This window comes from Enterobacter sp. N18-03635 (assembly GCF_004006055.1).
GTDB lineage: Bacteria > Pseudomonadota > Gammaproteobacteria > Enterobacterales > Enterobacteriaceae > Enterobacter > Enterobacter vonholyi.
In genome coordinates, this window is the sequence record NZ_CP034769.1 from 229,892 (window position 1) to 458,690 (window position 228,799).

General features: G+C 56.3%; 208 protein-coding genes, 7 tRNA genes, 6 rRNA genes and 1 riboswitch (2 of these 222 cut by a window edge). Of the genes, 131 read left to right on the forward strand and 90 right to left on the reverse strand.

Features of this window, described 5'->3' with window-relative positions; all coding sequences use genetic code 11:
* On the forward strand, positions 1–1,965 hold the end of the coding sequence (gene rpoC, locus ELK40_RS01800) for a DNA-directed RNA polymerase subunit beta' (protein WP_023309968.1). It extends 2,259 nt beyond the left edge of the window; only the last 1,965 of its 4,224 coding nucleotides appear in the window; its start codon lies off the left edge, out of view; it ends in the stop codon at positions 1,963–1,965.
* A 58-nt stretch (positions 1,966–2,023) separates the two neighbouring features.
* Here rpoC and ELK40_RS01805 read toward each other — a convergent pair whose 3' ends face one another.
* From ELK40_RS01805 to rsd, 10 genes are all read right to left on the reverse strand, one after another.
* The gene (locus tag ELK40_RS01805; protein ID WP_008503455.1) at positions 2,024–2,341 is read right to left on the reverse strand and encodes a PTS lactose/cellobiose transporter subunit IIA; all 318 of its coding nucleotides are present in this window, start codon (positions 2,339–2,341) and stop codon (positions 2,024–2,026) included.
* Entirely contained in the window at positions 2,341–2,649 is a 309-nt protein-coding gene (locus ELK40_RS01810) for a PTS sugar transporter subunit IIB (protein WP_023334100.1), read from the reverse strand. Before ELK40_RS01810 ends, ELK40_RS01805 begins: the two co-directional genes overlap by 1 nt.
* Positions 2,650–2,829: 180 nt before the next feature.
* A complete protein-coding gene (locus ELK40_RS01815; protein WP_127729196.1) occupies positions 2,830–4,371 on the reverse strand; it encodes a sensor domain-containing diguanylate cyclase in 1,542 nt (513 codons plus the stop codon).
* Between the two features lie 336 nt (positions 4,372–4,707).
* Positions 4,708–5,835 carry a 2-iminoacetate synthase ThiH gene (gene thiH, locus ELK40_RS01820; RefSeq protein WP_127729198.1) on the reverse strand — a complete coding sequence of 376 codons (1,128 nt, stop codon included), beginning with the start codon at positions 5,833–5,835 and terminating at the stop codon, positions 4,708–4,710.
* On the reverse strand, positions 5,832–6,602 hold the full coding sequence (gene thiG, locus ELK40_RS01825) for a thiazole synthase (protein ID WP_127729200.1): 771 nt from the start codon (positions 6,600–6,602) through the stop codon (positions 5,832–5,834). Before thiG ends, thiH begins: the two co-directional genes overlap by 4 nt.
* Before the next feature lies 1 nt (position 6,603).
* Positions 6,604–6,804 carry a sulfur carrier protein ThiS gene (thiS, locus tag ELK40_RS01830; protein ID WP_032644502.1) on the reverse strand — a complete coding sequence of 67 codons (201 nt, stop codon included), beginning with the start codon at positions 6,802–6,804 and terminating at the stop codon, positions 6,604–6,606.
* Complete coding sequence (locus ELK40_RS01835) at positions 6,788–7,543, reverse strand: HesA/MoeB/ThiF family protein (RefSeq protein ID WP_127729202.1); 756 nt, start codon at positions 7,541–7,543, stop codon at positions 6,788–6,790. Before ELK40_RS01835 ends, thiS begins: the two co-directional genes overlap by 17 nt.
* A complete protein-coding gene (gene thiE / locus ELK40_RS01840) occupies positions 7,530–8,171 on the reverse strand; it encodes a thiamine phosphate synthase (RefSeq protein WP_127729204.1) in 642 nt (213 codons plus the stop codon). The genes ELK40_RS01835 and thiE overlap by 14 nt, the downstream gene beginning before the upstream one ends.
* Positions 8,171–10,066, reverse strand: a complete 1,896-nt coding sequence (gene thiC / locus ELK40_RS01845) for a phosphomethylpyrimidine synthase ThiC (protein WP_127729206.1) — start codon at positions 10,064–10,066, stop codon at positions 8,171–8,173. The genes thiE and thiC overlap by 1 nt, the downstream gene beginning before the upstream one ends.
* 79 nt (positions 10,067–10,145) lie before the next feature.
* Positions 10,146–10,254: riboswitch (TPP riboswitch) on the reverse strand.
* A gap of 54 nt (positions 10,255–10,308) precedes the next feature.
* Positions 10,309–10,806 (reverse strand): sigma D regulator, encoded by a 498-nt coding sequence (gene rsd, locus ELK40_RS01850; RefSeq protein WP_115877037.1) that lies wholly within the window; start codon positions 10,804–10,806, stop codon positions 10,309–10,311.
* A 95-nt stretch (positions 10,807–10,901) separates the two neighbouring features.
* Between rsd and nudC the strand changes: the two genes are divergently transcribed.
* The 6 genes from nudC (at position 10,902) to ELK40_RS01880 (ending at position 15,254) form a co-directional block, all read left to right on the forward strand.
* Positions 10,902–11,675 (forward strand): NAD(+) diphosphatase, encoded by a 774-nt coding sequence (gene nudC, locus ELK40_RS01855; RefSeq protein WP_115877038.1) that lies wholly within the window; start codon positions 10,902–10,904, stop codon positions 11,673–11,675.
* A gap of 38 nt (positions 11,676–11,713) precedes the next feature.
* Complete coding sequence (gene hemE, locus ELK40_RS01860; RefSeq protein ID WP_127729208.1) at positions 11,714–12,778, forward strand: uroporphyrinogen decarboxylase; 1,065 nt, start codon at positions 11,714–11,716, stop codon at positions 12,776–12,778.
* Positions 12,779–12,787: 9 nt separating this feature from the next.
* Positions 12,788–13,459: a deoxyribonuclease V gene (gene nfi / locus ELK40_RS01865; protein WP_023309979.1), complete on the forward strand. Its 672-nt coding sequence runs from the start codon at positions 12,788–12,790 to the stop codon at positions 13,457–13,459.
* A gap of 41 nt (positions 13,460–13,500) precedes the next feature.
* Complete coding sequence (locus tag ELK40_RS01870) at positions 13,501–14,091, forward strand: YjaG family protein (protein WP_008503468.1); 591 nt, start codon at positions 13,501–13,503, stop codon at positions 14,089–14,091.
* 186 nt (positions 14,092–14,277) lie between these two features.
* Positions 14,278–14,550: a nucleoid-associated protein HU-alpha gene (gene hupA / locus ELK40_RS01875; protein WP_002445246.1), complete on the forward strand. Its 273-nt coding sequence runs from the start codon at positions 14,278–14,280 to the stop codon at positions 14,548–14,550.
* Between the two features lie 11 nt (positions 14,551–14,561).
* A complete protein-coding gene (locus ELK40_RS01880; RefSeq protein WP_127732714.1) occupies positions 14,562–15,254 on the forward strand; it encodes a DUF1481 domain-containing protein in 693 nt (230 codons plus the stop codon).
* A gap of 58 nt (positions 15,255–15,312) precedes the next feature.
* Here ELK40_RS01880 and purD read toward each other — a convergent pair whose 3' ends face one another.
* Positions 15,313–16,605 carry a phosphoribosylamine--glycine ligase gene (gene purD / locus ELK40_RS01885; RefSeq protein ID WP_127729210.1) on the reverse strand — a complete coding sequence of 431 codons (1,293 nt, stop codon included), beginning with the start codon at positions 16,603–16,605 and terminating at the stop codon, positions 15,313–15,315.
* 15 nt (positions 16,606–16,620) lie between these two features.
* Positions 16,621–18,210: a bifunctional phosphoribosylaminoimidazolecarboxamide formyltransferase/IMP cyclohydrolase gene (purH, locus tag ELK40_RS01890; RefSeq protein ID WP_127729212.1), complete on the reverse strand. Its 1,590-nt coding sequence runs from the start codon at positions 18,208–18,210 to the stop codon at positions 16,621–16,623.
* 560 nt (positions 18,211–18,770) lie between these two features.
* Between purH and ELK40_RS01895 the strand changes: the two genes are divergently transcribed.
* The 8 genes from ELK40_RS01895 (at position 18,771) to aceK (ending at position 29,905) form a co-directional block, all read left to right on the forward strand.
* Positions 18,771–20,312: ribosomal RNA gene (locus ELK40_RS01895) — 16S ribosomal RNA — on the forward strand.
* Between the two features lie 84 nt (positions 20,313–20,396).
* Positions 20,397–20,472 (forward strand) — tRNA-Glu (locus ELK40_RS01900).
* Positions 20,473–20,654: 182 nt separating this feature from the next.
* Positions 20,655–23,560: ribosomal RNA gene (locus ELK40_RS01905) — 23S ribosomal RNA — on the forward strand.
* A 69-nt stretch (positions 23,561–23,629) separates the two neighbouring features.
* Positions 23,630–23,745: ribosomal RNA gene (gene rrf / locus ELK40_RS01910) — 5S ribosomal RNA — on the forward strand.
* Together the 16S, 23S and 5S rRNA genes with 1 tRNA gene alongside form the textbook arrangement of a ribosomal RNA operon.
* A 225-nt stretch (positions 23,746–23,970) precedes the next feature.
* Positions 23,971–24,900 (forward strand): homoserine O-succinyltransferase, encoded by a 930-nt coding sequence (gene metA / locus ELK40_RS01915; protein WP_008503405.1) that lies wholly within the window; start codon positions 23,971–23,973, stop codon positions 24,898–24,900.
* Between the two features lie 270 nt (positions 24,901–25,170).
* Positions 25,171–26,772, forward strand: coding sequence for a malate synthase A (aceB, locus tag ELK40_RS01920; RefSeq protein ID WP_127729214.1), 1,602 nt, complete (start codon positions 25,171–25,173; stop codon positions 26,770–26,772).
* Positions 26,773–26,803: 31 nt separating this feature from the next.
* Positions 26,804–28,108, forward strand: coding sequence for an isocitrate lyase (gene aceA, locus ELK40_RS01925; RefSeq protein ID WP_024906665.1), 1,305 nt, complete (start codon positions 26,804–26,806; stop codon positions 28,106–28,108).
* Between the two features lie 51 nt (positions 28,109–28,159).
* Entirely contained in the window at positions 28,160–29,905 is a 1,746-nt protein-coding gene (gene aceK, locus ELK40_RS01930; protein WP_127729216.1) for a bifunctional isocitrate dehydrogenase kinase/phosphatase, read from the forward strand.
* 28 nt (positions 29,906–29,933) lie between these two features.
* On the opposite strand, the gene iclR is transcribed toward aceK, so the two are convergent.
* Positions 29,934–30,761: a glyoxylate bypass operon transcriptional repressor IclR gene (gene iclR / locus ELK40_RS01935; RefSeq protein ID WP_127729219.1), complete on the reverse strand. Its 828-nt coding sequence runs from the start codon at positions 30,759–30,761 to the stop codon at positions 29,934–29,936.
* A gap of 193 nt (positions 30,762–30,954) precedes the next feature.
* Between iclR and metH the strand changes: the two genes are divergently transcribed.
* From metH to rluF, 4 genes are all read left to right on the forward strand, one after another.
* A complete protein-coding gene (gene metH, locus ELK40_RS01940; protein WP_127729221.1) occupies positions 30,955–34,638 on the forward strand; it encodes a methionine synthase in 3,684 nt (1,227 codons plus the stop codon).
* Between the two features lie 116 nt (positions 34,639–34,754).
* Positions 34,755–36,386 (forward strand): Na/Pi cotransporter family protein, encoded by a 1,632-nt coding sequence (locus ELK40_RS01945; RefSeq protein WP_111965810.1) that lies wholly within the window; start codon positions 34,755–34,757, stop codon positions 36,384–36,386.
* A gap of 49 nt (positions 36,387–36,435) precedes the next feature.
* On the forward strand, positions 36,436–36,639 hold the full coding sequence (locus tag ELK40_RS01950; protein WP_127729223.1) for a type II toxin-antitoxin system CcdA family antitoxin: 204 nt from the start codon (positions 36,436–36,438) through the stop codon (positions 36,637–36,639).
* A 167-nt stretch (positions 36,640–36,806) separates the two neighbouring features.
* On the forward strand, positions 36,807–37,679 hold the full coding sequence (gene rluF, locus ELK40_RS01960) for a 23S rRNA pseudouridine(2604) synthase RluF (protein WP_111965811.1): 873 nt from the start codon (positions 36,807–36,809) through the stop codon (positions 37,677–37,679).
* Here rluF and ELK40_RS01965 read toward each other — a convergent pair whose 3' ends face one another.
* From ELK40_RS01965 to rtcR, 3 genes are all read right to left on the reverse strand, one after another.
* Entirely contained in the window at positions 37,680–37,952 is a 273-nt protein-coding gene (locus ELK40_RS01965) for a DUF3811 domain-containing protein (protein ID WP_023309994.1), read from the reverse strand.
* A 50-nt stretch (positions 37,953–38,002) separates the two neighbouring features.
* A complete protein-coding gene (gene panS / locus ELK40_RS01970) occupies positions 38,003–38,947 on the reverse strand; it encodes a ketopantoate/pantoate/pantothenate transporter PanS (protein ID WP_127729225.1) in 945 nt (314 codons plus the stop codon).
* A gap of 105 nt (positions 38,948–39,052) precedes the next feature.
* Positions 39,053–40,627, reverse strand: coding sequence for an RNA repair transcriptional activator RtcR (gene rtcR / locus ELK40_RS01975; protein ID WP_127729227.1), 1,575 nt, complete (start codon positions 40,625–40,627; stop codon positions 39,053–39,055).
* A gap of 440 nt (positions 40,628–41,067) precedes the next feature.
* Between rtcR and ELK40_RS01980 the strand changes: the two genes are divergently transcribed.
* The 3 genes from ELK40_RS01980 to ELK40_RS01990 are packed head-to-tail and all read left to right on the forward strand — an operon-like array spanning position 41,068 to position 44,219.
* Entirely contained in the window at positions 41,068–42,195 is a 1,128-nt protein-coding gene (locus ELK40_RS01980) for a slipin family protein (protein WP_023618733.1), read from the forward strand.
* Between the two features lie 4 nt (positions 42,196–42,199).
* The gene (locus ELK40_RS01985; RefSeq protein WP_127729229.1) at positions 42,200–43,426 is read left to right on the forward strand and encodes an RtcB family protein; all 1,227 of its coding nucleotides are present in this window, start codon (positions 42,200–42,202) and stop codon (positions 43,424–43,426) included.
* 4 nt (positions 43,427–43,430) lie between these two features.
* Positions 43,431–44,219, forward strand: coding sequence for a nucleotidyltransferase domain-containing protein (locus ELK40_RS01990; protein ID WP_115876950.1), 789 nt, complete (start codon positions 43,431–43,433; stop codon positions 44,217–44,219).
* A gap of 41 nt (positions 44,220–44,260) precedes the next feature.
* On the opposite strand, the gene lysC is transcribed toward ELK40_RS01990, so the two are convergent.
* Complete coding sequence (gene lysC / locus ELK40_RS01995; RefSeq protein ID WP_111965816.1) at positions 44,261–45,610, reverse strand: lysine-sensitive aspartokinase 3; 1,350 nt, start codon at positions 45,608–45,610, stop codon at positions 44,261–44,263.
* Between the two features lie 374 nt (positions 45,611–45,984).
* On the opposite strand from lysC, the gene pgi reads away from it, so the two are divergent.
* The 6 genes from pgi to psiE all read left to right on the forward strand — a co-directional run bounded on the left by pgi (position 45,985) and on the right by psiE (position 52,380).
* Positions 45,985–47,634 carry a glucose-6-phosphate isomerase gene (gene pgi, locus ELK40_RS02000; RefSeq protein ID WP_127729231.1) on the forward strand — a complete coding sequence of 550 codons (1,650 nt, stop codon included), beginning with the start codon at positions 45,985–45,987 and terminating at the stop codon, positions 47,632–47,634.
* A gap of 367 nt (positions 47,635–48,001) precedes the next feature.
* Positions 48,002–48,244 carry an exopolysaccharide production protein YjbE gene (gene yjbE, locus ELK40_RS02005; RefSeq protein ID WP_008503423.1) on the forward strand — a complete coding sequence of 81 codons (243 nt, stop codon included), beginning with the start codon at positions 48,002–48,004 and terminating at the stop codon, positions 48,242–48,244.
* A gap of 63 nt (positions 48,245–48,307) precedes the next feature.
* Positions 48,308–48,946 (forward strand): YjbF family lipoprotein, encoded by a 639-nt coding sequence (locus tag ELK40_RS02010; protein ID WP_127729233.1) that lies wholly within the window; start codon positions 48,308–48,310, stop codon positions 48,944–48,946.
* Complete coding sequence (locus ELK40_RS02015; RefSeq protein WP_127729235.1) at positions 48,943–49,680, forward strand: capsule biosynthesis GfcC D2 domain-containing protein; 738 nt, start codon at positions 48,943–48,945, stop codon at positions 49,678–49,680. Before ELK40_RS02010 ends, ELK40_RS02015 begins: the two co-directional genes overlap by 4 nt.
* The gene (locus ELK40_RS02020; protein WP_115876946.1) at positions 49,680–51,776 is read left to right on the forward strand and encodes a YjbH domain-containing protein; all 2,097 of its coding nucleotides are present in this window, start codon (positions 49,680–49,682) and stop codon (positions 51,774–51,776) included. The genes ELK40_RS02015 and ELK40_RS02020 overlap by 1 nt, the downstream gene beginning before the upstream one ends.
* Before the next feature lie 193 nt (positions 51,777–51,969).
* Complete coding sequence (gene psiE / locus ELK40_RS02025; RefSeq protein WP_000202963.1) at positions 51,970–52,380, forward strand: phosphate-starvation-inducible protein PsiE; 411 nt, start codon at positions 51,970–51,972, stop codon at positions 52,378–52,380.
* A gap of 97 nt (positions 52,381–52,477) precedes the next feature.
* Here psiE and malG read toward each other — a convergent pair whose 3' ends face one another.
* The 3 genes from malG to malE form a co-directional block, all read right to left on the reverse strand.
* Positions 52,478–53,368, reverse strand: coding sequence for a maltose ABC transporter permease MalG (malG, locus tag ELK40_RS02030; RefSeq protein ID WP_023310002.1), 891 nt, complete (start codon positions 53,366–53,368; stop codon positions 52,478–52,480).
* Positions 53,369–53,382: 14 nt separating this feature from the next.
* Complete coding sequence (gene malF, locus ELK40_RS02035; RefSeq protein ID WP_127729237.1) at positions 53,383–54,927, reverse strand: maltose ABC transporter permease MalF; 1,545 nt, start codon at positions 54,925–54,927, stop codon at positions 53,383–53,385.
* A 125-nt stretch (positions 54,928–55,052) separates the two neighbouring features.
* Entirely contained in the window at positions 55,053–56,243 is a 1,191-nt protein-coding gene (gene malE, locus ELK40_RS02040) for a maltose/maltodextrin ABC transporter substrate-binding protein MalE (RefSeq protein WP_164850612.1), read from the reverse strand.
* Positions 56,244–56,613: 370 nt separating this feature from the next.
* On the opposite strand from malE, the gene malK reads away from it, so the two are divergent.
* The 5 genes from malK to ubiA all read left to right on the forward strand — a co-directional run bounded on the left by malK (position 56,614) and on the right by ubiA (position 61,751).
* The gene (malK, locus tag ELK40_RS02045) at positions 56,614–57,723 is read left to right on the forward strand and encodes a maltose/maltodextrin ABC transporter ATP-binding protein MalK (protein ID WP_023310005.1); all 1,110 of its coding nucleotides are present in this window, start codon (positions 56,614–56,616) and stop codon (positions 57,721–57,723) included.
* A gap of 71 nt (positions 57,724–57,794) precedes the next feature.
* Entirely contained in the window at positions 57,795–59,120 is a 1,326-nt protein-coding gene (locus ELK40_RS02050; protein WP_047173657.1) for a maltoporin, read from the forward strand.
* Between the two features lie 111 nt (positions 59,121–59,231).
* Positions 59,232–60,191 carry a maltose operon protein MalM gene (malM, locus tag ELK40_RS02055; RefSeq protein WP_127732716.1) on the forward strand — a complete coding sequence of 320 codons (960 nt, stop codon included), beginning with the start codon at positions 59,232–59,234 and terminating at the stop codon, positions 60,189–60,191.
* Positions 60,192–60,371: 180 nt separating this feature from the next.
* Positions 60,372–60,869: a chorismate lyase gene (gene ubiC / locus ELK40_RS02060; RefSeq protein ID WP_021242729.1), complete on the forward strand. Its 498-nt coding sequence runs from the start codon at positions 60,372–60,374 to the stop codon at positions 60,867–60,869.
* Between the two features lie 12 nt (positions 60,870–60,881).
* Positions 60,882–61,751: a 4-hydroxybenzoate octaprenyltransferase gene (ubiA, locus tag ELK40_RS02065; RefSeq protein ID WP_111965826.1), complete on the forward strand. Its 870-nt coding sequence runs from the start codon at positions 60,882–60,884 to the stop codon at positions 61,749–61,751.
* Between the two features lie 87 nt (positions 61,752–61,838).
* Here the strand turns inward: ubiA and zntA are convergent, their stop codons facing one another.
* Complete coding sequence (zntA, locus tag ELK40_RS02070; protein ID WP_127729241.1) at positions 61,839–64,010, reverse strand: Zn(II)/Cd(II)/Pb(II) translocating P-type ATPase ZntA; 2,172 nt, start codon at positions 64,008–64,010, stop codon at positions 61,839–61,841.
* 76 nt (positions 64,011–64,086) lie between these two features.
* Positions 64,087–64,713, reverse strand: a complete 627-nt coding sequence (locus ELK40_RS02075) for a lysoplasmalogenase (protein WP_024906687.1) — start codon at positions 64,711–64,713, stop codon at positions 64,087–64,089.
* A 129-nt stretch (positions 64,714–64,842) separates the two neighbouring features.
* Here ELK40_RS02075 and ELK40_RS02080 point away from each other — a divergent pair, with 129 nt between their 5' ends.
* Positions 64,843–65,199 carry a DUF2500 domain-containing protein gene (locus tag ELK40_RS02080; protein ID WP_127729243.1) on the forward strand — a complete coding sequence of 119 codons (357 nt, stop codon included), beginning with the start codon at positions 64,843–64,845 and terminating at the stop codon, positions 65,197–65,199.
* A gap of 60 nt (positions 65,200–65,259) precedes the next feature.
* On the opposite strand, the gene ELK40_RS02085 is transcribed toward ELK40_RS02080, so the two are convergent.
* Together ELK40_RS02085 and rsmD are read right to left on the reverse strand one after the other, a co-directional pair.
* Positions 65,260–65,541 (reverse strand): DUF1145 family protein, encoded by a 282-nt coding sequence (locus ELK40_RS02085; protein ID WP_023310013.1) that lies wholly within the window; start codon positions 65,539–65,541, stop codon positions 65,260–65,262.
* Entirely contained in the window at positions 65,525–66,127 is a 603-nt protein-coding gene (gene rsmD, locus ELK40_RS02090) for a 16S rRNA (guanine(966)-N(2))-methyltransferase (protein ID WP_023310014.1), read from the reverse strand. The genes ELK40_RS02085 and rsmD overlap by 17 nt, the downstream gene beginning before the upstream one ends.
* Positions 66,128–66,254: 127 nt before the next feature.
* Here rsmD and ftsY point away from each other — a divergent pair, with 127 nt between their 5' ends.
* From ftsY to livJ, 6 genes are all read left to right on the forward strand, one after another.
* Positions 66,255–67,715, forward strand: coding sequence for a signal recognition particle-docking protein FtsY (gene ftsY, locus ELK40_RS02095; protein ID WP_127729246.1), 1,461 nt, complete (start codon positions 66,255–66,257; stop codon positions 67,713–67,715).
* A 2-nt stretch (positions 67,716–67,717) separates the two neighbouring features.
* Complete coding sequence (gene ftsE / locus ELK40_RS02100; RefSeq protein ID WP_045402529.1) at positions 67,718–68,383, forward strand: cell division ATP-binding protein FtsE; 666 nt, start codon at positions 67,718–67,720, stop codon at positions 68,381–68,383.
* On the forward strand, positions 68,376–69,431 hold the full coding sequence (gene ftsX, locus ELK40_RS02105; RefSeq protein ID WP_045909157.1) for a permease-like cell division protein FtsX: 1,056 nt from the start codon (positions 68,376–68,378) through the stop codon (positions 69,429–69,431). The genes ftsE and ftsX overlap by 8 nt, the downstream gene beginning before the upstream one ends.
* Positions 69,432–69,682: 251 nt before the next feature.
* A complete protein-coding gene (gene rpoH / locus ELK40_RS02110) occupies positions 69,683–70,540 on the forward strand; it encodes an RNA polymerase sigma factor RpoH (RefSeq protein WP_115876938.1) in 858 nt (285 codons plus the stop codon).
* Positions 70,541–70,676: 136 nt separating this feature from the next.
* Positions 70,677–71,942: a 4-aminobutyrate--2-oxoglutarate transaminase gene (locus tag ELK40_RS02115; RefSeq protein WP_127729248.1), complete on the forward strand. Its 1,266-nt coding sequence runs from the start codon at positions 70,677–70,679 to the stop codon at positions 71,940–71,942.
* A gap of 197 nt (positions 71,943–72,139) precedes the next feature.
* Positions 72,140–73,240, forward strand: a complete 1,101-nt coding sequence (livJ, locus tag ELK40_RS02120; RefSeq protein ID WP_074147346.1) for a branched chain amino acid ABC transporter substrate-binding protein LivJ — start codon at positions 72,140–72,142, stop codon at positions 73,238–73,240.
* A gap of 177 nt (positions 73,241–73,417) precedes the next feature.
* Here the strand turns inward: livJ and panM are convergent, their stop codons facing one another.
* Entirely contained in the window at positions 73,418–73,801 is a 384-nt protein-coding gene (panM, locus tag ELK40_RS02125) for an aspartate 1-decarboxylase autocleavage activator PanM (RefSeq protein WP_023334145.1), read from the reverse strand.
* Between the two features lie 424 nt (positions 73,802–74,225).
* Here panM and livK point away from each other — a divergent pair, with 424 nt between their 5' ends.
* The 10 genes from livK to ugpQ all read left to right on the forward strand — a co-directional run bounded on the left by livK (position 74,226) and on the right by ugpQ (position 84,295).
* A complete protein-coding gene (gene livK / locus ELK40_RS02135; RefSeq protein WP_047653117.1) occupies positions 74,226–75,335 on the forward strand; it encodes a high-affinity branched-chain amino acid ABC transporter substrate-binding protein LivK in 1,110 nt (369 codons plus the stop codon).
* Between the two features lie 46 nt (positions 75,336–75,381).
* Entirely contained in the window at positions 75,382–76,308 is a 927-nt protein-coding gene (gene livH / locus ELK40_RS02140; RefSeq protein WP_013099131.1) for a high-affinity branched-chain amino acid ABC transporter permease LivH, read from the forward strand.
* Positions 76,305–77,582 carry a branched chain amino acid ABC transporter permease LivM gene (livM, locus tag ELK40_RS02145; RefSeq protein WP_048226437.1) on the forward strand — a complete coding sequence of 426 codons (1,278 nt, stop codon included), beginning with the start codon at positions 76,305–76,307 and terminating at the stop codon, positions 77,580–77,582. Before livH ends, livM begins: the two co-directional genes overlap by 4 nt.
* On the forward strand, positions 77,579–78,346 hold the full coding sequence (gene livG, locus ELK40_RS02150; protein ID WP_024906698.1) for a high-affinity branched-chain amino acid ABC transporter ATP-binding protein LivG: 768 nt from the start codon (positions 77,579–77,581) through the stop codon (positions 78,344–78,346). The genes livM and livG overlap by 4 nt, the downstream gene beginning before the upstream one ends.
* 1 nt (position 78,347) lies before the next feature.
* The gene (gene livF, locus ELK40_RS02155) at positions 78,348–79,061 is read left to right on the forward strand and encodes a high-affinity branched-chain amino acid ABC transporter ATP-binding protein LivF (RefSeq protein ID WP_008500102.1); all 714 of its coding nucleotides are present in this window, start codon (positions 78,348–78,350) and stop codon (positions 79,059–79,061) included.
* A 245-nt stretch (positions 79,062–79,306) separates the two neighbouring features.
* Positions 79,307–80,623, forward strand: a complete 1,317-nt coding sequence (gene ugpB / locus ELK40_RS02160; RefSeq protein ID WP_023310025.1) for a sn-glycerol-3-phosphate ABC transporter substrate-binding protein UgpB — start codon at positions 79,307–79,309, stop codon at positions 80,621–80,623.
* A 127-nt stretch (positions 80,624–80,750) separates the two neighbouring features.
* Entirely contained in the window at positions 80,751–81,638 is an 888-nt protein-coding gene (gene ugpA, locus ELK40_RS02165) for a sn-glycerol-3-phosphate ABC transporter permease UgpA (RefSeq protein ID WP_115876934.1), read from the forward strand.
* On the forward strand, positions 81,635–82,480 hold the full coding sequence (gene ugpE, locus ELK40_RS02170; protein WP_127729250.1) for a sn-glycerol-3-phosphate ABC transporter permease UgpE: 846 nt from the start codon (positions 81,635–81,637) through the stop codon (positions 82,478–82,480). Before ugpA ends, ugpE begins: the two co-directional genes overlap by 4 nt.
* A 1-nt stretch (position 82,481) precedes the next feature.
* Entirely contained in the window at positions 82,482–83,552 is a 1,071-nt protein-coding gene (locus ELK40_RS02175) for a sn-glycerol-3-phosphate import ATP-binding protein UgpC (protein ID WP_127729252.1), read from the forward strand.
* The gene (gene ugpQ, locus ELK40_RS02180) at positions 83,549–84,295 is read left to right on the forward strand and encodes a glycerophosphodiester phosphodiesterase (protein ID WP_115876932.1); all 747 of its coding nucleotides are present in this window, start codon (positions 83,549–83,551) and stop codon (positions 84,293–84,295) included. The genes ELK40_RS02175 and ugpQ overlap by 4 nt, the downstream gene beginning before the upstream one ends.
* On the opposite strand, the gene ELK40_RS02185 is transcribed toward ugpQ, so the two are convergent.
* Positions 84,279–84,656: a DUF2756 family protein gene (locus tag ELK40_RS02185; RefSeq protein ID WP_111964217.1), complete on the reverse strand. Its 378-nt coding sequence runs from the start codon at positions 84,654–84,656 to the stop codon at positions 84,279–84,281. The two genes, ugpQ and ELK40_RS02185, sit on opposite strands and share 17 nt — an antisense overlap.
* 123 nt (positions 84,657–84,779) lie before the next feature.
* On the opposite strand from ELK40_RS02185, the gene ggt reads away from it, so the two are divergent.
* Positions 84,780–86,525 (forward strand): gamma-glutamyltransferase, encoded by a 1,746-nt coding sequence (gene ggt / locus ELK40_RS02190; protein ID WP_206529373.1) that lies wholly within the window; start codon positions 84,780–84,782, stop codon positions 86,523–86,525.
* 86 nt (positions 86,526–86,611) lie between these two features.
* Here ggt and yhhY read toward each other — a convergent pair whose 3' ends face one another.
* Positions 86,612–87,100: an N-acetyltransferase gene (gene yhhY, locus ELK40_RS02195; RefSeq protein ID WP_127729254.1), complete on the reverse strand. Its 489-nt coding sequence runs from the start codon at positions 87,098–87,100 to the stop codon at positions 86,612–86,614.
* Between the two features lie 256 nt (positions 87,101–87,356).
* On the opposite strand from yhhY, the gene ELK40_RS02200 reads away from it, so the two are divergent.
* From ELK40_RS02200 to gntU, 5 genes are all read left to right on the forward strand, one after another.
* Positions 87,357–88,394, forward strand: coding sequence for an oxidoreductase (locus ELK40_RS02200; RefSeq protein ID WP_115876930.1), 1,038 nt, complete (start codon positions 87,357–87,359; stop codon positions 88,392–88,394).
* Positions 88,395–88,517: 123 nt separating this feature from the next.
* Positions 88,518–89,213: a pirin family protein gene (locus tag ELK40_RS02205; protein ID WP_115876929.1), complete on the forward strand. Its 696-nt coding sequence runs from the start codon at positions 88,518–88,520 to the stop codon at positions 89,211–89,213.
* 101 nt (positions 89,214–89,314) lie between these two features.
* On the forward strand, positions 89,315–90,310 hold the full coding sequence (gene gntR, locus ELK40_RS02210) for a gluconate operon transcriptional repressor GntR (protein ID WP_021242747.1): 996 nt from the start codon (positions 89,315–89,317) through the stop codon (positions 90,308–90,310).
* A gap of 126 nt (positions 90,311–90,436) precedes the next feature.
* Positions 90,437–90,964, forward strand: a complete 528-nt coding sequence (gene gntK / locus ELK40_RS02215; RefSeq protein ID WP_008503362.1) for a gluconokinase — start codon at positions 90,437–90,439, stop codon at positions 90,962–90,964.
* Positions 90,965–90,967: 3 nt separating this feature from the next.
* Complete coding sequence (gntU, locus tag ELK40_RS02220) at positions 90,968–92,308, forward strand: gluconate transporter (RefSeq protein WP_127729256.1); 1,341 nt, start codon at positions 90,968–90,970, stop codon at positions 92,306–92,308.
* A 115-nt stretch (positions 92,309–92,423) separates the two neighbouring features.
* Here the strand turns inward: gntU and plsB are convergent, their stop codons facing one another.
* The gene (plsB, locus tag ELK40_RS02225) at positions 92,424–94,844 is read right to left on the reverse strand and encodes a glycerol-3-phosphate 1-O-acyltransferase PlsB (protein WP_115876928.1); all 2,421 of its coding nucleotides are present in this window, start codon (positions 94,842–94,844) and stop codon (positions 92,424–92,426) included.
* Positions 94,845–94,998: 154 nt separating this feature from the next.
* Here plsB and ELK40_RS02230 point away from each other — a divergent pair, with 154 nt between their 5' ends.
* From ELK40_RS02230 to ELK40_RS02245, 4 genes are all read left to right on the forward strand, one after another.
* Positions 94,999–95,367: a diacylglycerol kinase gene (locus ELK40_RS02230; protein ID WP_111964212.1), complete on the forward strand. Its 369-nt coding sequence runs from the start codon at positions 94,999–95,001 to the stop codon at positions 95,365–95,367.
* Positions 95,368–95,475: 108 nt separating this feature from the next.
* The gene (lexA, locus tag ELK40_RS02235; RefSeq protein ID WP_111964211.1) at positions 95,476–96,084 is read left to right on the forward strand and encodes a transcriptional repressor LexA; all 609 of its coding nucleotides are present in this window, start codon (positions 95,476–95,478) and stop codon (positions 96,082–96,084) included.
* A gap of 62 nt (positions 96,085–96,146) precedes the next feature.
* Positions 96,147–97,484: an MATE family efflux transporter DinF gene (dinF, locus tag ELK40_RS02240; RefSeq protein ID WP_115876926.1), complete on the forward strand. Its 1,338-nt coding sequence runs from the start codon at positions 96,147–96,149 to the stop codon at positions 97,482–97,484.
* A 120-nt stretch (positions 97,485–97,604) separates the two neighbouring features.
* Positions 97,605–97,814, forward strand: a complete 210-nt coding sequence (locus ELK40_RS02245) for a CsbD family protein (protein WP_127732720.1) — start codon at positions 97,605–97,607, stop codon at positions 97,812–97,814.
* Between the two features lie 48 nt (positions 97,815–97,862).
* Here ELK40_RS02245 and zur read toward each other — a convergent pair whose 3' ends face one another.
* On the reverse strand, positions 97,863–98,375 hold the full coding sequence (gene zur, locus ELK40_RS02250) for a zinc uptake transcriptional repressor Zur (protein WP_008503369.1): 513 nt from the start codon (positions 98,373–98,375) through the stop codon (positions 97,863–97,865).
* Between the two features lie 115 nt (positions 98,376–98,490).
* Here zur and ELK40_RS02255 point away from each other — a divergent pair, with 115 nt between their 5' ends.
* The 4 genes from ELK40_RS02255 (at position 98,491) to pspG (ending at position 101,919) form a co-directional block, all read left to right on the forward strand.
* Positions 98,491–98,979 (forward strand): cupin domain-containing protein, encoded by a 489-nt coding sequence (locus ELK40_RS02255; protein WP_127729258.1) that lies wholly within the window; start codon positions 98,491–98,493, stop codon positions 98,977–98,979.
* A 172-nt stretch (positions 98,980–99,151) separates the two neighbouring features.
* The gene (locus ELK40_RS02260; protein ID WP_115876924.1) at positions 99,152–100,462 is read left to right on the forward strand and encodes a conjugal transfer protein TraF; all 1,311 of its coding nucleotides are present in this window, start codon (positions 99,152–99,154) and stop codon (positions 100,460–100,462) included.
* An 82-nt stretch (positions 100,463–100,544) separates the two neighbouring features.
* Positions 100,545–101,540 carry a tRNA dihydrouridine(20/20a) synthase DusA gene (dusA, locus tag ELK40_RS02265; protein WP_127729260.1) on the forward strand — a complete coding sequence of 332 codons (996 nt, stop codon included), beginning with the start codon at positions 100,545–100,547 and terminating at the stop codon, positions 101,538–101,540.
* A gap of 136 nt (positions 101,541–101,676) precedes the next feature.
* Positions 101,677–101,919, forward strand: coding sequence for an envelope stress response protein PspG (pspG, locus tag ELK40_RS02270; RefSeq protein ID WP_111964222.1), 243 nt, complete (start codon positions 101,677–101,679; stop codon positions 101,917–101,919).
* 184 nt (positions 101,920–102,103) lie between these two features.
* Here the strand turns inward: pspG and ELK40_RS02275 are convergent, their stop codons facing one another.
* The gene (locus ELK40_RS02275; protein ID WP_127729262.1) at positions 102,104–103,087 is read right to left on the reverse strand and encodes a quinone oxidoreductase; all 984 of its coding nucleotides are present in this window, start codon (positions 103,085–103,087) and stop codon (positions 102,104–102,106) included.
* A gap of 66 nt (positions 103,088–103,153) precedes the next feature.
* Between ELK40_RS02275 and dnaB the strand changes: the two genes are divergently transcribed.
* The 8 genes from dnaB to ELK40_RS02315 all read left to right on the forward strand — a co-directional run bounded on the left by dnaB (position 103,154) and on the right by ELK40_RS02315 (position 110,376).
* A complete protein-coding gene (dnaB, locus tag ELK40_RS02280) occupies positions 103,154–104,566 on the forward strand; it encodes a replicative DNA helicase (protein ID WP_127729264.1) in 1,413 nt (470 codons plus the stop codon).
* Between the two features lie 16 nt (positions 104,567–104,582).
* Positions 104,583–105,662 (forward strand): alanine racemase, encoded by a 1,080-nt coding sequence (alr, locus tag ELK40_RS02285; protein WP_127729266.1) that lies wholly within the window; start codon positions 104,583–104,585, stop codon positions 105,660–105,662.
* A 22-nt stretch (positions 105,663–105,684) separates the two neighbouring features.
* A complete protein-coding gene (pnuC, locus tag ELK40_RS02290) occupies positions 105,685–106,242 on the forward strand; it encodes a nicotinamide riboside transporter PnuC (protein ID WP_127729268.1) in 558 nt (185 codons plus the stop codon).
* On the forward strand, positions 106,239–107,249 hold the full coding sequence (locus tag ELK40_RS02295) for an AAA family ATPase (RefSeq protein ID WP_127729270.1): 1,011 nt from the start codon (positions 106,239–106,241) through the stop codon (positions 107,247–107,249). Before pnuC ends, ELK40_RS02295 begins: the two co-directional genes overlap by 4 nt.
* Positions 107,250–107,324: 75 nt before the next feature.
* The gene (gene tyrB, locus ELK40_RS02300) at positions 107,325–108,518 is read left to right on the forward strand and encodes an aromatic amino acid transaminase (protein ID WP_127729272.1); all 1,194 of its coding nucleotides are present in this window, start codon (positions 107,325–107,327) and stop codon (positions 108,516–108,518) included.
* Between the two features lie 258 nt (positions 108,519–108,776).
* Complete coding sequence (gene aphA / locus ELK40_RS02305) at positions 108,777–109,490, forward strand: acid phosphatase AphA (protein ID WP_127729274.1); 714 nt, start codon at positions 108,777–108,779, stop codon at positions 109,488–109,490.
* A gap of 113 nt (positions 109,491–109,603) precedes the next feature.
* Positions 109,604–110,020 (forward strand): secondary thiamine-phosphate synthase enzyme YjbQ, encoded by a 417-nt coding sequence (locus tag ELK40_RS02310; RefSeq protein ID WP_127729276.1) that lies wholly within the window; start codon positions 109,604–109,606, stop codon positions 110,018–110,020.
* Positions 110,021–110,022: 2 nt separating this feature from the next.
* Positions 110,023–110,376, forward strand: coding sequence for an MmcQ/YjbR family DNA-binding protein (locus ELK40_RS02315; RefSeq protein WP_111964201.1), 354 nt, complete (start codon positions 110,023–110,025; stop codon positions 110,374–110,376).
* A gap of 3 nt (positions 110,377–110,379) precedes the next feature.
* Here ELK40_RS02315 and uvrA read toward each other — a convergent pair whose 3' ends face one another.
* Entirely contained in the window at positions 110,380–113,202 is a 2,823-nt protein-coding gene (uvrA, locus tag ELK40_RS02320) for an excinuclease ABC subunit UvrA (RefSeq protein WP_045328845.1), read from the reverse strand.
* A gap of 250 nt (positions 113,203–113,452) precedes the next feature.
* Between uvrA and ssb1 the strand changes: the two genes are divergently transcribed.
* A complete protein-coding gene (ssb1, locus tag ELK40_RS02330) occupies positions 113,453–113,983 on the forward strand; it encodes a single-stranded DNA-binding protein SSB1 (RefSeq protein ID WP_023310055.1) in 531 nt (176 codons plus the stop codon).
* Between the two features lie 61 nt (positions 113,984–114,044).
* Here the strand turns inward: ssb1 and ELK40_RS02335 are convergent, their stop codons facing one another.
* Positions 114,045–114,326, reverse strand: coding sequence for a YjcB family protein (locus tag ELK40_RS02335; protein ID WP_008503385.1), 282 nt, complete (start codon positions 114,324–114,326; stop codon positions 114,045–114,047).
* Between the two features lie 644 nt (positions 114,327–114,970).
* On the opposite strand from ELK40_RS02335, the gene ELK40_RS02340 reads away from it, so the two are divergent.
* The gene (locus tag ELK40_RS02340; RefSeq protein ID WP_111964200.1) at positions 114,971–116,536 is read left to right on the forward strand and encodes an EAL domain-containing protein; all 1,566 of its coding nucleotides are present in this window, start codon (positions 114,971–114,973) and stop codon (positions 116,534–116,536) included.
* A 6-nt stretch (positions 116,537–116,542) separates the two neighbouring features.
* On the opposite strand, the gene soxS is transcribed toward ELK40_RS02340, so the two are convergent.
* On the reverse strand, positions 116,543–116,869 hold the full coding sequence (soxS, locus tag ELK40_RS02345) for a superoxide response transcriptional regulator SoxS (protein ID WP_008503387.1): 327 nt from the start codon (positions 116,867–116,869) through the stop codon (positions 116,543–116,545).
* A 98-nt stretch (positions 116,870–116,967) separates the two neighbouring features.
* Between soxS and soxR the strand changes: the two genes are divergently transcribed.
* The 4 genes from soxR (at position 116,968) to ELK40_RS02365 (ending at position 121,825) form a co-directional block, all read left to right on the forward strand.
* Positions 116,968–117,426, forward strand: a complete 459-nt coding sequence (gene soxR / locus ELK40_RS02350) for a redox-sensitive transcriptional activator SoxR (protein ID WP_008503388.1) — start codon at positions 116,968–116,970, stop codon at positions 117,424–117,426.
* Between the two features lie 288 nt (positions 117,427–117,714).
* Positions 117,715–118,386, forward strand: coding sequence for a glutathione S-transferase (locus ELK40_RS02355; RefSeq protein WP_127729278.1), 672 nt, complete (start codon positions 117,715–117,717; stop codon positions 118,384–118,386).
* Positions 118,387–118,678: 292 nt separating this feature from the next.
* Positions 118,679–120,028: a guanine/hypoxanthine transporter GhxP gene (gene ghxP, locus ELK40_RS02360; RefSeq protein WP_115876909.1), complete on the forward strand. Its 1,350-nt coding sequence runs from the start codon at positions 118,679–118,681 to the stop codon at positions 120,026–120,028.
* 150 nt (positions 120,029–120,178) lie between these two features.
* Positions 120,179–121,825 carry a Na+/H+ antiporter gene (locus ELK40_RS02365; protein ID WP_008503391.1) on the forward strand — a complete coding sequence of 549 codons (1,647 nt, stop codon included), beginning with the start codon at positions 120,179–120,181 and terminating at the stop codon, positions 121,823–121,825.
* An 81-nt stretch (positions 121,826–121,906) separates the two neighbouring features.
* Here the strand turns inward: ELK40_RS02365 and ELK40_RS02370 are convergent, their stop codons facing one another.
* Positions 121,907–122,794, reverse strand: a complete 888-nt coding sequence (locus tag ELK40_RS02370; protein ID WP_127729280.1) for a LysR family transcriptional regulator — start codon at positions 122,792–122,794, stop codon at positions 121,907–121,909.
* Between the two features lie 102 nt (positions 122,795–122,896).
* Here ELK40_RS02370 and ELK40_RS02375 point away from each other — a divergent pair, with 102 nt between their 5' ends.
* Both ELK40_RS02375 and ELK40_RS02380 read left to right on the forward strand, forming a co-directional pair.
* Positions 122,897–123,307: a CidA/LrgA family protein gene (locus ELK40_RS02375; protein WP_021242769.1), complete on the forward strand. Its 411-nt coding sequence runs from the start codon at positions 122,897–122,899 to the stop codon at positions 123,305–123,307.
* Positions 123,300–123,989: an LrgB family protein gene (locus ELK40_RS02380; protein WP_024906731.1), complete on the forward strand. Its 690-nt coding sequence runs from the start codon at positions 123,300–123,302 to the stop codon at positions 123,987–123,989. Before ELK40_RS02375 ends, ELK40_RS02380 begins: the two co-directional genes overlap by 8 nt.
* 32 nt (positions 123,990–124,021) lie before the next feature.
* On the opposite strand, the gene actP is transcribed toward ELK40_RS02380, so the two are convergent.
* The 3 genes from actP to acs form a co-directional block, all read right to left on the reverse strand.
* Positions 124,022–125,671 (reverse strand): cation/acetate symporter ActP, encoded by a 1,650-nt coding sequence (gene actP, locus ELK40_RS02385; protein WP_021242771.1) that lies wholly within the window; start codon positions 125,669–125,671, stop codon positions 124,022–124,024.
* Positions 125,668–125,982: a DUF485 domain-containing protein gene (locus ELK40_RS02390; RefSeq protein ID WP_008503396.1), complete on the reverse strand. Its 315-nt coding sequence runs from the start codon at positions 125,980–125,982 to the stop codon at positions 125,668–125,670. Before ELK40_RS02390 ends, actP begins: the two co-directional genes overlap by 4 nt.
* A gap of 82 nt (positions 125,983–126,064) precedes the next feature.
* Positions 126,065–128,023: an acetate--CoA ligase gene (gene acs, locus ELK40_RS02395; protein WP_127729282.1), complete on the reverse strand. Its 1,959-nt coding sequence runs from the start codon at positions 128,021–128,023 to the stop codon at positions 126,065–126,067.
* A 423-nt stretch (positions 128,024–128,446) separates the two neighbouring features.
* Between acs and gltP the strand changes: the two genes are divergently transcribed.
* Positions 128,447–129,760 (forward strand): glutamate/aspartate:proton symporter GltP, encoded by a 1,314-nt coding sequence (gene gltP, locus ELK40_RS02400; protein WP_127729284.1) that lies wholly within the window; start codon positions 128,447–128,449, stop codon positions 129,758–129,760.
* 53 nt (positions 129,761–129,813) lie between these two features.
* On the opposite strand, the gene ELK40_RS02405 is transcribed toward gltP, so the two are convergent.
* The 3 genes from ELK40_RS02405 to fdhF form a co-directional block, all read right to left on the reverse strand.
* Positions 129,814–130,488 (reverse strand): tetratricopeptide repeat protein, encoded by a 675-nt coding sequence (locus tag ELK40_RS02405; RefSeq protein WP_127729286.1) that lies wholly within the window; start codon positions 130,486–130,488, stop codon positions 129,814–129,816.
* Between the two features lie 121 nt (positions 130,489–130,609).
* Positions 130,610–130,762 (reverse strand): Hok/Gef family protein, encoded by a 153-nt coding sequence (locus ELK40_RS02410; RefSeq protein WP_127729288.1) that lies wholly within the window; start codon positions 130,760–130,762, stop codon positions 130,610–130,612.
* Between the two features lie 322 nt (positions 130,763–131,084).
* Positions 131,085–133,232, reverse strand: coding sequence for a formate dehydrogenase subunit alpha (gene fdhF / locus ELK40_RS02415; RefSeq protein WP_115876904.1), 2,148 nt, complete (start codon positions 133,230–133,232; stop codon positions 131,085–131,087).
* Positions 133,233–133,488: 256 nt separating this feature from the next.
* Here fdhF and ELK40_RS02420 point away from each other — a divergent pair, with 256 nt between their 5' ends.
* Positions 133,489–134,220 (forward strand): response regulator transcription factor, encoded by a 732-nt coding sequence (locus tag ELK40_RS02420; protein WP_127729290.1) that lies wholly within the window; start codon positions 133,489–133,491, stop codon positions 134,218–134,220.
* Positions 134,221–134,223: 3 nt separating this feature from the next.
* On the opposite strand, the gene lpxO is transcribed toward ELK40_RS02420, so the two are convergent.
* The 7 genes from lpxO to ELK40_RS02455 all read right to left on the reverse strand — a co-directional run bounded on the left by lpxO (position 134,224) and on the right by ELK40_RS02455 (position 141,371).
* Positions 134,224–135,132 carry a lipid A hydroxylase LpxO gene (lpxO, locus tag ELK40_RS02425; protein ID WP_115876902.1) on the reverse strand — a complete coding sequence of 303 codons (909 nt, stop codon included), beginning with the start codon at positions 135,130–135,132 and terminating at the stop codon, positions 134,224–134,226.
* Positions 135,133–135,275: 143 nt separating this feature from the next.
* Positions 135,276–136,280: a carbohydrate kinase family protein gene (locus tag ELK40_RS02430; protein WP_127729292.1), complete on the reverse strand. Its 1,005-nt coding sequence runs from the start codon at positions 136,278–136,280 to the stop codon at positions 135,276–135,278.
* Complete coding sequence (locus tag ELK40_RS02435) at positions 136,280–137,140, reverse strand: ketose 1,6-bisphosphate aldolase (protein ID WP_127729294.1); 861 nt, start codon at positions 137,138–137,140, stop codon at positions 136,280–136,282. Before ELK40_RS02435 ends, ELK40_RS02430 begins: the two co-directional genes overlap by 1 nt.
* Before the next feature lie 10 nt (positions 137,141–137,150).
* Positions 137,151–137,837, reverse strand: a complete 687-nt coding sequence (locus ELK40_RS02440; protein WP_127729296.1) for a D-lyxose/D-mannose family sugar isomerase — start codon at positions 137,835–137,837, stop codon at positions 137,151–137,153.
* A gap of 49 nt (positions 137,838–137,886) precedes the next feature.
* Positions 137,887–138,828, reverse strand: coding sequence for an ABC transporter substrate-binding protein (locus ELK40_RS02445; RefSeq protein WP_127729298.1), 942 nt, complete (start codon positions 138,826–138,828; stop codon positions 137,887–137,889).
* A 30-nt stretch (positions 138,829–138,858) separates the two neighbouring features.
* On the reverse strand, positions 138,859–139,854 hold the full coding sequence (locus ELK40_RS02450) for a ribose ABC transporter permease (RefSeq protein WP_127729300.1): 996 nt from the start codon (positions 139,852–139,854) through the stop codon (positions 138,859–138,861).
* 2 nt (positions 139,855–139,856) lie between these two features.
* Positions 139,857–141,371 carry a sugar ABC transporter ATP-binding protein gene (locus tag ELK40_RS02455; protein WP_127729302.1) on the reverse strand — a complete coding sequence of 505 codons (1,515 nt, stop codon included), beginning with the start codon at positions 141,369–141,371 and terminating at the stop codon, positions 139,857–139,859.
* 181 nt (positions 141,372–141,552) lie between these two features.
* Between ELK40_RS02455 and ELK40_RS02460 the strand changes: the two genes are divergently transcribed.
* The 3 genes from ELK40_RS02460 to yjdP all read left to right on the forward strand — a co-directional run bounded on the left by ELK40_RS02460 (position 141,553) and on the right by yjdP (position 144,979).
* Complete coding sequence (locus ELK40_RS02460; protein WP_127729304.1) at positions 141,553–143,832, forward strand: ATP-binding protein; 2,280 nt, start codon at positions 141,553–141,555, stop codon at positions 143,830–143,832.
* 121 nt (positions 143,833–143,953) lie between these two features.
* Positions 143,954–144,580: a GNAT family N-acetyltransferase gene (locus ELK40_RS02465; protein ID WP_008500049.1), complete on the forward strand. Its 627-nt coding sequence runs from the start codon at positions 143,954–143,956 to the stop codon at positions 144,578–144,580.
* A gap of 75 nt (positions 144,581–144,655) precedes the next feature.
* Entirely contained in the window at positions 144,656–144,979 is a 324-nt protein-coding gene (gene yjdP / locus ELK40_RS02470) for a DDRRRQL repeat protein YjdP (protein ID WP_033144428.1), read from the forward strand.
* Between the two features lie 51 nt (positions 144,980–145,030).
* Here yjdP and phnP read toward each other — a convergent pair whose 3' ends face one another.
* The 16 genes from phnP to ELK40_RS02550 all read right to left on the reverse strand — a co-directional run bounded on the left by phnP (position 145,031) and on the right by ELK40_RS02550 (position 156,720).
* The gene (gene phnP, locus ELK40_RS02475) at positions 145,031–145,789 is read right to left on the reverse strand and encodes a phosphonate metabolism protein PhnP (RefSeq protein WP_127729306.1); all 759 of its coding nucleotides are present in this window, start codon (positions 145,787–145,789) and stop codon (positions 145,031–145,033) included.
* 9 nt (positions 145,790–145,798) lie between these two features.
* Positions 145,799–146,233, reverse strand: coding sequence for an aminoalkylphosphonate N-acetyltransferase (gene phnO / locus ELK40_RS02480; RefSeq protein WP_115876895.1), 435 nt, complete (start codon positions 146,231–146,233; stop codon positions 145,799–145,801).
* Positions 146,226–146,777, reverse strand: coding sequence for a ribose 1,5-bisphosphokinase (gene phnN, locus ELK40_RS02485; RefSeq protein WP_127729308.1), 552 nt, complete (start codon positions 146,775–146,777; stop codon positions 146,226–146,228). The genes phnO and phnN overlap by 8 nt, the downstream gene beginning before the upstream one ends.
* Positions 146,774–147,910 carry an alpha-D-ribose 1-methylphosphonate 5-triphosphate diphosphatase gene (phnM, locus tag ELK40_RS02490; RefSeq protein WP_127729310.1) on the reverse strand — a complete coding sequence of 379 codons (1,137 nt, stop codon included), beginning with the start codon at positions 147,908–147,910 and terminating at the stop codon, positions 146,774–146,776. The genes phnN and phnM overlap by 4 nt, the downstream gene beginning before the upstream one ends.
* A complete protein-coding gene (gene phnL, locus ELK40_RS02495; protein WP_127729312.1) occupies positions 147,907–148,587 on the reverse strand; it encodes a phosphonate C-P lyase system protein PhnL in 681 nt (226 codons plus the stop codon). Before phnL ends, phnM begins: the two co-directional genes overlap by 4 nt.
* 9 nt (positions 148,588–148,596) lie before the next feature.
* On the reverse strand, positions 148,597–149,352 hold the full coding sequence (gene phnK / locus ELK40_RS02500) for a phosphonate C-P lyase system protein PhnK (protein WP_115876891.1): 756 nt from the start codon (positions 149,350–149,352) through the stop codon (positions 148,597–148,599).
* Positions 149,349–150,194 (reverse strand): alpha-D-ribose 1-methylphosphonate 5-phosphate C-P-lyase PhnJ, encoded by an 846-nt coding sequence (locus tag ELK40_RS02505; protein WP_127729314.1) that lies wholly within the window; start codon positions 150,192–150,194, stop codon positions 149,349–149,351. Before ELK40_RS02505 ends, phnK begins: the two co-directional genes overlap by 4 nt.
* On the reverse strand, positions 150,187–151,251 hold the full coding sequence (locus tag ELK40_RS02510) for a carbon-phosphorus lyase complex subunit PhnI (RefSeq protein WP_127729316.1): 1,065 nt from the start codon (positions 151,249–151,251) through the stop codon (positions 150,187–150,189). The genes ELK40_RS02505 and ELK40_RS02510 overlap by 8 nt, the downstream gene beginning before the upstream one ends.
* The gene (gene phnH, locus ELK40_RS02515; protein WP_127729318.1) at positions 151,251–151,835 is read right to left on the reverse strand and encodes a phosphonate C-P lyase system protein PhnH; all 585 of its coding nucleotides are present in this window, start codon (positions 151,833–151,835) and stop codon (positions 151,251–151,253) included. Before phnH ends, ELK40_RS02510 begins: the two co-directional genes overlap by 1 nt.
* Positions 151,832–152,284: a phosphonate C-P lyase system protein PhnG gene (gene phnG / locus ELK40_RS02520; protein ID WP_127729320.1), complete on the reverse strand. Its 453-nt coding sequence runs from the start codon at positions 152,282–152,284 to the stop codon at positions 151,832–151,834. The genes phnH and phnG overlap by 4 nt, the downstream gene beginning before the upstream one ends.
* Positions 152,285–153,010 carry a phosphonate metabolism transcriptional regulator PhnF gene (gene phnF / locus ELK40_RS02525; RefSeq protein ID WP_023326523.1) on the reverse strand — a complete coding sequence of 242 codons (726 nt, stop codon included), beginning with the start codon at positions 153,008–153,010 and terminating at the stop codon, positions 152,285–152,287.
* Positions 153,011–153,030: 20 nt separating this feature from the next.
* Positions 153,031–153,810 (reverse strand): phosphonate ABC transporter, permease protein PhnE, encoded by a 780-nt coding sequence (gene phnE, locus ELK40_RS02530; protein WP_048226491.1) that lies wholly within the window; start codon positions 153,808–153,810, stop codon positions 153,031–153,033.
* 50 nt (positions 153,811–153,860) lie between these two features.
* Positions 153,861–154,877: a phosphonate ABC transporter substrate-binding protein gene (phnD, locus tag ELK40_RS02535; RefSeq protein ID WP_127729322.1), complete on the reverse strand. Its 1,017-nt coding sequence runs from the start codon at positions 154,875–154,877 to the stop codon at positions 153,861–153,863.
* A 24-nt stretch (positions 154,878–154,901) separates the two neighbouring features.
* Positions 154,902–155,690, reverse strand: coding sequence for a phosphonate ABC transporter ATP-binding protein (gene phnC, locus ELK40_RS02540; RefSeq protein WP_127729324.1), 789 nt, complete (start codon positions 155,688–155,690; stop codon positions 154,902–154,904).
* Positions 155,691–155,863: 173 nt separating this feature from the next.
* Positions 155,864–156,304: a VOC family metalloprotein YjdN gene (yjdN, locus tag ELK40_RS02545; protein WP_115876885.1), complete on the reverse strand. Its 441-nt coding sequence runs from the start codon at positions 156,302–156,304 to the stop codon at positions 155,864–155,866.
* 80 nt (positions 156,305–156,384) lie between these two features.
* Positions 156,385–156,720, reverse strand: a complete 336-nt coding sequence (locus ELK40_RS02550; RefSeq protein ID WP_111964171.1) for a zinc ribbon domain-containing protein YjdM — start codon at positions 156,718–156,720, stop codon at positions 156,385–156,387.
* A gap of 595 nt (positions 156,721–157,315) precedes the next feature.
* On the opposite strand from ELK40_RS02550, the gene crfC reads away from it, so the two are divergent.
* Both crfC and ELK40_RS02560 read left to right on the forward strand, forming a co-directional pair.
* Positions 157,316–159,670 (forward strand): clamp-binding protein CrfC, encoded by a 2,355-nt coding sequence (gene crfC / locus ELK40_RS02555; protein WP_127729326.1) that lies wholly within the window; start codon positions 157,316–157,318, stop codon positions 159,668–159,670.
* On the forward strand, positions 159,667–160,542 hold the full coding sequence (locus tag ELK40_RS02560; protein ID WP_111964169.1) for a diguanylate cyclase regulator RdcB family protein: 876 nt from the start codon (positions 159,667–159,669) through the stop codon (positions 160,540–160,542). Before crfC ends, ELK40_RS02560 begins: the two co-directional genes overlap by 4 nt.
* A 58-nt stretch (positions 160,543–160,600) precedes the next feature.
* On the opposite strand, the gene kdgT is transcribed toward ELK40_RS02560, so the two are convergent.
* Positions 160,601–161,593: a 2-keto-3-deoxygluconate transporter gene (kdgT, locus tag ELK40_RS02565; RefSeq protein WP_115876883.1), complete on the reverse strand. Its 993-nt coding sequence runs from the start codon at positions 161,591–161,593 to the stop codon at positions 160,601–160,603.
* A 648-nt stretch (positions 161,594–162,241) separates the two neighbouring features.
* On the opposite strand from kdgT, the gene proP reads away from it, so the two are divergent.
* Positions 162,242–163,744, forward strand: coding sequence for a glycine betaine/L-proline transporter ProP (gene proP / locus ELK40_RS02570; protein WP_023334221.1), 1,503 nt, complete (start codon positions 162,242–162,244; stop codon positions 163,742–163,744).
* Positions 163,745–163,777: 33 nt separating this feature from the next.
* Here proP and ELK40_RS02575 read toward each other — a convergent pair whose 3' ends face one another.
* A complete protein-coding gene (locus tag ELK40_RS02575; RefSeq protein ID WP_127729328.1) occupies positions 163,778–164,731 on the reverse strand; it encodes a nickel/cobalt transporter in 954 nt (317 codons plus the stop codon).
* Positions 164,732–165,226: 495 nt separating this feature from the next.
* Between ELK40_RS02575 and ELK40_RS02580 the strand changes: the two genes are divergently transcribed.
* From ELK40_RS02580 to rrf (ELK40_RS02600), 5 genes are all read left to right on the forward strand, one after another.
* A 16S ribosomal RNA gene (locus ELK40_RS02580) occupies positions 165,227–166,766 on the forward strand.
* Positions 166,767–166,835: 69 nt separating this feature from the next.
* Positions 166,836–166,912 (forward strand) — tRNA-Ile (locus ELK40_RS02585).
* Positions 166,913–167,019: 107 nt separating this feature from the next.
* Positions 167,020–167,095: transfer RNA gene (locus ELK40_RS02590), tRNA-Ala, on the forward strand.
* 170 nt (positions 167,096–167,265) lie between these two features.
* Positions 167,266–170,171, forward strand: a 23S ribosomal RNA gene (locus ELK40_RS02595).
* A 69-nt stretch (positions 170,172–170,240) separates the two neighbouring features.
* A 5S ribosomal RNA gene (gene rrf / locus ELK40_RS02600) occupies positions 170,241–170,356 on the forward strand.
* 235 nt (positions 170,357–170,591) lie between these two features.
* Here rrf (ELK40_RS02600) and ELK40_RS02605 read toward each other — a convergent pair.
* Positions 170,592–170,667 (reverse strand) — tRNA-Phe (locus ELK40_RS02605).
* A 170-nt stretch (positions 170,668–170,837) separates the two neighbouring features.
* On the opposite strand from ELK40_RS02605, the gene ELK40_RS02610 reads away from it, so the two are divergent.
* Both ELK40_RS02610 and ELK40_RS02615 read left to right on the forward strand, forming a co-directional pair.
* Positions 170,838–171,683, forward strand: a complete 846-nt coding sequence (locus ELK40_RS02610; RefSeq protein ID WP_115876645.1) for an AraC family transcriptional regulator — start codon at positions 170,838–170,840, stop codon at positions 171,681–171,683.
* Between the two features lie 37 nt (positions 171,684–171,720).
* Entirely contained in the window at positions 171,721–172,311 is a 591-nt protein-coding gene (locus tag ELK40_RS02615) for a LysE family translocator (RefSeq protein WP_127729330.1), read from the forward strand.
* Here the strand turns inward: ELK40_RS02615 and ELK40_RS02620 are convergent.
* The 5 genes from ELK40_RS02620 to aspA all read right to left on the reverse strand — a co-directional run bounded on the left by ELK40_RS02620 (position 172,308) and on the right by aspA (position 177,890).
* Complete coding sequence (locus ELK40_RS02620) at positions 172,308–172,883, reverse strand: transcriptional regulator (protein WP_127729331.1); 576 nt, start codon at positions 172,881–172,883, stop codon at positions 172,308–172,310. The genes ELK40_RS02615 and ELK40_RS02620 overlap by 4 nt on opposite strands.
* A 49-nt stretch (positions 172,884–172,932) precedes the next feature.
* Positions 172,933–174,624, reverse strand: coding sequence for a protein-disulfide reductase DsbD (locus ELK40_RS02625; protein WP_127729333.1), 1,692 nt, complete (start codon positions 174,622–174,624; stop codon positions 172,933–172,935).
* A complete protein-coding gene (gene cutA, locus ELK40_RS02630) occupies positions 174,600–174,923 on the reverse strand; it encodes a divalent cation tolerance protein CutA (protein ID WP_111965412.1) in 324 nt (107 codons plus the stop codon). The genes ELK40_RS02625 and cutA overlap by 25 nt, the downstream gene beginning before the upstream one ends.
* 113 nt (positions 174,924–175,036) lie before the next feature.
* On the reverse strand, positions 175,037–176,338 hold the full coding sequence (locus ELK40_RS02635; protein ID WP_024907357.1) for an anaerobic C4-dicarboxylate transporter: 1,302 nt from the start codon (positions 176,336–176,338) through the stop codon (positions 175,037–175,039).
* Positions 176,339–176,453: 115 nt separating this feature from the next.
* Complete coding sequence (gene aspA, locus ELK40_RS02640) at positions 176,454–177,890, reverse strand: aspartate ammonia-lyase (protein ID WP_003855923.1); 1,437 nt, start codon at positions 177,888–177,890, stop codon at positions 176,454–176,456.
* Positions 177,891–178,224: 334 nt separating this feature from the next.
* On the opposite strand from aspA, the gene ELK40_RS02645 reads away from it, so the two are divergent.
* Positions 178,225–178,689 carry an FxsA family protein gene (locus ELK40_RS02645; protein ID WP_023616652.1) on the forward strand — a complete coding sequence of 155 codons (465 nt, stop codon included), beginning with the start codon at positions 178,225–178,227 and terminating at the stop codon, positions 178,687–178,689.
* 24 nt (positions 178,690–178,713) lie between these two features.
* Here the strand turns inward: ELK40_RS02645 and yjeH are convergent, their stop codons facing one another.
* Positions 178,714–179,964, reverse strand: coding sequence for an L-methionine/branched-chain amino acid transporter (gene yjeH / locus ELK40_RS02650; protein ID WP_115876641.1), 1,251 nt, complete (start codon positions 179,962–179,964; stop codon positions 178,714–178,716).
* A gap of 179 nt (positions 179,965–180,143) precedes the next feature.
* Between yjeH and ELK40_RS02655 the strand changes: the two genes are divergently transcribed.
* The 3 genes from ELK40_RS02655 to ELK40_RS02665 all read left to right on the forward strand — a co-directional run bounded on the left by ELK40_RS02655 (position 180,144) and on the right by ELK40_RS02665 (position 182,600).
* Positions 180,144–180,437, forward strand: a complete 294-nt coding sequence (locus ELK40_RS02655; RefSeq protein WP_003855929.1) for a co-chaperone GroES — start codon at positions 180,144–180,146, stop codon at positions 180,435–180,437.
* Between the two features lie 31 nt (positions 180,438–180,468).
* Positions 180,469–182,112, forward strand: a complete 1,644-nt coding sequence (groL, locus tag ELK40_RS02660; protein ID WP_023310114.1) for a chaperonin GroEL — start codon at positions 180,469–180,471, stop codon at positions 182,110–182,112.
* A gap of 134 nt (positions 182,113–182,246) precedes the next feature.
* Positions 182,247–182,600 carry a DUF4156 domain-containing protein gene (locus tag ELK40_RS02665; RefSeq protein WP_023310115.1) on the forward strand — a complete coding sequence of 118 codons (354 nt, stop codon included), beginning with the start codon at positions 182,247–182,249 and terminating at the stop codon, positions 182,598–182,600.
* Between the two features lie 47 nt (positions 182,601–182,647).
* Here the strand turns inward: ELK40_RS02665 and epmB are convergent, their stop codons facing one another.
* Positions 182,648–183,676, reverse strand: a complete 1,029-nt coding sequence (epmB, locus tag ELK40_RS02670; RefSeq protein WP_127729335.1) for an EF-P beta-lysylation protein EpmB — start codon at positions 183,674–183,676, stop codon at positions 182,648–182,650.
* Positions 183,677–183,716: 40 nt separating this feature from the next.
* Between epmB and efp the strand changes: the two genes are divergently transcribed.
* From efp to ecnB, 3 genes are all read left to right on the forward strand, one after another.
* Positions 183,717–184,283 (forward strand): elongation factor P, encoded by a 567-nt coding sequence (gene efp / locus ELK40_RS02675; RefSeq protein ID WP_008502940.1) that lies wholly within the window; start codon positions 183,717–183,719, stop codon positions 184,281–184,283.
* A 58-nt stretch (positions 184,284–184,341) separates the two neighbouring features.
* Positions 184,342–184,473, forward strand: a complete 132-nt coding sequence (locus tag ELK40_RS02680) for an entericidin A/B family lipoprotein (RefSeq protein WP_024907352.1) — start codon at positions 184,342–184,344, stop codon at positions 184,471–184,473.
* A 108-nt stretch (positions 184,474–184,581) separates the two neighbouring features.
* Positions 184,582–184,728 (forward strand): lipoprotein toxin entericidin B, encoded by a 147-nt coding sequence (ecnB, locus tag ELK40_RS02685; protein ID WP_003025482.1) that lies wholly within the window; start codon positions 184,582–184,584, stop codon positions 184,726–184,728.
* A gap of 35 nt (positions 184,729–184,763) precedes the next feature.
* Here the strand turns inward: ecnB and ELK40_RS02690 are convergent, their stop codons facing one another.
* The gene (locus ELK40_RS02690) at positions 184,764–185,363 is read right to left on the reverse strand and encodes a LuxR C-terminal-related transcriptional regulator (RefSeq protein ID WP_115876639.1); all 600 of its coding nucleotides are present in this window, start codon (positions 185,361–185,363) and stop codon (positions 184,764–184,766) included.
* A 261-nt stretch (positions 185,364–185,624) separates the two neighbouring features.
* On the opposite strand from ELK40_RS02690, the gene sugE reads away from it, so the two are divergent.
* A complete protein-coding gene (gene sugE / locus ELK40_RS02695; protein ID WP_006178944.1) occupies positions 185,625–185,942 on the forward strand; it encodes a quaternary ammonium compound efflux SMR transporter SugE in 318 nt (105 codons plus the stop codon).
* On the opposite strand, the gene ELK40_RS02700 is transcribed toward sugE, so the two are convergent.
* A complete protein-coding gene (locus tag ELK40_RS02700; protein ID WP_127729337.1) occupies positions 185,939–186,469 on the reverse strand; it encodes a lipocalin family protein in 531 nt (176 codons plus the stop codon). The genes sugE and ELK40_RS02700 overlap by 4 nt on opposite strands.
* Positions 186,470–186,573: 104 nt before the next feature.
* Positions 186,574–187,719 carry an ACT family cephalosporin-hydrolyzing class C beta-lactamase gene (gene blaACT, locus ELK40_RS02705; protein WP_127729339.1) on the reverse strand — a complete coding sequence of 382 codons (1,146 nt, stop codon included), beginning with the start codon at positions 187,717–187,719 and terminating at the stop codon, positions 186,574–186,576.
* A gap of 132 nt (positions 187,720–187,851) precedes the next feature.
* On the opposite strand from blaACT, the gene ampR reads away from it, so the two are divergent.
* Positions 187,852–188,727: a LysR family transcriptional regulator AmpR gene (gene ampR, locus ELK40_RS02710; RefSeq protein ID WP_127729341.1), complete on the forward strand. Its 876-nt coding sequence runs from the start codon at positions 187,852–187,854 to the stop codon at positions 188,725–188,727.
* A gap of 29 nt (positions 188,728–188,756) precedes the next feature.
* Here the strand turns inward: ampR and frdD are convergent, their stop codons facing one another.
* From frdD to frdA, 4 genes are read right to left on the reverse strand one after another with little or no spacing between them, the layout of a single operon-like run.
* Complete coding sequence (gene frdD, locus ELK40_RS02715) at positions 188,757–189,116, reverse strand: fumarate reductase subunit FrdD (protein WP_000609653.1); 360 nt, start codon at positions 189,114–189,116, stop codon at positions 188,757–188,759.
* A gap of 10 nt (positions 189,117–189,126) precedes the next feature.
* Positions 189,127–189,522 carry a fumarate reductase subunit FrdC gene (gene frdC, locus ELK40_RS02720; protein ID WP_029739890.1) on the reverse strand — a complete coding sequence of 132 codons (396 nt, stop codon included), beginning with the start codon at positions 189,520–189,522 and terminating at the stop codon, positions 189,127–189,129.
* Positions 189,523–189,532: 10 nt separating this feature from the next.
* Positions 189,533–190,267 carry a succinate dehydrogenase/fumarate reductase iron-sulfur subunit gene (locus tag ELK40_RS02725; protein WP_023310124.1) on the reverse strand — a complete coding sequence of 245 codons (735 nt, stop codon included), beginning with the start codon at positions 190,265–190,267 and terminating at the stop codon, positions 189,533–189,535.
* Complete coding sequence (gene frdA, locus ELK40_RS02730; RefSeq protein ID WP_008502932.1) at positions 190,260–192,050, reverse strand: fumarate reductase (quinol) flavoprotein subunit; 1,791 nt, start codon at positions 192,048–192,050, stop codon at positions 190,260–190,262. The genes ELK40_RS02725 and frdA overlap by 8 nt, the downstream gene beginning before the upstream one ends.
* A 310-nt stretch (positions 192,051–192,360) precedes the next feature.
* On the opposite strand from frdA, the gene epmA reads away from it, so the two are divergent.
* The gene (gene epmA / locus ELK40_RS02735) at positions 192,361–193,338 is read left to right on the forward strand and encodes an elongation factor P--(R)-beta-lysine ligase (protein ID WP_127729343.1); all 978 of its coding nucleotides are present in this window, start codon (positions 192,361–192,363) and stop codon (positions 193,336–193,338) included.
* 44 nt (positions 193,339–193,382) lie between these two features.
* On the opposite strand, the gene mscM is transcribed toward epmA, so the two are convergent.
* From mscM to rsgA, 3 genes are all read right to left on the reverse strand, one after another.
* On the reverse strand, positions 193,383–196,706 hold the full coding sequence (gene mscM, locus ELK40_RS02740; protein ID WP_115876635.1) for a miniconductance mechanosensitive channel MscM: 3,324 nt from the start codon (positions 196,704–196,706) through the stop codon (positions 193,383–193,385).
* 19 nt (positions 196,707–196,725) lie between these two features.
* On the reverse strand, positions 196,726–197,694 hold the full coding sequence (gene asd / locus ELK40_RS02745; protein WP_115876634.1) for an archaetidylserine decarboxylase: 969 nt from the start codon (positions 197,692–197,694) through the stop codon (positions 196,726–196,728).
* 97 nt (positions 197,695–197,791) lie between these two features.
* Positions 197,792–198,844 carry a small ribosomal subunit biogenesis GTPase RsgA gene (gene rsgA / locus ELK40_RS02750; RefSeq protein ID WP_181899774.1) on the reverse strand — a complete coding sequence of 351 codons (1,053 nt, stop codon included), beginning with the start codon at positions 198,842–198,844 and terminating at the stop codon, positions 197,792–197,794.
* A 107-nt stretch (positions 198,845–198,951) separates the two neighbouring features.
* Between rsgA and orn the strand changes: the two genes are divergently transcribed.
* The 4 genes from orn (at position 198,952) to ELK40_RS02770 (ending at position 199,993) form a co-directional block, all read left to right on the forward strand.
* Positions 198,952–199,497 carry an oligoribonuclease gene (orn, locus tag ELK40_RS02755; protein WP_115876632.1) on the forward strand — a complete coding sequence of 182 codons (546 nt, stop codon included), beginning with the start codon at positions 198,952–198,954 and terminating at the stop codon, positions 199,495–199,497.
* Between the two features lie 196 nt (positions 199,498–199,693).
* Positions 199,694–199,769: transfer RNA gene (locus ELK40_RS02760), tRNA-Gly, on the forward strand.
* A gap of 36 nt (positions 199,770–199,805) precedes the next feature.
* Positions 199,806–199,881, forward strand: a tRNA-Gly gene (locus ELK40_RS02765).
* Between the two features lie 36 nt (positions 199,882–199,917).
* Positions 199,918–199,993: transfer RNA gene (locus ELK40_RS02770), tRNA-Gly, on the forward strand.
* Between the two features lie 270 nt (positions 199,994–200,263).
* On the opposite strand, the gene queG is transcribed toward ELK40_RS02770, so the two are convergent.
* Positions 200,264–201,403: a tRNA epoxyqueuosine(34) reductase QueG gene (gene queG / locus ELK40_RS02775; protein WP_127729345.1), complete on the reverse strand. Its 1,140-nt coding sequence runs from the start codon at positions 201,401–201,403 to the stop codon at positions 200,264–200,266.
* Here queG and nnr point away from each other — a divergent pair.
* The 14 genes from nnr (at position 201,402) to rlmB (ending at position 217,164) form a co-directional block, all read left to right on the forward strand.
* Positions 201,402–202,925 (forward strand): bifunctional ADP-dependent NAD(P)H-hydrate dehydratase/NAD(P)H-hydrate epimerase, encoded by a 1,524-nt coding sequence (nnr, locus tag ELK40_RS02780; protein WP_115876630.1) that lies wholly within the window; start codon positions 201,402–201,404, stop codon positions 202,923–202,925. The genes queG and nnr overlap by 2 nt on opposite strands.
* Positions 202,918–203,379 (forward strand): tRNA (adenosine(37)-N6)-threonylcarbamoyltransferase complex ATPase subunit type 1 TsaE, encoded by a 462-nt coding sequence (gene tsaE / locus ELK40_RS02785; protein ID WP_013095283.1) that lies wholly within the window; start codon positions 202,918–202,920, stop codon positions 203,377–203,379. Before nnr ends, tsaE begins: the two co-directional genes overlap by 8 nt.
* Positions 203,380–203,395: 16 nt before the next feature.
* Positions 203,396–204,727 carry an N-acetylmuramoyl-L-alanine amidase AmiB gene (amiB, locus tag ELK40_RS02790; protein WP_115876629.1) on the forward strand — a complete coding sequence of 444 codons (1,332 nt, stop codon included), beginning with the start codon at positions 203,396–203,398 and terminating at the stop codon, positions 204,725–204,727.
* Positions 204,728–204,736: 9 nt separating this feature from the next.
* The gene (gene mutL, locus ELK40_RS02795; protein WP_127729347.1) at positions 204,737–206,581 is read left to right on the forward strand and encodes a DNA mismatch repair endonuclease MutL; all 1,845 of its coding nucleotides are present in this window, start codon (positions 204,737–204,739) and stop codon (positions 206,579–206,581) included.
* Complete coding sequence (miaA, locus tag ELK40_RS02800; RefSeq protein WP_127729349.1) at positions 206,574–207,524, forward strand: tRNA (adenosine(37)-N6)-dimethylallyltransferase MiaA; 951 nt, start codon at positions 206,574–206,576, stop codon at positions 207,522–207,524. Before mutL ends, miaA begins: the two co-directional genes overlap by 8 nt.
* Before the next feature lie 85 nt (positions 207,525–207,609).
* Positions 207,610–207,921 (forward strand): RNA chaperone Hfq, encoded by a 312-nt coding sequence (gene hfq, locus ELK40_RS02805; protein ID WP_023334248.1) that lies wholly within the window; start codon positions 207,610–207,612, stop codon positions 207,919–207,921.
* A gap of 74 nt (positions 207,922–207,995) precedes the next feature.
* The gene (gene hflX, locus ELK40_RS02810; RefSeq protein ID WP_023310136.1) at positions 207,996–209,276 is read left to right on the forward strand and encodes a ribosome rescue GTPase HflX; all 1,281 of its coding nucleotides are present in this window, start codon (positions 207,996–207,998) and stop codon (positions 209,274–209,276) included.
* Positions 209,277–209,332: 56 nt separating this feature from the next.
* Positions 209,333–210,589 carry an FtsH protease activity modulator HflK gene (gene hflK, locus ELK40_RS02815; RefSeq protein WP_115876626.1) on the forward strand — a complete coding sequence of 419 codons (1,257 nt, stop codon included), beginning with the start codon at positions 209,333–209,335 and terminating at the stop codon, positions 210,587–210,589.
* A 2-nt stretch (positions 210,590–210,591) separates the two neighbouring features.
* Positions 210,592–211,596: a protease modulator HflC gene (gene hflC, locus ELK40_RS02820; protein ID WP_111965392.1), complete on the forward strand. Its 1,005-nt coding sequence runs from the start codon at positions 210,592–210,594 to the stop codon at positions 211,594–211,596.
* Positions 211,597–211,667: 71 nt separating this feature from the next.
* Positions 211,668–211,865: a DUF2065 domain-containing protein gene (locus ELK40_RS02825; protein ID WP_003855996.1), complete on the forward strand. Its 198-nt coding sequence runs from the start codon at positions 211,668–211,670 to the stop codon at positions 211,863–211,865.
* A 104-nt stretch (positions 211,866–211,969) separates the two neighbouring features.
* Entirely contained in the window at positions 211,970–213,268 is a 1,299-nt protein-coding gene (locus tag ELK40_RS02830; RefSeq protein WP_006178975.1) for an adenylosuccinate synthase, read from the forward strand.
* 192 nt (positions 213,269–213,460) lie between these two features.
* On the forward strand, positions 213,461–213,886 hold the full coding sequence (gene nsrR, locus ELK40_RS02835; protein WP_010427492.1) for a nitric oxide-sensing transcriptional repressor NsrR: 426 nt from the start codon (positions 213,461–213,463) through the stop codon (positions 213,884–213,886).
* A 38-nt stretch (positions 213,887–213,924) separates the two neighbouring features.
* Positions 213,925–216,366 (forward strand): ribonuclease R, encoded by a 2,442-nt coding sequence (gene rnr / locus ELK40_RS02840; RefSeq protein WP_127729351.1) that lies wholly within the window; start codon positions 213,925–213,927, stop codon positions 216,364–216,366.
* A 66-nt stretch (positions 216,367–216,432) separates the two neighbouring features.
* Complete coding sequence (gene rlmB, locus ELK40_RS02845; protein ID WP_047364106.1) at positions 216,433–217,164, forward strand: 23S rRNA (guanosine(2251)-2'-O)-methyltransferase RlmB; 732 nt, start codon at positions 216,433–216,435, stop codon at positions 217,162–217,164.
* Between the two features lie 82 nt (positions 217,165–217,246).
* Here the strand turns inward: rlmB and ELK40_RS02850 are convergent, their stop codons facing one another.
* Positions 217,247–218,521, reverse strand: coding sequence for an MFS transporter (locus tag ELK40_RS02850; RefSeq protein ID WP_115876624.1), 1,275 nt, complete (start codon positions 218,519–218,521; stop codon positions 217,247–217,249).
* Between the two features lie 194 nt (positions 218,522–218,715).
* Here ELK40_RS02850 and ELK40_RS02855 point away from each other — a divergent pair, with 194 nt between their 5' ends.
* A complete protein-coding gene (locus tag ELK40_RS02855) occupies positions 218,716–220,338 on the forward strand; it encodes an isovaleryl-CoA dehydrogenase (protein ID WP_127729353.1) in 1,623 nt (540 codons plus the stop codon).
* On the opposite strand, the gene ELK40_RS02860 is transcribed toward ELK40_RS02855, so the two are convergent.
* The 3 genes from ELK40_RS02860 to bsmA all read right to left on the reverse strand — a co-directional run bounded on the left by ELK40_RS02860 (position 220,335) and on the right by bsmA (position 223,192).
* On the reverse strand, positions 220,335–222,266 hold the full coding sequence (locus tag ELK40_RS02860; protein WP_127729355.1) for a methyl-accepting chemotaxis protein: 1,932 nt from the start codon (positions 222,264–222,266) through the stop codon (positions 220,335–220,337). The genes ELK40_RS02855 and ELK40_RS02860 overlap by 4 nt on opposite strands.
* A gap of 172 nt (positions 222,267–222,438) precedes the next feature.
* Positions 222,439–222,714 carry a DUF1471 family protease activator YjfN gene (yjfN, locus tag ELK40_RS02865; RefSeq protein WP_143344565.1) on the reverse strand — a complete coding sequence of 92 codons (276 nt, stop codon included), beginning with the start codon at positions 222,712–222,714 and terminating at the stop codon, positions 222,439–222,441.
* Between the two features lie 148 nt (positions 222,715–222,862).
* Positions 222,863–223,192 (reverse strand): biofilm peroxide resistance protein BsmA, encoded by a 330-nt coding sequence (gene bsmA / locus ELK40_RS02870; RefSeq protein ID WP_111965385.1) that lies wholly within the window; start codon positions 223,190–223,192, stop codon positions 222,863–222,865.
* Between the two features lie 137 nt (positions 223,193–223,329).
* Between bsmA and yjfP the strand changes: the two genes are divergently transcribed.
* On the forward strand, positions 223,330–224,052 hold the full coding sequence (yjfP, locus tag ELK40_RS02875) for an esterase (protein WP_127729357.1): 723 nt from the start codon (positions 223,330–223,332) through the stop codon (positions 224,050–224,052).
* A 167-nt stretch (positions 224,053–224,219) separates the two neighbouring features.
* On the opposite strand, the gene yjfY is transcribed toward yjfP, so the two are convergent.
* Entirely contained in the window at positions 224,220–224,495 is a 276-nt protein-coding gene (yjfY, locus tag ELK40_RS02880; protein WP_010427445.1) for a DUF1471 family protein YjfY, read from the reverse strand.
* A 341-nt stretch (positions 224,496–224,836) separates the two neighbouring features.
* Here yjfY and rpsF point away from each other — a divergent pair, with 341 nt between their 5' ends.
* Genes rpsF through rplI form a run of 4 tightly spaced genes read left to right on the forward strand, consistent with a single transcriptional unit; the run spans position 224,837 to position 226,276 of the window.
* Positions 224,837–225,232 (forward strand): 30S ribosomal protein S6, encoded by a 396-nt coding sequence (gene rpsF / locus ELK40_RS02885; protein WP_014068637.1) that lies wholly within the window; start codon positions 224,837–224,839, stop codon positions 225,230–225,232.
* Between the two features lie 6 nt (positions 225,233–225,238).
* The gene (priB, locus tag ELK40_RS02890; RefSeq protein WP_008502895.1) at positions 225,239–225,553 is read left to right on the forward strand and encodes a primosomal replication protein N; all 315 of its coding nucleotides are present in this window, start codon (positions 225,239–225,241) and stop codon (positions 225,551–225,553) included.
* 4 nt (positions 225,554–225,557) lie between these two features.
* Positions 225,558–225,785: a 30S ribosomal protein S18 gene (gene rpsR / locus ELK40_RS02895; protein WP_000135199.1), complete on the forward strand. Its 228-nt coding sequence runs from the start codon at positions 225,558–225,560 to the stop codon at positions 225,783–225,785.
* 41 nt (positions 225,786–225,826) lie between these two features.
* Complete coding sequence (gene rplI / locus ELK40_RS02900; RefSeq protein WP_024907318.1) at positions 225,827–226,276, forward strand: 50S ribosomal protein L9; 450 nt, start codon at positions 225,827–225,829, stop codon at positions 226,274–226,276.
* Between the two features lie 68 nt (positions 226,277–226,344).
* Here the strand turns inward: rplI and ELK40_RS02905 are convergent, their stop codons facing one another.
* Positions 226,345–226,989: an OapA family protein gene (locus ELK40_RS02905; RefSeq protein ID WP_111965383.1), complete on the reverse strand. Its 645-nt coding sequence runs from the start codon at positions 226,987–226,989 to the stop codon at positions 226,345–226,347.
* A 233-nt stretch (positions 226,990–227,222) separates the two neighbouring features.
* Between ELK40_RS02905 and fklB the strand changes: the two genes are divergently transcribed.
* Together fklB and cycA are read left to right on the forward strand one after the other, a co-directional pair.
* Positions 227,223–227,843, forward strand: coding sequence for an FKBP-type peptidyl-prolyl cis-trans isomerase (gene fklB / locus ELK40_RS02910; RefSeq protein WP_008502892.1), 621 nt, complete (start codon positions 227,223–227,225; stop codon positions 227,841–227,843).
* Positions 227,844–228,154: 311 nt separating this feature from the next.
* Positions 228,155–228,799, forward strand: partial view of a D-serine/D-alanine/glycine transporter gene (gene cycA / locus ELK40_RS02915; protein ID WP_127729359.1) — the beginning only. The gene runs 765 nt beyond the window's last position; only the first 645 of its 1,410 coding nucleotides appear in the window; the start codon lies at positions 228,155–228,157; its stop codon lies off the right edge, out of view.

Here is a 228,799-nt window from a genome sequence, read left to right on the forward strand (position 1 = left end):
ATCATCGAAACGCCAATCACCGCGAACTTCCGTGAAGGTCTGAACGTACTCCAGTACTTCATCTCCACGCACGGTGCTCGTAAGGGTCTGGCGGATACCGCACTGAAAACTGCGAACTCCGGTTATCTGACGCGTCGTCTGGTTGACGTTGCGCAGGATCTGGTTGTGACCGAAGACGATTGTGGCACCCTCGAAGGTATCACCATGACCCCGGTTATCGAGGGCGGTGATGTTAAAGAGCCACTGCGCGATCGCGTTCTGGGTCGTGTAACCGCGGAAGACATTCTGAAGCCGGGTACTGCAGACATTCTGGTTCCACGCAACACGCTGCTGCACGAGCACTGGTGTGACCTGCTGGAAGCGAACTCTGTTGACTCCGTGAAAGTACGTTCCGTTGTATCCTGTGACACCGACTTTGGTGTATGTGCGCACTGCTATGGTCGTGACCTGGCGCGTGGCCACATCATCAACAAAGGTGAAGCAATCGGCGTTATCGCGGCACAGTCCATCGGTGAGCCGGGTACACAGCTGACGATGCGTACGTTCCACATCGGTGGTGCGGCATCTCGTGCGGCTGCTGAATCCAGCATCCAGGTGAAAAACAAAGGTAGCATCAAGCTCAGCAACGCGAAGTCAGTTGTTAACTCCGCTGGCAAGCTGGTTGTGACCTCTCGTAACACCGAGCTGAAGCTGATCGACGAATTCGGTCGTACCAAAGAGAGCTATAAAGTGCCTTACGGTGCGGTTATGGCGAAAGGTGATGGCGAGCAGGTTGCCGGCGGTGAAACCGTTGCAAACTGGGATCCACACACCATGCCGGTTATCACCGAAGTAAGTGGTTTCATCCGCTTCACTGACATGATCGACGGCCAGACCATTACTCGTCAGACGGACGAGCTGACCGGTCTGTCTTCTCTGGTGGTTCTGGATTCTGCTGAACGTACTACCGGTGGTAAAGATCTGCGTCCTGCACTGAAAATCGTTGATGCTCAGGGTAACGACGTTCTGATCCCGGGTACCGACATGCCTGCGCAGTACTTCCTGCCGGGTAAAGCGATCGTTCAGCTGGAAGATGGCATTCAGATCGGTGCGGGTGATGCTCTGGCGCGTATTCCACAGGAATCCAGCGGTACCAAGGATATCACCGGTGGTCTGCCACGCGTTGCGGACCTGTTCGAAGCACGTCGTCCGAAAGAGCCTGCAATCCTGGCTGAAATCAGCGGTATCATCTCCTTCGGTAAAGAGACCAAAGGGAAGCGCCGTCTGGTTATCACTCCAGTAGATGGCAGCGAACCGTATGAAGAGATGATTCCTAAGTGGCGTCAGCTCAACGTGTTCGAAGGTGAACGTGTAGAACGTGGTGACGTGGTTTCCGATGGTCCAGAAGCTCCGCACGACATTCTGCGTCTTCGTGGCGTACACGCAGTAACGCGTTACATCACCAACGAAGTACAGGACGTTTACCGTCTGCAGGGCGTTAAGATTAACGATAAGCACATCGAAGTTATCGTTCGTCAGATGCTGCGTAAAGCAACCATCGAAAACGCAGGAAGCTCCGAGTTCCTGGAAGGCGAGCAGGTTGAATACTCACGCGTCAAGATCGCTAACCGCGAACTGGAAGCGAACGGCAAAATCGGTGCGACCTTCTCGCGCGATCTGCTGGGTATCACCAAAGCGTCTCTGGCAACCGAGTCCTTCATCTCTGCAGCATCGTTCCAGGAAACGACTCGTGTCCTGACCGAAGCCGCTGTTGCAGGTAAACGTGATGAACTGCGCGGTCTGAAAGAGAACGTCATCGTGGGTCGTCTGATCCCGGCTGGTACCGGTTATGCGTACCATCAGGATCGTATGCGTCGTCGTGCTGCGGGCGAACTGCCAGCTGCACCGCAGGTGACTGCTGAAGATGCATCCGCGAGCCTGGCAGAACTGCTGAACGCAGGTCTGGGCGGTTCCGACAACGAGTAATCGTTGATGCCGTAAATAAAAAACCCGCCTCGGCGGGTTTTTTTACATCTGCATGTATTCAATTCACCAACGGGATCCGACGATAAAGCTCAATCATATCGCCCGCCAGATCCTGAATGACCATGGCGTTCATCAGGTGATCCTGCGAGTGGACGGTGATCAGGTTAACCGGAAGCTTCCCGGTCCCCTCATCAAGACCGATAAGCTGCGTCTGGATCGTGTGCGCATGCTTCACATATTCGCGCGACTCTTCCATCGCTTTTTCTGCTTCGTCAAACTCACCTTTACGCGCCATCTGTAACGCCGTCAGGGCCGCACTGCGCGCCGCGCCTGCGTTGACCAGCAGTTCCATAATCGTGGTTTCTAAGTCTTCCATTATGACTCCAGAAGTTTGAGCGCTTTTTCTAGGACGGCATCCCCTTTCATCATGCCGTAATCCATCATGTCGATCACCGCGACCTTTTTACCCAGCGGCTCGGCCTGCGCCTGAAGTTTAGCCTGCTCGTATTTAACCTGTGGCCCCAGCAATACGATGTCGGCCGTCGCGATGTTGTCTTTAAACTCCGCAACCGGAACGGCTTTAATGGTGACTTCAACTCCTTTTTTCTGCGCGGCGTCTTTCATACGTTGAACCAGCATGCTGGTTGACATTCCCGCTGCACAGCATAAAACGATGTTCTTCATAATCAGCCTCGATCTACATGTGTTTATTGATAATTATCCCGTGCAGACCGCTTCAACAACCGCTTTACCGCGATTGTGTGTCAGGCATCACAAAGAAACCGGTGATTTTCTGAAACCGGTTACAATTTTGCATTGTCGGGCACCCGGCCCGTGGAAACGGGCAGGGTGAAAGAGGCAGGATTAGCTGATGGACGTTCGGTTAATGCGGTTTTTGCCCTGCTGTTTGGCGCTGTAGAGGGCATTATCAACGCTCCCGACAAATTGCTCCAGCGGTTCAAAATGCCACTCTCCAAGACCGCCGCTGAACGTAACCCGCAGGTTTTCTTCCCGCCAGACGCGCTTTTCAACGGCGGTACGCCACGCTTCCAGCAATGAGAGCGCGGAAGACATCTGCTCAGCCTGGAAGATTACCGCGAACTCTTCTCCACCATAACGGTAAATTGAGACGTGATGTGGCTGCATGATCTGAATCCCTTCGCGAGCCACGTTACGCAGAACAATATCACCGGTCAGGTGGCCCAGCGTGTCGTTAATTGACTTGAAGTTATCAATGTCTACCAGCGCCATCGCGAAAGGCTGCTGGGCATTCAGCAGCTCCGCGACATCGCTGTCGAACGCGCGGCGGTTTTTACAGCCCGTCAGCGCATCGTGAGTGGCCTGGCGAACATACGCCATTTCACGCTCTTTGTTGGACTGAATCGTGTGGCTCAGCATCGCTTCCAGGCGCGGCGCCTCGCTAACATCGCCAGTTTTGATGGCATTGATAATGTGCATCAGCACTGAACGCGAGGCGTGGCGGAGGTATAAGCCGAAGAGGATGATGATGATGGCGGCCAGCGCAAACCCCCAGCCAACGATTGTTGTTTCGTGACGGGTAATATCTGTGAGCGTCTCGCCAGAGACCCGGTAGATGACAAACCAGTCCGGGTTGGTAAACGAGTAGTAGTAATACCAGGCGTTGCTTTTCTTGTCGTAAAGATGACCTTCGCCGCTGGTCATTTTGTCCATCAGCGCTTCGCTCACGTACTGTTTGAACAGCGCGCCGGTATCCGGATGCAGCACCACGGCACCATCGCGTTCGACGACGAAGAATTCCCCCTGAACGGGCGCCACCATCTGGCGCAGGGTGAAGCCCATAGACGTCAAATCGAGATGGAAAGCGAGCGTTCCCTTCAGTCTCCCTTCAGGCGAAATCAAAGGCTTATAGAGTGTTACCGTCGGATGGCCAGTGAAGTAGTCCATGTAGGGACGGGTGTAGTGACTGATGATACTGGCTTCCGCCTGAGCGACGAACCACGGGCGTGTCCGGGGATCGAAGGTTTTACTCGTCTCCGTGGGGAGCACCTCTGGTGCGCGAAGATAATGCCCCTGCGTGTCCGCCAGCGAGATGGAGGAGACGGTCGGCATCAGGTTCTGCAAATGCATCATCATCTGCAGCCCTTGCGTCGGGTTGACGTTGAGCGTCTCGTTTAGCCTGTCGTCGCGGGCAAAGTACATCGCGGAACGGCCCAGGATATAGTCGTTTTCACGCAGGATAGATTCGGTGTAGTTCACCGCCAGGTTATGCGTGAAGTTGCTATTGATCTTATGATAATCCTCAAGAAAATCCTTTCGTTGCGAAAGCGTTACTGCGATCGCGATCACCGCAAAACTGCAGAGGATCCCCGCAAAGCTGAGCATGATTGGCCGTGTAAAAGAGAGCTTTTTGCTGTGAAGTGCCATGAGCTGTACATCGTTCCTGATGGTGAATATTTTTCGTCTGCCGATATCCTCTCAGCATAGTCGCTGTCCTGCGGTTAGCGGTGAATTATACGGCGCACGATTTCTGACGAGATGATTTATCTTAAGAATCATTAAGAAAATACTTATTCATTTGCCGGGGGCAGTTTGTGAAATGAATCAGAGGCAGGGCGAAACGAGGAAGAAGCTTTTCGCCCCGGTCAGCATCCGTTGCTGACCTTGTGACAATAAAAAACCGGACGATCGATGACAATCATCCGGTTTTGCCTTTTCGTAGCGTCTCGACAAATTTCTATAATGTTGCTGTGCGTTTCAACGTCATTGCGAGGCTCTTCCCAGCCAGCTGTCCCAGTCTTTCCAGACAGGCTGAAGGCCCTGCGCCGTCAGGGCTGCGGCGACCGCTTCCGGACGTCGCCCGTCATGCGGCACAAACTGCTCCAGCTCCTGACGATCGTCGGCGTAGCCGCCAGGCTGCGTTTTGGAAAATGCGCTGACGTTGTTAATTGCAAGCGGGATAACGCGATCGCGAAACGCCGGGGACTCACGCGTTGAGAGCGATAATTCAACTTCCGGGGCGAGCAGGCGAAACGCGCAGATCGTCTGCACCAGCTGGCGTTCATCCATTAGCGAAGCCGGTTCGATCCCTCCCGCACAGGGGCGCAGGCGCGGGAAGGAGATGGAATAACGGCTCTGCCAGTAGTGCTGCTGGAGCCACAGCAAATGTTCCGCCACCATATAACAATCCACCCGCCAGCTGTCGGAGAGCCCGATCAGCGCACCCAGACCGATTTTGTCGATACCCGCGCGGCCGAGCCTGTCCGGCGTTTCCAGCCGGAAAAAGAAATCCTGTTTCTTACCCTTCAGGTGGTGCCGGGCGTACGTCGCCTCATGATAGGTTTCCTGGTAGACCATGACCCCGTCCAGCCCGAGGTTTTTGAGCTCTGCGTACTCCTCCTGCGACAGGGGCTGCACTTCCATCTGCAACGACGCAAACTGACGACGAATGGCGGGAAGGTGCTGACGGAAATAGTCCATTCCCACTTTTCCCTGATGTTCGCCCGTGACCAGCAGAAGATGTTCAAAGCCCATTTCACGAATGGCCGCACACTCCCGGGAAATCTCATCTTCATCGAGCGTTTTACGCTTGATGCGGTTGCTCATGGAAAAACCGCAGTAGGTGCAGTCATTGGCACACAGGTTGGAGAGATAGAGCGGCACGTAGAAGCTCACCGTGTTGCCAAAACGCTGGCGGGTGAGCCGCTGTGCTCGCTGGGCCATCGGTTCGAGGTACGCGCTCGCCGCGGGGGAGAGCAGGGCCATCAGATCCTCGCGGGTCAGATGGCGGGCATGCAGCGCGCGCTCCACGTCAGCCGCCGTTTTGCTGTTGATGCGCAGGGCAATGTCGTCCCAGTTAAGCTGCCGCCAGCGCTCGGTAAACGTGCTCATGAGATCGCCTCCAGAAAACCGGTCAGCGGGCTGGTGGCCTGCGCCTGGAAACTGCGCGAACCGGGGCCGGCTCCCCTTGCCAGCAGGCCAGCCTCTACGGCCATGCGGAATGCACGCGCCATCATGACCGGGTCGTCGGCAACCGAGATGGCCGTGTTGACCAGCACCGCGTCGGCGCCCATCTCCAGCGCTTGCGCGGCATGGCTGGGCACGCCAATGCCCGCATCAACGACCACCGGCACGGTGGCCTGCTCGATGATGATCTCCAGCATCGCGCGGGTTTCCAGCCCCTGGTTGGAGCCAATGGGGGCCCCCAGCGGCATGACGGCAGCGCATCCGACCTCTTCGAGACGTTTGCACAGAACAGGGTCAGCGCCGCAGTAAGGCAGAACGGTAAACCCTTGCTGCACCAGCTTTTCAGCCGCTTTCAGCGTTTCAATCGGGTCGGGCAGCAGCCAGCGGGCATCCGGATGGATTTCCAGCTTTAGCCAGCGGGTGCCGAGCGCCTCGCGGGCCAGCTGCGCGGCAAAAATCGCCTCTTCGGCCGTTTTGGCGCCGGAGGTGTTGGGCAACAGCGTGACGCCTGCTTCCAGCAACGGAGCCAGAATGGCATCGCTGTGGTGGCGCAGATCCACGCGCTTGAGCGCCAGCGTCACCAGCTGGCTGCCGCTTTCGCGAATGGCATCCACCATCAGCTGCGGCGAGGCGAATTTTCCGGTTCCGGTAAACAGATGCGAATCAAAAACCTTATCGGCAATACGTAACATCTCAGCCCCCTGCGATAACCTGAAACAGCAGGATCTGGTCGCCTTCATTGACCTGCTGATGTTCCCACTGCTCGCGCGGCAGGATCTGTTGATTGAGCGCCAGCGCCGTTCCCGGCTTGAGCTGACGCAGCTTGTCGAGCAGTGCGGCAACGGTAAGCCCGTCGTCGCATCTCATCGGCTCATCGTTAAACAGAATGCGCATCGCGGCCTCCGCATACCGGGCAGCGGCTGGCGCGGTGTAATGCCAGATGGCGCCAGCCGCTGGAGCGGGCATCAAACAGCCGCAGCGTATTGCGTTCCGTCTCCATGCCGCTGAGCAGCTTGATGGCCTCCAGCGCCTGCATTGTGCCCATTACGCCGACCACCGGACCAAGAATGCCCGCCGTACGGCAGTTGCGCGTCGGTTCGGCATCGTCCGGCCACAGGCAGCGATAGCAGCCCTGCGACCACGGCGGGGTCAGGACCATCATCTGCCCGCCGAAACCCACCGCGCTGGCGGTAATGAGCGGCGTATGATTTGCCACGCAGGCGGCGTTAATCGCCTGGCGCGTCGCCATGTTGTCCGTGCAGTCCAGCACCACGTCGGCAAGGGCGACTTCACGGCGCAGGCTTTCACCGCTAAGCCGCTCCTGTAAGGCAATCAGCTCGATATCCGGGTTGAGCTGCGCCAGGCGCTGCCGGGTGATTTGCGCTTTCGGCTGGCTGATATCGTCGGTAGTAAAGAGGATTTGCCGCTGCAGATTGCTGAGGTGGACCTCATCGTCGTCCGCCAGCACCAGCGTGCCGATACCCGCACCTGCCAGATAGAGCGCGGCGGGTGCGCCTAATCCCCCGAGTCCAACAATCAGCACCCGGCTGGCGAGCAGTTTTTGCTGGCCGTCGATGGCGATATCCTCCAGCAGGATCTGACGGCTGTAGCGCATAAAGTCACGATCGTTCATCGCCTGCTCCTGCCAGCTGTAACAGCTGTTCGGTGGCGGACCGCCAGTCTGCGGCCTGGGTGATGGCACTGACGACGGCGATGCTGCCGACGCCGGTCTCCAGCACCGCCGGGGCACGTTCAAGGCTGATTCCGCCGATGGCGACGGTGGGGTAATCGGCAAGGCGTTTAACGTGACTTGCCAGCTGCGTCAGACCCTGCGGTGCGGAGGGCATCTGCTTGGTTTGCGTCGGGAAAACGTGACCGAGCGCGATGTAAGAGGGACGGGCCGCCAGGGCCACGTCAATCTCCATGTCATCGTGCGTTGACACGCCCAGACGCAACCCGGCTTCACGGATTGCGCTCAGATCCGTTGTTTCCAGGTCCTCCTGACCCAGATGCACGCCGTACGCCCGGTGCTTAACGGCCAGCCGCCAGTAGTCGTTGATAAACAGACGGGCGTTATACCGGCGCCCAAGCGCAATGGCGGCAACCACATCGGCTTCCACCTCGTCATCGCGTTTATCCTTGATGCGCAGCTGGATCGTTCGAACGCCTGTCTCCAGCAGGCGCTCTATCCACGCCACGCTGTCCACCACCGGATAGAGCCCTAAACGGTAGGGAACGGGTGGGAAATCGGGCTGGTACATTACGCCTCCTCTTTTTTGAGGTAGATTTCGCCGCCTTTGGCGCGGAAGGTTTCGGACATGTCCGCCATACCCACTTCAATGGTTTGCGTGGCGGCGTAGTCGCGCACCTCCTGGCTGATTTTCATCGAGCAGAACTTCGGCCCACACATGGAGCAGAAGTGCGCGACTTTGCCCGATTCCTGCGGCAGGGTTTCGTCGTGGTAGGCGCGGGCGGTGAACGGATCCAGCGCCAGGTTGAACTGGTCTTCCCAGCGGAATTCAAAGCGCGCCTTCGACATGGCGTTATCACGGATTTGCGCGCCCGGATGGCCCTTGGCCAGATCCGCCGCGTGGGCGGCAATCTTGTAGGTGATCAGCCCCTGCTTCACGTCCTCTTTGTTTGGCAGCCCGAGGTGCTCTTTCGGCGTCACGTAGCACAGCATGGCGCAGCCGAACCAGCCGATCATCGCCGCGCCAATGCCTGACGTGAAGTGGTCATAGCCCGGCGCGATGTCGGTGGTCAGTGGCCCCAGCGTGTAGAACGGCGCTTCGTGGCAGTGCTCCAGCTCCTCGGTCATGTTGCGGCGGATCATCTGCATCGGCACGTGTCCCGGGCCTTCAATCATCACCTGCACGTCATACTCCCAGGCGATTTTGGTCAGTTCGCCCAGCGTGTGGAGCTCGGCAAACTGCGCTTCGTCGTTGGCGTCACGGATGGAACCCGGGCGCAGGCCGTCGCCCAGCGACAGGGAGACGTCATAGGCGGCGCAGATTTCGCAGATCTCGCGGAAGTGTTCGTAGAGGAAGTTCTCCTGGTGGTGGGAGAGGCACCACTTCGCCATGATGGAGCCGCCGCGCGAGACGATGCCGGTCAGACGCTTCGCGGTCATCGGCACGTAGCGCAGCAGCACGCCCGCGTGAATGGTGAAGTAGTCCACGCCCTGCTCGGCCTGCTCCAGCAGGGTGTCGCGGAACGCTTCCCAGGTGAGGTCTTCGGCAATGCCGTTGACCTTCTCCAGCGCCTGATAAATCGGGACGGTGCCGATCGGCACCGGGCTGTTACGCAGGATCCATTCGCGGGTTTCATGGATATAGCGGCCGGTGGAAAGATCCATTACCGTATCCGCACCCCAGCGCGTGGACCAGACCAGCTTTTCCACCTCTTCTTCGATGGAGGAGGTGACGGCCGAGTTACCGATGTTAGCGTTGACCTTCACCAGGAAGTTGCGGCCGATAATCATCGGCTCGGACTCCGGGTGGTTAATGTTGGCGGGGATAATCGCGCGGCCGGCGGCCAGTTCGTCACGTACAAATTCCGGCGTGATGTTCTCCGGCAGGCGCGCGCCAAAGCCTTCACCAGGATGCTGATAGCGCAGCACTTCGCTGCGGATACGCTCGCGACCCATGTTTTCACGGATGGCGATGAACTCCATCTCCGGCGTGACGATACCCTGGCGGGCGTAGTGCAGCTGGGTCACGCATTTACCTGCTTTAGCACGTTTTGGCGTCAGCAGGCCGGTAAAGCGCAACTCGTCCAGGCCGTCGTCGGCCAGGCGCTCTTTGGTGTACGCAGAACTGAGCACGCTCAGCTCTTCGCAGTCGTTACGCGCGTCAATCCACGGCTGGCGCAGCTTTGCCAGCCCCTGCTGGACGTTGATGGCAACATCAGGATCGCCGTATGGGCCGGAGGTGTCATACACCGGCACGGCTTCGTTGTCTTCATACTGCGGATTCTGTTTGCTGCTGCCGATAAGCGTCGGGCTGAGCTGGATTTCGCGCATCGGGACGCGGATATCGGCCTGCGAGCCGGAAATGTAGATGCGTTTCGAGTTGGGGAAAGCGGTGCCTTCCAGGGTATCGATGAAGTGTTGGGCCTGTGCGCGCTGTTCGCGGCGGGTCAGTTTTGCAGTAGACATAGCTCATTCCAAAAGTGAAGGACATGGCTTGTCAGACGACGGATGAAGCAAGAGAGGATCGCCCGGGGGGCGATACAACAGCAGTGTGACTCTTGTTCCCTTCGCAGGTATTAGCCTGATCAGGTTCCGCGGATCCCGAATTAACGGTCTCAGCCCGGCTTTCGCTCTGGGCACTCCGACAAGAAAAATCCCCCTCGTGAGAGGGGCGAATGGTTGTAAATTACTCGTTAACGATTAAGAACTCAAGCAGGGCGCGCGACGTTCTCTTCGTTACTGATGTTCAAATCATTGTCCAGGGCGAGAGAGATCAGCTTATCTTCCAGCGTGAATCGCTCCTCCAGCGCTTCGCCGAGGTCGGATAGCGCTTTCTGGAACTCAAGATAGTTATCGTGATCGATGGCATTCTCGAGCGCGGAATCATAGTAATCCATGATCTGCTGGGTATTGGCTTCCAGCAGCGGATAGAGCTTGCTGGCCGCTAAATACGGCGTTGTCCCTTCCATTTCGCGGATAATGCGTTCATAAATATTGAAATGGCCGTCGGACAGATAGTCGACCAGGCCCTGACAAAAATCATCCAGCGCTTTTTCGTTCAGCCGCATAAACGATTCTTTGCCAGGCTTAATGCCGACCAGATTGTAATAAGCCACGAGTAGATGCTTGCGCACATGCAGCCAGCGATCCACCAGTTTGTTACTTCCTCTAACGCGCTCAGTCAGGCTTTCTAGCTGGTTTAACATGGTCGACTCCGCAAAGTGTAGGATTGAATCTGCTCATCCAGAATGTAACCACAATGCTAACAACATGTCAGTGAAGCGAAGGTAGTGCAATAGATATGGATCGTATTATTGAAAAATCAGATCTGGGTTGGTGGATCGTCAGCCACGAACAAAAATTATGGTTGCCCGGTGGAGAACTGCCCTACGGTGCGGCGGAAACGTTCGATCTCGTGGGCCAGCCTGCGCTAGAGATCGGCGAGTGGCAGGGTGAGCCCGTGTGGTTGATCCAGCAAGCGCGTCGTCAGGATATGGGATCCGTTCGCCAGGTGTTGGATCTGGACGTGGGCCTGTTCCAGCTGGCGGGGCGCGGCGTGCAGCTGGCGGAGTTTTATCGCTCGCACAAATACTGCGGCTACTGCGGTCATACCATGCACCCGAGCAAAACCGAGTGGGCGATGCTCTGCAGCCACTGCCGCGAGCGCTACTATCCGCAAATTGCGCCGTGCATTATCGTCGCTATTCGCCGGGATGATTCTATTTTGCTGGCGCAGCATACCCGTCATCGCAACGGCGTTCACACCGTGCTGGCCGGCTTTGTCGAGGTGGGCGAAACGCTGGAGCAGGCGGTGGCGCGCGAGGTAATGGAGGAGAGCGGCATCAAAGTGAAGAACCTGCGCTACGTCACCTCCCAGCCGTGGCCGTTCCCGCAGTCGCTGATGACGGCCTTTATGGCCGAATATGACAGCGGCGAGATCGTTATCGATCGGAAAGAGCTGCTGGATGCGAACTGGTATCGCTATGACGATCTACCGCTGCTCCCCCCACCGGGTACCGTGGCGCGTCGGCTAATAGAAGATACCGTGGCGATGTGTCGGGCCGAGTATGAGTAGTGTTACACTGAGGCCATGACGCTTAAGGAACTGCAAAAATGACCGAACTGAAGAACGATCGTTATCTGCGTGCGCTGCTGCGCCAGCCCGTTGATGTCACCCCGGTGTGGATGATGCGCCAGGCGGGACGCTATCTGCCAGAGTACAAAGCCACGCGCGCGCAGGCGGGCGATTTTATGTCGCTTTGCAAAAACGCCGAGCTGGCCTGTGAAGTGACGCTCCAGCCGCTGCGCCGCTTCCCGCTGGATGCGGCGATCCTCTTCTCGGATATTCTGACCATTCCGGATGCGATGGGCCTTGGCCTGTACTTCGAAACCGGTGAAGGTCCGCGTTTCACCGCTCCGATCAAAAGCAAAGCCGACGTGGACAAGCTGCCGATCCCCGATCCGGAAGGCGAACTGGGCTACGTGATGAACGCCGTGCGCACCATTCGCCGCGAGCTGAAAGGGGAAGTGCCGCTGATTGGCTTCTCAGGCAGCCCGTGGACGCTGGCGACCTATATGGTGGAAGGGGGCAGCAGCAAAGCCTTCACCATGATTAAAAAGATAATGTACGCCGAGCCGCTGGCCCTGCATGCGCTGCTCGACAAGCTGGCGAAGAGCGTTACGCTCTATCTGAACGCGCAGATTAAGGCGGGCGCGCAGTCGGTGATGATTTTCGATACCTGGGGCGGCGTGCTGACCGGGCGCGATTATCAGCAGTTCTCCCTGTATTACATGCATAAAATCGTTGATGGCCTGCTGCGTGAAAACGAAGGTCGCCGCGTGCCGGTGACGCTGTTCACCAAAGGTGGCGGCCAGTGGCTGGAAGCGATGGCGGCAACCGGCTGCGACGCGCTGGGTCTCGACTGGACCACCGATATTGCCGATGCGCGTCGTCGCGTGGGCGACAAAGTAGCGCTGCAGGGCAATATGGACCCGTCCATGCTTTATGCGCCGCCAGCCCGCATTGAAGAAGAAGTGTCGACTATACTGTCTGGTTTCGGCCAGGGGGAAGGCCACGTCTTTAACCTCGGCCACGGCATTCATCAGGATGTGCCGCCAGAACACGCAGGCGTATTTGTGGAGGCGGTGCATCGGCTTTCTGCCCAGTATCACAAGTAAGGAGTGGTTATGGATCTCGCGTCGCTACGCGCTCAGCAAATCGAACTAGCCTCATCGGTGATCCGCGAGGATCGTCTGGATAAGGATCCTCCGCAGTACATTGGAGGAGCAGATGTCGGATTTGAGCAGGGTGGGGAAGTGACGCGAGCGGCGATGGTGGTACTGAAGTACCCGTCGCTTGAGCTGGTGGAGTACAAGGTAGCGCGTATCGCGACCACCATGCCGTACATTCCGGGCTTTCTCTCCTTTCGCGAATATCCCGCGCTGCTGGCAGCGTGGGAGCAGCTCTCGCAAAAACCTGACCTGCTGTTTGTCGATGGACACGGTATTTCACACCCGCGCCGTTTAGGCGTTGCCAGCCACTTTGGGCTGCTGGTGGATGTGCCGACCATTGGCGTTGCCAAGAAACGCCTGTGCGGCGCGTTTGAACCTCTTTCTGCCGAGCCGGGCGCGCTGGCGCCGCTTATCCATAAAGGCGAGCAGCTGGCGTGGGTCTGGCGCAGCAAGGCGCGCTGTAACCCGCTCTTTATCGCCACCGGGCACCGGGTGAGCATGGACAGTGCCCTGGCGTGGGTGCAGCGCTGTATGAAGGGCTACCGCTTGCCGGAGCCGACGCGCTGGGCAGACGCCGTGGCGTCTTCGCGTCCGGCTTTTGTTCGTTGGCAGGAAATTCAGCGATGATTCAGGTAAACTGCGCCTAATTATCGATTCGAGAGATCATCATGCTACAAAACCCGATTCACCTGCGCCTTGAAAAGCTGGAAAGCTGGCAGCACGTCACCTTCATGGCTTGCCTGTGCGAGCGCATGTATCCCAACTATGCCGCGTTCTGCAAGCAGACGGGCTTTGGTGATGGCCATATCTACCGTCGCATTCTGGATCTGATCTGGGAAACGCTGACGGTGAAAGACGCGAAGGTGAATTTCGACTCTCAGCTCGAAAAGCTGGAAGAGGCGATCCCGGTGGCGGATGATTTTGACCTGTACGGCGTCTACCCGGCAATTGATGCCTGCGTGGCGTTAAGCGAACTGCTTCACTCCCGTCTGAGCGGTGAAACGCTGGAGCACGCTATTGAAGTCAGTAAGGCATCTATTACGACCGTCGCGATGCTGGAAATGACCCAGGAAGGTCGGGAAATGACCGACGAAGAGCTGCGTGCGAACCCGGCGGTTGAGCAAGAATGGGACATTCAGTGGGAAATTTTCCGCCTGTTAGCAGAGTGTGAAGAACGCGATATTGAGCTGATAAAAGGGCTGCGCGCTGACTTACGAGAGGCTGGCGAGAGCAATATTGGTATAATTTTTAACCAATGAGACAATAAATCTTGAGATAACGCCCGTTTTGTCGCTCCTCGACTCTTCCCTTTCGCCCCTTGTCTGGTCTACATTTGGGGGGCGAAAAAAAGTGGCTATCGGTGCGTGTATGCAGGAGAGTGCTTTTTTGGCATTTTCGTCGCACTCGATGCTTAGCAAGCGATAAACACATTGAAAGGATAACTTATGAACAAGACTCAACTGATTGATGTAATTGCGGACAAGGCTGATCTGTCTAAAGTGCAGGCTAAAGCTGCTCTGGAATCTACCCTGGCTGCTATTACTGAGTCTCTGAAAGAAGGTGATGCTGTACAACTGGTTGGTTTCGGTACCTTCAAAGTGAACCACCGCGCTGAGCGTACTGGCCGCAACCCGCAGACCGGTAAAGAAATCAAAATCGCCGCAGCTAACGTGCCGGCATTTGTTTCTGGTAAAGCACTGAAAGACGCTGTTAAGTAAGACGCGTGGCAGTGAACAGTTTTAGCGAAGGGGCGGCAACGCCCCTTTTGTCTTTCTGGCGCGGAACGCTCGCGCTGGCAGGCATGCTGCTGCTGTCAGCCTGTAGCCACGACACCTCCCTGCCGCCGTTTACCGCCAGCGGCTACGCGGACAACCAGGGCGCGGTCAGGATCTGGCGTAAAGATTCCGGCGGCGAAGTGCATCTGCTTTCTGCCTTCAGCCCGTGGCATAGCGGCAATACGTCGACGGCGGAGTATCGCTGGCAGGGAGATGACCTGTCGCTGATTGAGCTGAACGTCTACAGCAAGACCCCCGAACACGTGAAAGTGCGTTTTGATGACCATGGCGAGCTAAGCTTTATGCAGCGCGAAGTCAGCGGTCAAAAACAGCAGCTTTCCAGCGATCAAATTGCCCTCTACCGTTACCGTGCCGAACAAATCCGCCAGACCAGCGATGCGCTTCGTCTGGGACGCGTCGTGCTGCGCCAGGGGCGCTGGCATGCCGATGGGTCGGTGACAACCTGCGAAGGGCAGACGGTCAAGCCTGAGCTCGAATCCTGGGCAACCGAACACATTCAACGCCGTCAGCGTCATTCATCAATGGAAGTGAGCGTGGCGTGGCTTGAGGCGCCGGAAGGCTCTCAGCTGCTGCTGGTGGCGAACGAAGACTTCTGCACCTGGCAGCCGACAGAGAAGAGTTTCTGAGGTAAATCCCCTCTCCCTTGAGGGAGAGGGTCAGGGTGAGGGGGAACAGACGGTTCCGTTACTCCCCCTGCTCGCGCGCAATCGCGCGATAGCCGATATCCTGACGGCTAAAGCTACCGTTCCAGTGAATATCTGCCATCAGCGCATAGGCGCGCTTCTGCGCTTCTGCCACGGTATGGCCCAGCGCGGTTGCACACAGCACGCGGCCGCCGTTGGTGAGGACGCGATCGTCGCCAGCCAGCTTCGTACCGGCGTGGAACACCTTCGCACCTTCAATCTCTTCCAGCGGCAGGCCGTGGATTTCATCTCCGGTGCTGTAGTTGCCCGGATAACCACCCGCAGCAATCACCACGCCGAGAGACGCACGCGCGTCCCACTCGGAGGTTTTCTCGTCCAGCTTGCCATCGCAGGCTGCCAGGCACAGATCCACCAGATCGGATTTCATGCGCAGCATGATTGGCTGCGTTTCCGGATCGCCAAAACGGCAGTTGAATTCGATGACCTTAGGGTTACCCTGCTTGTCGATCATCAGACCTGCGTAAAGGAAACCGGTGTAGGTATTCCCTTCTGCCGCCATTCCCTTCACGGTAGGCCAGATGATGCGATCCATGGTGCGCTGGTGAACTTCGTCAGTCACTACCGGAGCGGGGGAGTAAGCCCCCATTCCACCGGTATTCGGGCCGGTATCGCCATTGCCCACACGCTTGTGGTCCTGGCTGGTGGCCATCGGCAGAACGTGCTCGCCGTCTACCATCACGATGAAGCTTGCTTCTTCACCGTCGAGGAACTCTTCGATCACGATGCGGTGGCCCGCATCACCGAAAGCATTGCCCGCCAGCATATCCTGAACTGCGGCTTCGGCTTCGTCGAGCGTCATCGCGACGATCACGCCTTTACCGGCGGCCAGACCGTCGGCCTTGATAACAATCGGCGCGCCCTTCTCACGTAAGTAGGCCAGAGCAGGCTCCACTTCAGTGAAATTCTGATATTCCGCCGTCGGGATGTTATGACGCGCGAGGAAATCTTTGGTGAAGGCTTTGGAGCCTTCCAGCTGCGCGGCGCCTTCCGTTGGACCGAAAATTTTCAGGCCCGCTGCGCGGAACGCATCCACCACGCCAATCACCAGCGGCGCTTCCGGGCCGACGATGGTCAGGTCGATTTTCTCGCTCTGGGCAAAACTCAGCAGCGCCGGAATGTCGGTCACGCCGATAGCCACGTTCTGCAGCGCGGGTTCCAGTGCGGTACCGGCGTTGCCCGGTGCCACGAAGACCGTTTTCACCAGCGGAGACTGCGCCGCTTTCCACGCCAGCGCATGCTCGCGTCCGCCGTTACCAATCACTAATACTTTCATTTTCAGCTCCGGGAATTAATGGCGGAAGTGGCGCATGTCGGTGAAGATCATCGCGATGCCGTGTTCGTCGGCAGCGGCAATCACTTCGTCGTCGCGGATTGAACCGCCTGGCTGGATCACGCAGGTGATGCCGACAGCGGCTGCGGCGTCGATACCGTCACGGAACGGGAAGAAGGCGTCAGAGGCCATGGCGGAGCCTTTGACTTCCAGACCTTCGTCACCTGCTTTAATACCCGCGATTTTCGCAGAGTAAACGCGGCTCATCTGGCCTGCGCCTATCCCGATAGTCATGTTCTCTTTCGCATAGACGATGGCGTTGGATTTTACGAACTTCGCCACTTTCCAGCAGAACAGCGCGTCACGCAGTTCCTGTTCGGTCGGCTGGCGTTTGGTCACCACGCGCAGGTCGGCTTTTGTCACCATGCCCAGATCGCGGTCCTGAACCAGCAGGCCGCCGTTTACGCGTTTGAAGTCCAGGCCCGGCACGCGTTCTGCCCACTGGCCGCAAATCAGTACGCGCACGTTCTGTTTTGCCGCGGTGATTTTCAGCGCTTCTTCGGAGGCCGATGGCGCGATAATCACTTCGACAAACTGGCGGGAGATAATGGCCTGTGCGGTTTCAGCATCCAGTTCGCGGTTGAAGGCGATAATGCCGCCGAACGCGGAGGTCGGGTCGGTTTTGTAGGCGCGATCGTAGGCATCCAGAATAGAGGTGCTTACCGCCACGCCGCATGGGTTGGCGTGCTTGACGATAACGCAGGCCGGCTCGCTGAACTCTTTCACGCATTCCAGCGCCGCGTCGGTGTCGGCAATGTTGTTATAGGAGAGCGCTTTGCCCTGAACCTGCTGAGCGGTCGCAACAGAGGCTTCTTTTACCTCTTCTTCTATATAGAAGGCAGCCTGCTGGTGGCTGTTCTCACCGTAACGCATATCTTGTTTCTTAATGAAGTTCAGATTCAGGGTACGCGGGAAGCGGCCAGAAGGATCTTTGCTTTCACCGTGGTAAGCCGGCACCAGGCTACCGAAGTAGTTGGCGATCATGCTGTCATACGCCGCGGTGTGCTCGAAAGCTTTAATGGCGAGGTCGAAACGGGTATCCAGAGTCAGTGACCCTTCGTTGGCATCCATCTCATTAATAATGGTCTCGTAATCGCTGCTCTTCACCACGATAGCCACATCTTTATGGTTCTTGGCTGCTGAGCGCACCATGGTTGGGCCGCCGATATCAATATTCTCTACGGCATCTTCCAGAGAACAGCCTTCGCGGGCAACGGTCTGGGCAAACGGGTAGAGGTTAACGACAACCATGTCGATTGGGGCGATATCATGCTGTTCCATAATAGCGTCGTCCTGACCGCGACGGCCAAGAATACCGCCGTGCACTTTCGGGTGCAGGGTTTTGACGCGTCCATCCATCATTTCCGGGAAACCGGTGTAATCGGACACTTCGGTTACCGGCAGACCTTTATCTGCTAACAGACGAGCGGTACCGCCTGTAGAAAGCAGTTCTACACCGCGTGCAGAAAGTGCCTGAGCGAATTCGACAATACCGGCTTTATCAGAAACACTGAGCAGAGCGCGGCGGACTGGACGACGTTGTTGCATGGTAAATCCCCTGGATTTCACGATTACAGAGAGCGTTAGATGAATTTTCCTGCGAAAAACTCATCTAACACACCTGACGAGGCATCCTTGTTAAGCGCGAGCATTTTAACGAAAACGTTTGCGCAACGCTCGCACATTTTCACTTTTTCGCATCACTGTGGATAACTTTGTGCATAAAAGGGTATAAGGCGGGGTTTTGCTGGGGAATGCAGCAGTCAGTCATTTTTTTGCAACTTTTCGGTTGCGGTCGTTCGGGAACTCCCTATAATGCGCCTCCATCGACACGGCGGATGTGAATCACTTCACAAACAGCCCGGTCGGTTGAAGAGAAAAAATCCTGAAATAACGGGTTGACTCTGAAGGAGGAAAGCGTAATATACGCCACCTCGCAACGGTGAGCGAAAGCCGCGTTGCACTGCTCTTTAACAATTTATCAGACAATCTGTGTGGGCACTCAAAGTGACATGGATTCTTAACGTCCTCGGACGAAAAATGAATACCAAGTCTCTGAGTGAACATACGTAATTCATTACGAAGTTTAATTCACGAGCATCAAACTTAAATTGAAGAGTTTGATCATGGCTCAGATTGAACGCTGGCGGCAGGCCTAACACATGCAAGTCGAGCGGCAGCGGAAAGTAGCTTGCTACTTTGCCGGCGAGCGGCGGACGGGTGAGTAATGTCTGGGAAACTGCCTGATGGAGGGGGATAACTACTGGAAACGGTAGCTAATACCGCATAACGTCGCAAGACCAAAGAGGGGGACCTTCGGGCCTCTTGCCATCAGATGTGCCCAGATGGGATTAGCTAGTAGGTGGGGTAACGGCTCACCTAGGCGACGATCCCTAGCTGGTCTGAGAGGATGACCAGCCACACTGGAACTGAGACACGGTCCAGACTCCTACGGGAGGCAGCAGTGGGGAATATTGCACAATGGGCGCAAGCCTGATGCAGCCATGCCGCGTGTATGAAGAAGGCCTTCGGGTTGTAAAGTACTTTCAGCGGGGAGGAAGGCGATAAGGTTAATAACCTTGTCGATTGACGTTACCCGCAGAAGAAGCACCGGCTAACTCCGTGCCAGCAGCCGCGGTAATACGGAGGGTGCAAGCGTTAATCGGAATTACTGGGCGTAAAGCGCACGCAGGCGGTCTGTCAAGTCGGATGTGAAATCCCCGGGCTCAACCTGGGAACTGCATTCGAAACTGGCAGGCTAGAGTCTTGTAGAGGGGGGTAGAATTCCAGGTGTAGCGGTGAAATGCGTAGAGATCTGGAGGAATACCGGTGGCGAAGGCGGCCCCCTGGACAAAGACTGACGCTCAGGTGCGAAAGCGTGGGGAGCAAACAGGATTAGATACCCTGGTAGTCCACGCCGTAAACGATGTCGACTTGGAGGTTGTGCCCTTGAGGCGTGGCTTCCGGAGCTAACGCGTTAAGTCGACCGCCTGGGGAGTACGGCCGCAAGGTTAAAACTCAAATGAATTGACGGGGGCCCGCACAAGCGGTGGAGCATGTGGTTTAATTCGATGCAACGCGAAGAACCTTACCTACTCTTGACATCCAGAGAACTTAGCAGAGATGCTTTGGTGCCTTCGGGAACTCTGAGACAGGTGCTGCATGGCTGTCGTCAGCTCGTGTTGTGAAATGTTGGGTTAAGTCCCGCAACGAGCGCAACCCTTATCCTTTGTTGCCAGCGGTTAGGCCGGGAACTCAAAGGAGACTGCCAGTGATAAACTGGAGGAAGGTGGGGATGACGTCAAGTCATCATGGCCCTTACGAGTAGGGCTACACACGTGCTACAATGGCGCATACAAAGAGAAGCGACCTCGCGAGAGCAAGCGGACCTCATAAAGTGCGTCGTAGTCCGGATTGGAGTCTGCAACTCGACTCCATGAAGTCGGAATCGCTAGTAATCGTAGATCAGAATGCTACGGTGAATACGTTCCCGGGCCTTGTACACACCGCCCGTCACACCATGGGAGTGGGTTGCAAAAGAAGTAGGTAGCTTAACCTTCGGGAGGGCGCTTACCACTTTGTGATTCATGACTGGGGTGAAGTCGTAACAAGGTAACCGTAGGGGAACCTGCGGTTGGATCACCTCCTTACCTTAAAGAACCTGCCTTTGTAGTGCTCACACAGATTGTCTGATGAAAAGTAAATAGCAAGGCGTCTTGCGATTGAGACTACACGTCCCCTTCGTCTAGAGGCCCAGGACACCGCCCTTTCACGGCGGTAACAGGGGTTCGAATCCCCTAGGGGACGCCACTTGCTGGTTCGTGAGTGAAAGTCACCTGCCGTCATATCTCAAAACTGACTTGCGAGTCACGTTTGAGATATTTGCTCTTTAAAAATCTGGATCAAGCTGAAAATTGAAACGACACATCTTAATGGTGTGTTCGAGTCTCTCAAATTTTCGCAATCAGAAGTGAAACATCTTCGGGTTGTGAGGTTAAGCGACTAAGCGTACACGGTGGATGCCCTGGCAGTCAGAGGCGATGAAGGACGTGCTAATCTGCGAAAAGCGCCGGCGAGGTGATATGAACCTTTGACCCGGCGATGTCCGAATGGGGAAACCCAGTGTGATTCGTCACACTATCGTTAACTGAATACATAGGTTAACGAGGCGAACCGGGGGAACTGAAACATCTAAGTACCCCGAGGAAAAGAAATCAACCGAGATTCCCCCAGTAGCGGCGAGCGAACGGGGAGCAGCCCAGAGTCTGAATCAGCTTGTGTGTTAGTGGAAGCGTCTGGAAAGTCGCACGGTACAGGGTGACAGTCCCGTACACGAAAGCACACAGGCTGTGAACTCGAAGAGTAGGGCGGGACACGTGGTATCCTGTCTGAATATGGGGGGACCATCCTCCAAGGCTAAATACTCCTGACTGACCGATAGTGAACCAGTACCGTGAGGGAAAGGCGAAAAGAACCCCGGCGAGGGGAGTGAAAAAGAACCTGAAACCGTGTACGTACAAGCAGTGGGAGCACCTTCGTGGTGTGACTGCGTACCTTTTGTATAATGGGTCAGCGACTTATATTCTGTAGCAAGGTTAACCGTATAGGGGAGCCGAAGGGAAACCGAGTCTTAACTGGGCGTTAAGTTGCAGGGTATAGACCCGAAACCCGGTGATCTAGCCATGGGCAGGTTGAAGGTTGGGTAACACTAACTGGAGGACCGAACCGACTAATGTTGAAAAATTAGCGGATGACTTGTGGCTGGGGGTGAAAGGCCAATCAAACCGGGAGATAGCTGGTTCTCCCCGAAAGCTATTTAGGTAGCGCCTCGTGAACTCATCTTCGGGGGTAGAGCACTGTTTCGGCTAGGGGGCCATCCCGGCTTACCAACCCGATGCAAACTACGAATACCGAAGAATGTTATCACGGGAGACACACGGCGGGTGCTAACGTCCGTCGTGAAGAGGGAAACAACCCAGACCGCCAGCTAAGGTCCCAAAGTCATGGTTAAGTGGGAAACGATGTGGGAAGGCACAGACAGCCAGGATGTTGGCTTAGAAGCAGCCATCATTTAAAGAAAGCGTAATAGCTCACTGGTCGAGTCGGCCTGCGCGGAAGATGTAACGGGGCTAAACCATGCACCGAAGCTGCGGCAGCGACGCTTATGCGTTGTTGGGTAGGGGAGCGTTCTGTAAGCCGTTGAAGGTGTGCTGTGAGGCATGCTGGAGGTATCAGAAGTGCGAATGCTGACATAAGTAACGATAAAGCGGGTGAAAAGCCCGCTCGCCGGAAGACCAAGGGTTCCTGTCCAACGTTAATCGGGGCAGGGTGAGTCGACCCCTAAGGCGAGGCCGAAAGGCGTAGTCGATGGGAAACAGGTTAATATTCCTGTACTTGGTGTTACTGCGAAGGGGGGACGGAGAAGGCTATGTTAGCCGGGCGACGGTTGTCCCGGTTTAAGCATGTAGGCGGAGGTTCCAGGTAAATCCGGTACCTTATTAACGCTGAGGTGTGATGACGAGGCACTACGGTGCTGAAGTAACAAATGCCCTGCTTCCAGGAAAAGCCTCTAAGCATCAGGTAACACGAAATCGTACCCCAAACCGACACAGGTGGTCAGGTAGAGAATACCAAGGCGCTTGAGAGAACTCGGGTGAAGGAACTAGGCAAAATGGTGCCGTAACTTCGGGAGAAGGCACGCTGATATGTAGGTGAAGCCCCTGCGGGTGGAGCTGAAATCAGTCGAAGATACCAGCTGGCTGCAACTGTTTATTAAAAACACAGCACTGTGCAAACACGAAAGTGGACGTATACGGTGTGACGCCTGCCCGGTGCCGGAAGGTTAATTGATGGGGTTAGCGGTAACGCGAAGCTCTTGATCGAAGCCCCGGTAAACGGCGGCCGTAACTATAACGGTCCTAAGGTAGCGAAATTCCTTGTCGGGTAAGTTCCGACCTGCACGAATGGCGTAATGATGGCCAGGCTGTCTCCACCCGAGACTCAGTGAAATTGAACTCGCTGTGAAGATGCAGTGTACCCGCGGCAAGACGGAAAGACCCCGTGAACCTTTACTATAGCTTGACACTGAACACTGGTCCTTGATGTGTAGGATAGGTGGGAGGCTTTGAAGCGTGGACGCCAGTCTGCGTGGAGCCGTCCTTGAAATACCACCCTTTAATGGCTGGTGTTCTAACGTAGACCCGTGATCCGGGTTGCGGACAGTGTCTGGTGGGTAGTTTGACTGGGGCGGTCTCCTCCCAAAGAGTAACGGAGGAGCACGAAGGTTAGCTAATCCTGGTCGGACATCAGGAGGTTAGTGCAATGGCATAAGCTAGCTTGACTGCGAGAGTGACGGCTCGAGCAGGTGCGAAAGCAGGTCATAGTGATCCGGTGGTTCTGAATGGAAGGGCCATCGCTCAACGGATAAAAGGTACTCCGGGGATAACAGGCTGATACCGCCCAAGAGTTCATATCGACGGCGGTGTTTGGCACCTCGATGTCGGCTCATCACATCCTGGGGCTGAAGTAGGTCCCAAGGGTATGGCTGTTCGCCATTTAAAGTGGTACGCGAGCTGGGTTTAGAACGTCGTGAGACAGTTCGGTCCCTATCTGCCGTGGGCGCTGGAGAATTGAGGGGGGCTGCTCCTAGTACGAGAGGACCGGAGTGGACGCATCACTGGTGTTCGGGTTGTCATGCCAATGGCACTGCCCGGTAGCTAAATGCGGAAAAGATAAGTGCTGAAAGCATCTAAGCACGAAACTTGCCCCGAGATGAGTTCTCCCTGAGACTTTAAGTCTCCTGAAGGAACGTTAAAGACTATGACGTTGATAGGTCGGGTGTGTAAGCGCAGCGATGCGTTGAGCTAACCGATACTAATGAACCGTGAGGCTTAACCTTACAACGCCGAAGGTGTTTTGGCGAAGAGACACGATATTTTCAGCTTTGATACAGATTTAACAGAATTTGCCTGGCGGCTTTAGCGCGGTGGTCCCACCTGACCCCATGCCGAACTCAGAAGTGAAACGCCGTAGCGCCGATGGTAGTGTGGGGTCTCCCCATGTGAGAGTAGGGAACTGCCAGGCATCAAAATAGAAGAACCCCGTACCGAAAGGTGCGGGGTTTTTTGCTTTTGTTTTTCACCCTCTCCCTGCGGGAGAGAGACGGGGCGAGGGGCATCAAACCGTACCATTCTCTCCTTGAAACTTTCTCACCTTCCGCTTGCAGACTCGACATTCAAACCGTTTCTGGGTATCGTTAGCTATCTGGATGTCTAAACGTTTATACGTATGCTGTGAGGATATAAAGCTATGCCGATTCGGGTGCAGGACGAGCTACCAGCCGTCAATTTCTTGCGTGAAGAAAATGTCTTTGTCATGACGACTTCACGTGCGACAGGTCAGGAAATTCGCCCGCTGAAGGTGCTTATTCTCAATCTGATGCCAAAAAAGATCGAAACAGAGAACCAGTTCCTGCGTCTTCTGTCGAACTCCCCGCTGCAGGTCGATATTCAGCTGCTGCGAATCGATGCCCGTGAGTCACGTAACACGCCTTCCGAGCATCTGAACAACTTCTACTGTAACTTCGATGACATTCAGGGTGAAAATTTCGACGGACTGATTGTGACCGGCGCGCCGCTCGGTCTGGTTGAATTTAACGATGTCGCCTACTGGCCGCAGATCAAACAGGTTCTGGAGTGGGCAAAAGATCACGTCACGTCCACGCTGTTTGTCTGTTGGGCGGTACAAGCCGCACTGAATATTCTTTATGGCATCCCCAAGCAAACCCGCACTGAAAAGCTCTCCGGCGTATACGAACACCATATTCTCCATCCACATGCGTTGCTGACGCGTGGTTTCGATGATTCTTTCCTGGCCCCGCATTCTCGCTACGCCGACTTCCCGGCCCAGCTGATTCGTGATTACACCGATCTGGAGATTCTGGCTGAAACGGAAGATGGGGACGCTTACCTGTTTGCCAGTAAAGATAAGCGCATTGCCTTTGTGACCGGGCATCCTGAGTACGATCCGCACACCCTTGCGTCAGAGTATTTCCGTGATGTCGAAGCGGGTCTTAATCCGGATGTCCCGTACAACTATTTCCCGAAAGACGATCCACAAAACAAACCGAGAGCGACCTGGCGCAGCCACGGGAATTTGCTTTTTACTAACTGGCTCAACTATTACGTCTACCAGATCACACCATACGATCTGCGTCACATGAATCCAACGCTGGAGTAATCGTCTGCACTAAACGATCCTAAAGCGTTTCAGCTATTCAAATCAGGCACCTTCGGGTGTCTTTTTTATTTCCGAAATGCCACTCATCATTCTTGAAAACTTTAATTTCAATAAAATCAATCAATTAAATTGAATTTATAATTAAAATGGAAATTGTTTTTGATTTTAGAAAAAATAGAGATAGTCTTAATTCTGCTGAGCGAAAACTACCCAACGATCTTTCGTTCGCATCGGGAGCGTGATTTTGGATCTTTGATGAGGAGCAGAGTAATGACTCAACAGGCAACGACGGTCGATGAACTGGCCTTTACCCAGCCGTATGGTGAGCAAGAACAGCAGATATTGACGGCAGAAGCGGTAGAATTTCTGACTGAACTGGTGACCCGCTTTACGCCGCAGCGTAATAAGCTGCTGGCAGCACGCATTCATCAGCAGCAGGAAATTGATAACGGCAAGTTGCCTGGTTTTATTTCGGAAACCGCTTCCATTCGCCGTGGCGAGTGGAAAATCCGCGGCATCCCTGAAGATTTACAGGATCGTCGCGTTGAGATCACTGGTCCGGTAGAGCGAAAAATGGTGATCAACGCCATGAACGCGAACGTTAAGGTCTTCATGGCCGATTTTGAAGATTCCCTGGCGCCGGACTGGCGTAAGGTCATCGAGGGCCAGATCAACCTGCGCGACGCCGTGAACGGCACCATCAGCTATACCAACGAAGCCGGTAAAATTTACCAGCTCAAACCGAACCCGGCGGTGCTGATCTGCCGCGTGCGCGGCCTGCACCTGCCTGAAAAACATGTCACCTGGCGTGGGGAAGCCATTCCGGGAAGTCTGTTTGATTTCGCGCTCTATTTCTTCCACAACTACAAAGCCCTGCTGGCGAAGGGCAGCGGCCCGTATTTCTATCTGCCTAAAACGCAGGCCTGGCAGGAAGCAGCCTGGTGGAGCGAGGTCTTCAGCTACGCGGAAGATCGTTTCAACCTGCCGCGCGGCACCATCAAAGCCACGCTGCTGATTGAAACGCTGCCTGCCGTATTCCAGATGAATGAAATTCTGCACGCCCTGCGTGACCACATTGTCGGTCTGAACTGCGGACGCTGGGACTATATTTTCAGCTACATCAAAACCCTGAAAAACTATCCCGATCGCGTACTGCCGGATCGCCAGGTCGTGACCATGGATAAACCGTTCCTGAGCGCCTACTCGCGTCTGCTGATCAAAACCTGCCACAAGCGCGGCGCCTTTGCGATGGGCGGCATGGCGGCTTTTATCCCGAGCAAAGACGCAGAGCGCAACAATCAGGTGCTCAACAAGGTGAAAGCCGATAAAGAGCTTGAAGCCCGGAACGGTCACGACGGCACGTGGATTGCGCATCCCGGCCTGGCCGATACGGCAATGGAGGTCTTCAACCGCGTCCTCGGTGACAACAAAAACCAGCTGTTTGTCACGCGTGAAGACGATGCCCCAACGGCTGAAGAACAGCTGCTGGCCCCGTGCGCGGGCGAACGGACGGAAGAGGGGATGCGGGCCAATATTCGCGTCGCCGTGCAGTACATCGAAGCATGGATCTCCGGCAACGGCTGCGTGCCGATCTACGGCCTGATGGAAGATGCCGCGACGGCGGAGATCTCACGTACCTCTATCTGGCAGTGGATCCACCATCAAAAAACGCTCAGCAACGGCAAGCCGGTGACCAAGTCCCTGTTCCGCCAGATGCTGGCCGAAGAGATGCGGGTGATCCAGGACGAGCTGGGCGAACACCGCTTCAGCAGCGGACGCTTTGACGACGCCGCGCGCCTGATGGAGCAAATCACCACATCAGATGACTTAATCGACTTCCTGACCCTGCCGGGCTACCGCTTCCTGGCGTAATCCACCACATAACAATATGGAGCATCTGCACATGAAAACCCGTACCCAACAAATCGAAGAATTGAAGAAAGAGTGGACACAACCTCGCTGGGAAGGCATCCGCCGTCCTTACAGCGCTGAGGAAGTGGTGAAATTACGCGGCTCGGTCAATCCGGAATGCACGCTGGCGCAAAATGGCGCGGCGAAAATGTGGAAACTGCTGCACGGCGGTTCCAAAAAAGGTTACATCAACAGCCTCGGCGCGCTGACCGGCGGTCAGGCCCTGCAGCAGGCGAAGGCCGGTATTGAGGCTATTTACCTCTCCGGCTGGCAGGTGGCGGCGGACGCCAACCTGGCCTCCAGCATGTATCCGGATCAGTCCCTCTATCCGGCTAACTCCGTGCCGTCGGTCGTGGATCGGATCAACAACACTTTCCGCCGAGCGGATCAGATCCAGTGGGCAGCGGGCATCGAACCTGGCGATCCGCGCTTTATTGATTACTTCCTGCCGATCGTTGCGGATGCGGAAGCGGGCTTCGGCGGCGTGCTGAACGCCTTTGAGCTGATGAAATCGATGATTGAAGCCGGTGCAGCGGCCGTTCACTTCGAAGACCAGCTGGCGTCAGTGAAGAAGTGCGGACATATGGGCGGTAAGGTACTGGTTCCTACACAGGAAGCGGTTCAGAAGCTGGTTGCCGCACGTCTGGCTGCTGACGTGCTCGGCGTGCCGACGCTGGTCATTGCCCGTACCGATGCCGACGCGGCTGACCTGATCACCTCTGACTGCGATCCGTACGACAGCGAGTTCATCACCGGCGAGCGCACCAGTGAAGGCTTCTATCGCACCCATGCTGGCATTGAACAGGCGATCAGCCGCGGCCTGGCGTACGCGCCGTACGCGGACCTGGTCTGGTGTGAAACCTCCACGCCGGATCTGGCGCTGGCAAAACGCTTTGCCGATGCCATTCATGCGAAGTACCCGGGCAAACTGCTGGCCTACAACTGCTCGCCGTCCTTCAACTGGCAGAAAAAGCTGGATGACAAAACCATCGCCAGCTTCCAGCAGCAGCTGTCCGACATGGGCTACAAATACCAGTTCATTACCCTGGCCGGTATCCACAGCATGTGGTTCAACATGTTCGACCTGGCGCACGCCTACGCGCAGGGTGAGGGCATGAAGCACTACGTTGAGAAGGTGCAGCAGCCGGAGTTTGCGGCGGGCAAAGATGGCTACACCTTCGTCTCTCACCAGCAGGAAGTGGGCACCGGCTACTTTGATAATGTGACCACGATTATTCAGGGCGGCACCTCCTCCGTCACCGCCTTGACGGGTTCAACGGAAGAAGCACAGTTCTAATCTTTTCCCCCTCTCCCCCCTGGGGAGAGGGCTGGTGGTGAGGGGGAATATATGTCGCGTGGCCTGGAATTACTGATTGCCCAAACTATTTTGCAGGGCTTCGATGCCCAGTATGGTCGTTTTCTTGAAGTGACCTCCGGCGCGCAGCAGCGCTTCGAACACGCAGACTGGCATGCGGTTCAGCAGGCCATGAAGCAGCGTATCCATCTTTATGACCACCACGTGGGTCTGGTGGTGGAGCAGCTGCGCTGTATTACCGACGGTAAAAGCCCGGACGCGGAATTTTTACTGCGCGTGAAGGAGCACTACACCCATCTGTTACCCGACTACCCGCGCTTCGAGATTGCGGAGAGCTTTTTCAACTCCGTCTATTGCCGGTTATTTGACCACCGCTCATTATCTCCTGAGCGGTTATTTATCTTCAGCTCCCAGCCTGAACGGCGCTTTCGTACCATTCCGCGTCCGCTGGCGAAAGATTTCTTTCCCGATCGCGGATGGGAAAAGCTCCTGCACCGCGTGCTAACGGATTTGCCGCTGCGCCTGCCCTGGGAGAATAAAACCCGGGATATCGGGTATATCCACGCCCATCTCAAGGAAGCCTTCGGCGCGGAGGTGCTCAGCCACAGCCATTTGCAGGTGGCCAACGAGCTTTTCTACCGCAATAAAGCGGCCTGGCTGGTGGGGAAACTGGTTACGCCGACGGCCATTGTGCCGTTTCTGCTGCCCATTCACCGCACCGACGGCGGGGAACTGTTTGTCGATACCTGCCTGACCACCAGCGCCGAGGCGAGCATCGTGTTTGGCTTCGCCCGCTCCTATTTTATGGTCTATGCACCGTTACCTGCCGCGCTGGTGGAGTGGCTGCGCGAGATCCTGCCGGGTAAAACCACCGCCGAGCTGTATATGGCTATTGGCTGCCAGAAGCACGCTAAAACGGAAAGCTACCGGGAATACCTGCGTTATGTCACTACCGCTGATGAGCAGTTCATCGAAGCGCCCGGCATTCGCGGTATGGTGATGCTGGTGTTTACGCTGCCGGGCTTTGACCGGGTCTTTAAGGTGATTAAGGACAGATTCGCGCCGCAGAAAGAGATGACCGCCGCGCACGTCCGCGCCTGCTATCAGCTGGTTAAAGAGCACGACCGCGTCGGTCGCATGGCGGATACCCAGGAATTTGAAAACTTTGTGCTGGATAAGCAGCAGATCGACCCGGCGCTCATGGCGCTATTAATGCAGGAAGTACCGGCTAAGATCACCGATCTTGGTGAAAAAATTGTGATTAGCCATCTCTACATCGAGCGCCGTATGGTGCCGCTGAATATCTGGCTGGAGCAGTCCGAAGGCCAGGCGCTGCGGGATGCCGTTGAAGAGTACGGCAACGCGATTCGCCAGCTTGCCGCTGCCAATATTTTCCCGGGGGACATGCTGTTCAAAAACTTCGGCGTTACCCGTCACGGGCGGGTGGTGTTCTACGATTACGACGAAATTTGCTACATGACTGAAGTGAATTTCCGCGATATCCCACCGCCCCGCTACCCGGAAGATGAGCTTTCCAGCGAGCCGTGGTACAGCGTCTCGCCGGGCGATGTTTTTCCCGAAGAGTTTCGCCACTGGCTGTGCGCCGACCCGCGCATCGGACCGCTATTCGAAGAGATGCATGCCGATCTGTTTCGCGCCAGCTACTGGCGCGGCCTGCAAACGCGGATCAAAAATGGGCATGTGGAAGATGTGTACGCTTACCGCCGCAAGCAGCGATTTTGCATCCGGTTTTCAGAGGGCATCATGTTGGCCGGGTAAGGCGAAGCCGCCACCCGGCAATGCATGCTTAACGAATCCCACCGTACGCCAGCGTCACCTCTTTCGCCGCCTTAATTACCAGTGCGCCCAGCTCGGTAACCCGGTCATCGGTCATGCGTGAAATCGGCCCGGAAATAGAGATGGCGGCAAACGGCTCGCGGTGCTCGTCAAAAATACAGGCTGCGATACAGCGCAGGCCCAGAGCATGTTCTTCATCATCAAACGAATAGCCGCGCTTGCGGGTCAGAGCAAGATCTTCTTTTAAATGCACGGGCGAGACCAGGGTGGCGTGGGTATAGGCGTGTAGCCCTTTACGGTGCAGCAGGCCCGTCACCTGCTCTTCGCTCAGCTGCGAGAGAAATGCCTTTCCCGCGCCGGAGGCGTGCATCGGCAGCTTGCCGCCAATCGGCGCGGACATGCGCATCAGCTGCGTGCACTGCACCTGGTCGATGATAATCGCCTGATGGTCGCTCTGGTCCAGCACCGCCAGGTTTACGGTCTCGCCGGAGTCCTCCATCAGCTTGCGCAGAATCGGGTGAACAATCGCCAGCAGGTTGCGGCTCTGCAGGAAGCTGCTGCCAACGATAAATGCATGCGCGCCCACCGCCCAGTGCCCCAGCTCGCCCACCTGGCGGACAAAGCCCAGCTGCTGCATGGTGGTCAGAAGACGGTGCGTCGTGGAGTTCGGCAGGCCAGCCTGCTGGGCAAGCTCCGTCAGGGCCACGCTGCTGTGCGACTCGGCTATCCACTCCAGCAGCTTCAAACCGCGCGTGAGCGATTGAACCTGTCCGCCCTGTTGTGCGGTGGTGGCAGCAGCAGGTTTTCTGCCGCGTTTAGCGGGAACGGTCGCGACCATGACGATCTCCTTTTTCTGTATCGTGGAAATCATTTTCGTTTTATTTGGTGAATTTGCAACCGTTATCCTGACTGATCGGAGGAGTGATGGTGAACATGTCTCATGTTACCGCTGAGCGACTTTTCCGCCCTGCGAGATTGTGCCAGTATGGAACGCAGCCTTTTGGCCTTGTTGAGCGTTGTCGGGAGCAAGTGTGAGCAGCAAAGTAGAGCAACTGCGTGCGCAGTTAAATGAACGAATTCTGGTGCTGGACGGCGGCATGGGCACCATGATCCAGGGGTATCGTCTGAGTGAAGATGATTTCCGCGGCGAACGCTTTGCCGACTGGCCCTGCGACCTGAAAGGGAACAACGACCTGCTGGTGCTCAGCAAGCCGTCCGTGATTAAAGATATCCACAACGCCTACTTCGAAGCGGGTGCGGATATCGTTGAAACCAACACCTTTAACTCGACAACCATCGCCATGGCGGATTACCAGATGGAATCCCTGTCGGCGGAAATCAACCTGGAAGCCGCGAAGCTGGCGCGCGCCTGCGCCGACGAGTGGACGGCCCGCACGCCGGATAAACCGCGCTACGTTGCCGGAGTGCTTGGCCCAACCAACCGCACCGCGTCGATTTCACCGGACGTCAACGACCCGGCGTTTCGTAATATCACCTTTGACCAGCTGGTTGCTGCCTACCGTGAATCGACCAAAGCGCTGGTGGAAGGCGGTTCCGATCTGATCCTGATTGAAACGGTATTCGACACCCTCAACGCCAAGGCCGCGATTTACGCGGTGAAAGAGGAGTTCGAGGCGCTGGGCGTTGACCTGCCGATCATGATTTCCGGAACCATCACCGATGCCTCCGGCCGTACCCTGTCCGGCCAGACCACCGAAGCGTTTTATAACTCCCTGCGCCACGCCGACGCGCTCTCCTTCGGCCTGAACTGCGCGCTGGGTCCAGATGAACTGCGCCAGTACGTGCAGGAGCTTTCGCGTATTGCGGAATGCTACGTCACCGCGCACCCTAACGCCGGTCTGCCAAACGCCTTCGGTGAATACGATCTGGATGCCGACACCATGGCGGCACAAATCCGCGAGTGGGCCGAGTCTGGATTTCTGAACATCGTCGGCGGCTGCTGCGGCACCACGCCTGAACATATCGCTGCTATGAGCAACGCCGTGGCCGGGCTGCCGCCGCGCAAGCTGCCCGAGCTTCCGGTTGCCTGTCGTCTCTCCGGCCTTGAGCCGTTGACCATCGGCGAAGACAGCCTGTTTGTGAACGTGGGCGAGCGTACGAACGTTACCGGTTCCGCCAAGTTCAAACGTCTGATCAAAGAGGAGAAGTACAGCGAAGCGCTGGACGTCGCGCGTCAGCAGGTAGAAAACGGCGCGCAGATTATCGATATCAACATGGATGAGGGGATGCTCGACGCCGAAGCGGCGATGGTGCGTTTCCTCAACCTGATTGCCGGTGAGCCGGACATCGCCCGCGTGCCGATCATGATCGACTCCTCCAAGTGGGACGTGATCGAGAAGGGGCTGAAGTGCATTCAGGGTAAAGGCATCGTCAACTCCATCTCGATGAAAGAGGGCGTGGAGATCTTTATCCACCACGCGAAGATGGTGCGCCGCTACGGTGCCGCCGTGGTGGTGATGGCCTTTGACGAAGTGGGCCAGGCTGATACCCGCGCGCGTAAAATTGAGATTTGCCGCCGCGCGTACAAAATACTGACCGAAGAGGTGGGCTTCCCGCCGGAAGACATCATCTTTGACCCGAACATCTTCGCCGTGGCGACCGGTATCGAAGAGCACAATAACTACGCCCAGGACTTTATCGGCGCGTGCGAGGACATTAAGCGCGAGCTGCCGCATGCGCTGATCTCCGGCGGCGTGTCGAACGTGTCGTTCTCGTTCCGCGGTAACGACCCGGTGCGCGAAGCGATCCACGCCGTGTTCCTCTACTACGCCATCCGCAACGGGATGGACATGGGGATCGTCAACGCCGGCCAGCTGGCGATTTACGACGACCTGCCCGCAGAGCTGCGCGACGCGGTTGAAGACGTGATCCTTAACCGTCGCGACGACGCCACCGAGCGCATGCTGGACCTGGCGGAAAAATACCGCGGCAGCAAATCGGATGAATCTGCCAACGTTCAGCAGGCCGAGTGGCGCGCCTGGGACGTGAAAAAGCGTCTGGAATATTCGCTGGTAAAAGGCATCACCGAGTTTATCGAGCAGGATACCGAAGAGGCGCGTCAGCAGTCAGCCCGCCCGATCGAGGTGATCGAAGGGCCGCTGATGGACGGCATGAACGTGGTAGGCGATCTGTTCGGTGAGGGCAAAATGTTCCTGCCGCAGGTGGTGAAATCCGCCCGCGTGATGAAGCAGGCCGTGGCGTACCTGGAGCCGTTTATCGAGGCCAGCAAAGAGAAAGGCTCCAGCAACGGCAAAATGGTCATTGCCACCGTCAAGGGCGACGTGCACGACATCGGCAAGAATATCGTCGGTGTGGTGCTACAGTGCAATAACTACGAGATTATCGACCTTGGCGTCATGGTCCCGGCGGATAAAATCCTCAAGACCGCGCGCGAAGTGAATGCCGACCTGATTGGCCTCTCCGGGCTGATCACCCCGTCGCTGGACGAAATGGTTAACGTGGCGAAGGAGATGGAGCGCCAGGGCTTCACCATTCCTCTGCTGATTGGCGGCGCGACCACCTCCAAAGCGCACACGGCGGTGAAAATCGAGCAGAACTACAGCGGGCCGACGGTCTACGTTCAGAACGCCTCGCGCACGGTAGGCGTGGTCTCCGCGCTGCTCTCTGACACCCAGCGCGACGAGTTTGTTGAGCGCACCCGCAAAGAGTACGAAACCGTTCGCATCCAGCACGGGCGCAAGAAACCGCGCACCCCGCCAGTTTCACTCCAGGCGGCGCGCGATAACGATCTGGCTTTTGACTGGTCGAGCTATACGCCGCCGGTCGCGCATCGGCTGGGCGTTCAGGAGGTCAGCGCCAGCATAGAAACGCTGCGCAACTACATCGACTGGACGCCGTTCTTTATGACCTGGTCGCTGGCGGGCAAATATCCGCGCATCCTGGAAGATGAGGTCGTAGGTGAAGAAGCGAAACGCCTGTTTAAAGATGCCAACGATATGCTCGACACGCTGAGTGCTGAGAAAACCCTCAATCCGCGCGGCGTGGTGGGGCTGTTCCCGGCCAACCGCGTGGGAGACGACATCGAAATTTATCGCGATGAAACCCGCACCCACGTGCTGGCGGTCAGCCGCCATCTGCGTCAGCAAACCGAGAAAGTGGGCTTTGCCAACTACTGCCTGGCCGATTTTGTCGCGCCGAAGCTGAGCGGAAAAGCCGACTATATCGGCGCCTTTGCGGTAACCGGCGGTCTGGAAGAAGATGCGCTGGCGGACGCGTACGAAGCGCAGCACGACGATTACAATAAAATCATGGTGAAAGCGATAGCCGACCGCCTGGCGGAAGCCTTCGCCGAGTACCTGCACGAGCGCGTGCGCAAGGTGCACTGGGGCTACGCGGCGAATGAAAACCTCAGCAACGAGGAACTGATCCGCGAAAACTACCAGGGTATTCGTCCGGCACCGGGATATCCGGCCTGTCCGGAACACACCGAAAAGGGCACTATCTGGCAACTGCTGGACGTCGAAGCCCATACCGGAATGAAGCTCACCGAGTCGTTCGCCATGTGGCCGGGTGCGTCCGTCTCCGGCTGGTACTTCAGCCACCCGGACAGCAAGTACTTTGCCGTGGCGCAGCTGCAGCGCGATCAGATTGAAGATTACGCCCTGCGCAAAGGCATGAGCGTATCAGAAGTCGAGCGCTGGCTGGCACCGAATTTAGGCTACGACGCAGACTAACGTCACTTTTCCTTACAACAAACAGGGCACCTCAAGGGTGCCTTGTCTCTTTCTTACGCTTAAACCCTTATACTGAACCTATGGAAAACGAATAACGATAAGGAGGAAAACCTTTCGTGCTGACCTTGTTACACCTGCTTTCTGCAGTCGCACTGCTCGTATGGGGCACCCATATCGTTCGTACCGGCGTGATGCGCGTCTTTGGCGCGCGCTTGCGTACCGTTCTCAGCAGCAGCGTTGAGAAGAAGCCGCTCGCCTTCTGCGCGGGTATTGGCGTAACGGCACTGGTGCAGAGCAGTAACGCCACAACCCTGCTTGTCACCTCCTTTGTGGCGCAGGATCTGGTGGCGCTGGCTCCGGCGCTGGTCATTGTGCTGGGGGCCGACGTGGGGACCGCGCTGATGGCGCGTATCCTGACCTTCGATCTCTCCTGGCTGTCGCCGCTGCTGATTTTTGTCGGCGTCATCTTCTTCCTCGGCCGCAAACAGACGCGCGCCGGCCAGCTTGGACGCGTGGGCATTGGCCTGGGGCTGATTCTGCTGGCGCTGGAGCTGATTGTGCAGGCGGTCACCCCTATTACCGAGGCCAACGGCGTTCAGGTCATCTTCGCTTCCCTGACCGGGGACATCATGCTCGACGCGCTGATTGGCGCGGTGTTTGCCATCGTCAGCTACTCCAGCCTGGCCGCCGTGCTGCTGACGGCCACGCTTACTGCCGCCGGGGCGATCTCCTTCCCGGTGGCGCTGTGTCTGGTGATAGGTGCCAACCTCGGCTCTGGCCTGCTGGCGATGCTCAATAACAGCGCGGCCAACGCTGCCGCCCGCCGCGTGGCGCTCGGTAGCCTGCTGTTTAAGCTGGTGGGCAGCCTGATTATCCTGCCCTTTATCCATCCGCTGGCGAACCTGATGGACAACCTCCCGCTGCCGAAGGCGGAGCTGGTGATCTACTTCCACGTGTTCTACAACCTGGTGCGCTGCCTGGCGATGGTGCCTTTTGCCGGGCCGATGGCCCGCTTCTGCGAACGTCTCATTCAGGACGAACCGGAGCTGGATGCGCGCCTGAAGCCGAAGCACCTGGATACGTCCGCGCTGGATACCCCGGCACTGGCGCTGGCGAATGCCGCGCGCGAGACGCTGCGCATGGGCGACGCGATGGAAACCATGCTCGAAGGCCTGCAAAAGGTGATGCACGGCGAGCCGCGAGAGGAGAAAGAGCTGCGCAGACTGGCGGACGATATCAACGTGCTCTATACCGCCATTAAGCTTTACCTGGCGCGCATGCCGCAGGACGAACTGGCGGAAGAGGAGTCCCGCCGCTGGGCGGAAATCATTGAGATGTCGCTTAACCTTGAGCAGGCCTCCGATATTGTTGAGCGCATGGGCAGCGAGATAGCCGATAAATCGCTGGCCGCACGCCGGGCGTTCTCCGTTGAAGGCTTAAAAGAGCTTGAAGCGCTGCACGAACAGCTGGTCAGCAACCTCAAGCTGGCGATGCTGGTCTTCTTTTCCAGCGACGTGCCGAGCGCGCGCCGCCTGCGCCGCAACAAGCATCGTTTCCGTATCCTGAACCGCCGCTATTCGCACGCCCACGTTGAGCGTCTTCACCAGCAGAACGTGCAGAGCATCGAAACCAGCTCGCTTCATCTGGGGCTGCTGGGGGATATGAAGCGTCTCAACTCGTTGTTCTGCGCGGTGGCCTACAGCGTGATGGAACAGCCGGATGAAGATGACGAGCGGGATGAGTATTAATCTCTGAAAGCGCCTCGCAAAACTTTTTTGCGAGGCGTGACACCTTATCATGCGCCATTTACACACTACACTTCGCCAATTCATGCGCATTCCGATGGGGGGCTCATGCGCACTACTCATGGCTGCACTGCAGGAGCAGTTTCGTGCGCATCAGCGCGCAGAGTGGTTAGCAGAAAATAAAGTTTCTATCGAGGCCATTAACCAGTGGGTTGATGAAAACGGCTCCTTTAGTGACTTTCAGAGGTCATTCTGATGGATCAATAGGCAGGCATATCGCCAAAAGAGTTAGGCGAGCGTGTCGCCGATCTTACGCAAAACAGTGCTTCATTGCAGGATGCACTCGATTTTTTGATCAACGGTTACTAACACTTTTTTGTCAGCCGCAAGGTAAGGTATATTTCGCCCTTCACAGGAGAAACTATGCTGCCAACTCAATCAACCCGATTAAACAAATACATTAGCGAGAGCGGAATCTGCTCACGTCGCGAGGCTGACCGTTACATTGAACAAGGTAACGTGTTTCTTAACGGCAAACGCGCCACCATCGGCGACCAGGTGGTCCCTGGCGATGTGGTTAAAGTGAATGGTCAGGTCATCGAACCGCGTGATGCTGAAGACCTGGTGTTTATCGCGTTGAACAAACCGGTTGGGATTGTCAGCACCACGGAAGACGGCGAGCGGGACAACATCGTTGATTTCGTGAACCACAGCAGCCGTATCTTCCCGATCGGCCGTCTGGATAAAGACTCTCAGGGGCTGATTTTCCTCACCAACCACGGCGATCTGGTCAACAAGATCCTGCGTGCCGGTAACGATCACGAAAAAGAGTACATTGTGACGGTGAATAAGCCGGTCACGGACGACTTTATTCGCGGCATGGGCGCCGGTGTGCCGATCCTCGGTACCGTTACGAAAAAGTGTAAGGTGAAGAAAGAAGCGCCGTTCGCGTTCCGTATTACCCTAGTGCAGGGCTTAAACCGCCAGATCCGCCGCATGTGCGAGTACTTCGGTTATGAAGTGACGAAGCTGGAGCGCACACGCATCATGAACGTCAGCCTGTCCGGCATCCCGCTGGGTGAGTGGCGCGATTTAACGGACGACGAGCTGATCGAGCTGTTCAAGCTTATCGAGAACTCCTCGTCCGAAGCGAAGCCGAAGGCCAAAGCAAAACCGAAAGCTCAGGCGATTAAGCGCCCGGTCGTGAAGGCGCCGCAGGCGGAAGAGAAAGGGCGAGGCAAGCCGGGCAACGGAAAACGCTTTACCCAGCCGGGGCGTAAAAAGAAAGGGCGCTGATTAGCGCCTTCCACGGGTTGATGTGGTGGCGGACCAGGAAAAGGTCGCTTCTGCATCAGGTTTATAAGCCTGCTCTTTTTTCAGCTTGCGGGCCTTTTTCGCCGCGGCGTCACGTTGCGCCATCAGCTTATCGATGTACTCTTTTTTTACCTGATTGGTTTCGGCGTTCGTCAGCGTGCGGCCATGTGCGATACGAGCGCGGTCGAGAAGCGTTTTCAGCTCGCGCTGCTCGGCTTCCGTCATGTCTTTCTGGGTCAAACGTGGTGTAGCCATTGCTGAAGCCTCCTGATGTGGAGGCTTCAGTGTAAAGCAAGCAGCGTAAATTAACCCTGCTTCACCGCATCTTTTTTCGTTTGTTCATCAATCGGTTTGCCGGACCAGTAGCCCGCCAGCAGAGAGCCGGAGAGATTGTGCCAGACGGAGAACAGCGCACCCGGCAGGGCCGCCAGCGGCGAGAAGTAGATTTTACCGAGCGCCGCCGCCAGGCCGGAGTTCTGCATCCCTACCTCGATTGCCAGCGTGCGGCAGGTCGATTCGTCGAAGCCAAACAGTTTCCCGCCCCAGTAGCCGCCCAGCAGGCCGATGGTGTTATGCAGCACAACCGCGACGATCACCACAAAGCCTACGGAAGCAATGTGCGAGGCGGAGCCCGCCACCACGGCGCTGATGATGGCCAGAATGCAGATCATCGAAAACGCGGGCAGATACGGCTCAACGGCCTTCACCACGCGAGGGAACAGGTGGTGAATGACCAGCCCAAGCGCAATCGGGATCACCACGATTTGCAGAATGCTCAGCAGCATCCCCATCACGTCCACCTGAATATGCGCATCCACGTACAGGCGGGTTAACAGCGGCGTGGCAATCACGCCCACCAGCGTGGAGACGGACGAGATAGTGACGGAGAGCGCCACGTCGCCTTTCGCCAGATAGATCATGACGTTGGACGCCGTGCCGCTGGCCACGCTGCCCACCAGCACCATTCCGGCGGAGAGGTCGGGCGGCATCTTAAAGACCATCGCCAGCAGCCACGCTGCAAGCGGCATCACCAGGTAGTGGAGGAATATTCCTGCCGCGACGGGCGCAGGGCGAGACAGCACGCGCTTAAAATCGTCTACTTTCAGATGCACACCCATACCGAACATGATCAGCATCAGCAGCGTGGTGACCCACGGACCAATACCGGTGAACGTGGTGGGAGTGTAATACGCGAGTACGGAGAGCAGCAGCGCCCATAACGGGAACAGCCGCGTAATAGCGGATAACATAATGATTTCCTTGCGATGAATGTTGCGTGTGTTTGTTATAAAAAGCCGGGATCGAGCCCGGCTATAGTTATTGTTTATCGCGTAAGGAAGTAATATTCAAATGAATTATGACCGGATGCTTTCCCAGCTCAGACTAAAGCGAGCCAGATATTTGCGCAGTCGGTCGGCGTCGTTAGGATTGGCTTTTTTGAGCCGTGAAACGGCAAACAGCTCACGTCCGGCTTCAGACAACGATGCGCTGCGGCGACATACCTCCAGCACCGTTTCCAGTTGCCGCTGGTCAAAGAGGTCAATCTCCATGTCAGTTGCAGGCTGCGTCACGTCAGTTTGCCAGTCGGTCTGAAGACGTGAGATCTCCTCCAGCACCAGATCCTGAGTAATACGCCCTCGTTCCGCCAGCGTCGCCATGCGTGCGACGCTGGCGCTCAGTTCGCGAAAGTTGCCCCGCCACAGCGCTCTGCTGGAACAGGCAAAGGTCAGATAGCCTTCGCGTGCCTCTTTATCGAAGCGGATTTGCGTCTGGCTTGCGCGAGAGAAACGTTGAAGTTCGTAGTCAACATTCGGCGTGATGTCTTCTTTCCGTTGGGCAAGGCCGGGTAATGCAAAGCTCCACATATTAATACGGGCATAGAGATCTTCACGAAAACGTCCTTCTGCCACCCACTGGCGCATATCACGGTGGGTTCCGGCGATAAGTTGAAAATCGCTGTGAACTTCTTTATCGGAGCCAAACGGGAAAAAAGTTTTCTCTTCAATGGCTTTGAGCAGCATCGCCTGTTCATCCAGGCCTAGTTCGGCAATCTCGTCGAGGAAAAGGACACCGCCATCGGCTTCACGCAGCAGGCCGCTGCGCGCCGACAGTGCGCCGGTAAAGGCCCCTTTCACATGGCCGAACAGCGTGGACATGGCGTTATCACCGCGCAGGGTCGCGCAGTTGACGGAAACCAGTTTGCCGGAAACCTGATGGCGTGACTGCTTAAGCTGATAAATGCGGTTCGCGAGGAACGACTTGCCCGCGCCGGTGGGGCCGGTCAGCAGGATCGGGGCTGTTGAACGTAGCGCCACGCGTTCAATCTTGTCGATCAGACTGTTAAAGGTGGCATTTCGCGTCTCAATACCCGCTTTCAGAAATGAGATTGACTGCTGCTGCTCGCGCTGAAAACGGTTGGTAAGGGTCGTGTAGCGGCTTAAATCCAGGTCGATAATTGAGTAAGTTCCGGCTGCAGTCTCCTCAGCAGAGGCTTCTTTTCTGGCAGGGCCAGTCTGCAAAAGGCTGGCGGGAAGATAGCGGGCTTCCGTCAGCAGGAACCAGCAGATCTGCGCCACATGCGTGCCGGTGGTGATGTGGACGAAATACTCTTCGCGATCGGTATCAAAAGTGTACTGGGTGGCGAAATCGAGAAACGCGGCATAAACCTCTTCGAAATCCCACGGGTCTTCAATGATTACCGTGCTGGGACGCACCTCGGTGGGGGGGGAAACCAGCACAATATCTTCCGCCAGTTGCTGAGCCATGCCGAGATCTCGCGGTTGATGTAGCAGCTCCAGCCTGTCGACCGGGAAATCCGGCTGTTGGCACAGCCCGACGGTCGGTCGCCATTTGCGAAAGCGATTAGCCCGCTTTCCCCGTTTATCCATCACGGTGCCAAGCACCCCGATCACCACCTTCCGCTTCTTCATGTTTATCCAGAAAGATAATTGTCGATATAGCAGGATAAGAAATGTTGAGCCGAACGGCAATGCATGAAAAGCGCGATAAATAAAAATCATTAATTATCAATAAAATAAAAAATAAAACAGCGATTTTTGTTTTTGGCACGCTTCTGGCAATACAGATAACGTCACGACGTTGAGCACACTGGGGGTTAAGGCCCCGTCAGCGCACCAGGAACGGCAAGGCTGTTTTCCGGGGGCGTTCCGTCAACCAATGACAGATAGAAGGGTTCGATTCCCGATTCATTCTCCCAATGAAAACTGGTTGTAAACATCAAAGTAAAAACGGGTATTGCGCAGTCAGCAATCCCAATGAAGGTCGCCGGTAATGGCGCCGGATCGCAGGCGAAAAGGCATTCCCCTGTGATTTCGTGCCTGCACCCGCGCCTGACTTTAAGGAATATAAAATGGCTAAAAAAATCACGATAAAAAAAGGTCAGTTAGGACTGGTAGCAAAAGCTGGCGATTATTACCGGGTACTGGAGGCGGGTGAACACCGTCTGGGTTGGTTCAATACTGACGACGTGCTGGTGGTGAGCCAGGATGGCAGCGAGGTGCCGGGTGCGCTGGCGGATTATCTGCGCCGCTTTCAGCCTGACTGGGTGGTACGTTACTGCCTGGCGGTTGACCTTACTGCAGATGAAATCGGGGTGTTATCGAACAACGGCGTATTGCAGGAAATTGTGCCGCCTTCGACTCGTCGTCTGTACTGGCAGCAGGATGCGGCGTTGACCCTGCAAAGAATCGATACCCGCGACGTGCGGGTGCCAGTGGACGTGATGAATGCTGCTCTGCAACCGCGTCGTAATGGCGCGCTAAAGGGGCGCGACGCGATGCTGGTCGTACAGGTACCTGCCTGGCACGTCGGGGTGGTGAAAATCGACGGAGAAATTCAGGCACTGTTACCGCCGGGACTGACGGCTTACTGGAAAATTAACCATCTGGTTGAGGCAGAGGTAGTGGATACGCGCCTTCAGGTGGTGGAAGTGAGCGGGCAGGAGATCCTGACGAAGGACAAAGTTAACCTGCGCCTGAACCTGGCGGCTAACTGGCGCTACAGCGACGTGCTGCAGGCCTGCGGACAGCTTACGAAACCGCTGGAACATTTGTACCGCGAACTCCAGTTCGCACTGCGTGAGGCGGTCGGCACCCGCACGCTCGATGAGTTACTGGAAGATAAGCAGATCATTGATGAGGTGGTCAGCAAACAGGTGCAAGGCCGCCTGTCATCCTTTGGAATGGAAATTGCGTCGCTTGGGGTAAAAGATATTGTTTTACCTGGTGATATGAAAACAATTTTATCCCGTCTGGTAGAGGCCGAAAAATCGGCCCAGGCGAATGTTATTCGCCGACGTGAAGAAACGGCGGCGACACGATCGCTGTTAAACACCGCAAAGGTGATGGAGAACAACCCGGTGGCGCTGCGTTTAAAAGAGCTGGAAACCCTGGAAAGGGTCGCGGAGCGTATCGACAAAATTTCAGTATTTGGTGGCCTGGACCAGGTATTACACGGCCTTGTTAACCTGAAAGGATAACGCAATGCAACAGAATGATTTTGAATTACTGACGGCGTCAAACGGCGCCCCGATCAAAATGTGGACTCACGGCGTTCCCGTGGAGCCAGAGGCACAGGCGCAGTTACTGAATACTGCAAAGATGCCGTTTATTTTCAAACACCTTGCGGTGATGCCCGACGTTCATCTCGGTAAAGGCTCAACCATCGGCAGCGTGATTCCGACCAAAGGGGCAATTATTCCTGCGGCGGTTGGCGTGGATATTGGCTGCGGGATGATTGCCGTTCGCACGTCGCTGGTGGCCGGTGATTTGCCGGATAATCTCAGCGGTTTACGTAGCGCCATTGAACAGGCAGTACCGCATGGGAGAACCAATACGCGTTCTCGACGGGATAAAGGCGCGTGGGAAACGCCACCGAAAGAAGTGGACGATCGCTGGTTGGTGTTGGCCCCACGTTTTAAACAACTCACGGATAAATACCCGCAGTTGCGGAAAACCAACAACTACCAGCATCTGGGCACGCTGGGTACCGGAAACCACTTTATTGAAATTTGCCTCGGTGAGCAGCAGCGCGTCTGGGTGATGTTGCACAGCGGCTCGCGCGGCGTAGGAAACGCCATCGGTAATGTGTTTATCGCCCTGGCACAGCAGGATATGCAGCATCACCTGGGACATCTGCCGGATAAAAATCTGGCCTATTTTCAGGAGGGGAGTCGTCACTATGAGGACTACATTGAGGCGGTGGAGTGGGCGCAGGATTTTGCCCGCCACAATCGGGAAGTGATGATGTCGCGCGTGCTGGCGGCGCTCTCTCGCGAAGTGACAAAGCCCTTTATTACGCAGCAGGAGGCGGTTAACTGCCATCACAACTATGTGCAGAAAGAGCATCACTTTGGGGAAGAGGTACTGATCACGCGCAAAGGTGCGGTGTCGGCGCAGAAAGGGCAGATGGGGATTATTCCGGGCTCAATGGGCGCAAAGAGCTTCATCGTGCGTGGCCTCGGCAACGAGCAAAGCTTCTGTTCCTGCAGCCACGGCGCCGGGCGAGTGATGAGCCGAACGGCGGCAAAAAAACGCTATACCCTTAGCGACCATATTCAGGCGACCTCTCACGTAGAGTGTCGCAAAGACAATGAGGTGATCGATGAAACGCCGATGGCCTATAAAGACATTGACGCCGTGATGGCCGCGCAATCGTCGCTGGTGGAGATCGTTCACACCCTGCGTCAGGTAGTGTGTGTAAAAGGATAAAAAAATGAGCAACAACGATGTTGATAGCGCGATGCGCGCACGTGTCTGCGCGCAACTTCGCGATATAGAGCAGCGCTATAACGTGCGCGTGCTCTACGCCTGTGAATCGGGCAGCCGGGGATGGGGATTTGCCTCACCGGATAGCGATTATGATGTGCGGTTTTTGTACGTTCACCACCCAGAATGGTATCTGCGCGTCGAATCCCAGCGGGATGTGATCGAGCTGCCGATAGATGATGAACTGGACGTTTGTGGCTGGGAATGGCGCAAGGCACTGGGCCTGCTGAAGGGGGCAAACCCGACGCTTATCGAGTGGCTGGATTCCCCTGTTGTTTATCAGGAGGATGAGACGGTAGTGGCCGAGTTGCGTGCGCTGATACCTGCGTGGTTTTCGCCATTGCGCGCCCGCTGGCATTATTACTCAATGGCCCGAAAAAACTTCCGTGGATATTTACAGGGGGAAACGGTTCGGCTGAAAAAGTACTTTTATGTTCTGCGACCTTTGCTGGCGGCGCGGTGGGTAGAAGCGGGGAAAGGCGTTCCACCGATGCGTTTTGCCGAACTGCTTGCCGGGAGCGAACTGTGTGCGCCGTTACGTGCGGAAATCGATGCATTGCTGGAAATAAAACAGCGCGCAGGTGAAGCGGAATATGGTCCTAAACGGCCCTTACTCCACGCTTTTTTGCAAAGTGAGCTGGTGAGAGGAGAAGTGCCGCCGGTACTACCCGACAGCAGAGAAGGAAATTTAAAAGATCTGGATTCGCTGCTGATGAGAACAGTAATGAAAAGCTAAAGAATGGCCCGGTAGTGAAAACGCCCGGGCCACTCTTGCGCTTATTCAAACAAATTCTGATGAAGTTTCTGCACGACCTGCTCGGCCTGATCGGCTGGCACCAGGAAGCAGAGGTTATAGCTGGACGCACCGTAGCAAATCATGCGGATGTTGAACGGGTCGAGCACGCCAAATACCTCTTTGCCCACGCCGCAGGCGCGCGACAGCTTGTTGCCGATGATGGCAACCAGCGCCAGGTCTTCTTCCACTTCCACGCGGCACAGCTCAGACAGCTCAATCAGCAGCGACTGCGTCAGCAGGGTGTCACCCGTTGAGGTTGAACCGGTGGTGTCCAGCGTCAGCGCAATGCTCACTTCCGAGGTGGTGATCAGATCCACGGAGATGTTGTGGCGTGCCAGAATGCCAAACACTTCCGCCAGGAAACCGCGGGAGTGCAGCATATTGTGACTGTGGAGCGTCACCAGCGTCTGGCGACGGCGCAGGGCAAGGGCGCGGAACAGCGGTGGGTTTTCCGTTTTCTTGCAGACCAGCGTCCCGCCGGCTTTTGGATCTTTACTGGAGCCGACGAAGACCGGGATATCGCTGCGTACGGCAGGCAGCAGCGTGGCCGGGTGAAGCACTTTCGCGCCGAAGGTGGCCATTTCCGCCGCTTCTTCAAAGGCGATCACATCAATACGTTTCGCCGCGGAAACGACGCGCGGGTCGGTGGTGTAAATGCCCGGAACGTCAGTCCAGATATCCACGCGCGTGGCATGCAGGGCCTCGCCCAGTAGCGCTGCGGTGTAGTCGCTGCCGCCACGGCCAAGCGTGGTGGTGCGGCCCTTCGCTTCGCTGCCGATAAAGCCCTGTGTGACCACGATGCCGTCTGCCAGACGCGGGGCCAGCTGCTGATTGGTCAGTTCCGCCAGCGCCTCAACGTCCGGCTCGGCGCGGCCAAAGCGGTCGCTGGTACGCATGATTTTGCGCACGTCAAACCACTGCGCCTGAACGTTACGCTCGCGCATGATTTCAACAAACAGCAGGGTGGACATCAGCTCACCGTGGCTGACCAGCTCGTCGGTCAGGGCGGTGGAGGTTGCCAGAGAAGCCGCTTCTGCCAGGGTAGTGATATTTTCCAGCAAACGTTCCACTTCCTCGCGGATGACGTTAGGGTTCTGCAGACGTTCAAGAATGTCGAACTGAATTTTGCGCAGTGCATCCAGCTTCACGAAACGTTCTGTCGCTTCCAGTCCTTCAGACAGAGAAACCAGCAGGTTCGTCACGCCGGCGGAGGCAGACAGCACCACCAGGCGGGTATTCGGATCGGCCAGCACCACATCGGCGCTGCGGTTCATGGCATCGTAATCGGCCACACTGGTGCCGCCAAATTTGGCGACCACAAAACTCGTCATAACAACCTCGTGTCAGGGAATGAATAAGCGACCTTGGCACAAGAGTGAAACGAAAACAGGTGCAGGCGCAAAATACGGCCCTATAAATAAAATGCGGGGGAGGTCCTGTCAATGCTGGGATTATGCGGATTTTTTATGGGGGGGTACCCCTGAGAAACAGGACTTATAACAGGGCCAGATTTTATGCTCCGTTTTAGGGCGTTTTGACCGACATTTATCCGCTCCGGGAGGGCGCTTCAGCAACTATACTTTTCGGGTCTTTTCACCTGTGTTTGATGCAGGCCAGGGCAATGGCATAAAAACCATCACAATTTTTATTTGCAGGCGCTACAATCGACCGCAGTCACAATTCTCAAATCAGAAGAGTATTGCTAATGAAAAACATCAACCCAACGCAGACCGCTGCCTGGCAGGCACTCCAGAAACATTATGATGAAATGAAAGACGTCACCATCGCGGATCTTTTCGCGAAAGATGCCGATCGTTTCAGCAAGTTCTCCGCGACCTTCGACGACCTGATGCTGGTGGATTTCTCTAAAAACCGCATTACCGAAGAGACGCTGGCAAAACTGCAGGATCTGGCGAAAGAGACTGAGCTTGCAGACGCCATCAAATCCATGTTCTCCGGCGAGAAGATCAACCGCACCGAAGATCGTGCCGTGCTGCACGTGGCCCTGCGTAACCGTAGCAATACGCCAATCATCGTTGACGGCAAAGACGTCATGCCGGAAGTGAACGCGGTGCTGGAAAAGATGAAAGCGTTCTCCGAAGCGATTATCTCCGGTAGCTGGAAAGGCTACACCGGCAAACCGATCACCGACGTGGTTAACATCGGTATCGGCGGTTCTGACCTCGGCCCGTTCATGGTGACCGAAGCGCTGCGTCCGTATAAAAACCACCTCAACATGCACTTTGTGTCTAACGTCGATGGTACCCACATCGCCGAAGTGCTGAAGAACGTGAACCCGGAAACCACCCTGTTCCTGGTTGCGTCTAAAACCTTTACCACTCAGGAAACCATGACCAACGCCCACAGCGCGCGCGACTGGTTCCTGAAAACCGCTGGCGACAACAAGCACGTGGCGAAACACTTCGCGGCGCTTTCTACCAACGGTAAAGCCGTCAGCGAGTTCGGTATCGACACCGCGAACATGTTCGAGTTCTGGGACTGGGTTGGCGGCCGCTACTCCCTGTGGTCTGCGATTGGCCTGTCCATCATCCTGTCCGTGGGCTTCGACAACTTCGTTGAGCTGCTCTCCGGCGCGCACGCGATGGACAAACACTTCTCCACCACCGCGCCTGAGAAAAACCTGCCGGTGCTGCTGGCGCTGATCGGGATCTGGTACAACAACTTCTTCGGCGCTGAAACCGAAGCGATCCTGCCGTACGACCAGTACATGCACCGCTTTGCGGCTTACTTCCAGCAGGGCAACATGGAATCCAACGGTAAGTACGTTGACCGTAACGGCAACGCGGTGGACTACCAGACTGGTCCAATTATCTGGGGCGAGCCGGGCACTAACGGTCAGCATGCTTTCTACCAGCTCATTCACCAGGGCACCAAAATGGTACCGTGCGATTTCATCGCTCCTGCTATCACCCATAACCCGCTGTCCGACCACCATCCGAAGCTGCTGTCCAACTTCTTCGCCCAGACCGAAGCGCTGGCGTTCGGTAAATCCCGCGAGGTGGTTGAGCAGGAATACCGTGACCAGGGTAAAGATCCGGCAACGCTGGACCACGTGGTGCCGTTCAAGGTGTTTGAAGGCAACCGTCCAACCAACTCCATCCTGCTGCGCGAAATCACGCCGTTCAGCCTGGGCGCGCTGATTGCCCTGTACGAGCACAAAATCTTCACGCAGGGCGCGATCCTGAACATCTTCACCTTTGACCAGTGGGGCGTTGAGCTGGGCAAACAGCTGGCAAACCGTATTCTGCCAGAGCTGGGTGACGATAAAGCGATTACCAGCCATGACAGCTCGACCAATGGGTTGATCAACCGTTATAAAGCATGGCGTGCGTAATTAAAACGACATGAAAACGTGCCGGCTTAATGCCGGCATTTTTTTATCGGATAATTCCTGATGTCTGTTAGTTAACTCAAATTGTGGATCTGAGTTTAATCCGAAAAAGACGCTTAACCCGTTAATTGCTGCGGTTTATTTTAAGAAAATACGCAGAAGTCAGATAATGTAAATATATTATAAGTATTTGTTTTGTAGTTCTTTTGTATTTTTTTTATTTGTCTTTCATTTCCATTTTAACCATTATTCCGAAAACCCGCTCCCTATTTCCCCTTACGGCAAACCCACGGCATGAGTTGTGTATACTCGATTCCGCCTGAAATTCTTTTCGGGCAAATCTCCATTCATTCATTGAAGGGAAATTGTTATGAAGAAAGTACTGTATGGCATTTTTGCCATATCTGCGCTTGCGGCGACATCTGTTTATGCAGCTCCGGTTCAGGTCGGGGAAGCGGCAGGGTCGGCTGCGACGTCTGCGTCTGCGGGAAGTTCTACCGCAGCCAGCGCCAGCACCGTAAGTTCAGCCGTGGGTGTCGCGCTGGCGGCAACCGGTGGCGGTGATGGCTCCAACACCGGAACCACGACCACCACGACAACCAGCACCCAGTAATAGCGGGTGTTTTAATCATAACCACACTTCGGTGTGGTTATTTCGCCCCTTCGGAGAAGAGTCGTGAAGCGACCTGCAATCATTCTGATTTGCCTGCTGCTGCAGGCGTGCTCGGCCACCACTAAAGGGCTGGGTAATTCACTGTGGGAAAGCATGTTCGGCACGCCGGGCGTGCATCTGACCGATGACGAACTTCAGAACATGCCTTATGCCAGTCAGTACATGCAGCTTAACGATGGCCCTCAGCTGTTTGTGGTGCTCGCTTTCGATGAAAACGGGCAGCAGAAATGGGTGACGCAGGATCAGGCCACCATCGTGACGCAGCATGGCCGTATCGTGAAAACCCTGCTGGGCGGCGACAACCTGCTGGAGGTGAATAATCTCGCCGACGACCCGCTGATCAAGCCGAACCAGATCGTCGACGGCGCAGGCTGGACGCGCACGATGGGCTGGACTGAACACAAGCAGGTGCGTTACGCCACGGCACGCTCGACCTTCCGCTGGGACGGCACCGACAGCGTGAAGGTCGGCAGCGACGAAACGCAGGTTCGCGTGCTGGATGAAGAGGTCATTACCGACCAGGCCACCTGGCACAACCGCTTCTGGATCGACGAGGAAGGGCAGATCCGCCAGTCATTACAGTATCTTGGTGCCGGATTCTTCCCGGTCAAAACCACCCTGATCAAGGCGGCGAAATCATGAAAACGCTCATTCACGCTGCGCTTATCGCCAGTTTTGCCGCGCCGCTGGCATGGTCCGCCGGGACTGTGAAGGTCTACACGCCGGACAGTGAAAAACCTAAAACCTTAACCAACGCCGAACATCTGCTCGATCTCGTCGGACAGCCAAGGCTTGCCAACAGCTGGTGGCCAGGCGCGGTCATCGCTGAACGGCAGAAGACCGTTGAAGCGGAACAGCAGCACAAGGCGCTTCTTGCCAGACTAACGGGACTCGCGGAACAAGAAGACGGCGACGACGCGGCGGCGATTAATAGCGTTCGCCAGCAGCTGCAGGCGCTGAAGGTGACGGGCCGACAGAACGTCAATCTTGACCCGGATGACGTGCGGGTCACGGAAAACGGCAACCCGGCGCTGGAAGGGGACTACACGCTCTGGCTTCCGGCGAAGCCGACGACGGTGACCGTGATGGGGCTGATCGGCAGCCCGGGTAACAAGCCCTTTACCCCCGGTCGTGACGTGGCGAGTTATCTCGACGAGCAGAGTCGGCTGAGCGGCGCGGATAACAGCTACGCCTGGGTGATTTACCCCGACGGCCACACGCAAAAAGCCCCCGTTGCTTACTGGAATAAACGTCATATCGAACCCATGCCGGGCAGCATTATTTTTGTCGGTTTTGCCGACTATTTCTGGACGAAGGCGTATGACGGGCTTAACGCCGATATCCTTCACTCCCTGATTCAGCGGATACCGGAATAATGAAAAGAACCTATCTCTACAGCATGCTGGCGCTCTGCGTGAGTGCCGCCTGCCATGCAGAAACGTATCCGGCACCCATTGGCCCGTCTCAGTCAGACTTCGGCGGCGTCGGTTTACTGCAAACGCCCACCGCGCGTATGGCGCGCGAAGGGGAAATAAGCCTTAACTACCGTGATAACGACCAGTATCGCTACTACTCGGGGTCAGTGCAGCTGTTCCCGTGGCTTGAAACCACGCTGCGCTATACCGACGTGCGGACGAAACAATACAGCAGCGTCGAGGCGTTCTCAGGCGATCAGACCTACAAAGATAAAGCCTTCGACGTCAAGCTGCGCCTGTGGGAAGAGAGCTACTGGATGCCGCAGGTCTCCGTGGGCGCCAAAGATATCGGCGGTACCGGCCTGTTTGATGCGGAATACATCGTGGCCAGCAAGGCCTGGGGGCCGTTCGACTTCTCGCTTGGCCTGGGATGGGGCTATCTCGGCACCAGCGGAAACGTGAAAAACCCGTTTTGCTCCTACAGCGATAAATACTGCTACCGCGATAACAGCTATAAGAAAGCGGGCTCCATCAACGGGGATCAGATGTTCCACGGTCCGGCATCGCTGTTTGGCGGTGTGGAGTATCAAACCCCATGGCAGCCGTTACGCCTGAAGCTGGAGTACGAGGGGAATGATTACTCGCAGGACTTCGCCGGGAAGATTGAGCAGAAGAGCAAGTTTAACGTCGGCGCAATTTATCGCGTCACCGACTGGGCCGACGTTAACCTCAGCTACGAGCGCGGCAATACGGTGATGTTCGGCTTCACGCTGCGCACCAACTTTAACGACATGCGGCCGCACTACAACGACAACGCGCGGCCTGCATACCAGCCGGAACCGCAGGATGCGATTCTGCAGCACTCCGTGGTGGCAAACCAGCTGACGCTGCTGAAATACAATGCCGGCCTGGCGGATCCGAAAATTCAGGTGAAAGGCGATACGCTTTACGTCACCGGCGAGCAGGTGAAATACCGCGACTCGCGGGAAGGGATCGAGCGCGCCAACCGGATCATCATGAACGATCTGCCAGAGGGGATCCGCACGATCCGCGTGACCGAGAATCGTCTCAACCTGCCGCAGGTGACGACGGAAACGGATGTTGCCAGCCTTAAGCGCCACCTCGAAGGCGAGCCGCTGGGACATGAAACCGAGCTGGTGCAAAAACGCGTTGAGCCGATCGTCCCAGAAACCACAGAGCAGGGCTGGTATATCGACAAGTCGCGCTTCGATTTCCATATCGATCCGGTGCTGAACCAGTCCGTCGGTGGGCCGGAAAACTTCTACATGTATCAGCTGGGCGTCATGGCGACGGCGGATCTGTGGCTGACCGACCATCTGCTGACCACCGGCAGCCTGTTCGGCAACATCGCCAATAACTATGACAAGTTCAACTACACCAACCCGCCAAAAGACTCGTCGCTGCCGCGCGTGCGTACCCGCGTGCGTGAGTACGTGCAGAACGATGCTTACGTGAACAACCTGCAGGCCAACTACTTCCAGTACTTCGGCAACGGCTTCTACGGCCAGGTGTACGGCGGGTATCTGGAAACCATGTACGGCGGCGCGGGGGCGGAAGTGCTTTATCGTCCTGTCGACAGCAACTGGGCGTTCGGGATTGATGCTAACTATGTTAAACAGCGTGACTGGCGCAGCGCGCAGGACATGATGAAGTTCACCGACTACAGCGTCAAAACCGGTCACCTGACCGCCTACTGGACGCCGTCGTTCGCGCCTGACGTGCTGGTGAAAGCCAGCGTAGGCCAGTATCTGGCGGGCGATAAGGGCGGTACGCTGGACATCTCCAAACACTTCGATAGCGGCGTCGTGGTGGGCGGCTACGCCACCATTACCAACGTCTCGCCGGACGAATACGGGGAAGGGGACTTCACCAAGGGAGTCTATGTGTCGATTCCGCTGGATCTGTTCTCGTCAGGCCCAACCCGCAGCCGTGCAGCGGTTGGCTGGACGCCGCTGACGCGCGACGGCGGCCAGCAGCTTGGACGTAAGTTCCAGCTGTACGACATGACCAGCGATAAGAACATTAACTTCCGCTGATGCCCCTCACCCTAACCCTCTCCCCAAAGGGGAGAGGGGATCGCTCGGTGCTGTCTTTTCCCCCTCGCCCCTTTGGGGAGAGGGCCGGGGTGAGGGGAATCCTCTCCGGTGCGCTAAACATAAACAAAAAATATAGATCTCCGTCACATTTTTGCGTTATACAGAAACCTCGCCCTGGAGAATGAGGTGCTGTATGACATCCCTGACTCGCCCGCGCGTTGAGTTTATCTCAACTATCCTCCAGACCGTGCTGAACCTCGGTCTGTTGAGCCTTGGCCTGATACTGGTCGTCTTTTTGGGTAAAGAGACGGTGCATCTGGCGGATGTGCTGTTTGCCCCTGAACAAACCAGCAAATATGCGCTGGTGGAAGGCCTGGTGGTCTACTTTCTCTACTTTGAATTTATCGCCCTGATTGTGAAGTATTTTCAGTCCGGCTTTCACTTCCCACTACGTTATTTTGTCTACATTGGGATCACCGCCATTGTGCGGCTGATCATCGTCGATCATAAATCCCCGCTCGACGTGCTGATCTACTCGGCGGCGATCCTGCTGCTGGTGATCACCCTCTGGCTGTGCAATTCGAAGCGGCTGAAACGGGAATAAAAAAATGGCGCTCCGAAGAGCGCCTAACAACAGTCACAAGTTGGGTCAATACAATACGTCTAAAGTTGAGGGTTGCAGTGGCATAACAAAATGAAACTTAACCTTTCACACCGCCCGCCGTCAGGCCGTTCACCAGCCAGCGCTGCGCCAGCAGGAACACCACGGTAATCGGGATGGCAGAGAGTACGGCCGCCGCGGCAAAGTCGCCCCACAGGTAGTTTTGCGGGTTGAGGTATTGCTGCATACCCACGGCCAGGGTGTAGCTGTTCACATCACGCAGTAACAGTGAGGCAACCGGTACTTCAGTGATCGCAGCGATAAACGACAGGATAAACACCACCGCCAGAATCGGCACCGACAGCGGCAGCAGCACCAGGCGGAACGCCTGCCACGGGGTAGCCCCATCCAGCGCGGCGGCTTCTTCCAGCGAGCCGTCGATAGTTTCGAAATAGCCTTTAATGGTCCACACATGCAGTGCGATACCGCCAAGGTAGGCGAAGATCACGCCGCCGTGGGTGTTCAGGCCGATAAACGGGACGTACTGGCCCAGGCGGTCAAACAGGGCATACAGCGCCACCAGCGACAGCACCGCCGGGAACATCTGGAAAATCAGCATCCCTTTCAGCAGCGTCGCTTTGCCCGGGAAACGCATACGGGCAAAGGCGTAGGCGCAGGTGGTGGAAAGTGCCACGATACCAATGGCGGTAATGCCTGCGATTTTCACCGAGTTCCACAGCCACAGCAGCACCGGGAACGGCGGCGGCGTGACGCGGCCATCCGCGTGTTCCACGCTAAAGCCCAGCGCGAGCTTCCAGTGCTCCCAGGAGATTTCGTCCGGGATCAGGCTTCCTGTCGCGAAGTTACCCGAACGCAGGGAGATGGCGATAACCATCAGCAGCGGGAACATGATCGCCGCGATGAAAATCAGCAGGCCTAAGTGCGTCGCCAGGAGGCGCAGTTTCTGAGATTTGGGTTGTACCATTGCCATGATCGATGCCCTCCTTAGTCAAATTTCATACGTGTAGCTTTCAGGTTCACAATCGCCAGTGCGCCTACCAGCAGGAAGATCAGGGTGGCAATCGCTGCCGCCAGACCGAAGTCCTGGCCGCCGCCGCCTTCGAAGGCGATACGGTAGGTGTAGCTCACGAGCAGGTCGGTATAGCCTGCCGGCGTCGTAGTGCCGAGGCGGTCCGGGCCGCCGTTGGTCAACAGCTGAATCAGCACGAAGTTGTTAAAGTTAAAGGCGAAGCTGGCAATCATCTGCGGGGTGAGCGGCTTGATGAGCAGCGGCAGCGTAATCTTAAAGAAGTTCTGGAACGGGCCCGCGCCGTCCATTGCCGAAGCTTCGTACAGGTCATCCGGGATGGCCTTCAGCAGCCCCATGCACAGGATCATCATGTACGGATAACCCAGCCAGGTATTCACGATGATGATCATCGAGCGAGCGGTGGTCGGGTCGCTGAACCAGGCCGGTTTGATGCCGAACAGGGCGCTCAGCATCATGTTGATTTCACCGAAGCTCTGGTTAAACAGCCCTTTGAAAATCAGAATCGAGATAAACGACGGCACGGCATACGGCAGAATCAGCAGCACGCGGTAGATCGCTTTGCCCTTCAGGGATTCCCACTGGACAAGACAGGCCAGAACCATTCCCACGGCAACGGTCAGTATCACCGTCAGCACCGAGAAGACCACCGTCCAGACAAAGATGGCGAAGAAGGGTTTCTGAATGCCTTCGTCGGTAAACACGCGGGTAAAGTTGTCCCAGCCGATGGTGACTGTGTAGCCCGGGCTGAGCTTGTCATCACCCCATTTGCCGTCGGCAGTAATGGACTGATAGAAACCAATGTCGTTATTCGGACGGTACTTCACGCCGCTCTGGTTGTTGGTCAGCGTGCCGTCATCCGCCAGGGTATAGAGCGGTTGGGTGCCGGAGAACTGGCGCAGCGAGCTCATGGTCACTTTGCTTTCATCTGGCAGCACGGCGGTGAGCTGGGTCAGCGCCTGGCGGTTCTGGGTAATGACGCGCAGGTTGGCACGTTCACCTTCCGGCAGGGCCTCGGCCTCTTTTAAGGCCAGCTTCTGCTCGCCGCCAAATTTGAACGCGTCGGAAACGTAGTATTTGCCGCTTGCTTCGTCAGTAAGCGCTAACTTCCACTCGTTCCCCGCAGGATAGAGGCCGAAGTTAAAGGTCTTGCCTGCCTGATATGAGCGATCCAGCAGGACCTGCTGCGCGCGTTCCTGCGCAAGCTGATTGGTGCTGCTGTAGTTGGTGAACGCAATGGCGATGGTGCAAATCAGCGGGAACAGGACAAACAGCCCCATCCCGGCCACGCCCGGGTAGACATAGCGCCAGGCATAGGCTTTACGGTTGGCGAAAATATACAGGCCAGCAGAGCTTAAAATCAGCGTCATGATGGCGAACAGATATTCCCCTTGTACGTACATTAAAACAACAAGGTAACCCACCAGCAGACACAGCAGACCTATCGCTGACCACTTCAGCGCGTCGCTTTGCCACCAGCGTTTCTTTTTAATGACATCCATGGGGTTTTTCCTCTACAACGTTTGATCTTTTCTCCCTCTCCTGGGGGAGAGGGCCGGGGTGAGGGCGTGCGAATAGCGACAACCCTCACCCTAACCCTCTCCCAAAGGGAGAGGGGACTACGTCATTACTTAGTAATACGACCCTGAGCATCTTTCAGCGCGGCATCAACGGTCTGGCGACCGCTTGCAGCGTTGATGACCGCGGTACGGGTGGCGTACCAGAACGCAGCCATCTGTGGGATGTTCGGCATGATTTCGCCTTTCTGGGCGTTATCCATGGTAGCCGCGATACGTGGGTCTTTCGCCAGCTGATCCTGGAAGGATTTCAGCGCAACGGCGCCCAGCGGTTTGTCCTTGTTCACTTCATCCAGACCCTGATCGGTCAGCAGGTAGTTTTCCAGGAACTCTTTCGCCAGCTCTTTGTTCGGGCTGGCAGCGTTGATACCCGCGCTCAGCACGCCAACGAACGGTTTAGACGGCTTGCCTTTGAAGGTTGGCAGCAGCGTCACGCCGTAGCTGATTTTGCTCTTATCGATGTTGGTCCAGGCCCACGGACCGTTGATGGTCATCGCGGTTTCGCCTTTGTTGAACGCCGCTTCCGCGATGGAGTAATCGGTATCCGCGTTCATGTGTTTGTTCTTGATCAGGTCAACCAGGAAGCTCAGGCCCGCTTTCGCGCCCGCGCTGTCGACGCCCACGTCTTTTACGTCGTATTTGCCGTTTTCAAACTTGAACGCGTAACCGCCGTCGGCAGCAATCAGCGGCCAGGTGAAGTACGGCTCTTGCAGGTTGAACATCAGGGCAGATTTACCTTTCGCCTTCAGCTCTTTATCCAGTTTCGGGATCTCTTCCCAGGTTTTCGGCGGGTTAGGTACCAGGTCTTTGTTATAAATCAGAGACAGGGCTTCAACCGCGACAGGATAAGCGATCAGCTTGCCGTTATAGCGAACAGCGTCCCAGGTGAACGGGAACAGTTTGTCCTGGAAAGCTTTGTCCGGGGTGACTTCAGCCAGCAGGCCAGACTGCGCGTAACCACCGAAACGGTCATGCGCCCAGAAGATGATGTCCGGGCCGTCGCCGGTTGCCGCAACCTGCGGGAATTTCTCTTCCAGTTTGTCCGGGTGTTCTACGGTAACTTTGATGCCGGTGTCTTTCTCGAATTTTTTGCCCACTTCGGCCAGGCCGTTATAGCCTTTGTCGCCGTTAATCCAGATAACCAGTTTGCCTTCTTCAATTTTGGCGAGCGCCGGTGCGGAAATCATCATTGCTGCGAGGGCGGACAATGCGAAAACGCGTGCGCCAGTCTTGATATTCATATCTGCCATCCTTTTTGGTGATGTCTCATGGTATGACTTCAGTGGTTCAACGTGTCTCAGTCTCCTTATTTGACATCCTCTTTCCATCCTCCCAACCCCTACGCCCCACCCCCCGTTTGTGTGATCTCCGTTGCATAAATTTAAGTTATGAGTGCTGGCGCACATAAAAACCCACCGAATTTTGCAGGCGGCTTCACGAATTTTGCCTCAGCCCTCCCACGGCGGTCGCAGAGCCTGCTCTCTCATCCTCCCGCCTCCTCCCCCATAAAAAAGGCGGGGGGTGGAGGATTCGGGAAAGTAATGGATACCCCATAGTGAACTTATCTTGAATGTTTCTGTCGGTGACAGGTTGTAACGAAGGGAGAAGGGCATGGCGAGCGTACAGCTGCGTAATGTAACGAAAGCCTGGGGTGACGTTGTGGTGTCGAAAGACATCAATCTGGACATCAACGAAGGCGAATTCGTGGTGTTTGTTGGCCCATCAGGCTGTGGTAAATCTACTCTGCTGCGTATGATTGCCGGTCTTGAAACCATCACCAGCGGCGACCTGCTGATTGGTGATACCCGAATGAATGACATCCCGCCTGCCGAACGTGGCGTAGGCATGGTGTTCCAGTCTTATGCACTCTATCCCCATCTTTCCGTTGCCGAGAACATGTCCTTTGGCCTGAAGCTGGCCGGAGCGAAGAAAGAGGTCATTAACCAGCGCGTGACGCAGGTAGCTGAAGTACTACAGCTGGCGCACCTGCTGGAGCGAAAGCCGAAAGCGCTTTCCGGCGGTCAGCGTCAGCGCGTGGCGATTGGCCGTACCCTGGTCGCCGAGCCGCGCGTCTTCCTGCTCGATGAACCGCTTTCCAACCTGGATGCCGCCCTGCGCGTCCAGATGCGTATCGAAATCTCCCGTCTGCACAAGCGTCTTGGCCGCACGATGATTTACGTCACACACGATCAGGTCGAAGCGATGACCCTCGCCGACAAAATCGTGGTGCTGGATGCCGGTCGCGTGGCGCAGGTGGGTAAACCGCTGGAGCTGTATCACTACCCGGCAGACCGCTTTGTTGCGGGCTTCATTGGCTCGCCAAAGATGAACTTCCTGCCCGTCAAAGTGACCGCGACAGCCATTGAACAGGTACAGGTGGAGCTGCCAAACCGCCAGCAGGTCTGGTTGCCGGTCGACAGCGCCAACGTACAGGTCGGGGCAAACATGTCCCTCGGTATTCGCCCTGAGCATCTGCTGCCGAGCCACATCGCTGATGTGACCCTGGAAGGTGACGTTCAGGTCGTCGAACAGCTTGGTCACGAAACACAGATTCATATCCAGATCCCCGCCATCCGTCAGAACCTGGTCTACCGCCAGAATGACGTGGTGTTGGTAGAAGAGGGTGCCACATTCGCTATCGGCTTGCCGCCAGAGCGTTGCCATCTGTTCCGTGAGGATGGCACTGCATGTCGTCGGTTGCATAAAGAGCCAGGCGTTTAAGCAATCCCAAAAGAAGACACGAAACCGACAGGTGAAGTGTTCAAAGAAAAGCAATGATCTCAGGAGATAGAATGATGATTACTCTGCGCAAACAAGTCCCTCTGGCAATCGCCATTGCGGCAGGCATCCTGTCTGCCCAGGCGGGTGCTGTAGATTTTAAAGGTTATGCTCGTTCTGGCATCGGCTGGACCGGGAGTGGTGGTGAACAACAATGTTTCCAGACCACCGGTGCGGATTCTAAATATCGTCTTGGTAACGAGTGTGAAACCTATGCGGAAGTTAAATTAGGCCAGGAAGTGTGGAAAGAAGCGGACAAGAGCTTCTATTTCGATTCCAACATCGCCTATAAAACTGCTCAGCTTAACGACTGGGAAGACAGTAACACGCCAGCAGTGCGTGAGTTTAACGTCGTAGGTAAAAACCTGATTGATTCACTGCCAGGGGCAAATATTTGGGCAGGTAAGCGTTTCTATCAACGTCATGACGTTCACATGATCGACTTCTACTACTGGGATATTTCTGGTCCTGGTGCAGGTCTGGAAAACGTTGATGTCGGTATAGGTAAACTCTCTCTCGCAGCAACTCGTTCTTCTGAATCCGGCGGCTCCTCGGCTTTTGGCGATCGCGATCCGAATACCGGTCTGCGTACCTATAACAACAAAGTGCCAAACGACGTGTTTGATGCGCGTTTAGCCGGTATGGAAATTAACCCGGGCGGTACTCTGGAACTGGGTGTTGACTACGGCCATACCAACATTCCTGACGATTACTACCTGCAGCCTGGTGCATCGAAAGATGGCTGGATGTTCACTGCAGAACACACCCAGAGCATGATGAAAGGCTTCAACAAGTTTGTGGTGCAGTACGCCACCGACTCCATGATTTCTCAGGGTAAAGGTCAGGCGCGTGGGGGGGCTGTTGATAATGACGGCAGCCTGATCCGTATCCTCGACCACGGTGCGATCACGCTGGCGGATAAATGGGACCTGATGTACGTCGGTATGTATCAGGATATCGATCGTGACAACAATCAAGGTACCACCTGGTACACCGTGGGCGTGCGTCCAATGTACAAATGGACGCCTATCATGAGCACCTTGCTGGAAGTGGGATATGACAACGTCAAATCTCAGCAAACCGGCGATCGTAACGACCAATACAAAATCACTCTGGCACAACAGTGGCAGGCGGGTGACAGCATCTGGTCCCGTCCAGCGATTCGCGTGTTTGCTACCTACGCCAAGTGGGATGAGAAATGGGGTTACGTGAAGACCGACTCTGAGGGTAACTTCTCTTCCACTGCTGCAAGCAACAGCACTGTAACTCCGTTCGGTACGACCAGCCGTGGTGACAGCGATGAGTGGACCTTCGGCGCTCAGATGGAAATCTGGTGGTAATTTTAGACGTTAATGTATTTAAAAGAGGGGCTTAGGCCCCTCTAACTCATAACGCATTTCTCGGAAAGTATGCGCTATTGCCTGGCTACCATGCTTTCGAATAATGAGGTCATAACGATGAAAAAAAGTCTCTTAGCACTCTGTCTGACGGCGGGCATGTTTGCTGCATTACCAGCAGTGAGCTTGGCTGATGTCAATATCGTTCCGCAGAACACGACTGCTGCGCCTGCGATCCCCTCTGCCACACTGCAAAGTCTGAACTGGGTGCCCGTGAATGTGGCACAAACCCAGACCATCGAGTTGGGGAATACAGGACAGACCCTGAATGTACCGGGAATTTCAGGACCGGTTGCTGCATGGAGTGTCCCTGCAAATGTGGGTGAGTTAACGTTAACGCTTGTCAGTGAAGCCGACAAAACACCCTCTGTATTTGCACCAAACGTGTTAGTGCTTGATCAAAACATGTCGCCTTCAGCTTTTTTCCCAAGCAGTTATTTTACCTATCAGAAACCCGGCGTCATGTCGGCTGACCGCCTTGAGGGCATACTGAAACTGACACCCGCTTTAGGCCAGCAAAAGATTTATATACTCGCGTTTACTACGCCCGAAGATCTGCAGCGCACCACCAAAATGATTGATCCGGCAAAATCCTATGCTCAGGGGGCGGGTAACGCTATTCCTGATATTCCTGATCCGGTCGCACGCCATGTGACGAACGGTACGCTAAAACTCAAAGTTCAAACAAACACCAGCTCCAGTATTCTGGTCGGTCCGTTATTCGGATCCTCTGGCCCTGCTGCTGTCACCGTTGGCAACACTGCGGCACCTGCACCTGCCTATACCGCATCCGCTGCCACGGCAGCCGCACCGGTAGCGACTGCAGCGCCTGCCCCGGCGAAGAAAGCCGAGCCGGTACTGAACGACACCGAAGAGTACTTCAACAACGCCATTAAGCAGGCGGTGAAGCGCGGCGATGTCGATAAGGCACTGAAGCTGCTTGATGAAGCCGAACGTTTAGGTTCAACCACTGCCCGTTCCACCTTTATCAGCAGTGTAAAAGGCAAGGGGTAACCGTTTCCCCACAGTGCTGATTTGTTAGTAGTTTGGTGCGCCTGAGTGGGCGCACTTTTTTTCGTATCGGCCAGGCTGTTGCGCCCATGTTGCGATCGTGATCGTTAAATAACGTTTGGCCCCCCTCAATCCGTGTTTCTGCGATACAATGCCATTACGTTATGTATCGGAGAGTCTGGCATGTCACACCCTGCGCTAACGCAACTGCGTGCGCTGCGCTATTTCGACCAAATACCTGCGCTTGATCCGCAGCAGCTGGACTGGTTGCTGCTGGAAGATTCCATGACGAAACGTTTTGAGCAACAGGGTAAAACGGTCACGGTGACCCTGATTCAGGAAGGGTTTGTCTCTGGCGATGAGATCGCCAACGAGCTGCCGCTGCTGCCGCACGAGCCACGTTACTGGCTGCGCGAAATTTTGCTCTGTGCCGATGGCGAGCCGTGGCTTGCCGGACGGACGGTAGTGCCCGAGTCCACCCTTTCCGGGCCAGAGCTGGCACTGCAACGTCTGGGGAAAACGCCTCTGGGGCGTTACCTTTTCACCTCGTCTGAGCTTACCCGGGATTTTATTGAGATTGGTCGTGATGCTGAACTGTGGGGGCGTCGTTCCCGCCTTCGCCTGAGCGGTAAACCGTTAATACTGACGGAGCTTTTTTTACCGGCATCACCGTTGTACTAAGAGGAAGAAAAAATGGAGTGGAGCCTGACGCAGAATAAGCTGTTGGCGTATCACCGCTTAATGCGTACCGATAAACCCATTGGCGCGTTGCTGCTGCTGTGGCCGACCCTCTGGGCGCTGTGGCTTGCCACGCCGGGCGTGCCGCCGCTGTGGATCCTGGGCGTGTTCGTTGCCGGCGTCTGGCTGATGCGCGCGGCGGGCTGCGTGGTGAATGATTATGCCGATCGTAAATTCGACGGTCATGTTAAGCGTACTGCCGGTCGTCCGTTACCCAGCGGGCAGGTCACCGGGAAAGAAGCCCGCGTGCTGTTTATTGTTCTGGTGCTGCTCTCTTTCCTGCTGGTGTTAACCCTGAACACCATGACCATTTTGCTTTCCGTTGCGGCGCTGGCCCTGGCCTGGGTTTATCCATTTATGAAGCGCTATACCCACCTGCCTCAGGTGGTGCTGGGCGCGGCGTTTGGCTGGTCGATTCCGATGGCGTTTGCGGCGGTTAGTGAGTCCTTACCGCTCAGCTGCTGGCTGATGTTCCTGGCGAACATTCTCTGGGCGGTGGCTTACGACACGCAATATGCAATGGTAGACCGCGACGATGACCTGAAAATCGGCATCAAATCCACCGCCATCCTCTTTGGTCGTCACGACAAGCTGATTATCGGTATCCTGCAGGTCGCGGTATTGGCGCTGATGGTGGCGATTGGCCGCCTGAACGGGCTGAACTGGGAGTTTTACTGGTCCGTGCTGGTGGCGGGGCTGCTGTTTGCTTATCAGCAGAAGCTGATCGCTAAGCGTGAACGTGATGCCTGCTTCAAGGCGTTTATGAACAATAACTACGTCGGTCTGGTGCTGTTTTTAGGCCTGGCGATGAGCTATTTCTTATAAAGAAGTCGGGTGGCGGCTTCGTCTTACCCGATCCACGATCTGGCAGGAAATGTAGGCCCGGTAGCGTTAGCGCCACCGGGCGTTTTTTTACCGGCGACGCAGCAGCCGAAGCGCGTTCGCCGTCACCAGCACCGTTGCCCCGGTATCCGCCAGCACCGCCAGCCACAGTCCGGTCATGCCGAGCAGGGTCGTCACCAGGAAAATCCCCTTCAGCCCGAGCGCGATGCCGATGTTCTGACGGATATTGGCCCGCGTCGCGCGCGCAAGATCGATCATCTGGGCCAGCCCGGTCAGGCGGTTGTGGGTCAGCGCCGCGTCGGCGGTCTCCAGCGCCACGTCGGTACCGCTACCCATCGCAATACCAATGGTGGACGCTTTCATCGCCGGGGCATCGTTAATCCCGTCACCGACCATCGCCAGCGGAGCCTGAGCGTTCAGTTCCGTCACCGCGCTGACCTTATCCGCAGGCAGCAATCCGGCTTTAAACGCCAGCCCTAGCTCACCGGCAATCGCTGCCGCCGCGCGAGGGTTATCACCGGTGAGAATCACGCCCTTCACGCCCAGCTGATGCAGCGCCGCCACGGCTTCTTTTGCGTCATCGCGCAGGGTGTCGCGTAGCGCCAGCATCCCTTTTGCGGTACCGTCCTGCATGACGGTCACGACCGTCTGTCCGGTCTGTTCTAACGTCTCCACCTCTGGAGTAGAAGACTTGCCAGCCGCGACAATCAGCACCTTTTTACCGTCAACGGTGGCCTCAATCCCTGACCCTACCAGCGCCCGCTGGGCGGTTGCCGGAGGTATGTTTAGTCCGCGCGACTGCGTTTCACGCACAATCGCCTGCGCCAGCGGGTGGGTGGAGCCCTGTTCAACGGCGGCGGCCAGGGTCAGCAGTTCATCCTCACTGATATCCTGCGGATACACGCCGGTCACCTGCGGCTTGCCCACGGTCAGCGTACCGGTTTTATCAAAGGCGATATGCTGGACCTGGCTGAGCTGCTCCAGCGCCGCGCCGCCCTTAATCAGCGCCCCGCGACGCGCCGCAGCCGCCAGCCCGGACGTAATCGCCGCCGGGGTGGAAATCACCAGCGCGCACGGGCAGCCGATCAGAAGCAGCGTCAGCCCTTTATAAATCCAGCCCTCCCACGGCGCGCCAAAGAACAGCGGTGGGACGACGGTGACCAGCAGGGCAACCAGCATAATGGCGGGCGTGTAGATCCGGCTGAAGCGATCGATAAAGCGTTCGACCGGCGCGCGGCGCTCCTCAGCCTCTTCAATCAGCTTCAGGATACGGTCGATGGCGCTGTCGCCTGGCTCGGAAAGCACGGTGAGCTGTACCAGACGATCGACGCTGGTGGCGCCTGCAGGCACTTTTTCACCCGCCTCACGTTCAACCGGAATGGACTCGCCGGTCAGGGCGCTTTCATCAAAGCTTGCGGTGGCGGTAAGCAGCGCGCCGTCTGCAGGCAGGCGTCCGCCTGCCGCGACTTCTATCACGTCGCCCGGACGCAGCGTAGTGATGGCGACCGTTTCACGCGTACCGTTTACCACGCGAATGGCTGTTTCCGGCTTCAGCGCCATCAGCGCGCTGACCCCTTTACGCGCCCGGCTCGCCGCCCAGCCCTCAAGACGTTCGCCGATTAAGAACAGCAGCAGCACCATCGCCGCTTCTGCCGTCGCGCCAATGAACAGCGCGCCGATGGCCGCCACGCTCATCAGCGTTTCGATGGCAAACCAGCTGCCGCTTTTCATCAGGCGCAGCGCCTGACGGGCAATCGGGAACAGACCGACCAGGGTGGTGGCGATAAACGCCAGATTGCCGAACGGGTGGTTAATCTGCTCCAGACCCCAGCTCAGGGACATCATGATGATGAGGGTAATGAGCGGCAGGTTTTCTTTCAGGGAGGAGACTTTTTCAACGGGCGCCGTTTCGCTGCGCAGGGTATAACCCGCCTTGCTGACGGCGGCTTCAACCTGCTTGCTGACGTCGTTATCGGCGCTAACCAGCAGCTTTTCGGTGGCGAACAGCACCTGAACGTGACTCACGCCCGGCACCTGTTTGACGGCGTTTTCCACTTTGCGCGCGCAGGCGGCGCAGTCCATGCCGTTGACGACCCAGCTGTAGCGGTTGCCGCTTTCAGGAAGGGGTTGAGTTTGCGTTTCGCACGCGCCTTCGCAGCAGCAGTCGTCTTTCGACGGAGCCGGGCTGAGCTTAAGTGCCGAGAATTGAGGAACTTTTTTAGGTATTTCTGGAGTCGACATGGCAGTCTCCGGCAATGATAATTTTCTCATTAACCGCAGCATACACTCTGGAGTCGACTCCAGAGTCAAGCGCTATTTAGATATACAGCGAACGCACAATAAGGAAATGCCCGGCAAAGTAACAGGCGGCGGCAATCGCGTTATCCGCCCGGAAGCGGCGGCGATAGTGGCTGCCCAGCCAGACGACGTTACCTATCAGCAGCAGTGCGGCGCCGAAGAACGCTGACATCGCCGGAGCGGTCGGACGGAAGAACCACAGTTCACCTGCCAGCCATACCATTACCAGCGTCATGGCGATAAACGTACAAACCGGCAAACGCATCTCTTCCAGACGCGACCAGATCACCGCGATCAGCAGGGCGCCAATCACCAGCAGGACCAGCGGCAGCGGCCAGAAGAAAGAGAGCGTCATCTGGCTGGCGAAGTAGATGGTATACAGCAGATGCGACAGGAAAAATGCCCCTACGGCATACAGCAGGCGCTGGCGCGGCAGCAGGGTCAGGGCATCGCCAATCAGAGAGGCGCACAGCCCGGCGAGCACCAGATAGCTGACGGCGTTAAACATTGGCGCTTGCCAGGCCAGCAGCAGCAGGAGCAGCAGCGTGACCGGTTTAAACAACCAGCGCTGCCAGGTGGGACCACGGTACGACGCATCGACATAAAGCCATGCGGAAAAACAGACAGCGATAAATGACCAAAGCATATTAACTCCCTGTATCTGTTAAGCCTGAATAATCAGTTTCTGATCCAGTGTAGTGACGCGGGCGGGCGTTTGGCAATGGTGGGGAAGGCAAGGTATCCTGAATTCCGCATAATCTGATGGGATTTTTCAATGAGCAAGATGCCGCTTTTTTTCATTATCGTGGTGGCGATTATCGTCATTGCCGCCTCGTTTCGTTTCGTGCAGCAGCGCCGCGAGAAGGCGGATAACGATGCCGCACCGCTGATGCAAAAGCGCGTGGTGGTGACGAACAAACGCGAAAAACCGCTCAATGACCGCCGCTCGCGCCAGCAGCAGGTGACGCCTGCAGGAACCAGCATGCGCTATGAAGCGAGCTTTAAGCCGGAAACGGGCGGCCTTGAGATGACCTTCCGCCTGGAGGCGCAGCAGTATCATCAGCTGACGGTAGGGGAGAAAGGGACGTTGAGCTACAAAGGTTCGCGATTCGAAGGTTTTACGCCTGAATAAGGCGCGATTGGTACCCTCTCCCTGTGGGAGAGGGTAAAGGTGAGGGCATCAGGCCGCACCTTACTTCTTCACCTGCGCCTTAAATTTATTCATCCACACCAGCAGCTCAAACACGCCGAAAATAAAGACGCGCAGCTGCTGCCAGCCCGTCATCTGCGGGCCGTCTTTCGGCAGGCCGTTTTTCAGCATCACCATCTGCAGGGCGTGCATAAACGACGTGAAAATCAGCGCCACGTTAACGAAAATGTTCATCGGGCGCGGGAACGGGTGCACCAGATTCAGAATCAAGAACGCCCAGACGCCCAGCATCAGCAAGCGTCCCAGGTTAATCAGTACCGGCATCGGATCCTCCTTGTGCCTGACGGTGATAAAGACGATAAGCAACCTGACCTGCCACTTTTTCACGGTGCAGATCCCAGTGGGCGGGAACCGGCGGTAAACCGTTTTCCACTTCGCTTTCAACATAAATTAGCGCGTCATCCGCCAGCCAGCCGTTTTGCTCCAGCAGGGATAACGTCTCTTCAAGCAGCCCCTTGCGGAACGGCGGGTCGACAAACACCACGTTATGCGGCGTGCCCTTTTGCGCGAGGAAGCTCAGCGTGTTGGTGTTCACCACTTTGGCGTTGCTCGCCTTCAGCGTCGCCAGATTTTGCTGCAGCGTCTGCGCAACGCCGCGCTCCATCTCCAGCAGCGTGGCGCTGGCGGCATAGCGCGACAGCGCTTCCAGCCCGAGGGCGCCGCTTCCGGCGAAGCAGTCCAGGCAGTGGGCGTCTACCATAGACGGAGCCAGCCAGTTAAACAGCGTCTCGCGCACGCGGTCGGTAGTTGGGCGTAAACCGGGGCTGTCCGGCACCGGTAATTTCCGGCCTCGCCACTGACCGCCGATAATACGAATTTGACCGGCCGGGGCGCGGTTGGGTTTCTTCATCTCAGGAAAGCTCTGTTAACAATTGGCCTGCGATTGCGGGCGGTGATGTCAATTAAGTAAAGTGTTAGACTATTTCATCATTTTTTTAGCTTCCATGTATATAGCGCCGCGAGGAGTGTAGTCGCAGATGGCAAAACAAAAAAAACGTGGCTTCTTTTCCTGGCTGGGCTTCGGTGAAAAAGAGCAAGAAACAGAACAGAAAACCGAAGAGCAACAAGCCGTTGAAGAGCAGTCACAGCCTGAAACGCCTGTAGAAACCGCCGCGGTTGTCGAAGCGGAAGAAACGGCGCACAGCAAAGAAGAGATTGAAACCTTTGCTGAAGAGGTGGTTGAGATCACTGAACAGGTTCAGGAGAGCGAGAAGCCAGAACCGGTTGTCGTCGAAGCCGTTACCGAAGCGCCACAGGCCGCTATCGAACACGAAGAGCTTCCGCTGCCGGAAGAGGTCAAAGACGAAGCGGTGTCTGCCGAAGAGTGGCAGGCCGAAGCGGAAACCGTTGAAACCGTTGAGGCTGTGGAAGAAGAAGCGACGCTTGAGCCAGAGCTGACCGACGAAGAGCTGGAAGCCCAGGCGCTGGCGGCGGAGGCAGCTGAAGAAGCGGTCATCGTTGTGCCGGTAGAAGAGCAGGCCGAAGACGAGATCGTTCAGGAGCAGGAAAAACCGACCAAAGAAGGTTTCTTCGCGCGCCTGAAGCGCAGCCTGCTTAAAACTAAAGAAAACTTAGGTTCCGGATTTATCAGTCTGTTCCGCGGCAAAAAGATCGACGACGATCTGTTTGAAGAGCTGGAAGAACAGCTGCTGATTGCTGACGTTGGGGTAGAAACTACCCGTAAGATCATCGCCAATCTGACCGAAGGGGCGAGCCGCAAACAGCTGCGCGACGCCGAAGCGCTGTACGGTCTGCTGAAAGACGAGATGGGTGAAATTCTCGCAAAAGTTGACGAACCGCTTAATATTGAAGGCAAAACGCCATTTGTTATTCTGATGGTCGGCGTGAACGGCGTGGGTAAAACCACCACCATCGGCAAGCTGGCGCGCCAGTTCGAGCAGCAGGGCAAATCGGTGATGCTGGCGGCGGGCGATACCTTCCGTGCAGCGGCGGTTGAGCAGCTGCAGGTGTGGGGCCAGCGCAACAACATTCCGGTGATTGCCCAGCATACCGGCGCGGATTCCGCGTCCGTGATCTTTGACGCCATCCAGGCGGCGAAGGCGCGCAACGTGGACGTGCTGATTGCCGATACCGCAGGGCGTTTGCAGAACAAATCGCACCTGATGGAAGAATTGAAGAAAATCGTTCGCGTCATGAAGAAGCTGGACGAAGACGCACCGCATGAAATTATGCTGACCATTGATGCCAGCACCGGACAGAACGCCATCAGCCAGGCAAAACTGTTCCATGAAGCGGTAGGACTGACGGGGATCACGCTGACCAAACTGGACGGCACCGCGAAAGGCGGGGTGATTTTCTCCGTGGCTGACCAGTTCGGCATTCCTATCCGTTATATCGGTGTGGGCGAGCGTATTGAGGATTTACGTCCGTTTAAGGCGGACGACTTTATTGAGGCATTATTTGCCCGAGAGGACTAACAATGATTCGCTTTGAACACGTCAGCAAGGCCTATCTCGGTGGGAGACAAGCGCTGCAGGGGGTCACATTCCACCTGCAGCCGGGCGAGATGGCATTCCTGACCGGCCATTCCGGCGCGGGGAAAAGTACCCTGCTCAAGCTTATCTGTGGGATCGAGCGGCCAAGCGCCGGGAAGATCTTTTTCAGCGGCCATGAGATCAGCCGCCTGAAAAACCGTGAGGTGCCGTTCCTGCGTCGCCAGATCGGTATGATTTTCCAGGATCACCACCTGCTGATGGATCGCACCGTTTTCGATAACGTGGCCATTCCGCTGATTATTGCCGGCGCCAGCTATGACGATATCCGCCGCCGCGTCTCTGCGGCGCTGGATAAGGTCGGGCTACTGGACAAAGCGAAGAACTTCCCGATCCAGCTCTCCGGCGGTGAACAGCAGCGCGTGGGTATCGCCCGCGCGGTGGTGAACAAGCCTGCGGTGCTGCTGGCGGATGAACCGACCGGTAACCTGGACGATGCTCTGTCAGAAGGGATTTTGCGTCTGTTTGAGGAATTTAACCGCGTAGGGGTCACCGTATTGATGGCGACGCACGACATCGGGCTGATTTCCCGTCGTTCGTACCGCATGCTGACCCTGAGCGACGGTCATTTGCACGGAGGCCACGGTGAATAAGCGTGATGCAATAAACCAGATTCGGCAGTTCGGGAACCGGTTTGACCGTTTCCGTAAGCCGCAGGGCGGGGGTGACGGCAATCGTAATGCGCCGAAGCGCCAGAAGGCCGCGCCAAAACCGGCCTCCCGTAAAACCAACGTCTTTAACGAGCAGGTGCGCTACGCGTTCCACGGCGCGCTGCAGGACCTGAAAAGCAAACCGCTGGCGACGTTCCTGACGGTGATGGTGATTGCCATCTCCCTCACGCTGCCGAGCGTCTGCTATATGGTCTATAAAAACGTCAACCAGGCGGCCTCACAGTATTATCCGTCCCCGCAGATCACGGTCTATCTGGATAAAGCGCTCGACGATAACGCGGCGGCCCAGGTGGTTGGGCAAATTCAGGCCGAGCAGGGCGTGGAGAAGGTCAACTATCTCTCACGTGAAGACGCGCTGGGCGAGTTTCGTAACTGGTCTGGCTTTGGCGGCGCGCTGGATATGCTCGAAGAGAACCCGCTGCCCGCCGTGGCGGTGGTGATCCCGAAGCTAGATTTCCAGGGGACCGATTCGCTTAACACCCTGCGCGATCGCATCACGCGCATTAAGGGCATTGATGAAGTGCGCATGGATGACAGCTGGTTTGCGCGCCTTTCTGCTCTCACCGGGCTGGTAGGCCGCGTCGCGGCGATGATTGGCGTGTTGATGGTGGCGGCGGTCTTCCTCGTCATCGGCAACAGCGTGCGCCTGAGCATCTTTGCCCGTCGCGATACCATCAACGTGCAGAAACTGATTGGTGCGACGGATGGCTTCATCCTCCGACCGTTCCTTTACGGTGGCGCACTGCTCGGTTTTTCCGGCGCATTTCTTTCACTGATATTGTCAGAAATTTTGGTGATGCGGCTTTCCTCTGCCGTGACTGAAGTGGCGCAGGTTTTCGGAACGAAGTTTGATATCAGTGGCTTAGGGTTCGATGAGTGCCTGTTACTGCTGCTGGTGTGTTCGATGATTGGGTGGGTGGCAGCGTGGCTGGCAACCGTTCAACATTTACGTCACTTTACTCCCGACTAATAAAAGCGTGATATAATCTTTCCCTGCACCGAGATGTTCGCTCTGCAGGGAAAGCGTCCCTGTTGTCTCTTCCCCTGTTATCATCTCCATGTCACATTTTGTGCGTAATTTATTCACCGTTGCACCTGGAACTTGTGGATAAAATCACTGTCTGATAAAAGAGTGAATGCTAATCTCGTTGCTCAAACGCTTTGGCATGGTTGTTGCCTGACGGGGACAGCCTGGACCAGAAGAAATACTGAGAGGAATGAATGACCAAAGAAATGCAAACTTTAGCTTTAGCCCCTGTTGGTAACCTGGAATCTTATATCCGGGCTGCGAACACCTGGCCGATGTTAACGGCCGAGGAAGAAAAGGAGCTTGCTGAAAAGCTGCATTACCAGGGCGATCTGGAAGCAGCGAAAAAGCTGATCCTGTCTCACCTGCGCTTTGTTGTTCACATTGCTCGTAATTATGCGGGCTATGGCCTGCCGCAGGCGGACTTGATTCAGGAAGGTAACATCGGCCTGATGAAGGCTGTGCGTCGCTTTAACCCGGAAGTGGGTGTGCGACTCGTCTCCTTCGCCGTACACTGGATCAAGGCAGAGATTCATGAATACGTGCTGCGCAACTGGCGTATCGTGAAAGTCGCCACGACAAAAGCGCAACGCAAACTGTTCTTTAACCTGCGTAAAACCAAGCAGCGTCTGGGCTGGTTCAACCAGGATGAAGTGGAAATGGTGGCGCGCGAGCTGGGCGTAACCAGCAAAGACGTGCGTGAGATGGAATCCCGTATGGCCGCGCAGGACATGACCTTCGATATGTCCTCCGACGACGACGCCTCCGACAGCCAGCCGATGGCACCGGTTCTGTATCTGCAGGATAAAACCTCTAACTTTGCTGATGGCATCGAAGAGGACAACTGGGAAGATCAGGCCGCGAACAAGCTGACCCATGCGATGGAAGGCCTCGACGAACGTAGCCAGGATATTATCCGCGCCCGCTGGCTGGACGAAGACAACAAGTCCACGCTGCAGGAGCTGGCTGACCGTTACGGCGTCTCTGCAGAACGTGTGCGTCAGCTTGAAAAGAACGCCATGAAAAAACTTCGCGCCGCTATCGAAGCGTAATTTCCGCGAAGTACACCGAGAACCCCTGGATGAGAGTCTGGGGGTTTTGTTTTTTTAGCGCCCGCTCTGGCGAATTCCCTCCCCCTGGCAAACACTTACTGATGCGCTAAGCAGGCGACTTTCTCAGGGGGACAGGGTGAAAAACAACGAACTGAACGACCGGCGTTTACAGGCGACGCCGCGCGGCATCGGCGTGATGTGTAACTTCTATGCCGATAAAGCCGAAAACGCCACGGTGTGGGACGTGGAAGGCAATGAGTATATCGACTTCGCCGCCGGGATCGCGGTGCTGAATACCGGCCATCGGCATCCCAAAGTCATTTCCGCCATCGAAAAACAACTCCACGCGTTTACCCACACGGCCTACCAGATTGTGCCGTACGAAGGCTACGTGGCGCTTGCCGAGCGTATCAACGCACGCGTGCCCGTAGAAGGTCCTGCCAAAACGGCGTTCTTCTCCACGGGGGCTGAGGCGGTCGAAAACGCGGTCAAAATTGCGCGCGCCTATACCAAACGTCCTGGCCTTATCACCTTCGGCGGCGCGTTCCACGGCCGCACCTTTATGACCATGGCGCTTACCGGCAAAGTTGCGCCGTACAAGCTCGGCTTCGGACCCTTCCCCGGCTCGGTTTACCACGCGCAGTATCCGAATGAACTGCACGGCGTCAGCACCGCTGAGGCGTTGAAAAGCCTGGAACGTATCTTTAAAGCGGATATTGCTCCTGACCAGGTCGCGGCGATTATTCTCGAACCGGTTCAGGGGGAGGGCGGCTTCAACATTGCGCCTGCTGATTTTATGCAGGCTCTTCGCACCCTGTGCGATACCCACGGTATTTTGCTGATTGCCGACGAGGTGCAAAGCGGCTTCGCCCGCACCGGCAAGCTTTTCTCGATGGAACACCACTGCGTGAAGCCGGACCTGATCACCATGGCAAAAAGCCTGGCGGGCGGGATGCCGCTCTCGGCGGTATCGGGCCGTGCCGACGTGATGGACGCGCCTGCGCCGGGCGGGCTGGGCGGCACCTACGCGGGTAATCCGCTGGCGATTGCCGCAGCGCACGCGGTGCTGGACGTGATTGACGAGGAAGATCTCTGCACGCGCTCGGCGCATCTCGGCCATCACCTGGTGGAAGTGCTCAACAAAGCCAAGGAACACTGCCCGTATATCGCTGACATTCGCGGGCAGGGCTCGATGGTGGCGGTAGAGTTTAACGACCCGCAAACGGGCCAGCCTTCGCCGGAATTTACCCGCCAGGTGCAGGAACGTGCGTTGAACGAAGGGCTGCTTCTGCTGAGCTGCGGCGTCTACGGCAACGTTATCCGCTTCCTCTATCCGCTCACCATACCCGAAGCGCAGTTCCGTAAAGCGCTGGATATAATCTCCGCGTCGCTGACACGTTAAAGCCGCAAGCCCGGCGGTAAATCCTGCCGGGCTTATCATATATTCATTTCAAATTAGCTATTCCAAAATCATAAAAATCGGGTATGTTTTAGCAGAGTATGCTGAAAAAGCGCGGACAGCACACCTATAACTGACATAAAGCGCTGCACAACAACATCACAACAATCGTAATAACCATAATAATGGGGAATCTCAGGATGAACATGAAGGGTAAAGCGTTACTGGCAGGATGTATCGCGTTGGCATTCAGCACCATGGCACAGGCAGACATCAAGGTGGCTGTGGTTGGCGCAATGTCCGGTCCGGTAGCACAGTACGGCGACCAGGAATTTACCGGCGCTGAACAGGCGGTTGCAGACATTAATGCTAAGGGCGGTATCAAAGGCGAAAAACTGCAGATCGTAAAATATGATGATGCCTGTGACCCGAAACAAGCGGTCGCGGTCGCGAACAAAGTGGTGAACGACGGGATCAAATACGTTATCGGTCACCTGTGCTCTTCCTCTACTCAGCCCGCGTCTGACATCTACGAAGACGAAGGTATTCTGATGATCACCCCGGCAGCGACCGCACCGGAGCTGACTGCGCGTGGCTACAAGCTGACCCTGCGCACCACCGGTCTGGACTCTGACCAGGGTCCAACCGCGGCGAAATACATCGTTGAAAAAGTGAAGCCGAAGCGCATTGCTATCGTTCATGACAAGCAGCAGTACGGTGAAGGTCTGGCGCGTTCAGTGCAGGACAACCTCAAGAAAGCCAATGCCGACGTGGTGTTCTTCGACGGGATCACCGCCGGTGAGAAAGACTTCTCCACGCTGGTTGCGCGTCTGAAGAAAGAGAATATCGACTTTGTTTACTACGGCGGCTACCACCCGGAAATGGGCCAGATCCTGCGTCAGGCGCGCGCTGCGGGCCTGAAAACCCAGTTTATGGGCCCGGAAGGCGTGGCGAACGTTTCTCTGTCTAACATTGCGGGTGAATCAGCCGAAGGTCTGCTGGTGACCAAACCGAAGAACTACGACCAGGTCCCTGCGAACAAACCTATCGTAGATGCCATCAAGGCGAAGAAACAGGATCCAAGCGGCGCGTTCGTCTGGACCACCTACGCGGCGCTGCAGTCTCTGCAGGCAGGTCTGAACCAGTCAGCCGATCCGGCTGAAATTGCCACCTGGCTGAAAGCGAATACGGTCCAGACCGTCATGGGGCCACTCTCCTGGGACGCGAAGGGCGACCTGAAGGGCTTCGAGTTCGGCGTGTTTGACTGGCATGCCAATGGCACGGCGACAGACGCAAAATAATTTTCCCGTCTCCTTTCGCGCCGCAGGTGCGTTGGCTGCGTTATTCAACCCCGGTCACTTACTTATGTAAGCTCCCGGGGATTTCATAACTTGCCGCCTTCCTGCAACACGAAATGCTTGGGAAAATACAGTGGAGAATTTAGGCCGGGTAAGGCGCAGCCGCCACCCGGCTTTCTTTTAGCGCTTCTCCCACCCGCTCTCCTGCGCCGTAAAGCCTAACGCCTGCATAAACGCTGCCATCACGCCGCGGTCTTCCACGCCCACGTCGGCCATCCACCATGAGGTCACGCTTGGGTTTTCGCGGATCACTTCTTCAATTAAATACTGTCCCACGCCGCGACGACGGGTGACGTCACGAACGCGCAGTGAGTCCAGCGCTCCTTCTGTACCGCTCAGGGTGACGCGAACCGCAGCCAGCAGGCGCTCGTTAAAACGCGCGGCATAAATGCGGTGGGTCTCATCAACGCGCAGCGACGAAGGGGAATATTCCGGCCAGATCTTGCCCAGGTCGATATGATCCTGGTCGCTAAAGGTCACCAGACGCACGATAGTCAGTTTCATTAGCTACTTGTCCAAATCAAATTGAGTAGAGGCAGTGTACTCAATTTATTCACTCAGCGGCTTCCTCTTTTTATTCTCATTAACCAGGTGATTAGTTTTTTGGCAACGCGATGGGCAGTTTGAAAATACATGGATCGAAAAATAAGCAGAATTTTAACCTGAATGGTAGTGATTTATTCGGCGCTTTGTACCGTTATTTTATGCTGCAAACTGCACTTTTATTTGTTTATCTCTGCCTGATTTCAGAATATTATCTTTGCTTAATCGCCTGAAAAATAGAGATTTTAGTCTGGTTTTTGACAAAAACCTGCGCTAAACCATTAAAGGCACTGGTAAAAATAGCGTTGTTCATTAAAAGTACAGAATGCTTTTTAACCATAATAAAACAAAATATAAACACGACATCACTAATGGGGATTCAGAGATGAAAAGGAACGCGAAGACGTTAATCGCGGGGATGGTCGCACTGTCGATCTCGCATGCCGCCATGGCGGAGGACATTAAAGTTGCGGTAGTGGGCGCGATGTCCGGCCCTGTTGCCCAGTGGGGTGATATGGAGTTCAACGGTGCGCGCCAGGCCATCAAAGACATCAACGCTAAGGGCGGCATCAAAGGCGACAAGCTGGTGGGCGTAGAATATGACGACGCCTGCGATCCGAAACAGGCCGTCGCGGTCGCCAACAAAATCGTTAACGACGGCATCCAGTATGTTATCGGCCACCTGTGCTCGTCGTCCACCCAGCCCGCTTCTGACATCTACGAAGACGAAGGCATTCTGATGATCACCCCTGGCGCCACTAACCCTGAGCTGACCCAGCGCGGATACCAGCACATCATGCGTACCGCGGGGCTGGACTCCTCTCAGGGGCCAACCGCCGCCAAATACATCCTTGAAACCGTCAAGCCGCAGCGTATCGCCATTATTCATGACAAGCAGCAGTACGGCGAAGGCCTGGCGCGCTCCGTTCAGGACGGCCTGAAAAAAGGCGGCGCAAACATCGTCTTTTTCGACGGGATTACCGCCGGTGAGAAAGACTTTTCCGCGCTGATCGCCCGCCTGCAAAAAGAGAATATCGACTTTGTTTACTACGGCGGCTACTACCCGGAGATGGGCCAGATGCTGCGTCAGGCGCGCGCCACCGGTCTGAAGACCCAGTTTATGGGGCCAGAGGGCGTGGGCAATGCCTCTCTGTCAAACATCGCCGGGGATTCTGCTGAAGGCATGCTGGTGACGATGCCAAAACGCTATGACCAGGATCCGGCCAACAAGGCTATCGTGGATGCGCTCAAGGCGCAGAAGAAAGATCCGAGTGGTCCGTACGTCTGGATCACCTACGCCGCCGTACAGTCTCTGGCCACCGCGCTGGAACGCTCCGGCAGCAAAGAACCGCTGGATCTGGTGAAAGATTTAAAAGCACACGGGGCGAACACCGTGATTGGGCCGCTGAACTGGGATGAGAAAGGCGATCTGAAGGGATTTGAGTTTGGTGTCTTTAAGTGGCACGCCGACGGTTCATCCTCGGCCGCCAAATAATTATCCCACCGCCCGGACTGACGGGCGGGTATAAAAAGGTTTGCATATGTCCGAGCAGTTTCTCTATTTCCTGCAGCAGATGTTTAACGGCGTTACGCTGGGAAGCACCTACGCGCTGATCGCCATCGGCTATACGATGGTTTACGGCATTATCGGCATGATCAACTTCGCCCACGGCGAGGTCTACATGATCGGTAGCTATGTCTCCTTTATGATCATCGCCGCGCTGATGATGATGGGCATCGACAGCAGCTGGCTGCTGGTCGCAGCCGGGTTTGTTGGCGCGATTGTAATTGCCAGCGCCTACGGCTGGAGCATCGAGCGCGTGGCCTACCGGCCGGTGCGCAGCTCCAAGCGTCTGATTGCGTTGATTTCCGCGATCGGGATGTCGATCTTCCTGCAAAACTACGTCAGCCTCACCGAAGGCTCGCGTGACGTGGCGCTGCCAAGCCTGTTTAACGGCCAGTGGATTGTGGGGGCCAGTGAAAACTTCTCGGCTTCTATCACCACTATGCAGCTGGTTATCTGGGTCGTGACCTTTATTGCGATGCTCGCCCTGACGCTGTTCATCCGCTACTCGCGTATGGGTCGCGCCTGCCGCGCCTGCGCAGAAGACCTGAAGATGGCGAGCCTGCTCGGCATCAACACCGACCGCGTGATTGCCCTGACCTTCGTGATTGGCGCCGCGATGGCGGCCGTCGCAGGCGTGCTGCTCGGCCAGTTCTACGGCGTGATCAACCCGTACATCGGCTTTATGGCCGGGATGAAAGCCTTTACCGCGGCGGTTCTGGGCGGTATCGGCAGTATTCCGGGGGCGATGATCGGCGGCCTGATCCTGGGCGTGGCGGAAGCGCTCTCCTCGGCGTATCTGAGCACTGAGTATAAAGATGTGGTGTCGTTTGCCCTGCTGATTCTGGTTCTGCTGGTGATGCCTACCGGTATTCTGGGCCGTCCGGAGGTAGAGAAAGTATGAAACCGATGCATTTTGCAATGGCGCTGCTCTCTGCCGCCATGTTCTTCGTGCTGGCGGGCGTCTTTATGGGCGTCCAGTTAGGTCTGGACGGGACGAAGCTGGTGGTAGACGCCGCCCCCGACATCCGCTGGCAGTGGGTATTTATCGGCACTGCCGTGGTGTTCCTGTTCCAGCTGCTGCGTCCGCTGTTCCAGAAGTCGCTGAAAAACGTCTCCGGGCCGAAATTCGTTCTGCCGGCCATCGACGGGTCAACCGTTAAGCAGAAGCTGTTCCTCGTGGCGCTGCTGGTGGCCGCCGTGGCGTGGCCGTTTGTGGTCTCTCGTGGAACCGTAGATATCGCTACCCTGACCATGATCTACGTGATTCTTGGTCTTGGTCTGAACGTGGTGGTGGGGCTATCTGGCCTGCTGGTGCTTGGCTACGGCGGCTTCTACGCCATCGGCGCCTACACCTTCGCGCTGCTGAACCACTATTACGGCCTCGGCTTCTGGACCTGTCTGCCGCTGGCGGGGCTGGTCTCCGCCGCAGCCGGTTTCCTGCTTGGCTTCCCGGTGCTGCGCCTGCGCGGTGACTACCTGGCGATCGTGACCTTAGGCTTCGGTGAAATCGTCCGTATCCTGCTGCTGAACAACACCGAAGTGACCGGCGGCCCGAACGGCATCAGCCAGATCCCGAAACCGACCTTCTTCGGTCTGGAGTTCAGCCGTACCGCCCGCGAAGGCGGCTGGGATACCTTCAGTAACTTCTTCGGCGTGAAGTATGACCCGTCCGACCGCGTGATCTGGCTCTATCTGGTGGCGCTGCTGCTGGTGGTGATCACCCTGTTCGTGATTAACCGCCTGCTGCGCATGCCGCTGGGCCGCGCGTGGGAAGCACTGCGCGAGGATGAGATTGCCTGCCGTTCCCTGGGCCTGAACCCGACACGCATCAAGCTGACCGCGTTCACCATCAGCGCCGCGTTTGCCGGTTTCGCCGGGACGCTGTTTGCCGCGCGTCAGGGCTTCGTCAGCCCGGAATCGTTCACCTTTGCCGAATCTGCCTTTGTGCTGGCGATTGTGGTGCTCGGCGGGATGGGCTCGCAGTTCGCCGTTATCCTCGCGGCCATCCTGCTGGTGGTTTCGCGCGAGCTGATGCGCGACTTTAACGAATACAGCATGTTAATGCTGGGTGGTTTGATGGTGCTGATGATGATCTGGCGTCCGCAGGGCTTGCTGCCGATGACCCGTCCACAGCTGAAGCTGAAGAACGGGCAAGCGAAAGGAGAGCAGGCATGAGTCAGCCATTATTATCCGTTAACGGTCTGATGATGCGTTTTGGCGGCCTGCTGGCGGTCAACAATGTGTCACTGGATCTGCACAAGAAAGAGATTGTCTCCCTGATTGGCCCGAACGGCGCGGGGAAAACCACCGTCTTTAACTGCCTGACCGGCTTCTACAAGCCGACGGGCGGCACAATCATGCTGCGCGACAAGCACCTTGAAGGGCTGCCGGGCCAGCAGATTGCCCGCATGGGCGTGGTGCGTACCTTCCAGCACGTGCGTCTGTTCCGCGAGATGACGGTGATTGAGAACCTGCTGGTTGCGCAGCATCAGCAGCTGAAAACCGGGCTGTTCTCCGGTCTGCTGAAAACCCCGGCCTTCCGCCGCGCCCAGGATGAAGCGCTCGATCGCGCCGCCACCTGGCTCGACCGAATTGGCCTGCTGCAGCACGCCAACCGTCAGGCGAGCAACCTGGCCTACGGCGACCAGCGTCGTCTGGAGATTGTGCGCTGCATGGTCACCCAGCCGGAAATCCTGATGCTCGACGAACCGGCGGCGGGCCTCAACCCGAAAGAGACCAAAGAGCTGGACGAGCTGATTGCCGAGCTGCGCGATCACCACGACACCACCATTCTGCTGATTGAGCACGACATGAAGCTGGTAATGGGCATTTCCGACCGTATCTACGTGGTTAACCAGGGTACGCCGCTGGCAAACGGCACGCCGGAAGAGATCCGCAACAACCCGGACGTGATCCGCGCATACCTGGGTGAGGCATAAGATGGAAAAAGCGATGTTAACGTTCGACAAGGTCAACGCGCACTACGGCAAGATCCAGGCGCTGCACGACGTCAGCCTGCATATCAATCAGGGTGAAATCGTGACCCTGATTGGCGCCAACGGCGCGGGCAAAACCACGCTGCTCGGCACCCTGTGCGGCGACCCGCGCGCCACCAGCGGGCGGATTGTGTTTGATGGCAAAGACATTACCGACTGGCAGACCGCCAGAATCATGCGCGAGGCGGTGGCGATTGTTCCGGAAGGGCGCCGCGTGTTCTCGCGTATGACGGTGGAAGAGAACCTGGCGATGGGCGGGTTCTTCGCCCACCGCGATGAATACCAGACCCGCATCAAGTGGGTGTACGAACTCTTCCCGCGCCTGTGGGAGCGCCGCATTCAGCGTGCGGGCACCATGTCCGGCGGTGAGCAGCAGATGCTGGCGATCGGCCGCGCGCTGATGAGCCAGCCGCGCCTGCTGCTGCTGGATGAGCCGTCGCTCGGCCTGGCGCCAATCATCATCCAGCAGATATTCGACACCATCGAGCAGCTGCGCAAAGAGGGGATGACCATCTTCCTCGTCGAGCAGAACGCCAACCAGGCGCTGAAGCTCGCCGACCGTGGCTACGTGCTGGAGAACGGCCGCGTGGTGCTGGAAGACACCGGCGACGCGCTGCTGGCGAACGAAGCGGTGCGGAGCGCGTATCTGGGCGGCTGAGCCGTCTGTATCGCCCGGTGGCGCTTACGCTTACCGGGCCTACGGTATCAACCAGGCCGGGTAAGGCGAAGCCGCCACCCGGCTTTTTCACATAAACCCCCTTCACACAACCATCATCCCCCTGACCCTTTACTGTCACTTATCTGTAAACAAACAGTTATTTTTCTGTCATTCGAGCATGTCATGTTACCTCGCGAGCATAAAACGCGTGATATCGCGCATCCGGCACAATAAGAGAGATGACAATGACATCGTTACGACACACAGCTTTGGGTCTGGCACTGGGTCTGGCTTTTGCGACGAACGCAATGGCTGTGACGACCATTCCGTTCTGGCATTCCATGGAAGGGGAGTTGGGTAAAGAAGTTGACTCCCTGGCGCAGCGTTTCAACGACACCCATCCGGATTACAAAATTGTGCCGGTGTACAAAGGCAACTACGAGCAGAGCCTGAGCGCGGGCATCGCCGCCTTCCGTACAGGCAACGCGCCTGCACTGTTACAGGTTTATGAAGTGGGCACCGCCACGATGATGGCCTCCAAAGCCATCAAGCCGGTCTATGAAGTATTCAAAGAAGCGGGTATCAACTTCGATGAATCCCAGTTTGTACCGACCGTAGCGGGTTACTACACCGATTCCAAAACCGGCCATCTGCTGTCTCAGCCGTTTAACAGCTCTACGCCGGTGCTGTACTACAACAAAGACGCATTCAAAAAAGCCGGCTTAGACCCGGAGCAGCCGCCAAAAACCTGGCAGGACCTGGCCGAATACACCGCGAAGCTGAAAGCGGCGGGAATGAAGTGCGGCTACGCCAGCGGCTGGCAGGGCTGGATCCAGATTGAAAACTTCAGCGCCTGGCACGGCCTGCCGGTTGCGACCAAAAACAACGGCTTCGACGGCACCGATGCGGTACTGGAGTTCAACAAGCCGGAGCAGGTGAAGCACATTGCGCTGCTTGCCGATCTGAACAAGAAGGGCGACTTCAGCTACTTCGGGCGTAAAGACGAATCCACCGAGAAGTTCTACAACGGCGACTGTGCCATTACCACCGCCTCGTCCGGCTCTCTGGCGGACATCCGTCACTACGCCAAATTCAACTACGGCGTGGGCATGATGCCGTACGACGCTGACGTGAAGGGCGCGCCGCAGAACGCCATCATCGGCGGGGCGAGCCTGTGGGTGATGCAGGGTAAAGACAAGGGTACCTATAAAGGCGTAGCCGAGTTCCTCGACTTCCTGGCGAAGCCGGAAAATGCCGCCGAATGGCACCAGAAGACCGGCTACCTGCCGATCACCAAAGCCGCGTATGACCTGACCCGCGAGCAGGGCTTCTACAGCAAGAACCCGGGCGCGGATATCGCGACGCGTCAGATGCTGAACAAGCCGCCGTTGCCGTTCACCAAAGGCCTGCGCCTGGGCAACATGCCGCAGATCCGCACCATTGTGGATGAGGAGCTGGAAAGCGTCTGGACCGGTAAGAAAACGCCACAGCAGGCGCTGGATTCCGCGGTAGAGCGCGGGAATCAGCTGCTGCGCCGCTTTGAGCAGTCGACGAAATCGTAATTCAAACCTGCCCCTCACCCCGGCCCTCTCCCCAAAGGGGCGAGGGAGAAAAGACGGCTCCGTGCAGTCCCCTCTCCCCTCTGGGGAGAGGGCTAGGGTGAGGGGTGAATACCTACAGAGCTAACCTATGTCATCATCCCGTCCGGTGTTCCGTTCCCGCTGGCTGCCGTACCTGCTGGTCGCGCCTCAGCTGGTCATCACCGTTATCTTCTTTATCTGGCCTGCGGGCGAAGCGCTGTGGTACTCGGTACAAAGCGTCGATCCGTTTGGGCTTTCCAGCCAGTTTGTCGGGCTGGACAACTTTACCGCGCTGTTCAATGACAGCTACTACCTGGACTCCTTCTGGACGACGATGAAGTTCAGCGCGCTGGTCACCGTCAGCGGCCTTGTTGCCTCGCTATTTTTCGCCGCGCTGGTCGATTACGTGGTGCGTGGCAGCCGCCTGTATCAGACCCTGATGCTGCTGCCTTACGCCGTGGCGCCCGCCGTCGCCGCCGTGCTGTGGATTTTCCTGTTTAACCCCGGTCGCGGGCTGATTACCCACTTCCTGGCTGAGTTCGGCTACGACTGGAACCACGCCCAGAACAGCGGCCAGGCCATGTTCCTGGTGGTGTTCGCCTCGGTGTGGAAGCAGATTAGCTATAACTTCCTGTTCTTCTTTGCCGCGCTGCAGTCCATTCCGCGTTCGCTGGTGGAAGCCGCCGCGATTGACGGCGCAGGGCCGATTCGTCGCTTCTTCAGGCTGTCGCTGCCGCTGATCGCCCCGGTAAGCTTCTTCCTGCTGGTGGTTAACCTCGTTTACGCCTTCTTCGACACCTTCCCGGTAATCGATGCGGCCACCGCAGGCGGCCCGGTGCAGGCGACCACCACGCTGATTTACAAAATCTATCGCGAAGGCTTCGCCGGGCTGGATCTCTCCGCCTCTGCCGCGCAGTCGGTTGTGCTGATGTTCCTCGTCATCATCCTCACGGTGGTGCAGTTCCGCTATGTCGAAAGTAAGGTGCGCTATCAATGATTGAGAACCGTCGCGGGCTGACGATTTTCAGCCATACCATGCTGATTTTAGGGATCATCGTCATCCTCTTCCCGCTGTACGTGGCCTTTGTTGCCGCCACGCTGGACACCAAAGCGGTGTTCGATACGCCGATGACGCTGATCCCCGGCGGCCACCTCTTTGAGAACATGAAGACCATCTGGACCCAGGGCGTGGGCGCCAACAGCGCACCGTTCTGGCTGATGATGCTCAACAGCTTCATCATGGCGTTTGGCATTACGGTCGGCAAAATTACGGTGTCGATGCTTTCGGCGTTCGCCATCGTCTGGTTCCGCTTTCCGCTGCGTAACCTCTTCTTCTGGATGATCTTCATCACGTTGATGCTGCCGGTTGAGGTGCGTATCTTCCCGACGGTGGAGGTGATCGCCAACCTGAAGATGCTCGACAGCTACGCGGGCTTAACCCTGCCGCTGATGGCCTCGGCGACCGCCACCTTCCTCTTCCGCCAGTTCTTTATGACCCTGCCGGACGAGCTGGTTGAAGCCGCGCGCATCGACGGCGCCTCACCGATGCGCTTCTTCCGCGACATCGTGCTGCCGCTGTCGAAAACCAACCTTGCGGCGCTGTTTGTGATCACCTTTATCTACGGCTGGAACCAGTACCTGTGGCCGCTGCTGATTATTCAGGACGTCAATCTCGGCACCGCCGTGGCGGGCATCAAAGGCATGATTGCCACCGGCGAAGGCACCACCCTCTGGAACCAGGTGATGGCGGCGATGCTGCTCACCCTTATCCCACCCGTAGTCATTGTTTTAGCCATGCAGCGCGCGTTTGTCCGCGGCCTGGTCGATAGCGAGAAATAAGATGGCAGGTTTAAAACTTCAGGCAGTAACCAAAAGCTGGGACGGCAAAACCCAGGTGATCCAGCCGCTGACGCTCGACGTGGCGGACGGGGAGTTTATCGTGATGGTCGGCCCGTCCGGCTGCGGCAAATCCACCCTGCTGCGCATGGTGGCGGGGCTGGAGCGCGTGACGTCCGGGGACATCTGGATTGACCGCCAGCGCGTCACCGAGATGGAGCCGAAAGACAGAGGTATCGCGATGGTCTTCCAGAACTACGCTCTCTACCCGCACATGAGCGTGGAGGAGAACATGGCCTGGGGGCTGAAAATCCGCGGCATGGGCAAAGGCCATATCGAGGAGCGTGTGAAAGAAGCCGCCCGCATTCTGGAGCTGGACAGCCTGCTCAAGCGCCGCCCGCGCGAGCTCTCCGGCGGCCAGCGCCAGCGCGTAGCGATGGGGCGCGCCATCGTGCGCGATCCGGCGGTATTCCTGTTCGACGAGCCGCTCTCTAACCTCGACGCCAAGCTGCGCGTGCAGATGCGTCTTGAGCTGCAGCAATTGCACCGTCGTCTGAAAACCACCTCGCTGTACGTTACCCACGATCAGGTCGAAGCCATGACCCTCGCCCAGCGCGTGATGGTGATGAACAAAGGCGTTGCCGAGCAGATTGGTACCCCGGTGGAAGTGTATGAGAAACCGGCTACCCGCTTTGTGGCGAGCTTTATCGGCAGCCCGGCGATGAACCTGCTGGAAGGGCGTATCAGCAGCGCGGGCTCGCACTTTGAGCTGGAAAGCGGGATGGCATTGCCAATCAACTGGTACTATCGTGGCTACGCCGGGCGTAAGATGACGCTCGGTATCCGCCCGGAACATATCGGTTTAACCTCTCAGGCGGAAGGCGGCGTGCCGCTGATCATGGACACGCTGGAGATGTTGGGTGCAGATAACCTGGCGCACGGGCGCTGGGGCGAGCAAAAGATGGTGGTGCGTCTGGCACATCAGGAGCGCCCTAAAGCAGGCAGCACGCTGTGGCTGCACCTGCCGGAAAATCATCTGCACCTGTTTGACGGTGAAACAGGACAACGAGTATGAGCAACTGGCCTTATCCCCACGTCGTCGCCCACCGCGGCGGCGGTAAGCTGGCGCCGGAAAACACGCTGGCGGCGATTGACGTCGGCGCGCGCTACGGTCACACGATGATCGAGTTCGACGCCAAGCTGTCGAAAGACGGCGAAATTTTCCTGCTGCATGACGATAACCTTGAACGCACCAGCAACGGCTGGGGCGTGGCGGGCGAGCTGCCGTGGCGCGATCTGCTGAAAGTTGACGCCGGAAGCTGGTACAGCGGCGAATTTAAAGGCGAACCGCTGCCGCTGCTGGCGGAAGTAGCCGATCGCTGTCGCCAGCACGGCATGATGGCCAATATCGAAATCAAACCGACCACCGGCACCGGGCTGCTGACGGGCAAAGTGATTGCCCTTGCCGCGCGCGAGCTGTGGGAAGGGATGACCGCGCCGCTGCTCTCCTCGTTTGAAATTGACGCACTGGAAGCGGCACAGGCGGCCGTGCCGGAGCTGCCGCGCGGGCTGCTGCTTGACGAGTGGCGCGAGGACTGGCGCGAGCTGACGACGCGCTTAGCGTGCGTCTCTATTCATCTCAACCACAAGCTGCTGGATGAGGCGCGGGTGAAGATGCTGAAGGACGCGGGTCTGCATATTCTGGTTTACACCGTCAATAAACCCCAGCGCGCGGCCGAACTGCTGCGCTGGGGGGTGGACAGCATCTGCACCGATGCAATCGACCTGATCGGCCCGGACTTTAGTTCTGCGGATTAAGCATACTGCCATTCGACTGCGGCGGCAGCATATGCTGCTGTCCGCTACCTGACGACGTCATTCCCCCTAACATCCCGCCGTTTTTATTTGGCAACGGTTGCTCGCGCACCTGCCCCTGCTGCACGCGCTGGGTGTTGGCGTTCATCTGATTTTGCAGGCTTTGCTGCTGCACCTGGGTCTGCGTTCTCAGCTGCTGATTCAACATCCCTTTTTGCTGCTGCTGCTGGCTCATCATCTCGGTCTGCATACGCTGCTGGCTCGGGATGACGTAACCCTGCTGATTCGGGTTATTCATGGTGTTGAGGGGCTGTGCGAGCGCGGCAAACGGGATCAGCGCCGTAAGAATCAATAAGCGTTTCATTGTCATTTCCTCCTTTTGAGGTCTCTCTTAAGTTTACCCTGATTTCACCATGACGATGATTTTTTAGGAGTTGTGAACCAGGCTTAAGCGGGGAATATGGATCCCTTCACCTGGAGAACAATAATGATGAAACCAACGTTTTTGCGCTGGGTCGCCCTCGCCGCGCTGATGGCTGGCGGTACATTTAGCGTGGCGGCGAACCCGCCCGCGGCGCCTCCGGTCTCTTACGGCGTGGAGGAAGATGTTTTTCATCCCGTGCGGGCAACCCACGGCATGGTGGCATCCGTGGATGCGCTGGCGACCCGCGTGGGCGTCGATATTCTCAGACAGGGCGGTAACGCGGTGGATGCCGCGGTCGCCGTCGGCTACGCGCTGGCGGTGACGCACCCGCAAGCGGGGAACCTGGGCGGTGGCGGCTTTATGATGCTGCGCACCAAAGACGGGAAAACCACCGCCATCGACTTCCGTGAAATGGCGCCTTCTCAGGCGTCACGGGACATGTTCCTTGATGACCAGGGCAACCCGGACAGTAAAAAATCCCTGACCTCGCATCTCGCGTCCGGCACGCCGGGCACCGTTGCGGGCTTCTCGCTGGCGCTGGAAAAATACGGCACGATGCCGCTGAACAAGGTGGTGCAGCCTGCCATCAAGCTGGCGCGGGAGGGCTTTGTGGTGAATGACGCGCTGGCAGACGACCTCAAAACCTACGGCAGCGAAGTCATTCCGAATCATGAAAACAGCAAGGCCATCTTCTGGAAAGACGGCGAGCCGCTGAAGAAGGGCGATAAGCTGGTGCAAAAAAACCTCGCTAAAAGCCTGGAGCTGATTGCGGAGCACGGTCCGGACGCCTTCTACAAAGGGGCGATTGCCGATCAGATTGCGGAAGAGATGCAGAAGAACGGCGGGCTCATCACCAAAGCGGATCTGGCGGACTACAGGGCGGTGGAGCGCGAGCCGATTAGCGGCACCTACCGCGGCTACGAGGTGTTCTCCATGCCGCCGCCGTCTTCCGGGGGCATTCACATCGTGCAGATCCTCAACATTCTTGAAAACTTCGATATGCACAAGTTCGGCTTCGGCAGCGCGGATGCCATGCAGATAATGGCGGAAGCGGAAAAACGCGCCTACGCCGACCGCTCGGAATATCTCGGCGATCCGGACTTCGTGAAGGTGCCATGGCAGGCGCTGACCAACAAGGCGTACGCCAAATCCATTGCCGATCAGATCGATATCAACAAGGCCAAGCCGTCGAGCGAGATCCGCCCCGGCAAGCTGGCGCCGTATGAAAGCAACCAGACCACCCACTTCTCGGTGGTGGATAAAGACGGTAACGCGGTGGCGGTGACCTATACGCTCAACACCACGTTTGGCACCGGGATTGTGGCGGGCAATAGCGGCATTCTGCTGAACAACGAGATGGATGACTTCTCCGCCAAGCCGGGCGTGCCGAACGTCTATGGGCTGGTCGGCGGTGATGCGAATGCGGTAGGGCCGAAGAAACGTCCGCTGTCGTCCATGTCGCCCACCATCGTGGTGAAAGAGGGCAAAACCTGGCTGGCAACCGGCAGCCCGGGCGGTAGCCGAATTATCACCACAGTATTGCAGATGGTGGTGAACAGCATTGACTTTGGGATGAACGTCGCCGAAGCCACCAACGCCCCGCGCTTCCATCATCAGTGGCTGCCGGACGAGCTGCGCGTCGAGAAGGGCTTTAGCCCGGACACCATTAAACTGCTTGAGCAGCGTGGGCAGAAGGTGGCGGTGAAAGAGGCGATGGGCAGCACCCAGAGCATTATGGTAGGGCCGGACGGAGCGCTGTTTGGCGCATCAGATCCGCGTTCGGTGGATGATTTAACGGCGGGGTATTGATGTATTGCCCGGTGGCGCTGCGGTTACCGGGCCTACAACTGCACGAACGTAGGCCGGGCAAGGCGAAGCCGCCACCCGGCAAATCACTACTTCATTCTCGCCATATAATACGCATCCACATACTCGCCGTTGCGCAGGGCAAATTTCTTGCCGGTCCCTTCGATTTCAAAACCAAACTTTTCATAGAGGGTAACTGCCGCGGGGTTATCGGCAAAGACCGTGAGTTCGATACGTTCAATGCGCAACCAGTTGTCACACAGGTTGATCATCTCGCTCATGAGCCTGCGGCCTACGCCGCGTCCCTGCATATCCGCAGCCACGCTGATGCCGAATGTGGCAACATGGCTGCGACGCGGGTTTTCCATTACGTCCAGCGCCATATGTCCAATAACGCGCTGGTCAAGACAGGCAACGAGATGGCGCCGGCCTGGTTTTGTCGCAACGCGTTCGTGCCACATTTCCATAGAAGGATGAGGGAGTTGTAGCGTGTCGTGATACACATCAGGATGCGACATGATGTCACGTAAAGCTTCTGCATCGCTGGGTTCGATGTGGCGTATCACTATCTCACTCATTCCTTGTTCCTCAGTCAGTTAAAAGTCCCTTCCAACATCAATGACTTTAAAATTTGAGTCAACCGCTATTTTTTGCAAAAAGTATTGGACAAGTGCGAATGAGAATGATTATTATTGCTCTGCATTCAGGAAGACCCCTACGGGAACCTGAAAGCACGACATTGCTCACATTGCTTCCAGTATTACTTTAGCCAGCTTTTAGCTGGCTTTTTTTTTGTTATGGTTAGACTCAGTAACCTTCCAAAAGGACTGAGCCATGACACTACACTGTGCATTTATTGGATTTGGTAAAAGCACCACCCGCTACCACCTGCCGTATGTCCTCAACCGTAAAGATACCTGGCATGTGGCCCATATCTACCGCCGCCGCGCGAAGCCGGAAGAGCAATCTCCGCAGTACTCCCACATCCACTTCACCAGCGATCTCGACGAGGTGCTTAACGACCCACAGGTGAAGCTGGTGATTGTCTGCACCCACGCCGACAGCCATTTTGACTATGCCAAACGCGCGCTCAATGCGGGTAAAAACGTGCTGGTAGAAAAGCCGTTCACCCCGACCATTGCCGAAGCGAAAGAGCTGTTCGCGCTGGCGAAAAGCAAAGGCCTGACCGTTACGCCGTACCAGAACCGTCGCTTTGACAGCTGCTTTCTGACGGCGAAAAAAGCGATTGAAAGCGGCAAGCTCGGCAACATCGTGGAAATCGAAAGTCACTTCGATTACTACCGTCCTGTGGCGGAAACGCAACCCGGACTGCCTCAGGATGGTTCGTTCTATGGTCTGGGCGTGCACACCATGGACCAGATCATCTCCCTGTTTGGCCGCCCGGACCACGTGGCGTATGACATTCGCAGCCTGCGCAACAAAGCCAATCCGGACGATACCTTCGAAGCCCAGCTGTTCTACGGCGACCTGAAGGCCATCGTCAAAACCAGCCACCTGGTGAAGATCGACTACCCGAAATTTATCGTTCACGGTACCCGGGGTTCGTTCATTAAGTACGGCATTGACCAGCAGGAGACCAGCCTGAAGGCCAATATCATGCCGGGCGAGCCGGGATTTGCCGCAGACGATTCCGTGGGCGTGCTGGAGTATGTGAACGACGAGGGCATGACGGTCACAGAAACGCTGAAGCCGGAAACCGGCGACTATGGCCGCGTCTACGATGCGCTGTTTGAGACCCTCACAAACGGCACGGCGAATTACGTCAAGGAATCTGACGTTCTGACCAACCTCGAAATCCTTGAACGGGCCTTCGAACAGGCTTCTCCTGCCACGATATCCCTCGAGAAATAAGCAAAAACGGCTCCTCTGCGCTTGTTCATAATTTTTGAACAGAGGAGTCAATTTTCACCCTCTATGATCCCAGACCGTTTGCGTCCACACTTACTCCATCGAAACGAACTGAGGGTGAAAACAATGATCTACTTACGCAAAGCAAACGAACGTGGTCACGCGAATCATGGCTGGCTGGACTCATGGCATTCATTCTCGTTTGCCGACTACTACGACCCGAACTTCATGGGCTTCTCCGCGCTGCGCGTGATTAACGACGACGTGATTGATGCAGGCCAGGGCTTCGGTACCCACCCGCACAAAGACATGGAAATCCTTACCTATGTGCTGGAAGGCGCGGTTGAGCACCAGGACAGCATGGGCAACAAAGAGCAGGTTCCGGCGGGCGAGTTCCAGATTATGAGCGCGGGTACCGGGGTGCGTCACTCCGAGTACAACCCGAGCAAAACGGAAAAACTGCACCTGTATCAAATCTGGATCATTCCAGAAGAGACCGGCATCACGCCGCGCTACGAGCAGCGCCGCTTCGACGCGAAACAGGGCAAACAGCTGGTGCTCTCCCCGGATGCGCGTGAAGGTTCCCTGAAGGTGCATCAGGATATGGAGCTGTACCGCTGGGCGCTGGCGAAAGACGAACAGTCTGTGCACCAGATTGCCGCCAACCGCCGCGTCTGGATCCAGGTGGTGAAAGGTGACGTGTCCATCAACGGCACCAAAGCGACAACCGCCGATGGCCTGGCCGTCTGGGATGAGCAGGCGCTCTCCGTGCATGCCGACAGCGAAAGTGAAATTCTGCTGTTTGACCTGCCGCCGGTGTAATAAATCATAAATAAATGCCCATCCTTCCCTTTGACAGGGGAAGGATGGGCTTTGTCCGTGATAAACTGAGCAAATCTCTCACTTCAAGATTTCTCAGGACGATGAAAAAGAAACGCCCCGTACTTCAGGATGTCGCCGATCGCGTCGGTGTGACCAAAATGACGGTCAGCCGTTTTTTACGTAACCCGGAACAGGTTTCCGTAGCGTTACGTGGCAAGATTGCCGCTGCCCTTGATGAACTGGGTTATATCCCCAACCGCGCGCCCGATATCCTCTCCAATGCGACCAGCCGCGCGGTGGGCGTCCTGCTTCCTTCTCTGACCAACCAGGTATTTGCCGAAGTATTACGTGGAATCGAAAGCGTCACCGATGCGTTTGGCTACCAGACCATGCTCGCCCACTACGGGTACAAGCCGGAACTCGAAGAGGAACGTCTGGAATCGATGCTTTCCTGGAACATTGACGGCCTGATTTTAACCGAACGTACCCACACTGCCCGCACGCTCAAAATGATTGAAGTGGCCGGTATTCCGGTCGTGGAGCTGATGGACAGCCAGTCGCCATGCCTCGACATCGCCGTGGGGTTTGATAACTTCGAAGCGGCGCGTCAGATGACGGCGGCCATCATCGCCCGCGGGCATCGTCATATCGCCTATCTGGGTGCGCGTCTTGATGAACGTACTATCATCAAACAGAAGGGATACGAGCAGGCGATGCTCGACGCGAACTTAACCCCGTACAGCGTGATGGTGGAGCAGTCCTCTTCCTATACGTCGGGTATTGAGCTGATGCGTCAGGCGCGACGCGAGTATCCGCAACTGGACGGTATTTTCTGTACCAACGATGACCTTGCGGTCGGCGCAGCGTTTGAGTGTCAGCGTCTGGGGCTGAAGATCCCTGATGATATGGCGATCGCCGGTTTCCACGGCCACGATATTGGCCAGGTGATGGAGCCGCGTCTGGCGAGCGTCCTGACCCCGCGTGAACGTATGGGCCGCATTGGCGCAGAACGCCTGCTGGCGCGCATTCGTGGCGAGACGGTTACCCCGAAAATGTTAGATTTAGGTTTCACCTTGTCACCGGGTGGATCTATTTGAACTGACAAATTTGAAGTAGCTCACACTTATTCACTTCGCGCACGTTTGGATATTGCTTCTCTTTTGCCCCGGCAGGACAATGTTACCGATAAATGTTACCCGTAACAATTGACTGAGGGACACCCTTTGAGCACGACTAATCACGATCACCACGTCTACGTCCTGATGGGCGTTTCCGGTAGCGGGAAATCAGCCGTGGCCAGCGAAGTGGCGCATCAACTCCAGGCTGCGTTTCTTGATGGCGACTTCCTCCATCCGCGCAGCAACATCATGAAAATGGCCTCCGGCGAGCCGCTGAACGACGACGACCGCAAACCGTGGTTGCAGGCGCTGAATGACGCCGCGTTCGCGATGCAGCGTACCAATAAAGTCTCCCTGATCGTCTGCTCCGCGCTGAAAAAAACCTACCGCGACCTGCTGCGTGACGGCAACCCGAATCTCTCTTTCATCTACCTGAAAGGGGATTTCGAAGTGATTGAAAGCCGCCTGAAGGCGCGTAAAGGTCACTTCTTCAAAACCCAGATGCTGGTGACGCAGTTTGAAGCGCTGCAGGAGCCGGGTGAAGACGAAAAAGACGTCTTAGTGGTTGATATCGATCAGTCACTGGAGGGTGTTGTTGCCAGCACCATCGAGGTCATTAATAAAAGGCAGTAAGTTTTGAGTACATTAACGCTAGTTTTGACAGCAGTGGGTTCGGTATTGCTGCTGCTGTTTTTAGTGATGAAGGCGCGCATGCACGCCTTTGTTGCTTTGATGGTGGTTTCTATTGGTGCTGGTCTCTTTTCCGGTATGCCGCTCGACAAGATCGCCGCGACAATGGAAAAAGGGATGGGCGGAACGCTGGGCTTCCTGGCGATTGTGGTCGCGCTGGGCGCGATGTTTGGCAAGATTTTGCACGAGACGGGCGCGGTCGACCAGATTGCAGTCAAGATGCTGAAATCCTTTGGCCACAGCCGTGCGCACTACGCGATTGGCCTGGCAGGGCTGATTTGCGCGCTGCCGCTGTTCTTCGAAGTGGCCGTTGTGCTGCTGATAAGCGTCGCATTCTCCATGGCGCGCCATACCGGTACTAACCTCGTGAAGCTGGTCATTCCGCTGTTTGCGGGGGTGGCGGCAGCCGCAGCGTTTCTGCTGCCGGGGCCTGCGCCGATGCTGCTGGCCTCCCAGATGCACGCCGACTTTGGCTGGATGATCCTGATTGGCCTGTGCGCGGCAATCCCGGGGATGATTATCGCCGGTCCGCTGTGGGGCAACTTCATCAGCCGTTACGTTGAGCTGCATATTCCGGATGACGTCACCGAGCCGCACCTGGGCGAGGGCAAAATGCCGTCCTTCGGCTTCAGCCTGTCGCTGATCCTGTTGCCGCTGGTTCTGGTGGGTCTGAAAACCATCGCCGCGCGCTTTGTGCCGGTGGGGTCCACTGCCTACGAATGGTTTGAGTTCATCGGTCACCCGTTCACGGCGATCCTGGTGGCCTGTCTGGTGGCGATTTACGGCCTGGCGATGCGTCAGGGGATGCCGAAAGACCGGGTGATGGAGATTTGCGGTGCGGCGCTGCAGCCTGCGGGCATTATCCTGCTGGTGATCGGTGCAGGCGGCGTGTTCAAGCAGGTGCTGGTGGATTCCGGCGTGGGCCCGGCTCTGGGTGAAGCGCTGACCGGGATGGGCCTGCCGATTGCGGTGACCTGCTTTGTGCTGGCTGCGGCGGTACGTATCATCCAGGGTTCTGCTACCGTGGCGTGTTTAACCGCCGTGGGTCTGGTGATGCCGGTGATTGAACAGCTGAACTACTCCGGTGCCCAGATGGCCGCGCTTTCTATTTGTATCGCGGGCGGTTCGATTGTGGTCTCTCACGTTAACGACGCCGGCTTCTGGCTGTTCGGTAAGTTTACCGGTGCCACCGAAGCGCAAACTCTGAAAACCTGGACGCTGATGGAAACCATACTCGGCACGACGGGTGCGATTGTCGGGATGATTGCCTTTACGCTGCTCAGCTAAATGCAATGATTTAACAAGGCAAAAAAAAGGCCCGGTAGCGTTAACGCTTACCGGGCCTTTTATTATGCAGAACGTCAGGCCGGGTCAGGTGAAACCATCACCCGGCTTTTTAACATCACTCGCCCTGCGTGGCGCTCTCAATCGTCAAGCGCACGTCCGAGGTAATCAGCTCTGCGAGCATCTGGTAAACCTTCAGCGTCTCTTCCGGCTCGGCATCGCCTGTATCGCTGATGAAGCCTTCATCACGCAGCGTCAGTACCAGAGAACTAAAGACTGCTTTGTCGAAGAATTCAGGGGCGTTAATGCCGTGCAGAACGGACAGGCGCTGGGCCAGCGTCCGGCTTTCTTTCTCCAGCGTACCGCGGTTGATGGACGGGTTCGCACTCAGCAGCCAGAACGTAATGGCGTAGCGCTGCAGCGTTTCACGCGCACCGGCCGCCAGCAGCTGCAGGGTACGGGAGCGTGACGGATTGATGTGCAGCTCGTCGTTTGAAACGGCGATCAGCCCCTGGCGACGCATCTCTTCCGTCATCTTATCCAGTTCTGTCGCCAGCTCATCCTTACTCCAGCGCAGGAACAGCTCCGCTTTCAGCATCGGATAGATGGTCTCAAGATGGCGCAATAGCTCCTGACGGGAGATATGACGATGCTGGGTAATAATGGCGGCCATGAGCGACGGCAGCATCAGCATATGCGTGATGTTGTTGCGGTAGTAGGTCATCAGCACCGCCTGCTCGCGCGGCAGAATGATGATGTCGCCGATCGTGTCCTTTTCGACTTCAAACTTGTTCATCTGAAGCGCGTGATCGATAAGCTCACTGGCGGTCGCAGAAGGTACGGTCGAATCAACCGAATACGGCACGTTCCGCATCATATCCAGATAGCAATCCAGCTGCTCTGTGAGCTGTTCACGGGTCAGCGAGCGCTGGCGCGAAGCCAGAAGCGCCGTACAGCACAGGTTCATGGCGTTAGCCGCACCGGCGTTGTTAATGCGCACCATCAGCTCGGACGCGATGCCGTTAACCGTTGGCGTCAGCCAGGCCGGACGCACCGCTTCGATAGGATCGATGGACTCACGCCACTCCGGAACGTGATGGTTCAGGTACGTCATCAGCGGCATCGGCTCGCCGAAGTTCACGTAGCCCTGACCAAGATTGCGCAACTTGCTCAAGCCGCGCAGCATCTGCGGCAGGCTCTCTTTCTCTTTGGTCGCGCCACGCAGCTCTTTCGCGTACGTGCCCACTTCCATCACGTGCTCGTAGCCAATGTAGATAGGCACCAGCGTAATCGGACGGGTACCTCCGCGCAGCATGGCCTGGATGGTCATCGACAGCGTGCCGGTCTTCGGATCGAGCAGACGACCGGTACGGGAACGACCGCCCTCCACGAAGTACTCCACGGAATAGCCGCGGCTGAACAGCTCGCCCAGATACTCGCGGAACACGGTGGAGTAGAGCTTGTTGCCCTTGAAGGTACGACGAATAAAGAACGCGCCCAGGCGGCGGAAAATCGGACCTGCTGGCCAGAAGTTCAGGTTGATACCGGCTGCGATGTGCGGTGGTACCAGCCCCTGATGATAGAGCACGTAGGAAAGGAGCAGGTAGTCCATGTGGCTGCGGTGGCAGGGAACATAGACAATTTCATGGCCATCATGCGCCAGCTGACGCACGCGCTCGGCGTTATGGACGTTGATGCCCTGATAAAGGCGGTTCCACGTAAAGCCGAGGATACGATCGGAAAGGCGAATCATCTCGTAAGAGAAGTTCGCTGCAATCTCTTCCATCAGCGCAATGGCGTTCTGCTGGGCTTTCTCATGCGAAATTTTCTTGCTGCGCGCTTCATCTTCAACGGCGCGGGCAATCGCTTTGGAAGCCAGCAGCTTGTTGAACAGATCCTGACGCGCCGGGAGGCGTGGCCCTACGGCAGCGAGGCGCTGACGAGCGAAGTGCATACGCGCTACGCGCGCCAGTTTTTGCGCGATGATCTTGTCGGTGCCGTGCTCGTCCGCCATGCGACGCAGCGAAACGGAAGGGGAGAAACGTACAAAGCTGTCGCGTCCCAGCCAGGAGACCGCAAAGAACTTCTGGATGCCGTTAAGCATGCGCAGCGGCGGGTTCTCTTCACCTTTTTCGCGGCCCGGACGACGACCAAACATCACCGATACCGGCACCATCTGCACATCCAGATCGGGGTTGCTGCGGTGCAGGTCGAGATAGTCATGGAACAGCTTGATGGACTCTTCTTTCGGCGTGTAATAGGTAAACACGCGCGGCCCGCCGTGGATGAACACGTAGCGCGGCAGCAGCGTACCGTCAACTTCCAGCGGTTCAAGCGGATCTGGTAAGTCATGCGCCAGACACTGGGCGCGAAGCGTCAGTAAGTCAGCCTTCGAGTTATAAGGCAAAACGTACATAATGGGACGCGACGTATCGAGCCCCAGTTCCAGCGCGGGTTCTGCTGGGATAGACTTGCTTTTTACCAGGATGCTTAATGGTAAATTAAGTAATTTGTAGTAAATTCGTGGCCAGCCGGACATAAACGATGTAAAGCCTCTGGTTAATAATGCAATTGCGGCGCAAGGATAACAGAAAGCGCGCAAAATTTCTGTTGTTACCCGTCATACTTCAGGCTGTAGCGAAACGCTCTACGGCTCCTGTTACTGACGCTCTTTTTTAAAAAAGGTTCTTTTAATGGCCAATAATACCACTGGGTTAACACGTATCATCAAAGCCGCCGGCTATTCATGGAAAGGTTTCCGTGCCGCATGGGCCAACGAGGCCGCGTTTCGCCAGGAGGGCGTCGCCGCTATCATCGCGGTGATCGTCGCCTGTTTCCTTGATGTTGATGCTATTACCCGCGTACTTCTTATCGGTTCCGTACTTCTGGTGATGATAGTGGAAATTCTTAATAGCGCTATTGAGGCCGTTGTGGATCGCATCGGTTCCGATTTCCATGAGCTTTCTGGCCGCGCAAAAGACATGGGATCTGCTGCCGTATTACTGGCGATTATCACTGCCGTTATCACCTGGGTCACGCTGCTTTGGTCACATTTCCGATGAGCCTCGAGGAATAATTAAGTCCCTGGTTTTTTGTGCAGTTTTTGGTTCCAAAATCGCCTTTGACTGTATATACTCACAGCATAACTGTATATACACCCAGGGGGCGGAATGAAAGCGTTAACGACCAGGCAGCAAGAGGTGTTTGATCTCATCCGGGATCATATCGGCCAGACGGGTATGCCACCTACGCGTGCGGAAATCGCGCAGCGTCTGGGTTTCCGTTCTCCGAATGCTGCCGAAGAACACCTGAAAGCGCTGGCGCGTAAAGGCGTGATTGAGATTGTATCAGGCGCGTCACGCGGTATCCGACTGCTGGTAGAAGAAGAGACGGGCATTCCGCTGGTAGGTCGTGTTGCTGCCGGTGAGCCTTTACTGGCACAGCAGCATATTGAAGGTCATTACCAGGTCGATCCAGCCATGTTCAAGCCGAGCGCTGATTTTCTGCTGCGCGTTAGCGGCATGTCGATGAAAGACATCGGTATTCTTGACGGCGATCTGCTTGCGGTACATAAAACGCAGGATGTGCGTAACGGCCAGGTGGTTGTCGCGCGCATTGACGATGAAGTCACCGTCAAACGTCTGAAAAAACAGGGTAACACCGTTCAGTTGCTGCCTGAAAACAACGAGTTCACCCCAATTGTGGTCGATCTCCGCGAACAGAACTTCTCTATCGAAGGTCTGGCAGTAGGCGTGATTCGTAACGGTGAATGGCTGTAATCTCTTCCTGACAGGCTACGCTTCCGCTGTAGCCTGTTCATCTACCTTTCCCGGTATTTCGCATGTCACTACTGACGGCATCAGATAAGGCATTGTGGCGTCTTGCCCTGCCGATGATTTTCTCCAATATTACCGTGCCTTTACTGGGACTGGTTGATACTGCCGTTATAGGCCATCTTGATTCACCAGTTTATCTTGGCGGCGTGGCGATTGGCGCGACGGCAACCAGCTTCCTGTTTATGCTGTTGCTCTTTTTACGCATGAGCACCACCGGTCTTACCGCACAGGCTTATGGTGCGAAAGATCCGCTGCGTCTGGCGCGCGCGCTGGTGCAGCCGCTGATACTCGCGCTTGGCGCGGGTGCGTTAATCGTTGTATTGCGGACACCCCTGATCGATCTTGCGCTTCATATCGTTGGCGGCAGCGAGGCGGTACTGGATCAGGCGCGACGTTTCCTTGAAATCCGCTGGCTCAGCGCGCCCGCGTCGCTGGCTAACCTGGTTCTGCTGGGGTGGCTACTGGGCGTTCAGTATGCACGGGCGCCAGTGATTTTGCTGGTGGTGGGCAACCTTCTCAACATTGTGCTGGATATCTGGCTGGTGATGGGCCTGCATATGAACGTGCGGGGCGCGGCGCTGGCGACGGCGATTGCCGAATACGGGACCTTTATCATTGGCTTGTGGATGGTCTGGCGCGTGCTGTCGATGCGCGGGATCTCTCTGGCGCTGCTCAAAACCGCATGGCGCGGCAATATCCGTAAGCTGCTGGCCCTCAACCGTGACATCATGCTGCGCTCGCTGCTTCTTCAGCTCTGCTTCGGCGCGCTGACGGTTTTCGGGGCTCGACTGGGGCCAGAAATCGTGGCGGTCAACGCGATATTGATGACGCTTCTGACCTTTACCGCCTATGCGCTGGATGGTTTTGCCTACGCGGTTGAAGCGCATTCCGGGCAGGCGTACGGTGCGCGAGAAAGCGGACAGCTTCGGGATGTCTGGCGGGCAGCCTGCCGTCAGTCGGGACTGGTGGCGCTGGCCTTTGGTCTGGTTTACGCCTGCTTTGGTGAGCAGATCGTTGCATTGCTGACGACTATCCCTGCTCTGCGCGAGCTGGCGAGTCACTATCTCCTCTGGCAAGTCATCTTACCGGTGGTCGGCGTCTGGTGTTATCTGCTGGACGGCATGTTTATTGGTGCGACGCGCGGAGCGGAAATGCGCAACAGCATGGCGGTCGCGGCGGCAGGGTTTGGTCTGACGCTGCTAACGCTTCCCTGGCTGGGTAATCATGGTTTGTGGCTGGCCCTGGCCGTCTTCCTCTCGCTGCGCGGGTTATCGCTGGCGTTTATCTGGCACCGCCACTGGCAAAACGATACCTGGTTCTCTTCGCGCCACGATATATCGTGACGGTTAAAGATTCCGAATATGAAATTAACTACGGAATCCTTAACTACAATAATTATCACGTCCAGCAGAAAAGAACGTAACGGACGTTACGACCCGACGCTTAACTAAGAGGACACGATGATGAATAAAGACGAAATCAGCGGCAACTGGAAGCAGTTCAAAGGTAAAGCGAAAGAAAAGTGGGGTAAGCTGACTGATGACGATATGACCGTCATTGAAGGTAAACGCGATCAGCTTGTCGGTAAAATTCAGGAACGTTACGGCTACGCGAAAGATCAGGCGGAAAACGAAGTCAAAGACTGGGAAACCCGTAACGACTACCGCTGGTAACGCTGAATAACCCACAGGGCGGCTCCAGGCCGCCTTTTTCTTTTGCCGCTAACGCGGCTTTTTCTTCACCAGGATAGAGTGGTCGTGCTGACACGCGTCCTGATGGCGACAGGCTTCCACCTCCACGCACGCGGAACAGAGCCCGTGCGCTTCAATCACGTTATGACGCAGGGCAAACCCCATTTTCGCTGCCAGCGTATGCATAATGTCTTCCACGCCTTCCGCAGCCTCTTCTTTCACCACGCCGCAGCGGTCACAGATAAACATCGCCGATGTGTGGGTGGGCTGATCGAACAGATGGCACAGCACATAGCTGTTGGTGGATTCCACCTTGTGCACGAACCCTTGTTCAAGCAGGAAATCCAGAGCGCGATAGACCGTCGGCGGCTTTGCCTGCGGCTCGCTTTCGCGGAGCAGGTCGAGCAGATCGTAGGCGCTGATGGCACCCTGCTGCAGGCTCATCAGGCGTAATACTTCAAGGCGCTGCGGAGTCAGGCGCACATTGCGTTGCGCACACAGCTTTTCGGCCTGCGCTAACAGCTCTTTTGTGGACTTATCCATGTAGCACCCCGGATGTTATAGGACGGAAAACCCTCACTTTATCATGTTCTGGTAAAAACGCCGAGATCCGCCAGTCTGTGCTATACCTGACCCATTACAAACCGGGAAATAAACAATGAAAAAACCTGACTGTATTCGGCACTGGCGCGACGTTGAAGGCGCGGATGATTCGACCTATCCCGACAGCGACGAGCTGTTTTCTATCGGCGCCCCGCTGGCTCGCAAGCTTGGGCTCGGGCGTATTGGTATCCATCATGAGCGCCTGCCGCCTGGGCGCAGGACGTCTTATCCGCACGCGGAGAGCGACGAAGAAGAGTTTATTTACGTGCTTGAAGGCCACCCTGACGCCTGGATTAATGGCTACTTGTGGAAGCTGGAGCCTGGCGACAGCGTAGGTTTTCCCGCCGGTACCGGCATCTGTCATACCTTTATCAACAACACGGACGACGAGGTTCGGCTCCTGGTCGTTGGCGAGGCCAACAAGAAGCATAACCGCATATACTATCCGCTTAACCCGGTTTATGCCGCTACCCGAGAGGATCGCTGGGTAGACCACCCGCCCCAGTTTTTTGGACCGCATGATGGAAAACCTGGGAAAAAATAATTTCCTCTTCTATAAATATTGAGGGCCGTCACAAAATATAACAGGCCGTAAGGGAGTTTTACTTAGGGATAGAAATAGCGGGTCTTTTACTACTTATTCACAGCAATAGTTCGTTCCTGTTTGGGTGATAACAGACAGGGGTTATTTCATAACAGACTATAACGGGCATACTGTGAAAAAAAATTTTAAATTTTCGGTGGTTAGTATCGCTGTTTCCTTGTTTATGGCAAATCAGGCGGGAGCAGCCAATACCTGGACAGAATCACGAAGCGACGCAATGGGTGGCACTGGCGTTGCCTCCGGGAGCTATGGCAGTGGGGCATTAATCAACCCCGCGCTGCTGGCAAAGGCAAAACCTGACGATGATGTGACGGTCATTTTGCCGTCCGTTGGCGTACAGGTAACGGATGAGGACAATCTTCAGGACGAGATTGATACCATCAACGACAAAATCAATCACTACAAGGATGTGGTTGATAATCTCACGCCAAGAGAAATTATCACCAATCCATTAGGTTCCATTAATCAGTTCCAGGGCGCGGCCAAAGATCTGGCCGATGAGCTGGACTATCTCAAAGGCAAAACCGCACGCGCAACGGCTGGTGCAGGGCTTGCGGTGAGTATCCCTAACGATGTCCTTTCGGTAGCCTTCATGGCGAAAGGCTATGCCCATGGCCGGGTAAGCTCGTCTATCGATCAGCAGGATATTGATTACCTTCGCGGTATTCAACGCAGTAATGTGGTGGCTGCCGGTGTCGCCCTGGACGCTGCGCTGAACGGCACGGATCAGATCACTAAAAACCTCAACTCAACCGCGTCTGGCCGGGCAGCGATTGTCTCAGACTATGGTGTTGCCGTTGCCCGCCAGTTTGACCTCGGCGGCGTCCCTGTTTCCGTGGGCGTGACGCCAAAGCTGCAAAAAACCTGGGTCTATAACTACACCACGTCAATCTACGATTACGACAGTAACAAGTGGAACGACAGCCGCTACCGTACTGACGATACGGGCTTCAACGTGGATGCCGGTATTGCGGCCGATTTCGGCGAACACTGGACCGTTGGCGTGAGCGGACAAAACCTGATGTCGCGCGATATCGACACCAAAGATATCCGTATCCGCAATGGCCGTACGGGAGAAGTGGTGAGCTATAAAGACACCTATCAGATCCGCCCGCTGGTAACCGCCGGTGCCGCCTGGCACAACGACCTGGTGACGCTGACCGCCGATGGCGATCTGACCGAAACCAAAGGCTTCAAGAGCGAAGATACGTCGCAGTACGTGGGTGTCGGTGCCGAGGTGACGCCGCTGAGCTGGCTGGCGGTGCGTGCGGGTTATCGTGCAGACGTGAAGGGTAACGACAGCAATGTCTTTACCGGCGGTGTCGGTTTCGCGCCGTTTAGCACCGTGCATGTTGACCTGATGGGCCTGTACGGTGAAGACGAAACCTGGGGCGCAGGGGCTCAGCTGAGCATGACGTTCTAAAGTCCACCGGAGGCGCTGCGCCTCCGGCTTTTCTTTGTGCTATAGTAGCGCCCCTTTTCCACCAGATGCTTAAAACTTCGCCATGTCGTCAGAATCACAGACCGCTTTCCCCGCACACCGTTTCTCCATTGCGCCGATGCTCGACTGGACTGACAGACACTGCCGCTATTTCCTGCGCCAGCTCTCCCGCCATACGCTGCTGTACACCGAAATGGTGACCACAGGCGCAATCATTCACGGGAAGGGCGACTATCTGGCCTATAGCGAAGAAGAGCATCCGGTTGCCCTGCAGCTGGGCGGCAGCGATCCGGCCGCGCTGGCGCAGTGTGCGAAGCTGGCGGAAGCGCGCGGCTACGACGAGATCAACCTGAACGTTGGCTGCCCGTCCGACCGTGTGCAAAACGGTATGTTCGGTGCCTGCCTGATGGGGAATGCCCAGCTGGTAGCGGACTGTATCAAGGCGATGCGCGACGTCGTTTCCATTCCGGTGACGGTCAAAACCCGTATCGGGATTGACGACCAGGACAGCTACGAATTCCTGTGCAACTTCATCGATACGGTCTCCGGAAAGGGCGAATGCGAGATGTTCATCATCCACGCGCGAAAAGCCTGGCTCTCCGGCCTGAGCCCGAAAGAGAACCGTGAGATCCCGCCGCTGGACTACCCGCGCGTGCATCAGCTGAAGCGTGACTTCCCGCACCTGACGATGTCGATCAACGGCGGCATTAAGTCGCTGGAAGAGGCCAAAGCGCATCTGGCGCATATGGATGGCGTGATGGTCGGCCGCGAGGCGTACCAGAACCCAGGCATTCTGGCGACGGTCGATCGCGAAATCTTTGGCATTGAAGGCGCAGACACCGATCCGGTTGCCGTCGTGCGGGCGATGTATCCTTATATTGAGCGCGAGCTGAGCAACGGTACGTATCTCGGCCATATCACTCGCCATATGCTGGGTCTGTTCCAGGGCATTCCGGGCGCGCGTCAGTGGCGTCGCTACCTGAGCGAAAACGCACATAAAGCCGGTGCCGATATTGAGGTGCTGGAACATGCGCTGCGACTGGTAGCAGACAAGCGATAACATTCGCTAAAAGTTCGTCAAATTCACCACGCCCTGCGAGTTCTCGCGGGGCGTTTTGCTTTAAGAACAAAACGTTAGCTTTGGCATGGATCTTGTAATGCTTAATGCATTACTCGGGAACTCGTGGGAGAGCATCATGCTGGAACTACTTTTTGTTATTGGCTTTTTTGTCATGCTGTTAGCGACAGGCGTTTCGCTGCTCGGCATTCTGGCGGCTATCGTGGTGGCGACGGTGGTCATGTTTATTGGCGGACTGTTTGCGCTGACGATCAAACTGCTGCCGTGGTTGCTGCTGGCCGTTGCGGTGGTGTGGGTGATTCGGTCGATTAAATCGCCAAAAGTGCCCGGTTATCAGCGCAATAACCGCTTTCGTTACTAAGGTATTGAGGGGTTCGTCACATAGTTGTAACTTTTCCGGCAGCATGGCTTAGAACAGAATAGGATTTACTTATCGAATCTGTCACTATGACTGCCGTTAAAGAATTCATCGTGCTGTACCCTACATACAGCCGAACTAAAAAAAGAAAGGGCTTCCCACGGGAAGCCCAATTTCTTTTTGGGGCTCAGGGAATCAACAGGCTCGACCCCTGCGTCGCCCGGCTCTCCAGCACCTCATGCGCGCGCTGCGCATCGGTCAGCGCGAATTTCTGCGCATCTGCCACGTCCACTTTGATGACACCGCTGGCGATCAGCGAGAACAGCTCGTTGCTGGCTTCCTCAAGTTCTTCCCGGTTGGTGATGTAGCCCTGCAGGGAAGGGCGCGTGACGTACAGCGAACCTTTCTGATTCAGAATACCGAGATTCACGCCGGTGACAGCGCCTGACGCATTGCCAAAGCTCACCATCAGCCCACGACGCTGCAGACAGTCCAGCGACGCTTCCCAGGTGTCTTTCCCAACCGAGTCATACACGACGCGCACCTTTTTGCCGCTGGTGATCTCCTTCAGCCGTTCGACAATGCTCTCTTCACGATAGCTAATCACCTGCCAGGCGCCCGCCTGCAGCGCGCGCTGCGCTTTTTGGGCATTGCCCACGGTGCCGATCAGTTTTGCGCCCAAGGCTTTTGCCCACTGACAGGCGATGAGCCCGACGCCGCCCGCCGCGGCATGAAACAGGAACTGCTCGTCGGGTTTAATTTCATAGGTTTTACGCAGCAGATAGTAAACGGTTAAGCCTTTCAGGAACGAGGCCGCCGCCTGCTCAAAGGAGATGGCGTTGGGCAGCAGGGCGGCTTTATCCGCCGGGACGTTGTGGACGGAGCTGTAAGCGCCCAGCGCCGACTGCGCATATACCACGCGGTCGCCCTCTTTAATATGCTTAACCGCGCTGCCCACTTTGACGACGACACCGGCTGCCTCGGTGCCCAGTCCGCTCGGCATCGACGGAGGCGGGTAGAGCCCGCCGCGAATATAGGTGTCGATGTAGTTTATGCCTATGGCTTTGTTTTCAACCTGCACTTCGTTTTCGCCAGGCGCGGTGGGGGTGAACTCCACCGCTTTGAGTACGTCTGGCCCACCGTGTTTCTGGAATTCAATGCGCGTTGCCATGCTCCCTCCGTAAGAAAAATATGGTAATCTTTCGACCCACTCTTTATCTCGGTAACTCCATTCACTATGGCAGGAAACAAACCCTTCAACAAACAGACTGAACCTCGCGAGCGTGATTTCCAGGTCGCAGGGTTAAAGGTCCCGCCGCACTCGATTGAAGCGGAACAGTCGGTGTTGGGCGGTTTAATGCTGGATAACGAGCGCTGGGACGACGTCGCCGAGCGCGTCGTGGCGGAAGATTTCTACACCCGCCCGCACCGCCACATCTTTACCGAAATGGCGCGTCTGCAGGAGTCGGGCAGCCCGATCGACCTGATCACGCTCGCGGAATCACTGGAGCGTCTTGGTCAGCTCGACAGCTGCGGTGGGTTTGCCTATCTGGCGGAACTGTCAAAAAACACGCCTAGTGCGGCGAACATCAGCGCTTATGCCGATATCGTGCGCGAACGTGCCGTCGTCCGTGAGATGATCTCGGTGGCGAGCGAGATCGCCGAAGCCGGTTTTGATCCGCAGGGGCGCACCAGCGAAGACCTGCTTGACCTTGCCGAGTCCCGCGTTTTTAAAATCGCCGAAAGCCGCGCCAACAAAGACGAAGGCCCAAAAAATATCGCCGATGTGCTCGACGCCACCGTCGCCCGTATCGAACAGCTGTTCCAGCAGCCTCACGACGGTGTGACCGGGGTGAACACCGGCTATGACGATCTCAACAAGAAAACCGCCGGTCTGCAGCCGTCGGATTTGATTATCGTCGCCGCGCGTCCGTCGATGGGTAAAACGACATTTGCGATGAACCTCGTCGAAAACGCGGCGATGTTGCAGGATAAGCCGGTGCTGATCTTCAGCCTTGAGATGCCCTCCGAGCAGATTATGATGCGTTCTCTGGCATCGCTGTCTCGCGTGGACCAGACCCGCATCCGTACCGGCCAGCTTGACGATGAGGACTGGGCGCGCATCTCCGGCACCATGGGCATTCTGCTGGAAAAACGTAACATCTATATTGATGACTCTTCCGGCCTGACGCCGACGGAGGTTCGTTCCCGCGCGCGTCGTATCGCCCGTGAACACGGCGGCATCGGCCTCATCATGATCGACTACCTTCAGCTGATGCGCGTCCCGTCGCTTTCCGACAACCGTACGCTGGAAATTGCGGAGATTTCCCGCTCGCTCAAGGCATTAGCCAAAGAGCTGCACGTGCCGGTGGTGGCGCTGTCGCAGCTGAACCGCTCCCTGGAACAACGCGCCGACAAGCGCCCGGTCAACTCCGACTTGCGTGAATCCGGCTCCATCGAGCAGGATGCCGACTTAATCATGTTTATCTACCGTGATGAGGTTTATCACGAGAACAGCGACCTGAAAGGGATCGCCGAAATTATTATTGGTAAACAACGTAACGGCCCAATCGGAACGGTGCGTCTGACCTTTAACGGACAGTGGTCGCGTTTCGACAACTATGCCGGTCCTCAATATGATGATGAGTAATTTCTAAGGAATTCAAATGCAAGCGGCAACTGTTGTTATTAACCGCCGCGCTCTGCGACACAACCTGCAACGTCTGCGTGAACTGGCGCCTGCCAGCAAGCTCGTTGCAGTCGTGAAAGCGAACGCTTACGGACACGGTCTTCTTGAGACCGCGCGAACGCTCCCCGATGCCGATGCCTTTGGCGTCGCCCGTCTTGAAGAAGCCCTCCGCCTGCGCGCGGGGGGAATTACCCAACCGATTCTTCTCCTCGAAGGTTTTTTCGAAGCCAGCGATCTGCCAACCATTGCTGACCAGCATCTGCACACGGCGGTACACAATGAAGAACAGCTGGCCGCACTTGAAACCGCCGAGCTGAGCGAGCCGGTGACCGTCTGGATGAAGCTCGACACGGGCATGCACCGTCTGGGCGTGCGTCCTGAAAGCGCGGAAGCGTTTTACCAGCGTTTATGCCGGTGCAAAAACGTGCGCCAGCCGGTGAATATTGTCAGCCACTTCGCCCGTGCCGATGAGCCCGAGTGCGGTGCAACCGAGCGGCAGCTGGATATCTTTAATACCTTCTGCGAAGGCAAGCCGGGGATGCGCTCGATCGCCGCATCCGGCGGTATTTTGCTGTGGCCGCAGTCGCACTTCGACTGGGCGCGACCGGGCATCATTCTTTACGGCGTATCACCGCTGGAGAACAAGCCCTGGGGGCCGGATTTTGGCTTCCAGCCGGTCATGTCGCTGGTCTCTAACCTGATTGCCGTGCGTGACCATAAAGCGGGTGAGCCGGTGGGCTACGGCGGTACCTGGACCAGCGAGCGTGATACCCGCCTTGGCGTGGTGGCGATGGGCTATGGCGACGGTTATCCCCGTGCCGCGCCGTCGGGTACGCCGGTTCTCGTCAACGGCCGCGAGGTGAAGATTGTTGGTCGCGTGGCGATGGACATGATTTGCGTCGATCTGGGGCCAGAAGCGCAGGATAAACCCGGCGACGATGTGGTGATGTGGGGGGAAGGTTTACCCGTTGAACGTATTGCTGAAATCACTAAAGTGAGTGCTTACGAACTTATTACCCGCCTGACGTCTCGGGTGGCGATGAAGTACGTCGACTAACATTTTATTCCAGGGAAGGATAATGTCCCCTTCAGAAATCGCTGCGTGTCTGGCCTATGCTCTCTCCGTCTGGCTGGCCGCCAGAAACAATATCCATACGTGGTGGATAGGCATCATCGGTAGCGGGCTTTATGCCAGGGTCTTCTATTCTGTGCAGCTTTATGCTGACGTTACCCTTCAATTCTTCTTCATTATTACGAGCATAACCGGCTGGCTGCACTGGCTGAAAGGCAATCGCGGGGATGTACTGCCCGTTCGGCGTACCAGACCGGGGCATTTTTTTATGCTTTTGGCCTGCGCCATAAGCGTAGCAGCGGTATACGGGTGGATACTGCATCTCTATACTAATGCATGGGCCCCCTGGCTGGACTCCATCATTTTGACATTCAGCATTCTTGCTCAGTTTATGTTGATGGGACGGCGTCTGGAAAATTGGTACATCTGGCTTGCCGTTAATACGCTCGCAGTACCGCTGTACGCGACGAGAGAACTGTATCTGACCGCCGGTTTATATCTGGTGTTTTGGTTAAATGCCTGGCACGGACTGTATCAATGGCGCAAGGAGATCCGTGCGCAATGACGCTGTATGCCAACGGTCTGGTGGTAGGCAAATTCGCACCATTACATGCGGGCCATGAAGCGCTCATCAATACGGCACTTGAGCAGTGCGAGACGGTCTGTATCATCAGCTATTCGTCGCCGGAAATACGCGGTTACGAACCTGAAAAGCGGCTTAACTGGTTAACAACGCGCTTCCCACAATGTCGCCACCTCGTGCTTTCGCCGCAAGTGTTGGCTTCATATGGCCTTGCGCCACCGCCACCGAATGACGCTGATGACGATCTTCACAGGCATTATGTTGCAACGCTATGTGAGGACATTTTGCATTGTCAGCCAGAAGCGGTATTTACTGCCGAAGACTATGGAGACGGGTTTGCCACTGTCCTGAGCCAGCGTTTCGGACGACCGGTTGCGCACGTGCGTCTCCAGTGTCAACGGGGACCAGAAGCTCCATCGGGAACGCTCATCCGCTCTGATGTTCATCGTTATCGCAAGATGATATCCCCAGAGGTGTACCGTAGCTTTGTTTTTCGTATCTGCTTATTAGGTGGAGAATCGACGGGCAAAAGCACGCTTGCAAAGGCACTGGCGCAAACGCTAAACGTTCCGTACGTTGCAGAGTATGGTCGTGAACACTGGGAAAAGAAGAACGGTATCCTGGATCGGGAGGATTTGCTGCATATTGCCCGCGAGCAGGTGCGTCGGGAAGAATTAGCCTGCACGGCGCCTTATCTGGTCTGTGATACGTCACCTTTAACGACCCTGTTTTACGCGCTCGATCAGTTTGGCAACGCGCCGCAGGCGTTAATTGAGTTAGCCGAACGCGACTATTCTCTGGTCGTACTCTGCGGGGATGAATTTCCCTTTGTGCATGATGGGACCCGGCAGGGCCAGGCGTTTCGCCACAGACAGCAGGTATGGTATGAAGCAGAGCTGTCGGCACGAAATATTCCTTTTCTGCGCGTGCGGGGCTCATTGCCTGAGCGAATCGATCACATTTGCCGATATATCCAGGGACTGATCTGATATCGCTCTCGACCTTCTCCCACTTCCGGTTTATTGTTGAAATCCCTGCCTCATCGAATTCCGGAGAACCATCGCGTGTTTCAGAAAGTTGACGCCTATGCCGGCGACCCTATCCTCTCCTTAATGGAACGTTTCAAAGAAGATCCTCGCAGCGACAAAGTGAACCTCAGCATCGGTCTGTATTACAACGAGGATGGCATTATTCCTCAATTAAAAGCCGTTGCCGAAGCCGAAGCGCGTCTGAACGCTGTTCCACACGGCGCTTCTCTTTATCTGCCAATGGAAGGGCTAAACGCTTATCGCAACACCATTGCACCGCTGCTGTTCGGCGCCGATCACGCGGTGCTCGCGCAAAAACGCGTGGCGACCATCCAGACGCTGGGCGGCTCGGGTGCGCTGAAAGTGGGTGCAGACTTCCTGAAAAAATACTTCCCGGATTCAGGCGTGTGGGTCAGTGACCCGACGTGGGAAAACCACGTTGCGATCTTCGAGGGCGCAGGCTTCAAGGTCGAGACCTATCCGTGGTTCGACAGCAAAACTAACGGCGTGCGCGTTGAAGCGCTGCTGGAAAAACTGAACACGCTGCCGGCGCGCAGTATTGTGCTGCTGCACCCATGCTGCCATAACCCGACCGGTGCAGATCTCACTAACGCCCAGTGGGATACGGTGATTGAGGTACTGAAGGCCCGTGACCTGATCCCATTCCTCGACATTGCCTACCAGGGCTTTGGCGCGGGCATGGAAGAAGATGCTTACGCCATCCGCGCCGTAGCCAGCGCCGGGCTGCCTGCTCTGGTAAGTAACTCCTTCTCTAAAATTTTCTCCCTGTACGGTGAACGCGTTGGCGGTCTGTCCGTAGTCTGTGAGGATGACGAAGCAGCCAGCCGCGTGCTCGGCCAGCTGAAAGCGACGGTACGCCGTATCTACTCCAGCCCGCCAAACTTTGGTGCGCAGGTGGTGGCGACGGTTCTCGGTGACGAGCAGCTGAAAGCGTCCTGGCTTGGCGAAGTGGAAGCGATGCGTAAGCGCATTCTGTCGATGCGTCAGGAACTGGTTAACGTCCTGAAAGAGGCGGTGCCGGGACATAACTTCGACTATCTGCTCAAGCAGCGCGGGATGTTCAGCTATACCGGACTGAGCGCGGCGCAGGTCGATCGCCTGCGCGAAGAGTTCGGCGTTTATCTCATTGCCAGCGGCCGTATGTGCGTGGCGGGTCTGAATTCCAGCAACGTTCATCGCGTGGCGCAGGCGTTTGCCGCTGTAATGTAAGTACTCACTATTCATTTCCCCCCTCTCCCTGTGGGAGAGGGTTGGGGTGAGGACATCAGGCCGTACAAGAATCTTGCCCGGTGGCGCTTCGCTTACCGGGCCTACACGTCACTTCTGCGCTTTGTGATCGTCTTCTTTTTATTCATCTTCATAAGTAAAAACTCCTTCCCTTCACCTCCCGCTGGGGTTATGGTCGGATAGTTTTTTGACCGTTCGCTCAAATTAAAACGATAACAAACTGAATATTCAGGGGAAAATATGCGCAAGATCACACTGGCGCTCAGCGCCGCCTGCTTATTGTTCTCGCTTAATAGCGCCGTCGTCGCGCGAGCTTCTGCCCCGACGCCGCTTTACACCGGTACCACTGCCGCCATGCTTGCCGAGCAGGCGCCCATTCACTGGGTTTCCGTGGCTCAAATCGAAAACAGCCTGATGGGCCGTGCGCCAATGGCCGTGGGTTTTGACATTGACGATACCGTTCTCTTCTCCAGCCCGGGCTTCTGGCGCGGAAAAAAAATGTATTCGCCCGACAGCGAAGCGTATCTGAAGAACCCGGAATTCTGGGAAAAAATGAATAACGGCTGGGACGAATTCAGCATCCCGAAAGAGGTTGCCCGGGCGCTTATTGCCATGCACGTGAAGCGCGGGGACAGCATTTACTTTGTGACCGGCCGCAGTCAGACCAAAACGGAAACCGTCTCCAAAACCCTGCAGGATGATTTTCAGATCCCGGCAGCCAGCATGAATCCGGTGATTTTTGCCGGTGACAAAGAAGGGCAAAACACCAAAACCCAGTGGCTGGAAAAGAAAAATATCAAAGTATTCTACGGCGATTCGGATAACGACATCACTGCCGCGCATGACGTGGGTGCCAGAGGGATCAGGGTATTGCGTGCCTCTAACTCGACCTATCGACCGCTGCCGATGGCCGGAAAGTTTGGCGAAGAGGTCATTGTGAACTCTGAGTATTAAACCGCAGGCGACGAGTTTGACTCTTTTTTAAGCAAATCTCGTCGCTGCGGGTTTTACCTTTCGCCTTCTTGCTGCACACTTAGAAAGATTCATCTTTCATTACGGAGCAGCACATGTGGTATCAACAGACCCTGACCTTAAGCGCTAAACCACGCGGATTTCATCTGGTGACGGACGAAGTCATCGGGCAAATCCGCGACCTGCCGCGGGTCAAAACGGGTTTGCTGCATCTGCTCCTTCAGCACACGTCTGCCTCTCTCACGCTTAATGAAAATTGCGATCCCACCGTCCGGTCAGACATGGAGCACCATTTTCTGAAGAGCATCCCGGACAACGCCCCTTACGAGCATGACTATGAGGGGGCAGACGATATGCCTTCGCATATTAAATCCTCCCTGTTGGGCGTATCGCTTATGCTGCCGGTTCACAACGGGCGGCTGCTGTTGGGAACGTGGCAGGGGATCTGGCTGGGAGAGCATCGCATTCACGGTGGTTCGCGTAAAATTATCGCCACGCTACAAGGGGAATAAAGATGACAATTTCGGAGATACTTCAGTACTGCATGAGCAAGCCCGGCGCGGAGCAGAGCGTCCATAGCGACTGGAAAGCCACGCAGGTTAAGGTGGGGGATGTGCTGTTTGCGATGGTGAAAGAGGTGGAAGGCCGTCCGGCGGCGTCGCTGAAAACCAGCCCTGAACTGGCGGATTTGCTACGTCAACAGCATGATGACGTGAGGCCGAGCAAGCACCTCAATAAGGCGCACTGGAGCACCGTCTATCTGGATGGATCGATTCCAGGCTCGCAAATTTACTACCTGGTGGACGCGTCCTATCAGCAGGCGGTTGAGCTGCTGCCGGAAACGACCCGACAGCAGCTCTCCGTGTGACAATTACAGCAACGGTTTAAGGAAGCGCGCGGTGTGCGAGGCTTCGCACTCTGCAACCGTCTCTGGCGTACCTGAGACGAGGATTTCACCGCCGCCGCTGCCGCCTTCCGGGCCGAGATCGACAATCCAGTCCGCGGTTTTAATCACGTCCAGGTTATGTTCGATGACCACGATAGTGTTGCCCTGATCGCGCAGCTGATGCAGCACGTCGAGCAGCTGCTGGATATCGGCAAAGTGCAGGCCGGTGGTCGGCTCGTCCAGAATGTAGAGCGTCTGACCGGTGCCGCGTTTTGACAGCTCGCGCGCCAGCTTCACGCGCTGCGCTTCGCCGCCGGACAGCGTAGTTGCCGACTGCCCCAGACGAATGTAGGTCAGGCCCACGTCCATCAGCGTCTGCAGCTTACGCGCCAGCGCCGGAACGGCGTCAAAGAACTCGCGCGCCTCTTCGATGGTCATGTCCAGCACTTCGTGGATGGTCTTGCCCTTGTACTTAATCTCCAGCGTTTCGCGGTTATAGCGTTTGCCTTTGCACTGGTCGCACGGCACGTAGATATCCGGCAGGAAGTGCATCTCAACCTTGATCACGCCATCGCCCTGGCACGCTTCGCAGCGGCCACCGCGTACGTTAAAGCTGAAACGTCCTGGCGTATAGCCGCGGGAGCGTGCTTCCGGCACACCGGCAAACAGTTCACGTACGGGCGTGAAGACGCCGGTATAGGTTGCCGGGTTAGAGCGCGGGGTACGGCCAATCGGGCTCTGGTCAATGTCGATAACTTTATCGAAATGCTCCAGCCCCTGGATGTCACGGTACGGCGCCGGCTCGGCCAGCGTCGCGCCGTTCAGCGCCGTCTGCGCAATCGGGAACAGCGTATCGTTGATCAGCGTTGATTTACCGGAACCGGATACGCCGGTGATACAGGTAAACAGGCCAACAGGCAGCGTCAGGGTGACGTCTTTCAGATTGTTGCCGCGCGCGCCGGTCAGCTTCAGCACTTTTTCAGGATCTGCCGCTACGCGCTGTTTTGGCACCTCAATCTTACGCTTGCCGCTCATGTACTGACCGGTCAGCGATTCGGGCACCGCCATGATGTCCTTCAGCGTCCCTTCTGCAACCACCTGTCCGCCGTGTACGCCTGCGCCCGGACCAATATCGATCACGTGATCAGCCGCGCGGATCGCATCTTCATCGTGCTCGACCACGATTACCGTGTTGCCGAGGTTGCGCAGGTGGACCAGCGTGCCGAGCAGACGCTCGTTGTCGCGCTGGTGCAAGCCGATGGACGGCTCATCCAGTACGTACATCACGCCTACCAGACCCGCGCCAATCTGGCTCGCCAGACGAATACGCTGGGCTTCACCGCCGGAGAGCGTTTCTGCCGAGCGGGATAGCGTCAGGTAGTTCAGGCCGACGTTCACCAGGAATTTCAGGCGATCGCCAATTTCTTTCAAGACTTTTTCGGCAATTTTGGCGCGCTGGCCGGACAGCTTCAGGTTATTGAAGAAGTCCATCGCGTGGCCGATGCTCATGTCTGAGATGGTCGGCAGCGCCGTGTTTTCCACAAACACGTGGCGCGCTTCGCGGCGCAGGCGCGTTCCTTCACAGGTGGCGCAGGAGCGGTTGCTGATGAACTTCGCCAGCTCCTCGCGCACCGCGCTGGATTCGGTCTCTTTGTAGCGGCGCTCCATGTTGTGCAGCACCCCTTCGAACGGGTGGCGACGCACGGAGGTATCGCCGCGATCGTTCATGTATTTGAACTCGATGTTCTCTTTACCGGAACCGAACAGGATCACTTTGTGCACGTTCGGGCTCAGGCTGGCCCACGGCGCTTCAACGTCGAACTTGTAGTGTTCTGCCAGCGATTTCAGCATCTGGAAGTAGTAGAAGTTACGCTTGTCCCAGCCGCGAATGGCGCCACCCGCCAGCGACAGTTCCGGGTTCTGGATCACGCGATCCGGATCGAAATACTGCTGCACGCCCAGGCCGTCACACGTCGGGCACGCGCCCGCCGGGTTGTTGAACGAGAACAGGCGCGGTTCCAGCTCGCGCATGCTGTAGCCGCAAATCGGGCAGGCAAAGTTGGCGGAGAAGAGCAGCTCTTCCGCTTTCGGGTCGTCCATATCGGAGACCACGGCCGTGCCGCCAGAGAGTTCCAGCGCCGTTTCAAAGGATTCCGCCAGGCGCGTGGCGAGATCGTCGCGCACCTTAAAGCGGTCAATCACCACTTCGATGGTGTGCTTCTTCTGCAGCTCCAGCTTGGGTGGATCGGACAGGTCACACACTTCGCCGTCGATACGGGCGCGGATATAGCCCTGGCTTGCCAGGTTTTCCAGCGTTTTGGTGTGTTCGCCCTTACGCTCTTTGATGATTGGCGCAAGGAGCATCAGGCGTTTGCCTTCCGGCTGCGACAGCACGTTATCGACCATCTGGCTCACGGTCTGTGCCGCCAGCGGGACGTCGTGGTCCGGGCAGCGCGGCTCGCCCACGCGGGCATACAGCAGACGCAGGTAGTCATGGATTTCGGTAATGGTACCGACCGTTGAACGCGGGTTATGCGACGTGGACTTCTGCTCAATAGAGATAGCAGGTGACAACCCTTCAATATGGTCGACATCCGGTTTTTCCATCAGCGACAGGAACTGACGCGCGTACGCCGAGAGCGATTCAACGTAACGACGCTGTCCTTCGGCATACAGAGTGTCGAAAGCCAGTGAGGATTTGCCAGACCCCGACAGCCCGGTCACGACAATCAGCTTGTCGCGAGGGATTATCAGGTTGATATTCTTGAGATTGTGGGTGCGGGCGCCCCGAACTTCGATCTTATCCATTCACCTTTCCCGGTTGGAACACGGATTGCCTGATTTGTTTGAAGGACAAACGGCTGTCAGAAACGGCTAATTATGACACAATTTGACCTGTTTGAATATACAGTATTGGAATGCATTTTCTGATTCGCTGTGTAACAATGTCGAGTTGCGGGAGAACTCTGGAACGTGCTACGCAACTATCAAAGTGCAGCATGGAAATGGTACACTCGCGCGTTTACACTATTAAGAAACGTATTCAGGAGACACGAACATGGCCAGCAGAGGCGTAAACAAGGTGATTCTCGTCGGTAATCTGGGCCAGGACCCGGAAGTACGCTACATGCCGAGTGGTGGCGCAGTTGCCAACATTACGCTGGCTACTTCCGAATCCTGGCGTGATAAAGCGACCGGTGAGATGAAAGAGCAGACCGAATGGCACCGCGTTGTGCTGTTTGGCAAACTGGCCGAAGTGGCCGGAGAATATCTGCGTAAAGGTTCTCAGGTCTATATCGAAGGCCAGCTGCGTACCCGCAAATGGACCGATCAGTCCGGTGCTGAGAAGTACACGACTGAAGTAGTGGTCAACGTGGGCGGCACCATGCAGATGCTGGGTGGCCGTCAGGGCGGTGGCGCACCTGCAGGTGGCGGTCAGAGCCAGCAGCAGGGCGGTTGGGGTCAGCCTCAGCAGCCGCAGGGTGGCAACCAGTTCAGCGGCGGAGCACAGTCTCGTCCGCAGCAGCAGTCTGCTCCGGCGCCGTCTAACGAACCGCCAATGGATTTCGACGACGACATTCCGTTCTGATTTCCGCGTGCTAAAACAAAAAACCCAGACCATCGTCTGGGTTTTTTTATTCCGTAAGGGATCAGGTAATCACCATCGGCCAGTCTGGCGGCGTGTGGCTCATCGCCTCAACCATCACCACTTTAATGTTTTCCCAGACGGCAGCGATATCCAGCAGGGTGATACCAAGCAGACCCGTTGCAAACCAGCAGGCAGCGCCCAGCCCCAGCAGGGTGCTGATGACAGCAAGACCCGCATAGTCAGATTTACGAAACTGAATGTTCAGCGTGCTGGCTAAAAACATCAGTACCGCACTCAACAAAGGCCAGCGCAGGAGAACCATGCTGGTAGTAATGGTTGCCATAAAACCCATCCTCTACAAATCAGACGAACTGCATGAAACAGTGTTTCTCGTTACAAAATATGTGTGAACTATATCACAATTGATGATTTATTCGCCAGTGCCTGTGCGATCAAAAAAGAGGATTTTATTCCCCAGGAAAAGCGATTCTGTAGGCAGGACCAGCCTCGGCGCATGAGGAGATGAACCCACAACGTGCCGGAAACGCCCGTCGGGCAAGTGGGGATACCGCAAATTCGGTGTTTATAACAGGGGCGTTATTCTCCGCCATTACTGAAAATAGTGTGGTAAAGACCGATTATTTATAAATCAACAAACACAGTACCTGGAGCAAATAGCATAAAACGTCATGACGATGTTGTACTTTTTTCATGCTGTTAGACGTTTGGCTTAATCAACGATCGTCTGTTGTGTTATCTTTCCGTCGGCCCCGGCGGGCTGGATAATTATTTCCCTTAATTGAAACGGAACGAATACTTACAGTTTAACTTACGGGAAAATATTATCGTCATAACGAAATTTAAGATTTTTAATACTAAAAGTCAGTTGCTAACTTTGCATGATTCATGCAACGTAATCACCTGTTTAACAAAGCATCCGGCCTTCATTACTACAGGCGTACAACATGCAGGGATATAGGGCGGGAAATGAATCGTAGCGCGCGGCGCAAAATGCTCAGGGTGGTAGGGATCATCATGGTAGTTATGCTGCCGGTGATGCTTGCCCTATGGTTTGCCCAGCTACGCGCCGTGTCTGAAACAAGCGCACAGCTACGCACATTTGCTGAACTGGCTTTAGACAAAACAGAGCTGGTTATTCAACAGGTTGAGCTGGCCCGGGACGAGGCTGAAAAATATCAGGGTGAGCTTTGCACGCCGGGACACCGTCAATATATGCTGAACGTTGTTCGTGGCCGCCTGTTTGTCGCCGATTTAATTTACGCTGAAGGTCAGAATTTTCTTTGTTCGACCGTTTTTACACCGGATCATCCCTACGCCATTCCTGTCGCTAATTACACGCGTAAACCTGACGTCGCTATCTATTATTATCGCGATACCCCATTTTATACTGGCTATAAAATGACATATATGCAGCGCGGAAATTATGTGGTGGTCGTCAATCCGCTTTCATACAGCGAAGTCATGTCAGCGGATCATTCTCTCTCGTGGGGTGTGTACGACACGGTAACCAATGCTTTCTTTTCGGTTAGCCAGAAAGCCAATGTTTCTTTATTAAATTCGATGATTCGAGATAAGGAATCGGTATTTCAAAAAGATAACCGCTTTTATACGATCGTAACGTCCCCCAAAAGACCTATTGCGGCCATTGTGTCGACATCGAATAAACGCTTTTATGAAACGCTTTATCACCAAGCGACGTTGACGCTACCGCTGGGCATGATCTGCAGCATTATTATTTTGCTGGTATGGTCCCGTACCCATCGTGAGCTTAATTCGCCGGGGCGCTTACTGCACCGGGCGCTGAACAAGCGACAGCTTTGCGTCCACTATCAGCCGATTATTGATATCAAGAACAACCAGTGTGTGGGTGCGGAAGCGTTGTTACGCTGGCCGGGTTTTAACGGGCAGGTGATGAGCCCGGCTGAGTTTATTCCGCTGGCGGAAAATGAGGGAATGAGCGAGCGGATTACGGACTATGTCGTTGAGGAGGTGTTCAACGATCTGGGCCATTTCCTGGCGGAGCATCCGCATCTCTATATTTCGATTAACCTGTCGGCTACGGATTTCCACTCCTCGCGGCTGATCGCCATGATTTCCGACAAGGCTCGCCACTACGCCGTCCGCGCGCAGCAAATCAAAATTGAAGTGACGGAACGTGGTTTTATCGATGTGCCAAAAACCACGCCGGTGATTCAGGCTTTCCGTCAGGCGGGTTATGAAGTCGCGATCGATGACTTCGGTACCGGCTACTCGAACCTGCACAACCTCTACTCGCTGAACGTGGATATCCTGAAGATCGATAAATCGTTTATCGATACCTTAACGACCAACAGTACCAGCCACCTGATCGCCGAGCATATTATCGAGATGGCGCAGAGCCTGCGCCTGAAAACCATTGCGGAAGGGGTAGAGACGGCAGAGCAGGTGAGCTGGCTGTTGAAGCGCGGCGTCCAGTTTTGTCAGGGATGGCACTTCGCGAAAGCGATGCCGCCCCAGGAATTTATGACCTGGCAGCAGCAGCCTTTGCACTGAGAGTGATTAATTCAACTGGTGGCGATAGTCGCTCGGCGTACGGTCAAACTCGCGGCGAAACACGCGGGAAAAGGTTTGTTGCGACACATAGCCAAGGTCCATCGCGATATCAAAAATGGGCCGCTGCGTTGAGCGTAGCGCCTGCGCTGCCAGCAGAAGTCTGCGCTGGCGAATGTACTCACCCAGCGTCTGATGCATGACCGTGCGGAACATTCTCTGTAAATACCATTTCGAATAGCCCGACTTTTTCGCGACCACATCAATGTTCAACGGTTGGTCGATATGGTCATCAATCCATTCAATAAGCGTCTGAATAATCTGCTGATGCGACATAAGGTTGCCCCTCTGTAGATACAACTATCTCGGTTAATTCGTCGTTTTCTCTGCGGGGGAGTATAATTCCTCAAGTTAACTTGAGGTAAAGAGGTTTTATGGAAAAGAGATTGCCGCGAATTAAAGCGCTTTTAACTCCCGGTGAAGTGGCGAAGCGAAGCGGCGTTGCGGTATCGGCGCTCCACTTCTATGAAAGCAAAGGGTTAATCAAGAGCATCCGTAACGGGGGTAACCAGCGTCGCTATACTCGCGACGTGCTCCGCTACGTGGCGATAATCAAAATTGCGCAACGAATCGGAATTCCCCTGGCCACGATCGGTGAGGCCTTTGGGGTACTGCCGGAAGGGCACACGCTGAGTCCGAAAGAATGGAAAGAGCTGTCGTCCCAGTGGCGTGAAGAACTGGACCGGCGTATTCACACGCTGGTCGCTCTGCGTGACGAGCTGGATGGCTGCATTGGCTGCGGCTGCCTGTCGCGCAGCGACTGCCCGCTGCGTAACCCCGGCGACAAACTGGGCGAGCAGGGGACGGGGGCGCGGCTGCTGGAAGAGGATTGAGATTGCGCGGCAAAAAGCACATAAAGAACTAAAGCGCCACATAAGGGCGCTTTAGTTTTTCCCGGTCTTTGTCTTTCACTCTATCCCGCTGGTTCACGGGAGGGTTTCCCCCGACGTCAGCACCCCTCAGTGTCGAGCTGGTTGGGGAGGTTCCGGATTGTGCTGACACTTTAATTCTATGCAAGACCCGTTTTTTCGCCAGCGTCGCTGACCGGTTTTTAGCCGAATTTTTTTCGCGGTGTTGTTCAATTTTCTATAGTTAAAAAGTATGAATAACAGGAGAAAGCCATGCTCACGGTACACCACCTTAACCAGTCGCGCTCGCACCGCGCGATCTGGGCGCTGGAAGAACTCGGCCTGCCTTATGAGATCGTTCACTATCAGCGCCAAAAAAACATGCTGGCGCCGGAGGCTCTCAAAAAGGTACATCCGTTGGGTAAATCACCGGTTATCGAAGATAACGGGCTGATCCTTGCGGAGTCTGGCGCCATTCTGGAGTACCTGCAGGAAACTTACGATCCCGAGTCGCGGCTTAAGCCTTTAGATCCGGCGCATAAGGTGCAGTACCGCTTCTGGCTGCACTATGCGGAAGGATCGCTGATGCCGCTGTTGTTAATGAAGCTGGTCTTCAGCAGCCTCGGCAAACCGCCGGTGCCGTTTGGTATCAGAACCCTGGGGAAAGCGCTGGGGCAGGGGGTGCAGAAAGCGTACCTCAACCGCCAGCTGGAAACCCATGCGCGCTTTATTGAATCACATCTGGCTAAAAACAGCTGGTTTGGCGGGGATACGCTCAGCATGGCCGACATCCAGATGAGCTTTCCGATTTTTGCCCTGCTGGCGCGCGGCGGTATTAACAACCTGCCGCATATTCAGGCATGGAAAAGTAAGGTTGAGAACAGCCCTGGCTGGCAAAGAACTCTGGAGCAAGGGGGGCCGTTATCCATCCCGGGTGAGGATTAAATGTAAACAAATTGCGCATTGACGATAACGTTTGCGCATCCTCTGTTTATTTCTTCAGCGTCATAAGTGAATTTTAGCGAAAAACGATAAAGTTCAGTTGAAAAGGGCGGGGATTAGGCTAGATAATCGTTTGCCTTAATTTGACCACCCGTTTGTAAGCGCGGAGCTAAACGTTTGCTTTTTTGTGACGCCCTTTCGTCGCAAACGCAACACAAGGATTTGACGTTTAGCTGGCAGTGGCGTCTCCACCTCGCTTACGGACTTCCTAAAAAACTCTCAGGGGATGTTTTCTATGTCTACGCCATCTGCGCGTACTGGCGGTTCACTTGACGCCATGTTTAAAATTTCGGCCCGCGGCAGCACCGTGCGTCAGGAAATCGTTGCTGGTTTGACAACGTTTCTGGCGATGGTTTATTCCGTCATCGTTGTGCCGGGCATGCTGGGCAAAGCGGGCTTCCCGCCAGCGGCTGTCTTTGTAGCGACCTGCCTTGTGGCCGGCGTGGGCTCTATCGTGATGGGCCTGTGGGCGAACCTGCCGCTGGCGATTGGTTGCGCCATCTCCCTGACCGCGTTTACCGCGTTCAGCCTGGTGCTGGGTCAGCACATCAGCGTACCGGTTGCGCTGGGCGCCGTGTTCCTGATGGGTGTGCTGTTTACCATTATTTCAGCGACCGGCATCCGTAGCTGGATCTTGCGCAACCTGCCGCAGGGCGTGGCGCACGGTACCGGCATCGGCATCGGCCTGTTCCTGCTGCTGATCGCCGCCAACGGCGTCGGTCTGGTCATCAAGAACCCGCTGGACGGCCTGCCGGTGGCGCTCGGCCATTTCGCCAGCTTCCCGGTGATCATGTCGCTGATCGGCCTGGCGGTGATTATCGGTCTGGAAAAACTGAAAGTCCCGGGCGGCATCCTGCTGACCATTATCGGCGTGTCGATTGTGGGCCTGATTTTCGATCCGAACGTCCACTTCTCCGGCATTTTCGCCATGCCGTCGCTGAGCGATGACAAAGGCAACTCCCTGATTGGCAGCCTGGATATCGTTGGCGCGCTGAACCCGGTGATCCTCCCAAGCGTGCTGGCGCTGGTGATGACCGCCGTGTTTGACGCGACCGGTACCATTCGTGCGGTGGCCGGTCAGGCGAACCTGCTGGATAAAGACGGTCAGATTATTGACGGCGGCAAAGCGCTGACCACTGACTCCCTGAGCAGCGTCTTCTCTGGTCTGGTGGGTGCGGCGCCTGCGGCGGTGTACATCGAGTCCGCGGCGGGTACGGCGGCAGGCGGTAAAACCGGCCTGACGGCGATCACCGTCGGCGTGCTGTTCATGCTGATCCTGTTCCTCTCTCCGCTCTCGTACCTGGTTCCGGCGTACGCGACCGCGCCAGCGCTGATGTACGTTGGCCTGCTGATGCTGAGCAACGTGGCGAAAATCGACTTTGCGGATTTTGTGGACGCGATGTCTGGCCTGATTACCGCGGTCTTCATCGTACTGACCTGTAACATCGTGACCGGCATTATGATCGGCTTCGCGTCGCTGGTGATCGGTCGTCTGGTTTCCGGTGAATGGCGCAAGCTGAACGTTGGCACCGTTGTTATCGCCGTTGCGCTGGTGGCGTTCTACGCGGGCGGCTGGGCAATCTAAGTTGTCCTTTGATGCGAAAACGGGTGGCTCAGGCCGCCCGTTTTTATTTTCAGGACTCATCCTGTTGCCTTTTGCGTTACTCTGGGGAAGATAGAATAAAAGGCACGACGCCTTCCGGAGTACATAAGCAACACAGCAAACAGGGAACGCATGGAAATCTTCTTCACAATACTCATCATGACCCTTGTGGTCTCGCTATCCGGGGTGGTTACACGCGTACTGCCCTTTCAGGTCCCCCTGCCATTAATGCAAATTGCCATAGGCGCGCTGCTGGCGTGGCCGACGTTTGGCCTGCACGTGGAATTTGACCCCGAACTGTTCCTCGTGCTGTTTATTCCGCCACTGCTGTTTGCCGATGGCTGGAAAACGCCCACGCGCGAATTCCTTGAGCACGGGCGAGAGATCTTCGGCCTGGCGCTTGCGCTGGTGGTGGTCACCGTCGTCGGGATTGGTTTCCTGATCTACTGGACGGTGCCGGGCATTCCGTTAATACCGGCTTTTGCGCTGGCCGCCGTGCTGTCGCCAACCGATGCCGTGGCGCTGTCCGGCATTGTGGGTGAAGGCCGTATTCCGAAGAAAATCATGGGGATTTTACAGGGTGAGGCGCTGATGAACGACGCCTCCGGCCTGGTCGCCCTGAAGTTTGCCGTGGCCGTAGCGATGGGTACGATGGTCTTTACCGTCGGCGGCGCAACGCTGGAATTCTTCAAGGTGGCGATTGGCGGTATTCTCGCAGGCTTCGTGGTGAGCTGGCTGTACGGCCGCTCGCTGCGCTTCCTCAGCCGCTGGGGCGGCGATGAACCCGCTACGCAGATCGTACTGCTGTTCCTGCTGCCGTTTGCCTCTTATCTGATTGCCGAACATATCGGCGTGTCGGGCATTCTGGCAGCGGTTGCGGCAGGGATGACCATTACCCGTTCCGGCGTAATGCGCCGCGCGCCGCTGGCCATGCGCCTGCGTGCAAACAGCACCTGGGCCATGCTGGAATTTGTCTTTAACGGCATGGTGTTCCTGCTCCTGGGCCTGCAGCTGCCTGGCATTATGGAGTCCTCGCTGGTGGCGGCGGAGGCTGACCCGAACGTTGAGGTCTGGATGCTGTTTACCGACATCGTGCTGATCTACCTGGCGCTGATGCTGGTTCGTTTCGGCTGGCTGTGGACGATGAAAAACTTCAGCGTCCGCTTCCTGAAGAAAAAACCGATGGAGTTCGGCTCGTGGACAACGCGTGAACTGCTGATTGCCTCTTTTGCGGGCGTACGCGGGGCGATCACCCTTGCCGGTGTGCTCTCCATTCCGCTGCTGCTGCCGACAGGCGATGTCTTCCCGGCACGCTACGAGCTGGTCTTCCTGGCGGCGGGCGTGATTCTCTTCTCACTGTTTGTCGGCGTGATTATGCTGCCGATCCTGCTGCAGCATATTGATGTTGGCGATTCGACCCAGCAGCACAAGGAAGAGCGCATTGCGCGTGCCGCCACTGCCGAAGTGGCCATTGTCGCCATCCAGAAAATGGAAGAGCGTCTGGCCGCAGATGCGGAGGAGAACATCGACAATCAGCTGCTGACGGAAGTGAGTTCCCGGGTGATTGGTAACCTTCGTCGCCGCGCGGACGGACGTAACGATGTGGAAAGCTCGCTGCAGGAGGAGAACCTGGAGCGTCGGTTCCGTCTGGCCGCGCTGCGCTCAGAGCGCGCCGAACTGTATCACCTGCGCGCCACGCGCCAGATCAGCAACGAGACGCTGCAAAAGCTGCTGCACGATCTGGACCTGCTGGAAGCGCTGTTGATAGAGAATCAGTAGCGCGCTTTTGCCCGGTGGCGCTGCGCTTACCGGGCCTACGTTAGAACCGTAGGCCGGGTAAGGCGAAGCCGCCACCCGGCACTATTCAGACCGCACCCAAAACCCCTCACAACACTGCAGCCACGCCTGCGCGCTCTGCGACAAATAGACCCCTTCACGCCAGATCATCCCCAGTTGCCAGTGCAGGTCGCTCTCCAGCGGGATCCAGCGCAGCGTGTTTTTATCCAGACGCTCGCAAATCGGCTGCGGCAGAATGGCAATCCCCACACCTGCCTGCACCATCGCCGCCAGGAAATCCCACTGTCCGCTGCGCACCGCAATGCGCGGCTTGACGTTATGTTGGTTAAACAGCGTCATCAGCTGGCGGCTGAGAGCGAAGTCTTCGTTGTAGATCAGCAGAGGATGCTCGCCGAGCAGTTCAGGCTTCACCGAGTTTAACTTCAGCCAGTCGCCGGAGCGGGGAACCAGCACGCACAGCGGGTGGCTAAAGAGCGGAAGCGTCGCCAGGCCGCTCTCTTCCTCAACGGGGAGGGCGGTCATTGCCACGTCGAGCTCTCCGTTAGTGACGGCCTGCTGGACGGTTAACCCGCCGAACTCCGAGATCTTCAGCTCTACGCCGGAATAGCGCTGGCGAAACAGGCTAATCGGCCCGGCCATCATCATCCCCACCATCGGTGGAATGCCGAGGCGAAGCACTCCTTTGGTCAGATGATTAATATCGTCCAGCTCTGCTTTCAGCTGGCGGAACTCCGCCAGAATCGCCAGCCCACGCTCGAACACCACGCGTCCGGTGTCGGTCAGCAGCAGCTTGCGCCCGTCGCGGATCAGCAGGGTACAGTTCAGTTCATCTTCGAGGTTTTTCAGCATCTTGCTGATGGTGGGCTGGGTAACAAACAACTTCTCCGCTGCGCGGGTAAAACTTTGCTGACGAACCACTTCGACAAAATAGCGCAGCGTTCTTATGTCCATGATTATTCCTCGAAACTATACCTTTGATGATTTTAATTCATTTCAGTCCACACCGTGCGCTCACTATACTGGCGCCTCGTCTCATTTTTGAGGAAAACCCCCATGGCCGTGGCGTTAAGCCGTGTTACGCCTGCCGTTGTACAACGACTCCAGGTCCCGGTTCAGGTACTGCTCTACGCGGGACTGTTTGTTTTCGCCGAATATCTTGTCGGCTGGCTCCACCTGCCGCTGCCTGCCAACCTGGTGGGGATGCTGCTGATGCTGACGCTCATCCTCTGTCGCGTGATCCCCCTTAACTGGGTGCGCGCCGGGGCGCGCTGGCTGCTGGCGGAGATGCTGCTGTTCTTTGTCCCTGCCGTGGTGGCGGTGGTGAACTATGCGCAGCTGCTGATGGTGGACGGCTGGCGAATCTTTGCGGTCATCGCGCTGAGTACGCTGATGGTGCTGGGGGCGACCGCCTGGGTTGTGGATAAAGTCTACCGGTTTGAAATCAGCAGGCACAAACATGACTAACTTTCAGATAAGCGTCCTGTGCCTGATTGCGACGCTCGGGATCTACTTTGCCAACAAGCGGCTGTATCGCCGTTTTCATGCCCTGCCGCTGATGCCGCTCGTCTTCACGCCGATCCTGCTGGTGCTGATGCTGGTCTTCGGCCATATCTCCTGGCAAAACTATATTGGTGAATCCCACTGGCTGCTGTGGCTGCTCGGCCCGGCGACCATCGCCTTTGCCGTGCCCGTTTACGACAACCTGGCGATTATCAAACGCCACTGGATGTCGCTCAGCGCAGGCGTGATTACCGCCACGGTGGTCGCGGTCTGTAGCTCCGTCTGGCTGGCGCGGCTGTTTACGCTGCCCGACGAAATTCAGCGCAGCCTGGCCGTGCGCTCGGTGACCACGCCGTTCGCGCTGGCGGCGGCTAAACCCCTCGGCGGACAGCCGGACCTGGTGGCGCTGTTTGTGGTGGTGACGGGCGTCTTTGGGATGGCGGTGGGCGATATGCTGTTTCTGCGGCTTTCTATTCGGGAAGGGATGGCCAAAGGCGCGGGGTTTGGCGCGGCGTCGCACGGCGCGGGCACGGCACGTTCCTATGAGCTGGGCCAGCAGGAGGGCGTTGTCGCGAGCCTGGTCATGATGCTGTCGGGCGTGGTGATGGTGCTGGTTGCGCCGCTGGTGGCGTGGGTGATGTTTTAAGCTCCCCGGCCAGAATGACCGGGGAGAAAGGCTTAGTGCGCGCGGCCCTGCTCAACGCCGAGACCGGTTTGTGAACGGATAAACTGGGCGCGGAATTTCTCACGCTCCAGGTTACCCTCCGGCGAATTGTCGGTTGCCGAGAAGACCCAGATACCGATAAACGCCACGGCAATAGAGAACAGCGCCGGGTATTCATACGGGAAGATGGCGCTTGCGTGACCGAGGATCTGCACCCAAATGGTTGGTCCCAGAATCATCAGGATCACCGCCGTCAGCAGCCCCAGCCAGCCGCCAATCATCGCCCCACGGGTGGTCAGTTTCGACCAGTACATGGAAAGCAGAATGATTGGGAAGTTACAGCTTGCCGCAATCGAGAAGGCCAGCCCCACCATAAAGGCGATGTTTTGCTTCTCGAACAGAATGCCCAACAGAATCGCCACGACGCCCAGCACCAGCACGGTGATTTTCGAGACCTTCAGCTCATCGCGCTCGCTCGCGCCTTTGCGGAAGACGTTGGCGTAGAGGTCGTGCGACACCGCAGACGCCCCGGCCAGCGTTAAACCCGCAACCACCGCAAGAATGGTGGCGAAGGCTACGGCAGAGATAAAGCCGAGGAACAGGTTACCGCCCACGGCGTCCGCCAGATGCACCGCCGCCATGTTGTTACCGCCAATCAGCGCGCCCGCCGCGTCTTTAAACGCCGGGTTCGCCCCCACCAGCATGATCGCGCCAAAGCCGATGATGAAGGTCAGAATATAGAAGTAACCCATGAAGCCGGTCGCGTAGAAGACGCTCTTGCGCGCTTCACGCGCATCGCTCACGGTGAAGAAGCGCATCAGGATATGCGGCAGACCCGCCGTGCCAAACATCAGGCCCAGACCGAGCGACAGGGCCGATATCGGGTCTTTCACCAGCCCGCCCGGGCTCATGATGGCTTCCCCTTTCGGGTGGACCGCCATGGCTTCGGTAAACAGGTTATTGAAGCTGAACCCAACGTGCTTCATCACCATAAAGGCCATAAAGCTGGCGCCGAACAGCAGCAATACCGCTTTGATGATCTGCACCCAGGTGGTGGCGAGCATGCCGCCGAACAGAACGTACATCACCATCAGCACGCCCACCAGCACTACCGCGATGTGGTAGTTCAGGCCGAACAGCAGTTCGATCAATTTACCCGCGCCGACCATCTGCGCAATCAGGTACAGCGCCACCACCACCAGCGAGCCGCAGGCGGAGAGGGTGCGAATCGGCCCCTGCTTCAGGCGATACGAGGCCACGTCGGCGAAGGTATAGCGGCCCAGATTGCGCAGGCGCTCGGCAATCAGGAACAGAATGATCGGCCAGCCGACGAGGAAGCCGAGAGAGTAGATCAGGCCATCATAGCCGGAGGTGTACACCAGCGCGGAGATCCCGAGGAACGAGGCGGCGGACATAAAGTCACCCGCAATCGCCAGCCCGTTCTGGAAGCCGGTAATGTTGCCGCCTGCGGTGTAGTAATCGTTACGGGAGCGCACGCGTTTCGACGCCCAGTAAGTGATATACAGCGTCAGCACCACGAAAATCAGGAACATCACAATCGCCTGCCAGTTGGTTGGCTGGCGCTGTACCTCGCCGGTAATCGCATCTGCCGCGTGGGCGGCAAAGGGAAGCGTGGCGGCGAGCGCCGTCAGAATTCTCTTCATGATGCTTTTACCTCTTGCAGTACCGCTTTATTAAGGCGATCGAATTCACCGTTCGCGCGCCAGACGTAGACGCCGGTTAGCACAAATGAAATCACGATCACGCCAATGCCAATGGGGATACCGCGCGTCACGCTGGTACCCTCGTGTAACGGGGTGCCCAGCCAGTGCGGCGCAAAGGCAATCAGCAGAATAAAGCCGACATAGATAATCAGCATGATGATGGAAAGGGTGAAGGCAAACCGTTGCCGCTTATCGACGAGCTCCCTGTAGTGCGCACTATTCTCTATCTGCTGACAAATATGGTCATTCATCACAGAGTCTCCAAAGGTAAGGTTGGTTTGTTTTTATCCCCTCTCCCCTATGGGGAGAGGGTGAGGGGAGAGGGAGAAAACACTAGGAAGGCATTGCGATGGCCTGCTTCTCTTCGAGCAGTTTTTCCACCACGCCAGGATCCGCGAGCGTTGAGGTATCACCGAGGTTGCTGGTGTCCCCTGCCGCGATTTTGCGCAAGATACGACGCATAATTTTGCCGGAGCGGGTTTTCGGCAGAGAGTCGGTCCAGTGCAACACGTCCGGCGTGGCCAGCGGGCCAATCTCTTTACGCACCCAGTTGCGCACTTCGGTGTACAGCTCTGGCGACGGCTCTTCCCCGTGGTTCAGGGTGACGTACGCGTAAATCGCCTGGCCTTTAATGTTGTGCGGAATGCCCACAACAGCCGCTTCGGCAATCTTCGGATGCGACACCAGCGCCGATTCAATCTCCGCGGTGCCCAGACGGTGGCCGGAGACGTTCAGCACGTCGTCCACGCGTCCGGTAATCCAGTAATATCCATCTTCATCACGGCGCGCGCCGTCGCCGCTGAAGTACATGTTTTTAAAGGTCGAGAAGTAGGTCTGCTCGAAGCGATCGTGATCGCCAAACAGGGTACGCGCCTGACCCGGCCACGAGTCCGTGATCACCAGATTGCCTTCGGTGGCGCCTTCCTGCGGGTTACCTTCGTTATCCACCAGCGCAGGCTGCACGCCGAAGAACGGACGGGTTGCCGAGCCTGCTTTCAGCTGCGTGGCGCCCGGCATTGGGGTGATCATAAAGCCGCCGGTTTCGGTCTGCCACCAGGTGTCCATGACCGGGCATTTCTCGTTGCCGATTTTCTTCCAGTACCACTCCCAGGCTTCCGGGTTGATGGGCTCACCCACGGAACCGAGGATGCGCAATGAAGAGCGGTCAGTGCCTTCGATGGCTTTATCGCCTTCCGCCATTAATGCGCGGATCGCCGTTGGCGCGGTGTAGAGAATATTGACCTGATGCTTGTCGACCACCTGACACATCCGCGCCGGAGTCGGCCAGTTCGGTACGCCCTCAAACATCAGCGTCGTTGCGCCACAGGCCAGCGGGCCGTACAGCAGGTAGCTGTGTCCGGTAACCCAGCCCACGTCGGCTGTACACCAGTAGATGTCGCCCGGATGGTAATCAAAGACGTATTTGAAGGTGGTGGCCGCGTAGACCAGATAGCCGCCGGTGGTGTGCAGCACGCCTTTCGGCTTACCGGTCGAGCCGGAGGTGTAAAGAATGAAGAGCGGATCTTCTGCGTTCATCTCTTCCGGCTGATGCTGGTCGCTCGCCTTTTCAATCAGGTCGCTCCACCACAGGTCACGCCCCTCGTTCCAGTCGATTTTGCCGCCGGTACGCTTAAGGACGATAACGTTGCTGACCGTTTTGACGTTCGGGTTTTTCAGCGCTTCGTCGACGTTTTTCTTCAGGGGGATTCCGCGTCCGGCGCGCACGCCTTCATCGGCGGTGATCACCAGTTTTGAACTGGAATCGACAATACGGCCCGCAACCGCTTCTGGTGAGAAACCGCCAAAGATAACGGAGTGGATCGCACCAATACGCGCGCAGGCCAGCATGGCTACCGCCGCTTCCGGCACCATCGGCATATAGATAGCGACCACATCGCCTTTTTTAATGCCTTTTTCCAGCAGGACGTTGGCGAAGCGGCACACGTCGCGGTGCAGTTCTTTATAGGTAATGTGTTTGCTCTGGGAGGCATCATCGCCTTCCCAGATAATCGCCGTCTCGTTTCCGTGCTCGGCAAGGTGACGATCAAGGCAGTTCGCCGCCAGGTTCAGGGTGCCATCTTCATACCATTTAATGGAGACATTGCCGGGCGCAAAGGAGGTGTTCTTCACCTTCTGATAAGGTTTGATCCAGTCAAGGATATGACCCTGCTCACCCCAGAAGGTGTCCGGGGCGGTGATAGATTGCTGATATTTCTCGTGGTACTGCTCCGGGGTGATCAGGCAACGGTCCGCAATATTTGCGGGAATGTCATGTTTGTGTATTTGGCTCATGGCTTTTTTTCTCCTTGTAAGATGTTAATAATATGTCGCAAAAACGTTAATTGTAGGGGCTTTACAAGCTTTGTTTATTATTTGGGCTGCAGATCACGCATTGTTTGAAGAGTATGAAAATTGAGCGAATGAATCTTTGAAGGAAAATAATTTATGCTGACGATTATTCACATTTATGTTTAAAAAAGCGTTTTTATAACAAAAGGTTATTTATCAGAATTAGAACAAACTGCCGTCATCGTCGCTTTTGTGAGTGAAACGCGTCGTTCTTTAAGGCTTGCGCAACAGGTCGCGCAAATGATACTCATACGCCGCGTTAAAAAATCCCATAAACCAACGCAACACAATTCATACCCTTTCAGTATGTCTCCATATTCATGCAGTTTGAGTGAATAAGGCGCTTCATTGAGGAAGTTAGTTTCTATGAAAAACGTTAAAGTCAGCCTGGCCTGGCAGATCTTAATCGCCCTTGTGCTGGGCATCTTGCTGGGCAGTTACCTTCACTATCACAGCGACAGCCGCGAATGGCTGATTGCGAACCTGCTCTCACCGGCAGGGGATATCTTCATTCATCTGATCAAGATGATTGTGGTTCCGATTGTGATCTCGACGCTGGTGGTCGGTATTGCGGGCGTCGGCGATGCGAAGCAGTTAGGTCGTATTGGTGCAAAAACCATTATCTATTTCGAAGTGATCACTACGGTTGCGATCATTCTTGGTATCACTTTGGCGAACGTGTTCCAGCCGGGTTCCGGGATCGATATGTCGCAGCTGGCAACGGTGGATATTTCGAAATACCAAAGTACGACCGCTGACGTGCAGAGCCATGCGCATGGCCTGATGGGCACAATCCTGTCGCTGGTGCCGACCAACATCGTGGCGTCGATGGCGAAGGGCGAAATGCTGCCGATCATCTTCTTCTCGGTACTGTTTGGTCTGGGGCTCTCTTCTCTGCCCGCGACGCACCGTGAACCGCTGGTGACCGTGTTCCGCTCTATTTCCGAGACCATGTTTAAAGTGACCCACATGGTGATGCGTTACGCGCCGGTAGGGGTGTTTGCGCTTATCGCCGTCACCGTGGCGAACTTCGGTTTTGCCTCCCTGTGGCCGCTGGCGAAGCTGGTGATCCTGGTGCACTTCGCCATCCTGTTCTTCGCACTGCTGGTGCTGGGCATCGTGGCGCGTCTGTGCGGGCTGAGCATCTGGATCCTGATCCGTATCCTGAAAGATGAGCTGATTCTGGCCTACTCCACGGCAAGCTCTGAGAGCGTGCTGCCGCGTATTATTGAGAAGATGGAAGCCTACGGCGCGCCTGCCTCTATTACCAGCTTCGTGGTGCCGACCGGTTACTCCTTTAACCTGGATGGTTCGACGCTATACCAGAGTATCGCCGCTATCTTTATTGCCCAGCTGTACGGCATTGACCTGTCGCTGTGGCAGGAGATCGTCCTGGTACTGACGCTGATGGTGACGTCTAAAGGTATCGCAGGCGTACCGGGCGTTTCGTTCGTGGTGCTGCTGGCGACGCTGGGCAGCGTCGGCATTCCGCTGGAAGGTCTGGCCTTTATCGCCGGTGTGGACCGTATCCTCGACATGGCGCGTACGGCGCTGAACGTGGTGGGTAATGCGCTGGCGGTGCTGGTTATCGCCAAGTGGGAACACAAATTCGATCGTAAAAAGGCGCTGGCGTATGAACGCGAGGTGCTGGGTCGTTTTGATAAGACTGCTGACCAGTAATGTAACGTTGTCTTCCCTCTCCCCTTTGGGGAGAGGGGTAGGGTGAGGGGATTTTATTCCCCGCTCAACGCATCAAACTCTTCGCACCCCGTATCAAACCCTTCCGTACAGCTCAGGTTCAACCAGTACAGTGCTTTCTGTTTATTGGGCGTGATAAAGCCTTTCTCACCCTGCCTGAACAGCATCCCAGCCCAATACTCGGCATAGCCGGTACGCGAAAGGGCTGAACTCCGCTTGAACCAGGAGGCAGCCTGCACGTCATCCTGCGCTACCTCACCGCCGTTGGCATAAATAAGCCCCAGGAGCAGTTGGGCATCGACCGCAGAGTCGCTGTCGATATCTTCGGTCGCCGTTTGCAGCAGTCTGATGGCCTGGGGATAGTCAGTTTTCCCCGCCTGAGTATTCACCAGAATGCGCGCCAGCATGATCGCACCGCGTTTGCTGCCAGCAATGTTTGCCTGTTGGGCCAGGGCTTTGGCCTGTGCGTAATCACCTTGCGTAAAGAGGATTTGCGAGAGCAACCCCATGGCGTCGACATCGCCGCCTTTCGCGGCTTTCTCGGCCCACTGCGCGGCCTGCTTGCTGTCGCCGGAGCTGAAGTACGTATCGGCAAGATAATACTGGGCACGCGCATCACCGGCTTCGGCCTGTTGTCGATACTGGCTGCCTATCTCATCCGCGCGGGCGAAGGAGGTAAAAAACAATAACAACAGAAAAATGGCTTTCATGGATTCTTATCATCTGGGTACACGCCGCGCAGTATAATCGCGGGCGCAAAAGAAAAAAACGGGTGCATTAAGACCCCAGCATCCTACAAGCCGGGCGGAACCGTTGTTCCGCCCGTAGAGATTAGCCTGCGTTGCAGGCTAATTTTGCCGTCACCTCCTGATGCTCACTCTTTATTGAAAACTCGCAGAGCTTACCGCGAGTAATAAAGGTAAAGATCACTATCGTCAGGCAAACAATAAAGACGATGCCTAACGCAGTTTTTAATGGCGTCATGCCTTTTACTCCTTGTCAAAAAAAGAATAAGAGGCTACTCTCAACCTGTTGGTAGTTGAGGGAGTAGCCTCGGGTAAATGAAAATTTCCCGGGGCTTTCCACTTTCTGTCCCTCAACAATGCTCAAGACAGAAAGTCTTAAGCACCCGCCGCATATCTTATCTCTCTGAATTAAAATGCAAAGATGTAATTCTATTCTGCGTAAATTACATTATTTCTGCGAGCCGCTTTACAGAATAATAATTTCTATTTCTTATGAATTAATTGGAAATAAAAAGGGAGTGAATATATCACTCCCTTTATTCAACGTTCAATTAACGGCTTTAACCCATTGCGCTTTCGCGCAGTCTGGATTTCAGCTTGTTATATTCCTCTATCACGTACTGTTCCGCCGCGTGCTGATCCGCAATCGGCTCAACGTTAACGGCGCAGTATTTATACTCCGGCGTTTTGGTTATCGGGCTTAAGTTCTCTGTTACCAGCTCGTTGCAGGCACCAATCCACCACTGGTAGGTCATATAGACCGCCCCTTTGTTTGGACGATCGCTGACCTGCGCACGGGTGATGATCCGCCCTTTGCGCGAGTTCACCCACACCAGCGCTTCATCCTCAATACCGAGCCGTTCCGCATCGGCGGTGTTGATCTGCGCGTAGCCCGGTTCATCCGCCAGCGCCGCCAGCGCGGCGCAGTTTCCGGTCATCGAGCGGCAGGAGTAGTGGCCCACTTCACGTACGGTGGAGAGCACCATCGGATACTCGTCGGTGAGTTTATCGATCGGCGCGACCCAGTCGCAGGTGAAGAACTGCGCCAGCCCGTTCGGGGTGTCGAATTTCTCCTTAAAGAGATAGGACGTGCCTTGATCGGCCTCTGACTCATCCCTGCACGGCCACTGGATGTACCCCAGCTCACCCATTTTTTCATAGGTGGCGCCGTAGAAGTCCGGACACAGGCTGCGCAACTCGTCCCAGATCTCCTGGGTGTTGTTGTAGTGCATCGGGTAGCCCATGCGGGTGGCGATTTCGCTGATGATCTGCCAGTCCGTTTTCAGATCCCACTTCGGCTCGACCGCCTTAAAGAAGCGCTGGAAGCCGCGGTCCGCCGCCGTATAGACGCCTTCATGCTCGCCCCAGGAGGTCGACGGTAAAATCACATCCGCCGCCGCCGCAGTTTTGGTCATGAAGATATCCTGGACAATCACCAGCTCCAGATCCTCAAACCCTTTACGCACTGCAGAAAGCTCGGCGTCGGTCTGAAGCGGATCTTCACCCATGATGTAGGCCGCACGCACTTCGCCATGCGCCGCGCGGTGCGGCAGCTCGCTGATGCGATACCCGGTGTGTTCCGGCAGGCTTTCCACGCCCCAGGCCTTCGCGAACTTGGCGCGGTTTTCCGGAAACTTCACGTACTGGTAGCCCGGATAAGTATCCGGCAGCGCGCCCATATCGCAGGCGCCCTGCACGTTATTCTGACCACGCACCGGGTTCACGCCAACGTGGGCTTTACCCAGATTACCGGTCAGCATCGCGAGGCTGGTGAGCGAGCGCACGGTTTCCACGCCCTGGTAGAACTGGGTTACGCCCATACCCCAGAGAATGGCGGCGGTTTTTGCCCCGGCATACATTCTGGCCGCCTGACGAATCTCCTGCGCGCTGACACCGGTTATCGCTTCGACGGATTCAGGCGTATAGCCCTCGACTATTTTCTTATACTCTTCAAAGCCTTCTGTACGGGTCGCGACAAACGCCTGGTCGTACAGGTTCTCCTCAATAATGACGTGCCCCATTGCGTTCAACAGCGCGATGTTTGAGCCGTTTTTCAATGCAATGTGCATATCCGCAATGCGCGCGGTTTCAATTTTACGCGGATCGCAGACGATGATTTTCGCCCCATTCTGTTTAGCGCGAATAACGTGGTTCGCGACGATAGGGTGAGAATCCGCCGGGTTATAACCAAAGATGAAGACGAGATCGGTATTATCTATCTCGTTGATGGCGTTACTCATTGCGCCGTTACCGACCGACTGGTGCAGACCTGCAACCGATGGGCCGTGTCAGACGCGAGCGCAGCAGTCGACGTTATTGGTACCAATAACGGCGCGCGCGAATTTTTGCATCACATAGTTGGTTTCATTTCCCGTCCCGCGGGAAGAGCCGGTAGTCTGAATGGCATCCGGGCCATATTTGGCCTTGATGGCGCTCAGGCGCGTGGCGACGTAATCCAGCGCCTCGTTCCAGGAGACGGCTTCCAGCTTGCCGCCGCGCTCGCGGCGGATCATAGGGGTTTTCAGGCGCGGGGTAAGGATTTGGGTATCGTTAATAAAATCCCAGCCGTAGTAACCTTTCAGGCACAGCGTGCCCTGATTGGTTTTCCCCTGTGCGGCCTCCGCCCGGACGATTTTGCCGTTATCGACCACCAGGTGGATCTTGCAACCTGAGGCACAATAAGGGCAAACCGTGACGACTTTTTTCATCAGTCTGCTCCAGTTAATCGAATCGTTCGCACCCACTATGCAGCTTCTATGCCATGTTTTTTGTATGGGTATCCCCTGACTTTACGGCCCATCCGGGGTGAAAACCCTGACAAAAAGCAGTCAATCGTCAAAATTGACGTGTCGACAGTGCGGCGGATGTGACATGGGTTGAATTTCCGTCACTGAAAAAACCTTTTGACTGGAGCCGACGGCAGAATAGTTCAGACTTAACATAATCCCCTGACGGAAGCATACGATGAAACCGGCGATTCTGGTGGTTGATGACGATACGGCAGTCTGCGAACTGCTTCAGGACGTGCTGAGCGAGCACGTCTTTAGCGTGCTTGTCTGCCATAACGGCCAGGATGCACTGCGGCAGGTGCAACAGGAGCCGAATATCGCGCTGGTGCTGCTGGATATGATGCTGCCTGATATTAATGGACTGCAGGTTCTGCTGCAGCTGCAAAAGCAGCGTCCGGCGCTACCGGTTGTGATGTTAACCGGGCTGGGGAGTGAGTCAGACGTGGTGGTGGGGCTGGAGATGGGGGCCGACGATTATATTGCCAAACCGTTCAACCCGCGCGTGGTGGTCGCCCGCGTAAAAGCGGTACTGCGCCGTACGGGCGTGCTGGCTGCGGAACCCTCCGCAGCGCCTGTCGCGGGCATTGCGTTTAACGGATGGACGCTTGATACCACCCGCTGCGAGCTGAGCGATCCGCAGCGTAATCCCGTGCCCTTAACCCAGGGCGAGTACGGCCTGCTGCTGGCGCTCACGCAAAATGCCCGTCGTGTGCTAAGTCGTGACAGGCTGCTTGAGCTGACCCACAGCGAAAGCGCCGACGTGTTCGACCGCACGATTGACGTGCTGATCATGCGCCTGCGCCGGAAAATAGAGGCTAACCCGCATCAGCCTGCGCTCATCAAAACCATTCGCGGGCTGGGTTACGTGTTTGCCACCGACGTGAGCCGGCCCGAGCAGGCGGCATAAGGCTTACGTTATTGCCGGAACAATGATGGCGGCAAAAATTGCGATGATGCACAGATACTTGAGGGCGTAATAAGCCTTACGGTTTCTTTTTTTCAGACGCTGCCCCCGCTCGCGGCCCGCATGAACGTATTTAAAAATGCGGTTTATGCCGCCGGTGCTGTCATTTTCGTCATTCGGTGAGCTGGCTGCAGACATCAGCGTGGTCCCCACCCAATGGTTAACCGCCTGCGCCCAGCGCCATTTCATCGGACGCTCAATATCGCAGAAGAGAATAATGCGCGTTTGATCCGATTTATTCTCTGCCCAGTGGACGTAGGTCTCATCAAAAATAACGGCTTCACCATCCCGCCAGCTGTGGCGCTGCCCGTCGACTTCAATAAAGCAGCGGTCGTCATTCGGTGTGAATAACCCCAGATGGTAACGAACCGAGCCCGCATAGGGATCACGATGCTTGCCAAGCTTTGCACCCGCCGGCAGCTCGGCAAACATGGCCGCCTTCACCGAGGGGATTTCACTCACCAGCCGGGTCGTCACCGGGCATAAAGACTGCGCGGAGGGATGGGCATCGGCATACCATTTCAGGTAAAACCGTTTCCAGCCGCGTTTAAAAAAGGTGTTAAAGCCAGCGTCGTTATTATTTTCCGCCGCCTTAATATGGTGCTGCAAACGCAGCGCCTCTTCGCGAATAATCAGCCAATTTTCCGTCAGCTTATTTAATTCAGGAAAGCGTTCTGTTTCAAAGAAAGGCTGCCTGGCGGGCAGGGAAGAAAAAGCCGTCATAAACATATTGATGGGCGCCATGAACGTCGAATGGTCGAAGAGCTGACGAGAAAGCGTCTGTTTTTCTTTGCCGCGTGAATGCGCATAAATAACGCTGATAATGAAAATACCGATGATGATGGCTGCGAACATTTTTCCCTTGTCCTCTTTCTATCTCATTTCGGAAAAGCGTGCGGACAGAGTGCTGCCCACGCCGAATATGCCAGATGGAGAGAGTGTAGTTCGGAGATGTAAAATTCATAGAACTGTAATGAAAAATCGCAATTATTGTTAAATTAAACGCTCTCGCGAATAAACGCCTGCAGCTCGGCCAGCGTTTTTGCGCCATCAATCGCATTGGCGGCCAGCAGGCTTGCTCGCGCGCAGGCGTGTGCCAGATAAATACTCTCTGTTAGCGGCAGCGATTCATGGCAGCTGTATAAAAAGCCTGCGCAAAAGGCATCGCCCGCGCCGACGCTGCCGATAATCTCTTCCTGCTCCAGCATCCATGACGGGATCCAGCGACCCTCTTCACCATGTGCTTCTCCCCATGCGCCTTCCGGACAGTGGATCACCACCCGCTGGCGTACGCCTGCCGCCAGCAGCTGCGCCGCGGCATCGGCGATATGGGCAACGTGCGGGGCGTCGTTTTCATCACGCATTGTCAGGCCGCTAAACTCACCGGCCTCCAGCTCGTTAATGACCAGATAGTCGAGATGTCGCAGGGCAGGGAGCACCAGCGGCTGATAGCGCGGGTCGCCCTTGCGGGAAACCAGATCGAGCGACGTTTCATACCCCTGGTCGCGCATCTGTGCCAGCAGCCGCGCGCTGCGGGTGCCGAACTCGTCATCGGGCATATCCAGGCTGTCGAGCAGCAGGAGATAGCCGAGATGGAAGATTTTCATCGATCCGTCTAAGCGATCGAAAGCGGGAAGATCCAGCAGGCGGTTGGCCCCCGGAGAGTGGAAAAAGGTGCGCTGTCCGCTGGGATCGGTCATCACCTGCGACATGGAGGTTGGCGCAAAGGTGGTGCGCTGAACGCGCTGGCGGTTGACGTGGTACTGGTCGAGCATTGCCAGAATGTAGTCCCCGTCGCCATCTTCGCCAATCAGCCCCACCGCCTGCAGCGGCAGGCCAACGTGCATTTTCGCCAGCGTCAGCAGGACGTTGAGCGGCGCGCCGCCGGTTGAGCGTTCGCTGTGGGTGATTTCCGCCAGCCAGCCGCGCTCCGGCCACTGCACGATCTGGTGGACGTGGTCCACCAGCATATTGCCTGCGGCGATGATGCCTTTACGTTCCATTATGCCTGCCCCGCGCTGCCGAAGATGCGCATCTGTTCGGCGACCGTATCCGTAATCGCCTCTTCTATCCCCAGCAGCAGCTCGGCAAACTCGTCGTACAGCGGCTGGCGGTTAGCCATGCGCTGCTCAACGGCGGCAAGCGCGGCCTGCGACATCCCGGTATAGAAATTGATTTTATGAATGCCCAGCTCGATGGCGCGGCGGAAGTCAGCATCGCTAATCCCGGAGCCGCCGTGTAAAACCAGCGGCAGCCCCGTCTGCTGGCGAATGGCGTCCAGGCGCGGGAAATCGAGCTTCGGCTCGCCTTTATACTTGCCGTGCGCGTTACCGATGGCGACGGCCAGCGCATCGATGCCGGTTGAATCAACAAATTCGCGCGCCAGCTGCGGATCGGTGAAGAAGGCTTCATCCGCATGTCCGTAAAGCGCGCCGCCTTCATCGCCACCGACCGCGCCCAGCTCCGCCTCCACCGACACGCCGACCGCGTGGCACATTTTCACCACTTCCCGCGTCTGGCGGATGTTTTCCTCGTAGCTCAGCGTAGAGCCGTCGAACATCACCGAGCTGAACCCTAAGCGCAGGGCGCGCACCACCGCCTCGAAATGCAGGCCGTGGTCGAGGTTGAGCACCACGGGAATATCGTGACGGGCGGCTTCGAACTTAACCGCTTCGACAAGAGAATCCAGCGACACGTACTTAAAATGCACTTCGGCGATGTTGATGATAAACGGCGAGCGTTCCTGCTTTGCGGCGGCGAACAGCGCGCGCAGGAAGTGGGAGTCGAGCACGTTAAACGCGCCCAGCGCGTAGCGGTGCTGTCTGGCGTGCGCAAGACCGTCGGCAAGAGAAATTAATGGCATTATTTACCCCTTATATCCGAAACAGGTTGTACTCGTTGCACAGCACCAGCAGCGCCGGTTCGTCTTCTTCGATGTTGTTATAGCGGGCAACGGGCTGCAAAAAGTGGTTGTCGTGTTCATCGTCATTGACCGAGGACACTTCCCCGACCAGCACGTCACCGAAGCCGCATTCGCCCCAGAAACTGTGGTAAAGACCGGGCGTCAGGCAGATGCTTTCCCCGGGCAGCAGGCGCAGCTGGCTGCCGGGAGCGTGGGTCTGACGGCAGCCGTCGACGGTGACCGTCACGTCGGTGTTTTCCGTCTCTTCATGCGCCCCGGCATTCCATAACTCAATAATCAGATTACCGCCGCCCCGGTTGATGATGTCTTCGCGCTTGCGCCAGTGAAAATGCATCGGCGTGACCTGGCCGTCCCGCACGTGCATGATTTTTTCGGCATAGTTTTTTTCATACGGCACGCCGTTGGGCGAGCCGTTGCGCAGGGTAAACAGCGTCAGGCCCTCTGCGGCAAAGCTGTTGCCGCCGAACGCCGTCACGTCCCAGCCGAGCCTGAGGTCGAACACTTCCTGCCATGCGGCCTGGTCAAGCTGCTGCCATTTTGTTGGCGGAAAGCTGGCAAAAGGCGGGAGATGCACGTCGTGCATGGAGAAAAACTGCCGCGTGTGGCCGAGAATTTCATTGATGTCGGAGCGTTTCATGGGGACTCCTTGAAAACAGTTCCCTCTCCCTGTGGGAGAGGGAAAAGGATCATTTAACCGTCCACCCCTTATACGTGCCGACGTTCTTTTTATCGATCATCGTCACCGGGATCAGCACGGGCTCTTTCGGCGCAGGTTTGCCCTGAAGAATGTCATAGCCGATCTCCACCGCTTTTGCCGCCATAACCTGCGGATCTTGCGCCGGGGTCGCGACAAACAGGGAGTTTTCCCGCTTCAGCGCTTCCTCACCGTCCGGGCTGCCATCCACGCCGACAATAAAGAACTCATTGCGCTGCGCCTGCTTCGCGGCCAGATCGGCGCCGATCGCGGTCGGATCGTTAATCGCAAACACGCCGTCGATCTTCGGATTGGCCGCCAGCAGGGAGGTCATGACTTCCAGGCCGCCTTCACGACTGCCTTTGGCGTTCTGGTTATCCGAGAGCACCTTGATATCCGGATGTTTCTTGAATTCTGTCTGGCACCCTTCCACGCGGTTTTGCACCGCTGAGACCGGCGGTCCGTTGATGATCACCACGTTGCCTTTCCCTTTCAGGCGGTCAGTAATGTACTTACAGGCCATCTCACCCGCCTGGGTGTTATCGGAGGTGATGGTGGCATCAGCCCCTTCCGCCGCGACGTCAACCGCCACGACCACGATCCCGGCGTCCTTCGCGCGCTTCACCGCCGGGCCGATCCCTTTGGAGTCCGCGGCATTGAGGATGATCATGTCCACCTTCGCGGCGATGAAGTTGTCGATCTGCGCCACCTGCTGGCCCAGATCGTACCCGCTGGAGACCAGCGTCACCTTGACGTTATCCCCCGCCAGCTTGCGCGCTTCCAGCTCGGCACCTTTGGTGATCTGCACGAAGAACGGGTTAGCCAGGTCACCCACCGTCACGCCAATGGACTTCAGATCTTTCGCCTGCGCAAACGGCGTTGCGGCAAGCAGCGCGCCAGCACAGAGCGCGTTTACTAACGGTTTCAAACGCATCTTATCTTCCTCACTCGTAGGGTATTGTTGTTATGCACTTTGATGATGTCGGGTACGGTATTTGTCGATCAGCACCGCAATGATGATCACCGCCCCTTTGATCACCAGCTGCCAGAAGTAGGAGACGCCCATCAGCGTCATGCCGTTATTGAGGGTGGCGATGATCAATGCGCCGACCAGCGTGCCGGTGATCGTGCCGATCCCGCCGACAAAGCTGGTGCCGCCGAGGATCACCGCTGCAATTGCATCCAGCTCGTAACCCGTGCCGAGGTTGCCGTTAGCGCTGTACAGGCGTGAGGCGCTCATGACGCCGCCGAGGCCGGAGAGCAGGCCGCTCATGCCGTAGACAAACAGCAGCACCAGCCAGACCTTGATGCCCGTTAAGCGCGCCGCCTGCATGTTGCCGCCCACGGCGTAGATGTGAACGCCGAGCGTGGTGCGTCGCAGGATGAACCAGCACACCGCAATTACCGCCAGGGCGATCGCCACCAGCCAGGGGATCGGGCCGAGGTAGTTATTGCCGATCCACTCGAAGTTGATGTTGGAGTTAATGACCGTCGTACCGTCGGCCAGCAGATAGGCCGCGCCGCGCAGCGCCGTGTAGGTGCCGAGCGTGACGATAAAGGGCGGCAGCCCGGCAAAGGCCACGAGCGCGCCATTGAACAGGCCCAGCACCATGCCGAGCATTAGCGCGGCCGGAATGGACAGCCCGGCGAATTCGGGAATGAGCGACACCACCATCGCCGCCACCGCCGTGGTGCCGAGAATCGACCCCACCGAGAGGTCAATCCCGCCGGTCAGGATAATGAAGGTCATTCCCGCCGCGAGCACGATGTTGATCGACGCCTGACGGGTGATGTTGAGCAGGTTGCTCTCGGTAAAGAAGTTCGGGGCGATAAAGCCAAATACCGCCACAATCAGGATAAGAATCGGCAGGATACCGACCGTTTGCATCAGATCGCTCATCAGCATTTTTTTGGCGGAGGCGGATTTCGCCACCTGCTGCGGACTGGTTGAATGTGTCATGGTTACACCGCCTGATGATGAGTGTCGTTTACGCCGGTTGCCAGCGTCATGATGTTTTCCTGAGAGATGTCGCGCCCGTGAAGCTCGCCCGCGATGCTGCCTTCCCGCATCACGTAAACACGGTCGCTCATCCCCACCACTTCCGGCAGCTCGCTGGAGATCATTAAAATTGCCACCCCTTTGCGGGCCATTTGGTTCATGATGCGGTAGATCTCGCTTTTCGCCCCGACGTCCACGCCGCGCGTGGGTTCGTCCAGAATCAGAATGCGTGGGCCAATCGCCACCCAGCGGGAGATGAGCAGCTTCTGCTGATTTCCGCCGGAGAGCCCGCCCGCGCGCACCTGAGCATGGGGCACGCGGATGTTAAGCAGGGCGATGGCGTCATCGGAAATCAACTGGGCTTTTTTGCGGTTTAACATACCGAAGGTGGCGTCGCGCTCAAGCGTCGCCATGGTGATGTTCTCCTGCGCCGCCAGCTCCAGAAACAGCCCCTGCTCCTTGCGGTTTTCGGTGAGAAAACCGATGCCGTTTTCGATGGCCGCGCGCGGGGAGTGGATCACCACCGGCTCGCCGTCGACCTCAATCATGCCGCCGGTGGCTTTACGCACGCCGAAGATGAGCTGCGCCAGCTCTGAGCGTCCGGCCCCCACCAGGCCCGCCAGCCCGACGATTTCGCCGGAACGCACCTGCAGGCTGCACGGCTGTACTTTTTTACCGTCGGTGAGGTGGTGGACGTTGAGACGCGGGCTGCCGAGGGGGATATCACGCTCCTTGTTGAACAGGTCGCTTAGCGGGCGGCCCACCATCATCTTCACCAGTTCCGACGCGTTCAGCTTGTCGCGCGTCAGGCTGCCGACGTACTGCCCGTCGCGTAGAACGCTGACGCGGTCAGAGAGTTCATAGACCTCCGCCATGCGGTGGCTGATATAGATGATCGCCATCCCTTCATCGCGCAGGCGCAAAATCAGTTCAAACAGGCGATGCGTTTCGCGGGAGGAGAGGGCGGCGGTGGGTTCATCCATCACCAGAATACGGCTGTTGCGGTGCAGCGCGCGGGCAATTTCCACCTGCTGCTGTTCGGCGATGGTCAGCTTCATCACCCGATCGGTGGCGCTGAACTGCGCGCCGAGGCGGTCAATCACCGCCTGCGCCTGGGCTGCCATCTCCTTGCGCTGGACCAGCCCGCCGCGCGACAGCTCGCTGCCGAGGAAGATATTTTCGGCTACGGTCAGATTGGGCGCGAGCTGCATCTCCTGATAAATCAGAGTGATGCCTGCGGCCAGCGCATCTTTCGGCCCTTTAATGTGAAACGGCTTGCCGTCGATCAGGATCTCGCCGCCGGTCGCGGTATAGGCCCCCGCGAGGATTTTCATCAGCGTGCTTTTTCCCGCGCCGTTTTCGCCCATCAGCGCATGGATCTCACCGGGAAACACCGTCAAATCCACGCCCTTGAGCGCGTGGAAACTGCCAAACGTTTTGGCAATGCTGCGCATCTCTAATACCGGGGTTCTGCTCATGGCGGATCTCCTGTGAATGCCGATTTCTGCACTTCATCACAGGTGCGTAAATGCAAAATGTCAGAAGCTGTTCATATTTGTCATAGTTATGAATAGCTAATCGCCATCACATTTTCCTTTTCCCTCTCCCTGTGGGAGAGGGGCAGGGTGAGGGCAGCAAACCGCAAAGGAGCCTCAATCCATGCCATCACGCCGCCCCCCGTTCTTCGCCAGCGCCCGCGGTCGCCTGCTGATTTTCAATCTGCTGGTGGTCGCCGTGACGCTGATGGTGAGCGGCGTGGCGGTGCTCGGCTTCCGTCACGCCAGTCAAATCCAGGAGCAGGTGCAGCAGCAAACGCTGGACGATATGACCGGCAGCATGAACCTGGCCCGCGATACCGCCAACGTGGCGACGGCGGCGGTGCGGCTCTCGCAGGTGGTGGGGGCGCTCGAGTACAAAGGGGAAGCCGAGCGCCTGAAGCAGACGCAAATGGCCCTGCGCCATTCGCTGGAGCAGCTTGCGGAGGCACCGCTGGCACAGCAGGAGCCGGCCCTGGTGGCGCGTATTATTCAAAGAAGTAATGAATTACAGCAGAGCGTGACGGAGATGCTGGAGCGCGGACAGCGACGCCATCTGGAGCGTAACGCGCTGCTGAGCTCGCTGTATCAAAGCCAGAGCTACCTGCGCCATCTGCAGGACATCAACCGCCGTTATGACAGCAACGTACCGAATGCGCAGCAGCTGATGGAGATGGACCGGCTGATCGCCGCCGCCATTGATACCCCTTCGCCGCGCGCGACCGTTCAGCAGCTGGACGCGGTGGCCGCAACGCTGCCCCGGAGTGCCGTACAGCCGGTTGTGAAGGAAGTTCTGCCTGATTTTAATGCCGAGCTAGGTCAGCTCGCCCCGCTGTCGAAGCAGCTGGAGGAGAGCGATTTGGCGATAAGCTGGTACATGTTCCACATCAAGGCGCTGGTGGCGATCCTCAACAGCGACATCAATCAGTACGTTGAGCAGGTGGCGCAGGCCTCCCGGCTTCGCACCGCCCAGAGTCATCACGAGCTACAATCCATCAGCGTGTTTATCAGCATCTTCGCCGTGCTGGCGCTGATCATCACCGGGTGTGCCTGCTGGTACATCTACCGCCATCTGGCCTCAAACCTGACGGCCATTTCCCGGGCGATGTCGCGTCTTGCTCACGGCGAACAGGATGTCTCCGTTCCCGCCCTGCAGCGGCGCGATGAGCTGGGCGAGCTGGCGCGCGCGTTCAACGTTTTTGCCCGCAACACCGCCTCGCTTGAACACACCACGCGTCTGCTGAAAGAAAAAACAACGCAGATGGAGATCGACCGCATTGAGCGTCAGGGGCTTGAAGAGGCGCTCCTGCACAGCCAGAAGATGAAGGCGGTCGGACAGCTGACGGGCGGGCTGGCGCATGATTTTAATAACCTGCTGGCGGTGATCATCGGCAGTCTTGAGCTCACCGACCCTGAATCAAAAGACGCGCCGCGCATTACCCGGGCGCTAAAGGCGGCCGAGCGTGGCGCCTTGCTGACCCAGCGACTGCTGGCATTTTCCCGCAAGCAATCCCTGACCCCGCATGCTGTAGAGATGCTGCCGCTGCTGGAGAACCTCCGGGAACTGCTGCGCCACTCCCTGCCTGCCACCCTGACCCTGGAGATTGAAGCGCAATCGCCGGCCTGGCCCGCGTGGATAGACGTCAGCCAGCTGGAAAACGCCATCATCAACCTGGTGATGAACGCGCGCGATGCGATGGAAGGGCAAAGCGGAATGATTAAAATTCGGACCTGGAATCAGCGCGTCACCCGCAGCGACGGGCGCAGGCAGGATATGGTGGCGCTGGAGGTCATTGACCGCGGCAGCGGCATGTCGCAGGAGGTGAAATCCCGGGTCTTTGAGCCGTTCTTCACCACCAAGCAGACCGGGAGCGGAAGCGGATTAGGCCTGTCGATGGTCTACGGCTTTGTCCGCCAGTCCGGCGGTCGCGTGGAGATCGAGAGCGCGCCGGGGCAGGGAACGACCGTGCGGCTACACCTCCCGCGCTCGACGCTGCCCGCTGCTGCAGTTGATGAAGCATTATCTGCCACCGCCTCCGTCGATAGCGAGCGGCTGGTGCTGGTGCTGGAAGATGAGGCGGATGTCCGTCAGACCCTGTGCGAGCAGCTGCACCAGCTTGGCTATCTGACGCTCGAAGCGGACAACGGCGAGCAGGCGATGAGCATGCTGGCGGCGTCGCCGGATATTGGCATGTTTATCAGCGACCTGATGTTGCCGGGAAGCCTGAGCGGAGCCGAGGTGATTAGTCATGTGCGCAGCCACTATCCGCAGCTTCCGGTGCTGCTGATCAGCGGCCAGGATTTACGGCCCACGCATAATCCTCAGCTGCCGGACGTTCAGCTACTGCGTAAGCCGTTTACGCGGGTGCAGCTGGCGCAGGCTCTGCGGAAAATATGTTTTTAAATGCCTCTGTTTAGGATTTCATCAAGAGCATCGTTAACGCCGGTGATGTTAATCTGCGCAAAATTTAGCAGATTGGGATATAAAAGGAATTATGCCGGTACTCACAAAGGGGGACTCACAAATGATCGTGATGCCTACAACATACAGCCCGAGCACAATTGCCAGGTCGTTTAAACTCGTTGATGAGTTTGAGCTTTCCGGGCGAGTGCTACATGTTATTTTTGATAGCCAGACGCCAAGAGCTGCGATTATTGAAGCGGATATCGAAACCTTCGATGGGGTTCCCCGGCATCGGGTTGTTGCTGCCCTGGATTTACAACGTAAAACGCATTTGGGTGAAGATATCATTGCCGTCGAGCGCTGTTGGGAAGATGCCAATGTTATTCAGGTAGAAGGTATCTGCGTTGATCCCGCCGAGCGTGACAAGGGACTGGCAACTCGCCTGTATGAAGCCCTGGTATTACAGTGTGGCGTGACGCTTGTCAGCGACTTTGAACAATATGAGGGTGGGAAGATGCTCTGGCAGAAAATTGCCCGCGAGTCTGACCAAATCGCTGTATTTGTTCTCGATACCGAGCAGGGCGCATTTTGGCCGTATGATGGTAGCAAGGTTATCTATGACGGAGGGTGTATCCCCGAAGATCGTATCTGGAGCCATTCGCCGGATCAAAAATGCTATGGCATCGTCCTGGTCGCAGAAAATAAACAGCGTGCGAATCAACTGATGGAAGTCCCAGGACACAATTGAATTTGAGATTCCTCCGCTACCCCCGTTTCCTGCCGTTCATTATCGTAAGGCCAGTTCACCTGCGAGTCTGGCCTTATGAAACGTTACTCAACTGCTCTGTTATTTGGTCTGCTGTCACTCACCAGCCAACTGGCTCATGCCGACATTGTTGATGATGCTATTGGCAACATTCAGCAGGCGATCAACGATGCCTACAACCCCAGCAGCAGCCGAAGCAATGACGACGACGATCGTTATGACCGCAGCCGTCAAATCGACAGTCGACAGTACGACGATCGTCGTCGGCAGCTCGAAGACAGGCGCCGCCGTTTAGACGAGCGCCAGCGACAGCTGGATGACGACAGACGTCGTCTGGAAGAGGACGAGCGCAGGTTGGAAGACGATTACGATCGAGGCTAAGTGCCGCCTATTGCTCTCATCCCAACCCTCTCCCACGGGAGAGGGAGAAACCTAATCCAGCACCAGCACCATCCCGTCATACCCTGCTTCAATGCCGTCGGGCAGCGGGTTATCCATCATCCACACGTCAAACTGATGGCTGATGTGGGTCAGGATCACCTGCGGACAGCCAATCACCTCGTTTAGCGCCATCACGGTATTTAAGTCGCAATGGTTTCGCGGCGTCTCGTCGCGCGGTGCATGGCTGCAGTCGATAATCATCGCCTGCGGCTGATTGTTGAGCAGGAACTTCACCGTTTTTTCCGGCAGCCCGGCGGTGTCGGAAAGCCAGGCTACGCGGCTGTGGGCTGACTCCAGCAAATACCCGAAGGTCAGTTTCGAATGGTTGAGCGGCAGCGGCGTTACCCGCATTCCCTGAAGCTCAAACATGACAAAGGGTTCGACCGTATGGCTGAAATCCAGAATCCCCGGATGTTTAAACAGGTCGTCACAGCCCGCTTCATCCGGCGGACCGTAGACGGGGATCGTCGCGCCCACGCCCCAGCGCAGGGGGAAGAGCCCCTGAACGTGATCCATATGGTAATGGGTCAGCAAAAACTGCTGAAAGCTGCCTGCAGCCCAGTCGTCCATCAGGTGCGGAATACCCGCGTCCAGCAGGGTCACCGCATCGTTGAATTTGACCACCGCGCTACAGGGGCGACGGCGATAGGTCTCCTGCAGGCGCGCCCGGCGGCACGCCGCGCAGTCGCAGCCAAAGACCGGTACGAGCTGGGCGCCTCCGGTTCCTGTTAAGGCGATCGTCAGACTCATAACGCACCTCTATAGCGGTTTGGTGAATCGGAAATGGCTCTGCGTATATCCTTCACGGACGTAAAAACGGTGGGCGTCGGTGCGCTTCACGCTGGTGGAGAGCTCGGTCAGCTCCGCGCCCGCCTCTCGTGCCACCCCTTCCGCCCAGGCCAGCAGCTGGCTGCCCACCTTTAGCCCGCGCGCCTGCGGCATCACCACCAGCTCCTGGATCTCGCCGATCCAGCGCGCGTGATGGAGGTGAAACTGCAGGTGCAGGCCGATCATGCCGATGACCTGCCCGTCCAGTTCGGCAAGCTGGTAGCGCATGTTGTGATCCTGCAGATTGGCAAGATAGCCCGCGTGAAACGCCTGGCGATCGAACTCGGCCTGTTTCAATTCGCAGATTAACGCATAGACGATTTGCGCATCGTCGGCGGTGGCGGGACGAAGCGTACAGTCAGGCATGCTGTTTCTCCTTCTGACGGATAAGCGATAAAAAGGTCTCGACTGACTGTAGCAAACTTCCGTCGTTATTAAGGATATGGCAGTCGGAAGGGGTGTAACGCGCCGCACGCTCCAGCCGCTGGTCGATCTCGCGGGCGGATTCACGACCCCGTCTCTGCAACCGGCTGCGCAGGACCTCCGGCGAAACCTGCAGGCAGACCGGCAGCAGGGCCGCCCCATAGCGGGCGCGGGCTTGCGAAAGATGCGCCCGCGAGCCGTTGACCAGCACGTCGAACCCCGCATGCAGCCACAGATCGGTCTCGATGCCGATTCCGTAGTAATAGCCATTGGCGTGCCAGCTCAGCGCCAGCAGATTTTGCCCGGCACGGGTAAAAAACTCCTGCTCGCTCAGGGCGATATGGTTTTCACTCCCCGCATTGGCCGCCCGGGTAATGTAACGGTGCGCCACCAGCAGCTGGGTATGCTCCTGCTGCCGTAAGGCGGACAGCAGGCTGTCCTTACCGGAGCCGGACGGCCCCATTAGCCAGATAAGTCTTCCCATCAGAACACCCTCTTTCCCTGACGCCAGACGTGGTCGATATGAACGTGCTCGCCCCTGCGGTGGGCCAGGACCAGATCCGCCCGCTTGCCTTCGGCTATCTCGCCGCGATCCTGCAGATTAAGCGCCGAGGCCGGGTTTTTCGTCACCAGGCGAATCGCCTGCGGCAGCGTAAAGCGGTTGCCCTCGTCGTCGGCCACCCGGAACGCCGCGTCGAGCAGGCTGGCGGGGTAGTAGTCGGACGAGAGGATATCCAGCAGGCCGAGGGAAGCGAGCCTGCTTGCCGCGACGTTGCCGGAGTGCGAGCCGCCGCGCACGATGTTCGGTGCGCCCATCAGCACGTTCATGCCGTGCCTGCGGGAGGCTTCAGCCGCCTCGAACGTGGTGGGAAATTCGGCGATCACGCTGCCAAGCTGGTGGGATTCGAGCACGTGATCGTGTGTGGCATCGTCATGGCTGGCCAGCGCGATATTACGGTCCCGGCACATCGCCGCAATCCTGAGACGGTTAGGCTGCGACCACCGTGCCGCAAGCGCCAGCTGCTCTTCTTCGTAACGCGCCATCTCCGCATCGCTGAGAGAATATTTGCCCTGATAGTATTCGCGATACTTTTCAATGTTGGCGAACTGACGCTGTCCCGGCGAGTGGTCCATCAGGGAGACCAGCGACACCGGCTCGCGGCCTACCAGCTTTTCAAACAGCGGCAGGGTGGTGTGGTGCGGCAGCTCGCAGCGCAGGTGCAGACGGTGCTCGGCGCGGTTGAGGCCGCGCTTTTGCGTCTCCTCCACGGCGTTGATCATCTTCTCCAGGTTCTCCAGACGGTCACCGCCGTCGCGCACGTCTCCAATCGCCACCGCGTCCAGTACGGTGGTGATGCCGCTGGCGACCATCAGCGCGTCGTGGCTGCTCATCGCAGAATGCGCGGGCCAGTCCACCTTCGGGCGGGGGGTGAAGAACTTGTCCAGATTATCGGTATGCAGTTCAATCAGCCCCGGCAGCAGCCAGCCGCCTTCACCGTCCATCGCCTCGGGCGAGCGGCTCTGGGTTTCAGCAAACGCGCGGATTGTTCCGTCCTGGATCTCAATCGAGCCGTCAACCACCTCATTATCCAGCACCAGCTTGACGTTATTGATAATCATGCGTTTGTCCCCATCGGGTGCAGCCTGTCCGCGACGCGGGTGCGAACGCTCTCGTCGTGGAAGATCCCGACGATCGCCGCCCCGCGCGCTTTGGCCTGCTCGATCAGTTCCACCACGGCCGCGCTGTTTTTAGCGTCGAGCGAGGCGGTGGGTTCATCCAGAAGTAAAATCGGGTAGTCGACAATAAAGCCGCGGGCGATATTGACGCGCTGCTGCTCGCCGCCGGAAAAGGTCGACGGGGCAAGGTGCCACAGGCGCTCGGGCACGCTGAGGCGCGTCAGCAGGCTGGCGGCTTTGGCGGCACAGGTTTCGCGCGGCACGCCAAGATCCAGCAGCGGCTGCATGACCACGTCCAGGGCGGAGATCCGCGGGATCACCCGCAGAAACTGGCTCACCCAGCCGATCGTCGTGCGGCGCACCTCCAGCACCTTACGCGCGGGGGCCTGAACCAGGTCGACCCATTCTTCGCCGTGGCGAATATGAATATGGCCTTCGTCGGGCAGATAGTTGGCGTACAGGGAGCGCAGCAGGGTCGATTTTCCGCTGCCGGAGTGGCCGTGCAGCACCACGCATTCGCCGCGATTAACCTCCAGAGAGGCATTTTGCAGCACCGACAGGCGCACGCCGTTTTGCTGGTGGAGCACAAAGGTCTTACTTACGTTTTGTACGTGGATCATGTTGGCCTCTTAGTTCTGCAACACGGACGACACCAGCAGCTGGGTATAGGGATGGTGGGGATCGTCGAGCACGCGGTCAGTTAACCCACTTTCCACCACCTGGCCCTGCTTCATCACCAGCAGACGGTCCGCCAGCAGGCGCGCCACGCCCAGATCGTGGGTGACAATCACCACCGCAAGGTTCAGTTCCACCACCAGGCCGCGCAGCAGGTCGAGCAGTCGCGCCTGCACCGAGACGTCCAGCCCGCCGGTGGGTTCATCCATAAACACCAGCTTCGGATGGGTCACCAGGTTGCGGGCAATTTGCAGGCGCTGCTGCATCCCACCGGAGAAGGTCGTCGGCAGGTCGTCGATGCGCGAGGCGGGAATTTCAACTTCTTCAAGCCAGTGCTGCGCCGTAGCGCGGATGTTGCCGTAGTGGCGCGCGCCGGTAGCCATCAGGCGTTCGCCGATGTTGCCCCCGGCGGAGACCTGACGGCGCAGGCCGTCCATCGGGTGCTGATGCACCACGCCCCACTCGGTGCGCAGCAGGCGGCGGCGCTCGGCCTCGCTCATGCCGTAAAGGGAGTGTCCCTGGTAGAGTATCTCGCCGTGTTGCGGCGTCAGGCGCGCGGAGATGGACTTCAGCAGGGTGGTTTTGCCGGAGCCGGACTCGCCGACAATGCCCAGCACTTCGCCCGGCCACAGCTCGAACGACACGTCGCTAAAGCCTTTGCCCGGCGCATACAGGTGGGTCAGGTTATTAACCGAAAGCAGCGGTTTCATTGGCCGTTCGCCTCGCTCTGTTGGCGGCAAAAATCGGTGTCGGAGCAGACAAACATCCGTTTGCCCGTATCATCCAGCACCACTTCATCCAGATAGCTGTGTTTGGATCCGCAGATGGCGCACGGCTCGTTCCACTCCTGAACCGTAAACGGGTGATCGTCGAAATCCAGGCTTTCAACACGCGTGTACGGCGGGACGGCGTAGATGCGCTTTTCGCGCCCGGCGCCGAAAAGCTGCAGGGCCGGCATCATGTCCATCTTCGGGTTATCGAATTTTGGGATTGGCGACGGGTCCATGACGTAGCGCCCGTTCACCTTCACCGGGTAGGCGTAGGTGGTGGCGATATGGCCGAAGCGGGCGATATCCTCATACAGCTTCACCTGCATGACGCCGTACTCTTCCAGGGCGTGCATGGTGCGGGTTTCCGTTTCGCGCGGCTCGATAAAGCGCAGCGGCTCCGGGATCGGCACCTGGAAAATCAAAATCTGATCTTCAGCGAGCGGGGTTTCCGGGATGCGGTGGCGGGTCTGGATCAGCGTCGCGTCTTCGGTTTTTTCGGTGGTCGCGACGCCCGTTACCCGCTGAAAGAAGCTGCGGATCGACACGGCGTTGGTGGTGTCGTCGGCGCCCTGGTCGATGACCTTCAGCACGTCCGCCTCGCCGATCACGCTGGCCGTAATCTGGATGCCGCCCGTGCCCCAGCCGTAGGGCATCGGCATTTCGCGGCCGCCGAACGGCACCTGATAGCCCGGAATCGCCACCGCTTTAAGTATCGCTCGGCGGATCATGCGTTTGGTTTGCTCATCCAGATAGGCAAAGTTGTAGCCGCTTAAGTTAGCCATGTTTGCGCTCCCGTTGCAGGCGTTTCAGCAGTTCCAGTTCGGCCTGGAAATCGACGTAGTGCGGCAGCTTGAGGTGTGAGACAAAACCGGCGGCCTCAACGTTGTCCGCGTGGGCCAGCACGAACTCTTCGTCCTGCGCCGGGCCTGCAACGTGCTCGCCGTAGTCCGGTGCCTGCAGGGCGCGGTCGACCAGCGCCATGGCCATGGCCTTGCGCTCGCCGAGGCCGAATACCAGCCCGTAGCCGCGGGTAAAGTGCGGGTCTTCATTTTCAGGCGCGACAAAACCGTTCACCATTTCGCATTCGGTCATCAGCAGTTCACCGACGTTCACCGCAAAACCCAGCTCTTCCGGCACGATTTCGACGTCGATATAGCCGCTGCGAATTTCGGCGGCAAACGGGTGGTTGCGCCCGTAGCCGCGCTGGGTGGAGTAGGCTAGCGCCAGCAGATAGCCTTCGTCGCCGCGCATCAGCTGCTGCAGGCGGGACGAGCGCGAGCACGGGTAAACCGGCGGCGTGCGGGTGATGTCATCCGGCTGCGCGCCGGAATCCGCTTCCGCCTTCGCCAGGCCCTGTTTCGCCAGCAGGCTGAAAACGTGCGGAGACGGTTCCTGTTCGGCATCGGAGGTGCTGAGCGGTGGCATCTCGCCGTTCGCCAGTAGGGTAAAATCGAGCAGGCGATGGGTGTAGTCGTACGTGGGGCCAAGCAGCTGGCCGCCGGGGATGTCTTTATAAACGGCAGAAATGCGGCGCTCCAGGCGCATCTCCGCGGTATTGACCGGCTCGCTCACCGCCAGTTTGGCAAGCGTAGTGCGGTAAGCGCGCAGCAGGAAGATCGCTTCCACGTTATCGCCGCTGGCCTGCTTCAGGGCCAGCGCCGCCAGCTCGCGGTCGGCGATGCCGCCCTCGGTCATCACGCGGTCGGCGGCAAGGTTTAGCTGCTGCTCGATTTGGGCCACGCTCAGCTCGGGAAGCCGTTCATCGCCCCGTCGTCTGTGCGCCTGCAGCGCATGGGCGGCGGCGATAGCCTTCTCGCCCCCTTTGACGGCAACGTACATCAGCACACCTCCACGTGGGTGGTCCGCGGGATGGCCAGCAGGCGCTCGCCGCAGGTCAGGATCAGGTCAATGCCCAGCGGGAACGGGTGCGGGCGCTCGGTCAGCTCGTGAATGATGCACTCCGGCAGCTGCGGCGCAACCATGCGCTCATCGGCGATGCCTGCCCCCGTCAGGCGCAGCATGCGGCCGCCGCTCAGGCTGGTGACCTGCAAAATCAGCGTGGCGCTGGTTTCCGGGGCGACGGCGGAGCCTTCGCTCAGGGCATTCAGCTGTTCATGACTGATTTGTTCGTCGGCCACGGCAAAGATTGCCTGCTGCGGCTGTTCAACCAGCGGGGCGCCGGTGTGAAAACGCAGGTTCTGGCTGGCGATATCGTTAGACAGGGCGCCCGAAAGCCATACCGGGGTATCGTTGTCGGCCAGGGTCAGCAGCACGCTGGTGGTCGCCAGGTTCAGCGGCAGCCAGCCCTGAGAGAGCTGGTGCAGCGAGACAATCACGCCCGGCTCGCTCATGGCTTTCAGCAGGCGACGAAAACTGTGTTGGGCATCCTGGACGGCCAGGGTAAAAGCGGGTTGAAGCGTCATGCGTTGTCTCCGCGAACGAGCGTAAAGAAGTCGACCCGGCTGGTATTCACTTCGGCCTGACGCGCGGCAAGACGTGCGGCGCGGTCGGCCTCCAGCGGGGAAATAAGGGTTTCCATCAGCGTCTGGAAATGCGGTTGTTCCTGTAAAAGTGCGTCGATGACCGCGCAGCGCTCGGCGTGCGCTTTATCACGCCCCAGCACGTAGCCGTAGCCCAGCGTGCCGCTGTGCAGGCGGATCGCTGCGCGGGTGAGGGTGGCATCCCCGGCGAAAAAGCGCTCGCCGGTGCCGCCCATGCGCGCCTGGATCTGCACAAGGCCGATCTCCGGCGCGCGGAGGATGTCGTACCCGGGGGCCAGGTTAAGGGCGTTCATGCGGGCAGCCAGCGCAGCAGGCTGGCTGTGGGCCAGCACGCGCATCCAGCGCTGTCGGGTGGCGGTGTCGAAGTGCATTCAGTGCTCCATGGTGAATTCGATCATGTCGGCGCGGGTCAGGCTGACGGAGTATTCCGTCGCGTCGATCTCGCCGTCACGGTGGTTGAGGGTGCGCACGCAGAGCAGCGGGGCCATATTGGGAATTTCGAGTACTTTGCTCTCTTTCGCCTGCGCGCGGCGGGCGCTGATGCGCGTCTGGGTGCGTTTCAGCGCAATGCCTGTCGCATTCTGGAGAAAATCATGCAGCGATCCGCTGGAGAAATTCTGCAGCACCGGCCAGAGGGTGAGGTCCGCGAAGTAGTGGTCGATCTGGCACACCGCCACGCCGTTGACGCGGCGCAGCGTGCGCAGGTGGATGACGTTGTCGCCCTCCTGAATGCCCAGCGCGTCCGCCACGTGGCTGGAGGCCGGTCTTAATACCGAGAGCAGCTTTTCGCTGGTCGGGTGGCTGCCCTGATCCAGCAGGTTCTGGCTAAAGCGCGCCTGGGCGTTCAGCGGGTAGTCGAACGGGCGCATCAGCACCAGCACGCCCACGCCCTGACGGCGCTGCACCCAGCCGCGCTCGACCAGCTGGTCAATGGCGCGGCGGAGGGTATGGCGATTGACTTCATAGCGGTCGGCAAGCTGCTGCTCGGCAGGGAGGTAGTCTCCGCAGCGGTAGTGCGTGCGCAGCTCCACTTCGAGCTTTGCCGCAATCTCTTGCCATCGGGTGGGGTAACTGGTCGGATGTCTGGATAAGTGCATAGAAAACAAAGCCTCGCTTCTCAGATGAAGTGCTTACGCAAACGTTGAGAGAGGAAATCCAGCAGGCTGACGGTGACGATGATGAGCACCATCAGGGCGCAGGTTTGCTGGAACTGGAAACCGCGAATCGCTTCCCACAGGGTGACGCCAATCCCGCCTGCGCCCACCATGCCGACCACGGTGGCGGAGCGGACGTTGGACTCAAAGCGGTACAGGGAGTAGGAGATCAGCAGCGGCATCACCTGAGGCAGAACGCCGTAGAGAATCTCTTCGATTTTATTGGCACCCGTGGCGCGGATGCCTTCCACCGGACCTGGTTCAATGGCTTCGACCGCCTCGGAGAGCAGCTTGGAGAGCACGCCGGTAGTGTGAATGAAAAGCGCCATAACGCCTGCAAACGGACCCAGGCCGACGGCGACCACGAACAGCATCGCAAAGACCATTTCATTGATCGCACGACAGGCGTCCATCAGGCGGCGCATGGGCTGGTATACCCACCACGGCACGATGTTTTCGGCGCTCATCAGGCCAAACGGAACGGAGAGAATGACGGCAAGCGCGGTGCCCCAGACGGCGATTTGCAGGGTGACCGCCATTTCGCTGAGGTAGTCCTGCCACTGGCTGAAGTCCGGCGGGAAGAAGTCGGCGGCGAAGGTCGCCATGTTGCCCGCGTCTTTGAAGAGCAGCAGCGGATCCATTTCCGCGCCCTTCCAGGAGATAACCAGCACCGCCAGCAGGATGGCCCAGCTTATGAGCGAGAACCAGCTGCGCTTTGGCGGCGGGAGGGTGATGGTTTGCATGTTGGCTCCTTAATCTGTTCTCCCTCTCCCTCAAGGGAGAGGGGACAAAGTTACTGCACCGCTTTATTCACGCTGGTCATCGCGCCGAGCGCGGCGGTCAGGCGGTCGAGGTCTTCAAGCTGGGCCTGAATCTCGGCCACTTTGCTGGTCTTTTCCTCGTCCTTCAGTCCCTTGTTGTCCTTGACGCCCTGCATCTCTTTAAACAGCGCCAGCTGGCGAATCGGAACCAGCTGCAGGTCGCTTGACGGGCGGAACGGTGCCCAGCCCAGACGTTCGAGAACTGCTTTCTCTTCCGGCGTTTTGCCATAGGTCATGAAGAAGTCGTACACCTTGTCCTTGGTGCTTTCGGACAGGTTTTTACGCCACACGATCGGGTCGCCCGGGATCAGCGGCGATTTCCAGATAACCTTGATCTCTTTAAGCTTGTCCGGCGCTGAGGTTTTCAGCTTGTCGAGGTTCTCGGTGTTGTTGGTGGCAACGTCCACCTGCTTGTTGGCCACGGCCAGCGCGTTGGTTTCATGGCTGGAGTTTACGGTGCGCTTGAAGTCGCTGGCGGAGGCGTTGTTTTTGGCGAAGACGTAGTAGCCAGGGACAAGGTAGCCGGAGGTAGAGTTCGGGTCGCCGTTGCCGAAGGTCAGCTCTTTGCGTTTGGCGAGCATGTCATTGAGGTTGTTGATCGGGCTGTCTTTGTTGACGATCAGCACGCTCCAGTAGCCAGGGGAGCCATCGGCCGCGACGGTCTGGGCAAAGACCTGGCCGTTCGCTCGGTCCACCGCTTCCATGGCGGAGAGGTTGCCGTACCAGGCGATGTCCACTTTATTAAAGCGCATCCCCTGGATGATGCCCGCATAGTCCGGGGCGAAGAAGGCGTTCACTTTGATCCCCAGTTTGGTTTCCATATCTTTCAGGAACGGTTCCCACTGAGGCTTCAGGTTCTGCTGTGATTCCGTCGAAATAATGCCGAAGTTCAGCGCTTTTTCCTGCTCTTCCGCATACGCTGGGCTTAACAGGGTGCTGATGCTGAACATGCTGGTAAAGGCCAGCGCGGCAACGGCTTTGTAGCTCATGTACTTTCCTCGGATCGGGTTTAATTAAGCAGCCTGCGCGTTCTCTTCGACGCGGTTAATGCTGCGGTAGAGATGGTCAAAACGTTCGTTATCAAACTGATGGCTCGCGCCATCAAAGAACACGTGCCCCTGACGCAGGGCGACGATGCGCTCGCAGTAGCGCAGGGCGTAATCCACCTGATGCAGCGTGACCACTACGGTGATGCCGTCGTTCTGGTTAATGTCGCGCAGGGTCTCCATCACGATGCGGGCGGACTCCGGGTCCAGCGAGGCGATGGGTTCGTCAGCAAGAATGATTTGCGCTTTCTGCATCAGCGCGCGCGCAATCGCTACGCGCTGCTGTTGCCCACCGGACAGGGTGGAGACGCGCTGGTGGGCGAAGTGCGCCATGCCGACGCGGGTCAGCGCCTGTAAGGCTTCCTGCTTCTGGGAAGGGGAGAACCAGCGCAGACAGGTGCGCCAGAACGGGGTGCTGCCGAGCGCGCCAATCAGCACGTTCTCCAGCACCGTCAGGCGGTTTACCAGGTTGAACTGCTGGAAGATGTAGCCCGTCTGGGCGCGGCTCTTGCGGATATCGCTCGCCAGACGCCCGGCGCGCTGTACGGTATTACCCAGCAGCTCGACGTGGCTTTCCGGCGTTTTATCGCCGGTGATAAGCCCGCTCAAATGGCGCAGAAGGGTAGATTTACCCGAGCCAGAAGGCCCGAGAAGCGCCACCATGTCGCCCTGCCGGACGGTCAGATCAACGGCATGCAGAGCCTTGTTGTGATTGAAGGTCTTGCTCAGATTCTCGACGCGGATGACGGTTTGCATGTGCTGGGTCTCACGATAAATGTGGCCTCATGCTGGCGCATCAATATGACATTTGGGTTAAGTGCAGGTTGCGGGAGTTTGAAGAGTTGAAGTGAAAGCGATGACAGTTACTGTAGGCCCGGTAAGCGCAGCGCCACCGCGCGCTTTTGCTGGCTGCGCTGCGCGTGTCCTGCCTACGACGTTTGTTGCTTAACGACGTTAATCATCCACGGCACGCCGTACTTATCGGTGACTCTACCAAAACCATGTGCCCAGAAGGTTTCCTGCCAGGCCATGTCGATGTTCCCGCCCGCGGCAAGGTTGTCGAACCAGCGTTTGCCTTCATGGACGTCCTGGGTGTCAAGCACCAGCGTAAAACCCGCGTACTGCGCGTTGCTGCCGGGCGGCATCCCGTCGCTCATCATGATATCGCTGCCCGCAATGCGGACGTTGGAGTGGGCGATAGCCGAATCCGGAAATTGCATACCGGACGGACAGCCTTCTTCGCTGTTATCGCTTTTTGGCATTTCGCCGAAGGTGATTTTATAGAGAAGTTCTGCGCCGACGGCTTGCTGGTAAAAGGCGGTGGCCTCAGCGCAGTTGCCGGCAAAAGAGATGTAGGGACTTAACGGCATAATCTTTACCTCACGTAAGATAAGCCCGTTAAGTGTAGTGCCCGAAAGCCCGGTAAGCGAAGCGCCTCCGGGCGGGTAAATCAGTTCTTTTTCACAAACTCTGATTTCAGCTTCATCGGACCGAAGCCGTCAATTTTGCAGTCGATATTATGATCGCCTTCAACCAGACGGATATTCTTCACTTTGGTGCCGATCTTCAGCATGGAAGAGCTGCCTTTCACTTTCAGATCTTTAATCACGGTGACGCTGTCGCCGTCCGCCAGCAGATTGCCGTTCGCATCTTTGACGACAAGTGCATCAGCATCGTTTGATGGTTCGGCATCATTCCACTCATGAGCGCATTCCGGGCAGATGAACATGCCATTATCTTCATAGGTGTATTCAGAATTGCATTTTGGGCAGTGTGGGAGTGACATATCGGTATCCTCAAAAAGTGTAAACGCGCTGGAAAGTGCCAGCTAAATGACGGCAGCGTGCCGAAAAAGGCGGCAAGTATAGCGCAAATCCACACGTTTGTCGGTGACATTGTGAATTAAAAAAATGCAAAAAACGTATTGGGAGTGACACTTCCTGTCAGTCAGTTAAGCGATGCTGACCTCATTAACACGGTGGGAAGAAATGACGCTAAATATATCGAATATTTTATTGCGGCAAATTGCTACGTTCCTTCATTTCGGATAAGGTGAAGCGACACATTGTTATTTATCTCTGGACTTCGCTGCTCTACATATCTTATGGCAGTGGGGTATTACCTCTCTTTTTAGGGGGGAAATAATGATGATATATCCTGAAGTTTCTTAAAAATGGGCTACGCTTTTTTTCTTTTGGCTGTCAGGCCAGGAGGGAAGCTATACACGCCATGCAAGGATAGTGAATTATTTCTGATTATCATCAATCAGTTATATTTCGGCGAACATGTTTTCCACACGTAATCATATAAGCCTGAACAACATAATTAATACTAGTGGCTTAATAAAAGTAATAAATTTGCGTTAAGGAAAGGCTTTTATCATGCACACACAGACCATTTTTGAATTAAGCCAGGAAGCTGAGCGTTTGCTACAGCTCGCCCTGCAAAACCTTGATACGTTGAAATCAATGCCGACTGCGATGCTGGAGAGCACTGCGGCTGCTATTACGGGTGAAAAGAACAACGTTTTACCTTTGCATTTTAGCGCGCGCGGCGTCGAAGCGCAGCAGGCGATGCTGAATAATGAATTACGAAAAATAACCCGGCTGGAAATGGTCCTGGCCATTGTGGGCACCATGAAGGCGGGGAAATCAACCACCATTAATGCGATTGTGGGGACCGAAGTGTTGCCGAATCGCAATCGTCCGATGACGGCACTTCCTACTCTGATTCGCCACACGCCGGGTCAGAAGGAGCCGGTGCTGCATTTCTCGCATGCCTCGCCCATTGATGAATTGATCCAACTGCTCCAGAAAAAGCTATGCGATTACGACCGCGGGAAGCTGGCTCAGCGTCTGGAAATTGATAAAGACATGAATACGCTGCTGGAGCGCATTGAAAAAGGGGAAGCGTTTGAGAAGCATCACCTGGGCGCACAGCCGATATTTCACTGTCTGAAAAGTCTCAACGACCTGGTGAGGCTTTCCCAGGCATTAGGTGTAGAGTTTCCGTTCTCTGAGTATGCGGCTATCGAACATATCCCGGTAATTGAAGTGGAGTTCGTGCATCTTGCGGGTCTGGATGTTCACCTCGGACAGCTGACGCTGCTCGATACGCCCGGGCCGAATGAGGCCGGACAGCCGCACCTGCAAAAAATGCTCAGCGAGCAGTTGTCCCGCGCGTCGGCGGTGCTGGCCGTGATGGATTATACCCAGCTTAAATCCATCTCTGATGAAGAAGTCCGCCAGGCCATTTCTGCGGCGGGAAAATCCGTGCCGCTGTATGCGCTGGTCAATAAATTCGATCAGAAAGATCGCAATAGCGACGATGAAGAGCAGATCCGGGCGATGATCTCCGGCACCTTAATGAAAGGCAATATTTCGCCTGGCCAGATCTACCCCGTTTCGTCCATGTGGGCCTACCTGGCGAACCGCGCTCGCTACGAGATGAGTACCCACGGACAACTGCCGGATCATCAGGAGCAACCCTGGGTGCAGGATTTTGCTGAAGCTGCGCTTGGACGTCGCTGGCGCACGGCGGACCTGGACGATATCGACCATATTCGTCATTCTGCCGATTTGCTCTGGGAAGATTCGCTATTCGAACAACCGATACGCAAACTGATTTACGCCGCCTATGCCAATGCTTCGCTTTACGCGCTGCGTTCGGCCTCGCATAAGTTGCTTAACTACGCGCAAAATGCCCGGGAGTACCTCGACTTCCGCTATCAGGGATTGACGGTGGCTTTTGAGGCGCTGGAACTGAACATCGCACGTCTGGAAGAGGACATGGCGCTTCTGCAGACGCGTCAGAGCGTGGTGAGCGATGAGGTGAAACATGAGGTTGAAGAGGCTCTGAACGCCACTACGGACTTTATGGGAGCCCAAAAAACTGCGCTTCACCAGGCGATTGGTGAGGTGTTCAGCGCTCAGCATATTCTTGATTTGGCAGGTATCGATCGGCAGAACCTTCGCGGTGACGAGCTGCACGAGCTGAAACAGCTGGTTCTGGAAGATGAAGGGCAGGCGCAGATCGCGCTGAGTAAAATCCGCTCCTCCTGCGAGCTGGTGATGCTGGATGCACAGACGAAGATTTGCCGGGAGCTGGCGTTACGCTTCGACCAGCTTGAATCTACGCTGGCGCGTTCCCTGAACGAAGCCATGCGCCCCATCGAAACGCGTATTAAAGAGCATCTGAGCCATGCGGGTTTTCGGGCGCGGATCAGTTTCCCCGCGTTTCAGGCAAGCCAGCTTAACTTCAATACGCGAGCGCTGTTTAACGATGCGATTGCGCAGGATGACAGCCAGGCAGGCCCCCCATCCGGCGGGAGCAGCATGCGTGAAACAGTCTCTCGTTGGCTCAATAATCCGGGCTGGGGCTGGGATGAGTATGTGGAAACGCGCACGCGCTATGTTATCGATATTGCGCAGCTACATGAAAGATTTAAGCAACATATTGAGCTGTTTTGTGAACAAATACGTAAAGCTTTGTCCGCGCAGGTCGATGTCTCTGTTACGGCAGGAATGGCAACGTTCTTTGCAGAATTTTCGTTGTGCCTGACCGGGTTACAGGAAAGCTTGCGTGATAGCCTCGCAGTGCGTCAACAGAATGAGCATTCAACCCGAGCGCTCTGCCAGTTGTTGAAGCAAAGTATTACTACTGCGACGTGGATACAGGAAGATACCCGACTGTTACGCGATGATATTCAAACTCTATTCGCGGCAGAGCAACCATGACAACACCACTACTGGATGGCCCCGGGCGAACGCTGGAGTGTATTAATCCAAAATTTATGGTCGATCTGGTTCAGGGAGTGGATGCGGCGCGTCATCCTCACCTGGGACCTCAACAGCTTCAGTTTCGTGAGCGTTTGACTCAGGAAATCATGACGCATACCCGGCTACGCCCCTGGGCGATGGCGGGTATGCTCAATGAAAATGCGGCGCTGCGCCTGGGGCTGGCGGAAAAACTGGCCGGCATGCTTGACCCGGGTCATCTCGCGCTGACGCTGATGGCAGAGAAACTGATTGCTTTGCGCCAGCAGACGCACCCGCGCGCCCAGCAGTCCCCCGGACTGATGCAGCAGTACGCTGAACTCTCTTCTCATTTTACCCAACGCGCCGCCTGGAAAGAGAAGGCGCTAACCCAGCGCGGGCTGACGGTGCAGGCGGGCGAGCACAGCGAGCAGATTTTTACCCGCTGGCGGGCCGGACATTATGATGGCTGGTCGCTGGCCGGGCGCTGTTTTATCGTCCTGGAAGAGCTGCGCTGGGGGGCATTTGGTGACGCATGCCGCCTCGCGAATGAAGATGTGGCGGCAATGCTTAAGGATAACCTGCGCAGCATGGCGGCTAATTATCTGGCGCAGGGGATCAATGCGTCACCCACGACCCGCCATTTCTATCACCAGTGGCTTACAACGCCGGCCTCTCCGGGCTTAATCGATCATAAAGATATGCTGGGCTGGCTGGGGGACTGGTGTCAGGCGGATCAACATCCGGTGAGCTGGTCAGTGACGCAAAACTGGCAGACCGTCGCGCTGGGCATGCCGCGGCTCTGTTCGGCAAAACGGCTGGTGGACGGGATGGTGGAAGAAATTTTTGGATGAATACCTTATCACCCCGATCCTCTCCCCGAGGGGAGAGGGGATGATCTGGTGCGGTGTGTTAATGATTCGCTTCTATTGGCTTCGGTTCAGGCTGGGTCTCATGCATATTCCCGTAGCGCTTCGCATACAGCGCCGTGATGATGGGTACCAGAATCGCGGTGACAATCACGCTCGCGGCAACCAGTGCTGTCGCTGAAGCAGCGACCGGTTCGAAGGCCGGGTTAATCTGAGCAATAATCATCGGGTTTGCGACAGCAGCACCTGCGGCTGAAGAGGCGGCGACGCCCGCCGTGCCGTTTCCTCCTCCGATTACGCGGTCAGCAATAATCAGCGGAATGCCGGTGATGACGATCACGGCGACACCCAGCACAATGCCCAGCAGGCCTGTATCGAGAATGACCTTCAGGTTGATGGTGTTCCCCAGTGCGAAACCGAAGAAAGGGATCAGCACCGGCGTGGCTTTGCTGAAGAAATCACGCAGATCGCGATCGAGATTGCCAAGGGCGAAACCGACCAGGAAGGGCAGGATCGCGCCGACAAAGTGGTGGGGTTCAAACGAGGCCAGGCCAGCAGACCCCAGGATCAGCATCGTCATTAATGGGCCGGACTCCAGTGACATCAACACAAATGCGCCGGACTCTTCTTTCGTTCCGTACTGGTTCATCAGGCTGGCGTATAATCCGCCGTTGGTCATGTCCATCGCCGAGACAATTGCCAGGACCGATAATCCCGCGAAGAACCCGGTCTGAATTCCATTCTCTGGAATGAACATTGCGCATATCATTGCCGCCGCCCAGGCTACCGCTATTTTGGTTATCACCAGCGTTCCGGATTTCCGTAATACGGTACCCGTTGCCCGCAAATTAATGGACGCGCCGATACAAAAAAACCAGACGGCAAGAATCGGAACCGTGCCCGTTATCATGCCTTTAGTGAAACCGCCAAAATAAGCTCCGGTATTGGGAGCAAGGGTATTCAGGATCGCGCCCAGCACCAGCGGAACCAGCATCATACCGCCAGGAATGCGTTCTATCGTGGCTTTAATCTTCATAGACAAACCTCACATCGGATCCCGCAGCACGGGGGATAGGTGTTAAAAATTAGTCAATAAATTCAATTGATTGCTCTTATTGCTTGCCGTCTTTTTTCGATGACCCAGCAACATAATTAAATGTGTGCTCGCGATTAGCCTCTTTTGAAAACACATAAAACGTTGTATTCGGATTTATCATGCGATCATTGGAATATTGATTCAATGAAAATAAAACATCGTTTTAGTTATCTTTGTCACATATTCAATGTAAAGCTTGAGGCCGGATCCTTTTGATGAAAATTTATGTAAAGTTGATGTGAATTAACGTGGTTTGTTTTTCTGTTACGAAAGAAATAAAAACGCGCGTGAGGATGTTTTTTAGGGAGGGTAAGGAAGTGCTTATTGGCATTCCTTGACAAAAATTGGACTGAGTTGACCAGACGCAAAAATATATGTGAAGTTGATCACAAATATAAACGCTGGTAGGGTAAAAAGGTCATTAACTGCCCAGGCAGGCGTCAACAGGTTCGGTTGTATCGATGTAAAACGTCAATGTAAGTAAACCTGCTACGCTTGAATAAGGCGATTCGCATGGAGCGGATCCCATGGTTCACAGAACGCATACTGGACTGTGAAACAGACAGGGCCGAGTCAACGAGGATAGCTATGCTGAGAAGGAAAAAGATTAAACCCATCACGCTTCGCGACGTCACCATTATTGATGACGCAAAGCTGCGTAAAGCGATTACCGCAGCCTCGCTCGGTAATGCGATGGAATGGTTCGATTTTGGTGTCTACGGTTTTGTGGCCTATGCGTTAGGTAAAGTGTTTTTCCCCGGGGCCGATCCCAGCCTGCAGATGATTGCCGCACTGGGTACGTTCTCCGTTCCCTTCCTGATTCGCCCGCTGGGCGGTCTGTTCTTCGGTATGCTCGGTGATAAATATGGTCGCCAGAAGATCCTTGCTATCACCATCGTTATTATGTCGATCAGTACATTCTGTATCGGTCTTATACCGTCTTACGCCACCATCGGCATTTGGGCACCCATTCTCCTGCTGATTTGTAAGATGGCCCAGGGCTTCTCCGTAGGCGGTGAATATACAGGCGCCTCGATCTTCGTTGCCGAGTATTCCCCGGACCGTAAGCGCGGTTTTATGGGAAGCTGGCTGGACTTCGGCTCGATTGCCGGGTTTGTCCTGGGTGCGGGCGTCGTGGTGCTGATTTCAACCGTGGTGGGTGAAGATAACTTCCTCGACTGGGGCTGGCGTATTCCGTTCTTCCTGGCATTGCCGCTGGGGATTATTGGCCTCTACCTGCGTCATGCGCTGGAAGAGACGCCTGCTTTCCAGCAGCACGTCGATAAACTGGAGCAGGGTGACCGCGAAGGGCTGCAGGATGGTCCTAAGGTATCGTTCAAAGAGATTGCCACTAAGCACTGGCGCAGCCTGCTGACCTGTATTGGTCTGGTGATTTCTACCAACGTGACCTACTACATGCTGTTGACCTACATGCCGAGCTATCTGTCGCATAACCTGCACTATTCGGAAGATCACGGTGTGCTGATTATTATCGCCATCATGGTGGGTATGCTGTTTGTGCAACCGATTATGGGCCTGTTGAGCGACCGTTTTGGTCGTCGACCGTTCATTATTCTGGGAAGCGTTGCGCTGTTTGCTCTGGCAATCCCGGCATTTATTCTTATTAACAGTGATGTGCTGGGGCTGATTTTTGCCGGTCTGCTGATGCTGGCGGTGATCCTTAACTGCTTTATCGGGGTGATGGCCTCAACGCTGCCCGCAATGTTCCCGACCCACATTCGCTACAGCGCGCTGGCCGCAGCCTTTAACATCTCGGTGCTGATTGCCGGTCTGACCCCAACGCTTGCCGCCTCGCTGGTGGAGAGCACACAGAACCTGATGATGCCTGCTTATTACCTGATGGTGATCGCGGTGATTGGTTTGATTACCGGTATTACCATGAAGGAGACGGCAAATCGTCCTCTGAAAGGCGCAACGCCTGCGGCATCGGATATCCAGGAAGCGAAGGAGATCCTGCGTGAGCACTACGATAATGTAGAGCAGAAGATTGAGGATATTGACGCCGAGATTGAAGAGCTGCAGAAAAAACGCTCCCGACTGGTGGATCAGCATCCACGCATCAACGAGTAATAAATAAACCCGCCAACGGCGGGTTTTCTTTTATTAGCATCCGGCAGCGATGTAGTCGCCATTGGCACTGATGGGGATCACCGTCAGGAACAGCACTGTCGCGAACAGGATCAGGACTATCCCTCCGGCTATTTTGACTGCCGGTACCAGCCATCTTAATGAGGCGCTTTCTCCGAACCAGGTCACCGTGCGTTCGCGTGCGTACCTTACAGCCAGGGACAGCCCCACAATAGAGAGGGCGGTTCCCAGAGACATGGTCATGACTGCGGCCACCCCCCAGGTGACAATGCCCAGCGCGTTCGAAAACATCAGAATCATGATCGCCCCGCTGCACGGGCGTGCGCCAATCGCCAGAATCACGCCCAGACGGGTTTTCCAGTCGCCCTGCGTCAGGTCTGTACCTACGCCGTGATGGCTGCAGCCACAGTGTTCGCCGTGCTGATGAAGTGGCTTAATTGCAGAGACAGACATTCTGCGCGGACGCAGACTTTTCAGCGCCTGGTAAATGACAAATGCGCCGAATGCGCCAATAAGCACTGCGCTGATCTTCTCCACATACCAGCGGCTGGTACTAATATCCCCTGAGGCGAGGTTAAATCCTACCGCCAGAATAAAGACAAACAGAATGGCGCTGACGCCCTGCATCAGGCTGCCCAGGAAGGAAACGACCCGGGCGGCCAGCTCGCTTTCCTTATTGGTAGTCAGATAGGTTGTCACAATGAATTTTCCGTGCCCGGGTCCGATGGCGTGAAGGACACCATAAAGGAAAGCCCCCGTTAACAGCCATAATCCTCCGCTGTACTGGTGATTATTAAGCTGCAGCAGATACATCACCAGATAACGGTGCAGGGTAATTTGTGTGGCAAGACACCACTGGATAAAGGCGTTCCAGTGCGTGTGCAGGGTAAAACCGGCACAGAGAATTGCCAGAAGCATCAACCCAGCTGTAGGGAGACGCCAGTCACGGGTGAGGCGTTGTGTGATCATGATGCGGCCTGCACAGAGGAGAGTATTTGCCGCTAGTATAGTTGATCTTACCGCTCAATTCGTGGGATCGCGTCGGGAACCGTGCATGATTGTGGATAACTTTGTGCATAAAAGGGTATAAGGCGGGGTTTTGCTGGGGAATGCAGCAGTCAGTCATTTTTTTGCAACTTTTCGGTTGCGGTCGTTCGGGAACTCCCTATAATGCGCCTCCATCGACACGGCGGATGTGAATCACTTCACACAACAAGCGGTTCGGTTGAAGAGAAAAAATCCTGCAATAACGGGTTGACTCTGAAAGAGGAAAGCGTAATATACGCCACCTCGCAACGGTGAGCGAAAGCCGCGTTGCACTGCTCTTTAACAATTTATCAGACAATCTGTGTGGGCACTCAAAGTGACATGGATTCTTAATGTCTTCGGACAATAAATGAATACCAAGTCTCTGAGTGAACATGCGTAATTCATTACGAAGTTTAATTCACGAGCATCAAACTTAAATTGAAGAGTTTGATCATGGCTCAGATTGAACGCTGGCGGCAGGCCTAACACATGCAAGTCGAGCGGTAACACAGGGAGCTTGCTCCTGGGTGACGAGCGGCGGACGGGTGAGTAATGTCTGGGAAACTGCCTGATGGAGGGGGATAACTACTGGAAACGGTAGCTAATACCGCATAACGTCGCAAGACCAAAGAGGGGGACCTTCGGGCCTCTTGCCATCAGATGTGCCCAGATGGGATTAGCTAGTAGGTGGGGTAACGGCTCACCTAGGCGACGATCCCTAGCTGGTCTGAGAGGATGACCAGCCACACTGGAACTGAGACACGGTCCAGACTCCTACGGGAGGCAGCAGTGGGGAATATTGCACAATGGGCGCAAGCCTGATGCAGCCATGCCGCGTGTATGAAGAAGGCCTTCGGGTTGTAAAGTACTTTCAGCGGGGAGGAAGGCGTTGAGGTTAATAACCTCAGCGATTGACGTTACCCGCAGAAGAAGCACCGGCTAACTCCGTGCCAGCAGCCGCGGTAATACGGAGGGTGCAAGCGTTAATCGGAATTACTGGGCGTAAAGCGCACGCAGGCGGTCTGTCAAGTCGGATGTGAAATCCCCGGGCTCAACCTGGGAACTGCATTCGAAACTGGCAGGCTAGAGTCTTGTAGAGGGGGGTAGAATTCCAGGTGTAGCGGTGAAATGCGTAGAGATCTGGAGGAATACCGGTGGCGAAGGCGGCCCCCTGGACAAAGACTGACGCTCAGGTGCGAAAGCGTGGGGAGCAAACAGGATTAGATACCCTGGTAGTCCACGCCGTAAACGATGTCGACTTGGAGGTTGTGCCCTTGAGGCGTGGCTTCCGGAGCTAACGCGTTAAGTCGACCGCCTGGGGAGTACGGCCGCAAGGTTAAAACTCAAATGAATTGACGGGGGCCCGCACAAGCGGTGGAGCATGTGGTTTAATTCGATGCAACGCGAAGAACCTTACCTACTCTTGACATCCAGAGAACTTAGCAGAGATGCTTTGGTGCCTTCGGGAACTCTGAGACAGGTGCTGCATGGCTGTCGTCAGCTCGTGTTGTGAAATGTTGGGTTAAGTCCCGCAACGAGCGCAACCCTTATCCTTTGTTGCCAGCGGTTAGGCCGGGAACTCAAAGGAGACTGCCAGTGATAAACTGGAGGAAGGTGGGGATGACGTCAAGTCATCATGGCCCTTACGAGTAGGGCTACACACGTGCTACAATGGCGCATACAAAGAGAAGCGACCTCGCGAGAGCAAGCGGACCTCATAAAGTGCGTCGTAGTCCGGATTGGAGTCTGCAACTCGACTCCATGAAGTCGGAATCGCTAGTAATCGTAGATCAGAATGCTACGGTGAATACGTTCCCGGGCCTTGTACACACCGCCCGTCACACCATGGGAGTGGGTTGCAAAAGAAGTAGGTAGCTTAACCTTCGGGAGGGCGCTTACCACTTTGTGATTCATGACTGGGGTGAAGTCGTAACAAGGTAACCGTAGGGGAACCTGCGGTTGGATCACCTCCTTACCTTAAAGAACCTGCCTTTGTAGTGCTCACACAGATTGTCTGATGAAAAACAGCAGTAAAAATCTCTGCAGGCTTGTAGCTCAGGTGGTTAGAGCGCACCCCTGATAAGGGTGAGGTCGGTGGTTCAAGTCCACTCAGGCCTACCAAATTTTCCCTGATACTGCGTTGCGGCAACGCTCACATACTGATGTATGCTTCGCGTTACCACGCCTTGTCTCAGGAAAAATTACCGGTACAGAGATTGCAAAACGATGGGGCTATAGCTCAGCTGGGAGAGCGCCTGCTTTGCACGCAGGAGGTCTGCGGTTCGATCCCGCATAGCTCCACCATCTTTTACTGCAAACACAAGAAAACTTCAGAGTGAACCTGAAAAGGTGCACTGCGAAGTTTTGCTCTTTAAAAATCTGGATCAAGCTGAAAATTGAAACGACACATCTTAATGGTGTGTTCGAGTCTCTCAAATTTTCGCAATCAGAAGTGAAACATCTTCGGGTTGTGAGGTTAAGCGACTAAGCGTACACGGTGGATGCCCTGGCAGTCAGAGGCGATGAAGGACGTGCTAATCTGCGAAAAGCGCCGGCGAGGTGATATGAACCTTTGACCCGGCGATGTCCGAATGGGGAAACCCAGTGTGATTCGTCACACTATCGTTAACTGAATACATAGGTTAACGAGGCGAACCGGGGGAACTGAAACATCTAAGTACCCCGAGGAAAAGAAATCAACCGAGATTCCCCCAGTAGCGGCGAGCGAACGGGGAGCAGCCCAGAGTCTGAATCAGCTTGTGTGTTAGTGGAAGCGTCTGGAAAGTCGCACGGTACAGGGTGACAGTCCCGTACACGAAAGCACACAGGCTGTGAACTCGAAGAGTAGGGCGGGACACGTGGTATCCTGTCTGAATATGGGGGGACCATCCTCCAAGGCTAAATACTCCTGACTGACCGATAGTGAACCAGTACCGTGAGGGAAAGGCGAAAAGAACCCCGGCGAGGGGAGTGAAAAAGAACCTGAAACCGTGTACGTACAAGCAGTGGGAGCACCTTCGTGGTGTGACTGCGTACCTTTTGTATAATGGGTCAGCGACTTATATTCTGTAGCAAGGTTAACCGTATAGGGGAGCCGAAGGGAAACCGAGTCTTAACTGGGCGTTAAGTTGCAGGGTATAGACCCGAAACCCGGTGATCTAGCCATGGGCAGGTTGAAGGTTGGGTAACACTAACTGGAGGACCGAACCGACTAATGTTGAAAAATTAGCGGATGACTTGTGGCTGGGGGTGAAAGGCCAATCAAACCGGGAGATAGCTGGTTCTCCCCGAAAGCTATTTAGGTAGCGCCTCGTGAACTCATCTTCGGGGGTAGAGCACTGTTTCGGCTAGGGGGCCATCCCGGCTTACCAACCCGATGCAAACTACGAATACCGAAGAATGTTATCACGGGAGACACACGGCGGGTGCTAACGTCCGTCGTGAAGAGGGAAACAACCCAGACCGCCAGCTAAGGTCCCAAAGTCATGGTTAAGTGGGAAACGATGTGGGAAGGCACAGACAGCCAGGATGTTGGCTTAGAAGCAGCCATCATTTAAAGAAAGCGTAATAGCTCACTGGTCGAGTCGGCCTGCGCGGAAGATGTAACGGGGCTAAACCATGCACCGAAGCTGCGGCAGCGACGCTTATGCGTTGTTGGGTAGGGGAGCGTTCTGTAAGCCGTTGAAGGTGTGCTGTGAGGCATGCTGGAGGTATCAGAAGTGCGAATGCTGACATAAGTAACGATAAAGCGGGTGAAAAGCCCGCTCGCCGGAAGACCAAGGGTTCCTGTCCAACGTTAATCGGGGCAGGGTGAGTCGACCCCTAAGGCGAGGCCGAAAGGCGTAGTCGATGGGAAACAGGTTAATATTCCTGTACTTGGTGTTACTGCGAAGGGGGGACGGAGAAGGCTATGTTAGCCGGGCGACGGTTGTCCCGGTTTAAGCATGTAGGCGGAGGTTCCAGGTAAATCCGGTACCTTATTAACGCTGAGGTGTGATGACGAGGCACTACGGTGCTGAAGTAACAAATGCCCTGCTTCCAGGAAAAGCCTCTAAGCATCAGGTAACACGAAATCGTACCCCAAACCGACACAGGTGGTCAGGTAGAGAATACCAAGGCGCTTGAGAGAACTCGGGTGAAGGAACTAGGCAAAATGGTGCCGTAACTTCGGGAGAAGGCACGCTGATATGTAGGTGAAGCCCCTGCGGGTGGAGCTGAAATCAGTCGAAGATACCAGCTGGCTGCAACTGTTTATTAAAAACACAGCACTGTGCAAACACGAAAGTGGACGTATACGGTGTGACGCCTGCCCGGTGCCGGAAGGTTAATTGATGGGGTTAGCGGTAACGCGAAGCTCTTGATCGAAGCCCCGGTAAACGGCGGCCGTAACTATAACGGTCCTAAGGTAGCGAAATTCCTTGTCGGGTAAGTTCCGACCTGCACGAATGGCGTAATGATGGCCAGGCTGTCTCCACCCGAGACTCAGTGAAATTGAACTCGCTGTGAAGATGCAGTGTACCCGCGGCAAGACGGAAAGACCCCGTGAACCTTTACTATAGCTTGACACTGAACACTGGTCCTTGATGTGTAGGATAGGTGGGAGGCTTTGAAGCGTGGACGCCAGTCTGCGTGGAGCCGTCCTTGAAATACCACCCTTTAATGGCTGGTGTTCTAACGTAGACCCGTGATCCGGGTTGCGGACAGTGTCTGGTGGGTAGTTTGACTGGGGCGGTCTCCTCCCAAAGAGTAACGGAGGAGCACGAAGGTTAGCTAATCCTGGTCGGACATCAGGAGGTTAGTGCAATGGCATAAGCTAGCTTGACTGCGAGAGTGACGGCTCGAGCAGGTGCGAAAGCAGGTCATAGTGATCCGGTGGTTCTGAATGGAAGGGCCATCGCTCAACGGATAAAAGGTACTCCGGGGATAACAGGCTGATACCGCCCAAGAGTTCATATCGACGGCGGTGTTTGGCACCTCGATGTCGGCTCATCACATCCTGGGGCTGAAGTAGGTCCCAAGGGTATGGCTGTTCGCCATTTAAAGTGGTACGCGAGCTGGGTTTAGAACGTCGTGAGACAGTTCGGTCCCTATCTGCCGTGGGCGCTGGAGAATTGAGGGGGGCTGCTCCTAGTACGAGAGGACCGGAGTGGACGCATCACTGGTGTTCGGGTTGTCATGCCAATGGCACTGCCCGGTAGCTAAATGCGGAAAAGATAAGTGCTGAAAGCATCTAAGCACGAAACTTGCCCCGAGATGAGTTCTCCCTGAGACTTTAAGTCTCCTGAAGGAACGTTAAAGACTATGACGTTGATAGGTCGGGTGTGTAAGCGCAGCGATGCGTTGAGCTAACCGATACTAATGAACCGTGAGGCTTAACCTTACAACGCCGAAGGTGTTTTGGCGAAGAGACACGATATTTTTAGCTTTGATACAGATTTAACAGAATTTGCCTGGCGGCTTTAGCGCGGTGGTCCCACCTGACCCCATGCCGAACTCAGAAGTGAAACGCCGTAGCGCCGATGGTAGTGTGGGGTCTCCCCATGTGAGAGTAGGGAACTGCCAGGCATCAAAATAGAAGAACCCCGTACCGAAAGGTGCGGGGTTTTTTGCTTTGTGCTCAGAAAAAACCGGTGTCGCTGCGCTTGCCGGATCTACGGGTTTAGTAGGCCCGATAAGGCAAAGCTGCAAATTGGCAATACAGACCGCACGATCCCACGACAAAGAGAAACAAGAATACAAAGAAGGGATTTATAAACGCAGAAAAGCAAAAACCCAGCCATAGGCTGGGTTCTTTAAATAGTGGTGCCCGGACTCGGAATCGAACCAAGGACACGGGGATTTTCAATCCCCTGCTCTACCGACTGAGCTATCCGGGCAACGGAGCGCATTAAACCGCAATCACGCTCTATCGTCAACATTATTTCGGGAAAAGCTGTTCAACTGCTTAAGTTTACGGCAATCTGTCCGCTTTCGCCGCGAAAATGCACAAATCTTCCAGACAGAACCAGTGTAATACGGCAATGCTGATAGTAAGAGGAGGGCAGTAATGGTGAATGACTGGCTTGAACTGCGTCAGCATGCAGATACGGGTATTGAGACGATTAAAGCGCATTTCGAAGGGCATGCATTTGATCCGCACTGGCACGATAGCTACCTTGTAGGGATAACCCTCTCCGGCACGCAGCAGTTTCACTGCCGCCGTGAGCGTCATCGCAGCCAGCCGGGCGACGCTTTCCTCCTCGAGCCTGGTGAAATCCACGACGGAGATGCGCCTGTAGAGGGTGGTTTTACCTATCTGACCTTCTATCTTGATGAGCGCTGGCTTATCCGTGCGCTACAGGGGCTTTACGAATTTACTCCCGGGAGTTATTCACTCCACTTTGCCCAAACGCTGACGCGGGAGCCGCAGCTGGTGCGCGCTATCGGCGAGACATTTTCCACCCTGCATAATAATGAGTTGAAGATCGTTCAGCAGAGCGCAATGGATAATCTGCTCTCCCGGATCACCGCCCATTGCCACTGGCGTAAAAAGCTGCCGTCGCAGTTACAAAGTGCTGCCGTGGCGTACCGTGCGCGCGACTATCTCTATGCACATATCGGCGAGAACGTAGGGCTATCAGACCTTGCGCGCGAGACGGGCACCGATCGCTTCACCCTGACGCGCTGTTTTAAGCGCGAGTTCAACCTGGCGCCTCACGCATGGCTTATTCAACTGCGTCTGGCAAAGGCCCGACAGCTGCTTGCGTGTGGCGACCAGCCTGTTGATGTGGCTGCGGCAGTGGGATTTGCCGATCAAAGCCATCTGGGGCGCTGGTTTCAGCGGGCTTACCGTATCTCTCCTGCACACTACCGCCGGTTGTGCACAAACCTTCCAGACGTTTCCAAAAAATAGCGGCACATTCATGGCTCTAATAAAAAAGGAGCCACCTGTGAGTTTGATACCCTTTCTGTTGTTCGCCTTTGTCGCCTCCATTACGCCGGGGCCAACCAATATTCTGGTGCTGACGAACAGCCAGCGCTTTGGCGTTAAAAATACCGTACCAGCTATTCTGGGCGGGTGTATCGCGGCCAGTGCGATTGTGCTGATATCAGGCGCCGGCACAGGGGAAGTGCTGCGTCAGTATCCTCTAATACGTCAGCTCATGAGCTGGACAGGCGTGCTGTGGCTAAGCTGGATGAGCTGGCAGCTGTTTCGCGCCCCGGCCGCTCGTCTCAGCGCTGAGAACCATATCCAATTTACCGCTAAGGCGGCTGCACTGCTGCAGATCGTGAACCCTAAAACCTGGATGATGGCGCTGGCCGTCGTCAGTCTGTTTGCGCCTGCTGGCGATCATGCATTGCGGGATATTGCGCTAATGGCGCTATGGTTTCTGCTGATCTCAATAGCCTGTTTGATGTGCTGGGCGTGGCTGGGTAAAGCGGTGAACCGAATTTTTCGCACCACCGTAGCGATGGTGCGGTTTCAACGCCTGATGGCGCTGTGTCTTATCGTCTCTGCCTGGGCTGGCATGCTGGCTTAGGTCAGAGCCCCGCCCATACGGCACTGAGCAAAGCGCAGAATATCTTCCGCCAGGCGGTGCGCTGTATCCACATCGGCCTGGCTACGGTTTACCAGCATGCGGCTGAGGCAACCTTCCAGCACCAGTTCCATCTGCTTCGCCACCATCGCCGGATCGTCGACTTCCAGGGTGGTCAACAGCTCATGGGTGAAGTCATGCGCCGCACGTTTTTGCTGATCCGCCAACTGGTGGATAGGATGACCTGGATCCGGAAAGTATGTGCAGGCGGCGATGAACAGACAGCCCGGGTAGCGGTTGTTGCTGACACATTCCGTCAGGGCGGTATAGCGCGCCAGCAGCTTTTGTTCCACGGTCAGTTCTTCATTCAGCATCAGCTGCCTGCGCCAGACATCAACCTGCTGGCTGAGGTAGCGCAGGGCATCATAGAGTAGCGCCTCTTTATCCGGCCAGAAGCGCTTAAGTTCATCCAGGGGGTAATCGATACGGTCGGCTACCATCTCAAGCGTGGTGCTGGCGATCCCTTGAATCTCAAGTAATTGCAGGGCTTGTCCCAGTACGTCTTCACGTTGCACGGTTATCTCCTCCGCTATTCCCAACGGTTTGTCCCGTTTAAAGTGTTGTTTACGGTTGGCGATTGCGCAAATGCGCGCTAAATGCCTCTGCATCCATAAACCCGGTTACACGCTTTTCTGGCTGCTCCTCGCCCAGTTGATTGAAGAAAAGAATGGTTGGCAGTCCGAGGACGTTAAGCTGCTTCAGCAGAGCCTTATCCTGTGCATTGTTGGCTGTCACGTTTGCCTGGAGCAGAACAGTCTCTTTCAGGGAATTTTGCACCTGTGGATCGCTAAAGGTGTATTTTTCAAACTCTTTGCAGGCGACGCACCAGTCGGCATAGAGATCGAGCATCACCGGTTTGCCTTTTGCCTGTACGAGCGCGCTGTTGAGCTCATCAACGTTCTTAATCTGGATGAAGTTCAAATGCGCCTGCGTCTGGCCGACCGGCGAGCCGAATGCCCAGTCCTGAAGAGGACGCACGCTTACCAGCGCGGCAGCCAGCAGCAGGATTTGTACCAGACGCATCCACGCTTTTTTCGCCCCCAGGCTGACGATAAACGCCCAGGTAAAGAACGCTACCCCGAGCATTGCCCACAGGCGCATACCCCAGACGTCACCGATGATACGCTCCAGCAGGAACACCGGCAGCGCCAGAATGACAAAGCCAAATGCGGTTTTCACCGTTTCCATCCACGGGCCGCTCTTCGGCAGCAGTCGATTGCCGAAAACCGTGACCAGAATCAGCGGCAGACCCATGCCCAGGGCATACAGGTACAACGTTCCGCCGCCGAGCCACATGTTTCCGCTCTGGGCGATATAGAGCAGGATGGCGCTAAGCGGCGCGGTGGTGCAAGGGGAACAAATCAGCCCGGCAATGGCACCCATTGCGAACACACCGCCTGCCGAACCACCCTGCTGGCGATTACTCATCAGCGTTAAGCGGGTTTGCAGCGAGGAGGGCAACTGCAGCGTGAACAGGCCAAACATCGACAGCGCCAGCAGGATAAATATCGCCGACAGGCCAATCAGCACATAAGGATGCTGCAGTGCGGCCTGGAACTGTAACCCGGCAGCGGCAACCACAAGTCCAAGGGCCGTGTAGGTCAATGCCATACCCTGTACGTAAATTAAGGCCAGCAGCAGCGCGCGGGCTGTGGAAAGGCGCTGTTTGCCGCCCAGCACGATGCCAGAGATGAGCGGATACATAGGCAGCACGCAGGGTGTAAAGGCAATGCCAATCCCAATCAGGAAGGCCCAGAGCGCCGAGAATGGAAGGTCTACGCGGTCTTCGCTCTTCTCGTCCGAGGGGAGAGGGGAAACGGCAGCAGCCGCTTTCACTTCGCTGAGCGGAACAACCTTCGTTTCCGGCGGATAGCAGAATCCGGCATCCGCGCACCCCTGATAGGTCACCGTCAGCGTCGCGCCTTTATCCGCCTGATTCACCGTAACAGGCACGATCAGGCGCTGGCGATAGATCTCGCTTTTGCCGTAAAACTCATCTTCATGCCACTCGCCAGCGGGCATCTGTAATGCGCCCACGCTGGCCTGAACAGGCGTAATGCTCACCTGCTTGCGATAGAGGTAATAGCCCTCTTTCACCTGCCAGTTGAGCGTAAGGTCATGCTGGTTTTGCTGAAAATCGAAAACAAACGCCTGGTCGGCAGGGATGAAGTTCGAACGGCCGGGCGCGTCAAATAACCCGGCAAATACTGATGTGCTGCACAGCAGCAGGATCAGCGTAAGGAAGCGTTGAGCCATGAGAGATAGTCGTTATCGCCATGAACCACTGGCACCACCAGCAGCTCCGGGGTTTGGTAAGGATGATGAGATTTGAGGCAATCCAGGAGTGCCTGCTGATTTGCCAGATTGGTTTTGAGCAACATCTGGACCTCGTACTCTTGCTCCAGCTTACCTTCCCAATAGTAAAGAGAGGTGGCACCGGGGAGGAGCGTAACGCAGGCTGCCAGTTTTTCGGCCAGCACTTTAGCGGCGAGATCCTGGGCAGAGGCTTCATCAGGGGCGGTACAAAGTACGACAACAGCATCAGGCGTGTTCACAAGTCGACCTCCTCATCACGAAAGGTTTAACTATATCATGCAAGGCGGTTGGTCATTAATGAAACGGGCCGCAGAGCGGCCCGATTTTAACTATTTTTACAACCGGGAGCGGTTTACAGCACCACGCCACCGATGATAAAGCCGAGGATCACGCAAAGTGAAATGGCGACCACGCCCGGGATCAGGAACGCATGGTTAAACACATACTTACCGATACGGGTTGAGCCGGTGTCATCCATCTCTACCGCCGCCAGCAGGGTTGGGTAGGTAGGCAGCACGAACAGGGCGGAGACGGCAGCAAACGAGGCGATGGCGGTCAACGGCGTTACGCCCAGCATCAGTGCCGCAGGCATCAGCGCTTTGGTGGTCGCGGCCTGAGAGTAAAGCAGGGTCGCAGCAAAGAACAGCACGACCGCCAGCAGCCATGGATAGTTGTGCAGCAGGTCCCCGGCCACGGTCTGAATGTCGCTGATGTGCGCTTTAACGAAAGTATCACCGAGCCACGCCACACCCAGCACGCACACGCAGGCGCTCATACCGGATTTAAAGGTGCTGGCGTTCAGCACTTCGCTGGTATCAATTTTACAGGTGATGCTAATCAGCGTGGCGATGGTCAGCATAAACACGACAATCGCTTCGTTACGCGGCAGAACCGGGTTCTGGATCAGACCTACGGTATCGCTGATGGCGGTCGCGTAGAACATGACGGCAACGATACCAATCAGGAACAGCAGCACGGAGCGTTTCGCGTGTGGCTTCAGTTCGAAGACCTGACTGCCGCGCAGGCTCACTTCACCTTTTGCAAGACGCTCCTGATAAACCGGATCGTCTTTCAGTTCAGCGCCGAGGAAGTTACACAGCACTGCGGTAATCATCACCGCGATCAGCGTCACCGGGATACAGATCGCCAGCAGCGTCAGGTAGCTCACGCCCATCGGCTCAAGGATACCGGCGAAGAAGACCACCGCCGCGGAAATCGGTGAGGCGGTAATGGCGATCTGGGACGCGACGACCGCAATGGAGAGCGGACGCGACGGACGGATACCCTGTTCTTTCGCCACTTCGGTAATCACCGGTAACGTGGAGAAAGCGGTGTGGCCAGTACCGGCGAGAATGGTCATAAACCATGTCACCAGCGGAGCAAGGAAGGTAATGTATTTTGGATGGCGGCGCAGCATACGCTCCGCCAGGCTTACCAGGTAGTCCATACCGCCTGCCACCTGCATGGCGGCAATAGCGGCAATAACAGCCATGATGATTTCGATAACGTCGAACGGTATAGCGCCGGGTTTAATCTGAAAGATAAGGGTAAGAACGAGCACTCCAAGACCGCCGGCAAAACCGATGCCGATACCCCCGAGTCGTGCTCCCAAATAAATCGCCAACAAGACGATGACGAGTTCTGCTCCAAACATAAGGACCTGCCTTGCTTATTAACAAGTTGATATTGAATTGTTGTATTTTGGTAACGCCTAAAAAGAAAAAAGGCACGTCACAAGTGACGTGCCTTAAGAAGCCTAGCCTGAACGGTTACTGTTCGCTTTCATCGGTATATCGTTTCGCTTTATATGCCGGGTGCATCAGGTTTTGGGCCGAGAAGATATCGTCCAGCTCGGCTTCGGTCAACAGCCCGCGCTCCAGTACTACTTCACGTACACTCTTACCGGTTTCGGCACAAATCTTACCGACGATGTCGCCGTTGTGGTGACCGATGAACGGGTTGAGGTAGGTGACGATCCCGATGGAGTTGTAGACATAACCTTCACAGACTTCTTTATTCGCTGTGATGCCGTTAATGCATTTTTCCAGCAGGTTGTAGCAGGCGTTCGTCAGGATGTGGATAGATTCAAACATCGCCTGGCCAATCACCGGCTCCATCACGTTCAGCTGCAGCTGACCCGCTTCAGAGGCCATGGTCACGGTCGTATCGTTACCGATGACTTTGAAGCAAACCTGGTTCACCACTTCTGGCACCACCGGGTTCACCTTGGCCGGCATGATGGATGAACCGGCCTGCAGCTCTGGCAGGTTGATTTCATTCAGGCCAGCGCGCGGACCGGAAGAGAGCAGGCGCAGGTCGTTACAGATTTTGGACAGTTTCACTGCCAGACGTTTCAGCGCGCTGTGTACCATGACGTAAGCGCCGCAGTCTGAGGTCGCTTCAATCAGGTCTTCTGCAGGCACAACCGGCAGGTTAGACACTTCAGCCAGCTTCTGTACCGCCAGCTGCTGATAGCCATCCGGGGTGTTCAGACGCGTACCGATGGCGGTGGCGCCCAGGTTCACTTCCAGAAGCAGCTCGGAGGTGCGCAGCAGGTTTTTGGTCTCTTCGTTCAGCAGGACGTTAAACGCGTGGAATTCCTGGCCGAGGGTCATCGGCACCGCATCCTGTAACTGGGTACGACCCATTTTCAGGATGTCCTGGAACTCAACCGCTTTACGCTGGAAGCCATCACCCAGTTGGTTGATCGCATCCACCAGTTTCACTACGGAGGCATACACCGCAATACGGAAGCCGGTTGGGTAGGCGTCGTTGGTGGACTGGCATTTGTTAACGTGGTCGTTCGGGTTCAGGTACTGGTATTCACCTTTCTGGTGACCCATCAGCTCCAGGCCAATGTTTGCCAGTACTTCGTTAGTATTCATGTTGACGGAGGTGCCCGCGCCGCCCTGATAGACGTCAACCGGGAACTGGTCCATGCATTTGCCGTTGTTCAGCACTTCATCGCAGGCTGCGATAATCGCATTTGCCGCGCTTTTAGGAATGGTTTGCAGCTCTTTGTTGGCCAGTGCTGCGGCTTTCTTCACCATCACCATGCCACGGACAAACTCAGGGATGTCGCTGATTTTGCTGTTGCTGATGTAGAAGTTTTCAATCGCTCTCAGAGTGTGGACACCGTAGTAGGCATCCGCTGGAACTTCCCTGGTACCCAACAAGTCTTCTTCGATACGAATGTTGTTTAACATGTGAACCTTCTTTTCAAGCTGCCGATGGATTGTACTAAACACACAGTATTTATGTGGTTTTGAATATTTTCTGGCCGACGATTATTCCCTCAATCAGCCAGATGCTCGAGATCATATGCTGATGATAGCGAATTGCCGTAAGCTGGATCACTTATTATCGAGTCGATTCCATGATAATTATTAATCTGTGAAATGGGTCACCGCTTTAAAATTTCCAAAAAAAATATCCGTGCAAACTGATTGAATTTTCGCTAACCGTCACCATTTCATACAAACGTGCGTCGCGAACACATTCAGACAGGGGCCGATGGCCCTTGCCATACAGGAGATGCCAGTGCGCTGGATACCGTTTATTGCTTTCTTCCTCTATGTTTACATTGAGATTTCCATTTTTATCCAGGTTGCCCATGTGTTGGGCGTCCTGCTGACGCTGATTCTGGTGATTTTCACCTCCGTCATCGGCATGTCGCTGGTGCGTAATCAGGGTTTCAAAAATTTCCTGATAATGCAGCAGAAGATGGCCGCAGGGGAAAGCCCGGCGGAAGAGATGATCAAAAGCGTGTCGTTGATTATTGCGGGGCTGCTGCTGATCCTGCCGGGGTTCTTTACCGACTTCCTTGGCCTGCTGCTGCTTCTGCCGCCGGTGCAAAAACACCTGACCATGAAGCTGCTGCCGCATCTGCGCTTTAGCCGAATGCCGGGGGGCGGATTTAGCACTGGACCGGGCGATACCTTCGAAGGGGAGTATCAGCGTAAGGATGAACAGCACGACCGTTTAGACCATAAAGACGATCGGTAATGTTTTTGCCCGGTGGCGCTTCGCCTACCGGGCCTCCGGGAGCGCACCGCGCCTCGGCAAAAACACCCACAGCCCTGCCAGCATGACAATTGCGTACAAACTCTTCCAGCCCACCATCGCCAGCAGCAGCAGGCAGAGCACACCCCCGACGACCGCCAGAGCTTTATAGCGACCTTTTAGCAAACGGCATCCCGCCAGCATGCACAGCAGGTAGATCATGATGAAAATGCCGTTGGCGTAGACGATGAGCGCGTCCAGATTGATTTTCAGTGCGTAAATACAGAGCGTGCTCACCACGCAGCAGCCCAGTACGGCATTCAGGGCATTCAGCGGAAGCTGGCGTTTAGACAGGCGCGCGAGACGATTCTCGGGTTTGTAGAGCGCCTGCGACCATACCAGACGGGCAAAGCTCTGGATATAAATGTTGAGGCTGGCAAAACAGGCCAGATAGCCGATGACGCAGGCTATCCACAGCGCCTTCACACCAAACAGATCAACCACGATACCCGGCAGCGATGCCGCGGCGGCGAGATCCGCTCCGAACGCGTGGAAGTGTAAGACCAGCACGGTACACGCCCAATAGACCGTGCCAGCCAGCAGTAGGCCTATCATCAGGGCGCGGGGGAAATCACGTTCAGGCTGCTTAAATTCAGACGCCAGATGGGCAAAGGCTTCCAGGCCGACAAAACACCAGAACATGACGGAGAGCGCGGCGAAAAGCTGTGAATGGTCGACGTCTGTCAGCGCAGGGAAGGGAATTTCCTTGATGGTGATATCGCCCGCCCACCAGATAGCGACAACGAGCGCGACAATCAGCACCGCAACCAGCGTCTGCAGGTTGGCGCTCGAGCTGGCGCCGCGAGAGCCCACCCACCAGACGATTGCCAGCGTACCCAGCTCGGCCAGCAATAACTGCTCGTTATGCCAGCCAAACAGCGCCTGACCAAATCCGGTCGCAATATGCAACGCCGCAGGAAGGCCAACCGGAATGACGGAGAGAAACAGCCAGCCGGTTACACGCTGCAGCCGCGGGCCAAAGGCCAGTCCGACAAAGTGCGCCACGCCGCCCGCGCTGGGGAAATGCCGCCCCAGGATGGCAAACACAATGGCTATCGGGAAAACCAATACAATCAGCGCCGGCCACGCCCACAGGCTGTTATTTCCAGCCACCAGCGCCGCCAGTGCGGGTACGGCAAACACGCCTGTACCTAACAAGGAGGTTGAGAGCAGTCCGACGCCCTGCGCCAGCCCCAGCTCCTGCTTGAGTCCACTCATTGACATCGCCCTGCCAGTAGCAAAAGAGAGGCGATGGTAACACTTTCGCAAATTTTTTTTTCAACTCCCCCTTGAAGGGGTAAAAAGCTATCCCCATCTCTCAGGGCACTAGTCGGAAAACCGCATGCGGGCCGGCGTCATCCATAACTGATAATGACTTTCTCAAAGGAGAGCTATCAATGAGTATTCGTCCGTTACATGATCGTGTGATCGTCAAACGTAAAGAAGTTGAAACCAAGTCTGCTGGCGGCATCGTTCTGACCGGTTCTGCAGCAGCCAAATCAACGCGTGGCGAAATCATCGCTGTCGGTAAGGGCCGCATCCTGGAAAACGGAACTGTGCAGCCGCTGGACGTTAAAGTTGGTGACATCGTAATTTTCAACGATGGCTACGGCGTGAAATCCGAGAAGATCGACAATGAAGAAGTGTTGATCATGTCCGAGAGCGACATTCTGGCAATTGTTGAAGCGTAATTTACGCACGAGAATTTGAGGAAATAAGAACATGGCAGCTAAAGACGTAAAATTCGGTAACGACGCTCGTGTAAAAATGCTCCGCGGCGTAAACGTACTGGCAGATGCAGTTAAAGTGACCCTGGGCCCGAAAGGCCGCAACGTAGTGCTGGATAAATCCTTCGGCGCGCCAACCATCACCAAAGATGGTGTTTCTGTAGCACGTGAAATCGAGCTGGAAGACAAGTTCGAAAACATGGGTGCGCAGATGGTGAAAGAAGTTGCCTCTAAAGCGAACGACGCTGCAGGTGACGGTACCACTACCGCGACCGTACTGGCGCAGGCAATCATCACCGAAGGTCTGAAAGCCGTTGCTGCGGGCATGAACCCAATGGATCTGAAACGTGGTATCGACAAAGCTGTCGCCTCCGCTGTTGAAGAACTGAAAGCGCTGTCCGTACCGTGCTCTGACTCTAAAGCCATTGCTCAGGTTGGTACTATCTCCGCTAACTCCGACGAAACCGTAGGTAAACTGATCGCTGAAGCGATGGACAAAGTCGGTAAAGAAGGCGTAATCACCGTTGAAGACGGTACCGGTCTGGAAGACGAACTGGACGTGGTAGAAGGTATGCAGTTCGACCGCGGTTACCTGTCCCCATACTTCATCAACAAGCCAGAAACTGGCGCTGTTGAGCTGGAAAGCCCGTTCATCCTGCTGGCTGATAAGAAAATCTCCAACATCCGCGAAATGCTGCCAGTACTGGAAGCCGTTGCAAAAGCAGGCAAGCCTCTGGTTATCATCGCTGAAGACGTTGAAGGCGAAGCGCTGGCGACCCTGGTGGTTAACACCATGCGCGGCATCGTGAAAGTGGCTGCGGTTAAAGCACCTGGCTTCGGCGATCGCCGTAAAGCGATGCTGCAGGATATCGCTACCCTGACTGGCGGTACCGTGATCTCTGAAGAGATCGGTATGGAGCTGGAAAAAGCGACCCTGGAAGACCTGGGCCAGGCGAAACGCGTTGTGATCAACAAAGACACCACCACCATCATCGACGGTGTGGGTGAAGAAGCCGCTATTCAGGGCCGCGTTGGTCAGATCCGTAAGCAGATCGAAGAAGCGACTTCTGATTACGACCGTGAAAAACTGCAGGAGCGCGTAGCGAAACTGGCAGGCGGCGTTGCGGTAATCAAAGTCGGTGCTGCTACCGAAGTTGAAATGAAAGAGAAAAAAGCACGCGTTGACGATGCTCTGCACGCGACCCGTGCTGCGGTAGAAGAAGGCGTGGTTGCTGGTGGTGGTGTCGCGCTGGTGCGTGTTGCCGCTAAACTGGCTGGCCTGACCGCTCAGAACGAAGACCAGAACGTGGGTATCAAAGTTGCGCTGCGCGCAATGGAAGCCCCTCTGCGTCAGATCGTTTCTAACGCCGGTGAAGAGCCATCTGTGGTTGCGAACAACGTGAAAGCGGGCGAAGGTAACTACGGTTACAACGCAGCAACTGAAGAATACGGTAACATGATCGACTTCGGTATCCTGGATCCAACTAAAGTGACCCGTTCTGCTCTGCAGTATGCGGCCTCCGTTGCTGGTCTGATGATCACCACCGAATGCATGGTGACCGACCTGCCTAAAGGCGATGCGCCTGACTTAGGTGCTGCTGGTATGGGCGGCATGGGCGGTATGGGCGGCATGATGTAATCGTGCGCTCTACGTCGTAGAATGTGAAAAACCCCCGGGCAGAAATGCTCGGGGGTTTTTCTTTTGGTCATCTTTTAGGTATAAGATTTACACACGGACAACTACTGTCCAGCTTATTGAAAACGAGGAATAACATGCGCGTAAAAGTCTGTGCAGGGATTGTAGGGGCAGCATTGCTGCTGGCGGGTTGTAGCTCCAGCAATGAGCTGTCGGCAGCGGGCCAGGGCGTTCGCTTTGTGGAAGATAAGCCTGGCAGTGAATGCCAGCTGTTAGGCACGGCAACCGGTGAGCAAAGCAACTGGATGTCAGGTCAGCATGGCGAAGAAGGTGGCTCGATGCGCGGTGCGGCGAATGCCCTGCGTAACCAGGCTGCGGCAATGGGCGGTAACGTCATTTACGGCGTGAGCAGCCCAACGCAGAGTATGCTGTCCAGCTTCGTGCCGACCGCCAGCCAGATGAACGGCCAGGTCTACAAGTGCCCGAACTGATTGCCTTTTTCCCTCTCCCTGTGGGAGAGGGTTAGGGTGAGGGGAAACTAGTGCTGCCGCAGCTGCAAGTCCAGCGGCGTCTTGCTTGGCTCTCCGCCAATCTCCCGTGCCAGCTTCGGCACCATATAGCCTGAAACCAGCGTTAACAGTTCGCGCATGATCTGCCGGGCTTCTTCATCCGTCACCATGAAATGGGCCGCGCCCTGAACGCGATCCAGCACGTGCAGGTAATAGGGCATCACGCCCGCATCAAACAGGGCATTGCTCAGGTCAGCCAGCACGCGGGCGCTGTCATTCACGCCGCGCAGCAGCACGCTCTGGTTCAGCAGCGTTACGCCCGCTTTACGCAGACGCGCCATCGCTGCGCGAAAATCATCGTCAATTTCGTTCCCGTGGTTGATATGGTTCACCAGCAACGCCTGCAGGCGAGACTGCTCAAGGCGTGCCACCAGGCCGTCCGTGATACGTGCCGGAATAACAATCGGCAAACGGCTATGAATGCGCAGACGTTTGATGTGCGGGATGGCTTCCAGCTGTGTCAGCAGCCAGTCCAGCTCGTGATCTTTTGCCATCAGCGGATCGCCGCCGGAAAAAATAATCTCATCCAGCTCTGAATGGACGGCAATATAGTCCAGCGCGACCTGCCAGTTGCGTTTATTGCCCTGGTTTTCGGCATACGGGAAGTGCCGACGGAAGCAATAACGACAATTTACCGCGCAGCCGCCCTTTACCAGCAGCAGGGCACGGTTGAGATATTTGTGCAGTAAACCAGGCACCACGCTGTTCTGCTCTTCCAGCGGATCGGTGCTGTATCCCGGCGCGGTGATAAACTCATCCTGCGAAGTAAGTGTTTGTTTTAATAGCGGATCGTCGGGGTTGCCTTTCTCCATCCGCGCCACAAACGCACGGGGAACGCGCAGGGCGAAAAGGCGCTTTGCCTCGCGGCCGGCAAGCAACTCTGGGTGCTGATCGAGGTCTAAAAGACGCAGCAATTCATCAGGACTGGTGATTACATCGGCAAGTTGCGATAACCAATCTTCTCTGGACGGGGTGTTTAGGGTTACAATATGCGCCATTTTGTGGCTTAGCTACCAGTTAACAAATTTAGAGGGCCTTATGGCAACGTACTATAGCAACGATTTTCGTGCTGGTCTTAAAATCATGATGGACGGCGAACCGTACGCGGTTGAAGCCAGCGAATTCGTTAAACCAGGTAAAGGCCAGGCATTCGCACGCGTTAAGCTGCGCCGTCTGCTGACCGGTACCCGTGTTGAGAAAACCTTCAAGTCTACTGACTCCGCTGAAGGCGCTGATGTTGTTGATATGAACCTGACCTATCTGTACAACGATGGCGAGTTCTGGCATTTCATGAACAACTCCACTTTCGAACAGCTGTCTGCTGATGAGAAAGCGGTAGGTGATAGCGCTAAATGGCTGCTGGACCAGGCTGAGTGCATCGTAACCCTGTGGAACGGTCAGCCTATCGCTGTGACCCCACCAAACTTCGTAGAACTGGAAATCGTTGAAACCGATCCAGGTCTGAAAGGTGATACCGCAGGTACCGGCGGTAAACCAGCCAAACTGTCTACCGGCGCAGTGGTTAAAGTTCCACTGTTCGTACAGACTGGCGAAGTGATCAAAGTGGATACCCGCTCCGGCGAATACGTGTCCCGCGTGAAGTAATTTACGTCATGATTGAAGGCGCAGCGCCCGCTGCGCCTGATTTTTGCAGGCAGGGATGATGAAACGTACCGTTAAAATTCTGCTTCTGTTAGCGCTTTCCAGTGCATTGCTTTCCGGCTGTAACACCACCCGTGGAATGGGACAAGATATCCAGGATCTCGGTCATATCATTTCTCACGCCGCCAGCTAAGTTCGTCTAATTTTCCTAAAAATGCTTCCTTTTCCGTCATCCGGCGGGATCTTGTCTATCCTTAAGTTGCTATACACAAAACAACTTTGGCTATAAAAGGAAGATATTATGGTTAAGAAGACAATTGCAGCGATCTTTTCAGTCCTGGTACTTTCTTCAGTATTAACAGCCTGTAATACCACGCGTGGCGTTGGTCAGGATATTTCTGAAGGTGGTAGCGCAATCTCTGGTGCGGCAACTAAAGCTCAGCAGTAATTAACACACGGTACGAGACCAGCCGTTTCGTACCGTCAGCTTTTTGATTCCTGCAGGGATAAGAACGGAGAAAAACGCGTATCCATATGCAATTTCATGCGGATATTGCGTTTATAGGTATAGACCGTTTTTCCGTTGATACTCAGGTGGGCAGCAATCTTTTGATTGCTCGCGCCGTCCATCCATAATGTAAGCACTTTCTCTTCCTGCCGGGTCAGCAAGGGGGCGGCTGCCGTGGGCCTTTCAGCGCATGAGCGCGAGGTTAATGCATCATTTATAGTCGTTGCCACTTCTTCGAGACTGGCGTTTTTCAACAGCGACGACCACACCGGGAAGTGTCCGAGCCAGTCTGTCATGCCGTTGTCCTCTCCCGATTGCAGCAAAATAAACGGTAAGCGTTCACTGGCGTTGAGCAAAGACGAGAGCTGCTGAAAATGATGAATATCCTGCCTGAAGCCGTACAAATCGGCGATAACCAGCGTGGGTTTCCATTGCAGAATGTGCTCCCTGGCAAGGAACAGATTATTCAGCCCGGTCACAACGTAGTGTCCCGGGAACAAACCGGAATGATTGAGCCATGCTTCAAACCCCGTGCGGGTAAAGTGACAACGGTCAATCAAGAGAATTTTGAACATATTTTATTCGCAGTCGGCTAGTGGTTTGGCTTCCTGCCATCAGAAAGCACATCATCATAGAGAAGTCGGATGAGTGCTAAATGCCGGAACTACGCGCCATACTGCGGCTATTTCTTGCCTTAACGTGTTCAGCAAAAAAAGATTGAAAAAAAATAGCACGCTAACCAAAATATGGGGCGTAATCTCTGCCTTACGGGACGACCCGTAAGCGTTTCTTTCACCGGGGACGGCCCCAACTTCTATTAAGTTAAGGAGCCTGAAATGTCCTGGATCATTCTTTTTATTGCCGGTCTGCTCGAAGTGGTGTGGGCGATTGGTCTCAAGTACACCCATGGATTTACCCGTCTGACGCCCAGCGTTATTACCGTAACCGCGATGATCGTGAGTATTGTCCTGTTATCCTGGGCGATGCGCTCGCTGCCTGTGGGAACGGCTTATGCCGTCTGGACGGGCATTGGGGCGGTGGGGGCCGCCATCACCGGCATTCTGCTACTGGGAGAGTCAGCGAGTCTGGCGCGTATCGCCAGCCTCGCCTTGATTGTAGCGGGGATCATTGGGCTTAAGCTCAGCACCCATTAATGGGGTTGTTTTACCCAGATCAGTTTTGACACATCAAACCCTTGCCGGGTCGCGACGTCCAGCATCTGCTGTTTCATTTCTGACGAAATAGTTGGCGTGCGGGAAAGTATCCACAGATAGTCGCGATCCGGCCCGCAGACCAGCGCGTGATGGTACTCTCTGTCGAGCGCGATCACGTTATAGCCACCATAAAACGGGCCAAAGAAAGAGACTTTTAGCGCGGCCCGTCGCGGGTCGCCCGTGAAGTACGCTTTCCCAATCGACTGCTGCCACATCTCCCGATCGGGATTATAGCCCCGGTTGATCACCTGAATACCGCCATCATCCATCGGGCTGTAATTTGCAGTGACCTTCACTAAGCCCTGCTCAAACCGATGGTCGAGGCGCGCGATTTCATACCATGTTCCAAGGAAGCGTTGTGCATCAAAAGGCGTGACGACGGTAACGCCAGGCGGTGGGGTAGGGGAACTGCAGGCAACCACTAAAAACGCGGCTGTCACCGCGGCGATAACAGGCAGAATGCGCATAGGAGTTTCCTTACTGTTTTTGTTAAGTGTAGATGACGGCAAGGAAAATGTGGTTTTTGTGCGGTGTGTTTCGCCGGGTAAGCGCAGCGCCACCCGGCAATGTTTTACTGCAGCGCGTCGAGGATACGGTATGCCGCCTCAACGCGGGCAGGGTTCGGATAGCTTTTATTCGCCAGCATCACAATGCCGAGCTGTTTTTCAGGAATAAATGCCACGTAGCTGCCAAACCCGCCGGTTGAGCCTGTTTTATGGACCCAGGACGCGTTGACCGGCGGTGCCGGTGGATTCACTTCTCTCGCAGGCAGCGGTGCCAGCGCCACCTTATTGTCGCTGCCTTCAACCACGGTTTTGGCATCGACCGGCCAGTTAAGCATTTCCCAACCTAACCCTTGATACATGGCCCCCACGCGCCAGTAGCGAGACTGCGCCAGGGCAATGCCTTTCCTGAGTGAACTATCCTGAAGCGAGTCCGGCTTCATGTTGACCATCACCCAGCTTGCCATATCCTGCACGTTGGTTTTTACGCCATAGGCTTCTGCATCCAGCATTCCTGGCGAAACGTGGACCGCTTTACCGTCGCGGTATCCCCAGGCGTAATGCGCCTCTTCCGTTTTCGGAACGTTAATCCAGGTATGGTCCAGCTTGAGCGGCTTAAAGACCCGCGTCGTTATGGCCTGCTCATAGCTCATGCCGGAAGGTTTGACCGCCAGCGCGCCAAAAAGACCGATGCTGGCATTGGCGTAAAGACGCGTGGTGCCCGGCTTCCACTGCGGCTGCCAGTTTTGATAAAAGCGCAGCAGAGAGGCGTTATCCGTGACCTCATCCGGTACCTGTAACGGCAGACCGCCTGCGGTATAGGTTGCCAGCTCCAGCATGCGAATGCCCTGCCACTGTTTGCCCGTCAGTTCAGGCCAGTATTTTGTCACCGGATCGCCGAGCGATATTTCACCGCGAGCAATGGCATCGCCACCCAGTACGCCGGTGAAGGTTTTACTTATAGAGCCCAGCTCGAACAAGGTTTGTGGGGTAACGGGTTTGTTTGCCGCAACATCGGCTTTACCGAAGGTAAAGTAGTGCGGCTGACCCTGATAAATCACCGCCACCGCCATACCCGGGATGGCCTGCGCGTTCATCAGCGGCGTAACGGTACGTTCCACCACCTCAGCCAGCTGTTTTTCGGACATCGGTGCGGCGAATGCAGAGCTGGCAACGCTGAGCAGCAGGGCACAGCTTAGGGATTTTGTCATCATCAGTTATCTTCCGTAATAGCAGTTCAAGGGAGTGTCCGGGCCCGTCAGACCGCTGTAGTCTGTTGGATTTGACTATGGCTGACAAACGGTTAAATTTAGCATTAGCTGTTAATTTTTCTAACGGATGAGACCATGACGCGCAGCTATCTTCCTCTGAACTCCCTGCGGGCGTTTGAAGCAGCCGCCAGGCACCTCAGTTTTACGCATGCCGCTATTGAGCTGAATGTCACCCATTCCGCGATTAGCCAGCACGTCAAGACGCTGGAGCAGCACCTTAACTGCCAGCTTTTCGTTCGCGTTTCGCGAGGGCTGATGTTGACTACCGAAGGCGAGAATTTGCTGCCGGTGCTGAATGACTCGTTCGATCGTATCGCCGGAATGCTGGATCGCTTTGCCAGCCAGCGCGCGCAGGAGAAGCTCAAAATTGGCGTGGTCGGGACATTTGCGACGGGGGTGTTATTCTCGCAGCTCGCGGACTTCCGCCGCTGCTATCCGCATATTGATCTTCAGCTTTCCACCCATAACAACCGTGTCGATCCGGCGGCTGAAGGACTTGATTACGCCATTCGTTATGGCGGCGGGGCGTGGCACGGCACGGAAGCGACGTTTCTTTGCCCTGCACCGCTTGCGCCGCTTTGCACACCTGACATTGCTGCCGCGTTGCACACCCCTTCCGATATCCTGAAGTTTATCCTCCTGCGCTCTTACCGGCGCGACGAGTGGACCGCCTGGATGCAGGCAGCGGGTGAACATCCTCCCTCGCCGACGCACCGGGTGATGGTGTTTGATTCGTCCGTGACCATGCTGGAAGCCGCGCAGGCAGGCACAGGGATTGCCATTGCGCCTGTCGACATGTTTACCCATTTACTCAGCAGCGAGCGCATCGTGCAGCCGTTTGCAACGCAGATTGACCTCGGCAGCTACTGGCTGACAAGACTACAGTCACGGACAGAAACGCCCGCAATGCGCGAGTTTGCCCAGTGGCTGGTGGGGAAGATGCAGAAATAAAAGGCCCGCCGGATGGCGGGCCTGAAGCTTCAGATGGTGACCACGGCAATCAGCGTTACTACGGTCAGGATGGTTGCCAGACCGTAGAAAACCCATTTCCCGCTCGGGACATGGATTTTCAGGTCATGCATCGCATGGTGAATACGGTGCAGACCACACCACAGCGGCAGGACGATCATCAGGAAGATGAACACGCGGCCGATAAAGCTGCTCGCGAACGCCAGTACGCGTTCGTAGCTCAGCGCATCGCCCGGGAACAGCCCCAGCGGCAGCATAATGCCGACCAGCAGGATGATGACGGGGGCGATGATGGCACTCCACATGCCGCCTGCGCCAAACAGACCCCAGAAGACCGGCTCGTCAGAACGTTTTGGATTTGGATTGATCACAGTAGTCTCCTTACCAGAACAGTGCGACAAACAGAATGACCACAGTGACCAGAATCGTCACTGCCCAGAGCCCTTTAATCACCGGCTCTGGCCCCATTTTCTCGCCTTTTACGATAATGTTCGCCGCTTTTGGCGCCAGTTCAAACCAGGTTTTGGTATGAAGCAGCGCGGCCGCGAGCACGATCAGGTTCAGAACAACAATGATCGGGTTTTGCAGGAAACCGACGAAGCTGGCCCAGGCTTCCGGGCCATGCTTGAGGGCAAAAACGCCGTACATCAGCTCAAGGCTGAACCAGACCGCCGGTACCGCCGTGCCTTCACGCAGCATGTAGAAGCGATAAAACGGCAGATTTTTCCACCAGGTTGACGGCACAGGCCGCACGTAGGCTTTGCGTTTAGTCGTCATCATGCACTCCTTAGCGTGGTTTCAGGGTAGCGATAAGAAAGTCTTTCGAGCTTTCCACTTTACCCTGCTGAATTGCGGCGGCCGGGTCGACGTGCTTCGGACAAACTTCGGAGCAGTATCCCACAAAGGTACAGCTCCAGACGCCGTTCTGGCTGTTAAGCTGCGCCATGCGTTCTTTTTTGCCGTGATCGCGGCTGTCCTCGTTATAGCGGTGTGCCAGGGTGATGGCAGCCGGGCCGATGAACTCCTTGTTCAGGCCAAACTGTGGACAGGCGGCGTAGCAAAGACCGCAGTTGATGCAGCCTGAGAACTGATGGTATTTCGCCATCTGCGCCGGCGTCTGGGTGTTTGGCCCCTGATCCGGCGTGCGCGGGTTACCAATGATGTACGGCTTAATCGCTTCCAGGCTTTCGATAAAGTGAGTCATATCGACCACCAGATCGCGTTCAATCGGGAAGTTGCCCAGCGCTTCGACCTTAATGCCCTTGGTGTATTCGCGCAGGAAGGTCTTACAGGCCAGCTTCGGCACTTTGTTGACCATCATGCCGCAGGATCCGCAGATTGCCATGCGGCAGGACCAGCGGTAGCTCAGGTCTGGCGCCAGGTTGTCTTTGATATAGCCGAGCGCGTCCAGCAGGGAGGTTTGCTCGTCGTAAGGGACTTCATAGAACGCGCTGTGCGGTGCGGCGTCCACTTCCGGGTTGTAGCGCACCACTTCAACCTTCATTTTTTGCATCTCAGCCATTCGCCTTCTCCTTCTTCTCGGCGGCTTCTGCTTCTGCACCGTACACGCGCTTAGCCGGCGGCAGCGTGGTGATTTTCACGTCGCTGTAGTCCAGACGTGTGGTGCCATCCGCATCGCGCCAGGCGAGAGTGTGTTTCAGGAAATTGACGTCGTCACGTTCGGTGCAGCCTTCGTCCAGACGCTGGTGGGCTCCACGCGACTCTTTACGCGCCAGCGCAGAGTGCGCCATACATTCCGCTACGTTCAGACCGTGGCCCAGCTCGATAGTGTAGAGCAGGTCGGTGTTGAATACGCTGGAGGTATCGGTGATGCGCACGCGCTTGAAGCGCTCCTGCAGTTCCGCCAGCTTGTCGACGGTTTTTTGCATCAGCTCTGGCGTACGGTAGATACCGCAGCCTTCTTCCATCGACAGGCCCATCTCGTCGCGGATCTTAGACCAGTTCTCGTTACCCTCCTGGTTCACCAGATCTTTCAGGCGTTTTTCAACGTCTGCAACCTGCGCATCCAGTGCGGCACCGTTGGCTTCGCCTGCTGTAGCCGCCCGCTCCATCGCGCGCTCGCCCGCCATGCGGCCAAAGACGACCAGCTCTGCCAGCGAGTTAGACCCAAGACGGTTGGCGCCGTGCAGGCCCACTGAGGAACACTCGCCGACGGCGAACAGACCTTTAATTCGGGTTTCGCACTGCTGGTCGGTTTCGATCCCGCCCATGGTGTAGTGCGCCGTTGGACGTACCGGAATCGGCTCTTTCACCGGGTCGACGCCAACGTAGGCTTTTGCCAGTTCGCAGATGAACGGAAGACGTTCCAGCAGTTTCTTCTCGCCCAGATGACGCAGGTCGAGGTGAACGACGTCGCCGCGCGGCGTGGAGATAGTGTTGCCTTTGCGCCACTCGTGCCAGAAGGCCTGAGAGACTTTGTCGCGCGGGCCAAGTTCCATATATTTGTTCTTCGGCTCGCCGAGCGGGGTTTCCGGGCCCATGCCGTAATCCTGCAGATAGCGGTAGCCGTTTTTGTTGACCAGAATACCGCCCTCACCGCGGCAGCCTTCCGTCATCAGAATGCCGGAGCCTGGCAGGCCGGTTGGGTGATACTGGACGAACTCCATATCGCGCAGGGGTACGCCGTGGCTGAGCGCCATGCCCATGCCGTCACCGGTGACGATGCCGCCGTTGGTGTTATAACGATAAACGCGACCCGCACCGCCCGTCGCCATCACTACCGCGTTGGCGCGGATCTGGACAAGCGTGCCTTCCATCATATTCATCGCCACCAGGCCGCGCGCGTGTCCGTCATCAACCAGAATGTCGAGGACGAAATGTTCATCGAAGCGCTGAATTTGTGGGAACTGAAGGGAGGTCTGGAACAGGGTGTGCAGCATGTGGAAGCCGGTTTTATCGGCGGCGAACCAGGTTCGTTCAATCTTCATTCCGCCAAAGCGGCGAACGTTGACGCTGCCGTCCGGACGGCGGCTCCACGGACATCCCCACTGTTCAAGCTGGGTCATTTCCGTTGGACAATGATGCACAAAGTAGTCAACGACATCCTGTTCGCAAAGCCAGTCGCCCCCTGCAACCGTGTCGTGGAAATGGTATTCAAAGCTGTCATGATCCTGCGCAACGGCGGCGGATCCTCCTTCTGCTGCCACAGTGTGACTACGCATTGGATAGACTTTTGAAATCAATGCGATTTTAGCGTTAGGATTAGCTTGTGCTGCAGCAATCGCAGCACGTAATCCAGCCCCGCCAGCGCCTATTACGGCAAGATCGGCCTGAAAAGTTTGCACGACATTCCTCCAGATTTTTGTTATTTCGCAACGCGACAAACTAAAGGTAGTTCACCCGTCCAAAAGGACGATTGTGAAAGCGTTTCCACTGCTCCTTTATGGGTAAAACAGTATAACCGTGTAGATGTCAGGGAAATTTGACGTGTTCGATTTTTTTGCTGTTCTGTACGGCGATTTATCATGAAGATTGATGAAATACGTCACGAAAAAGTTCACCTAAATGAAATGCGCTTTTTTACTGCGCAAAATTTGTCTCTGCCCCTGCTAACGAGTAGACTTCGTGCCCTTGTCTGAAATCGGAGAACAACTCATGAGCGAAACGGCCACCTGGCAGCCGAGCGCATCCATCCCTAATCTGTTAAAACGCGCTGCAATTATGGCGGAGATCCGCCGTTTCTTTGCCGACCGCGGAGTCCTTGAGGTGGAAACGCCGTGCATGAGTCAGGCAACGGTAACGGATATTCATCTGATCCCGTTTGAAACCCGTTTTGTTGGCCCCGGCCACTCTCAGGGGATGAATTTGTACCTGATGACCAGCCCGGAATATCACATGAAACGCCTGCTGGCAGCGGGATGTGGCCCGGTGTATCAGCTGTGCCGCAGTTTCCGTAATGAAGAGATGGGTCGTCACCACAACCCGGAATTCACCATGCTGGAGTGGTACCGCCCGCATTATGATATGTACCGCCTGATGAATGAGGTGGACGATCTGCTCCAGCAGGTGCTGGACTGTTCAGAAGCCGAAACGCTCTCCTATCAGCAGGCTTTCCAACGCCATCTGGAAATCGATCCGCTGTCGGCGGATAAAACCCAGCTGCGTGAAGTAGCGGCAAAGCTGGATCTGAGCAACGTGGCGGATACCGAAGATGATCGCGACACGCTGCTGCAGCTGCTGTTCACCTTCGGCGTAGAACCGCAGATTGGCAAAGACCGTCCGACGTTTGTCTATCACTTCCCGGCAAGCCAGGCTTCACTGGCGCAGATCAGTACCGAAGATCATCGTGTCGCAGAGCGTTTTGAGGTCTATTACAAAGGCATCGAACTGGCGAACGGCTTCCACGAACTGACTGATGCCCGCGAGCAGCAGCAGCGCTTCGAGCAGGATAACCGCAAGCGCGCCGCGCGCGGTCTGCCGCAGCAGCCTATTGATGTTAATTTGCTTGAAGCCTTAAAAGCGGGTCTGCCGGATTGCTCCGGCGTGGCGCTGGGTGTGGATCGTCTGGTGATGCTGGCCCTGGGCGCAGAGCAGCTTGGCGATGTGATTGCGTTTACCGTAGATCGCGCCTGACGGCAGTTAACCCTCTCCCGTGGGAGAGGGGCGCCCTGCTTATCTTACAAACTCCCCGCCGGGCGCGTACGCGCCGCTGACGTCAACGTTCTTCCCGTTTTACGCCCGTCCAGGCTTTCCAGACGCATCTGGAACGGTGGGAACGGCATATCAATACCGTGCTCGCGGAAGCCTGCCAGAATCAGCTGGTGGATCTCATGGCGCAGCGGCATACGGTGGCCCATTTCGGCGGCGTAGATACGCAGCTCGAAAATCTGGATCCCCTGCTGTAAATCCACCAGGAACACTTCCGGTGCCGGGTTATCGATCACCAGCGAGCAGCGCTCTGCGGCTGTGTAGAGGATCTGGGTGACCTCTTCGCTGTTGGCGTCCGACGGCGCCGGTACCGTCAGCACCACACGGGTAACGGAGTCTGACAGCGACCAGTTGATGAACTGCTCGGTAATAAACGCCTTGTTCGGTACGATGATCTCTTTGCGATCCCAGTCGCTGATCGTTGTCGCACGTGTGTTGATCTTCGTGATGCTGCCGGTCAGATCGCGGATCGTGACGGTATCGCCAATACGGATCGGTTTTTCGAACAGAATGATCAGGCCAGAGATGAAGTTGGCGAAAATCTCCTGTAAACCAAAACCTAACCCTACACCAAGGGCCGCCACCAGCCACTGCAGCTTCGACCACTCAATACCGATCATCGAGAAGCCAACCAGTCCGCCAAACAGCATGATCAGATATTTGGTTATGGTCGTAATCGCATAACCCGTCCCCGGCGTTAAATCCAGATGCTGCAGCAGCGCCAGTTCCAGCAGCGCCGGGAAGTTGCGCACCAGCTGCGTGGTAATGATCAGCACCAGAATGGCAATCAGCACCGCCCCTAAGGTGATCGGCTCCAGGCTTTCAACACCCTGCACCGTGGACGTCACGTCCCAAAGAGAGATGTTCTCCAGGAAGCCGAATGCGGAGTGGATCTCTGACCACAGGAAGATCACCGACAGGAGGGCAATCAGCATCAGTATGGAACGAACCAGACGCAGGGACTGGGTGCTGATGGCATCCAGATCCAGTTCGACCTCGTCCGCTTCCGTCGTGCCTTCCGTACTGTTGACGTGGTTTGGCTCTTCCTCACCCCGCGCGCGCTGGGCGAGGATCTCTGCCCGGCGATGCTTGGCTCGGTCAAAGGCCAGACGGCGGCGCTGGATCAGCATCCAGCGGCGGATCACGTGGTACACCACCAGCAGCAGGAACCAGATGGCCACCGAGGTTTCCAGCCTTGCCAGCAGCGCCTGCGCGGTTGCCAGATAGCCCACCGCGGCCGCCAGCATCGCAAACAGCGGCGCGCTAAGCAGCAGGTTCCAGAGCAGCCGGTTGAACATGTTTTCGCCGCTGCCGGATTTATCGAGATAGAGCGGAATACCCGCGCGTTTCAGGCTGAGCGTGACGATGGCCAGCGCCCCGCATATCAGCATAAAGCAGAGACGGCCCAGCGAGCCTGAGAATTCCCGGTCGTTGAGATTGTCGAACATGATCAGCGCCATAATCAGCGGCACAATCAGCCCGATGCTCATCAGGTAGTAACGCATGGCGCGCGCAACGCGATTGCGCGGCCAGCCAAAGTGGGTGATAAACAGGCCATTGGGGCGCGCGAAGGTGGCGCAAATCATGACTACCCACAGCAGCGGCACCGTGGCGGTGACGCCATCGCCAATCGCGACCGCGAGCGGATAGGGCCAGGCTTCCCGCAGGCCATAGCCCAGCGTCATCCACAGCACCGGCAGCGGGGAGGCGACAAGAATCGACCAGAATACGGTGCGCAACGTTAGCCAGAAGTGATCCTGGGTGACTTTCCCGACCCTGGAGCTGGAACGCTCCAGGAAGCGAGTGAAATGTCTGCGCGAGTAAATGCTGAAGCCCACCAGAATCAACGCCCCCAGCAGCGGGAAAATGGTCTCTTTGCTGGTGAACATCATCACGCTGGCCTGTCCCAGCTGGCTGAAGGTGTCCAGCGAAATCAGGCGGCGCAGGTCCTGGACAATTTCAATCGGCCACGAGAAGGTCATCGGACGCACGTCGGACGTCCAGAAGAGATAACGGTGCGTCGCCTCGTTCACCTCTTTCAGCGCATCTTCCAGCTGGCTGTTGGAGACTTTTAGCTTGGTCAGCTCCAGAATCAGCGTATCCCCGCCCTGGAGCAAAGAGTTCAGCAGTTCACGCTGGGTACGCAGCTGGGCTTCCAGAATACGGTTTTGCTCGCTGGTCAGGGGCTGTCCGTCAGCCTGACGGATCTGGCGGATTTGCGGCTGTTTATTAAGGAGATCTTCAAAGTGCAGTCGCTGAACGCGCAGCTGGGCCATCTCGGTATCCAGCTGTTGCGGCTTCGGCATTTCCGGCAGGCGCGCGACCTGGGCACGTAGCGCTTCGCCCAGCAGGTTTGATGACCCGAGCCACTGGGACTGCTCGCGCAGGGTGTTGAGCGCCTGGCGAACCTGAAGGGTTTGATTGGTGGCCTGACGCTGCTGCGAGGCAACCAGATCCATACGCTGCGCCTGCTGATTCAGCGCGGCAGAAAGCTCGCGGTTGACCTTAAACTGTTCGACGATTCCGGCAGGCAAGTTATCGCTGTTTTCTGCCAGCAGTTCGGTACTTTCCAGCGCGCGCTCCGCCTCGCGTTGACGCTGACTGTTGAGCTGATTGCGCAGGGCCTGAAGATACGCATCCAGTTGCTCGCTCTGCTTCTGAGCGAGTTCAGAGCGCATCCGCGACAGCTCCTGGCGGTTATTGGCGGAAAGCTGCGCCAGCTCAAGCTCATCGACAAGGGCCTTCAGGCGAGCCGATTCTGCCTGAAGGCCCAGATTTTGGGCCTGAGCCTGTGGCGTATTGCCGCTTTGCGTACCCACGCGGCGCTCAACTTCATTTAGCTGGCGACGGGCGTCGGTTTGCTGCTGCGGAAGCTGGCTGAGGGAGTCGGCAATTTCGCGCGCGCGCTCCTGTTCCTGCTGCGCCAGGCGGCTCTTTTCCAGAAGCTGGCTGCTGACCTGGAGGATCTCCTGGTTTAGCGCGTCGGAGGTCATCCCTGCGGGAACATCGCGCGGTTCGTCACGCAGATTATTGAGCTGCGCGCGCAGCGTCTGCGAGAGTTTGGGGAAGTTGTCGATAACCTGCTGATACTGCTGAGCGCGCTCAAGAGAGCCTTTCCGCTCCTCAAGCGCGTTCAGGGCAGCCTGGAGCGACTCGACGGTCTCTGGCTGAGCGGGTTTGGCCGCTTTTGCCTGCTCCAGTTCCTGGGTTATCTGTTTGGCGTCGGGGGCTGTCGCTGCGTACGCCCCCATGCTGAGGCACCAGGCCATCAGTAGAACGATAATCGGGCGCACGTCAGCGATCCTTCTGTTGTTAGCCTTCGTCTTTTTTGTCGTCAACCAGCGGGCTGGCGTCGTGCTCGGCGTTGATCTCTTCCTGTGACAGCGGAGCAGGTTCTGCTTCCGGCGTCACGAAGGTTTCGGTTGAGACCGCCAGCGGCTGACCCAGCTTGGTGACCGACAGGCTTTCGAGCTGTTCAGCCAGCTTCACTTTGCCAGGTGCAAACAGGTTGATCACGGTGGAGCCCAGCTTAAAGCGACCCATCTCCTGACCTTTGAGCAGGGCCACAGAGCCTTCCGCTTCACCGGCAGGCCAGGTCCAGCGTTTGATCACGCCTTCGCGCGGTGGGGTGATGGTGCCGGCCCAGACGGTTTCTATGCTGCCTACGATGGTTGCACCCACCAGAATCTGTGCCATAGGGCCAAATTCAGTATCGAACAGACAGATGACGCGCTCGTTACGGGCAAACAGGTTCGGCACGTTCTGCGCGGTCAGGTGGTTGACGGAGAACAGATCGCCCGGGACATAAATCATTTCACGCAGGATACCGTTACACGGCATGTGCACGCGGTGATAGTCGCGCGGTGACAGATAGGTAGTGGCAAACGTACCGTTGCGGAACAGATCCGCCATCAGGTAGTTACCTGCCAGCAGAGCTTCCAGACTGTAGTTATGGCCCTTCGCCTGCAGGATTTTGTCGTCTTCGATGTTACCCAACTGGCTGATCACGCCGTCTGCTGGCATCACCAGGACGTTAGGATCGGTGTTCAGCGGGCGCACTTCGTCACGCAGCGGGCGCACGAAGAACTCGTTGAAGGTGCGGTAGCTGGCGGTGTCCGGCTTTTGCGCCTCTTTCATGTCGACCTTGTAATATTTTACGAAAAGATCGATGACCAGTTTGGTCAGCCAGCCTGCGCGTTTGCTCGCGCCCCAGCCCGCCAGGCGAGTGAGCCACAGTTTTGGCAGAATGTATTGAAGCGAAAGTTTAAATGCGTTTAACAAGGTAGCCTCCAGGCCATTGTTTTATCGTTCCTGATCCGGCGTTAAGCCGCCGGAACCTGAAAAAAGGGGACGATTTTAGCGATGCTTAGCTTAGTTGTCAGTTATCAGAATCAGAAAAGTTTTTACGCGTTTTTACGTCTTCCATGCTCTCAAGAATACGGTGGTAATTCTCGAAGCGGGTTTCCGCGATCTCGCCTTTCTCAACCGCTTCACGGATAGCGCAGCCTGGATCGTTATCGTGTTTACAGTCGCGGTATTTACAAGCGCCTAAATAATCATGGAATTCGACAAATCCGTTAAAGATTTGTTCCGGCTCAAGGTGCCACAAACCGAACTCACGCACCCCTGGGGAGTCGATCACGTCGCCGCCGTGCGGGAAATGATACAGACGCGAGGCGGTGGTGGTGTGCTGGCCCAGACCCGAGACGTTGGACACATCGTTAGTCAGGATCTCTTGCTGGAGGCCAAGCAGGTTGTTCAGCAGGCTCGATTTACCCACGCCGGACTGGCCCGCAAAGATGCTGATACGGTCGGTCAGCGCCTCTTCTAACGGCTTAAGGCCATCTTTGGTATGGCTGGAGACCATCAGCACGCGATACCCGATCTTACGGTAGATATCCATCTGCTCATTCACGAAGGCCATGCCGTCGTCATCCAGCAGATCGATTTTATTCAACACGATGATCGGTTCAACCTGCAGCGTTTCGCAGGCGACAAGGTATCGGTCGATAATGTTGAGTGAAAGTTCGGGTAAAATCGCCGAAACAATGACGATCTGGTTAATGTTGGCGGCAATTGGTTTTACGCCATCGTAGAAATCCGGGCGGGTGAGCACCGACGTGCGTTCATGCACGGCTTCAACGATGCCCTTAACCGTGACACCTTCAGCGGCCTCTTTACCCGGACGCCAGACCACGCGATCGCCGGTCACCAGAGAACGAATGGTCCGGCGGATATTGCAACGGTGAATGTCACCGTCGGCGGATTCGACATCGGCATGCATACCGAAACGGCTGATGACTACGCCTTCCGTTGGGTCGCCAAACAGGTTGTCGTCGTAATCGACCTTCTCCGCAGTGGTTTTAAGACGGCGCTGGTGATTGGCATTCACGCGGCGCTGCTGCCCTTTGGAGAGTTTATTTTTACTCAATCGCACTGGCTCCTGGTCGCCCGTAGGGGGCAAAACCTCTATGATACACTCTAATTAATACTAGTTAACCTGCTACTGCCGGTTATGCGAGAAGGGTGGAAAATAACATGAGCGCGGATGAAAACAACCTGATTTGGATCGATCTCGAAATGACCGGGCTGGATCCCGAGCGCGATCGCATTATTGAAATTGCAACCCTGGTTACGGACGCCAACCTGAATATCCTGGCTGAAGGGCCAACGATAGCGGTGCATCAGTCCGATGACCAGCTGGCGTTGATGGATGATTGGAACGTGCGTACCCACACCGGCAGTGGTCTGGTGGAGCGGGTGAAGGCGAGCACCATGGGTGACCGAGAGGCGGAGCTGGCGACGCTTGAGTTCCTGAAACAGTGGGTTCCGGCAGGCAAATCGCCAATCTGTGGGAATAGCATCGGCCAGGATCGTCGTTTCCTGTTTAAGTACATGCCGGAACTGGAGTCTTACTTCCACTACCGCTATCTGGATGTCAGCACTTTGAAAGAGCTGGCGCGTCGCTGGAAGCCTGAAATCCTCGACGGCTTTAAAAAGCAGGGGACGCACCAGGCGATGGACGATATCCGAGAGTCCGTGGCGGAGCTTTCTTACTACCGCGAAAACTTTATTAAGCTGTGATTTTGCGATCCGGCGCCTTGCGTGGCCGGGTTTTTGTCGTTAAATTGTTCAGCTTGCCGATTTAATAAGCATTTGAACTTAATTTCGAAAAAATCGCTTTAAGGGGGGTTGCAGCTAAAAGGATTTCTCGTATAATGCGCCTCCCGTAACGACAGAGAATTACACGTTACGACAGCAACAAAAGCAGTGCAGATTTGCGGGAATAGCTCAGTTGGTAGAGCACGACCTTGCCAAGGTCGGGGTCGCGAGTTCGAGTCTCGTTTCCCGCTCCAAAATTTGAAAGTGCTTTCACAGCACAGACTGCCCAAGCGGGAATAGCTCAGTTGGTAGAGCACGACCTTGCCAAGGTCGGGGTCGCGAGTTCGAGTCTCGTTTCCCGCTCCAAAATTTGAAAGTGCTTCCACAGCACGGACCACCCAAGCGGGAATAGCTCAGTTGGTAGAGCACGACCTTGCCAAGGTCGGGGTCGCGAGTTCGAGTCTCGTTTCCCGCTCCAAATTCTTCTTCATCTCTAAAATATCCACAGCGAAAAGCGTCGCTGGGGACGTTTTCTATTGTCTCTGAAATAATCTTGTGAACAGAGTTATCCACAGAAACTGCGCTTAACCGAAACAGGGTTAAAACTTAGCAGGGTGAATAATATCTCCATAACGCGCTGTATTTAAAACATAAAATTTGATTTCAAAATGTTATTGAGATCACTTGACCTCTTCTCCAGCCCAGATGGCGCTTGAGTTTGTAATTTTATTCACAGGCTGTGAATAGTTCAGGCATCCCGCGGAAGCCCTTTTTCAATCACCCTCACCAGACGCTGTTTCTTCGGCAGCTGCACCTCGACAACGCAGGCATTACGTTTCTCAATTTGCTGCGCAATCGCCCACTCGATGTGCTCATCAAGAAGTGGGTGCTCACCTCGACGGCTTTCAAGCGCCCGTATATTCGCTTCCTCCCACGGGGCATTCCCCAGCGCGACGGCAACATTACGCAGCCAGCGCAAATGACCAATACGGCGAATGGCCGAACCCTCCGTCACTTTCAGGAACCATGCTTCGCTCCAGGCGAACAGCTCAATGAGCTGCGGCGCATGCAGCGCCTTACGCGGGCTGAAATCCTCTTCGTCCGTGAGCTGTGAATAGCGGTTCCACGGGCAGATCAGCTGGCAGTCGTCGCAACCGTAGATGCGGTTGCCAATAAGTGGCCGGAATTCCTCTGGAATGGCCCCTTCCAGCTCGATAGTGAGGTAGGAGATGCAGCGGCGTGCATCAACAGTGTAAGGCTCGACGATAGCACCCGTCGGGCAGATGGTCATGCAGGCCACGCAGCGCCCGCAGCCTTCTTCGACCGGGCCGTCTACCGGCAGCGGTAAATCAATCAGCAGTTCGCCCAGGAAGAAGAACGATCCGGCGTCACGGCTGAGGATAAGTGAGTGCTTACCTGTCCATCCAAGCCCGGCTTTTTCGGCGATCGGGCGCTCAAGAATAGGCGCAGAATCGACAAAGGGTCTAAAATTCAGCGAAACACAGTGCTGCTGAATGGTTTCCCCGAGTTTTTTTAAGCGGTTACGCAAGAGCTTATGGTAATCACGACCCAAAGCGTACCGGCTGACGTAACCCAAAGAGGGATTTTTTAGCGTGCGCGCAAAGGCCGCGTTGGCGGGTAGATAGTTCATGCGCACGCTGATGACGCGTAATGTGCCCGGCAAAAGCTCGTGAGGACGGGCGCGCATCATGCCATGACGCGCCATCCATTCCATTTCGCCGTGGTATTGTTTGTCCAGCCAGGCCTGCAGTTTCGGCTCGCTGGCGGAAAGGTCGGTATCGGTAATGCCCACCTTCTGGAAGCCAAGCTCAGCACCCCACTGTTTTATTTTTTGCGCTAATTCATTGAGATCGAGGGGCTGTGACATGACGGACCATACGGTGAAGAAAAACCCCGCAAGTATACCACATTCCATCTGGCATGCGGATGACCTCCGGCGTGCCGAAAAAGAGGCCGCAGACAGCCTCGGGATTACCCTCTATGAACTGATGCTGCGTGCGGGTGAGGCGGCGTTTAACGTTGCCCGCAGCGCGTACCCGCAGGCTGCTCACTGGCTGATTCTGTGCGGGCACGGCAATAACGGCGGTGACGGCTACGTCGTCGCCCGTTTGGCGGTTGCGGCCGGTATCCGCGTGACCTTGCTGGCTCTCGAAAGTGATAAACCGCTGCCGGAAGAGGCTGGCGCGGCGCGGGAGGCATGGCTTAACGCAGGCGGTGTAATTCATGCGCCTGATATCGTCTGGCCGGAAGAGGTGGATCTGATTGTTGATGGTCTTCTGGGCACCGGGCTGCACAGCGCGCCGCGCGAAAATATTGCCGTGCTTATTGAACACGCTAACAGACATTCCGCGCCGGTAGTCGCCCTGGATATTCCCTCTGGCCTGATTGCAGAAACCGGCGCGACGCCGGGGGCGGTCATTCAGGCTGCCCATACGGTGACCTTTATCGCCCTCAAACCGGGGTTACTGACCGGTAAAGCGCGAGACGTCGTTGGCGTGCTGCACCACAATGCGCTGGGGCTGGAGAGCTGGCTGGCCGGGCAGGAAATGCGCCTCGCGCGTTTTGATGCGTCGCAGCTTGCAGCGTGGCTCCCGCCGCGCCGACCAACGTCCCATAAGGGCGATCACGGCAGGCTGGTGATTGTGGGAGGAGACCACGGTACGGCTGGTGCGATTCGTATGACGGGTGAAGCGGCTCTGCGCAGCGGTGCCGGATTAGTGCGAGTGCTCACTCGCATTGAGAATATTGCGCCCATAATCACCGCCCGGCCGGAACTGATGGTCCATGAGCTTACGCCCCAGGCGCTTGAAGAAAGCCTGGAATGGGCGGATGTGGTGGTGATTGGCCCCGGGCTTGGGCAGCAGTCATGGGGTAAACAGGCCCTGCAAAAGGTCGAGAATTTTCGTAAACCGATGCTGTGGGATGCCGACGCGCTTAACCTTCTGGCAATAAACCCGGATAAGCGTCACAATCGCATTCTGACACCACACCCCGGCGAAGCCGCGCGCCTGCTTAACTGCAGCGTGGCAGAAATTGAAAGCGATCGCTTACTTTCTGCTCAGCGTCTGGTAAAACGTTACGGAGGTGTTGCTGTTTTAAAAGGGGCAGGAACCATTGTTGCCAGTGATGAGATGCTGGGCATTATTGATGCCGGAAATGCGGGCATGGCGAGCGGCGGAATGGGCGATGTGCTTTCCGGCATCATTGGCGCATTGCTTGGACAGAAACTTCCCCTTTATGATGCAGCCTGTGCGGGCTGCGTGGCCCACGGTGTCGCGGCGGATAAACTGGCTGCGCGTTACGGTACACGCGGTATGCTGGCCACGGATCTTTTTTGCACGCTGCGGCGTGTTGTTAACCCGGATGTGATTGACGTAGAAAATGACTAATCGAGCGATTCCTTTACCTGATGAACAAGCCACTTTAGAACTCGGCAAGCGCGTGGCGCAGGCCTGTCAGGGGGCAACCGTCATTTATCTGTATGGTGATTTAGGTGCGGGTAAAACCACCTTCAGCCGGGGTTTTTTGCAGGCGTTAGGGCATAACGGGAATGTGAAAAGCCCAACCTACACGCTGGTAGAACCGTACACCCTTGAAAATCTCATGGTGTACCACTTCGATTTATACCGCCTTGCGGATCCTGAGGAGCTGGAATTTATGGGGATCCGTGATTATTTTGCCAACGACGCCATTTGCCTGGTGGAGTGGCCGCAACAAGGTGCGGGTGTGCTGCCTGACCCGGATGTCGAAATTCACTTAGATTACCAGGCTCAAGGGCGTGAGGCACGCATCAGTGCTGTTTCCTCATCAGGCAGTTCCTTACTGGCGCGTCTGGCCGGTTAAGCGTAGGGATGACGGGATGATAAATCGCGTTAAAGGTTGGGTGTTGGCTGCCACCGTGCTGCTGTGCGCGCAGGCCGGGGCGGCAAACCTCTCAGATATTCAGGTATCTAACGGCGAAAGCCAGGCTCGAATCACGTTCAGCTTTATGGGCGATCCTGAGTATGCGTTTTCACAGCCAGACAGCCACAGCGTGGCGCTGGATATCAAGCAGACAGGCGTGATCCAGGGATTACCGCTGCGGTTTAGCGGCAACAACCTGGTGAAAAGTATCCGTTCGGGTACGCCGCAGGATAGCCAGTCGTTACGCCTGGTGGTTGATCTGACCGAAAAGGGCAAAACGAAGGCGGTGAAGCAGCAAAACGGGGCGAACTATACGGTGGTCTTTACCATCAATGCCGACGCACCGCCGCCGCCGCCGGTCGTAGCGAAGCGCGTGGAAGAACCGGTATATACGCCGCGTCCTTCTGAACCTGCGCGTAATCCGTTTAAATCGCAGAACGATCGCATTACTGCGGCAACCAGCAGCAATACGGTGACGCGTCCGGCGGCCAGCGCGCGACGCGCGACGGTCAGCGGTGACAAAGTGATTATCGCCATTGATGCGGGTCACGGCGGGGAAGATCCCGGGGCGATTGGTCCTGGCGGCACGCGAGAGAAAAACGTAACTATCGCTATCGCGCGTAAACTGCGTTCGCTACTCAATGACGACCCTATGTTTAAAGGCGTGTTGACCCGCGACGGGGATTACTTTATCTCCGTAATGGGACGCTCGGACGTGGCGCGTAAGCAAAACGCGAACTTCCTGGTCTCTATTCATGCGGACGCTGCACCGAATCGTAGCGCCACCGGCGCCTCGGTTTGGGTGCTGTCGAACCGTCGCGCTAACAGCGAAATGGCCAACTGGCTGGAAGAGCACGAGAAGCAGTCTGAACTGTTAGGCGGCGCGGGCGACGTGCTGGCGAACAGCCAGTCAGACCCGTACCTCAGCCAGGCGGTGCTGGATTTACAGTTCGGTCATTCTCAGCGCGTCGGGTATGATGTCGCCACTAACGTATTGAACCAGCTGCAAAGCGTTGGCGTGCTGCATAAGCGTCGTCCGGAACATGCCAGCCTCGGCGTTCTGCGCTCGCCAGATATTCCGTCCATCCTTGTAGAGACGGGCTTTATCAGTAACAACGGTGAAGAGCGTCTGTTGGGAAGCGACAGTTACCAGCAGCAAATTGCCGAAGCGATTTATAACGGTTTACGCAAATATTTTGAGGCGCATCCTCTGCAGTCTGCGCCGCAGAGCGGCGCTGCCCAGACGGCCAGCGCAGCGCTGCCGGGTGAGATGACCGCGACCAACTAAGGAGAATTCATGCCGATTCAGGTTCTACCGCCGCAGCTCGCGAACCAAATCGCCGCCGGTGAGGTGGTGGAACGCCCTGCGTCGGTGGTGAAGGAGCTGGTGGAAAACAGCCTCGATGCGGGCGCAACCCGCATCGATATTGATATCGAACGCGGTGGCGCGAAGCTTATCCGCATTCGGGACAACGGCTGTGGCATTAAAAAAGAGGAGCTGTCGCTGGCGCTGGCTCGTCACGCCACCAGTAAAATCGCCTCTCTGGACGATCTGGAAGCGATTATTAGCCTCGGTTTTCGCGGAGAAGCGCTGGCCAGTATCAGCTCGGTTTCGCGTTTAACGCTGACCTCCCGTACCGCTGAACAGCAGGAAGCCTGGCAGGCTTACGCCGAAGGGCGCGACATGGATGTGACGGTCAAACCGGCGGCGCATCCTGTCGGGACGACGCTTGAAGTATTAGATCTCTTCTACAACACTCCCGCCCGACGCAAGTTTATGCGTACCGAGAAGACCGAGTTCGGCCATATCGACGAGATCATTCGCCGTATCGCGCTGGCCCGTTTCGATGTCACCATCAACCTCAGCCACAACGGCAAGGTGATGCGCCAGTACCGCGCGGTGGCAGAAGGTGGACAGAAAGAGCGCCGCCTGGGCGCTATCTGCGGGACGCCGTTTCTGGAACAGGCGTTGGCCATTGAGTGGCAGCACGGCGATCTGGCTTTACGCGGCTGGGTTGCCGATCCAAACGCGAGCAGTGCTGCGTTCTCGGAAATTCAGTATTGCTACGTGAACGGCCGCATGATGCGCGATCGTCTTATCAATCACGCGATTCGCCAGGCCTGCGAAGACAAGCTCGGGGCCGATCAGCAGCCTGCTTTCGTCCTTTATCTGGACATCGATCCGCATCAGGTGGATGTGAATGTTCATCCTGCCAAACATGAGGTGCGGTTCCACCAGTCGCGTCTGGTTCACGACTTCATTTATCAGGGCGTGGCCGCTGTGTTGCAGCAGCAGGCAGCACCAACGCTGCCGCTGGAAAACGACGCTCCAGCGCCGCGTCCGCTGCCGGAAAACCGAGTGGCGGCAGGGCGTAACCATTTTGCGGAGCCTGCCGCCGCGCGTGAACCGGAGACCCCGCGTTTCTCCCCGGCAGGGAGCGCACCGCGTCCAACGGGCGCGAACTACCCGAATGCCCAGCCTGGTTATCAGAAGCAGCAGGGAGCGTTGTACCGCAAACTGCTGGAAACGCCAGCCGTGGAGCGTAAAGAGCACATTCCTGCCGCTCAGCCTTCTCTGGACGGGCATAGCCAAAGTTTTGGCCGGGTGCTGACGATTATCGCGCCCGACATGGCATTGCTTGAGCGTGACGGCAAACTGATGCTTATGGCACTGCCGGTCGCCGAACGCTGGCTTAAACAGGTGCAGCTCACGCCTGGCGAAAATGCAGCCTGCGCGCAGCCGCTCTTGATTCCGGTTCGCCTGAAAATATCCCCTGATGAAACAAGGGTATTGCAGCGTGCAGAGCCGCAGCTGGCGCAGATGGGTATTGAAACTGTGCTCGAACCACAACATGTGACAATTCGTGCAGTGCCTTTACCCTTACGCCAACAAAATTTACAAAACTTGATTCCTGAACTGATAGGCTACCTGGCGCAGCAAACATCGTTTGATGCCGCCAACACCGCGCAGTGGATCGCCCGCCATCTGGCAAGCGAACACACGCCGTGGAGCATGGCACAGGCCATCAGCGTGCTGGCTGAGGTTGAACGCCTCTGTCCGCATCTGGTGAAAGCGCCGCCGGGTGGGTTATTACAACCTGTTGATTTACAAACGGCGATGAACGCCCTGAAACATGATTGACGTAAGTAAGGCGAGCCTGCCTAAGGCAATTTTTTTAATGGGCCCAACGGCCTCCGGCAAAACGGCGCTAGCCATTGAGTTGCGTAAAGTTTTGCCTGTAGAGTTGATTAGCGTCGACTCCGCCCTCATCTACCGAGGGATGGATATCGGCACGGCGAAGCCTGACGCAGAAGAACTGCGCGCGGCACCGCACCGTTTGCTGGATATACTCGACCCGGCTCAGGCTTACTCCGCAGCGGATTTTCGCCGGGATGCCTTAGCCGAGATGGCAGAGATAACGGCGGCGGGGCGTATACCGCTGTTGGTTGGCGGAACCATGCTCTACTTCAAGGCGCTGCTGGAGGGGTTGTCACCTCTGCCATCCGCGGATCCGGAAATAAGAGCAAAAATTGATCAGCAGGCGGCAGAGCAGGGTTGGGACGTTTTGCATCAGCAACTGGCGGAGATTGACCCGGTTGCTGCAGCGCGGATCCATCCAAATGATCCGCAAAGGCTTTCCCGGGCACTGGAAGTTTTTTTCATTTCGGGTAAAACTTTAACGGAACTGACGCAAACGTCAGGAGACGCTCTGCCGTATCAGGTGCATCAGTTCGCCATCGCCCCGGCGAGCCGTGAACTGCTCCATCAGCGGATTGAGCAGCGTTTTCATCAGATGTTAGCTTCAGATTTTGAAGCAGAAGTGCGGGCGCTTTTTGCCCGTGGAGATTTGCATACGGACATGCCTTCCATTCGTTGTGTGGGATACCGCCAGATGTGGTCGTATCTTGAAGGTGAGATTTCATACGATGAAATGGTTTATAGAGGTGTTTGCGCCACGAGACAGTTAGCGAAGCGCCAGATCACCTGGTTGCGCGGTTGGGAGGGTGTTCACTGGTTAGACAGTGAAAAACCGCAACAGGCGTTAAACGAAGTGATTGAGGTTGTTGGTGATATCGCTCACTGAATGTGTACAATTGAGGCGTATCGTGCGCAATTTTTCAGAATCGCAAGGTTCTAAGTACAAAACAAGCATATAAGGAAAAGATAGAATGGCTAAGGGGCAATCTTTACAAGATCCGTTCCTGAACGCATTGCGTCGGGAACGTGTTCCAGTTTCTATTTATTTGGTGAATGGTATTAAGCTGCAAGGTCAGATTGAGTCTTTCGATCAGTTTGTGATTCTGTTGAAAAACACGGTCAGTCAGATGGTCTACAAGCACGCTATTTCTACTGTTGTTCCGTCCCGTCCGGTATCTCATCACAGCAATAACGCTGGCGGCGGCACTGGTAGTAACTACCATCATGGCAGCAGCGCGCAGGGTTCTTCAACGCCGGCGCAGGACAGCGACGAGACCGAATAAGGTTTCGCACTGTTATCCACACGGGGAGCCAGGGATCCTGCGTTCCCCGCTGATCTTTTTAGAGAGGTTTACGCTTGTTTGACCGTTATGATGCCGGTGAGCAGGCGGTGCTGGTACACATCTATTTTTCGCAAGACAAAGATATGGAAGACCTCCAGGAGTTTGAATCTCTGGTCTCTTCCGCCGGTGTCGAAGCAATGCAGGTGATTACCGGTAGCCGTAAAGCGCCGCACCCAAAGTATTTTGTTGGTGAAGGTAAAGCAGTCGAAATTGCGGATGCCGTAAAAGCAACCGGCGCGTCAGTCGTGTTGTTTGATCATGCGCTGTCTCCAGCCCAGGAGCGCAACCTGGAAGCCCTTTGCGAATGCCGTGTTATCGATCGCACGGGTTTGATTTTAGATATTTTTGCTCAGCGTGCACGTACCCATGAAGGGAAACTGCAGGTTGAGCTGGCGCAGCTGCGCCATCTGGCAACGCGTCTGGTGCGTGGCTGGACACACCTTGAAAGACAAAAAGGCGGGATTGGTTTGCGCGGTCCGGGTGAAACCCAGCTCGAAACCGACCGTCGTTTACTGCGTGGCCGAATTACCCAGATCCTCTCACGTCTGGAACGTGTAGAGAAACAGCGTGAACAGGGGCGTCGGGCGCGCACCAAAGCCGACATCCCGACGGTGTCGCTGGTGGGCTATACCAACGCCGGTAAATCCACCCTGTTTAACCAGATAACTGAGGCCCAGGTGTATGCCGCAGACCAGCTGTTTGCGACCCTGGACCCTACGCTGCGCCGTATTGACGTTGCAGACGTCGGTGAAACGGTGCTGGCGGATACCGTAGGTTTTATTCGCCACCTGCCGCATGACCTTGTGGCGGCGTTTAAAGCCACCCTGCAGGAGACGCGACAGGCGACTCTGCTGCTGCACGTGATTGATGCAGCAGACGTGCGCGTGCAGGAGAACATTGACGCGGTGAATGTGGTGCTCGAAGAGATCGATGCTCACGAGATCCCAACGCTGTTGGTCATGAACAAGATCGATATGCTGGACGATTTCGAACCGCGTATCGACAGAGATGAAGAAAACAAACCAATTCGGGTCTGGCTTTCTGCCCAGACCGGTATTGGTGTGCCACTGCTTTTCCAGGCTTTGACAGAACGTCTTTCCGGTGAGGTAGCTCAGCACACGCTGCGACTGCCGCCACAGGAAGGCAGGCTGCGCAGCCGGTTTTATCAGCTTCAGGCGATAGAAAAAGAGTGGATGGAGGATGACGGCAGCGTGGGGATGCAGGTGCGTATGCCGATCGTTGACTGGCGTCGCCTCTGTAAACAAGAACCTGCGCTGGTCGACTATATCGTCTGATCAGAAAGGGGATGCCTGAATAATTCGCCCTTGCATAACAAATATGGAGCATATACATGGCGTGGAATCAGCCCGGTAATAACGGACAAGACCGCGACCCGTGGGGAAGCAGCAAACCTGGCGGCAACTCTGAGGGAAATGGCAACAAAGGTGGTCGCGAGCAGGGGCCGCCGGATCTGGATGATATCTTCCGCAAACTGAGCAAGAAGCTTGGTGGCCTTGGCGGAGGAAAAAGTTCTGGCTCGGGTGGCAATTCCACTCAGAGTACGCGCCCGCCAATGGGTGGCCGCGTAGTGGGCATCGTGGCCGCTGCGGTAGTCATCATCTGGGCAGCCAGCGGGTTCTACACCATTAAAGAAGCAGAACGCGGCGTAGTCACCCGTTTCGGTAAGTTCAGCCATCTGGTTGAGCCGGGTCTGAACTGGAAGCCAACCTTCATTGACGACGTGACCGCGGTAAACGTGGAATCCGTCCGTGAACTGGCCGCCTCCGGCGTGATGCTGACCTCTGACGAAAACGTGGTGCGCGTTGAGATGAACGTGCAGTACCGCGTGACCGATCCTGAGCGTTATCTATTTAGCGTGACCAGCGCCGATGACAGCCTGCGTCAGGCGACTGACAGCGCCCTGCGTGGTGTCATCGGAAAATACACCATGGACCGTATCCTGACCGAAGGTCGTACCGTTATTCGTAGCGATACCCAGCGCGAGCTGGAAGAGACCATTCGTCCGTACAACATGGGTATCACCCTGCTGGACGTCAACTTCCAGGCTGCGCGTCCGCCGGAAGAGGTGAAAGCCGCATTTGACGATGCGATTGCTGCCCGTGAAAACGAACAGCAATACATCCGTGAAGCAGAAGCGTACACCAACGAAGTTCAGCCACGCGCTAACGGTCAGGCGCAGCGTATTCTGGAAGAAGCGCGCGCGTATAAGACCCAGACCATCCTGGAAGCACAGGGTGAAGTGGCTCGCTTTGCGAAGATCCTGCCTGAATACAAAGCGGCGCCGGAAATTACCCGTGAGCGTCTCTATATCGAGACCATGGAAAAAGTGCTGAGCCACACCCGCAAAGTGTTGGTTAACGATAGTAAAGGCGGAAACCTGATGGTGCTGCCGCTGGATCAGATGCTGAAGGGCAGTTCTGCACCGGCAGCAAAAGATACCAGCGGAGCGAACAACCTGCTGCGTCTGCCGCCAGCCTCAACAGGCAGCGCCAGCACGAACACAACGCCTTCTTCGAACGATGGTGACATTATGGACCAACGCCGTGCTAACGCGCAGCGTAACGACTACCAGCGTCAGGGGGAATAAGGATGCGTAAGTCAGTTATTGCGATCATCGTCATCGTACTGGTCGTGCTTTATACCTCGATCTTTGTGGTGAAAGAGGGCGAGCGTGGGATCAAGTTCCAGTTCAGCAGCGTCGTGCGTGATGGCGACAAACGCCCGGTGATTTACGAGCCGGGTCTGCACTTCAAGGTGCCGTTCATTCAGTCCGTAAAAACGCTTGATGCGCGTATCCAGACCATGGATAACCAGGCAGATCGTTTTGTGACCAAAGAGAAGAAAGACCTGATCGTTGATTCCTATATCAAATGGCGCATCAGCGATTTCAGCCGTTACTTCCTGGCAACGGGCGGCGGTGACGTTTCTCAGGCAGAAGTGCTACTGAAACGTAAGTTCTCTGACCGTCTGCGTTCTGAGATTGGTCGTCTGGATGTGAAAGACATCGTGACCGACTCCCGTGGTCGTCTGACCCTGGAAGTTCGCGATGCGCTAAACTCCGGCACAGCGGGCACTGAAGATGAAGTTTCAACGCCGGCAGCAGACGATGCGATTGCCAAAGCGGCTGAACGTGTTCAGGCGGAAACCAACGGTAAAGTGCCGGTGATCAATCCGAACAGTATGGCTGCACTGGGTATCGAAGTCGTTGACGTGCGTATCAAGCAGATCAACCTGCCGGTGGAAGTGTCCGAGGCGATTTACAACCGTATGCGCGCCGAGCGTGAAGCGGTAGCCCGTCGTCACCGTTCACAGGGCCAGGAAGAGGCTGAGAAGCTGCGTGCTGCAGCAGACTACGAAGTCACCAAGACGCTGGCGGAATCTGAGCGCCAGGGCCGTATCCTGCGCGGTGAAGGTGATGCGGAAGCCGCGAAGCTGTTTGCTGATGCCTTCAGCCAGGATCCTGACTTCTATGCCTTTATCCGTAGCCTGCGTGCCTACGAGAATAGCTTCCAGAGCAGCCAGGATGTGATGGTGCTTAGCCCGGACAGCGATTTCTTCCGTTATATGAAGACGCCGACTAACGCAACGCGATAAACTCAGGCTCGTTTGAGTATTCAAACCACCGCTCTCAACGGAGCGGTGGTTTTCTTTTATAAGGAACAAAAATGAATTCAACGATCTGGCTCGCGCTGGCCCTGGTCCTGGTGCTTGAAGGCCTGGGACCGATGCTCTATCCACGCGCCTGGCGTCGAATGATCGCCACCATGAGCCAACTGCCGGATAATATTTTACGTCGTTTTGGCGGCGGTCTTGTGGTTGCGGGCATCGTGATCTACTACATGTTGAGGAAAACGATTGGCTGATCAAAAAGTAGGCGCAATCGGCGTATTTTGAGGTCAAAAAGTGCTGTATATCTGAAAAAGCGATGGTAGAATCCATTTTTAAGCAAACGGTGATTTTGAAAAAAATGGGTAACAACGTCGTCGTACTGGGCACCCAATGGGGTGACGAAGGTAAAGGGAAGATTGTTGATCTTCTGACTGAACGGGCTAAATATGTTGTGCGCTACCAGGGCGGTCACAACGCAGGCCATACTCTCGTAATCAACGGTGAAAAAACCGTCCTCCATCTTATTCCATCAGGCATTCTTCGCGAAAACGTCACCAGCATCATCGGTAACGGCGTTGTGCTGTCTCCAGCGGCGCTGATGAAAGAGATGAAAGGTCTGGAAGACCGTGGTATCCCTGTTCGTGAGCGTCTGCTGCTCTCCGAAGCCTGCCCGCTGATCCTGGATTATCACGTGGCGCTGGACGTAGCGCGTGAGAAAGCGCGTGGCGCGAAAGCGATCGGCACCACCGGTCGTGGTATCGGCCCGGCTTACGAAGATAAAGTTGCACGCCGCGGTCTGCGCGTGGGCGACCTCTTCGACAAAGCGACCTTCGCTGAAAAACTGAAAGAAGTGATGGAATATCACAACTTCCAGCTGGTGAACTTCTATAAAGCTGACGCTGTTGACTACCAGAAAGTGCTGGATGACGTCATGGCGATTGCAGACATTCTGACCGGTATGGTTGTTGATGTGTCCGATCTGCTGGACCAGGCGCGCAAGCGTGGCGATTTCGTCATGTTCGAAGGTGCGCAGGGTACGCTGCTGGACATCGACCACGGTACCTATCCGTACGTCACCTCCTCTAACACCACCGCGGGTGGCGTGGCGACCGGCTCTGGCCTGGGTCCACGTTATGTGGATTACGTCCTGGGCATCATCAAAGCGTACTCCACTCGCGTGGGTGCGGGTCCATTCCCGACCGAACTGTTTGATGAAACCGGCGAGTTCCTGTGCAAGCAGGGTAACGAGTTTGGCGCGACCACCGGTCGCCGTCGTCGTACCGGCTGGCTGGATGCGGTTGCAGTGCGTCGTGCTGTGCAGATCAACTCCCTGTCTGGCTTCTGCCTGACCAAGCTGGACGTACTGGACGGCCTGAAAGAAGTGAAAATCTGCGTCGGCTACCGTATGCCAGATGGCCGCGAAGTGACCACCACTCCGCTGGCTGCTGACGACTGGGAAGGCATTGAGCCAATCTACGAAACCATGCCGGGCTGGTCTGAGACCACCTTCGGTGTGAAAGAGCGTAGCGGCCTGCCGCAGGCGGCGCTGGATTACATCAAGCGCATTGAAGAACTGACCGAAGTGCCGATCGATATTATTTCTACCGGCCCGGATCGTACTGAAACGATGATCCTGCGCGACCCGTTCGACGCATAATCTTCGTGACTGCTGGCCTGCGGGGAGACCCGTAGGCCGGATAAGCGTAGCGCCATCCGGCGACCGCTCCTGGATCTCCGCTTTTTCGCCCCGTCTGTCAAATAAATTAGCCGCTAACTATCTGGCTGGTTTATCATCATTAATGAATATCTCTGCGGTTTGTCCGCGATTTCCCTTTTTCCTGAGGTTGATGTGCAGTTAACAAGTTTCACCGATTACGGCTTACGTGCGCTGATTTACATGGCGTCGTTACCCGATGGGAAGATGACCAGTATCTCTGAAGTTACAGAGGTCTACGGCGTATCCCGTAATCATATGGTCAAAATAATCAATCAACTTAGTCGTGCCGGATACGTTGCTGCCGTCCGCGGGAAGAATGGTGGGATCCGTCTCGGTAAACCGGCACAGAGTATTCGTGTTGGCGATGTGGTACGTGAACTGGAGCCGCTGTCTCTGGTGAACTGCAGCAGCGAGTTCTGCCACATCACGCCCGCTTGCCGCCTGAAACAGGCGCTTTCTAAGGCCGTGCAAAGTTTTCTCATGGAACTGGATAACTACACGCTGGCCGATTTGGTTGAAGAGAATCAACCGCTTTATAAATTATTGCTGGTGGAATGAAGAAAATTTCCACCGGAGCTGACAACGGAGGAACCGACATGTCACACGATCCTTTCCAGGAACGCGAAGCCGAAAAATACGCGAATCCTATCCCCAGCCGCGAGTTCATCATTGAACACTTAACAAAACGCGAAAAACCCGCCAATCGTGAAGAACTTGCCGTTGAATTAAATATTGAAGGTGAAGAGCAGATTGAAGCTCTTCGCCGCCGCCTGCGCGCGATGGAGCGCGACGGGCAACTGGTCTTTACTCGCCGCCAGTGCTACGCGCTGCCGGAACGCCTCGATCTGCTGAAAGGGACCGTCATTGGTCACCGCGATGGCTTCGGCTTCCTGCGCGTGGAAGGCCGTAAAGACGATCTGTATCTCTCATCTGAACAGATGAAAATGTGCATCCACGGCGACCAGATCCTGGCACAGCCGCTGGGCGCCGACCGTAAAGGTCGCCGAGAAGCGCGCGTCGTGCGCGTTCTGGTGCCAAAAACCAGCCAGATTGTCGGCCGCTACTTTACCGACGCGGGCGTTGGGTTCGTGGTGCCGGACGACAGCCGTCTGAGCTTCGACATCCTGATCCCACCTGAAGAAGTGATGGGCGCCCGCATGGGCTTTGTGGTGGTGGTGGAACTTACCCAGCGCCCAACCCGTCGCACCAAAGCGGTAGGTAAAATCGTCGAAGTGCTGGGCGATAATATGGGCACCGGCATGGCCGTTGATATGGCGCTGCGCACCCACGAAATTCCGTACATCTGGCCGAAAGCGGTTGAAGAGCAGATCGAAAGCCTGCGTGAAGAAGTGCCGGAAGAATCCAAAGTGGGCCGCGTGGATCTCCGCTCCCTGCCGCTGGTTACGATCGACGGTGAAGACGCCCGCGACTTCGATGACGCCGTCTACTGCGAGAAAAAACGCGGCGGCGGCTGGCGTCTGTGGGTCGCTATTGCAGACGTAAGCTATTACGTCCGTCCGCACACCCCGCTGGATAACGAAGCCCGCAGCCGCGGTACCTCGGTCTACTTCCCGTCCCAGGTCGTGCCGATGCTGCCGGAAGTGCTCTCTAACGGCCTGTGTTCCCTGAACCCGCAGGTTGATCGCCTCTGTATGGTTTGCGAGATGACCATCTCCACCAAAGGGCGCTTAACCGGCTACAAGTTCTACGAAGCGGTGATGAGCTCGCACGCGCGTCTGACCTATACCAAGGTCTGGCATATGCTGCAGGGCGACCAGGATCTGCGCGAACAGTACGCGCCGCTGGTCAAACACATCGAAGAGCTGCATAACCTCTACAAAACGCTGGATCAGGCGCGCGAAGAGCGCGGCGGGATCTCGTTTGAGAGTGAAGAAGCGAAATTTATCTTCAACGCCGAGCGCCGCATTGAGCGTATCGAACAGACCCAGCGTAATGATGCGCACAAGCTGATCGAAGAGTGTATGATTCTGGCGAACATCTCGGCGGCACGATTCGTTGAGAAAGCCAAAGAGCCTGCGCTGTTCCGTATCCACGATAAACCGTCGACGGAAGCCATCACCGCGTTCCGCTCCGTGCTGGCTGAACTGGGCCTGGAGCTGCCGGGCGGCAACAAGCCAGAGCCGCGCGACTACGCCGAGCTGCTGGAATCCATTAGCGATCGTCCTGATGCAGAAATGCTGCAGACGATGCTGCTGCGCTCAATGAAGCAGGCGATTTACGATCCGGAAAACCGCGGTCACTTCGGCCTGGCGCTGCAGTCTTACGCCCACTTTACGTCGCCGATCCGTCGTTACCCTGACCTCTCTCTGCACCGTGCGATCAAGTATCTGCTGGCGCAGGAGCAGGGACATAAAGGGAACACCACCGAAACCGGTGGCTACCACTATTCGATGGAAGAGATGCTGCAGCTGGGTCAGCACTGCTCCATGACCGAACGCCGTGCCGATGAAGCCACCCGCGACGTGGCGGACTGGCTGAAGTGTGACTTTATGCTGGACCAGGTCGGTAACGTCTTCAAAGGTGTGATTGCCAGCGTGACCGGCTTTGGCTTCTTCGTTCGTCTGGACGAGCTGTTCATCGACGGTCTGGTGCACGTCTCCAGCCTGGATAATGACTACTACCGCTTCGACCAGGTCGGCCAGCGTCTGATTGGCGAATCTGGCGGCCAGACCTATCGTCTGGGCGACCGTGTGGAAGTGAAGGTTGAGGCCGTGAATATGGACGACCGTAAAATCGACTTCAGCCTGATCTCCAGCGAGCGCGCCCCGCGTAACGTCGGTAAAACCGAACGCGAAAGAGCGAAAAAAGGCGGAAACGGCAAAACGAGCGGCAAGCGCCGTCAGGCCGGTAAGAAGGTGAACTTCGAGCCGGACAGCGCGTTCCGCGGTGAGAAGAAGCAGAAGCCGAAGGCGGCGAAGAAAGAAGCCCGTTCAGCGAAGAAACCTTCCGCGAAGACACAGAAAATAGCGGCTGCCACCAAAGCGAAGCGCGCGGCCAAGAAAAAGAAGGCGGAGTAAAATCTCCCCTCATCCTGACCCTCTCCCCAACGGGGGGAGGGGAAATACTTATTACGAGAACCATCAATGAGTGAAATGATTTACGGCATCCACGCGGTGCAGGCCCTTCTCGAGCGCGCACCGGAGCGTTTTCAGGAAGTGTTTATTCTGAAAGGGCGTGAAGATAAGCGTCTGATGCCGCTGATCCATGCCCTGGAAGCGCAGGGCGTGGTGATCCAACTGGCGAATCGCCAGTTCCTGGATGAAAAAAGTGAAGGCGCGGTTCACCAGGGCATTATTGCCCGCGTGAAGCCGGGCCGTCAGTATCAGGAAAACGATCTGCCGGATCTGATTGCCGAGCTGGAGAATCCGTTCTTCCTGATCCTCGATGGCGTGACCGATCCGCACAACCTCGGCGCGTGTCTGCGCAGCGCGGATGCGGCGGGCGTGCATGCGGTGATCGTGCCGAAAGATCGCTCCGCGCAGCTGAACGCGACGGCGAAGAAGGTAGCCTGCGGCGCGGCGGAAAACGTTCCGCTGATCCGCGTGACCAACCTGGCGCGCACCATGCGTCTGCTGCAGGAAGAGAACATCTGGATCGTCGGGACTGCCGGTGAAGCGGATCATACTCTGTACCAGAGCAAAATGACCGGCCGTCTGGCGCTGGTGATGGGGGCGGAAGGCGAAGGCATGCGTCGTCTGACCCGCGAGCACTGCGACGAGCTGATCAGTATCCCGATGGCGGGCAGCGTGTCGTCTCTGAACGTTTCCGTTGCGACGGGCATCTGCCTGTTTGAAGCGGTGCGTCAGCGTAGCTGATTTTCGCACGGTGTTGCTTCGCTTACCGGGCCTACGGTTTTGTAGGCCGGGTAAGGCGAAGCCGCCACCCGGCAAAACAGCCTCACTCCTCTAACGACCGCAAATGGTCATCCTTCCTCAGCGTCATTAGTGCGAAAATACTCACCACCGCCGTTGCCATCACGTAGTACGCCGGAATATCCAGGTTGCCCGTCTGCTTAATCAGCCCGGTAATGATTAACCCTGCACATCCCGAGAAAATCGCGTTCGATAACGAGTAGGCCAGCCCCAGGCCCGTATAGCGCACGCGCGTCGGGAACATCTCAGAGAGCATTGCCGGGCCCGGCCCCGCCAGCATGCCCACCAGACCGCCCGCAATTAATACCACTATCGCTTTCACCGCCAGCGTGCTGGACTCCGCCTGCAGAAGTTTCAGCAGCGGCAGGGCGAGGATCAGCAGCAGCGCGGTGGCGATAATCATCACCGTGCGACGCCCGATCCTATCGCTCAGGATCCCCGACGGAATGATGGTCAGAGCAAACCCAACGTTCGAAATCACCGCGATCAGCAGCGCCTGGTTAAACCCGGTGTGTAGCGCCGACTGGAGATAGGTCGGCATAATCACCAGGTAAGTGTAACCCGCCGCAGACCAGACCATTACGCGCCCAATCCCCATCACGATGGCCCTGAGCGTGGCGGCAATATCCGCCTGAGCGACAGCCGGTTTGTCCTGCTGCTGCACAAAGCTGGGCGTCTCCTCCATGCTGACGCGAAGCCACAGCGCAACAGCGCCCATGGGCAGCGCCAGGAAGAAAGGAATGCGCCAGCCCCAGTCGTGCAGGGCTTCAGGCGTGAGGAGGGCGGAGAGCAGCGCCACGATGCCTGCGCCCGCTAACAAGCCCAGCGCCACGGTAAAGGACTGCCACGCGCCGTAGAGGCCGCGCCTGCCGCGCGGGGCGAACTCCGTCATCAGCGAGACCGCACCACCGTACTCGCCGCCGGCGAACAGTCCCTGCAGGATGCGAAGCAGCGTAACGATCAGCGGTGCGGCAATCCCGATGCTGGCATAGACCGGCACAATGCCGATGGCGGCGGTGGCCAGCGTCATGAGCACCAGAACAATAATGAGCGTCGGCTTACGGCCAATTCGGTCGCCGATACGTCCAAACACCACCGCGCCCAGCGGACGGAAGAAGAAGGCGATGGCGAATGAGGCGTAGGTGAGGATCAGGCTGGTGAGTCCAGCTTCCCCTTCAAGCTGGAAGAAGTTCTTCGCAATGACGGTCGCCAGAAAACCGTAGACCGCAAACTCATACCACTCGATAAAGTTACCAATGGAGCCGGCAATTAATGCTCGCTTGTGCGCATCCGGTTGCATAACTTTCCTCACTGAAAGGGGGAGAGAATAAATTATTCAACAAAAGCGAAGTCATGAAATAGTTTATTCTTATGTTCTGTGAGCTATTTCACGAATGATATCAGCGGGATCGTGAACGTGTGACTCCCCTCCCATGCAGCGCGTGCGCGGTCTGTCCATACTTATCGTCATTGCCACTGAAGGAGGGAGACAGTATGCACTGGCAGACCCATACCGTTTTCAATCAACCCGCACCGCTTTCCAACAGCAACCTTTTCCTTTCGGACTGCGCGCTGCGTGACGCAGTTTCGCGCGAGGGGGCCGAGTGGGATGTTGAGCTGCTCGCCAGCATCGGGCAGCAGTTAGGTACCGCAGAGTCGCTGGAGCTGGGCAGGCTGGCGAACGTGAATCCGCCGGAGTTGCTTCGCTATGACGCCACCGGAGAGCGCCTGGATGACGTTCGCTTTCACCCGGCGTGGCACCTGCTGATGCAGGGGCTGTGTGCCAATCGGGTGCATAACTTGGCGTGGGAAGAGGAGGCGCGTAAAGGGACGTTTGTCGCGCGGGCCGCACGCTTTGTGCTTCATGCTCAGGTGGAAGCGGGCACGCTTTGTCCGGTCACCATGACGTTTGCCGCCACGCCGCTCCTGCAGCAGGCGCTTCCCAAAATATTTCACGACTGGCTGACGCCGCTGCTCAGCGATCGCTACGATCCGCATCTGGCCCCCGGCGCGCAAAAGCGCGGCCTGCTGATTGGTATGGGGATGACGGAAAAGCAGGGCGGCTCGGACGTGCTGAGCAACACCACCAAAGCGGAAAAATGCAGCGACGGCAGCTACAGGCTGGTGGGGCATAAATGGTTTTTCTCCGTCCCGCAAAGCGATGCGCATCTGGTGCTGGCCCAGGCGAAGGGCGGGCTGTCCTGCTTTTTTGTGCCGCGCTTTTTGCCTGACGGACAGCGCAACGCCGTCCGGCTGGAGCGCCTCAAGGACAAGCTCGGGAACCGCTCCAACGCCAGCAGCGAGGCGGAGTTCCTCGATGCCTCCGGCTGGCTTCTGGGGGAAGAGGGCGAAGGGGTACGGCAGATCCTCAAAATGGGCGGTCTGACGCGCTTTGACTGCGCGCTGGGCAGCCACGGACTGATGCGTCGGGCGCTGTCCGTGGCGCTGTACCATGCGCATCAGCGCCAGACCTTCGGCAAAAATCTTATCGATCAGCCGCTCATGCGCGAAGTGCTAAGCCGGATGGCGCTGGTGCTGGAGGGGCAAACGGCGCTGCTGTTTCGCCTGGCGCGGGCGTGGGATAAACGCACGGATCCGCAGGAGGCGGCATGGGCGCGGCTGTTTACCCCGGCCGCGAAGTTTAGCGTGTGCAAAGCGGGCATCCCGTTTGTCGCTGAAGCGATGGAGGTGCTGGGCGGAGTCGGGTACTGCGAGGAGAGCGAACTTCCCCGCCTGTATCGCGAGATGCCGGTGAACAGCATCTGGGAAGGGTCCGGCAACATCATGTGCCTGGACGTGCTGCGCGTGCTGGCGAAGCAGCCGGGGATTCACGATCTGCTTGCCGATGAGTTTGCACAGGTAAAAGGGCAGGACAGACACTTCGACCGCAGCTGGCGACAGCTTCAGCAAAAACTGCGTAAACCGCAGGAGGCGCAGGGGCGGGAGATCGCGCAGCAGCTTTTCCTGCTGGGTGCCGGGAGCGAAATGCTGCGGCACGCGTCGCCTCCGGTGGCGCAGGCGTGGTGCCGCATGATGCTCGATACCCGTGGCGGCACGCTGATGAGCGAGCAGGTGCAAAGCGACCTGCTGCTGCGTGCGACGGGCAGAGTTGGCTAGCCTTTTAGCTGGAACAGACTCACCAGCTGGGCCAGATGTGATCCCTTCTCGCGCAGCGTTTGAGCCGTTTGTTCGCTGCGTGAGATGCGATCCGCATTGATATGCGACGCTTCGCCAATGTGGGTCATGGCGAGATTAACCTGGCCAATCCCTGCGGACTGCTCGCGTGAGGCATGGTTAATCTCGGTGACCAGCTGGCTGATGTTATCGATATGAATGATGATGTCATCCATCGCCAGGCGGGTCTTTTCAGACAGCGCATGGCCCTCACTCACTTTTCTGAGCGTATCGCCAATCAGCTGTTCAATCTCCTTCACCGCGTTAGCGCTGCGTCCCGCCAGGGCGCGAACTTCCTGCGCGACTACCGCAAACCCTTTTCCGTGCTCACCCGCGCGGGCCGCTTCCACTGCCGCATTCAGCGCCAGAATATTGGTCTGGAAAGCGATGGATTCAATCACGCGCGTGATGTCTTCGATGCGTTTTGACGCTTCGCGAATATCGTCCATGGTCGACACCGCGTGGGTGACCGTCTCACCGCCCTGATGGACCGCGAGCGAGGTTTCACCGACCAGCTGCTGCGTTTGCTCCATGTTGGCGGCATTTTGCTGCACGGTGGCGGCCAGCTGCTCCATGCTGGCGGAGGTCTCTTCCACGCTGCTCGCCTGCTTGTTGATCTGCTCTGAAATCTCGCCGGTGTCGGCGGCCAGCGCGTTGGTGCCCAAATGGATCTCGCCAGCGGCCTCGCGGACCTGCAGGACAATTTTTTGCAGGCCGCCGCCGATGCCGTTGATGGCGTCGATCAGCTGGCCGACCTCGTCCTGGCGCGTCACGGGCAGGCTGGAACGGAGATCCCCTGCGGCATATTGCCGGGCAAGATGGATCACATTGCGCAGCGGTCGGGTCAGCACGCGGCGAATAAGAATCACGAACAGGCCAGCAAACAGGATGGATAAGACCACGCCGGCCAGCAGGAAGCGATCGCGCATGGCGGTAACGCTTGAGAGCAGCACCGATTTATCCACTTCGCCGACGATAGTCCAGTTCCAGCCTGGCAGCGGGGTATAGGCCATTTTCAGCGTGCGGCCGTCGTCGCTTACGCGTTCCAGCGTGCCGGGCTTGTCACTCAAAAGCTGTTGCTGCGTCGCGCCGTCCCACTTCGGCAGCTGTCCCTCTTCACCGGCATGGAACAGGTATTGCCCGCGCGTTTTGCCGTTGCTGCGATCCAGCACGAAGAAGTGACCGCTCTCGCCCAGGCGGCGGGTGAGGATTTTCTCGCGCATGACGTTCCAGGAGTGCGTAATGTCCACGCCAACAAAGACGATCGCAATGACCTGGCCATCGGCGTTTTTAACCGGCTGATACTGGGTGATATAGCGTTTGCCAAACAGCAGCGCCAGGCCACGGTAGACTTCCCCTTTGTTGACGGCGGCAAAGGCCGGGCTGGCGGTATCCAGCACGGTGCCCATCGCCCGCTCGCCGTTCTCTTTGCGCAGGGAGGTGGCGACGCGAACAAAGTCGTTACCGCTGCGTACAAACAGCGTGGAGATTGCTCCCGTACGGCTCAGAAAATCATCGGAAAAAGAGGTATTTTCATGGAGTTCAGCGTCTCCCCCTTTCAGTAGGGGAACGGTGAGCCCGTTAATGGTCCGGGGCTGCTGAGTATCGACGCTAAAAGGCTGGGGCAGAAATGTCGTAAACAGTTTGGTGTAGCTTTCGACTTCTTCGCTCAGGCTGGTATTAAACATCTGCACCATGTCGACCATGCCTGTAGACTGATTATGCAGATCTTCGACGGCGAGGGCTTCAAGCTGCTGGCTGGCTTTTTGACTGAGCAGAAAAGTGAAAAGCAGAAACAGCGTGGCGACACTGATGCCCGTAAGCAGCGACAGCTTTGCCCCCAAGCCTGCACGGCGAAAAACGTTGATCATAAATTGCTCATCATTGAAAAGGTATGGTTCTTCAACGGCAGAGCGGGGATTACGTTTACTGAATTAATGTAACAAAATGTTATTTTCTTGTTATTGATTGGTTTTTCATAAGATAAAAGATTTGCAAAAACGAAAAGCCACTAAAAATAAGTGGCTTTTATCAGGAGGGATATTACACGTAAAGAATGGCCTGTACTCGCCAGTGGTCGATGTGGTGATCTTCCTGCATCTGGATGATGCGATACCATGAAGCACCCTGCTCATCGGCCTTTAATGCCACAACGCGTTCAACGTCCTGCGGGCTCCCCGAGATATTATTCACGGAGATCTGGCCAATTTCATTCAGGCCAGTCACACAGTCAGCACTGGCGAATTCTGCTGACTGCGCGGTGGTGCTCACCAGGCCTGCTGAGAGCAACAGAGAGGTCAAAGCAAGAGTTCGTTTCATCGTCAGCTCCATTTCACATATCTCCGGTATCCGCCGGGCAATCCTTCGCGAATAAACTCCCTTCCATTGACGCGGGCATGGAGTTTATTGTGGACAGGAAAATGTCTATGGACGCAAAGCAGTGTAAATCTCGTTCAAAGGAAAACCATTATTTACGGTACAAAATGGCCTGTGAATACCACTGTCCCGTTATGATGGTTTCGTCGATCATAATGATGACGTAATAATCTGCTTTGGCGGCGACGGCCTGTGCTTTTATTGCCGCTTCTGCGTCATCCGGGGAGCCGCGAACCAGCGCGGAAATCGTGCCCATTCGTTGTAATCCTTCCGTCTGATTACGACGAATCTCCTGTGGATGATCGGCGACCGGTGGAGCGGGTTGCGGCGTTCCCTGCAGCGCGCTACAGCCACTGAGCAGAAACACCAGCACTAAAGCAGCAAACCTGCGCATAACCATATCTCGTTTCCTGATAGCCATAGTGTAGTTGTCTGTGAATTTAGTTTTGGGGGAATGTTCCCGAAGTGTTATCTGGGACGTATATTTCGAATGAAAATGACGTGAAAGCGTAACCCAGTTCTCAACATTATGAATCATACATTCGCACAGGGTCGACAATGATTGAAATTGAAATACGCCACCTCGGCGACCATGAAATTTTACACGCGATGCCTGCGGGTAAACGTGATAAACCGCTGCCTGTTGTGGTTTTTTATCACGGGTTTACCTCATCGAAGCTGGTTTACAGTTATTTTGCGGTTGCGCTGGCGCAGGCGGGTTTTCGCGTGGTGATGCCGGATGCGCCTGACCACGGCGCTCGCTTTACGGGCAATGAACAGGCGCGGCTTGGGCAGTTCTGGCACATTCTGCACGGGAGTCTGACCGAGTTTGCCGGGGTGCGCGAGGCGCTTTATGAGGCCGGCCTGGTTGCCGACAATCGTCTGGCTGTCGCCGGGGCGTCGATGGGCGGTATGACGGCGCTGGGGATTATGACGCATCATCCGGAAGTGAAGTCGGTCGCCTGCCTGATGGGCTCGGGTTATTTTACGTCGCTGGCGAAGACGCTCTTTCCCCCTCAAGATTCAGCGGAAATCACCGCGACGCTCGAAGAGTGGGATGTGTCCCGGTCATTGCCGCGCGTGGCCGATCGCCCATTGCTGCTATGGCACGGTGATGCAGATGATGTGGTCCCGCCCGAGGGAACCTTCCGTCTGCAGCAGGCGTTAATAAATGCAGGCCTGGACGGTAATCTGACCTGTCTGTGGGAAGCGGGCGTCCGCCACCGCATCACGCCAGCGGCGCTGGACGCCACGGTGGCATTTTTCCGCCAGTACCTTTAAATGCGCAGCACCTTAACTCCCTGATCTTCCAGCTTCTGGAGGAGCTCAGGGGGGCTTATGCCGATGGTATTCCGGAGCCTTTCTCAAAAAAAAGCCCCCGGGCAGGGGGCAACGTCAACTATGGCTATGTTCTCGTTGTTGGCTTTCCTGGTGCTAGCGTTAAAGCGTTATCGGTAAATATCTGCACTGGCGTGCATGTTGCCGTTGCTGCCGGGCTCACGGGTTAACATCACGTGGTAATAGGTTGCGCCCTGCGCATCGGTTTCTTCGTTTAGGGCCTGATCTGCTTCACTTTCCGTGGCGAAATTATGATTGATGTAAATGACGCCCAAGCTTTGCACATCATCCATGTTTCTGGCCTGTCGGCTGTCTATCTTGATGGCTGCCATCGCGTTTGCACTGAGCAAAAGCGCCGCCATTATGGCTAGTGCGATTTTTTTCATGATATGCGCTCCACGACTACGTGCTGCGAGAGGGGGGATGCTCCTTCTTTAATTCAGGCGATCTCTGATTAAAGTGTAATCACTCATCCGGCGGGGATGCGTGACCATTTCTGATGCAGTTGTTCAAAAAAACAACGCTTCCGGGTGTGACCAATTTTAAATCACCTACTTAGACCCGCTTCGCGCTTTGTGCGAATTATTTGTGCAATCAGCTTGAGTTTCCAGGGGCGCGCAAGTATTATGACGCGTCAATTTTTCAGCCGACCTTTAACACGTTCCTTGCCTCCCCGGGCCTCGGCTGACCCAGACAGGAGGCTGAATAATCCGTAAGGAGCAATTCGATGCGTCATTACGAAATCGTTTTTATGGTCCATCCTGACCAGAGCGAACAGGTTCCGGGTATGATCGAGCGTTACTCTGCTGCCATCACTGGTGCAGAAGGTACGATCCACCGTCTGGAAGACTGGGGCCGCCGTCAGCTGGCTTACCCGATCAACAAACTGCACAAAGCACACTACGTTCTGATGAACGTTGAAGCGCCGCAGGAAGTGATCGATGAGCTGGAAACTACCTTCCGCTTCAACGATGCCGTTATCCGCAGCATGGTTATGCGTACCAAAAACGCAGTTACCGAAGCATCTCCGATGGTTAAAGCGAAAGACGAGCGCCGTGAGCGTCGCGATGATTTCGCAAACGAAACCGCAGATGATTCTGATGCTGGGGATTCTGAAGAGTAATTTCTGATGACCAACCGTCTGGCGTTGTCCGGCATCGTATGCAGGGCTCCCCTTCGAAAGGTCAGTCCATCAGGAATTCCGCATTGCCAGTTCGTGCTTGAGCATCGTTCTGTGCAAGAGGAAGCCGGGTTTCACCGGCAGGCGTGGTGCCAAATGCCCGTTATTATTAGCGGACACGAAAACCAGGCCATTACTCACAGTTTAACGGTCGGTAGCGCAGTAATCGTTCAGGGGTTCATCTCTTGCCACAAGGCAAAGAACGGCCTGAGCAAAATGGTTCTGCATGCCGAGCAGATTGATTTGATAGATTCTGGAGACTAGCCATATGGCACGTTATTTCCGTCGTCGCAAGTTCTGCCGTTTCACCGCGGAAGGCGTTCAAGAGATCGACTATAAAGATATCGCAACGCTGAAAAACTACATCACCGAAAGCGGTAAGATTGTCCCAAGCCGTATCACCGGTACTCGTGCAAAATACCAGCGTCAGCTGGCTCGCGCTATCAAACGCGCTCGCTACCTGTCCCTGCTGCCGTACACTGATCGTCATCAGTAATCGGGCACGGTCCATTAATACGACTTTAAGAGGATAAGGTAATGCAAGTTATTCTGCTTGATAAAGTAGCAAACCTGGGCAGCCTGGGTGATCAGGTTAACGTTAAAGCGGGTTACGCACGTAACTTCCTGGTTCCACAGGGTAAAGCTGTTCCAGCTACCAAGAAAAACGTAGAGTTTTTCGAAGCACGTCGCGCTGAACTGGAAGCCAAACTGGCTGACGTTCTGGCGGCTGCTAACGCTCGCGCTGAAGCAATCAACGCACTGGGCACCGTTACCATCGCGTCTAAATCTGGCGACGAAGGTAAACTGTTCGGTTCCATCGGTACCCGCGATATCGCTGATGCAGTAACTGCTGCAGGCGTTAAAGTGGCTAAGAGCGAAGTTCGTCTGCCGAACGGCGTTCTGCGTACCACTGGTGAGCACGAAGTTGACTTCCAGGTTCACAGCGAAGTGTTCGCTAAACTGGTTGTTAACGTTGTAGCTGAGTAATTTTTTACTCTGCTCACGTTGAAACGCCGGCCTTGTGCCGGCGTTTTGCTTTTTACAGCTCCGGGCCCTTAACGCGCCCTGATAAAACTGCCGTCTGGCTGGCGGGTAAACAGTACCTGTTGTCCGTTTCCTGTATCAATCGTTAATCCTGTCACCACACCGCTGGCATTCTGACGAACCTGCACCATCTGTCCATTCTGCAGGTTACTGAGCGGCTTACCTGCACCTTCTACCTTCGCCATGGCATATACGTCGGTTGGCGGCAGGTTATGGTCGCGGAACAGCTGTGCCAGGGTTTTGCCCGGCTCCACGCGATAGGAACGCCATTGTTGCTCAATGCCGGTAGGCTGTTGCGTCTGAGGCTGAGACGGGGCGGCGGCTTGATCCTGCGGCTGTTCATCCTGAATGGGCTCTGGCTCAACCGGTGCAACCTGACCCGGATCGTTAGACGGGGTGACAAGCTGCGTTTGCATCGGCTGTGCGTCAGGCTGCGGTCGCGTCTGCGACTGAATGTCCAGTTGGGCATTCCGGGTAACGGGTACGGTATCGACATCATCGCTCCCGGAAGGAAGCAGGAAGCCCACGATCACCATCAGCGCGCCAATGATGATCCCTCTGCGATGCAGAGGAGGCAGCGGGTCCATGATGCGAAAATTGTCCGGCGCCTGCCAGATTTTCGCCAGGGTAGGTTTCAGTTCAAATCGCCCGGGCATGGCACTCCTCCTGCTCCGCGTCTTTTTTATCCTGTGTTCCGAAGTATAGTTTGCTAACTGCCTGAACGGCGTAGCAAACCCGACATCCGTGACATCAGTTCGGGATTAATCCTGGTTATCTCTATTGTTTCTGTTTCGTCGCGGTTTGTCACCTTAACTTCAGACAAAGTTTTACCCATAAGGGCATGGCTGATATGCTGCCCGCTACTTTAAATGTGATGGAAGGAAAACCCATGACCACCCCGACTTTTGACACTATCGAAGCGCAGGCAAGTTACGGTATCGGCTTGCAGGTAGGACAGCAGCTGAGCGAATCCGGCCTGGAAGGTCTGTTACCAGAAGCGCTGGTGGCGGGTATCGCTGACGCACTGGAAGGCAAACAGCCTGCCGTTCCGGTTGACGTTGTGCACCGTGCGCTGCGTGAAATCCACGAGCGTGCTGACGCCGTGCGTCGCGCACGCTTTGAAGAGATGGCCGCTGAAGGTGTGAAATATCTGGAAGAGAACCGTGAGCGTGAAGGCGTGAACAGCACCGAGTCTGGTCTGCAGTTCCGCGTGATCAATCAGGGTGACGGCGCAATCCCGGCGCGTACCGACCACGTTCGTGTACACTACACCGGTAAGCTGATCGACGGTACCGTGTTCGACAGCTCCGTGGCGCGCGGCGAACCGGCTGAGTTCCCGGTGAACGGCGTTATCGCAGGCTGGATTGAAGCGCTGACCCTGATGCCAGTCGGTTCCAAATGGGAACTGACTATTCCGCATAACCTGGCCTACGGCGAGCGCGGCGCTGGCGCGTCCATCCCGCCATTCAGCACCCTGGTCTTTGAAGTCGAGCTGCTGGAAATTCTGTAATCGACTTTTCTTATTTCCTCTCTCCGGTTGGGGAGAGGAAAATAGTGTAAAAACCTATAGTTATGGTGCAATCAACATTTTATCTTGCAAACGAAACTGTTGCGTGTATTTTTGTGAGCTGTTTCGCGCTGCATGAGTGATATGACACTCACTTTCAACATATTATTAACATAATATCTAAATCATAGTATTCATCCCGCCGATTCTTACCTAATATCGATTAGCCCTTACAAGGGAACGTCATCTTTTGACGTATTTAAAGGCCAGAAGAGCCTTAACAACACAGACAGGCATAAACAGGAAAATATCACATGGTAGATCAGGTTAAAGTCGTCGCCGACGAAGGGGCGTCGTCTGAACAGTCGCTACGGCGCAATCTCACAAACCGTCATATACAGCTCATTGCCATCGGGGGTGCCATCGGTACCGGGCTGTTTATGGGGTCAGGCAAAACTATTAGTCTCGCCGGGCCGTCAATCATATTCGTTTATATGATTATCGGTTTTATGCTGTTCTTCGTGATGCGTGCAATGGGTGAACTGCTGCTCTCGAACCTCGAATACAAATCCTTTAGCGACTTCGCTTCTGACCTGCTCGGGCCGTGGGCGGGCTATTTCACCGGCTGGACCTACTGGTTCTGCTGGGTTGTCACCGGTATGGCGGACGTCGTGGCGATTACCGCCTACGCGCAGTTCTGGTTCCCGGGTCTGTCGGACTGGGTCGCCTCGCTGGCGGTTATTGTTCTGCTGCTGAGCCTGAACCTCGCCACCGTTAAAATGTTCGGTGAGATGGAGTTCTGGTTCGCGATGATCAAAATCGTGGCCATTGTCGGGCTCATCGTGGTGGGCCTGGTGATGGTGCTCACCCACTTCCAGTCACCAACCGGCGTTCAGGCATCGTTTACCCATCTCTGGAATGACGGCGGCTGGTTCCCGAAAGGCATCAGCGGCTTCTTT

Excerpts from the sequence above, each read along its gene's own strand:
- ELK40_RS01805 (WP_008503455.1), bottom strand. The coding sequence starts at position 2,341 with ATGGAAGACTTAGAAACCACGATTATGGAACTGCTGGTCAACGCAGGC.
- ELK40_RS01810 (WP_023334100.1), bottom strand. The coding sequence starts at position 2,649 with ATGAAGAACATCGTTTTATGCTGTGCAGCGGGAATGTCAACCAGCATG.
- ELK40_RS01815 (WP_127729196.1), bottom strand. The coding sequence starts at position 4,371 with ATGGCACTTCACAGCAAAAAGCTCTCTTTTACACGGCCAATCATGCTC.
- thiH (WP_127729198.1), bottom strand. The coding sequence starts at position 5,835 with ATGAGCACGTTTACCGAGCGCTGGCGGCAGCTTAACTGGGACGACATT.
- thiG (WP_127729200.1), bottom strand. The coding sequence starts at position 6,602 with ATGTTACGTATTGCCGATAAGGTTTTTGATTCGCATCTGTTTACCGGA.
- thiS (WP_032644502.1), bottom strand. The coding sequence starts at position 6,804 with ATGCGCATTCTGTTTAACGATGAGCCGATGAGATGCGACGACGGGCTT.
- ELK40_RS01835 (WP_127729202.1), bottom strand. The coding sequence starts at position 7,543 with ATGAACGATCGTGACTTTATGCGCTACAGCCGTCAGATCCTGCTGGAG.
- thiE (WP_127729204.1), bottom strand. The coding sequence starts at position 8,171 with ATGTACCAGCCCGATTTCCCACCCGTTCCCTACCGTTTAGGGCTCTAT.
- thiC (WP_127729206.1), bottom strand. The coding sequence starts at position 10,066 with ATGTCTACTGCAAAACTGACCCGCCGCGAACAGCGCGCACAGGCCCAA.
- rsd (WP_115877037.1), bottom strand. The coding sequence starts at position 10,806 with ATGTTAAACCAGCTAGAAAGCCTGACTGAGCGCGTTAGAGGAAGTAAC.
- nudC (WP_115877038.1), top strand. The coding sequence starts at position 10,902 with ATGGATCGTATTATTGAAAAATCAGATCTGGGTTGGTGGATCGTCAGC.
- hemE (WP_127729208.1), top strand. The coding sequence starts at position 11,714 with ATGACCGAACTGAAGAACGATCGTTATCTGCGTGCGCTGCTGCGCCAG.
- nfi (WP_023309979.1), top strand. The coding sequence starts at position 12,788 with ATGGATCTCGCGTCGCTACGCGCTCAGCAAATCGAACTAGCCTCATCG.
- ELK40_RS01870 (WP_008503468.1), top strand. The coding sequence starts at position 13,501 with ATGCTACAAAACCCGATTCACCTGCGCCTTGAAAAGCTGGAAAGCTGG.
- hupA (WP_002445246.1), top strand. The coding sequence starts at position 14,278 with ATGAACAAGACTCAACTGATTGATGTAATTGCGGACAAGGCTGATCTG.
- purD (WP_127729210.1), bottom strand. The coding sequence starts at position 16,605 with ATGAAAGTATTAGTGATTGGTAACGGCGGACGCGAGCATGCGCTGGCG.
- purH (WP_127729212.1), bottom strand. The coding sequence starts at position 18,210 with ATGCAACAACGTCGTCCAGTCCGCCGCGCTCTGCTCAGTGTTTCTGAT.
- metA (WP_008503405.1), top strand. The coding sequence starts at position 23,971 with ATGCCGATTCGGGTGCAGGACGAGCTACCAGCCGTCAATTTCTTGCGT.
- aceB (WP_127729214.1), top strand. The coding sequence starts at position 25,171 with ATGACTCAACAGGCAACGACGGTCGATGAACTGGCCTTTACCCAGCCG.
- aceA (WP_024906665.1), top strand. The coding sequence starts at position 26,804 with ATGAAAACCCGTACCCAACAAATCGAAGAATTGAAGAAAGAGTGGACA.
- aceK (WP_127729216.1), top strand. The coding sequence starts at position 28,160 with ATGTCGCGTGGCCTGGAATTACTGATTGCCCAAACTATTTTGCAGGGC.
- iclR (WP_127729219.1), bottom strand. The coding sequence starts at position 30,761 with ATGGTCGCGACCGTTCCCGCTAAACGCGGCAGAAAACCTGCTGCTGCC.
- ELK40_RS01950 (WP_127729223.1), top strand. The coding sequence starts at position 36,436 with ATGCGCCATTTACACACTACACTTCGCCAATTCATGCGCATTCCGATG.
- rluF (WP_111965811.1), top strand. The coding sequence starts at position 36,807 with ATGCTGCCAACTCAATCAACCCGATTAAACAAATACATTAGCGAGAGC.
- ELK40_RS01965 (WP_023309994.1), bottom strand. The coding sequence starts at position 37,952 with ATGGCTACACCACGTTTGACCCAGAAAGACATGACGGAAGCCGAGCAG.
- panS (WP_127729225.1), bottom strand. The coding sequence starts at position 38,947 with ATGTTATCCGCTATTACGCGGCTGTTCCCGTTATGGGCGCTGCTGCTC.
- rtcR (WP_127729227.1), bottom strand. The coding sequence starts at position 40,627 with ATGAAGAAGCGGAAGGTGGTGATCGGGGTGCTTGGCACCGTGATGGAT.
- ELK40_RS01980 (WP_023618733.1), top strand. The coding sequence starts at position 41,068 with ATGGCTAAAAAAATCACGATAAAAAAAGGTCAGTTAGGACTGGTAGCA.
- ELK40_RS01985 (WP_127729229.1), top strand. The coding sequence starts at position 42,200 with ATGCAACAGAATGATTTTGAATTACTGACGGCGTCAAACGGCGCCCCG.
- ELK40_RS01990 (WP_115876950.1), top strand. The coding sequence starts at position 43,431 with ATGAGCAACAACGATGTTGATAGCGCGATGCGCGCACGTGTCTGCGCG.
- lysC (WP_111965816.1), bottom strand. The coding sequence starts at position 45,610 with ATGACGAGTTTTGTGGTCGCCAAATTTGGCGGCACCAGTGTGGCCGAT.
- pgi (WP_127729231.1), top strand. The coding sequence starts at position 45,985 with ATGAAAAACATCAACCCAACGCAGACCGCTGCCTGGCAGGCACTCCAG.
- yjbE (WP_008503423.1), top strand. The coding sequence starts at position 48,002 with ATGAAGAAAGTACTGTATGGCATTTTTGCCATATCTGCGCTTGCGGCG.
- ELK40_RS02015 (WP_127729235.1), top strand. The coding sequence starts at position 48,943 with ATGAAAACGCTCATTCACGCTGCGCTTATCGCCAGTTTTGCCGCGCCG.
- ELK40_RS02020 (WP_115876946.1), top strand. The coding sequence starts at position 49,680 with ATGAAAAGAACCTATCTCTACAGCATGCTGGCGCTCTGCGTGAGTGCC.
- psiE (WP_000202963.1), top strand. The coding sequence starts at position 51,970 with ATGACATCCCTGACTCGCCCGCGCGTTGAGTTTATCTCAACTATCCTC.
- malG (WP_023310002.1), bottom strand. The coding sequence starts at position 53,368 with ATGGCAATGGTACAACCCAAATCTCAGAAACTGCGCCTCCTGGCGACG.
- malF (WP_127729237.1), bottom strand. The coding sequence starts at position 54,927 with ATGGATGTCATTAAAAAGAAACGCTGGTGGCAAAGCGACGCGCTGAAG.
- malE (WP_164850612.1), bottom strand. The coding sequence starts at position 56,243 with ATGAATATCAAGACTGGCGCACGCGTTTTCGCATTGTCCGCCCTCGCA.
- malK (WP_023310005.1), top strand. The coding sequence starts at position 56,614 with ATGGCGAGCGTACAGCTGCGTAATGTAACGAAAGCCTGGGGTGACGTT.
- ELK40_RS02050 (WP_047173657.1), top strand. The coding sequence starts at position 57,795 with ATGATGATTACTCTGCGCAAACAAGTCCCTCTGGCAATCGCCATTGCG.
- ubiC (WP_021242729.1), top strand. The coding sequence starts at position 60,372 with ATGTCACACCCTGCGCTAACGCAACTGCGTGCGCTGCGCTATTTCGAC.
- ubiA (WP_111965826.1), top strand. The coding sequence starts at position 60,882 with ATGGAGTGGAGCCTGACGCAGAATAAGCTGTTGGCGTATCACCGCTTA.
- zntA (WP_127729241.1), bottom strand. The coding sequence starts at position 64,010 with ATGTCGACTCCAGAAATACCTAAAAAAGTTCCTCAATTCTCGGCACTT.
- ELK40_RS02075 (WP_024906687.1), bottom strand. The coding sequence starts at position 64,713 with ATGCTTTGGTCATTTATCGCTGTCTGTTTTTCCGCATGGCTTTATGTC.
- ELK40_RS02080 (WP_127729243.1), top strand. The coding sequence starts at position 64,843 with ATGAGCAAGATGCCGCTTTTTTTCATTATCGTGGTGGCGATTATCGTC.
- ELK40_RS02085 (WP_023310013.1), bottom strand. The coding sequence starts at position 65,541 with ATGCCGGTACTGATTAACCTGGGACGCTTGCTGATGCTGGGCGTCTGG.
- rsmD (WP_023310014.1), bottom strand. The coding sequence starts at position 66,127 with ATGAAGAAACCCAACCGCGCCCCGGCCGGTCAAATTCGTATTATCGGC.
- ftsY (WP_127729246.1), top strand. The coding sequence starts at position 66,255 with ATGGCAAAACAAAAAAAACGTGGCTTCTTTTCCTGGCTGGGCTTCGGT.
- ftsE (WP_045402529.1), top strand. The coding sequence starts at position 67,718 with ATGATTCGCTTTGAACACGTCAGCAAGGCCTATCTCGGTGGGAGACAA.
- rpoH (WP_115876938.1), top strand. The coding sequence starts at position 69,683 with ATGACCAAAGAAATGCAAACTTTAGCTTTAGCCCCTGTTGGTAACCTG.
- livJ (WP_074147346.1), top strand. The coding sequence starts at position 72,140 with ATGAACATGAAGGGTAAAGCGTTACTGGCAGGATGTATCGCGTTGGCA.
- panM (WP_023334145.1), bottom strand. The coding sequence starts at position 73,801 with ATGAAACTGACTATCGTGCGTCTGGTGACCTTTAGCGACCAGGATCAT.
- livK (WP_047653117.1), top strand. The coding sequence starts at position 74,226 with ATGAAAAGGAACGCGAAGACGTTAATCGCGGGGATGGTCGCACTGTCG.
- livH (WP_013099131.1), top strand. The coding sequence starts at position 75,382 with ATGTCCGAGCAGTTTCTCTATTTCCTGCAGCAGATGTTTAACGGCGTT.
- livM (WP_048226437.1), top strand. The coding sequence starts at position 76,305 with ATGAAACCGATGCATTTTGCAATGGCGCTGCTCTCTGCCGCCATGTTC.
- livG (WP_024906698.1), top strand. The coding sequence starts at position 77,579 with ATGAGTCAGCCATTATTATCCGTTAACGGTCTGATGATGCGTTTTGGC.
- livF (WP_008500102.1), top strand. The coding sequence starts at position 78,348 with ATGGAAAAAGCGATGTTAACGTTCGACAAGGTCAACGCGCACTACGGC.
- ugpB (WP_023310025.1), top strand. The coding sequence starts at position 79,307 with ATGACATCGTTACGACACACAGCTTTGGGTCTGGCACTGGGTCTGGCT.
- ugpA (WP_115876934.1), top strand. The coding sequence starts at position 80,751 with ATGTCATCATCCCGTCCGGTGTTCCGTTCCCGCTGGCTGCCGTACCTG.
- ugpE (WP_127729250.1), top strand. The coding sequence starts at position 81,635 with ATGATTGAGAACCGTCGCGGGCTGACGATTTTCAGCCATACCATGCTG.
- ELK40_RS02175 (WP_127729252.1), top strand. The coding sequence starts at position 82,482 with ATGGCAGGTTTAAAACTTCAGGCAGTAACCAAAAGCTGGGACGGCAAA.
- ugpQ (WP_115876932.1), top strand. The coding sequence starts at position 83,549 with ATGAGCAACTGGCCTTATCCCCACGTCGTCGCCCACCGCGGCGGCGGT.
- ELK40_RS02185 (WP_111964217.1), bottom strand. The coding sequence starts at position 84,656 with ATGAAACGCTTATTGATTCTTACGGCGCTGATCCCGTTTGCCGCGCTC.
- ggt (WP_206529373.1), top strand. The coding sequence starts at position 84,780 with ATGATGAAACCAACGTTTTTGCGCTGGGTCGCCCTCGCCGCGCTGATG.
- yhhY (WP_127729254.1), bottom strand. The coding sequence starts at position 87,100 with ATGAGTGAGATAGTGATACGCCACATCGAACCCAGCGATGCAGAAGCT.
- ELK40_RS02200 (WP_115876930.1), top strand. The coding sequence starts at position 87,357 with ATGACACTACACTGTGCATTTATTGGATTTGGTAAAAGCACCACCCGC.
- ELK40_RS02205 (WP_115876929.1), top strand. The coding sequence starts at position 88,518 with ATGATCTACTTACGCAAAGCAAACGAACGTGGTCACGCGAATCATGGC.
- gntR (WP_021242747.1), top strand. The coding sequence starts at position 89,315 with ATGAAAAAGAAACGCCCCGTACTTCAGGATGTCGCCGATCGCGTCGGT.
- plsB (WP_115876928.1), bottom strand. The coding sequence starts at position 94,844 with ATGTCCGGCTGGCCACGAATTTACTACAAATTACTTAATTTACCATTA.
- ELK40_RS02230 (WP_111964212.1), top strand. The coding sequence starts at position 94,999 with ATGGCCAATAATACCACTGGGTTAACACGTATCATCAAAGCCGCCGGC.
- lexA (WP_111964211.1), top strand. The coding sequence starts at position 95,476 with ATGAAAGCGTTAACGACCAGGCAGCAAGAGGTGTTTGATCTCATCCGG.
- dinF (WP_115876926.1), top strand. The coding sequence starts at position 96,147 with ATGTCACTACTGACGGCATCAGATAAGGCATTGTGGCGTCTTGCCCTG.
- ELK40_RS02245 (WP_127732720.1), top strand. The coding sequence starts at position 97,605 with ATGAATAAAGACGAAATCAGCGGCAACTGGAAGCAGTTCAAAGGTAAA.
- zur (WP_008503369.1), bottom strand. The coding sequence starts at position 98,375 with ATGGATAAGTCCACAAAAGAGCTGTTAGCGCAGGCCGAAAAGCTGTGT.
- ELK40_RS02255 (WP_127729258.1), top strand. The coding sequence starts at position 98,491 with ATGAAAAAACCTGACTGTATTCGGCACTGGCGCGACGTTGAAGGCGCG.
- dusA (WP_127729260.1), top strand. The coding sequence starts at position 100,545 with ATGTCGTCAGAATCACAGACCGCTTTCCCCGCACACCGTTTCTCCATT.
- pspG (WP_111964222.1), top strand. The coding sequence starts at position 101,677 with ATGCTGGAACTACTTTTTGTTATTGGCTTTTTTGTCATGCTGTTAGCG.
- ELK40_RS02275 (WP_127729262.1), bottom strand. The coding sequence starts at position 103,087 with ATGGCAACGCGCATTGAATTCCAGAAACACGGTGGGCCAGACGTACTC.
- dnaB (WP_127729264.1), top strand. The coding sequence starts at position 103,154 with ATGGCAGGAAACAAACCCTTCAACAAACAGACTGAACCTCGCGAGCGT.
- alr (WP_127729266.1), top strand. The coding sequence starts at position 104,583 with ATGCAAGCGGCAACTGTTGTTATTAACCGCCGCGCTCTGCGACACAAC.
- pnuC (WP_127729268.1), top strand. The coding sequence starts at position 105,685 with ATGTCCCCTTCAGAAATCGCTGCGTGTCTGGCCTATGCTCTCTCCGTC.
- ELK40_RS02295 (WP_127729270.1), top strand. The coding sequence starts at position 106,239 with ATGACGCTGTATGCCAACGGTCTGGTGGTAGGCAAATTCGCACCATTA.
- aphA (WP_127729274.1), top strand. The coding sequence starts at position 108,777 with ATGCGCAAGATCACACTGGCGCTCAGCGCCGCCTGCTTATTGTTCTCG.
- ELK40_RS02310 (WP_127729276.1), top strand. The coding sequence starts at position 109,604 with ATGTGGTATCAACAGACCCTGACCTTAAGCGCTAAACCACGCGGATTT.
- ELK40_RS02315 (WP_111964201.1), top strand. The coding sequence starts at position 110,023 with ATGACAATTTCGGAGATACTTCAGTACTGCATGAGCAAGCCCGGCGCG.
- uvrA (WP_045328845.1), bottom strand. The coding sequence starts at position 113,202 with ATGGATAAGATCGAAGTTCGGGGCGCCCGCACCCACAATCTCAAGAAT.
- ssb1 (WP_023310055.1), top strand. The coding sequence starts at position 113,453 with ATGGCCAGCAGAGGCGTAAACAAGGTGATTCTCGTCGGTAATCTGGGC.
- ELK40_RS02335 (WP_008503385.1), bottom strand. The coding sequence starts at position 114,326 with ATGGCAACCATTACTACCAGCATGGTTCTCCTGCGCTGGCCTTTGTTG.
- ELK40_RS02340 (WP_111964200.1), top strand. The coding sequence starts at position 114,971 with ATGAATCGTAGCGCGCGGCGCAAAATGCTCAGGGTGGTAGGGATCATC.
- soxS (WP_008503387.1), bottom strand. The coding sequence starts at position 116,869 with ATGTCGCATCAGCAGATTATTCAGACGCTTATTGAATGGATTGATGAC.
- soxR (WP_008503388.1), top strand. The coding sequence starts at position 116,968 with ATGGAAAAGAGATTGCCGCGAATTAAAGCGCTTTTAACTCCCGGTGAA.
- ELK40_RS02355 (WP_127729278.1), top strand. The coding sequence starts at position 117,715 with ATGCTCACGGTACACCACCTTAACCAGTCGCGCTCGCACCGCGCGATC.
- ghxP (WP_115876909.1), top strand. The coding sequence starts at position 118,679 with ATGTCTACGCCATCTGCGCGTACTGGCGGTTCACTTGACGCCATGTTT.
- ELK40_RS02365 (WP_008503391.1), top strand. The coding sequence starts at position 120,179 with ATGGAAATCTTCTTCACAATACTCATCATGACCCTTGTGGTCTCGCTA.
- ELK40_RS02370 (WP_127729280.1), bottom strand. The coding sequence starts at position 122,794 with ATGGACATAAGAACGCTGCGCTATTTTGTCGAAGTGGTTCGTCAGCAA.
- ELK40_RS02375 (WP_021242769.1), top strand. The coding sequence starts at position 122,897 with ATGGCCGTGGCGTTAAGCCGTGTTACGCCTGCCGTTGTACAACGACTC.
- ELK40_RS02380 (WP_024906731.1), top strand. The coding sequence starts at position 123,300 with ATGACTAACTTTCAGATAAGCGTCCTGTGCCTGATTGCGACGCTCGGG.
- actP (WP_021242771.1), bottom strand. The coding sequence starts at position 125,671 with ATGAAGAGAATTCTGACGGCGCTCGCCGCCACGCTTCCCTTTGCCGCC.
- ELK40_RS02390 (WP_008503396.1), bottom strand. The coding sequence starts at position 125,982 with ATGAATGACCATATTTGTCAGCAGATAGAGAATAGTGCGCACTACAGG.
- acs (WP_127729282.1), bottom strand. The coding sequence starts at position 128,023 with ATGAGCCAAATACACAAACATGACATTCCCGCAAATATTGCGGACCGT.
- gltP (WP_127729284.1), top strand. The coding sequence starts at position 128,447 with ATGAAAAACGTTAAAGTCAGCCTGGCCTGGCAGATCTTAATCGCCCTT.
- ELK40_RS02405 (WP_127729286.1), bottom strand. The coding sequence starts at position 130,488 with ATGAAAGCCATTTTTCTGTTGTTATTGTTTTTTACCTCCTTCGCCCGC.
- ELK40_RS02410 (WP_127729288.1), bottom strand. The coding sequence starts at position 130,762 with ATGACGCCATTAAAAACTGCGTTAGGCATCGTCTTTATTGTTTGCCTG.
- ELK40_RS02420 (WP_127729290.1), top strand. The coding sequence starts at position 133,489 with ATGAAACCGGCGATTCTGGTGGTTGATGACGATACGGCAGTCTGCGAA.
- lpxO (WP_115876902.1), bottom strand. The coding sequence starts at position 135,132 with ATGTTCGCAGCCATCATCATCGGTATTTTCATTATCAGCGTTATTTAT.
- ELK40_RS02430 (WP_127729292.1), bottom strand. The coding sequence starts at position 136,280 with ATGGAACGTAAAGGCATCATCGCCGCAGGCAATATGCTGGTGGACCAC.
- ELK40_RS02435 (WP_127729294.1), bottom strand. The coding sequence starts at position 137,140 with ATGCCATTAATTTCTCTTGCCGACGGTCTTGCGCACGCCAGACAGCAC.
- ELK40_RS02440 (WP_127729296.1), bottom strand. The coding sequence starts at position 137,837 with ATGAAACGCTCCGACATCAATGAAATTCTCGGCCACACGCGGCAGTTT.
- ELK40_RS02445 (WP_127729298.1), bottom strand. The coding sequence starts at position 138,828 with ATGCGTTTGAAACCGTTAGTAAACGCGCTCTGTGCTGGCGCGCTGCTT.
- ELK40_RS02450 (WP_127729300.1), bottom strand. The coding sequence starts at position 139,854 with ATGACACATTCAACCAGTCCGCAGCAGGTGGCGAAATCCGCCTCCGCC.
- ELK40_RS02455 (WP_127729302.1), bottom strand. The coding sequence starts at position 141,371 with ATGAGCAGAACCCCGGTATTAGAGATGCGCAGCATTGCCAAAACGTTT.
- ELK40_RS02460 (WP_127729304.1), top strand. The coding sequence starts at position 141,553 with ATGCCATCACGCCGCCCCCCGTTCTTCGCCAGCGCCCGCGGTCGCCTG.
- ELK40_RS02465 (WP_008500049.1), top strand. The coding sequence starts at position 143,954 with ATGATCGTGATGCCTACAACATACAGCCCGAGCACAATTGCCAGGTCG.
- yjdP (WP_033144428.1), top strand. The coding sequence starts at position 144,656 with ATGAAACGTTACTCAACTGCTCTGTTATTTGGTCTGCTGTCACTCACC.
- phnP (WP_127729306.1), bottom strand. The coding sequence starts at position 145,789 with ATGAGTCTGACGATCGCCTTAACAGGAACCGGAGGCGCCCAGCTCGTA.
- phnO (WP_115876895.1), bottom strand. The coding sequence starts at position 146,233 with ATGCCTGACTGTACGCTTCGTCCCGCCACCGCCGACGATGCGCAAATC.
- phnM (WP_127729310.1), bottom strand. The coding sequence starts at position 147,910 with ATGATTATCAATAACGTCAAGCTGGTGCTGGATAATGAGGTGGTTGAC.
- phnL (WP_127729312.1), bottom strand. The coding sequence starts at position 148,587 with ATGATCCACGTACAAAACGTAAGTAAGACCTTTGTGCTCCACCAGCAA.
- phnK (WP_115876891.1), bottom strand. The coding sequence starts at position 149,352 with ATGAAACCGCTGCTTTCGGTTAATAACCTGACCCACCTGTATGCGCCG.
- ELK40_RS02505 (WP_127729314.1), bottom strand. The coding sequence starts at position 150,194 with ATGGCTAACTTAAGCGGCTACAACTTTGCCTATCTGGATGAGCAAACC.
- ELK40_RS02510 (WP_127729316.1), bottom strand. The coding sequence starts at position 151,251 with ATGTACGTTGCCGTCAAAGGGGGCGAGAAGGCTATCGCCGCCGCCCAT.
- phnH (WP_127729318.1), bottom strand. The coding sequence starts at position 151,835 with ATGACGCTTCAACCCGCTTTTACCCTGGCCGTCCAGGATGCCCAACAC.
- phnG (WP_127729320.1), bottom strand. The coding sequence starts at position 152,284 with ATGCACTTCGACACCGCCACCCGACAGCGCTGGATGCGCGTGCTGGCC.
- phnF (WP_023326523.1), bottom strand. The coding sequence starts at position 153,010 with ATGCACTTATCCAGACATCCGACCAGTTACCCCACCCGATGGCAAGAG.
- phnE (WP_048226491.1), bottom strand. The coding sequence starts at position 153,810 with ATGCAAACCATCACCCTCCCGCCGCCAAAGCGCAGCTGGTTCTCGCTC.
- phnD (WP_127729322.1), bottom strand. The coding sequence starts at position 154,877 with ATGAGCTACAAAGCCGTTGCCGCGCTGGCCTTTACCAGCATGTTCAGC.
- phnC (WP_127729324.1), bottom strand. The coding sequence starts at position 155,690 with ATGCAAACCGTCATCCGCGTCGAGAATCTGAGCAAGACCTTCAATCAC.
- yjdN (WP_115876885.1), bottom strand. The coding sequence starts at position 156,304 with ATGCCGTTAAGTCCCTACATCTCTTTTGCCGGCAACTGCGCTGAGGCC.
- ELK40_RS02550 (WP_111964171.1), bottom strand. The coding sequence starts at position 156,720 with ATGTCACTCCCACACTGCCCAAAATGCAATTCTGAATACACCTATGAA.
- crfC (WP_127729326.1), top strand. The coding sequence starts at position 157,316 with ATGCACACACAGACCATTTTTGAATTAAGCCAGGAAGCTGAGCGTTTG.
- ELK40_RS02560 (WP_111964169.1), top strand. The coding sequence starts at position 159,667 with ATGACAACACCACTACTGGATGGCCCCGGGCGAACGCTGGAGTGTATT.
- kdgT (WP_115876883.1), bottom strand. The coding sequence starts at position 161,593 with ATGAAGATTAAAGCCACGATAGAACGCATTCCTGGCGGTATGATGCTG.
- proP (WP_023334221.1), top strand. The coding sequence starts at position 162,242 with ATGCTGAGAAGGAAAAAGATTAAACCCATCACGCTTCGCGACGTCACC.
- ELK40_RS02575 (WP_127729328.1), bottom strand. The coding sequence starts at position 164,731 with ATGATCACACAACGCCTCACCCGTGACTGGCGTCTCCCTACAGCTGGG.
- ELK40_RS02610 (WP_115876645.1), top strand. The coding sequence starts at position 170,838 with ATGGTGAATGACTGGCTTGAACTGCGTCAGCATGCAGATACGGGTATT.
- ELK40_RS02625 (WP_127729333.1), bottom strand. The coding sequence starts at position 174,624 with ATGGCTCAACGCTTCCTTACGCTGATCCTGCTGCTGTGCAGCACATCA.
- ELK40_RS02635 (WP_024907357.1), bottom strand. The coding sequence starts at position 176,338 with ATGTTTGGAGCAGAACTCGTCATCGTCTTGTTGGCGATTTATTTGGGA.
- aspA (WP_003855923.1), bottom strand. The coding sequence starts at position 177,890 with ATGTTAAACAACATTCGTATCGAAGAAGACTTGTTGGGTACCAGGGAA.
- yjeH (WP_115876641.1), bottom strand. The coding sequence starts at position 179,964 with ATGAGTGGACTCAAGCAGGAGCTGGGGCTGGCGCAGGGCGTCGGACTG.
- ELK40_RS02655 (WP_003855929.1), top strand. The coding sequence starts at position 180,144 with ATGAGTATTCGTCCGTTACATGATCGTGTGATCGTCAAACGTAAAGAA.
- groL (WP_023310114.1), top strand. The coding sequence starts at position 180,469 with ATGGCAGCTAAAGACGTAAAATTCGGTAACGACGCTCGTGTAAAAATG.
- ELK40_RS02665 (WP_023310115.1), top strand. The coding sequence starts at position 182,247 with ATGCGCGTAAAAGTCTGTGCAGGGATTGTAGGGGCAGCATTGCTGCTG.
- epmB (WP_127729335.1), bottom strand. The coding sequence starts at position 183,676 with ATGGCGCATATTGTAACCCTAAACACCCCGTCCAGAGAAGATTGGTTA.
- efp (WP_008502940.1), top strand. The coding sequence starts at position 183,717 with ATGGCAACGTACTATAGCAACGATTTTCGTGCTGGTCTTAAAATCATG.
- ELK40_RS02680 (WP_024907352.1), top strand. The coding sequence starts at position 184,342 with ATGAAACGTACCGTTAAAATTCTGCTTCTGTTAGCGCTTTCCAGTGCA.
- ecnB (WP_003025482.1), top strand. The coding sequence starts at position 184,582 with ATGGTTAAGAAGACAATTGCAGCGATCTTTTCAGTCCTGGTACTTTCT.
- ELK40_RS02690 (WP_115876639.1), bottom strand. The coding sequence starts at position 185,363 with ATGTTCAAAATTCTCTTGATTGACCGTTGTCACTTTACCCGCACGGGG.
- sugE (WP_006178944.1), top strand. The coding sequence starts at position 185,625 with ATGTCCTGGATCATTCTTTTTATTGCCGGTCTGCTCGAAGTGGTGTGG.
- ELK40_RS02700 (WP_127729337.1), bottom strand. The coding sequence starts at position 186,469 with ATGCGCATTCTGCCTGTTATCGCCGCGGTGACAGCCGCGTTTTTAGTG.
- blaACT (WP_127729339.1), bottom strand. The coding sequence starts at position 187,719 with ATGATGACAAAATCCCTAAGCTGTGCCCTGCTGCTCAGCGTTGCCAGC.
- ampR (WP_127729341.1), top strand. The coding sequence starts at position 187,852 with ATGACGCGCAGCTATCTTCCTCTGAACTCCCTGCGGGCGTTTGAAGCA.
- frdC (WP_029739890.1), bottom strand. The coding sequence starts at position 189,522 with ATGACGACTAAACGCAAAGCCTACGTGCGGCCTGTGCCGTCAACCTGG.
- ELK40_RS02725 (WP_023310124.1), bottom strand. The coding sequence starts at position 190,267 with ATGGCTGAGATGCAAAAAATGAAGGTTGAAGTGGTGCGCTACAACCCG.
- epmA (WP_127729343.1), top strand. The coding sequence starts at position 192,361 with ATGAGCGAAACGGCCACCTGGCAGCCGAGCGCATCCATCCCTAATCTG.
- orn (WP_115876632.1), top strand. The coding sequence starts at position 198,952 with ATGAGCGCGGATGAAAACAACCTGATTTGGATCGATCTCGAAATGACC.
- nnr (WP_115876630.1), top strand. The coding sequence starts at position 201,402 with ATGACGGACCATACGGTGAAGAAAAACCCCGCAAGTATACCACATTCC.
- queG (WP_127729345.1), bottom strand. The coding sequence starts at position 201,403 with ATGTCACAGCCCCTCGATCTCAATGAATTAGCGCAAAAAATAAAACAG.
- tsaE (WP_013095283.1), top strand. The coding sequence starts at position 202,918 with ATGACTAATCGAGCGATTCCTTTACCTGATGAACAAGCCACTTTAGAA.
- amiB (WP_115876629.1), top strand. The coding sequence starts at position 203,396 with ATGATAAATCGCGTTAAAGGTTGGGTGTTGGCTGCCACCGTGCTGCTG.
- mutL (WP_127729347.1), top strand. The coding sequence starts at position 204,737 with ATGCCGATTCAGGTTCTACCGCCGCAGCTCGCGAACCAAATCGCCGCC.
- miaA (WP_127729349.1), top strand. The coding sequence starts at position 206,574 with ATGATTGACGTAAGTAAGGCGAGCCTGCCTAAGGCAATTTTTTTAATG.
- hfq (WP_023334248.1), top strand. The coding sequence starts at position 207,610 with ATGGCTAAGGGGCAATCTTTACAAGATCCGTTCCTGAACGCATTGCGT.
- hflK (WP_115876626.1), top strand. The coding sequence starts at position 209,333 with ATGGCGTGGAATCAGCCCGGTAATAACGGACAAGACCGCGACCCGTGG.
- hflC (WP_111965392.1), top strand. The coding sequence starts at position 210,592 with ATGCGTAAGTCAGTTATTGCGATCATCGTCATCGTACTGGTCGTGCTT.
- ELK40_RS02825 (WP_003855996.1), top strand. The coding sequence starts at position 211,668 with ATGAATTCAACGATCTGGCTCGCGCTGGCCCTGGTCCTGGTGCTTGAA.
- ELK40_RS02830 (WP_006178975.1), top strand. The coding sequence starts at position 211,970 with ATGGGTAACAACGTCGTCGTACTGGGCACCCAATGGGGTGACGAAGGT.
- rnr (WP_127729351.1), top strand. The coding sequence starts at position 213,925 with ATGTCACACGATCCTTTCCAGGAACGCGAAGCCGAAAAATACGCGAAT.
- rlmB (WP_047364106.1), top strand. The coding sequence starts at position 216,433 with ATGAGTGAAATGATTTACGGCATCCACGCGGTGCAGGCCCTTCTCGAG.
- ELK40_RS02850 (WP_115876624.1), bottom strand. The coding sequence starts at position 218,521 with ATGCAACCGGATGCGCACAAGCGAGCATTAATTGCCGGCTCCATTGGT.
- ELK40_RS02855 (WP_127729353.1), top strand. The coding sequence starts at position 218,716 with ATGCACTGGCAGACCCATACCGTTTTCAATCAACCCGCACCGCTTTCC.
- ELK40_RS02860 (WP_127729355.1), bottom strand. The coding sequence starts at position 222,266 with ATGATCAACGTTTTTCGCCGTGCAGGCTTGGGGGCAAAGCTGTCGCTG.
- yjfN (WP_143344565.1), bottom strand. The coding sequence starts at position 222,714 with ATGAAACGAACTCTTGCTTTGACCTCTCTGTTGCTCTCAGCAGGCCTG.
- bsmA (WP_111965385.1), bottom strand. The coding sequence starts at position 223,192 with ATGGCTATCAGGAAACGAGATATGGTTATGCGCAGGTTTGCTGCTTTA.
- yjfP (WP_127729357.1), top strand. The coding sequence starts at position 223,330 with ATGATTGAAATTGAAATACGCCACCTCGGCGACCATGAAATTTTACAC.
- yjfY (WP_010427445.1), bottom strand. The coding sequence starts at position 224,495 with ATGAAAAAAATCGCACTAGCCATAATGGCGGCGCTTTTGCTCAGTGCA.
- rpsF (WP_014068637.1), top strand. The coding sequence starts at position 224,837 with ATGCGTCATTACGAAATCGTTTTTATGGTCCATCCTGACCAGAGCGAA.
- priB (WP_008502895.1), top strand. The coding sequence starts at position 225,239 with ATGACCAACCGTCTGGCGTTGTCCGGCATCGTATGCAGGGCTCCCCTT.
- rpsR (WP_000135199.1), top strand. The coding sequence starts at position 225,558 with ATGGCACGTTATTTCCGTCGTCGCAAGTTCTGCCGTTTCACCGCGGAA.
- rplI (WP_024907318.1), top strand. The coding sequence starts at position 225,827 with ATGCAAGTTATTCTGCTTGATAAAGTAGCAAACCTGGGCAGCCTGGGT.
- ELK40_RS02905 (WP_111965383.1), bottom strand. The coding sequence starts at position 226,989 with ATGCCCGGGCGATTTGAACTGAAACCTACCCTGGCGAAAATCTGGCAG.
- fklB (WP_008502892.1), top strand. The coding sequence starts at position 227,223 with ATGACCACCCCGACTTTTGACACTATCGAAGCGCAGGCAAGTTACGGT.